Raw genomic sequence first — 230,686 nt, forward strand, 5'->3', positions numbered from 1 at the left:
TCAGTTTTCAAAGGTCTACTGTGTTACCTCGCAGCAACTTTTATATCATAYCAAATCTTCGATTTGATGTTCAACACTTTTTTWWAAAAAAGTTTCAAGTTTTTCTGCTTGATGTTATCGAATGTTTCGCGACAACTTCATTAGTTTATCAGGTTGTTTGTTATTTGTCAACAACTTTCTTCCTGATTTTTCAAGTTTTTTTGAACTTGATTTGTTATTCTATTCTCGTTCTGTCGTCAGTGTTTCTTGCGACAACTTCACTAGTTTATCAGGTTAGCCATTGTTTGTCAACAACTAATTTTCTGATTTCCAAAGTTTTTTCGTCTTTGGATTGTTATATTATTTTTGTCGTTTGGCGTGTTACCTCAGTGCCTTGCGACAAGATATAATATAACAAGTTTTTTGTTATTGGTCAACCATTTTTTTGAAAAAAAAGGAAAAAGTTTTCATTCAGTTTTCTTACCATTAACTATAGATTCGTTTTTAGGGGAAATTGATGATCAAATAACAACATTTGTACAATATAAGGCACCAATAGCGATTGTTAAGCCAGAGAAAATGAAAATAGTTCGAATTTAGTTCCGTTAAAATCTTTTGCACTTCCTACATTAATGAACCCATTCTGTTGGTAAAAGTCAATCAACTTCTTATTACTCCCTAAACAATCTAATCGCAACTCAATTACTTGGCCTCTAAATTTTTGTTTTAATTCAGTCAGTAATTCTTTCCCATATGCTTTTCCTCTATAGTTTGGGCGGATGATCACTCGATGAAGATAGCAAGCTGCTTGATCGATACCAATTTCCCCCCAAAGTAATCTGTCCCATTCTGTTGGGATTTTCCAAGCTGCTGCCATTCCTGCCAATTCTTTCTTTCTATTATAGAAGAAAAATACTTCTCCCTTTTCTACTGCTTCCGTTAATCCGTGCTTATCCTCTCCTTGTAATACATCTGACCACTGATCACTTCCTGTTTCTTTTAACCACTCAGCACTTTCTTTCAATAGAGTCATAGCCGTAGTTGTATCCATTATTGTTGCTTGCTTTAATGACATAAGATTTTCCTCCTAACTAATACTTTGTAAAAAATAGAACAAAACTAAAGGATAGCTTTGTTCCGACTTTTAATTTTTAAAATAAAAGGATTGTAGAAACTAAGCCTCTTACTTATTTATATAGCTTGCCTAAGTTTAAAACATCGGTACTCCCTGAATATCATAATTAGCTAATAGATTCTTTAACTCAGATGGTTTTTCCCACACGTATCTGTTACTGATTGCAGGAGTCACATGATCTTCGTTCATTTCAAATACAAATAAAGGCATATTTTCAGCATCTGTATGTGCATTTGTTAGCTCGACTAAACTAATTGAAGTAACATCTAGTTGAATTTCTTCTTTAAAAAGCTGCAACATACTAGCTAATCCCGTCATATCTTCAGAAACTTTTGCTGTAACAAATGCCATTGACTCACCCACTGGATGAACAAGAAACTTTTTCGAACCGTCATTTAGGTTCAGTATAATAGTACCAGCGACTTTTTTGTTAGACAAAACATCCACCTCAATTAATTTTTGTTTTCAGAAACTAGGAAAATTGTACCATATTTTCTGAAAAAAAACAGAATTATTTCTCAAGCAATTTATCCATTGCTTCATCAGTCCATACTTGAAGCTCTTTTTCTAATGTATCAAAGCCGATTTTTTTATTTTTATTGGTAAAGTATTTTTTTCGTCGATGGTTGGGTTGCTGGGTTTGTGCTTCTAATGTTCTCAAAGATAAACTGATTTTTTTTGAGTACTCATCGATGTCGATAACTTGTACTTTGACTTTTTGGCCAACTGTTAATAAACTATGAATATTTTTTGTATATCCTGCTTGCACCTCTGAGACATGGATTAGCCCTTGCGTTGTATCACTTAATGAAACAAAAGCACCATAAGGTTGTAATCCTGTGACTGTTCCATTAAGAATCATTCCTATCTTGTATTCCATCTTATTTATCCTCTTTTCGTTATTCCCGTCAAAATGATTTTCTCATTTAAAATGATATCATGTTTCCGTTAAAAAGTGCATGAATTTATTTCTGCTACTACATTATTGATTCTTTTTGTTCATATTTTATTGAAAGTCCATTATACTATAGTTACAACTTAATTATCGAGAAATGTTTTTAATAGAAAGGAAGAATTGAATGGTAGAATTTGATACAGTCTATAACCGCCTCAACACGAATTGCATTAAATGGGATTCGATTGAAGATACTTATGGAGAAAGTGACTTGTTGCCTTTGTGGATAGCTGATATGGACTTCAAAGCAAACCCACCTGTTCTAGACGCACTGAAGAAAACAGTTGAACAAGGTCTTTTGGGCTATTCACCTGCCCCCGACTCTTTGTATGAAGCAATTCAAGAGTGGCAAAAACGTCGTCATGATCTTTCAGTCAGTAAAGAAGCGATTCTTTTTAATAGTGGCGTCGTTCCAAGTCTTTCAATAGCAATTCAAGCCTACACCAAACCAGGTGATGCTGTCTTAATCCATGATCCAGTCTATCCTCCATTTGCAAAAGTTGTTGAGCAAAATAATCGAAAGCTTGTCCGCAGCCCCTTAATGATTGAACAAGGTCGCTTTATTATGGATCTTGAAGAGCTAGAAAAACAAATTATTGCCGAAGATGTCCGACTTTTTATTTTATGTAATCCTCACAACCCAGGAGGACGTGTTTGGACAAAAAGTGAGCTTGAAGCTTTTGGTAAATTATGTGCAAAATATGATGTACTTGTTATTAGTGATGAGATCCATCAGGATTTGATTTTTGCGCCTCACGTATTCACGACTTTTACAAATGTTCATCCAACATTCAAAGATTTCTCGATTACTCTAACAGCCGCAACAAAAACATTTAACCTTGCCGGCATCAAAAACTCAATGATTTTTATAGAGAATTCTAATTTACGAAAAAAATTCATTGAAGTGCAAGAACGTAACTTTCAAAATGAAATCAATATATTTGGATATGTTGGAACTGAAGCTGCTTATCACAATGGTGACGCTTGGTTAGAAGAGCTATTGATTTATCTAAAAGAAAATATCGATACCGTATCAAATTTTATCGAAAATGAACTGCCCAAAGTCAAGATCATGCAACCAGAAGGAACATATTTGATGTGGCTAGATTTTTCAGCTTTCGACCTGACAGATGCTCAGTTACAAAATCAACTAATCCATAAAGGAAAAGTTGTGCTGAATGCAGGAATTACTTTTGGTCCGCAGGGAACACAGCATATGCGCTTGAATGTCGCTTGTCCAAAAGAAACTTTATTGGAAGGCTTACGTAGAATCAAACATTCCTTTGAGTAAAAAAAGCGAAGCCTAAACTGTAATCGTTTAGGCTTTACTTTTTTGTCTATTGTATGCTTCTTATTCGCTGATTTCTACTTTTTCGATGACTACGTCAAACGTTGGGCGATCTTGAGAGTCTCTTTGAACTCCACCGATTTCATCCACTACGTCCATGCCTTCTACAACATGACCAAAAACAGTATGACGGAAGTCTAACCATGGTGTTCCACCTTTTTTATAGGCTTCGATCACTTCTGTTGGAAAGCCTGCGCCTTCCAATTGACCAAACATATTCGCTGGTACATTTTGATTGTTGACGATAAAGAATTGGCTTCCATTAGTGTTCGGTCCGGCATTTGCCATTGATAGCGCACCGCGTAGGTTAAACACATCTTTAGAAAACTCATCTTCAAACTTCTCACCATAAATGCTTTCGCCACCCATACCTGTTCCAGTAGGATCGCCACCTTGAATCATGAAATCAGGGATAACACGGTGAAAAATCACTCCATCGTAATAACCTTTTTTTGCCAATTGAACAAAATTTTCAACTGTTTTTGGTGCATGCTCTGGGAAAAGTTGAACTGTGATATCCCCTCGGTTCGTTTTTATCACGGCTTTCGGGCCTTTAACATTTGCTAAATCTAATTGTGGAAATTCTGACATCGTTATTTCCTCCTCATTAATTTTTACTTCCTTATGATATCATAAACAACTTCACTTGAAAATTCTATTATCTTTGATAATCTTTAAGAGAAGCCTTTTTTCACAAACTCCTACTTGCTTTTTTCGCTTACAAGTGATATTTTGTGAAAACGATATACAATCATTTTTGATTTTATCTTCATAGATGAAAACTTTTTTATTATAGAATCTGGAGGGAAATTTGATGTCTGAATCAAAAAATATATATGATCTAACAATCGTCGGCGCAGGTCCCGTTGGTCTGTTTGCCGCTTTTTACGCAGGAATCCGTAAGGCAAAAACTAAAATTATTGATAGTTTGCCTCAGCTTGGTGGACAATTGTCTACCCTTTACCCCGAAAAATATATTTATGATGTCCCGGGGTTTCCAGCAATCAAAGCAAGTGAGTTGATCGAAAATCTAGAAAGACAAATCACTCCTTTTGCTCATGATATTTTTTTGGAAGAAGAAGTGAAAAATTTAGTTCAAGAAGATGGCTACCTACGTATCGAAACGTCAAAGGGTATTCACTATTCCAAAGCGGTGATTTTTGCCATTGGAAACGGCTCATTTCAACCTAGACGTTTAACTATTGATGGTGCAGCCGAATTGGAAGGCAACCATGTCCATTATTATGTAACAGATATGAATAAATTTTCTGGCAAAAAAGTGGCTATTGCTGGTGGTGGTGATTCCGCTATCGACTGGGCTTTAATGTTGGAGCCCATTGCCGAAAAGGTTTCGATCATCCATCGTCGACCTGAGTTTCGTGGTCATGAACACAGTGTAGATAATTTAAAAAACTCAGAAGTTGCTATCTATACTCCATATGTCATCGATCAGCTATTAGTTGAAGATGATTCATTCAAGGGAATTCAACTAAAAGAAACAAAAGCTGATAATTTTGAAAAATTAGAGCTAGATTCTTTGATCATTAATTATGGATTTACGTCCTCTTTGAGCCATCTAAAAGAATGGGGCTTAGATGTTAGCCGAAATGCGATAGAAGTAAACTCTGATATGTCAACAAATATTCCAGGTGTCTACGCTGTTGGCGATATTTGTAACTACGATGGCAAAGTAAAATTGATTGCAACGGGCTTTGGTGAAGCGCCAACAGCTGTGAATAATGCATTACATTTTATTAAACCTGATACTAGAGCACAACCTATGCACAGTACTAGTTTATTTGAAGGAAAAGAAGCTAAGATGCTTTAAAAAAAAGGAGTGTGGAACAAAACTAAACATCAGTTTTGGTGTGCACTCTAAAACCGAATAAACGGCGAGAAAAAAGCAGCTCCTTCGGAAATAAGCTGGAATTCACAAAAATTTGAAGAGCAATTTTCGTAAATTCCCTCTTATTTCTCGGAGCTAAACACTTTTGTCTCGACCTCTTTTTTAACTATTCATATCTTCTTGCCAAAGTAAAATGGCTTTTTTTACATTCTCAACTAACTCTTCAGGTGTGCGCCCAACAATCCGCTCCCCTTCAAATAAGACAAAGAACGTTTGGGCACAAAGAACACATTCGTTCATACAAGAATAGGAGACAATATCGCCGTTTTCTTCAATAAACGGATCATTCATTAACAGTTCTGCGCCCTTAGCTAAGTTTTGTTCACAACATTCTATAAGTGGGTTCATTAATCTTCTCCTTGCATTTTTCTCTTTAAATAGTATACCATTGATGTAATCTAAGTTTAAAAATGATGCATTGGAGGTTTTTTATTTTGGTGATAAAAGGAGAAACATTAGAGAAAAAAGCACGGCAGCTATTGAAAGACCGTGGAGTTGAGATAGAAGATTTAGCAGAATTGGTTTTATTTTTACAGAAACCTTATATCGAAAATCTTGATTTAGCGACCTGTATTGAAAATATTGACGGTGTTTTGTCTAAACGTGAAGTACACAACGCGATCATCACTGGTATTCAGTTAGATATTCTGGCTGAAGAAAAAAAATTACTTCATCCTTTACAAGAAATTCTAGAAGAAGATGAGGGACTTTATGGTATTGATGAAATTTTAGCACTTTCGATCGTTAATGTTTATGGATCAATTGGCTTTACGAATTACGGTTACATCGACAAAGTAAAACCTGGGATCTTAGCTAAATTAAATTCTCATGAAGGTCCGCAAGTTCATACTTTTTTAGATGATATCGTTGGTGCGATTGCTGCTGCGGCGGCTAGTCGTTTAGCCCACTCTCAACCGGATAAGAGTAGCATCACACAATAAGTATTTAAACTAAAAAATAAGAGCAGATCAGCCATCTACCATCAGTTGACATGGTAGCAAGGTTCAAGATCCTGCTCTTTTTATATTTTTAACAGCGTTTCAATTGCTTCATGAGTAATCCTTCTATTATAATAAGTTTAAAGTATATGACATCCTCTTATACTTATGTTTAAAGCTACCACTATAGGTAACAAGAGTTACTTCTGATTTTGATGAGCACATTTTTCAGTCGTTGATTTTCTTCCCCAAAGATAAATCAAATGCCTATAGTGGTAAGCTTTATCCAATATATCCCACTTCATTCAATCATACTCATCTCCCTATACAAGTACGATCAACCAGGATACTTAAACAAGAGATAGAAGCAAAAAATAAAAAAACGGTATCAGAATTCCTTCCAACACCGCTGTATCGTTCAATAAGTAAACGCTGGCATGTTCATTATCTCGTGTATTTTTAGGGGTAGATATTTTCCTAAAAATTGAGTACAATAAATCATGTCAGTGCTTTTGCATTGACGAGGGCAACTTGATTGGTCAGTGTCTTGACTCATCAGGCTTCGTAGTTTGGCGGCCACCAAACTGTGAAGTGCCTTTTTTATTTTATTATTTTCGCTTCTATCATGTACCCATTGTACAAGATGAGTGAATGTTTCGTCAATGCTGATTCTGCTTTATTTTTTTGTGAAAAATCGACTTTTCCTCGAACAAATAGGCAGCGGAAGCCTTTTCTCAATGATTTTATATTATTAGTTAACTAATAATTAGTTTCGTTTTTGAACGAGCTACTTTGATTATTGATTGGTTGACACCGTCATCTTAAGTGCTTGTAGTGCATCAAAATGTTGAATAGTATAAACAATCGTTCCTTCTTGCCAAACCACTGAATTATTTTGATAACTATCACTTGTGCCGGCTGTTAAAGAAATCTGCCTCTAGATTGGGGAGCTGGTAACATCGCTGTTTCCAAATAGGCAACAGCTTCTTTAGCTAATGGCTCAGCTACCTCCCCACCAATATTGGAAGCTCGAACAACTAAACTCCAATTTCCTTCTTGCCAAGATAAATAACTGGAACCTGCAGCGCCTTGTTGATAACCTGTGATCCCATAGCCTAAATCAATCTGTCTTCCCCCATTATCGATGATTTGATTAACTGCATTGGCCGCTTCATCATTAGAAGTATAAGATTTTTTTTCAAATGAAGCAATCGGTTGTAAGTCATTGACTACAGTATCATTGACTGTGATCCCATGATCTTCAGCATAATATAAAATTCTGAAATTTTCTTGATCAGCAGCTCTTGTTGTTGCAGCCGTTAAATATTCAGGTGTTTTGCTTGTTAATATCGCTTGCGGTAAACGATTGTTTGGAAAATCTTTACTTAGCTGACTCAGAACAGTCTCTGCTTGTTTTGCAGGTGTGTTATTTTCTGATTTTACAGCAGATTGGCTTTCACTTGTTTTTGTTTCGGATGTAGTTGAAGATTTTGTTGAACTTTGGCTGGTACTGGATTTTGTTGTACTACTATTAGTTGATGTGGTTGTTTGGCTTGTTTTTTCGGTACTTTTAGCTGTAGTTGAACTTTCAGCAGTCTTGCCTTTTCCTCCACAAGCAGCTAGCGATAATCCTGCCACTAATATAAATGAATAAATAAGTTTCTTCTTCATCTTTTTCCCTCCTGTTTATTCTTTTCTTTAGTTTATCATCAAATAACAGAATACTCACTTCATATGATTTTTTTAGTTAGAGTAAATATCTATCACTTCTAAAGATGCTGATAGAATATTATTCTTGTGAAATAACATCCAATGTCTCTTAAGACCTCTAACCAACTACAGTTACTTAAGAACACAAAAAAAGAGAACGCATATTCCATCTTCGAAACGTCCGAAGACGCCGATAGAATACCATTCTCGTGGGTTTGGCACCCAATGGGTCGTAAGGGGCTCGAACCCATGACCCGCTGATTAAGAGTCAGCTGCTCTACCAACTGAGCTAACGACCCAAATAATTAGTACTTAAATATTGTAGCACTTGAAGAGTGTTTATTCAAGAGGAAACGTCAGACACAACGAAATAAATTACGAGCGTTTTATCTCATTGCATCTGACCTTTTTTACTCCCCTTGTTCTTTCTTTACAGGACAAGTTGTATGACAGTCATCACAACTCTTACCTTTTTTAAAACGAGAATAGACAACGTATCCAGCGCCGCCAAAAATCAATACTGCTAAAATCAAAGTTGCCATATCCTTACCCTCTTTCTAACGTTGCCATCGTGACAACTGCTTCTTCAGCTGTTTTAGGTTTTCTAACTAAATAATAGCCCATAATAACAACTAGGAGACCTGCAACAAATACCCCGGCACCTACTTGACCATTTTCAAAGATAACATGTCCGAATTGGTAAATGATAAAACTTACTACATAAGCTAAACCACATTGATAGCCGATCGCTCCCCATGTCCATTTCCAATCGCCCATTTCTCTACGAATCGCACCAATTGCTGCAAAACATGGTGCACACAACAAATTGAACACCAAGAATGAGTAAGCTGCAACTGGAGTAAAAGCTCCTTGTAGCGCAGACCAAACCTCTACACCATCTTCAGAAACCTCGCCTAGATGACCAAATAAAATACCGAACGTCCCAATCACATTTTCCTTGGCAACCAAACCTGTAATCGTTGCAACAGCACCTTGCCAAGTTCCCCATCCGAGAGGTGTAAATAATGGTGCGATAACTTTGCCTAAGTTTGCTAGAATACTTTGATCTTCAGCGGCTTCTTGCAACGTAAATGTATACGTAGAAGTAAACCAGATAATAATACTCATTACAAAAATGATCGTTCCAGCTTTTTTCACAAATGATTTACTACGGTCATACGCATGACGGAGAACACCACGCAATTGCGGCATATGATACGCTGGTAATTCCATAATAAACGGTGCTGGGTCACCTGAAAATGAACGAGTTTTCTTCAAGGCAATGCCTGATAATACGATGGCAGCAATCCCAATAAAATAAGCCGACGGAGAAACCCAACTACTCTTAGGAAAGAAAGCACCCGCAATCAACGCGATGATCGGCAATTTTGCAGAACAAGGCATAAAAGTTGTAACCATGATCGTCATTTTACGATCCTTTTCATTTTCAATGGTCCGACTTGCCATCACGCCAGGAACGCCACAGCCTGTCGCAATCAACATAGGAATAAAAGATTTACCTGATAAACCGAATTTTCTAAACAAACGATCCATCACAAAAGCAATCCTCGACATATAGCCACAATCTTCTAAGAATCCCAAACATAAAAACAAAACAGCTAACTGAGGTAAAAATCCCAAAACAGCTCCTACTCCAGCAATAATACCATCCAGAATCAAGCTTTGCATCCAAGGTGCTACTTGCCAACTGACTAACAGTCCCTCGACATAATTTGGCACGAGGTTTCCGAACAATTCGTCATTGATCCAATCAGTTCCCATCGTCCCCACAGTTTGAATTGCTAAATAATAAACAAACCACATGATCAAAGCAAAAATCGGCAAGGCCAGCCAACGGTTCGTTACGATCCGATCAATTTTATCACTTGTACTAAATGTGACTTCATTTTTTTCAATCGCACAAAGAGCTGTTAAACGAGTAATAAATTCATATCGCTCATTAATTACGATCGATTCACTATCATCCCCAAAAATTTGCTCTGTAATCTTAATGATTTCTTCTATTTCTTTTTGCTGAAGAGTGCTCAATTCTAATTCGTTCTGAACTCTAGCATCTCTTTCAAATAATTTAATGCTGTACCAACGGGCTTGCTTTTCTATCACGCTATTTCCTAAAACATCCATAATTTCATTTAATGCGGCCTCTAGGCGATTGTCATAGGTTGGATAGTTAAGCTCTTGTGGGAAAACTTCCGTTGTTTTAACGGTTCTTTTCATCAGTTCATCTAGTCCACGATTTTTTAAAGCACTTATACCGACTACATCTACACCTAAGCCGTAAGAAAGTTTTTCAATATTGATTTTTCTGCCAGTCTTATCTAAGATATCCATCATATTCAATCCGACAACCACTGGAATCCCTGTTTCCATCAATTGAGTTGTCAGGTATAAATTTCGCTCTAAGTTCGTTGCATCAACAATGTTGACAATGATGTCTGGACTGCCGCTAAGTAAGTAATCTCTGGCAACGACTTCTTCTGGGGTATAAGGTGAAAGTGAATAAATACCTGGTAGATCTTGAATCGTCAGTGCTTTATTTTTTTTCAGCTTGCCTTCTTTTCGCTCCACCGTAACGCCTGGCCAATTTCCTACATATTGATTTGCTCCTGTTAATGCATTGAAGGCTGTTGTCTTGCCGCTATTTGGGTTTCCCGTCAATGCAATATGCTGTTCTTTCATTCTCTTATCCCTCTTTCTGTACTAAAACCAGTTCTGCTTCATTTTTCCTCAACGTCAATTCATAGCCACGAAGGTTGATTTCAATTGGATCACCCAACGGCGCCATTTTCCTAACAAGAAGCTCTACCCCTTTTGTCAGTCCCATGTCCATCAAACGCCTTTTAACTGCGCCTTGTCCATGAATTCCAATGACTCGTGCTTTTTCTCCGACTGTTAATTGATCTAAAGACTGCCAACTTTCTTCGCTGACACTTTTTTCTACTATTATAATTTGTTTTAATACAGATTGATTGATTGCAATTCGGCTATTATGTAGAAGAACAATGCCGTTGTCACCAGAGTAATTCACTAAGACAACCTTCCCACCTGGCACAAGACCAAGATTATTCAGGTGTTTCTTCGCAAAACCCTCTGCTTGGATTTCATCAATCGCATAAACCTTATTTAATGTTGCCTGTGCCAGTGTTAACATTGCATTACCTCCTAAATTTAAAAGCTAAACGAACTCACATCATCTTATCCAGAATAGAAACACATGAGCGTGTCGTCTTTGAACACAATCAGGTTTTATCTTTTCCAGAGAGCTTCAATTCTTACATCCTTAGTCTTGATGAGTGGTTGAGTTTGAAACTACAGATGATGAGTAACTTGTAAAGCTAACCATATTCAATACTTGTGAAAAAATTTCATTAACATCCTCAATGATACTGATAATCGTTCTCATTAAGTATACCTGTTTGTGAGACTTAAATCAATCTTCTTTCTACCTATAGTAAGAAACTTTTTGCCAAACAAAATCGCCTCGTTTTCATTAGTGTGTCTCTTGCTAGTGCCCCACTATATCTTGTGCCTCTCACATTAAGATTTCCAATCTAAAATTTAATAAATTTCTTTTTTAAGCATAAAAATGACGATAATAACCGCTCAAATCTAGAGATTACGTGCTTTCATATTTCTTTCAAAAACACAAAACATGGTATTCAATCAAAAATTGACCACAATATGTAGTGCCTAAGTGTTGACTTTTTTCGTGAGAGATTTATACTAGTGAAGTAAACTAATTGAGGGGGAATTAAAAATGAACGTAAAAATCTTTTCTAAAAATAATTGTATCCAATGTAAAATGGCAAAACGCTTTTTGAGCGAGAATAATATAGCATTTGAAGAAGTAAATATCGATATCCAACCAGACGCAATCGACTGGTTAAAAGAACAAGGATTCCAAAGTGTTCCGGTTATCACTTCTGATGCTACAACAGTTGTAGGATTCCGTCCTGATCAATTAAAACAATTGGCTAGCTAAAATGAAAATTGTTTATTTTTCAGTCACTGGACAAACGAGACGCTTCATTAAAAAATTGGATTTAGCAGCTTGCGAAATTGAGCCTGCGAATCCTTTTTTTGAGATAAATGAGCCTTTTGTCTTAGTCGTTCCTACTTATGACCAAGAAATCACTGAAGTAGTGAACGATTTTCTTGATTACAAAAGCAATCGAGAATACTTGCAAGGCGTAGCTGGAGGCGGCAACCTCAATTTCGCAGAATTATACGTATATACAGCCAAAGACATAGCACGTGATTACAACGTTCCAATGCTTTTTGCTTTTGAATTTAGCGGCACGAACGAAGACGTAGAATCCTTTAAGAAAGTAGTGAATGAACTTGAGTCTAAAAGAAATTAAAGATGTTAGCTATTTTAAGCTGAATAATGAGATCAACCGTCCTGTTGATGGACAAATTCCTTTACACAAGGATAAAGAAGCATTGGAAGCTTTCTTCAAAGAAAATGTCCTTCCCAATACAAGAACCTTCAATACTATAGAAGAGAAAATCAATTACTTGATTGAAAATGATTATTTAGAAACTGCATTTATCGAAAAATATTCTATGGCTTTTATTGAACAATTATACACATTTCTTGATGAACAGAATTTTGAATTTAAATCATTTATGGCAGCTTACAAGTTTTATTCACAATATGCGCTTAAAAATAATGAAGGAACTGAATACTTAGAAAGCTATGAAGATCGTGTGGCTTTCAATGCACTGTATTTTGCTGATGGCAATGAAGAATTGGCTTTGGTTTTAGCCGATGAAATGATTCACCAACGTTACCAACCTGCGACACCATCTTTCTTAAACGCTGGACGTAAACGTCGTGGTGAGCTTGTTTCTTGTTTCTTGATCCAAGTGACAGATGATATGAACAGCATTGGTCGTTCGATCAACTCGGCTTTACAATTATCACGTATCGGCGGCGGTGTGGGTATCACATTAGCAAACTTACGTGAGGCAGGCGCACCGATCAAAGGATACGAAGGCGCTGCTAGTGGCGTGGTTCCTGTTATGAAATTATTCGAAGATAGCTTTAGCTATTCTAATCAATTAGGTCAACGTCAAGGTGCTGGAGTTGTTTACCTTAACGTTTTCCATCCAGATATCGAAATGTTCCTTTCAACGAAAAAAGAAAATGCGGATGAAAAAGTTCGTGTGAAGACTTTATCTTTAGGTGTCGTTGTTCCTGATAAGTTTTATGAGTTAGCTCGTAATAATGAAGATATGTATTTATTCAGCCCATACAGTGTAGAACGTGAATATGGCGTGCCTTTCTCTTATGTTGATATTACAAAAGAATACGATAATCTAGTGGCTAACCCTAAAATTCGCAAACGTAAAATCAAAGCGCGTGATTTAGAAAATGAAATTTCTAAATTGCAACAAGAATCTGGTTACCCATATATCATCAATATCGATACAGCCAATAGAAGCAATCCAGCTTATGGCAAAATCATCATGAGTAACTTATGTTCAGAAATTTTACAAGTTCAAACACCTTCTGTTTTAAATGGCAAACAAGAATATGAAACACTTGGTACAGACATTAGCTGTAACTTAGGTTCAACAAATATCGTCAACTTGATGGACAGTCCTGATTTTGGTAAATCTGTTCGTGCAATGACACGTGCGTTAACTTTTGTGACTGATGCCTCTGATATCGATGTCGTTCCTTCTATTCAAAACGGCAATAAACTAAGTCATACGATTGGACTTGGCGCAATGGGTTTGCATACTTTCTTTGCTAAAAACCATATGGAATATGGTTCTAAGGATTCATTAGATTTTACCAATGTGTACTTTACTTTATTGAACTACTGGACTCTAGTAGAAAGTAATAACATTGCAAAACAATACAACGAAACCTTCCATAATTTTGACAAATCAGATTATGCGAATGGTTCCTACTTTGATAAATATATTGAAGGAGACTTCACGCCTCAATCAGATAAAGTCAAAGAAATCTTTAAAGATATTTTTGTTCCAACTTCTGAAGACTGGGCAAACTTACGTGATGCAGTGAAAAAAGACGGCTTGTATCACCAAAATCGTTTAGCTGTAGCACCGAATGGTTCTATCTCTTATATCAATGATACAAGTGCTAGTATCCACCCGATCACTCGTATGATCGAAGAGCGTCAAGAAAAGAAAATCGGTAAAATTTATTACCCTGCTCCTTACTTGGCTAATGATACGATTCCTTATTACACATCTGCTTATGATATGGACATGCGTAAAGTCATCGATGTTTATGCGACAGCACAACAACATGTGGATCAAGGCATGAGTTTAACTCTGTTTATGCGTTCTGAAATTCCAGAAGGTTTATACGAATGGAAAGATTCACCAAAACAAACAACACGTGATTTAAATATTTTACGTCACTATGCTTTCCATAAAGGTGTTAAATCGATTTATTATGTACGAACATTTACGGATGATGCGGAAGAAATCGGTAGTAACCAATGTGAAAGTTGTGTTATCTAAAAATTAAGACCAACAAACTCGTAAAAACCAAACAAGGCGCCCTCTGGTCGCCTTGTTCTATGATTTACTCTACTTTAACGTAAAGGTAATAAGGAGGAAAATACATGGCAACATATTATGAAGCAATCAACTGGAACGCCATTGAAGATGTGATTGATAAATCTACTTGGGAAAAATTAACTGAGCAATTTTGGTTAGATACTCGTATTCCTTTATCTAACGATTTAGATGATTGGAGAACACTTTCAGATTTAGAGAAAACCACTGTAGGATACGTTTTTGGTGGCTTGACACTACTAGATACCGTTCAATCTGAAAGTGGTATGGAACAACTCAGAAATGATGTCCGCACACCACATGAAGAAGCGGTCTTAAATAATATCCAGTTTATGGAATCTGTTCATGCTAAAAGCTATTCATCCATTTTAGTACGTTAAATACTAAAAAAGAAATTGATGAAATCTTCGAATGGACAAATACAAATGTTTATTTACAAACAAAAGCAGAAAAAATCAATGAAATTTATAAAAATGGTACTCCTTTAGAAAAGAAAGTCGCTAGTGTATTTTTAGAAACATTCTTATTCTATTCTGGGTTTTACACTCCTCTTTACTACTTAGGAAACAACAAGTTAGCTAACGTTGCTGAGATCATCAAACTGATCATTCGTGATGAATCTGTTCATGGAACGTACATTGGTTATAAATTCCAATTAGGTTTCAACGAATTGACAGAAGCAGAACAAAATGACATGAAAGACTGGATGTACAATCTGCTTTATGAACTATATGAAAATGAAGAACGTTATACAGAACAATTATATGATGAGCTAGGTTGGACGGAAGAAGTGAAAACTTTCTTACGTTACAATGCCAATAAAGCATTGATGAACCTTGGAATGGATCCATTATTTGCTGATACAGCGAATGATGTCAACCCCATCGTTATGAATGGTATCTCTACTGGTACAAGCAATCACGATTTCTTCTCACAAGTCGGAAATGGTTACTTATTAGGAACTGTTGAAGCAATGAAAGATGACGATTATCTGATTGGCATGGATTAATACCTAAAAATAAGGCTAAATGCAAACTGCTTTGAGTTTGTATTCAGCCTTATTTTTATGAAGATACTAATTTTACTCAGTAACTCTATCGTTTGCTACAGATTCTTTCTCTGCTTTTTTTATACGGTAAATTTTAGAAATATTGATAACTAATGTTTTGATCACTGCATATACAGGAATACAAATCAACATACCAATAATCCCACCTACACTTCCAGATGCAATCAGTACTAATATGATCGTTAAAGGATGAATATTCAACGATTTTCCCATTAATAAAGGTTTGATCAAATTACCATCTAATTGTTGGATAACTAAAATCGATATTGCCATATAAAGTGCTTGCCATGGTGAAATGAACAGCCCGACTAAAATTGCTGGAACTGCACCAATAAAAGGACCTACATAAGGAATAATATTGGTCATTCCACAAAAAACAGCTAACAGCAAACTATACGGCTGTTTAAAAATCGTCATAGCGATAAAACTCAATATTCCAATGATCAAGGCGTCTAAAACTGTACTGCTAATATATGCTGAGAGTGTTTGATTCATTTCTTTGACTGTCTGACGTAATTCACTGCGAATGCTTTTTGGAAAAAAATGAGACATTGCATCCAAAAATTTATGACCATCTTTAAACATAAAAAATAAGATGAATGGTACAGTAAAAAGTAAAATAAAGAATCTCATCAAAACACCCACTATTTTAGACAAACTACTAGTAACTCCTACTATCGCAAAATTTAAAATGTTACTGACCGTAATATTTGCCTTATCTAGTTGATCCTGAATGTTAAACTCTTTTATTCCTTCCAAATCACCTAAATCATTTAACCATTGATTCATCTCTTCCGCATAACTAGGAAGTGACTGGCTTAATTCCACTGACTGATTTACTAACTGGGGAACAACATTCATGACCACAATTGCAATCAATATCAGCAAACAGGCAAAGGAAAGTAAAAACCCGGCAATTCTTGGAAAACCTCGTTTCTCTAAAAATACGACGATTGGATCAAACATATAATATAGAAAACCCGCGATTAATAACGGCATAAAAACAGCTGAGACCATTCCCAAAATTGGACTAAAGACATTTGGCATCTTCAACAAAAAGAAGACCCCAATGATCGTTAGCACAATTTCTACTGTCCAAAATAATAACTTCGATTGTTTAAAGAGAGAACCCATACATAACCTCCAATAAATGATACATTTATTTTACCATTCTTTTCTAGTATAAAAAGGAAATTTTTGTCTTGAGCTGTTATCTTATAAAAGAATTTATCTCTTTAATTTTATTGATCATTCCATGATATACTTACTTTGTATATCTATTTTTATCAATTATTTCAAGAGGTGCAGTATGACTATTTTATTCTACAAATTATTTTTAGGCTTTATTGTCGGTAGCGTAATCAGTCTGTTTTCTTATATCACGCATTTAGTTACGAAGTCTGGTGCTTCGGCCTTGATTTTTGTAGCCACACTCGTTTGTGGATTTGGGCCATGGCCGACTTGGGGGGTGTTAGTCTTATTTTTTGTTAGTTCGGGTTGCATCCATTTAGCAAAAAAAGGATGAAAACAGCTAAAATAGAAGACCTTGCTGCAAAAGGACATACGAGGGATGCATGGCAAGTCTTCGCGAATAGTCTCCCCGCAATTATTTCTTTGGTTCTATACTATTATACAAAAAAACCATTATTTTTGATTGGCTATGTTAGTGCAATCGCGGGTGCAACAGCCGATACCTTTGGTTCTGAAATCGGGATTTTGAGTAAAAAAATTCCACGCTCAATCGTCTCATTTAAACCGATCGAGCCAGGGCTTTCTGGTGGTATTTCCATGCTTGGTAGTATGGCTTCACTTTTGGGTAGCTTATTGATCTCACTTACATTTTGGCTGTTTTACAGCTGGCATCATGTTTCTCTACTTCCAGTAAGTTTAATGATCAGCGTGCCCTTGATTTGCGGTATTGTTCATTCTATTGTGGATAGTGTGCTAGGAGCAACATTGCAAGTAACCTATCGCTGTAGGATCTGTGGAAAACTTACTGAACAACGCTATCATCATCTACAACAAACCAAACAAATTGGCGGTATCTCCTGGATATCAAATGATTGGGTCAATTTTTTTAGTAGTTGTTTCACAGTTCTGTTAAGCTGGTATCTCCTTTTTCACCTAAATTAGTGGACAACAAAGAAGCTGCTCTAACTCATTTGTAGGGCATCTTCTTTTGTCATACTATTAAAATAGCTTAGATACTGACTAGACGAAGTTTCGTTATATTTTTATAAATGGATAAATCTTCTATAACTTCAGCGTACGTCATTCCTTTTGGCAAATCAATCGTATAAATATTCGTGTAAATTTGATTATCATCTACTAAAACCACATTAAAGTTTACATCTTCAATTTCAATTTTATGATCTTCAAAATATTGATTGATAAATTCCTTGGTCTCTTGCTTATGTATATAGCGAATTTCCAGCTTTTTTGTGGTTGGTACATGGATTACTCTTCTTACTACGGTCAGAGCAATAAAAACACCAATAAAACTAGTGATCGCAATTGCATAGTAACCCATGCCGATCGCAATTCCTAATCCTGCAATAGCCCATAATGAGGCAGCTGTTGTCAAACCAGTTACTGATTGCTTCGTCACAATAATCGTCCCTGCTCCTAAAAAACCGATCCCACTAACTACTTGTGCTATCAAGCGTGCTTGGTCTGAACGAATCACACCGACCAACTCAGGATGATTTACCGCATCTTGCAATGCATTAGCCGCTATCTCCACCTGAATCAAAGCAATGATCGTTGCTCCCATACAAACTAAAATATGCGTCCGCATACCTGCTGGACGATTTTTATACTGTCTTTCAAACCCAATGGTTCCGCCAATCAACATCGCTAAACAAAGCCTTATAATGATTTCAGGAACTGTTAAATTTAAATCCATTACGCTTATTCCTCCTCTTGCTCTACTATTTCATTATAGCACTAATTTTATTTAAGAGAATAACGTTCATTTTATAAAAAGAACATGGTCGGGATAACACTCTGTAAGCCATATCCGAACCACGTAAAATTTGAAAAAAATAGACATGTTCAAAGCAATTCCTACGCTTTGAACATGTCTACCTTTGTTTTCTTATAACTTACTTGCTGCAGCCTCATCCACGATCACAACAACATCTGAATGATTTTGTAGCGCACTTGCAGGTAAATCAACAGAAACAGGTCCATCGATCATCCCTTTGATTGCATCAGCCTTCGCTTCACCATAGGCCATTAAAATCATTTTTTTGCCTTTCATGATTGAACCGATTCCCATAGAAACCGCTCTAGTTGGCACGTCTTCTACCTTTTCAAAATTACGTTTATTGGCATTGATTGTAGATTCTGTTAACTCAACAACGTGAGTTAAACTATTCAAAGGTGTTCCAGGTTCATTAAAACCAATGTGGCCATTTTGTCCAATACCTAAGATTTGAATATCGATTGGATTGCTATCGATAATACTTTCATAGTGTTTGCATTCTGCCGCTAGATCTTCTGCCTTGCCATTTGGTACGTAAGTGTCTTTAAATGGTTTTTTATTGAATAATTGATCATTCATGAAATAACGATAACTTTGATCATCGTCTCCGCCTAGTCCAACATATTCATCCAAGTTCACAGAAGTCATCGCTGTAAAATCTAAATCACTTGCTGTCATTTCTTTATATAAAGTTTCTGGTGTGCTTCCTGTAGCCAGACCTAAAACTTTTGCGCCATTGTTCATGCCTTCTTTGATCATTTCAAATGCTTTTTTTCCGCCTTCTTCAGCGTTCGCTACTTTAATAATTTCCATTAGAAAATTGCTCCCTTATGTTCAGATTTGGTATAGTCCAATTATACCACCCTATAAAAGAGATTTCTAGTCTAAACTGGACAGAATATAAAAAAAACTTCCATTCTTTTTTAAGAATAGAAGTTTCCTGATTAATAACCGTCTGAATATACCTCATCTGTACCATTTTGATCTGTATAACTAGCACCATCAGCATTTGTGACACCCTGATCATAACTATAATTATTCGTTGTTTCAGCTGCATCACCATATTCATATGTGCCAGCGTCAGTACCATTCGTATAATTACTATAGTTACTGTTATCTTTCGCCTGCATATCTTTGTTTTCAGCCAAACCTAATTGTGCTCGTAAATTTGTCTGTACCTCATATAATTTAGTTGGATCTAAAATTTGATAATAGATACCGCCAATCTCTTGACCTTCCCCTTCTAATTGTAAGGAATCGATATCTTTGAAAGCAGGCATATATTTCTTCTGAATATCTACCATATTATCCCATGTTAAATCCGTTTTCACATTATCTTTTACTGCATCTAATACTTTTCTATATTTAGTAAGTCCATCCAAACTGATGATTTTATTAACAATTTTCTCAACAACTTCTCTTTGGCGACGTTGCCGTCCAATATCGCCTTCTGGATCTTCTTCACGCATACGCGCATAGGCTAAACCAGTCTCACTATCTAGCTTGATATGACCTTTTGGAACGGTAATACCATCTAATGTAAACTCAAATGGATTATCTACTTCAATACCGCCTACAGCATCAATTAAATCTTTCATCCCTTTCATGTTGATCGACACGTAGTTATCAATTGGAATATCCAATAGATTTTCGACAGTATCAATCGCCATCTTGGCACCACCAAATGCATAAGCATGATTCAGCTTATCTTCAGTACCATATCCAACAATATTAGTTAAAATATCCCGATCCAAACTAATCATTGTAGATTTTTTTTCTTTAGGATTAATAGTGACCACCATCGTAGTATCAGAACGACCTTGTTCTGTTCGTCCTAAATCTCCAGTATCGATTCCCATTAGTAACACTGAAAAAGGTTCTTGCGCATCAATATTGACGGCCGTCTCTCTTCTTTTAGAAATCCGATCGATCGGTTCAAACACACCTTTAACTGTACCCGTTGTATCAGAATACATTTTAATCCCGTATGCACAAAACCCCGCAACTGAAACAAGAACTACTCCTAAAGCAGTTAATATTACTTTTTTCCATAGGTTCATAAGACACTTCCTCATTTTTGCAAGAATAATTCATGAAACCTATTTTCTCACAATTTGAATCATGTCGCAACTTTTTTGGGAAATTGGCATGATATCTTAATATATTTGTAAAATAGTGATACAGTAGCTTCAGGTACTCTCATCGTTACAAATGTTCATTATACCTAACTAAATTCTAACTATTGGAATTTATGTTTTCTTTCAAATGTCTCCATGCATTTCTATTTTTAGAGAAATTATAAACATTAAATACGCCAACTATAATTAACATAATAAGAAATACTTGATATAAACTAAAAAAGATACTACAACAAACGAATGTTAACACAATAATACTGTCCCATGGAATCGAAGCTGACTGATTAATTTCTAATTTGGCATTCAATATTTTTCTAAAAAAATAACTTTTCAAAATAGAAACTATTGTTATCATAAATACTGCACCATCAAGGGATTCAAATATCCAAATAACTGGATAAATAACAACTATTGTCATTAAAACCATTAAGATATTTACTTGTAACAACTTTCTTTCCATTCGCAAAACTTTGAGATATGTATTATATAGCACAGCAATTTTACTTTCAAAAATTGTCATTGGAAATATAAATGCTAAATATTTTAGTCCTGAAGAATATGCAGGAAGGAATAGTTGGAGAAAAAGATAAATTGGAAAATATAAAAATAGAATATTCAGTAATAGACTAGATAATAGTTTATCAATGTATTTAAAAGCCTCTTTCAATTTATTACTTTCCATTCTTTTTAAAATCGGAAAAAACACAATCGAAATGGAATTGATAAATACCATTATCATATTTGTCATACTGATAATTAAAGATATTTTTCCAAAAACTTGAATAGACCATTTTAACTCAATGCTCATTCTTATGATCCCCATAACTAATATACTACTAAGATTAGATAAGGTAATGTTGATTCCAATTTTACAAAAATAAACTGAATCTTTAATTCCTATACTGAGAGACTTGATTTTTCCAAAAACCAAAGATCGTGATACATATACTAATAATATATTCGTAATAAGTTTAGAAAAAAGATCCACAATAATAAAATATTCAAACTTTGTCACTCTTAAAATAACCAGACTTATTATTCCAATTATTAATAACATTTTTTCCAAAATCATAGCTACAGAAAATAATTTAAGTTCATCAGTGGCCTGTAACTCATAGGTTAAAACAGATCTGGGTACTATCAATAGTAAAGCTATTGCTGAAAATATAAGTACCGTACTTTTCTGGGAATCAGTTGAAATTCCATAGATTCCAACAAAAATTAGCAATAGCATAAAGAACAAAGAAACAACAAATAAATTCAAAAATTGATTTCTTAACCTTTTTTTGGGCAACTCATTGTAATGACTACCGCCAAATTCTAAATATATTCCTTCTGGTATACCAAAAGTCACGTATTGAAGGTATGTAGTATAAAATATATAAAGTTGCCAATAACCATATAGCTCGACACCAATAAATTTAGGCACAAAAATGATTAAAAAAAACGATGTAAACAAATTAACCATATTTGATGTAAATGTATAAGATAAACTTGTCAAAATTCTCTTTCTCATTTTATTAAACCTTCACTTTACTATTATTACCAATTTTTTTTAATGTATAAGCCATTAAAAAATAACTATGACACTAAAAATCTTAGGTAAAGATAACGAGGCTACTAAAAAATTTGTAAAGCTGCTTCTTGGTGCAAACATAAGCTGTCTAGCCATTAGAAAAAAAATACCTTTAAAATATGGATTCAAACGTGTTATAAACCGGTAAAAATTTCTTAGGAAAAAACCATAAAATAAATTTCCTAATATTAAACCGATATAAGAGAAATCTTTAAACAGTTCAGCTATATAGCTACTACCATATCCTATTCCTCTCAGATATAAGTCAGGCATTATATAATAAGATATCGTATGTGAAAAAAGATTTCCCTCCAAAGCTCTGCTCACGTTCTGTCCAACATAAAAATTTTCAGTTTTAGTTAAACTCATAAAAATTCTTGTTTTGAAAAACTCAATAATTGGACCAAACGAGTAATTTTTATTAGGCAAAGAATCTCTAAAATTAATTGTGTAACCCAAAACATTTACACTAATTCCTTGTGAGAAGAAAAAATCAAGCACAGATTCAGAAACTCGGTTTGTCGCTAGAGAATCACCTCTTCTCAAATTTCCGACTATATTAAGTATTATGAAAAATATTGGAAGGATGCAAATACCTAATAATATTTGCTTTTTGCTAATCCATTTTTCACTTTTATTTGAGAAATATTCTCTATAGAATACATACAATACCAGTATAATAACATTTAGGAGAAAATCTGATCTTCTTCCTGACCATAAACATAATACACCTTCAACTAAATATAGATAAATAAACGGTAAAGCTTCTTTTTTATACGGCATACATCCTAAAAAAATAAAAAAACTGATATCGTACATTTCACTAAGAAACACTATACCACCAGGTAATGAAGAGCGAAAAGAAGAAAATGCTTCATAATACCCTTGTGAATTTGTTCCTTGTATCATTTCAATCAGTACGAACACCCTAAGAATAAACGATAATAAAAATATATATTTACTTACTAACTTAATTTCCTCATAATTACTTTGAACTAAATTGTGATTTAATTGTATTTTTATAAAACTTCCCAAAAAAAGAAATAACAGACTAATAAAAAGTAATAATAAAACCTCTATAATGATTTGTGTATCATAAAAGGCAGTACCAAATAAACCGACCATATCCTTTTTATATCCCAAGATTCCCGTGACAACTATTCGCCCGAGTAAAAATGTAAAAAATGTTATCAAAAAAAGCGAAAAAGGTATATTATCTGGATACTTTGTAAAAGAAGTAATGAAGAACGAAACAATTAAAATTAGCAAAACAACTGCCATAGCTTCATAATTCATTATTTGATAATAATAGGCAAAACAAATTATCAAAAGTGGGAAAAATATTATCTGAATTATGTTAAACAACAAATTTTTTCTCATATATCCCCCTCTAATAACTCTTGACAAAATTTTTGGTAATTTTTCTCTTCACTCAACATTGTCTGCCAAGTCAGAAAAGCATTTCGTGACATCTCATTATATTTTTCTTCTGAAAAATTGTTCAAATCAATTATTTTTTCTAAAAGATCTTGAGGACTTATTTGAAAATCGACTAAAATTCCATTATATCCATCTTTTACAATGTCTGAAGTTCCTCCAACATCAGATGCAATAACAGGTAAGGACATACTAAAAGCCTCCATTACAGATACAGGAGTTCCTTCCGATTCAGATACATTTATAAATAAAGATACTTCTTTATCTTTATAAACATTCATTACATCCTTGTTCTTAACATATCCATAAAACTCATACTTACCTTCTGTTAACTTCTTTTTCGCATATTTATGGATTTTTTTTTCATAAGACATTTTTCCAGAACCGAGATGAATCCATCTATAATCTATACCTCTTTTTTCACAAAGACTTAGTGTGTCAATAATTTTTTCAATATTTTTTAATGGTCTTATAGTTGAGCAACTAACTAAATATATTTTTTTATTCTCATGTTGGAAAAATTTATTACTAATTGATTTAACTCCTAATTTTCTCACAGCTACTTTTTCTTTTAAATTAGGGACTCTCATTTTCAACATATTTTCCCCAAAAGTTGATACCGGGTAAACAAAATCCATATTGCTTAACAAATACTCGCGGCTTGGTAAATAATTCAAAAAATTAGCATTTTCATTTACATCATAGCCATGTGCTCTAGAAATAATTTTTTTAACTTCATAATCTTTATCTACTAAATGTTTCTTAAGTTCAATCCCCACCATTGAAGTGAGATAGAACCAATAAGAGTATATATAAATAGAGGTGTTGATTGGTAAATCGATTTCTTTTTCAAATTCATCCTTAACAATTTTCCATGTAGCTAAACTTCTTATTTGAAAATAATATTCAAACAATTTCTTTGAAAAACTTATTGGCATTTTCTTTATTTCATTCTTAATTGACCCGTTCCAATTGTAGATCAGCATCTGAATTTTTCCTTTTAATGAATGATCTGTTGATACGTTAAGTATAGAAACATTGGATGACACAGCCCTTGTTTGTTTCATATTTTCATTAATCATTACAGGTATAATAATAACCTTCTCAAATGTCTCAGAAAGATAATTAATCTCAGATTCAAGATATTCTTCACCTTTCCAAAAGGGAAAATAATTTGTTAAAAGTATTAAAGTCTTATTATTTTTCATTTTAATACATCATCCCTAGTGATATTTTTTCTTTTTATAACGGAAAAAATTGTTAAAAGAATAATTTTAAAATCTAAGAAAAACGACATATTTTCTACATAATAAACATCATTTTTCATTCTTTCATCCATAGATGCTGCATTTCTTAACAAGGCTTGATTCAATCCTGTAATTCCTGGTTGAACTTCAAATTTCATTTTAAATTCTTTCGAATATCTATGTTCATTCCCTAGTGGGCTAGGACGAGGACCTACAAGGCTCATATCTCCTAGTAAAACATTCACTAATTGAGGCAACTCATCTATACTCGTCTTTCTCAAGATTAAACCTATTTTTGTTACTCTATAATCATCACTAGAATTAAAAGTACTTCCATCAACATTACGTATATCAGGAGCATTTTCTTTCATTGTTCTCAGCTTAAACATTTTGAATCTCTTCATATTTTTACCCAATCGCTCAGCATTATAAAAAATTGAACCACCATCTTCTAACTTAATGGCTATAGCAAATATAAAGCATATCAAACATATAAATGGTAACAGGATGACAGAAATCAATATATCAAATATTCGTTTAATAAAAAATTGGTACATTTTTTTCCATCCCTTCCATCTCTTGTTTAATTTCTTCTAATGCTTTTTCCATACTGTAACTTGCAGAATAATCAATTGTACTTTTAGCTAATGAATGATTCATAAACGAACTATTAGATGAGTTCTTTGAAATATCACCTAAAACTAACAATTTTTCATTATCAAAAACTTTATTAACTAGCTTACCAACTTCCAAATTAGTTAATATATTTTCTGCTCCTATATTCAACAAATAATAGCCCTCGTCTCCATCATCATGCAATATAGTCATTCTTATTGCTTTTACCACATCTTTAATATAGATAAATTCACGCTTATCCTCTGTTAGATTTGTTAAAAACAGCTCTTGCTTATTTAGGGCTTGGCGAATAAACAGATTTATCATATAATTATTCTTTTCATTTGGTCCAAATACATGTGCCAAGCGAAGTATATACAAAGAAGTTTCAGTAGAATTCAAATGAAGACGACAAATTTCTTCACCCACGACCTTACTTAATCCATAAAAACTACAAGGAGAAGGCGAATCATTTTCTCTCCAAGGTAGCAAGTTACTATCAGAATATGCTGAGATAGAAGAAATATAGATAAATTTACCGATACTGTTCTCTTTACTTGCTATTACTACCTTTTCAGTCAAAAGAACATTTTCATTATAGTCTTCAAAGGTTACTCCACTGCCTCTTTTAGCTGCTAAGTGTACAACTACGTCAGCATTTTCAAACCATCTATTTAAAGAGTTTAATGAATAGTCCGTATAAAAATCGGCATTTTTATTTCTAGTTAGAGATATAAGTTCAATCGAACTTATTTTTTTCAAATCTTTTACTACTTGTTTTCCCAAAAAACCCGATGCACCAGTAACAACCACTTTCATTTTTCTCTCCACCACACTTTTTATTAAAATATTCTGTATGCAATTTTTTCAAATCTATTATTGATTGGACGAATAATATCTCCTTCTTCATAGTATCTAAACGATTTATTATTATCCGCGAAATCTTCTAAATATTTTGCTTTAGTATTCGGTTCTTGACATAAAAATTCCAAAGTCATTTGTTTTTCATAACTTAGATGATAATTTTCTAGCTCACTTAGATCATTAAATAATAGATGATCAAAGGTTAATTTTAATAAATTAAAGTTTTTAGTCTGATAAATTAAATTCCACATATGACAACCATCTAGTCTAGGAGTAATTTCTATAATGTAAGGTTCTTCTTGCTCAACTTTCATCTGAGCGTACACTGGTCCATTGATTATACCCATTTTGCTAGCTGACATTTGAAGTAGTCTGGCTGTTTTTTCAAAAATCTCATCTGAGAAATGTGCTGGTAAAATATGTTTATGGATCAAGCCTTCAAACTTTTGCCACGTTACTCTGTCAGAAACCTCACATACCTTTAAAACGCCATTGACTAGGTAACCATTAACTGATATTTCTGGTCCATCAACATATTTTTCAATTATCACTAAATTAGATCTAGAATAGCTTTTGGTATTTTCAAATTCTTGTAACAGCTGTTGATGGCTGTTTATCTTAATTACACCTCTTTGACCTTGAGAGTCAGCTGGTTTTAAAAATATTGGATATTCACCAAATATCTGAAATTCAAAATCTTCAACATTACTCAAAGCTTGAAATTTAATATTTCCTTTAAAACCCTCACCTAGAAATGATCTCATCAAATCCTTTTTATTACATCTTTGAGCAACCTCACTTGAAATAAAATGTGGTAACCCTGTTAGTTCACTCACTTTAGAAACTACTGGCATAGCAATATCTGAACCAACTGAATAGATAAGATTGATGTTATTCTCCTTTACATAGTGAATGACCTCATCTATATTGATAATATTAATCTCTGTAAAAACATCAGCTTCCATACTACCAATGCCGTCATTTTTCATGGCAATAGCATGAACTTCTACGTCTTGATAGGTTTCTTTTATGAATTTAATTGCATCATATTGAACAGCGGCAACGCCTAATACTAACACTTTCATCATTACTTTAGCTCCCTCCAATACTACTAATTAGTTTTTCAGCTACATAAACAATATCATTCTCCGTCATTTTCGTATTCAGCGGTAAGGTAATCTCCGTTCGATACATGTTGTAAGCATTAGGATAATCAGTCATTTTGAAACCCATTTTCTTATATGCTGTTAACAAAGGTAACGGCTTATAGTGAACATTTGTGGCGATTCCTTTTTCAGCCATCTCCATGATAATTTGATTTCTTTTTTGTTCGTCCGAATCCCTTATACCGATTAAAAATAAATGACCACTTGATGTATATTTTTCAGTGTAATGTGATAACATAGTTACCTGATTTACTTCTTTTAAAGATGATTCATATAACTCAATCAACGTTTTCCTTTTAGATAATAATTTAGGATATCTTTCCAATTGAATTAAGCCCAAAGCCGCTTGTATATCCGTCATATTACATTTAAAAGCAGGCTCTACGATATCATATTCCCATGAACCTAACTTATTTTTAGCAAGAGCATCTTTTGTTTGTCCATGTAGCGATAATGTATTCATCGTTCGGTAAATCAACTCATCTGCTTTTTGGTCAAGAGATTTCCAAGTCAAAGCACCACCTTCAGCAGTTGTCAGATTTTTTACTGCATGAAAAGAAAAGCTAGTAAAATCAGCAATAGTACCTGATTGTCTCCCTTTGTATGTTGCTCCGAAAGAATGTGCTCCATCAGCAAGAATAATTATCCGATCATACATAGCTTGAATATCATTATTAGACGAAAATAATTTTTTCTTATCTTCAACTAATTTAAATAATCTATCATAGTCGCACATTACTCCAGCTATATCAACTGGTATAATTACTTTTGTTCTTGGAGTAATAGCTTTTTCCAGAGCATCTATAGATAGATGATAGCTGTCATTTTCAGTATCAACCAAAACTATTTTTGCCCCTACATGAGCAATCACACTTGCTGATGCTGTGTAGGTGTATGAAGAAGTTATCACCTCATCGCCTGGTCCAACGCCTAACAACCTCAAACACATCTCCATACAAGCAGTAGCTGAATTCATACAGATAGTTTTTTCAGTCCCACAATACTCAGAAATTTTTTTTTCAAATTCTTTTGTTTTAGGTCCTGTTGTAATCCATCCAGATTTAAGAACTTCCACAACACTTTTTATTTCTCTATCAGTAATATCCGGTGGTGAAAATGGTATATTTCTCATAATATCTCCTTTTATTTACTTGATTCATTCGCAAACTTTATCACTTCTTTTGCTGTAAGCTGTTCATCCAGTGACAAACTATTAACAAATGATACTACCTTTTCAAATTCAAACCCTTTAACATTTCCAAGAAATATCTTATCAAATACCTGTTCAGAATTTTTTTCCTTACTTACCAACAACTCTTCATACAATTTTTCACCTGGACGAATGCCCGTTTCTATAATGTCGATTTGATCTTCCCTAAAACCACTTAGCTTAATCATGTTCTTTGCTAAGTCATAGATTTTTACAGGCTCACCCATATCCAAGATAAACATTTCGCCACCTCGAGCTAATGCGCCAGCTTGAATCACTAAGCGACTAGCTTCTGGTATTGTCATAAAGTAGCGAGTCATTCGAAAATCTGTCACAGTAATAGGACCACCTGCTCTGATTTGTTCTTCAAAAACAGGTATTACGCTCCCTCGGCTTCCTAAGACATTGCCGAACCTTACTGCACAAAATTTTGTATGTCCGCCATCATTAAGACCTGTTACAATCATTTCAGCTATTCGTTTGGTTGCTCCCATCACATTTGGTGGATTCACAGCTTTATCTGTAGAAATCATTACAAAATTTTTCACACCATATTCTTTAGCCGCTTCAGCAACGTTCTTAGTACCAAAAACATTATTTTTAACCGCTTCTGCAGGGTTTTCTTCCATCAAAGGAACATGTTTATGCGCAGCAGCATGATAAATCGTTTCTGGTCGATATTTTTCGATAACCTGAAACATTTTTTTTCTATCTTGGATGTCTGCAATAATAGGTATGATCTCAGTATCTTGTGCACAAAAAATACGTCTTAGCTCTCTTTCAATAAGATAAATAGAGTTTTCGCCATGGCCTAATATCAATAACTGTTTTGGGGAAAACTTCATTATCTGACGGCAAATTTCTGAACCAATAGAACCTCCTGCACCAGTAACTAAAATTATCTTTTCTGTTAATTGATCCGTTAATTGAATCATGTCCAATTGAACTTCTTCACGCCCTAACAAATCAACAACATCTATTTTTTCAATCTTGAAATTGTAATGTTTCCTGAAGCAACCTCTTCTAATGCAGGCATGGAATTTATAGGTATTCCTAATGGGGTAATTATCTCCAAAATTCGTTGTAACTCTTTTGGCTGGAGGGATGGAATCGCAACTGTTATCATTTCAATTTTATGACTCTTAACAATATTTGAAATTTCATCAACTGTCCCTAATACGCGAACACCCCCAAGGTATGTATGAAACTTATCTTGGGCATCATCAATAAAACCAACAACGTCAATATCGCCATTCGTTGTAGAGTTAACTAAACTATTTAATAATATCCTGCCAGCTTCACCAGCTCCAATAATCAAGGTTTTCTTTGCAGCAGAACTTGATGAACCTTTTTTATTCCGGTATTCAATAATCAACCGCCAACTTAAACGGCTCGAAATAATGAAAAAAGTTGTGACTAAATACGACAGTAAAATAAACCGCCGACCGTAAAAAGCATCTGTTATCGATAAAATAATAAACTCAATTATAGCTGCCATGCTGGTTGCTCCAAAAATAGCACTCATCTCGCTGATGTTTGTATAGCGATTAATACGAGTAAATACTTTCAATGCAAACCCGATCAGGATATACAATCCCAGCTGCATAATAATTGCTTTAATTAAAAAAGAATATGTAATTTCAACATATGGTAATAAGTATGAATAAGAAAATGCATTTGCTAATATAATTATTAATGAATCTACCAACAGTAAAACCAACACTTTTGTCTTTCTTGACATTTTTACAACCCACTCTTTCTTATAAAAAACCAAATCTTTTCATTTTAATCTCCTTGTATTCAGGTATTCGCACATCATCCCCATTTAAAATATCTTTAGCCATTTGCTGCATCGCTAAAACATGCTCTGTTCCCATATCTTTAGCAATAGCATCATAAGCTTTTTTCATAAAAAAACCACGCTTCTCAATATTATGAGCATCTGAAGCCATCATATATATCATGTTGTTGGCAACCATTTGCTTTGCAGTTCGCTCAATTTGTCGCCCAAAGACACCAACATAGCTTGGAGCTGTTAATTGAGTCAAAACCCCCATATCTAAAAACGGTAATAGTTTGTTCGGATCTTCAATAAACTTACTGTTTCTTTCCGGGTGAACGATTACCGGCGTATGCCCTGCTTTTAATAGTTCAAAAAATAGGTGCTCTGTATACGCCGGAATATCATTGGTTGGAAATTCAATCAAAATATAACGATTATCCAGATCCGTAAATAAAATAGACTCTTGTTGAATCTGCTCTATTAAATCACCACTGATCCTCACCTCTTGACCTTCAAACAAGGTAAGCGGTATGCTTCGGGAATCTAATTCTTTCTGTAAGGCAGCCACATGAGTAATTACCTGACTGGCAGGATTATCATATTTACCATTATTATGATGAGGTGTACAGAGAATATGAGTAATTCCTTGCTTAACAGCCATTCTAGCCATATCAAGTGAATCATCAATCGTTTTAGCTCCATCATCAATCCCTGGTAATATATGGCAATGTAGGTCAATCATTGGCTATTTTCCTTCCTAGTTGTTATTATGAACCGTAGTAATACCCTTGGTCCGATATATTTTTCGAGCCGTTATAGACAACTCCTAAGATATTTGCGTCGACCATCTCCAATAGACTTTTTGCTTTCAATAGAGAGTCTCTTTTTGAAACATTTTCGCGAACAACTAAAATCGCCCCATCTGTTTTTGATGATACGATTTGTGCATCCGTCACTGCTACAACTGGCGGCATATCAAAGATCACTAAGTCATATTGCTGCTTTAATTCTAAGATCAATTCTTTCATTCTTCTAGAATCCAGCAACTCTGACGGATTGGGTGGTTTAGGTCCACTTGTCATCACGAATAAATTATCAACACCAGAAGACTGAACAACCTGATGCAACATTGTCTCACGACTTCCTAACAAAGTACTTAGCCCACGGATATTATCCAATGCAAACGTTTTGGCGACTGTAGGTTTACGCATGTCTGCATCGACGAGCAATACTCGCTTGCCTGAATTTGCAAATACAATGGCTAAATTTGCAGAAGTAGTCGATTTCCCTTCACTTGGACCAGAAGACGTAATTACTAATGTTTTTAAATCTCTATCTACCATTGCATATTGAATATTTGTCCGAATCGTTCGATATTGTTCTGAGATAGGTGAAGATTTATCAGCCAGTGTAATCAAACTAACTGCTTTTGTTTTTTGTTTTTTTTGAACTCTTCCTTTATTTGTCATTCTATGCTCCTTTAAACTCGTGGTCGACTTCTACGCGCTGGTGTAGAAGCATCTGACTGAGTATTCTCTTTTGGTGTCGCTCTTGATATTTCTTTATTATGATTTTGTGAATGAGCAGGAGACGCTGATGGCATCGAGGGCGTATGAATCACTTTGGCATTCAATTCCTTCGCTGTCATGTTAGGGACAACCCCTAGTATTGTAAAACCAAGCTCTTCTTCCACAAAGCTGTCATCTTTGATTGTTTTGTCGAATAACTCTAAAATAAAGGCTACAGCTATACCGAACATCACACCTAAAGCCAAACCAATCATTAAATTCAATTTATCATTTGGCGAGACTGGATTCACATTTGCAGTAGCTGCCGATATAATTGTGATCTTGTCTACATTCAGCATGTCTTTAGCTTGTTCCTGAAAGACTAATGCCGTCTGATTGGCTACATTTTGTGCCACAACTGGATCTGTTACTTTTGAAACGATCGAAAACATTTGTGAATTTTGTGATTGATTCACTGAAATACTTGCTCCTAAAGATTCAACAGATAAATCATTGTCATGCTCTGTTTTCATCCGTTGTTGTACTTCAGTCATTACCGTATCACTTTTGATCAAATCTTTATAGGTATTGATCATTTGCAGATTTCCGTTAATATCATTAACGTTCGTTGTTTCATTTTGCGGTAATCGAACGATTAATTGTGCTTGAGAACTGTATTTAGGAGTAATCACAAAGTAAGTTAATATCCCTGCAACACCTATACCTAAAAACATACTAACAATAATTAAACCCACACGTTTTTTTAATACTCCGATTAATTCCTGTAAACTGATTGTCTCTTCCATTTTTTCCTCCATTTTAACTACACACAAATAATTATAGGTTCTTGATGAACCAAGTACAAGGCTATTTATGAAGAATACTCTCTCAATTATTTAAACAATTACTGAAATAATTGATAGAATATGTTCTGACTATTAAAAACAGTTTGTAATCTATATTATTCATTTGGCAGAATTTCTTCTTGATTATTTACGACTTCATTACCGAATAATTGCTTTTCCAAAAGCTTATCAATAACATCCAAACGATCAGACAACTCTTTTTTCAACGTCTCATTTTTGATTTGATCTAATTGATTGAAAACAAGAATAATATTTTCTAGTGTTGCCTCACCTGTCAATGTTTCTCCTTCAGCCATCCCATTGATTGTTTGTTTTAACTCTGTATATTCTTTCGCTTGCGTAGTCATTTCATCTAAAAGCGCTAGTATAGCTTTACTCCATGCACTTTCAGTCTCAGTAATTTTATTGCGTATCTGTGAAATACCCTCAACCGTTGCTTTTTCATTTATGACAATATCTACAGGCTCCGCAGCCCAGTCAGTCGGGGCTTGGACAAGTAATGCAGTTACTTGTTTTTGGATGTCTCTTTTATTTTTGATATCATCTATTTTGGTCAGTAATAGTTGTTTTCCTTCAGTTACTTCTGAGGTATCTGTAGAAAGATCTTTATTTTCCAAACCAAAATCTGCTGCCTCTGTTCTTAATGTAATGCTATCCCTTTCGAGATTATTTAATTTTTCTACTTCTAAAGGCTCTATCAGAAACTCTTCTTGATCATTTTGATATAATTCAAGTATTTGTTTATTCAGCCGTTTGATCTTTATAGCCTCATTCTTTATTGTCGCTGCTGCGTACTCAATTTTTCGTTGTTGCTCCTGGCTAGCTTTAGTTTGTAATCCTAAAAAACAAATACCAACTGAGCCGCAGATAACAATTATGTAAATCACCTTTTTTATTCCATTACTACCAAACCAATCACTTTTTACCACTTTTACACTCCTTTTTTACACTCCTTTTAAAATTACCTTGCTTTCACACTTGAAACTCTTAGATATACCACCACCTTGAGTCTTCTGATAGTTATTTCATAGATTCCATAAATGTTCTATAATCTGCTTGTTCTGTGGTTTCCCTGATACTTATTTTTTCAAAATCACCTACAACTAAGTCAGAAAGTGTGCCTGATAACTCATGTGTAATCGTTGCATTGCCTATCAGTTCCATCCAATATCCATCTGAATCTTCTTCATGCACGACTGTTTTTACCATACCGCCTGTATTTTTAACAGTAATAGTTTCATTAAATTCACCCTCGTTCAACAACACATGCATTAAACTACTTGCACACATAGCTGTTCCGCAAGCACTGGTAAATCCAACACCACGTTCAAAAGTTCGCACAAATATTTGGTTTTTTTCCAATACTTCTACGAAGCTGACGTTGACCCCGTCAGGAAACAGTGAATTATCACCATTTACATCAGTTGCAATTCGTTCAAATTCATCGCCAAAAAGTGTTTGATGATCCACAAATGTAATCAGGTGCGGATTAGGAACCGCTACGACTGAAAACTTCAACTTGCTTGATAACTCTGGGATTATCTCATCGATGATCCTGTCATGCTTAGTATTCATCGGGATTGCCGCTGCTTCAAAGCGAACAGGGGAAATTTCCACTTGATAGGTTTCTACCTTATCGGCTAATTTGAGCGCCCGTCGTACCTTAAGATCAGCAAACATCGTTTCTACAGTAAAGGATTCCTCACCAGATTTTTCAGCTAAGTATCTAGCAACTGTGCGCAAGCCATTGCCACACATACTTGCTTCACTACCTTCACTGTTGATCACACGCATCTTCGCAAGTGACTCACCTTTTACTACTTCTTCCACCAGCAAAAGACCATCTGCCCCGCCAAGTAAGCCGGAGCTTCTATCACATAAACGCGTTCGTAAATCATCGATTTCCTTATCTGTAAAGGGACGTTCTAATTGTGTTTCATCTATTAAAAAAAAATCATTTTCTGATCCATGGACCTTCTGCATCATTATATTCATGCTCAAACTCCCTATTCTTTTCTAATTTTTTTCTATCCCTAACTATTAGTATGCCACAAACAAAAAGAGGAAAACAGTGTAATTTACTGTTTTCCTCAAAAAGTTATAAAATTTAATCAATTTTCAGCTTATTTAGCTGCTGTAAAATGTTCGTTAACCTTATCCCAATTTACAACATTCCAAAAAGCATCGATATATTCTGGGCGTACATTTTTGTAATTTAAGTAGTAAGCATGTTCCCATACATCTAAACCTAAAACAGGTGTTTTACCATCCATTAAAGGTGAATCTTGGTTAGGTGTTGATGTCACTTCTAACTTACCATTGTTTAAAACTAACCATGCCCAACCTGAACCGAAGCGGCCAGTTGCTGCTGTTTTAAATTTTTCTTTTAATTTATCAAAGCTACCAAAAGCCGCATCGATTGCGTCTTTGATCTCGCCTGTTGGCGCGCCGCCTGCATTAGGTGCCATGATTTCCCAGAAGAATGAGTGGTTAGCATGTCCGCCACCATTATTACGTACTGCTGTACGAATATCTTCAGGAATACTGTCCATATCAGCAATTAATTCTTCTACTGATTTTGTTCCAAGTTCAGGGTGTTTGTCGATTGCTGCATTTAAGTTTGTCACATAAGTGTTATGGTGTTTGTCATGGTGTAGATGCATAGTTTCTACATCAATATAAGGTTCTAATGCATCATAAGCATAAGGTAAATCTGGTAAAGTGTAAGTCATAAAAAATCCCTCCATTATTTAAGTACAAATTTTCATACAATTATAGGATAACAGATTTTATGGTAACCTTCAAAGTAATTGCTTACAAAATTTTAGCCAAACTTGTTTTTCCTTGCTAACTCCTTTAAAATGACGTGTGTACTCAATTTGAAGTCAGGAGAAAATTTATGAACTCATTTAAGCTTTTTAAACACTCACTATTTCAGTTTACGAATCTCAATCAAGCGAAGAAAATGCCGTTTTGGAAAGTCATTTTCTATGTTTTTTTCCTAAGCATTATTCTTGCCTTGCCAATAACTAAACAAATATTTTCTATTATGCAGGACATAAAAAGTGATGGGCAAGAAATTGCAAAAAAATTGCCGAATTTCGAAATTAAGGATGGCAAGCTTCAAACAGCGAAAAATGCTGAGGGGTTTATTTACCAAACAAATTCGATCATTTTCACATTCGATCCAGAAGGAAAACGATCTCTAAGTGATGTCACTGCTGATTCAATCGGAAACGCGGTCGGGTTAGGCTTCTTGCAAGATGAATTCGTTGTGTCTTTGCCAAATTCTGGTACAGCTGACTCCTTGCTCGGCTCTAATCAATTTGAAGTACCCTATGCTAATGGCACATTAGATGGTTTAAGCAGCAAAAATTTGAAACAAGCTCTAGATGAAGCTAGCGTTCCTTTTTGGATAAAACTAATTGTTTTCGTCTTTACTTTGTACCCGACCTTTATTAATTTAGTGATCAATTTACTCTTGATCGCGATTGGCGCCAATCTCTATAGTAAGATTCGTTTATATAAATTGCGCTTTTTAGATTGCCTAAAGATCACAACTTATTGCGCAACATTACCTGTGATCATCAGCAGTTTTCTTCATTTTTTCAATCGATCTTTCGATGACAGCTTTTTGATCGTTTTTATTTCTTTATTGATTTTCTTCTTTGCCATCCGTAAAGAAGAACGACGAGAGCCGCCTTTAGTTTAATCCTGTAACAATGGAACTGCTTTAATTGCTTGACTAATTCTTAAACTTTTCTTACATTCTCAGTTTCCTAATTATGTGATAAGATAGACCATGAATTATACTGATTGAGAAATAGTTTATAAAATAATATCTATGGTAAATAAGGAGCGAACTCATTATGGGAGAATTGACCCACCGTAAAAACACACGTCAAGTCAAAGTTGGTGATTTAACAATCGGCGGAAGCGATGAATTATTTATTCAAAGTATGTGTACAACAAAAACACACGACATCGAAGGCACTGTCGCTCAGATTAAACGTTTAGAAGAAGCTGGTTGTCAAATCGTTCGCGTCGCGGTTCCTGATGAGGCCGCTGCTGACGCTTTAGGTGCTATTAAAAGTCAAATTTCGATTCCTTTAGTTGCTGATATTCACTTTGATTATCGACTGGCGCTAAAAGCAATCGAACAAGGTGTAGATAAAATCCGGATCAACCCGGGAAATATCGGCCGTAAAGATCGCGTAGAAAAAGTAGTCACTGCCTGCAAAGCCAAAGGCATCCCCATCCGAATTGGTGTAAATGCTGGTTCTTTAGAAAAGAAATTCTTGCAGCAATATGGCTATCCTACTGCAGAAGCAATGGTCGCAAGCGCCGTTGAACATATTAAAATACTTGAAGATCTAGAGTTTTACGATATCATCGTTTCACTAAAAGCAAGTGATGTTACGCTTGCAATCGAAGCCTACACTCTGGCTGCACAAACGTTTGATTATCCGTTACATCTAGGTATCACAGAAGCTGGTACTAAGTTTTCCGGCGGTATGAAATCTGCTGCTGGACTTGGTGCATTACTTTCACGCGGTATCGGAAATACTTGTCGCGTTTCCTTATCTGCTGATCCTGTAGAAGAGATCAAAGTCGCTAAGGAAGTTTTAAAAGCATTTGGTTTAGCAAGCAATGCTGCCACATTGATCTCTTGTCCAACCTGCGGACGTATTGAAATTGATTTGATCCCGATTGCTAACGAGATCGAAGAATACATTGAACAAATCAAAGCACCTATCAAAGTCGCTGTTCTAGGTTGTGCCGTTAACGGTCCTGGAGAAGCACGGGAGGCAGATATTGGTATTGCTGGTGGGAATGGCAAAGGAATGCTTTTCAAAAAAGGGAAGATCATCCGCACAGTTCCTGAAGAGATCATGGTTGATGAGTTAAAAAAAGAAGTCGATCTTCTTGCAGCTGCATTTGCTCGCGGTGAAAAAATATAGTAAAAAATGCTGAATAAAAAAGATTGAACTGTCAATAGTTCAATCTTTTTTGGTTTGAGAGGCTTTTTTGTTACAATAGACTAGCAAGGAGGAATCGACATGGGACAACCGCTAATCTATCTTTATGAACAAATGAAAGAAGAACAAGTTGAATCAATCAGACAAATGGCTCCTGATCATATCATTATTGATGCTAAAAGAGAAACTGCTCAAATAATTGAAGATGATATTGAAATCATGCTCGGCTGGGATGATACATTAGGGCAACGTTTATTAGCTTCTGAATCTAGCCGTTTAAAATGGGTCCAATCAGTTTCTGCTGGGGTAGACTCATATGATTTGAAGCGTTTTGCTGAAAAAGGAATTTTACTCTCTAATGCAAGTGGTATTCACAGCATCTCAATTTCAGAGCATGTGTTAGGTGTTTTATTAACCGAATTTCGCGGCATTCGTACTAGTATTGTCAATCAAGAAAAAAAAGAATGGACTAGAAAAAACATTACCTATCGGCAGTTATCTATGCAGAAAATGCTGATTGTCGGCACTGGACACATTGGACAACAACTCGCTGTTTTCGCACAAGGTTTAGGTATCCAAACATATGGAGTGAACACTTCCGGTCATGTGACTAATGGTTTTATCGAGTGTTATTCACATAAAAATATGAGCCGCATCGTCAATGAAATGGATATCGTCATCAACATTCTTCCACTGACCGATGAAACCTATCAAATGTACAACAAGCAAATGTTTCTTGCAATGAAAGCTGGCACTGTTTTCGTTAATGTTGGTCGCGGACCATCTGTCAATACAAACGATTTAATCCATGCTTTGAACACAGAACAGCTAAGTTTTGCTGCATTGGATGTATTTGAAGAAGAACCATTGCCTGATGACAGTCCGCTATGGCAAATGGAGAATGTCTTGATTACGCCTCACATTTCCGGCCTAACACCTGAATTTAAGACAAAACTGCTGAGAATATTTACACAAAATCTTAGACAGTTCTTGAAAGATAAAACTTTAGCCAAAAACGAAATAGCTTTACACCAAGGTTATTAGTAATAAAAATGCCGACCCGAGCGACTAGTAAGTCCCTTCGAGTCGGTATTTTTATTGTTTTTGATCTTTCTCTGTTTCTTTAACTAGATAAATCGGACGTTTTTTTGTTTCTAAGAAAATTTTACCGATATATTTACCAATGATTCCAAGACAAAGCAGCTGCAAACCACCGACAAATAGAATAATACAAACCATAGAAGGCCATCCGCTAGTAGGATCTCCTTGAATAATAGTTCTAAAGAAGATAATAAACATCGCAATAACAGATCCCACACATGAAAATGCGCCAACATAAGAAGCTAGATTTAATGGTGCCTCCGAAAAGTTGACAATACCATCGATCGAATAGCTTAACAGACTCCAAAAAGACCACGAAGTAGAGCCTGCTACCCGTTCACGATTCTCATAAGATAGATATTCTGTATTAAATCCTACCCAACTGAAAATACCTTTTGAAAAACGGTTATATTCGGTCAGTTCTAAAATGCCATCCACCATTTGACGAGTCATCAAACGAAAATCTCTGGCACCATCCACCATTTCTGTTTCACCGATTTTATTGACCAGTTGATAAAATCTCTTAGCAAAAAAACTACGAATAGGCGGTTCCCCTTCTCGGTCTCCTCTTCTTGTACCAATACAATCCAATTCTTGATTTGCTTCTAACATCTGAATCATTTTCGGTAGTAGTTCTGGTGGATCTTGTAGATCAACATCCATTACGGTAATCAAGCTGCCCTTCGCTTCTTTAAGCCCAGCATATAATCCTGCTTCTTTTCCAAAATTTCTAGAAAACGAAAGAAAACGAACCTTTTCAGGATGCTCTTTATATAACTTCCTCAGTGTATTTAACGTTTGATCTTTTGATCCATCGTTAATAAATATATATTCTATGTCATGTTGAATTTGTGAACTTACTTTCTCCACTTCTTCAAAAAACAAGGGGATTGACTCCTCTTCATTGTAGCAAGGAACAATAATAGATAGCATGAAATTTCCTCCAAAAAAGTATTCTCTTTGATTATAACACATATCTATAATCGAATAACAAAAAAACAAGTAAGGCTTCAAATCAACTATCAGAACAGTATTAACAAAACAGAACAGTCTTTAAAATAAATTTTTAAAGTATAAATAACACATATTTTTTAATTAAACAAAAACAAAAAAACCATAAAACCTATATTCCATGAGTTTTTGCATCTCTAAAAAAATATATTAATGTAACTTTAAATAATTATTACATTTTTGTTTTTAGTTTGGTTTCCAATTGAAATCTCTTGAATTAATGGTTATTATAAAGAGAATGAGTGTTTTTTCATCTAGAATATCTGTACTTCACGATATATATATTCTTTTAATAACGAAAAAACATACTATTTTTAGAAAAAGGAGATTAAATATGTTAGAAGATATTTTGTTAGATGATGTCGCTCAACGCAAAATCAGCGTTTTTAATCAGTTACTGAACACCAAAGACGGTACATATAGCATTCATTATTTTGAACAATTCACAGATTTTTCCTATGCTCGCTTGAACTCACTATTTGCTGAAATACATGAAGATCTCATGGAAAAGCAAGAACTTGAGCTATTGAACGATCAAGGAAAAGTACATATCGAGCTATCAAAACTACGTGATATTCCATATTCTCAATTTTTGTTTCGAAAAAGTTTACCTTATAGGTTTTTACTTGCAACAATTTTAGAAAAAAATTATACTATAGAAAATTTTTGTAGGGATCACTTTATTAGCCGAGCATCGATCATCAGAAGACTGCAGCCACTGATCAATTATTTAAAAAAATTCGATATTCAACTCAATTGCTCTAAACTTCAACTGACTGGAAAGGAGAACTTGATTCGGATCGTTTATTTAAACTTCTTTTGGATCGCATCGTATGGCGAAGATCTATTTTTAGCATTAGGTGAATCAAAAAGAGGCTTTGATCTATTTGACCCAGAGGACCATCAATGGATGACTTACACTGAACCTAGAGAGTGGTATTTACTGACCACGATTTCTCGTCTGCGCATCAAAAAAAAGCATTACATTATCGAGCCTCCATTTAAACAACTGACCTTTCCAAAAATAAGTATGTCTTTTGTCAAAGAATTGGAACAATCAAGGTTGCCTCAACCATTTATAGAACGAGAAGTTACGTTTCTTTCATTCATGATGTTTTATTGGAGTATATATTTTTATGCCGACGATCCTCGAATTCCTTTCGTACAAGAATACATGAACAGTAAACAGCAACCATTAGGTAACTTGATCGAGCGTTTTGAAGATTTTTACTTACCTCTATTTTCAGAAAAAAGTTTATCTAATGATGAGAAGGTTTTACTGAATATCAATATTTTCACGACTTGCCTCAATCATTCTGTATTAAAGGATTCCCTTCCATTAGCTATCAACTTCATGGAATCATGTATCAAAGAGCAAAATCCGTTATACAGTCCTCTTTCTGCAAAAGTTAGAACATTCTTGAAAGAGATTATTTTAATTCCTGAATTTGATTGGATCAAAAACTGTTTGGATGATTTGGTCTACATTTGTTCATTTTTAATGTTACCTTTTTATGAACGAAGTAATCCAAAATATCAATTGAATGTGGGTATTATTTTATCCCCAAATGCGATTTTTTTACAATCACTTTTTGATTTTTTAGAGCAAATTTCATTTATTTCTGTCTCATTTGTTTCTTCAACATCCATGGATAACTATGATTTTTACATAGCGACATCAAAACTCTTACTGCCAGATAAAATCAAGCAAAATGATAATTTCCAAATCATCCCACTGTCTCCTGCATTAGATTATCAAGTTGCTCTTATTGATGTTTTACATAGAAAATACACAGAAAAATCTGCTTCTTTTGTTGGTTGATATTGAATTGTTTCACTTATAATATCGGCAATTTTTTATGATTTCACTATGAAATAAAATAGGAAGGATAGTACAGCAGTTCAACACTACTTCTGTACTATCCTTCTTCGTATTTATGATGATGTTGATCATATTGTAAAGTTAGGCTGTGTTACTTTTTTCTTTACATCATTGTTCATTTTGTTGTGCTTATTGCTTCAAATCTTCTTTATTTTCAGCGAATTTATATTTTGGCTCATCTTTTTCTTCATCGTAATCCACTAATAAATCATATCCTTTAAAAAACCAGTCATCTGTCTCTTCGATAAAATAAGTAATGCCATCGATCACTTCTTTTACTAAAGGTTGATCTGGTGCTTCTACAGACATTGCGATAGAAAAGCCATCATGTACATCAGTTTTACCATAAATTTTACCGTAAAAACGAATACCACTATCTGAGGTAACACCTACTTCGTTTTTGAACCATTCTTGTGCACGCGGTGTAATTGTTAATTTCATTCTCAATTTCCTCCTAACTTACGATACCACACTTGTCATTTTAGCATAGACTTTGATTTTCAAAGAATAAAGTGCTTGATCTCACTCATTCATCTTATCATCTAAACGATCCACATCATCTGTTTCTCCGACAACTAATAAGTTATCATTTTCTCTAACCATCTCTTCTGCTGCAGGAGACGCAATCACCTCTGATTTTGAACGGCGAATAGCAACGACTGTCAAGCCAAAGCGCTGACGAAAGTTCAATTCACCTAATGTTTTACCATAAAATTTCGGATTTGACACGCGCACTTCTGCTAAAGACACTTCATTTGATAATTCAATATAGTCTAAAATATTTCTGGAAACTAACTTATGAGCGACTCGAATTCCCATATCTCGTTCTGGATGGACAACTAGGTCTGCACCGATTTTTTCTAATACTCTTGCATGGTATTCATTGACTGCTTTTGCTAAAACGTTCGGCACACCCATTTCTTTTACCATTAATGTAACTAAAATACTAGCTTGGATATCCTCACCGATTGCAACAACTACATGATCAAAGTTGCGAATACCTAAAGAACGTAAGGTTGCTTCATCCTGAGCGTTTGCCACAACAGCATGCGTTGCGATATTCATGTATTCATTTACTCGATCTTCATTACTATCAATAGCCAAAACCTCTTGGCCCGACTCGACCAAAGTCTGACAGATACTGCCGCCAAATCTTCCCAGGCCGATAATTGCAAAATTTTGCTTCATGTTTATTTCTCCTAGCATCAAATTTAATTTAAGTATAACAAACCAATAGGCAATTGAACAGAAACAGCAGTCAATCCTTGCTCTATCCGTTGGGAGAATGAATTTCTTAGTGGTGCTTTGATCTATACAGAATCTTTTTCCATATAAAAAAAGGCTACACCTTTAAAAATAGGCTAATCTTCACGAAAATCTAGTGAACGTCAGCTTATTTTCAAAGGAGTTGCATTCTCGCTGTGTATTTATTTAAAGTAGCTCGTTTAACTTTGTTTTTATTTAGCTAATCCATGCTGAAACGCATAAATAGCCGCTTGTGTACGGTCTTCGACATCTAATTTTGCTAGAATATTGGATACATGCGTCTTAACTGTTTTAAGAGTAATGAACAACTCGTCTGCGATTTCTTGATTACTGCGGCCTTTTGCTATCAACATTAGAATTTCATGTTCGCGATTCGTCAAGTCTTCATGCAAAATAGGTTCTTGTTTTTTGGTCAAACGTTCCATCATTTTAGTTGTTACTTCCGGCTCTAAAACACGTTCTCCTCTAGAAATCGCACGAATTGCGTTGGCAATTTCGTGAGCAGTCGAGGTTTTCAATAGGTAGCCTGCCGCTCCAGCTTCAATTGCTGGATAGACCTTTTCATCGTCAATAAAACTAGTAACAATAATAATCCGTGCTTGCGGCCAATCTTTTAAAATCGCTTTGGTTGACTCGATGCCATCCATCACGTCCATGACTAAGTCCATTAGAATAACGTCTGGACGTAATTCCAATGCTTTTTCATACCCGATCTGACCGTTTTCAGCTTCTCCGATCACCTCGATATCTTCTTGAATAGACAAATAAGAAGATACTCCTAGTCGCACCATCTCATGGTCATCTACTAACATTACTTTGATCACTTGTTGTTTCCTCCTTTATTACAGGGACTTTGATCTCAACACTTGTTCCTTGACCTTTAAAGCTGATTATCTTAACAATACCGCCCATACCAGCTACACGCTCACGAATATTTTTTAGTCCGTAACTACCCGCTTTATTATCATTTTCGCTCATATCGAAACCAACTCCGTCATCTACTAGACGTAATAAAACATTTTTATCTACTTGATGAAGGTACACTTCGAGCTCTTTTGCTTTGGCATGACGTAGCGTGTTAGAAAGTAGTTCCTGAACGATTCTAAATAGATGATCTTCAATACTATTATTCAAATGGACATCTTCGACATCCCACGTTACTCGATCTTGATCTTCGTTTGCAATTCTTTTAATAGTTGCTCGATTCCTTTTCGCAAGCTTTTTCCTTCTAAACTTACTGGACGTAGATGAAGTAATAACGCCCGCATCTCAGATTGCGATGCATTGATGATATCCGTTACAGTCACTAACTGTTTGCGGAACATTTCTGGTGTCTCGCTTCGCTGGGCTTGTTCATTTAATGCAGAGAGCATCATCATCGCCGCAAAAAGCTGTTGACTGACAGAATCATGCAGTTCTCTTGCCAGTCTGTGGCGCTCAGCTTCTAAAATTTCCTCTTTTGTCTCGCCATCCATCAATTGCGGACGGCTATTCAATAATTGCAATTCTTTGGACATTTCTAATAATTTCTTTCTGATTTTCAAAATATCTTGGTCGACTTCGCCAATATATTGATCATTACTTGCGTGAGGAACACTTTTGGCAATCGTAGGATTTTCATAGCTACCTCTTGCTAATAGACGAAGTTTTTCTTCAATTCTACCATATTGGGCTTTTTGTACAATAGATACGAGTAAAAAGGTCGATAAACCAACCAAAAGAGAAATCAAGACCATATGGAAAATCAAAGGAATGTAAAATACTTTCCTTTGAAGTAATTCCAACATCCAATTTTTCTGTTTGATTGAGTGGAAGTATGAAAATAATGTGAGTAAAACAACGATAAATGTGCTACAGGCAGCATATAAAGAAAGCATCTGTCGAGAAATTTTACCCATCATACGCGGATCACCTCTAGGTCTCCAACCAACGTATTAGTAATGATTTTTAAGCGTCGATTATTTGTATCAAAATCATTGCTGTAAATTTTCAATGATTCATTTTTCAGATGATATTTTTCTTCTTCAAAGTTAACATTTCCGTAGAATGTAGAATGTTCTAACATCACTGCTACTCCTAACGGAACTAAAATTCTGGTGCGGCCAAAGCCTTTACGAATAATAATAATACTATCATCTTTGGGCAGCAATGTATTCCCTAAATCAACGATAGTGTCGCCTGAAAGAACATCTATATTGATATCATTCCATTCGTAAACATTATTTCCGATACGTTCATTGGCAAACCACGAACGTTTGAAGCGACGACCATTTTTAGGTTCAACATTGGTTGTTTCCACCATGATCATTTGTTTTTTCCGCCATGGAGCGCGCTGAGTAATATCAACACCTGCTATCTCTACACCCTTTAAACCGATAAATAAAACGCCAAATACTAACATCAACCAAAACGCTGGGCTATTCATGACTCCAATTAAAATCAGGATGACCCCCAACACTAATTGAAAGTTATTAAAATTGCTACGATGAACCTTTTTCATTGCATAAGTAACACTTAAGATACCCAGTACCAATAAAATAATCAGACCTGGATTATGTAAAATTTGCCATAATGCCAAAATAAAAAGTAAAGCTTCTACTACGATAAAAAAACGCCATGGGTTGTTCATGATAATCCCCCTTCCTATGAAATCAGTATACCTTGATTCTTCTATTAATGTTAGTTGCTAAAGGCCCATTTTACTATAGGACTTTAGCCCTAATTTTCAACAATAGTTATGATCGTACCGCAACTTATTCAGGTTTAAAGGGCCAGTCAAAGCTACTTATAGCTTTGGCCCGCCCTTTATTCTTATTCATTGTTTTATTAGCCAACTTTTATGATTCTAACTTGCATATCTCCACCTGGCGTTGCAATTGCAACTTGATCATTCAAACGTTTACCGATCAACGCTTGTGCAATTGGCGAGTCATTTGAAATTTTACCAGAGAAAGGATCTGCTTCTGCACTTCCCACAATCGTGTATTCTTCTTCATCACCATCAGGCAATTCAATGAATGTCACTGTTTTCCCAATTGAAACTTCATCTGAATCTACGCCACCATTATCGATGATTTGTGCAAATCGAATCATATTTTCCAAAGTTGTAATGCGACCTTCTACAAAAGCTTGCTCATCTTTAGCTGATTCGTACTCAGAGTTCTCTGATAAATCACCAAAACTTCTTGCAATTTTTATACGTTCAACGATTTCTTTTCGTTTAACAGTCTTTAATTCTTCTAATTCTTGTTCTAATTTTTCTTTTCCTTCAAGTGTCATCGGAAATACTTTTTCTACCATGTTAATTTCTCCTTCTTAACTTACTACAATGTTTTATTTTTATTTTCATTGAAAAATTCCGCTTTCAATCCACAAAAGAGTACCACGCTTTAAGCAAATTGTAAATAATATTCTCTTAATTTTTATAAATCTGCTAGAAAGTTTCTAATTCGATAATCAATCAGCATTTCTTTTGTTAGACAATTATGAAGTCAAGGTAAAGCGAAACGAGCCGCCTAAATTATAGGTTGGCTCGTAATATAATACGCAAACTTAAAGGCTATTCACTTTTTTCGGTTTCAGTGTTATTTACATACTTCTCAACATATTCTTGATGTTGTTCGTATGTTTCTGAAAAATAGACATTCCCAGTTGAAATATCAGCAACGAAATAAAGATAATTATTAGGCGTTGGATTTAACACTGCATTGATTGCTTGTTCACTAGGACTGTCAAAAGGTCCAGGACCGTACCCAGTATTTTTATAGAGGTTATATGGTGAATCCACTTCTAAATCTTTAAAAGTAACTAACTCTTTGTGTTCTCCTAAAGCATACAGAATAGAAATATCCGATTGTAACGGCATATTAGCTGTAATTCGATTAAAGAAGACTTGGGCGATCTTCTTACGATCATCTTCTTTGATACCTTCTTTTTCGACCAATGAAGCCAAAGTCAATACTTGCTGAATCGTCATACCTTTAGCATGTACCATTGGAATAAAGGGTTCGATCACACTGTTTGTTTTTGCAACCATTTGATCAACAAAATCCGCTAGTTTAGCCTCTTTATAATAATCATATGTTGCAGGGAACAGATACCCTTCCAAACGATAACGAACATCAGTTGCTTCAGCTGCACTTGCCAATAGTTCTGGGTATTTTTGCTTCATTGTATCAAAAAATGCTTGATCCTTCATCAAATCGATAAATTCTTTTTTCTTGAAATTAGTATTTTTTTCAATCGCATCACCAATTTTATCGATATCAAAGCCTTCTGGAATCGTTACTTTCCCATCTGCAAGCTGGGTTGGCTCAGCTGTTCCGCCTTCTCGTAGCAGTGCCCCAATCTCATCAAGCGTCATATCTGGCGACATTTGATAATAACCAGCCTGAAAATCAGTTAGATTTTTAAATTTTGCATAGTAATTGAAAACTAACCCACTTTTAATGACTTTACTGTCTTCTAAAATATTCGCGATTTTTTTATTCGACGAATCTTCCGGAACGTGTACTTGAACTAGTTTATTGTCTTTTTTATCAAGTGGTTGCAGCCCTTGATTCACGTAATTGTAGAAAGTGAATCCAAAAATAGCAATCACTAGTATCAAAACTGAAGCGACAATCAACACGATCCGACTAACAATGCGATCTTCTTTTTTTCTGGTACGCTTATTTGGACTCTCTTCTTTAGTGGTTTGTCTATGATTAGATTCAAACTGCTCATCAGATTGCTCAGCCCGCTTTGAATGATGTTCTACACTGCGTGAGCCAACTGGTTCCATCTCATCTTGTGCGATCGGTTCTGTTTGATCATTCGGCTGAGATTGATATGTTCTATTATATTCTGCTTCATTCGGCTGTGATACGTTCTGAGCATTGTGTTCAGAAGAAGCTGAATCATCATTTCCTATTTCTTCTCCCCGCAAAGAACGCAAGACCTGATCTTTAAACGAAGACTTGGAATGATCTTGATTATTTTGGTTATCTTCTGCCAAAACAAATCCTCCTTACTTTCTATGTATCTTCTTTAACTTTTACCATTATACATGAAAGCTTTTTAAATTTAAACTTTTTTAGAGAAAAGTCACTAACTTGTAAGATTTGTTTTCTCTAATAAAATTAAAAAGCGTGATTGAAACATAACTCTAAGAGTCATATTTCAATCACATGAAATTCAGATAAATGGTAGAAGCCAAGACAACTCCATTATTAAATTATTCTGCGCTAAGTGCTGCCATTGTAATATAGTTATATGGTTGGTTGAAGTGCGGCAAGAAGAAAATATCAAGTAATTTAAGCTTATCGATCGTTACTTTTTCTTCGATTGCCAATGAAAACATATGGATTCCCATAGAAATATCTTCATAAGAAGCCATCTGTGCGCCAACAATTCGGCGAGAATCTTCTTCATAAACAATTCTGATCTTCACAGTGTTGTTTTCTTTCATGAAACCTGGTTTTTGCAAATCTTCAAATTCAGTGTATTTTATTTTCAATCCTTGTTTTTCAGATTCTTGAACTGTTAAACCTGTAGAAACCATATGATAGCCAAAAATCGAAATACCATTTGATCCTTGCACGCCAATCGACTCTAAAGGGGTTCCTCCAATGTTATGAGCTGCAACGATTCCTGAACGAACCGCATTTGTTGCTAGGGCAATATAAGTCGTTTGCTGTACAGCATTTGAGAAAATGGTTGCACAATCACCGACCGCATATACGCTAGGATCACTTGTTTGCTGATGAAGATCAACAAGATATGCACCATTAGCAAATAATTCTAAGTGGTCTTTGCCTAAACCATTATTTGGTCTAAACCCAATAGCGTTGATAACTAGATCTACAGCGTATTCTCCTTTGTCAGTCACGATGGCTTCAACTTTTTCAGTCCCTTTGTATTCTTTAGCCAGTTCACCATAATGAAGTTCAATCCCGTTATCAGCTAAGACTTTGTCCATATCATCTGTAAACCATTTATCATAATAATTTGGTAGACATCTTTTCGCTGCATCAAAAAGGAGGACATTTTTGCCTCGACGTTTAGCCGCTTCAGCGATTTCGACTCCAATATATCCAGCCCCAATAACTGCAACTGTTTTCACTTCTTCTTTAGCCATAGCAGCATCAACTGTTTGTCCATCTTGGAATAGTTTTAAGAATTCAACATTTTTTAAATCTCTACCTGGAATATCTGGGTTGATTGGTGCTGAACCTGTAGCTAAAATCAATTTGTCATAGTTTTCTGTAAATACTTCACCATTATGTGTTTTGCAATGAACGAGTTTTTGTTCAAAATCAACACTTTCTACAGTTGTTTCCATATAGATTTTAGCACCTTTTGCTTCAAAGGCCTCTTTGTTCGTATAAAATAAGTTTTCGTAAGATTCGATTTGACGACCTACCCATAGCGCTGTCCCGCACCCTAAATAGCTAAGATTTGTATTGCGATCGATCATGACTACTTCTTGATCTGGATAGGTATCCAACAATGTGTTTGCTGCAGCGATTCCTGCGTGATTGGCACCGACAATGACTGTTTTTGTTCTGTTCATAAAACTCTCCTTCATGTGATTTATTGAACTTAATTATACCGCAAGAAAGGGCTTTCTTTTATCAATTTATCAGTCTTTCGTTAAAATATTTGAGAAACTCTCATTTTTTTCACTAAATCATCATAATTATCCTGCCTTTTACAAAAATAAAGATTCATTTTTAACATAATAACAGGTAAAATAAACTTACTGAAAGGGGTATGATTATGACATTAAAAAAAATATTGGTGAGTCTAATAGCTGGGTCTATTCTTTGCTTTTTTACTGCCTGCACACCTGAAACGAAAACGGAAGTCAAAGAGTCAAAAACCAGTACCTCAAGTACAGCTGAGAAAATGACTTCTCATTCTCCAAAAGAGCTAGCTGAGATTTTCGAAAAAACTATTCCTGACACAGATAATCATTTTGAAAACAATGAAGAAGGCTTGGAAGCTTTCGTTAGATATGTGGAAGAATTTCCGCCTCTTGTTGAGCTCTCAATGATTGAGAAAATCCGAGAAAACGGTCCCTTGTATTTTACAGAAGACCAAATGATCCGCTTAAATAAAGCGTTTGAGGAAACGACTGCCCTATAATCACTTCTGATTTATTTTATAAACCTGTGGAAAATTATTTTCATTTTGGAGGAATGGACATGGAAAGAAAACAAGATTACTGGATTAAACAGCTTGAGTTAGAACCACATCCTGAAGGTGGTTATTTTAGACAAGTTTTGCGCTGTGAACAAACTCTGCAAACTTCAGATAATACAATCAGACCTTATTACACAAGTATTTATTTTTTGTTAACCAAAGGAAATCCTTCTCATTTTCATCGTTTAGCTTCTGATGAAATTTGGTATTATCATGCTGGCTCCGCCTTGAGTATTCATCTATTGTACCCAAATGGTCAATACGAGCAGATTCAGTTAGGAATGGATTTAGAAAAAGGTGAAGTACTTCAGGCAGTTGTTCCTAAAAATGTGATTTTTGGTTCAAGCATTGAAGGAAATGGCGAATTTGCTTTAGTAAGCTGTATGGTTTCACCTGGATTTGATTATCAAGATTTTGAGTTATTCACTAAAAAACAATTGAATGTACTTTATCCAGCGCACCAGAATATTATTGAACAGTTAGCTTATGATCGATTACCTGAGTAACAAAAAAAGTGCTTTCTATCCCTCGACAGGTGAGCCGACCCCAAAAAGTCTAACTTTTTGGGGTCACTACATCCCTCGACAGGTAAAAAGCTCTTTTTTTGTTGCTTATTTTATGATTATTTTTTCTATCTCTTTCGGGGTTGCAGCAATAAAATCAGCGCCAGCTGTTTCTAGTTCCGCTAAATCACCAAAACCATACAAAACACCTAGACTAGCTAAATGATTTTCCTTTGCTCCTAATATATCGTGACTACGGTCACCGATCATAATTGTCTCTTCTAATTGAGTGATTTTCGCCTCACTTAATGCATAACGAATGACCTCGCTCTTTTTCGAACGCTTACCATCTAAACTAGCCCCATAGATTCCAACAAAATACCTATCTAAATTAAAATGAGTAATTATCTGTTTGGCATAGATTTCTGGTTTAGATGTTGCGATATACAAGCTACATCCAGCTTGGTTTAAATCAGTCAATAATTCAAGAATACCCTCATATAAATGATTTTCATACATTCCTTTATCTTGGTAATATTCACGATAATATCCCACTGCCTGTTCTGTTGCTTGTTTATCTAAATGATACATATCCTTAAAGGTATCGTTTAACGGCGGTCCAATAAATGAATATAGTTCTTCTTGATCAGGAATTGGTAATTTCAGCTTATTTAACGCGTAGCACACAGATTGAATGATGCCTTCACCAGAATTTGTGATCGTCCCATCTAGATCAAATAAAATTGTTTTATACTGCATAACAGACTCCCTTGCTTTAATTCTATCTTTCGTGAACATCTCCAGTATTGATGACTGGCTGAGTTCCTTTATCAGTGATGATCGATACTAGCAAGTTATTGATCAATTGCACTTTACGATCATCTGTAAAGTTGATTTTTTGTCCATCTTCGATTTGCTCCAAAGCCATTTGCGTCATTGATACTGCACCTTCAACAATAATCTGACGTGCAGAAAGAATGGCTTTAGCTTGCTGTCTTTGTAACATCGCACTGGCAATTTCAGTCGCATAAGCTAAGTGGTTCAACCGTGTTTCGATGACTTCAACCCCAGCAGCGGATAAACGCTCTTGTAATTCTTTAGCCATTTCCTCAGAAACTTCATTTGTATTTCCTCGTAAGGTAAGATCGTCTTCGTTAAAGGTATCATAAGGGTATTGTGTCGCAATATGACGAATCGCCGTTTCACTTTGGATCTCTACAAAATCTTGGTAACGATCCACATCAAATAAGGCCTTGGCTGTATCGACTACTTTAAACACTACAACTGCAGATATTTCCACCGGATTACCATCAGAATCGTTCACTTTTAATAACGAGCTATTGAAGTTACGTACTTTTAGTGAAACATTGATTTTTTGAGTTAATGGAGTAGTAACAAATAATCCATTATCTTTGATCGTTCCTAAATATTGCCCAAAAAATAGGATTGCTTTAGCTTGATTCGGACTAACAATGGTCAATGAGCTTAAAAATAAAGCAGAAATCACCCATAGGACCAAACCAACTATCAACATTCCAACACGTTCATCTGCTACACCTAAATAAACACAATAGCCTCCGATAACAGTCAAAATAATCAAGACCACTAGAGCAATATATCCGTTGACATGAAATGTTTTTTTCTCTTCCATTCTTTTCCCCTACTTTCTTTTCTCACGTATTAGTCCTATAGTACTCCTCTTTATTCTTTCTATCAATAGTTCTGAAAAGTAAAAAAATTTGCTTATTTATTAGTTTAGATGTAAACTTACTTTTAGTAAGTAAAAATCAATTATCAATTTGGAGGTTTTCTATTATGGATACACAAATTCACGGCATTCATCACGTTACGGCAATGACATCTAGTGCAGAAAAAATTTATCGCTTCTTCACAGATACATTAGGTCTACGCCTGATCAAAAAAACGGTCAATCAAGACGATATTGAAACATACCATCTATTTTTTGCGGATGATCTTGGATCGGCCGGTACAGACATGACATTTTTTGATTTTCCAGGTATTCCTAAAGGTAGTAAAGGAACCAACTCTATCTCTCGTACTTCATTTCGCGTTAAAAGCGACGCATCATTGACTTATTGGATCGATCGCTTTAACGAACAGGAAATCGCTCATGGAGAAATCAAAGAACGTTTTGGTAAAAAGTATTTGGAATTTGAGGATTTTGACAAGCAGCACTATCAATTGATTTCTGATGAAAATAATCAAGGTGTAGCAAGTGGAACCCCTTGGAAGAAATCAGATGTGCCGGCTGAGCATGCTTTAACTGGACTAGGTCCTGTTTTTGTAACGGTGGCAGACTTTGAACACATGCAACGAGTTTTAGTGGAGGTATTAGGCTTCAAACTCATTGATGCTGAGGGAAGTTTTCATTTATTTGAAGTAGGTGAAGGCGGAAATGGAGCAAGTATCATTGTTGAACATCGAAATGATCTTCCAGAAGCACAAGAAGGGTTCGGCAATGTGCATCACTTAGCTCTTCGTGTAACTGATCAAGAAGCTTTACGTTTTTGGATCAATAAAATCAATCAATTACAATTCCCAAATTCTGGTTTTGTTGAGCGTTTTTATTTCAAATCTGATTATTTCAGAGCGGCTCCTCAGATTTTGTTTGAATTAGCAACTGATGGGCCTGGTTTTTTACAAGATGAAACCTATGAAGCCGCAGGAGAAAAATTATCTTTACCACCATTTTTGGAAAGTAAACGAACAGAAATCGAAGAATTTGTGCGACCGTTTGATACGTCTGATGCAAATAAACCACGTTAATGAAAACAGAATTGGAGAGAAGCTATGCGGCATTATCCTACAAGCGATTTATCAGCAAAACAGGCTTATAAGTTTTTATCCGGCAGCATTATCCCACGGCCAATTGCCTGGGTAACAACGTTAAATAAAGAACTCGATACGATCAATGCCGCACCATTCAGCTTTTTCAATGCTGCGGCATCAGATATTCCTTTGGTGACGTTATCGATTCTTCGACGAAATGGTGAAATCAAAGACACTGCTAGAAATATTTTAGAAACAAATGAACTCGTAATCCATCTAGTCAACGATTCAGTTGTTGAATTAATGAATCAAACAGCAGCATCTTTACAGCCTGACCAAAGCGAGATCACTATTAATGAAATTGAAACAATTACTAGTAAATCCGTTACTGTTCCTGGAATCAAAGCGGCTCCCATTCGAATGGAGGCGCGCCTTCATCAATACATCCCTGTAAAAAATCATGAAGAGCAGGTCATTACCGATTTATTTATAGTGGAAATAACGGATTTTTATTTTGATGAACAGATTTTTGATCATGAACATGAATACATCTTACCTGAAGCGTTTCAACCTGTAGCAAGATTAGCAGGTAACACTTACGCTCATATCGATCATTTATTCGATCTAAAAAGACCCAACTAAAAAAGTTGAGTCCAAAATTGGCGCGAAGTTAAACAGTTGTAGTGATTACCTGTTAGTCTATTTTGAATGAGGTTAGAACAGAAGTGACTGGGGTGTAACTCATTGAGTTACGCCCCAGTCACACTCTTTTTATTCGTTTTTACCTAGTCCTCATGCTCCGGTCGTAAATCTACAATAGGAACATTCCCATCCAAAATACCGCTTGGGCTTTTCAACTTGAAAACCTGCAATCTAGGATCCACTTCCAAGGTCATTTCCTCATCCAAATATCTTTTAGAATAATCCTTGATATAAACTGCCCCAATGTCTGAATCCAATGTTAACTGAAAATCTGATTTATCCTGCATTTGTTCCAATATCACTAAGCGAAAGCTTGTATCAAGCGAGCAAACACCCATTTTCGAATACTTGCCAACACCATCATCTAGATCCAAAATAATCACTGCCTCATCGTTAATATAAGGAGTCAATTTGACCTGCGCTTCATCACTCACTTTTAAAAACATTTATTCCTCACTTCCTTCTTGCTTCATACACCAAGCATAACACTTGAGCATGATTTTTTCGAAAGTTATGCGTTTTTTCACCATTCAAAAACGGGGACAGATTTCCAATCACATAGATGTGTTGACCAAAAGAATCCTTCTATTAATAAATGTTTTTTCTTTTCAATCGTCATCGTACATTCATTATAGACGAGCGTCATTTTTTTCTACTTTCTCCGCCTATGTTAATCGTGGATATTTTTCAGCAGCGAATTCTTTTGACAGCTTAACGTAGTGCTGTGCATTTTCTTTGTTTTTGCGAAGCTCTTCTCGAGTCAAAGGACGAATCACTTTCGCAGGTCGCCCGAACGCCAAAACATTCGGCGGTATTTCAGTTCCTTCAGTGACTAAGGAACCTGCACCGATCATACTATTTTGCCCAATTATTGCATGATTTAAAATCGTCGAGCCCATCCCTATCAAGGCGCCATCCTCTATCGTACAGCCATGAAGCATACTATGATGGCCGATTGTTACATTTTCACCAATGACGACCGGCGCATTATGATCCACATGAATCACCGTACCATCTTGCACATTACTTCCTGCATTAATTGTGATTGAGTTATTGTCTCCTCGTATCACAGTTTGAAACCAGATACTCGTATCCTTAGCTAATATTACCTTGCCATACACATCTGCACTTGCTGCAATAAAATACTCCATTGTCATAACGTCACCTCTCCTAATGAGTTAAGTATAACAAATAATTTATTCTTGCCACTACTTAACTGCATCCTTTCATTGAAAAAAGACCTAAGGTGAGTGGGACATAACTCTTTGAGTCATATCCCACTCACTTAGAATTCGGATAAACGGTGGGAGCAGAAGCAATCATTACACTACACTTCGTTTCGATCTCATTAACTTCTACGCATGGAACATGCTAGAGTTAAAGGCCTACGCTTCGATCACATCAATTTTTAAGTCTTAAAAAATCAAAAAACCGTAAGGAGTTATTGCCTCGAACAAGATGCTTTGCCTCGACTTTTATCTATATATGGTGATTTATAGAATACACCCATTTGATTCTATCACCTTTTGATACCACCAAAATGAATCTTTTTTTAGGCGCTGCTTACTGCCATTACCAGTATTATCTTGATCAACATAGATGAAGCCATAGCGTTTTTCCATTTCAGCTGAGGAGCAACTGATAATATCGATCGGTCCCCACGCGCAATAGGCAAAAATTTCAGCGCCATCTTGCAGCACCTGTTGCATTTGTAAAATATGTTCACGTAAGTAATCAATACGATACTCATCATGTATTCGACCCTGTTCTACTTGGTCATACATACCAAAGCCATTCTCAGCAACCATCAGCGGTACTTGATACCGGTCATAATATTGACTCAGGCTATTGTAAAACCCTTGTGGATCAACAGCCCAGCCCCATGGATTTGCCTTTAAATGAGGATTTTTAGTTGTTGTCGTAGGATCCATTGTATCCTGTTTAGCGGAAACTGTTTGTGAATAATAGTAAGACAATGCTAAAAACTGCATCGTTGCTCGACTTAAAAGTGCATCGTCTTCTGCTTCTTTTTTGATCGTTATTTTTTGATCACTAAAATAATTCAATGCATATTGTGGATAACTTCCCCGCAATTGAACATCTGTATAAAAATACTGCATTCGATTACGTTTTAATGCTAATAAAACATCGTCTGGATCACAAGAATAAGGATATGCGGTGCAATCGGCTACCATCGTACCGACTTTTGTATCAGGATCGATTTGTTTAGCTAATTCAACAATTTTAGCACTAGCGACAAATTGATGATGAATTGCTTGAAATTTTGCTTGTTCAAAGTGATCAGTTTGGTCCTTACAAATTCCAGTTGAATTAAAGGATTCAAATTGAACCAAGTTGATTTGATTGATCACGATCCAATACTTGACTTTTCCTTGATATCTTTCCAATAAAATTTTGCCATACCTCACGAAAAAATCGACTAGTTTTCTATTTTGCCACCCACCGTATTTTGTAGTTAAATACAAAGGTGTTTCATAATGAAGCATGGTAATGATCGGCTCCATTCCATTAGCAATAATTGAGTCGATCAAACGATCATAAAAAGCTAAGCCTTCCTCATTTGGCTCTAATTCATCCCCGTGTGGAAAAATTCTGCTCCAATCAATTGATGTGCGAAACGTTTGAAACCCCATTTCTTTTAGCAAGGCTAAGTCTGCTGGATACGTATGATAAAAATCAATCCCAACTCGTTTAGGGTAGTAACCATCTTGGTCTATGATTCGTTGCTCTACTTGAGCGAGAGTCAAATCTGAATCCAGACTAGCTGCTTGGATATCCTGCTTTGGATCATATAAATGCACATCTGCCAAACTCAACCCTTTACCGCCTAGACCAAACCCACCTTCTGCTTGGTTGGCAGCTATCGCGCCGCCCCATAAAAAATCTTTTGGAAATCCAACCACTATTTTTTCCCCTCACTTTCTAAATATAACTTTTGATACATTTGTTTTTTCTTTGCTGATATTCCTAAATATTCTGCTAAATAAGTATCTATATCCCCAGATAGCTCTTTTACTTTATCTAACGCTCTTATAAAATAGCTTTCTTTTGTATCCATTAAGCTATATAGATAATCTAAAACAAAGGCATTGTCTGTATATTGCTGATATTCTGCCATTCTCTTTTGATTTCTAAGAGTATTTACCTTTTTGGTGTAAAGATAATCCTCCATGATCGTATCTTCTGATACGCCTAAAATAAACAAAATCAACGCGGCTCCCCAACCAGTCCGGTCTTTACCACCGCGACAATGCTGGATCATTGGTAATTTTTCTGGGACTTCTAGCAATTGCAACATTTCTCGGTACGCTGTAATTGCATAGGGTTCAGCTACTAATTCTTCCATTTGCTGTGCCATTTCATCTAGACGTGCCACCAATTCTTTCCGTCCGTTATTAGATGCCGCTAGTGAAACTAATTGCGCGACTTTTTCCTGATCATCTTTTAATGTTGACGAGGCTAGAGCCGCCACTTTAGCGTTTGGAGAGAAATCATACGTCTGTGTATTAGAAATATATTGATTAGGGTGTTTCTTCTTTTCCCATTCACTACGATAATCCACAATTGATCGAATCCCCATCGCTTCTAAATAATGGCGGTCGCGTGCATCCAAGCTTGATAGATCATCCGATCGAAAAAACAGGCCCCATTTTACTGGACGATCATCTGCGCCCAAATATCCGCCTAAATCTCGCATATTAAAACTATGAACTAAATTTACCCGTCTCTCTGCAACAATTTGCTTGGAATCGTGTGTGATCACTTGGTAATAAAGACGTTGTTCCGGCAGTGGATCGTCAAAAATCAGTTCCTTATTATTTTGCGTACTCTTACCGATAGCTTGCCAATGTCCCTTATAAGGATGCGTACTAAATACTATTTCTTTAATTGCTTTTATGTTTTGATCCTTTACGATCATTTGCTTGTTTTTTCTGATCAATTCCATATTGTTAGTCTTCTCCTTCGATGTTCACTTCTTCTATCCGTTTTTGCTTATCTAAACTTTTGATGAATGGTAAATATAATAAAATAGTCGCGGTAAATTGAAGGATTTGCAATGTCGCTCCACGCCAACCGCCCGCGATAAAACCACTGATAACTGGTGGTAGTGCCCATGGAAGTTGTACACCTACTCTTGGTACCCAGCCCCAGCTGATTGCGAAATAAGCCATTGCGATCGAAATGATCGGTGCTAAAAACATAGGGAAAAATAGAGAAGGATTTAAAACCATTGGAATCCCAAATTTCATTGGTTCACTAATACCAAAAAAGCTAGGAATGATCGCGATTTTACCGACAGATTTCAATTGAATACTCCGACAAGCAAACACAAGTAATAGCGCTAGTGCTAAATGCCTCGGACCTTTGTAAACATTCAATAAGCCTTCATTTAAAATACTAGGTAACGCTTGTCCATTCGCATAAGCAGTTATATTCTCAATTAAAGGTGGTAAGTATAACGTTGCTGTAATAGCCCCAATTGCTGAACTACCATGAATACCAAACCACCATAAAATCTCTCCGAAACCTACGATGACCAGCATAGTTATTACTGAATCACTCATATGTTTTAATGGCGTCTGTAGCACTGTATAGATTGCAGTATGGATATCACCAAAAGGCGTTGCCGCAAATATGCCGTTAAAAATAATGGCACCCGTTGCTAACAAAAACACAGGGATCAATGCAGAGAATGAATTTGCGACCATTGGTGGAACAGCATCCGGTAATTTGATCCGCCAATTTCGATCCAAGATTTTTGAGTACAAATAAGGAATCAAAATCGCCACAATCATCCCTACGAACATTCCTTTTGAGCCTAGCACACTAAAATCAAATGCCTGAATCGTTTTTTCTCCAACTTTGACTGTTGCCGTTGGGGTAATGATAAAATAAACCAAAAAGGCTGACATTATTCCTTCATACTGGCTTCGCTCCAAATTTTTAGCCATGGCTGCTGACAAAGATAAAATCACATAAACTGTAATCAAATCTGTCGTCATTGAAGAACCTAATTGTAACAAGCGCCCCAATCCGCTACTCTCCAAAAATTCAAGATACCATTGAAATTGAATACCGTTTAATAAAATAGCGGCGATCGATCCAACCATCGTCACTGGCAAAATTCGAACCATTCCATTGGCAATTGTTCGAATGACCAATAAGTTCGTAAATTTTACAACAAATTGCTGTAGTTTTGCGTTAAAATTTCCCTTTTTTGTCATTTTTATTCCTCCTTGTATAACCTAGATAGCAACATTTCTTTCAGTCTCCTCATATCAAACAACATCAACTGTTAACTTCATTTCGCTTCTTGTGATAGACTCACCTATGCCAAGTAGCTCACTTCATTCGCTGTATTTTTCCAAAGCTTTTTTTAAAATTGCAGCACCTGCTAGACTGCCATAATCTAGTCCATCAATCAGTAGAACCGGCATGTGATACTGTTCCCTTAACGCTTCTTCCAAATGAGCGGTTTGTGGTGCTAATAATAAAATGTCGTAGTGCTTAAAATAAGACACATCTCCTGTACCACAGGCCTCGATTTTCACACAAATCCCTTGTTCATCTGCAGCTTTCTGCATTTTCTGGAGTAACATACTTGTTGAAAAACCCCCTGCACAAACTAACAAAATGCTGCACATACGATTAATCCCTTCTCTCCTTTAAATTTTCAATGATTTCTTCAGATAATTCATTGACAGTCAACGCATTCATTAAATGGTCTTGCGCATGGATGAGCAGTAGCGAAATTTGGAACGATTGATTCGCTATTTCAGATTGAATAAGCTTAGTTTGGTAATTATGGGCTTTTTTTAGTGCTTGCTTCGCCTCTTTCATGAGCTGTGCACTCTTAGTAAAATCACCTACTCTAGCAGCACGAATGGCTTGTAAGCTTTTGGCTCTCGCACCACCGCCCTCTGAAATCAATGTCATAATAATCATTTCTTCGTTCATTCAAATCCCTCCTGATTACATATTGAGAAGAGAATCTCATAAAGCTCTTCAAAGGAGGTCACCTGCAGTAACTGCTTCCTTAAATGGTAATTTTCCATTATCGCTAATAATAGATTACTAATTTCTTTATATAAGAAATTATTTCCTTTTTTTAAGTTCAACAAAAAAATTAGTTGGACCTCTTTGCCTTGATAAATCAGCGGCTTTTCTAGAATACAAACACCAATGCAATTGTGCTCGGCTTCCATCAACATACTATGTGGTCCTGCTACACCATTTTCATAAATCGTTGTAAAACGTTGCTCCCGTTGTAATACTAACGCTGGAAATCTTTCATAGGCGTACTTTTTCTGGACCATGTCCTCTGCCATCTTTTCTATTACTTGCAGATAGCTATCTACTGAATGTTTCTTCAAATAGAAAAATTGCTCTGAAAATAACTCAGTTATTTGATGTTTTTCAACGCTGTTCATTTCTTTTTTCAGCAATAGTGTTTTCTTCATATAATTCAATTCAGCTTCTGACGGAATCACTGGAATCGCCAGCATAGAATAGTTTTTTTCAATTTCTGGTTCTATCTGAGTTGCGTTTAAAATAATATCTGCTTCTTCGAAAACTGGATTTGTGACATCAAAATATGGATAGTGTAGAATTGAAGCTTTTGGAAAAAGCTTGGTTATTTTCGAATTCAGTAAATAGTCTGCTGCACGTCCATGATTAGACAATAGTACAACTCGCTTAAATTGCTGAAAAAAAACTTCCTGTGCCTTTTCTAAACTTGCGGCAAAATGCAGCGCTAAATAACCAATTTCATCTCTAGACAATTGCAAAACGATAGTATCTAACGTATGCGTTTCCCATAATTGGGTAAACTTTAATGCAATCAAAAATGCATTGGCATACTTAGTTGATACAAGGTCGATCAGTGGATTTGTCAATGTCAGTGAAAAAGCAATTCGCTTCATCATCGGGTAAATATGCAATAACAAGGCTTCGATCAGCTTTTTATCCTCCGAAAACGCTGTTAAAAATTGCTGATCCAACTGCTTTAAAATTACAGCTATCTGCTGCCTGATCTTGATTGTGTTTTCAATTGTTCCATTAGCGATAGAAGTTTTACCGATCAGCTGCGCTGCTAAATACTTTCTTTCTAACGCTGGAATAGGTATTTTATAGTAGTCTTCAAGACGATTTGCTAAAGTATCCGCCAACTCAAGGTAGCTATCGTGAATAGGATTTTCCATTTGAAAATCTGAAATCCAATTTTTATTTTCCAATCGATAAATCAGAATTTCTAAGTGAACGATCAAGGATGAAAAACCCACATTCGAAATACTAATCTTCTTTTGGCGAAACAGTTCTGAGACCATGGGCTTTAATCCATATAGATCCATAGATGATCGAAAATAAAAAAAGTCATCTTGGGTTGGATAATACTTATTTATTTCATTTAAATGGTGAATAAAGGCTTTCCTATATGCTATTTCTGTCCCGTTGATTTTGACGCCATAATGAGATTTTGACTCTAATTGAAGTGATGCTTCTTGTAGTTTTTTATGAACAAGCTGAAGATCTCTTTTGATAGTGGACTCGCTTACATTAATATATTTGGCTAATTCTTTAATCGTTATATAGCCGTGTTGTTGAAACAATAAAAATAAAATAATTCCGACACGAAACTGTTGATGATTGATTCTTTCATCTAATTCATTTGACTGGTCTAATAGAAATTGCTGAAAGCAGGCGCTATCTGTAACTAGTAGACGATAGCCTCGACCATAAAGCGTTTTAATTTCGAATCCATGTTTTTCGCCAATTTCTTTTAGCTCCTTTATTTGTTCTCTGGCTCTTCTTTCTGATACCCTCTCTTTGGTTTTTATTTCTGATAAAGTCACAATTTTAGACTCCTGAAACATCTTCAATAATCGCTTGTTCTGTTTCATTGTCTCCCTCCTTAGCTCTATTTTATTCGAGTTCATTCAGATAGAACAGAAGCAGTTTTGCAGTATCTTTCTGCAAAGTTAACCTAAAGTGATATCTGTCTGAATGAGTCCTCGCCAAACTCATCTCGTAAAAATGAAAAAGCGAGTGGGATATAACTCTTCGAGTCATATCCCACTCACATGGAATTCAGATAAACCGTGGGATCAACAGCAGCTCTCTCTTATTTCTCAGAGTTAAACGCTCCTGTCCCAACCTTATTCAATTTTTAGTTACTCATAATCGCCATCTTCAGCAAATTGGCTATTATATAATTTTTCATAAAAGCCACCTTGCTCTAAAAGTTCATTATGGGTTCCCTTTTCAATGATTTCACCTTGATTCATAACCAGAATCAAATCTGCTTCACGTATCGTTGACAGACGGTGAGCAATCACAAAACTGGTGCGCCCTTCCATTACTCGCTCCATTGCTTTTTGGATCAATGCTTCTAAACGAGTATCGACCGAGCTTGTCGCTTCATCTAAAATCAAGATTTTCGGATCAGAAATCACAGCTCTGGCAATCGTCAATAATTGCTTTTGCCCAAGGGAAACATTGTCCCCTTCTGAATTGATTTCCATCTCATAACCGCCGGGCATCGTACGGATAAAATGATCCACATTGGCAGTCTTAGCCGCATCTACCACTTCGTAATCCGTGGCATCTAATTTACCAAAACGGATATTATCGGCAATCGTTCCTTCGTACAGCCAAGCATCTTGCAAGACCATGCCAAAAACTGAGCGTACATCACTGCGATCCATTTTCTTCGTTTCAATGCCATCGATTTTGATTGCCCCTTCATTAACATCATAAAAGCGCATCAGTAAATTGATCAGTGTCGTTTTACCAGCTCCAGTTGGACCAACGATAGCCACTGTTTGTCCTGCTTCTACAGAAAAATTCAAGTTTCTGATCAATGGTTTTGCTGGATCATAGCTAAAGCTGACATTATCGAACTGAACTGACCCTTGAATAGTATCAGGTAACGGAATATTCTGTTCATTTAGCTCTTCTTCAGGCTCATCTAAGATTTCAAAGACACGTGTAGTCGCAGCGGAAGCACTTTGTAATGCCGCCGACAATTGTGTGATATTCCCCATCGGCTGACTGATTTGCCAAATGTATTGAATAAATGCCTGCAATTGTCCAACTACGATCGCACCAGTAATCACATAATAACTACCTAAAACTGCCATGCCAATATATGTTCCATAAGCCGTCATTTGCACAAGCGGCAACATCAAACCTGAAATAAAAGTCGCTTTAAAACCAAAGCTATTCAAGTTATGATTGACTTTTTTAAAGCCTTGTAAGGTCTCTGATTCACGACCATACAGTTTCAACACACTAAAACCAGTCATATTTTCTTGGACATAGCCATTTAAATTTCCTAATGCATTTTGCATCCCTTGGAAGTATTTTTGTGAAATACCCACAATCGTTTTTGAAATAAACAAGGATAAAGGAATCATTATGATCGAAATCAAGGCCATCAACCAATTGATATAAAACATCATTACGACCGCCATCACGATTCCTAAAATAGCTGAAACGATATTGATGAAACTTTGCTGCATCGCATTGCTCACAGCGTCCACATCATTCGTCACACGTGATAAAATATTTCCTTGTTGATTTTTATCAAAATAAGAAACGGGCAGACGATTGATTTTTTCATCGATATCACGACGTAAATCACGCATTGAATGTTGAACAACACCTGCCATTAGATAGCCTGACAAAAATTGTGCGCCACAATAACCTAGTCCAACTATCAAAATCCAAATGAGGCATTGAATGATGTATGAATAGTTCAAGCCTGTTCCTTCAGCAATATTTTTACTGATTTCAGTGATTGGCAACCCTGATACATACGGCATCGCTGCATTAAAAGCTACAGTCAAAATAGTAAAAATGATCACTAAAATAAACGTCCCTTTATAAGGATTGATATATCTGCCTAAACGTCTAATAGAAGAGAGTGCGTTTTTCATGCTAATTCCTCCTCTGACAATTGAGAAGCAGCAATATCATAATAGATAGGGCAATTCTCAAGTAATTCACGATGGGTACCGATGCCAACGACATCCCCTTCATTTAAAACAACGATCTTATCTGCATGCATGATCGTTCCAACTCGTTGTGCGACGATCAAAACAGTTGATTCCGTTGTTTCTTTTTTCAAACGAGCTCTTAAATTCGCATCCGTTTGATAATCTAGTGCTGAGAAACTATCATCAAAGATATAAACTTCTGGACGGCGAATGACTGCTCTTGCAATCGCCAAGCGTTGTTTTTGCCCTCCTGAGAAGTTTGCTCCGCCTTCTGAAAGAAGTTCATCGTATCCGTCAGGCTTTTGCGAGATAAACTCTGTCGCTTGGGCAATATCTGCGGCTAATTCCATTTCTTCGATCGTTGCATCTTCTTTACCGTACCGCATATTTTCTGCGATCGTTCCAGTAAATAACAAGGCTTTTTGCGGAATATAGCCGATTTTATTACGTAACGCACTTAATTTATACTCACGCACATCGACCCCATCAAGCAATACTTCGCCTTCTGAAACATCATAAAAACGTGGAATCAATTGGATCAACGTTGATTTTCCACTTCCAGTACTACCGATAAATGCAACGGTTTCGCCTGGTGAAGCTGTAAAGCTAACATTACGAATCACTGGACTTTCAGAATGTCCTGGATAAGCAAATGTTACGTTTTTAAATTCTAAGTAGCCTTTTGTTTTAGTCTCAGTGATACCTGTTTCATTTTCACGAATCACAGGCTCCATATCAAAAGCTTCTTGGATTCGGCGAGCAGAAACTGCTGCACGAGGATACATCATAAAGACACTTGCAAATAGCATAAATGAAAATAGTGCATGGAAAATATATTCAATAAATGCAATCAAGTCACCAACTAATAAACTGCCTTGATCGATCTGAAGTGCACCATTCCAAATAATCAACACCATTACGATATTAAATAAAAAGAAGAATCCCGGTTGTGCTGCTGCCATCAAACGAAAGAGGCTCTTAGAGCTTTTCGTATAGTCTTCATTGACTTTGCTAAAACGGCTTTCCTCAAATTTTTCATTAACAAAGGCCCGGATCACTCGCAGTCCTGAAAGATTTTCTCTTAGAATACCATTAATTCCGTCTAAGTTTTTTTGTTGTTTATTCGATAAAGGTTCGGATATTTTCGCAATCAATACCACGGCTGCTAGTAGAAACGGCAAGGCTCCCAATACGAACCAGCCTAAAGATGGACTTGTTCGCATCACCATGTACAAACTAACAAAAAACATCATTGGTGTCATAAAACCGATACGCAAAATATTCCCCATAAACAACATGATTTGATACGCATCATTTGTCGTTCTAGTAATCAGCGAAGATACACCTATTGTTTCATATTCACGATGGGAAAAAGTCTGTACTTTTTCAAATAGATCATCTCGAATATCACGGACAATATTTGTTGTCATTCGTGCGCCAAAATACCCCAACATAATATTCATCGCCACACCAACAACTGTGATTCCGATCATCAACAAGCCTTGCTGTTTAACATAAGCATAGTCATTATTTTTGATCCCCACATCGATCATTCGTGCTAAAATTGTTGGTAATCCTAGTTCTATCAATATAAATCCAAAAACACAAATGAAATCTAAAAACAATAATTTCTTATATCTCATTGTGTAACGCCACATCAATTTCAATCAATCATCTCCTATTCCAATTTTGATCCAGTGCTTCCACTATAGCATAAAACTAATAGTCAGGTAAATTATATTTGAATGAAAAGCCCAGTCTTTTTTATTGAATAATAAACGGGACCATTTTGACTATGTTATAATAGTAGCTACTTTAATTTTTTTACTAAAATAAAATGAAGGTGATGGGATTTAATCAATGAAAAAAATACTCTATATTTCTTTGGGTTGTCTTACGTTTGTGTTGGGAACTTTGGGGATTTTCCTGCCGATTTTGCCCACAACGATTTTTTATATTTTAACGGCATTTTTCTGGATGCGTAGCTCTGATTATCTATATACAAAATTTATTGGCTCTACTTATTATCAAAGATACATTCAAGCATCGATCATAGAAAAAAAGATCACGCCGTTTGGCCGCATAAAATTATTTACAACGCTATTTATCGTTTTTGCCATCCCCTGTGTGATTGTCCGAAATCCATTCATGACAACTACTTTGACCATTGTTTACTTAGTTCATTTAGTTGCCTTAAATTTGTATTTCAATAAAAAGAATATTCCCCCCTTAAAAGACCCCGATGAATCGTAAGTTTTTCTTTAAAGCCTTAAGTCTGTTTCTATACTTATTTGCCTTTTTGTGATAAAATACGATTAATTGTTGTACAACACAACACGAGGGACGGTTGAAAAAAGTACAGTTTCCATAAAACCAGTAAAATGAAGCAAAGTCTAGGCTTCATGTCATCATCAACTGATGTTTTTGATGCCAATTGTTTTTAAGGTGGGCAACCACCTCATTTTGTTGTGTTCAAATTTACAGTAAAACAATCTATAAAATAAATAATTAACTGCTCAGGCAGATAAAGGAGAAAAGACTATGATTTATAAAGTTTATTATCAAGAAACAAAAACAAGAAACCCAAAAAGAGAAGATACAAAATCTATTTACGTTGAGGCTGAAGACGATGTTATCGTGCGCCAACAAGTAGAAGAAAATACCCCATACAACATTGAATACATCCAAGCACTTGATGAAAATCATTTGGCTTATGAACAAGAGCATGCGGAATTCTCTTTAACGGAGTTTTAATATGAAAGTAAATATTAAAAATAATGAAACCGGCGTTTTTGCGATAGGTGGTTTGGGTGAGATCGGGAAAAACACTTATGGGGTTCAATTCCAAGATGAGATCATTATTATTGATGCTGGAATCAAGTTTCCAGAAGATGATTTGCTTGGAATCGACTACGTTATTCCAGATTATAGCTACATCGTTCAAAATCTACACAAAGTCAAAGCGTTAGTTATCACTCACGGACACGAAGATCACATCGGTGGTGTCCCGTATTTATTGCGTCAAGCAAATATACCGATCTACGCTGGTCCCTTAGCTTTAGCCTTGATTACGAATAAATTGGATGAACATGGTTTATTACGTGACGCTGAGTTGCATGAGATCAATGAAGATACAGTGATTCGTTTCCGTAAAACAGCTATTAGCTTTTTCAGAACGACTCATAGTATTCCTGACGCTTTGGGTGTCGTTGTTAAAACACCGTCAGGAAATATCGTTGCAACAGGGGATTTCAAGTTTGACTTTACCCCAGTTGGTGAACCTGCAAACTTACACCGCATGGCAAAATTGGGAGAAGAAGGCGTGTTATGTCTCCTTTCTGATAGTACAAATGCGGAAATCCCAACCTTTACTAAATCAGAAAAAACAATTGGCTCTTCCATTCTAAAGATTTTTGAAAAAATCGAAGGAAGAATCATCTTTGCCAGTTTTGCTTCAAATATTTTCCGTCTCCAACAAGCTGCGGATGCTGCAGTTGCAACAGGACGTAAAATAGCAGTATTTGGTCGTAGTATGGAGAATGCGATTGTTAATGGCGAACACTTAGGCTATATCAATGTGCCAAAAGGAACATTTGTGGATGCCAGTGAGCTGAATCAACTACCTGCTGGGGAAACAATGATTTTATGTACAGGATCCCAAGGTGAACCAATGGCAGCCTTAAGCCGGATTGCTAATGGTACTCACCGTCAGATTTCAGTACAACCTGGTGATACAGTGATCTTTTCAAGTTCACCGATTCCTGGAAATACAACAAGTGTCAATCGTCTGATCAACTTGCTTTCTGAAGCTGGAGCTGAAGTTATTCATGGAAAGATCAATAATATCCATACTTCAGGTCATGGTGGTCAAGAAGAACAAAAATTAATGCTAAGTTTAATGAAACCTAAGTATTTTGTCCCTGTACATGGCGAATTTAGAATGTTAAAAATCCATGCATCGTTAGCTCAGGATGTTGGTGTTCCTGCAGATAATTGTTTCATCATGGAAAATGGGGATGTTTTAGCTTTAACAGCTAATGAAGCTCGAATCGCTGGACATTTCAATGCCAATGATGTTTACGTAGATGGTAACGGTGTCGGTGATATCGGTAATGTCGTGTTACGCGACCGCCGTATTCTTTCAGAAGAAGGCTTAGTTTTAGCTGTTGCAACAGTCGATATTAAAAATAAAGAAATTTTAGCTGGCCCAGATATTTTATCTCGAGGTTTTGTCTACATGAGAGAATCAGGTGAAATGATCCATGAAGGACAGCGCGTATTGTTTAATGCGATCCGTGAAGCACTCCGTGATGAAAACTGTACAGAAGCTAAATTGTGCGATGCGATTTCTGCTGCGTTACAACCATTCTTATTTGAAAAGACAGAACGTCATCCGATGATTTTACCAATGATCATGACTTCATAATTTCAAAGCGAAAGAAGCAAAGAAACTAGAACTTAACTCTGCGAGTTATTTCCTAGTCTCCTTGCTTCTTTTTTTACTAAAATCATCGATAAAATGCATCAGCTCTTTGGCAGCTAATAAACTTCCTTCAATAGGTTGAAGCTCTTGCTGCAGCTTTTTAGCTTGTTGCTCATACGTTGACTCTTCTAAAAGCTCTTGTAGCTTAATTCTAAATAAGAGACGATTTTTCAGCTTATTTTTCTTTATTTGGATCGCAGTTCCATATTTAACACAGCAGTTGATATTATATTCTTGTTCTTTTTGCAAGCCGATACCAATAAATGGTTTTCCAGCAAGACACGCCGTTTGAATAGTACCTTCGCCACCATGAAGAACACAGGCCGTCACTTTATTCTGAACTTCTGTTGCAGGCAACCAATCAAAGAGATAAATGTTCTTTGGAAGTTGTTTTATTTGTTCTTCGGTTAAGTAACTTTTCATTGGGGTGATTACGTCAACCGCTAATCCATCAAAATTTTGTAATAAATCAAAAATGAGCTGGCGATTGGCTGAACTGCCCATACTGCAATAAATAAGTGGTTTTGTACTTGTTTCTAGTAAGTGCTGTAAGGCCTGAGGTATTTCTTCATTCAAATTTGCAAAAATGGGGCCTACATAAGCACTATCCTTTGGTAAAACGGGATTTTTTGTTAATCGTTCCGGAGTTGTAATGCAATTTAAATCAGCCGCCATCGCATCGATCGTACATTCAAATTGATTCTTCACTCCAAACTCTTTTATCAGCTTTTTGATGTCTTTTGGGAGCCATTTTAAATTTAACAAAAGAAATTTCACTAGCTTTTTTACATATGGATTTGATTCTTCCATAAAGAGTGGGCCTTCTATATGGGCTCGGCTATAAGCATAAGGTTTAACATAAATCAGCGGAATTTTCTTTACACGAGCACTGATCAGTAAACTGATCGTAGAGCCGATAATGATTCCATCAGGAGCAAGTTTTTCGATCAATTGTAATTCATTTTCGATTCTCTGCTTCAACATATCATAAGTAAATGGTATTTTAACGGTTCTCATTTGATCAAATTTCATAATATTTTGGATATCTATTTCTGTTAAATGAGGGGTTAAATAGTTAAATTCAAACCCTTCTTTTTCAATAAAAGAAGCAAATTTTCGGCTATATCCCATAAAAATACAGGTTGCTTGAGACTGACAAGCTTTCGCCACTTCAATCATTCTAGTTGTTTCTGCCAAATTAAAGGTTTCTGGCGCAAATAATAATGTCTTCATTCGTTGATCGTTCCATTCTCTGAAATCATATGATAGATCTCTTCAATATACCGATCGATTTCATTTTCTTTTTCAAGATTGAGATCGTTGATTTCTGGAATTTTTTCAAACAATGATAACATTTGCTTGTAGTAGTCGATTTTAGCTTGAAAGACCTTTTTCTTAGACTCTATGAGGAGCTCCGTCTTTTCTCTACAGCTAGCTGTGGTTTCTGTTCCTATCATCTTTAAAACCAACTGCGTTTCTTCAAGATTAAACTCACCATATTTCATGACTACTATGTACTTGATCATTATAAGATCCAGCTCTTTGTAAATGCGGTAGCCATTTTCTTTTCTGGTTGGTTTTAGCAAATCAACTTTATCGTAATATCTTAAGGTTGATTTTGGAATATTAAGAATTGCAGCTGCTTGTTGGACCGTTTTTCCTGTCATTGTATTCCTCCAGTTTCTTTTGTTGTACTATAACATGAAACCTAACTTTCATGTCAATATGAAAAAGAAGTTGTGAGAAAAGTAGTTTAGGCTTGAGTAATTAAACCAAAAATGAGTGGGACGTGACTCTTCAAGTCATGTCCCACTCACGTGGACTCCGGATAAACGGTGGGAGCAAAAGCAATCCTTTCGGAAATATACTGTCGCTCTACACTACATTATTAACTACCAAAACATTCGCTTTTGTATGGTTAACAACATAAGAGGTCGTTGATCCTACCATTAATCGCTCAAAGCCATTCAAGCCTGTTCTACCGATTACGATTAAATCAATTGGTTCTTTTGATTCTGTGAAATCTGAAATCAGTGTTTTAGGATAGCCGTACATAACATAAGTAAATACATTAGCTATTCCTTGTTCCAATGCCTTTGTTTCACGTTTTTTCATTTCTTCTTCTTCTCTTGAACGAAGATCTTCCATCAATGTTCCCATCGACATCGTCAGTTCACCAAAGTAATTGCCCATCTCTTCAATGACAGATAATATATGCAAAGTAGCACCGTTTCGTTTAGCAATTTTTATTGCTTCTTGAAAAGCATTTTCTGACTGATCAGAGCCATCTACTGCGACTAAGATATTCTTGTATGATTCTCCCATGATAAAAACCTCCTTCTTTGATAGTTCTATTATACTACTTAAAAGAGCTTTCACCAAAAAATACTACCGAATGAGAAAACTTTCTACTTTACACAACTAAAAAGCCATGTTATAGTAATCATGGAATTTCGTTATCAGATATCGTTGCCTTTCATAAGAATCAAGAGAGGAGAATTATTATGACATTTGGTAATAAAGTATTAAAATACCGTGTAGCACTTGATACAAAGAGAAATTTGTTTATGGCTATCGATGCAAATAACCAAGCAAATATTGCTTATGGTATCACGATTACACAAGCAGTAAAAGAATTGAAAAAATCTATTTAAGGAGTTATCAACCTAAATGAGCCATTCAAGTTCTAATACGATTTAAAGGCATCCAGTGAACGTTAGATCACAGATGCCTTTTTTGTTTGCTTATTTATGATTTAATTTTCTCCATGTTTTTTTCTTGATAGAGTGTCTCCAGCTCATTTGAATAAATAGTACAAAGAAAAAGAGAACTGCTAAAATTGCAATTGAAATCATCCTCAATCCGAGTGTCTGCTCCTCACCACTGCCATCTACTGCTCTATTTAAGAGATGAATAAGTCCACCGATAAATATTACCAACCAAACAACATTTACTGCCCACCATTTTTTCATAACTTAGGTAATCAGACTTTAGTCTAGTTTTTGTGACGTTAGAATTATTAATCTTTAGAGGTTTAAACAAAAAAACATCTGACAGATGTCAGATGTTTTGGAATGGATGAATTAGTTTTTTACAACGTTAACTGCTTGAGGTCCACGATCTGAATCTTCAACGTCGAAGCTTACTGATTGGCCTTCTTCGATTGTTTTGAATCCTTCACCTTGGATAGCTGAGAAATGTACGAATACATCGCTACCATCTTCGCGAGAGATAAATCCAAATCCTTTTTCTGCGTTAAACCATTTTACTGTTCCTTGTTCCATTCTTTGTTCCTCCTCGTGCTTAAGCACTAAATATTGTAACATTGCCCGTGTACGATAGAGGGTTTTAAAATTAAAACTTCTATATTGTCCCAAACAAGATTACACCTACATTGTACATGTGAACCCTTATTTTTGCAAGAATTCTAGCTAGTCTGCAGCAAAAATTTTTCTTCTCTCATACTGATGTAAACTTGTTCTCCAATGATGATATGATCCAAAACTTCGATTCCCATCATCTTTCCACATTCCTGCATTCTTTGCGTAAAATGAATGTCACTTTCTGATGGAGTTGGATTACCGCTTGGATGATTATGAGCGAGGATTAAACGTGCCGCAGAACATTTCACTGCACTGCGGAAAATTTCTCTTGGATGTGCGACACTTTGATTCAATGATCCTTTAAAGACAGTCTCTTGCTTGATCACTTCATTTTTAGTATTTAAGTATAAACACACTAAATGCTCTTGCTGAAAATCTTGTAATTCATAGATTAAATTCTGAGCAATTTGGTAACTGGACGACACCTTTCCTAGCTTCAGCTGGGTACTTTGCTGAATTCGATACCCAAACTCGATTGCTGCCCTTAGCTCAATTGCTTTGATCCTACCGATACCTTTGATCTCCATCATTTCAGTAAGTGTAGCATTTTTCAATTCATATAAATGATTGAAATAATTCAAAAACTTAGATGCTACCTCCATCACATTCATATTCTTTGAACCAGTTCTTAATAAAATCGCTAAGAGTTCTTGGTTTGATAAAGCTTTTTCACCTACAACTTCTAATCGTTCACGAGGTAAACAATCTTCCGGCATTTCTCTAATAAATAATTTCTCCTCTTTGATCAAAAAATCACTCCTCTATACGCTTCTATTAAAAGATACGCAAAGGAGTGACATTTTTATTTTTTTAGATAAGCTGGAACTTGATCCAAACTCTCAAAAATTTCCAAGGTTTTTTCTTTGATCTCATCAGTTGGCGCCAATAGGTCTGGTACCATGATCACAGGAATTCCAGCTGCGTCTGCTGCTGTTACTCCATGAAATGAGTCCTCAAAAATCAAGGTGCTATCTGCTTTCGTTCCAAGGTTGGCTAAGGCTTTTTGGAATATTTCTGGATCTGGTTTTGCTCGGGTCACATCTTCTGCTGAAACAATTCCTGAAAAACGTTCCTTGATCCCAGCACCATCTAATAATAATTCAATTGCCGGACGGACATTACTTGAAGCGACGATTCTAGGTATCTCTTGTTGATCAAGAAAATCAAGCAATTCCAGAACCCCTTCTTTTAATGGAACTTCACCTGATTCAAATACTTGATAGGTGTCATCGTAGGAACGTTGGATAAACTCATCTACTTTTTCTTTCCCAAAATCCTTAAAGATTCGATGATAATTTTCTTGCACCTCTTCATCTGACACACCTAAAAATTCTAAATAAAGTTCTTTGCTGTAAGGAAAGTCCATCGCATCTGCTATTTTTTGCGTTGACTGATAATAAATCAGCTCGGTATCAAATAACAAACCATCCATATCAAAAATTACGCCATCAATTTTTTTCATAACTTCCTCCTAAATTTAAAAGCGTAGCGGGCTCGTTCAAACTCGTAGAAAAATAGGAAAAGATGTATGTGACGTATTTAGTCGCAGACAGCTTTTATCTTTTTTCCTAGAGTTTAGCTCGCGTAGCTAGATAACATTAAAAGCGTAGCAAGCTCATTCAGTCTTGACTGAAAAATAGGGAAAATTGACTGAGGTGCTTTTTACCTCATTCCATTTTCATCTTTTTTCCGAGAGACTAGCTCGCGTAGCTAACATACAGTACCATATACCTCATCAAGTCTCAACTGAGATTAATTTCGGTCTTTTCTCGATAAATTAATCCACATTGCCCGATCCTATACTCAATAATAATTCTCTCACTTGTGACACAAAATAGAGCGAACCTGTCACTAACATTAAATCATCAGCTGACATTTTTTCTAAAATCTCGCCCAAACCAAATTGCCATAATGAAACAATCTCAGTCTGATCATCTTCAAAATGTTCCATTTTTGTTAATTCGATTGCTCTCGGATAATCAAAAGTGGTCAAATATAAATGAACATTAGGGACTTTTCTTAGTATAGCAATCATTTGATCGATATTTTTTGATGTCAACGCTGAGAATAAGATGTGGATATCTCGAGTTGGAAATTCCTTTTTCAGATTTTCAGCTAGACGATGCATTGCATGATCATTGTGCGCACCATCTAAAATGATCAATGGCTCATCGCTGATTTTTTCCATTCGAGCAGGCCACTGCGCTTGGGCCAACCCTTGATAAACATCTCTATCCGTAAAGTTGATTTGCTGTGTTTCACAATAGAGATAAAACAGTTGAATCGCAACAGCCGCATTTTCGACTTGATGACGGCCTAATAAAGGAACTTTAATTTTAGGCAGTTTGCCTGCTTCACCATAGAAATCAAAAATTTCACCCCAATTTTTATCTGGGTGTCGGTAATGCGCCTTATAGTCTTTTTCATAACGGTACACTTTACTGTGTTTTTTTCAGCGACGTCCTCAATCACTACAAAGGCTTCTTCTCCAATATTCCCAGTCACAACTGGTATGCCCTCTTTAATGATTCCGGCTTTTTGAAAGGCAATCTCTTCAAGCGTATCGCCTAAAATTTCTGTATGATCTTTTCCGATGGTGGTAATTGCTGTTAGCATCGGTTTTACTACATTCGTACTATCTAATAAACCACCAAGTCCAACTTCAACTATGGCGATATCGACTTTTTGATCTAAAAAATAGTCAAGTGTCATAACAGTCAATGTTTCAAATTCAGTGATTCCCGCACTTGTTGGCTGTTGATCCATCTCTTTAATCAGCTCTTGATATTTTTCTACATACTGGATGATATGATTGTCAGAAATCCCCGTTCCATTAATCGCAATTCGTTCATTGAAGTGCTCGATATAAGGAGAAGTAAACGTTCCTACCTTTAAGCCCAATTCTTCTAACATACATCGTAAATACGTTACAGTAGAGCCTTTTCCATTTGTACCAGCAATATGTATCGTCGGTACTTTTTCTTCAGGATTACCAATTCTGTCTAATAATGCTTCCACTCGGTCAAGACCTGGTCTGGTACCAAATGGCAATCTGCTATGAATCCAATTAATTGCTTCTTCTATTGTTAGTGACATCTTATCAACTCCTCGTTATCTATTATATCGAAAGCTGAGATGCTTTTCACTAATTAACGACTTTAATTCTATAAAAAAGAGTAAACAAATAGCTCAGTACTTTTAAATAAAAACGATTGTGATAAAATAAACGAGGTATCCATCTAAAGTGAACACTGATTTTTTTGCATCTTTACCAAGTCACATGATAGACTAGAATCTTAGACAGATCGTTAAATGATCTTGATTAAAATAATTATTGTTGCAGGTAGTTCGTTTGATTTCACACGATTGATTGGACCTTTATCCTAAAGCAGTTACTAATCATTAGAATAAAGGAGCAGTATAAAATATGTTAAAAGTCAAAAAATATTTGTTGGTCGGTGGGAGTTTCTTCTTACCGTTCCTATTATTAGTCATACTCTGGTCGATTTTAGGCTTAGCACCGTTAGGAAATAACAATCTCTTGGTAAGTGATCTAGGTACGCAGTATATGCCGTTTTTAAGTGCCTTTAAGCAGTTTTTCCAAGGAGAGACTTACTCACTATATTCATTTTCTGATGCACTTGGTGGAACTATCTTACCTTTGAGCGCTTATTATTTATTGAGTCCGTTCAATCTTATAGTCTTACTGTTCTCTTATGAACAGTTACCGATCGCTATATTATTGATCATTACGTTAAAAATTTCTCTTATGGGCAGTTCGATGTTTTATTATCTTCAAAAAACATATCGACAATCAACCATTTCAACCTTACTTTTTTCAACGTCTTATAGCTTATGTGGTTTTGTGACCGTCTATTGTTTAAATTTTATGTGGCTAGATGCGTTGATTTTACTTCCTTTGCTAGTATTGGGCATTCAGCGTTTATGGGAGCATAAGAAATATGTCCTTTATTCGGCAGCCTTGTTTTTGGCCATTGTAACAAATTATTATATGGGCTATATGCTCTGTATTTTTGCGGTGTGCTACAGTCTTTATTGGTATTATCAAAAGACAAAACCAGCTGAGAAGAAATCAATTTGGCTGTTTATTAAAGAAGGTCGTTTGTTTTTTGTTACTTCTTTTCTAACTGGAATCAGTACGAGTTTTATTTTGATTCCTGCTGTGGAAGGAATGTTAGCAACAAAGAAAACAAATTTTGAGTGGCAAACGTTCTTACCTACGCCTAATTTTGGCTTTAATTTTCTTTCCCAATTAGGTCTTGGTAGTGTTAATTTTGAATGGCGGTTAGAACATCTACCGACGATTTTTTCTGGAATCTTGATGGCCTTGCTTTTTATCGCTTATTTTCAGCTATCAGCTATTTCTAAGAAGGAAAAAATGGGTGCTGCATTTTTAGTTGGGTTTATTTTCTTAAGTTTCTGGTTGGAACTAGTCAATACGATTTGGCATATGTTTCAAAGTCCTGCGGGATTTCCGTATAGAAATACGTTTATTTTTAGTTTTTTGATGATAAAATTTGCGTATGAAGCGTTTCTGAAATTAAAGGGTGGAGCAAAATTAACGTTCATTGTTCCTAGTATTTTTTCTGGATTGTTGCTTATTGGTTATGTTGCTTTAAAATTTTCAAAAGAAAGCATCTATTTACTGTCCGATCATTATGTTGTTATCAGTCTAGTGAGTATCTGGTTGATCTTTGGTTTGGTGGTCTTGATTCAAAAAATGCACGGAGCAAAAAGAAATGGTCTCTATCTGCTCTTGTTCTTAGTTGTTTGCTCTGAATTAGTCTTTAATTTTTGGATCAGCTTTAAGGATATTCCTTTTGGAAATCAAGAGAAATTTGCCCAAACTTATAAAATTCAAGATGAAATCATCTCAGATTTACAAAAGGCGCAACCTTATCTATTCCGGATCAAACAAACAATCGACTCTGATGCTGCAGGGTATAATGAAAAAAATAATGGTTACAATAATCCGATTCTATATGGATATGCCGGCGTTTCAAGCTACACCTCTACATTGGATGCTAAAACGCAAGATACATTGCATGCGTTAGGCTTATATCAAAAAAATGATCGTAGAATCGCTTATGTTGATGAATCTAAAGTGATCAACTTACTATTAAACGTGAACGATCAATTGACTCCTGAGCTTAAACTTTACCAGAAAAATATTTCAAACGATCCTTCTACAAATGTTTATGAAAATGAAGAAGCAATCGGCATGGGCTTTTTGGTACCAGAAGAATTTGGCAATCTTAAATTAGCTAAAAATCAGCCGCTAAAAAATCAGGAAATGATTTTACAACAGATTCAAGAAAATAAACAAAATTATTTTCAAGAAACACAAAAAATAGCGTGGACAGCTCAAGCTGATAATCACTACACGCTCACTACGAAACCAACAGCAAATGGTGAACTTTATCTTTATGCACCAGAAGTTGACTGGAAAAAGATTACTTCATTTAAAGTAAATGGAGAGAAAATCCAGCCTGCAATTTATATTGCAACAAACCAATTATTTAATCTTGGCTACTTCAAAAAAGACGATGTCGTTCAGTTACAACTTGAATCTGAAAAAGAGCTTGAGGAAAAAACGATTGAATTAAAAACTCTGCAACAAGAAAACTTTGATTCCTTTATTACCAAACAAAAATCTCAAGCAATTCAGCTTAAAGAAGAAGTCTCTGGCACATTGACTGGAGAAATCACCGTCACAGACCCAGAAAATCCCTTACTTTACTTAGCAATTCCATATGATAAAAATTGGCAGATCACAGTCGATGGTCAAAAAGTCAAAGCTAAGTCGGTTTTAGGTAATTTTACAGGAATTGAATTAACTTCTGGGAAGCATCAAATCAAGATGCACTATCAACAACGAAACTTTATTGTCGGCGTTTTGATTAGCATTTCTGTTGTTTTGGGCGTATTATTTTATCAACTAATAAACTATTTTACACGACGAAAATCAACCTAACAGCGAGAGGAAACTGCAGCCATGGGGAAAAAGATTCTGAAACGAATTATCTATGCACTGCCTATTCTAGGCGTTATCTGTTTTACTGGTTTGGTCATTTACGGTTATTATAAAGGGATTTTTCATTCTGTTCAGTCTTTACAGGATTTCATGAAACAGTTTGGAGAATATGCGGTATTGATCTTTATCTTTTTACAGATGGTCCAAGTGATTGTACCAATCCTTCCAGGTGGAATTTCAACGCTTGTGGGGATGCTGATGTTTGGTAGTATTCAAGGGTTGATCTACAGTTACATCGGTTTGATGATCGGTGATGTTATCGTCTATTGGCTAGCACGTTATTATGGAAAACCATTTGCTCAACTGATCCTTTCTAAAAAACGGTATTTAAAGTTTGAAAAAATGTTGGACCGTCCTGAAAAGGGCATTAAGAAGTTGATGATCGTTACATTGTTGATCCCTTTTGCGCCGGATGATTTAACCTGTTTAGTCGCAGGTCTGGCTGAATTGCCGTTTAAAGAATATATGAAAGTATTACTGCTATTTAAACTTTGGTCCGTTGGGACATATGGGTATGCGTTATTGTTCTTGTTTAATCGTTTTTTGATCAGTTAAAAAATAAAAAGACAGAATTGACCTAAACACGTCAATTCTGTCTTTTTGTTATTCATTAATTCACTGTACGCAGTTGTGCAATCCGTTCTTTTACAACGACTTGTTTTTCTAAATAATCTTTCTCTTTTGCTTTTTCAGCAGCGACAACATCATCTGGTGCGTTTGAAACAAAGCGTTCATTGGCTAATTTGCCTTGCACGCGTTTGACTTCCTGATTCCATTTCTCTAATTCTTTCTCTAAACGAGCTATTTCTTCTTCTATGTTGATCAAACCTGCTAATGGCAAGTATAGCTCTGCTCCTGTTAGAACCGCTGACATCGCTAACTCTGGTGCGGTAATATCACTTGCGATCGTCAACTCTTCTGGATTACAGAAACGTTCGATATAATTTGTATTTTCGATCAAGAATTTGTCTACCGCTTCATCACTTGTTTTGATCAATAATGTGATAGGTTTAGATAATGGTGTATTCACTTCTGCACGAATATTACGCACTGCACGAATCACTTCTTTTAAGACTTCCATCCCACGAGCGGCTGTTTCATCTGAAAATTCTTCGTGGACAACTGGGTAATCCGCAACGACAAGAGATACACCTTCATGTGGAATGTTTTCCCAGATTTCCTCTGTCACAAACGGCATGATTGGATGTAATAGACGTAAAATTTGGTCTAATGTATACACTAAAATGCTGCGTGTTGTTTGTTTTGCAGATTCATTTTCTCCGTAAAGAATTTCTTTACTCATTTCGATATACCAGTCACAGAAATCATCCCAGATGAAATTGTATAACTGACGACCCGCTTCACCAAATTCAAAACGGTCAAATAAATCAGTAACGCGTGCAACGGTTTCGTTTAGACGCGTTAAAATCCAACGATCTGCTACAGTTTTCTCACCACTAAAGTCGATCTCTTCATAAGTCATTCCTTCAACATTCATGATCACAAAACGACTAGCATTCCAGATTTTATTGATAAAGTTCCAAGAGGCATCCATTTTTTCATAGCTGAAACGCATATCTTGCCCTGGTGTTGAGCCATTTGACATAAACCAGCGCAACGCATCTGCCCCATATTTATCGATGACTTCCATTGGATCGATCCCGTTACCTAGTGATTTACTCATTTTACGTCCGTCTTCTGCTCTGATCAAACCATGCATCAAAACATTTTTAAACGGCGCTTTTTCAGTAAATTCCAGGCTTTGGAACATCATACGGCTAACCCAGAAGAAGATGATATCGTAACCTGTCACTAATGTACTTGTTGGGAAATAACGTTGATAATCAGCTGCTTCCTCATCAGGCCAACCCATTGTTGAAAACGGCCATAAAGCAGAACTAAACCAAGTATCTAATACATCTGAATCTTGGGTCCAATTTTCTACATCAGCTGGTGCTTCCATACCAACGTACATTTCGCCCGTTTCTTTATGATACCAAGCAGGAATTTGATGTCCCCACCATAATTGACGTGAGATTACCCAATCATGAACATTTTCCATCCAACGTAAGAAGGTTTGGTTAAAGCGTGGTGGATAAAATTCTACTGCGTCATCGGTATCTTGGTTTTTGATGGCTTTTTCAGCAAGCGGGGCCATTTTAACAAACCATTGTGTGGATAAACGCGGTTCAACAACTACACCCGTACGTTCTGAATGTCCAACGCTATGATTCATTGTTTCAATTTTAATCAAGCGACCCATTTCTTTTAGATCAGAAACAATCAATTTACGTGCCGCAAAACGATCCATACCTGCATATTTTCCAGCTAAATCGTTCATAGAACCATCTTCATTCATGACATTTACGCGAGGTAAATCGTGACGGTTACCGACTTCAAAGTCATTGGGATCATGAGCTGGCGTGATTTTTACCACACCTGTTCCAAATTCCATATCCACGTATTCATCCGCAATGATCGGGATTTCTTTGTCCACTAAAGGTAATGTAACTGTTTTGCCAATCAACGCTTGGTAACGCTCATCGTCAGGATGAACCGCGATCGCTGTATCACCTAACATTGTTTCAGGACGAGTCGTTGCGATTTCCACAACTCCAGTACCATCAGTCAGTGGATAACTCATATGGTAAAATGCACCTTCGATATCTTTGTGGATAACTTCGATATCAGATAAAGCAGTTTTCGCTTTTGGGTCCCAGTTGATGATGTATTCGCCACGATAAATTAGATCTTTTTCGTATAAAGAGACAAAGACTTTGCGAACAGCTTCAGACAAGCCTTCATCTAAGGTGAAACGTTCCCGGCTATAATCTAACGAGAGACCCATTTTTGCCCATTGTTCACGGATATGAGAAGCATATTCCTCTTTCCAATCCCACACTTGCTCAACAAACTTTTCACGTCCTAAATCATAACGAGAAATATCTTGTTCAGCTAATTTCTCTTCCACTTTTGCTTGTGTTGCAATACCTGCATGATCCATTCCTGGCAACCACAATGTGTCAAAGCCTTGCATTCTTTTTTGGCGGATGATTATATCTTGTAATGTTGTATCCCAAGCATGACCCAAATGTAGTTTACCTGTAACATTTGGCGGTGGGATCACGATCGAATAAGGTTTTGCTTCTTTATTGCCGTTTGGTTTGAATAAATCTTGGTCTAGCCATTTTTGATAACGGCCTTGTTCTACTTCTGTTGGTTGGTATTTGGTTGGCAGATTTTTTTCTTCTGTCATACAAGTTCCTTCTTTCTGTTTTTAATTCAAATGAATGCTGAAGCGACACGACACTCTAAGGTGATAACGCTTCTTATCAGTCGCCTTGTACTGTTCAACAACAGATTGCGTCACAATCTGTGATGAACATGTAAAAAAGCCCTAAAATACTTTCGTATTTTAGGGCGTATAAACATTATACGTGGTACCACCTAAATTGTGTTTGGCAAATTCAAACACCACTTCATTCGTGAGGTAACGATCACTACTCGAATCATTCTACTGAATTCAAATCATTGACTCCCAAGCTACCTTCTTACTGGTTATGTGAAAATCTTCCACCAAATGATTTTCTCTCTAGAACGATGCCAGTAGTACTCCTCTTGTTCACAGTCTTTGATTTATTTTAACATTGAAGTTGAAGATAAGTCAATTTGAAAAAGTTTAATGAGCAGTTTTTGCTTGTTCTAACGCAGCAGCATAATCCGGCTCTTCCGCAATTTCTTGAGAAATTGCTTCATAAACAATCTTTCCATCTTTATCGATCACAAAAATGCCGCGAGCTAAACGACCCATTGCTGGAATAAATAACCCATATGCTTCACCAAAGGTTCCTTCAGTATCATGTAAAATTTCCATATCAACACCTTCAGCTGCACACCAATTGGCTTGCTCCTCTTTCGTGTTGTTTGATATCGTGATAAATTTTACACCAGCAACTTTTGCTGCTTCCTCATTGAAACGCTTTGTTTGCAATGAACAGATTCTAGTATCGATATCAGGTACAACGCTGATCAAAACCGGAGTACCTACGAAATCTGCTAGATTGACTACTTCATCGTTTAGATTTTTTAATGAAAAATCTGGCGCTTTGGTTCCTATCTCTGGTTGCATACCGATAATCTCTACTTCTTCGCCTTTTCTTGTTACTTTCATTCTTCTTTTCCTCCCCTAATTTAATAGCTGAGTAAATGGTTTAGCATCGACGAAAAATGGAAAATATGGCTGTGGTATTCTTTGACCTATTCCTATTTTATCTTTTTTCCGAGATGCTGGTTCACTAAGCTAGATATTTGAGCTACAAAAGCTCAGCAAGTTAAAATACTCTCTTTATTTAGTATAGAGGAAGGCGCGTCAGATGACAAAGTTCTTGCTTTTACAGCTTAGTTTTTGAAAACGTTTCATCAAAATAGATCAATGTCTGTAATTCCGTTGTTAAGTCAATGTATTGTACATTCACATCATGCGGAACTGTCACCCGATCAGGTGCAAAATTCAAAATCGCCGTAATTCCGGCAGCTACGATTTTATCGATTGCTTCTTGGGCAAATTGGCTAGGCACTGTAGAAATTGCAACTGTTACACCAGTGCGTTTGACTTCTTCTGCCAACTTTTCCATAGGCTGAATAGTAATGTCATCGATCGATAAGCCAACAAGTGCTTCTTCCGTATCAAACGCGCAAACAATATTCAAGTTTTCATTTCTGCGGAAATTATTTTTAACCAACGCCTTACCTAAATTGCCACAACCGATCAACGCAATTCGTTTTTCTTCTTGAGTGTTTAAGATATGGCTAAAGACTTCAATTAAATAAGGCACATCATATCCATATCCGCTGCGTCCCAATTCACCTAAGTGAGAAAAATCACGACGAATCGTTGCAGGAGGTACTTGAATGACATCGCTAAATTCTTTTGATTTGATTCGAGTCACACCAGAGTCTCCTAGCATTTTCAAATAACGTAAGTACAATGGCAAGCGCCTTGCGGTAGCCTTAGGCATTGCTTTTTCTTTATGTAATTCTTTCATTTTTCAACTCTCCTTGTTACTTATTTCACATATCTAGTTTAGCATGCTTCACGACTAGGAGCAACTTGTTTGTGAAAAATATAACTGATATTAGAAAAACCTAATAAAAAAAAAGAACAGATTCGATAGCGTTATCAAGTCTGTTCTTTCAACTTTTATAGGAAATCAGAAAATTCTTCGTTTTGTTCGCTCACTTCAGTTATTTCACTAACTTTCAAACCAGCCATTGATCGTATCATCAAACCTTCGATATCTAAACGTGCTTCATAGGCTTGGGCTTTATCTAGTTTTGGTCTCGTTTTTGGTTGAGGTGGAGCGAAAATTGTACAGCAATCTTCAAAAGGTTGAATTGCTAGTTCAAATGTATCGATCTTTTCAGCGATTTCAATGATTTCACCTTTGTCCATCGAAACAACTGGTCGAATGATCGGCGTTGTGGTTACTTCATTGATGGCTACCATACTTTGTAAGGTTTGCGATGCCACTTGTCCCAATGATTCACCATTGATGATCACTAAGCCCTTTCTTAATTCACGGATGGCATCTGTCAGACGCAACATCATTCGGCGCGTCACCGTCATAAGATAGCCTTCTGGCACCACTCGTTTGATTTCTTCTTGGATCTCAGTGAATGGAACTTCAATAAACTGGATACTGCCTGCATAAGGCGCGATTTTTGCAGCCAAATCCTTAGCTTTTTGTAAGGCTTGCTCGCTAGTATACGGTGGGCTGGCAAAGTGAACAGCTTCCACTTCTACTCCTCGTTTCATTGACAAATAGCCTGCTACAGGTGAATCGATTCCGCCTGAAAGCATCAACATACCACGACCACTAGTTCCAACAGGCAATCCTCCGGCACCACGGATCGTTTCATAGGAAAGATAGGCGCCTTCTTTGCGGATTTCTACACGAATTTCGATATCCGGCTTTTTCATTTGTACAGCTATTTCTGGAAAAACCTCAAATACAGCACCGCCAAGTTCTCTGTTCAATTCATTCGTATCTAATTCAAAGCTATGATCAGAACGTTTAGAAGTAATTTTAAACGTTTGTCCTGACTGATAAGCAGATTTGATGATTGTTTGAACCATTTCACGAATCGCCGGCATTGTTTTTTCTACACGAACACTTGGAGAAAAGCTTTGAATACCAAAAACCTTTTCTAACTTAGGTAAAATTTGAGTGCTATCCTCTCCATTTAGTAATAGATGCATCCGATCTCTATCAGCATGTATTTTGACAGCCGGAAAATCGCCAAGTACTCTTTTGACGTTTTGTGCTAATTGGGAAATAAATAATTTTCTATTTTTCCCTTTCGTTGAAAGCTCGCCGTAACGAACCATTATTTCAGTATAATTCACAATTTTTCAATCCTTTTCTATAAAGCTTGATTTTTTGAACTTCGTTTAGCAAGCCGTTCATTTCCCCGTTTAAAATTACCAGTGATTCTTGCAAGTATTGACTGCTGCTCTTTTTCACTTGCGCTTTGTAAATCTTCTGCTAGATTTTGAGCGTCTATTCCTTTGACGATCATTACTTGTTTCCCATGGTAAAAAACGAATAGCTTATGATCTTTGTTTACTTGCCATGAAAACACCTTATTTGTAACCAACTTATCCAATCCTACCATACATTTTCTCCATTATTTTTTGTCGACTACTTTTTAAACCTTAGCCATTTAATACCAAAAATTTTTTATACAATTGATTAAAAATAATCATAAACTGTTCTGCTTCTGCAATCGTGTTACTCTCATCTAAACTGACACGAATCGCCGATGTAGCTAATGTATCAGGAACTTTCATCGCATGAAGCGTACTACTTGCCATTTTCTTCCGACTAGAGCAAGCGCTTGTCGTTGATGTATAAATTTGTTTTTCTTCTAATGCGTGCACAAGTACTTCTCCCCTGATTCCTTTTAAGGCAAAACATAAAATATGCGGAGCAAAGTCTACGGTCTCTTTCGAAAAGACAGTCACATTCGGATATTCTTGTAAGGCCTCAATCAAATAGCGGCGAATAGTTGCCGTGTGTTCTGGCTTTTCTGCTTTTTTATCCGTAAACAAACGTAAGGCTTTAGCCATTGAAACGATTCCCGCAACATTTTCAGTGCTGCTTCTTTGATCACTTTCTTGTCCCCCACCATTTAGTAATGGTGCTAATTTTCGACCATGCTTCCAATAAATAAATCCTACACCTCTGGGCCCATGAAACTTATGAGCTGAAAAAGTCGCAAAATCTACTCTAGGTGTCAACCACTGTTCCAGACTCACTTTCCCAATCGCTTGAACAGCATCCACATGAAAATGAATCGTTGGATAAGCTGCTAAACAGTCACTGATTGCTTGGATCGGCTGAATCGAACCAATTTCATTATTTACAGCCATAACTGAAACAAGAATCGTGTCTTTACGAATCAATTTAGCTAATTCATCCACTTTCACAAAACCTCGCTCATCAACCGGGGCGATCGAAAGTTCAAAGCCATTTTCTGAAAGTTGTCTTGCAGTTTCATAGACAGCAGGATGTTCAATATTTGAAATAATTATATGGCGACCAAAGGATTTCTTTTCTAAAGCTGTTCCTTTTAAAACCCAATTATCCCCTTCTGTTCCTCCACTTGTAAAGTAAACCTCGTTTGACTTCACTTGGATCAAGTCAGCAATTTGCTTACGAGCTTGCTCCAATAAACGATTTGCTTGGTTCCCTAAGTCATGCAAACTAGAAGGATTCCCAATAATTCGTTGACTGACTTTTATATATGTATCTAATGCTTGGGGATAAATTGGTGTTGTTGCACTGTTATCGAAATAGATCATCTAAAAACCCTCTTCTTTTGAAATTCTTTCCTATTATATACTTTCTAATTTTGTAGTTCAACTAATCAAGCAAAATAAAAAGGTGAGACACTTGTCTCACCCTCAATAAGTTAAATCGCATCAAGATTATTAAAGTAAAAATCTTCGATTCTTCTAAACGCGCCTGGTTCCACTCGTTCAAGTGCTGTACCAATCTCATCTAGCGCATCTTGATATCTGTATTCTTTTGAGAATAGCTCTAAACTATTTTCCATCGCTACACGAATGGCTTCATGTGTATGACGGTAACGGTTCGCATATTGCATCATTTGTTCTGTTAATGCTGCTGAGTTGACCAAATCTTTGGTCTTTTTATCAAGTAATTCTAAATCTTCATTACAAAGATCTGACAATTTTTTGATTTCTTCCATATTGATTCGGATTCGATTTAAAGCTTTGCTTAATTCTTCAATACGATCAGTCGCTACAAAGAAAAATTCCAAGTAGTCAGCTGGCAATCCTGGTAAACGTTGTTTCTCAACATAACGTTTGATGTTGCGCAGTCGGAAATCATATTGATCCACTTTTTCTTGAGCGGCTTTTTCACCTTTACGTAAATCTTTCAATGAATCATCGATTTCAACTTGTTGATTTTCAATGTCATCTAAAATTTTATAACAATCTTTAAAGAATGCTTGAACTTCTGAAAAAGGAATCGTATGCTCTTTTAATTTTGGTTCGAAATCTTCATAACGACGAATCAGTTCTTCGATCTCAGTTTGGAATCCTCTTGAACGACCTAATTCATTATGATTCAACGTGTAGCTTTGAGAGGTATGATCAAGTTCGATCATCAACTGACGATTGTTTTTCAATGCGTGTGCAATATAGTCGCCGACAACTTTATGATTTGTCAGTACATATTTCTTAGCGTTGATTTCACGTTCCATGATTTCGTATAATGCATCGATTGCATTTGCAGTATCACGATTGGCCACTTCAACTGCATCGACTTCTGTCTTCTCAAGATCAACGGTTGAATTTTTCACACGTTTTTGAACGCGTCTTAGTTCATCTTCAAAATTCTTTTCTGGGAACACATAGTGGTCTGCTAAGAGACGTTTATAGCCTTCTTCGATTTCTTTTAACTGATCTGGGAAGGTTCTGTTCAATTCATCATAAAGCGGCGGAATGCGTTTCATCACATCGTCTAATTCATACGTGTGACGTTCAGCATTTTCTAATACTTCCCGTGCTTCGATCGGATCTCCCGATGTATTCAATGTGACAAACTGAGTAAATTCAATTTCAATATTTTTAATTTGTTTTTGTAATTCTGGATAGGCTGAACCAAATTCTGATTTTTCGTCATGAAGTAATTTGCTGATTTCTTCGTATACGTCTAAAGCCTTTTGAACCTCAAGTGAATTGCGTTCTTCACTTTCACGCAGTTCTTTTAAGCCATTTCGAATGATCTCAACTTCTGATTCCATCTCAGTCATTGTCTCATCGGCTTCAGCAACTGCTTTTTTCGCTTTCATAAAACGGAAGGTTTCATTTAAATTTTCGACTTCAAAAATCTGACTTTCTAACTCTGCAAAAGAACGAGTAGAAATCTCGGTCCAACGCTGATTCCATTCTCTAAACGTGTTCTGACTTTGCCCGACCATGTGCATCTTTTTGACATCATCGACCTCTTCAATCACGGGTAAGTCGAACAGTGCTTCTTTCCTCTTTTCCAGATCATCGAGTTTCATTTGATTTTTCTTTCTCATAAAATAACCAACTAAATACAAAACTGCTGCGATGATTATTATAGCTAAAACTACGATAATGATCAGATTATTCTTCATCCATGGTTCCTCCGTTTATTAGTCCATATATGATATGCAATTGCTGATAAATAACAAGAATGCCTTTATCTGCAACCACAATATTCTCTTATTTACTTAAATTCCCTTAAAAACACCTACAGAAAATTATATCACAAACCACTCAATCAAGCACTAACAATTTGTAATTTTTTAAGAAATGTTTTGACTTTGTAATATTGTAACAAATCATTGTCGATCAATAGTTAGTTTAACCGATTTCCTCTGTTTTTTGCAACTTTTTGCACACATCGCTCAAAGTATCAAGTTGAACCTCTGCTAATTGTTGATTCATTCCAAAACGAGCATCTTTCAAAGCCCAGACTGTAATACCTGCATCGTGGGCTGAACGGATCCCTTTTTCAGAGTCTTCTATTGCTAAGCATTGCTTAGGCGTAAGTCCTAATTCTTGGACTGTATAAGTATAAATTTCTGGCGCTGGCTTGCTTTTTTTAAATTGTGTACCACTTATGACTGCATCAAAATAACTCGTTAATTGCCCTACTTTTAATACTTCTTGGATCATATCCATGGTCGATGATGAAGCCAAACCGATTTTAGCTCCTTTTCTTTTAAGAAACTGCAGGACTCGTTTTGCATCTGGGTCGATCAATTCACTGTAATCAATCGGATGCTCGTTCTTATATTGAAGATATTTTTCATTTAAGAACGCTTCATCATAGGTCGTATCATTCACTTTAAGTATCAATTCCCACAAGCTACGCATATCAGCTCCGATAAATAATGGGATTGGAATCTGTTCAATCGATAAATCATATTCTTTTAAAAATGCTTTTCTGCGTTGATAATAGAACTCTTCACTATCGACCAACACGCCGTCCATATCAAAAATGATTCCTTCGTATCTTTGGGTCATTTTGGTACTCCTTTTTTTGACTATTCTTATTCAGCTCTACCAGTCTAACAAAAGTTTGAAAAAAAATGAAGAAATTTGTTGAAAAATACCTGAAAAGTAGAAACAATTGTCATTTTTGCAGTTGCTTTTCCGCGCATATTTCGGTATTCTTTTACTATTATAATGAAAAATCAATTAAAATTAGGAGTGAAAAAAGTGAAAGTCATAAAATTCGGCGGCAGTTCGCTGGCATCCGCTACACAATTAGAAAAAGTTTTACAAATCGTAAAAGAAGACACTTCACGAAAGTTTGTGGTTGTTTCAGCTCCTGGTAAGCGTTCTTCAGAAGATATTAAGGTAACCGATTTACTGATCGCTTACTATAATGCTTATTTAAATAATGAAAATACAACTGATATCATTGGAAAAATCGTGCATCGCTATGAAGCGATTTTGGATGAGCTTGGTCTAACAAAAGAAATTTTGACTGATATCCAACAAGCCATTCAACACCTATCTACCTTATCTAAGGATGATAATCCGCACCTCTTTGATGCTTTTTTAGCCAGTGGTGAGGATAATAATGCGAAATTGGTCGCGGCATTTTTCCAACAACGAGGGTTGAATGCACGTTATACTAATCCAAAGGATCTTGGTATCATTGTGTCAGATGAACCTGGAAATGCACGGATCTTGCCGTCTTCCGCCCATAAAATCAATCAATTTAAAGCAACAGAAGAAATTTTAGTCATTCCAGGCTTTTTTGGTTTTACGGAAACAGGAGATATTTGTACGTTTTCCAGAGGCGGATCAGATATCACAGGGTCGATTGTTGCAGCTGGTGTGAAAGCTGATATTTATGAGAACTTTACAGATGTCAATGGTATTTTTGTCGCTCATCCTGGAATCATTCATGAACCAAGGACAATTAAAGAACTGACCTATCGGGAAATGCGGGAATTAGCTTATGCCGGATTTGCTGTATTACATGATGAAGCCTTGATGCCTGCTTATCGAGCGAACATTCCAGTAGTTATTAAAAATACGAATAACCCTGAACATCCAGGTACCTTGATTACAACTTCAAGAACGGTTAAACATGATCCAGTTGTCGGAATCGCTAGTGATCAAGGCTTTGCCAGTATCTATATTAGTAAGTATCTAATGAATAGAGAGTTAGGATTCGGTCGCCGTCTACTTCAGATTTTGGAAGAATTAGGTCTGAGTTATGAACATATGCCTTCTGGGATCGATGATATTTCGATCATTTTAAGAGAACGCCAATTAACGATCGACATCGAAGAAGAATTGATGAAACGGTTAGAACTTGAACTTGAACCTGATGAACTGCGGATCACCCATGGTTTATCTATGTTGATGGTGGTTGGTGAAGGGATGCGTCAACGCATCGGGGTCATGGCTGATAGTACTGCGGCTTTAGCTTTCAATAAGATCAACTTAGAAATGATCAACCAAGGTTCTTCTGAGGTCAGTATAATGTTTGGCATTCAAGAAGATCAGGAAGAAAAAGCGATCCAAGCCTTATATAAAACGTTTTTTGACGAATAATCAACAATATGAAACACAGAAGACCCTCATTTGGTGTTTTTCTGTGTTTTTTTAAAGAAAGCATTCTCATCCCGAAAAGACTGGGGTACAATAAAAACAAGTTGCTAAATAAGAAAAGGTGGGGAACAATGTGATCGAATTGGCAGGAGTTAGTAAAAACTATGGCACCAAGCAAGCGTTGAAGGAACTAAATCTAACAATCAAACAAGGCGAAATTTTTGGATTTCTTGGGCACAATGGTGCTGGTAAATCAACAACGATCAAAAGTTTGGTAAGTATCATCCAACCATCCAGTGGTTCTATTAAAGTTGATGGTTTGGAGTTAGCAGAAAATCGACAAGCAATCAAGCAGAAAATTGCTTATGTTCCTGACACGCCTGATATCTTTTTACAATTAACAGCAGGCGAATATTGGGATTTGATTAGTGCCGCTTATGAACTTGACGAGACGCAAAAGCAGAACCGCTTGAACGAATTGGCTACTTTATTCGACATGTTAAGTCATCAAGATGAAACGTTAGCTAGTTTTTCTCACGGTATGCGGCAAAAAACGATTATCATCGGTGCGTTATTGCCCGATCCTGATATTTGGATTTTGGATGAACCGCTGCAAGGTTTAGATCCTCAGGCGGCGTTTGATTTGAAACAAATGATGAAAGCCCATGCTGCGAAAGGGAAAACGGTTATTTTTTCAACGCACGCCTTAGATACAGCACAACAATTATGTGATCAGTTGGCTATTCTTAAGAAAGGTGAACTCATTTACAATGGTTCTGTCGATGATTTATTAGCACAATCACCTAATGAATCTTTAGAGGGCATTTATTTGAAGATGGCTGGCCGTCAATCAGATACTGAATTAATAGAACGTATTGAAGGTGATATAAATGAATAAACCGCAATTGCTTGAATTAACACGAGTCAACTTACGCTACGCTAATCCTCAAATAACGGATCGAGCTCGAAAAAAGGGGAAAAGTGGAAAAGCCTTGACGCGTGCCTTGATCAATCAATATTTGCTTTCTGGTGTTTTATTTTTATTTATTTACGGCGTAACGATGTTTCTGATCGATTTTAGCCAGATGCCGGGCTTCTTCACTTATTATGTAGCCTTGTTTAGTATCTTAGCTTTTTCACAAGGCATTTCAGTTATTTATAATGTTTTTTTTGAAAGTCAGGACTTACCGGCCTATTTACCACTGCCCTTTAAACAGAGTATGATTTTTACAGCAAAGATCTTGGTTGTTGCTTTAACTGTCACGCCTTTTGTTTTTCCGATGCTAGTCGTCTTCTTACTGACTGGCTGGCGAGCAGGGATTTTCTTGCCAGTGACTATTGTTTTGGCGATTTTGCTTTTTTTATTGGTTTTAGCGACAGTTTTTGCAATTTGCTGTTTGATCGTGTTTGGCTTAACTCGAACGAAATTTTTCAAAGAGCATAAAAAAGTTGTGACTAGCTTGTTGTTGGGGATTTCGATGACGATTGCGATCGTGGGAATTATTTTTATGAATGGGCAAAGTTCTTATTCTGAAACTGGTCAAATGGATCGTCAGCCAATTGCCATTTTATTGCCACTATTTCAGATTGTATCTAACCCATTTTCGACATCAGGGCTGCTCAGTTTAGCAGGATTGATCGCTATATTGTTATTATTGTTGTTGGCCATCAAAGGATTGATTTTACCAAAACTCTATGAACAACTGACTGACGTGTCCACTGCCAAAGGTGCTCACCGTCGAACACATAAAGTAAATCAAAGCTTAAACCAACTACTGATAGGTTATAATACCCAGTTATTGAAAGAACCCAACCTAATTATGCAAGTATTATCAAATTCTTTATTGATGCCAATGATCTTTATCTTTACATTTGCGTTTGGCGGCTCACTGAATTTAAGCCATTTAGAGGTACGTTTTATTGGGGTCGTTTTTTTAGCTGGAATTGCCTTGGCTTGGATGACGATCAATCAGACATCTTTTATTAGTAATCTGATTTCTCTTGATCAAGAAAATTTTCATTTTATCCGCTCTTTACCTATTTCAATGACTCGCTATATGCAGAAAAAATTTTTAGTTGGGCTGGTTGTACAGCTCATTTTAACGGGTGGAGTTGCGTTGATTGCTAGTCTTCTCTTTCAGCTACCGATTATTTTTGGGATTAGTTTAGTAACTGGTTCCTTATTAGGTAGTTATCTGCTTTGTCTGCGTTTTTTTGCAAGAGATCATCGATTTATCTTATTGGAATGGACAAGTATCAGTCAATTGTTTAATCGCGGATCTGGAAGTACAGGGTTAGTTTTGACAATGTTCGGATCGATTCTTGGTAGTTTAATTGTTCTAACACTTTATGGCTTTGCTGCTGTGTATCTACCATTTTGGCCGTTAAATATAGGCGTTTTAATGCTTATCGTCCTTGTGACTATTCTGTGGATCCGTCACTATCAAAAAAACTTTTGGGCACGTTTTGATTAATATATATAAATAAAACGAGCCCGGGACAAAACTAATTTTTAGTTTTATCCCGGGCTCTAAAACCGAATAAACGGCGAGAAAAAAGCAGCTCCTTCGGAAATAAGCTGGAATTGCTATGAAACACAGCGAAGCATGAGCTGATGTAAAACAGTACCTACTTGGTCACAAAAATTTGAAGAGCACCAAGTAGGTACCAATCATCATCAGTTCGTAAAATCACTGTGATTCTTGGCAATTTTCGTACATTCCCTCTTATTGCTGTAAAACACAACGAGGTACGAGTTGATGTTGCACAGTACCTACTTGGTTCTCGGAGCTAAACACTTTTGTCTCGGCCTCATTTTTTTATACTAAAATGTACCAGTTAGCACGTGTATAAAATGGTATCATAAGAGTAACGTATCGACTAAAAAATAAAATTATATTTCAGGAGGCTCATAATATGGAGACATGCGACCAAAACAATTTAAAAAACTGGGTAAAGGAATTTCTAACGGATCAAAATTGTTTCAAAACGTATGATCACTGTATTTCAGTAGGAGACTACGCTTATGAGTTAGGTAAGGATTATTTGGATGAGCCGGATAAAGCTCGAATTGCAGGCTATTTGCATGATATTTCAGCAATTTATCCAAACGATCAAAGAATCGATGTAGCTAAGAGGATGGGAATCGATTTATATAAAGAAGAAATAGCACTCCCGATGATCATTCACCAAAAAATATCGAAGGCGATAGCCTTAAATGAATTCAAGGTGACTGATCCGGCGATTCTGTCGGCTATCGAATGTCATACCACTTTAAAAGGGGACTATTCTGATTTAGATTTAGTTGTCTTTATAGCAGATAAAATAAAATGGGATCAAGAAGGAAAACCGCCTTATATTGCAGGTCTGATGGCCGCTTTGGATAATTCGTTAGAAGAGGCCGCTTATTATTATATTGAGTATTTATTAAATCATGATATTCAGGTGATCCATCCGTGGTTGAATGAAGCGCATGTGAAATTGAAAAAGCAGTTAACCGCTGTTTAGCTTTTATTTTTAGAAAAATATAACGAAAAAACCAACTTGGCTCTCTTTTGTTAAAAGAGGCAAGTTGGTTTTTATATAATTACGATAGTTTCAATTTGCTTTACAATAAATCAGCATCTTTCAAAATATCTCCAATGTAGGTATCTTTCGTTTTCTCAACAAATTTCTCAACGATTTTACGTTCTACAAAAGGTAATTCCATTTCAGTCAGCTTCTTCTTATCAGATAAATAATAAACAGAATTAGCTAATGTCCGTAAGTCATAAGCGGAAGCAAAGACCTCTGGCACACCACGTTCAACATCCAATAACTGATAAACAGCTTCCATGGCCGTTCGAACAGAATATTCAGTCGTGAATACTGTGTCTCGTTCTGTTTCAGCGAAGTTACCGATAAAGGCTAAGTTTTTAGAACCTGCCGGAATCACTAATGGACGGTCTCCAGGTTCACGTAACATGAAGTAAGAGGTGATAAATGGCATATAAACTGGAATCGCTGTACATGAGTTTTCGGCGAATTTAGAGATATCTTCTTCAGGAACACCTAAGTGATACATCAATTCTTGAGCAATCTCTGAACCTGAACATTGTTCGATTGGTTTTTTGATGTAATTTCCTGGAGTATTTGATAATAAGCCGTATACCCAAGTGATTGATTGTTGTTCATTTTGTTCTTTAAAATGAGGTTGACGGTGCATCGCAAAACTCATCAACCAGTTTGAGTCTTTGATCGTGATGATCCCACCAGTTACGATTTTCCCTGTTCTTAATTTACGATGCGTCAATCTGGAAATATAAGGCTCGATATCAAAATTTTCCCATGTTACAGTAGCGGAAACAAACCAACTTTCTTCTGGTAAGTTCTCGCAAAAAACATCAGGATTACCAAATTCGGGTGATTGTTTTGCTAAGTTCTTCCAAAGGTTCCAGCTACCGCCTAAATCATGTGTGATCGGTGCGGGTGTTTGATGGTCGCCTTCAGTTGAGCTTTCAGTGATCGAGCCATTTGTGACAAAGACTAGATCATTTTCTGTTAAATGAATTTCCTCCGTTTTCCCTGCTCTTGTTAATAAAATACTTTTAGCCACTTTTGTTTCCTCAGTGATATCGACTTTGATATCATTGATTTTTGTTTCATATTGGAAGTCTACGCCATTATCTTTTAAAAAGCTCAACAATGGTTTAACTAAAGATTCAAATTGATTATAGCGTGTAAATTTCAATGCAGTAAAATCTGGTAACCCTTTGATATGATGGATAAAACGCATGACGTAGCGTCTCATTTCAATAGCTGAATGCCATTTTTCAAAAGCGAACATCGTGCACCAATATAACCAAAAATTAGATTCAAAGAATTCTTCAGTGAAAACATCTTCGATTCGTTTACCAATCAATTTATCTTCTGACGTCATAAATAAATCGACGAGTTCTTTTTGGGCCTTTTTAGATAACGTAAATTCACCATCATCTGAGGCACGTTCTCCTCGATTATAAATGATGCGACAGTTTGAAGAGTTAGGATCGTCATGATCCAGCCAGTAAAATTCATCTAAGACTGAGGCATCTTCGACTTCTAGTGAAGGCACCGAACGAAACAGGTCCCATAAACATTCAAAATGATTTTCCATTTCGCGTCCACCGCGTGTAACAAAACCATCATGGGGAATGAATTTTCCATCCAAAGAGCCACCTGATAAAGATAATTCTTCAAAAATATGGATATGTTCACCTTTCATGTGTCCGTCACGAATCAAAAAGACTGCTGCTGCTAAACCGGCTAAGCCTGCGCCTACGATATAAGCGTTTTTCTCATCCACGCCAACGGGTTTTCTGCTTCTTGCAAATGCTTCATAGTTTCCACTTACGTACTTCATAAAGATCCCTCCTGATTTTTGATCTGTTACAAGGTCATTGTAACAAGAGGAGGTATGGCAAACAAAAGATAGCCTTTTAAAATTAGACAGTTGAGCGTTTTTGTATGGATAATGGATAGGAGTGGAAATGAAAAAGCCCTTTAGCTACGTTAAGAGCTAAAGAGCTTGATCTATTTATACAGGTGAAATAGTGACCGTATTTTCTGCTGCTGTGCAACTTGAATCATCAAGGATTTTTGAACCAAGCTCCTGCATGATTTTCAACGCTTCTAGTAACTCTAATCCAGAATCACTTAAACAATATTCGACTTTTAAAGGGTAGCCTAGATGACTGTTTTTTATCACTAGGCCGCAGTCAGTTAGCTCTGAAAGTTGTTGTAACGGCATTTTTTCAGTGATATTTTCGATATCTTTGTGGAGTTTGGATAAACGAGTAGGACCTAATCTTAATATCATCCTTTACTGCTTTATTTTGTAAATCAATCATAAGGGAAAAGAATGAATTTGAAAATTACTTACTTTCTAGTGGGTATGCTTATTTATTGAATGACAGTCCATTCATTAAGTGTTTTTCCATCGGCATCAATCAATTCTAGCCAACTATTTGTTCCACCGAAGTATAAAAACAAGCCAACTTCATTGACGCTTTTTAAAATAATATCTTCCGTTGTTATAAAATTCTTTATTTTATCTTTATGATCTTCTCTGATCCTCTGCCCCATTTTTGCAGAAAATCCTAGTGAACCATCCTTATTGAGCGGTGGTTCTGCCATCATAGTTGCTCCAGCTTTTAAAAGCATTTCATTTCGTTTGTGCCAAAGAGCAGTTGCTTTGCTCTCTCTTGTATTGATAAAAAATTCGATCTGGCTGACTTCTTTGGTCCATTTATGTCGCGCTTTGGCTGGTTTTGCTTTGGTTTTTTTAGGTTCTTCCTGTTGTTTTAAATAATAGCCAAATTTTTTTAGAACTAATAGGATTTCTTCTTTATAGTTTGTAACGGCTTTTGTAGCGCTTGTTGGAATGTTAGTTTCTGTTTGTGAGGTATGAGCGAATGTTAATCCATTGTTTGTGGCTTCTGTAAGAAAAGCCTGTTCTAAGTAGTCTAGTTCAATGTCCCAGGGTGGAGTGATTGTGATCAGTTTAGTGAAATCTGTGGTATCTTGAAAAATCCCAGCTTCAGTTTTTCCTATTGAAACAAGTGTGTTGTTATTTAATAAGATGTAGACAACAGGCTGGTTTAAACTGATTTCGTTGTCTGTATATTCATATATATCAATATTTCCTTGTTTGTTGTTTAAGCTGATGTTTGTTTTGTTTTCTGTAATAAATACTTCGAGTTTGATTTCCATGTTAGGCTCCTTTTACGGTTGTCGATTGGGATGCTGTCTTTTATGTAGTAAGTAGAGTTTATCATGAAAATAGCAATAAGTCTTATAACTAAGCGCTTATCATGTGTAGGGGAAAAGGATGTTCCTTTTACTGATTGATCTTGTAAAAATGCTGTATAGATTGTTTGAGTAGTTAAGGTGTTTTATGAGAAATAGTCTCATTTTTCTTTGTGTACATTTCTTTCTATTCACATTTTCAGTAAGTTAAGTCATGAAAAATAAGGTGTGATTTTATACGGATACAAGTATTTTTTTGATTAAAATATCAGGTTAAGCTAGTGATTCGAAATGAGAAAAAACTCATTTTTCTTTCGTTTGATTATAAAATCATAGTTGAAAAAACTGCTTCGTCTTGTTATTCTGTTCAGTAAAATGAGACAGGAGGTTCTTTGATGGACGTGTTAAGAAACAATAAGTTTTTAACTCAAGAAGATTATCAAGTTGCTCTGGCAAAAATCATCGAGCCATTAAGAAAGAGTCTGCTTGTGACCGATGTTTCTGGGCTTCATTTAGGCAGCAGTGGAGCTGTTTATGATCAGCAACGGGCAGATATGGAAGCGCTTGTTCGTCCGTTGTGGGGCATCGCTTCTTCTTGGAAGTTTCAGGAGGATGATACGCTAAGAGACGTATATTTGGATAAATTAACGAAGGGAACAGACCCGCAAAACGCTGATTATTGGGGAGAAATCCAAGATTATGATCAATATATGGTCGAAACGGCTGCTTTGTCTTTAACGCTGCTGCTTCATAAGGATTATTTTTGGGCGTTATTATCAGAGCAGGCTCAGAGCAATGTTATCAATTGGCTAGCGCAAGGATTAGAACGGAAAGTTCCTAAAAATAATTGGATCTTTTTCAAGGTATTGATTCGCGTAGCGTTATTTTACTGTGGTGAAAAAATAGAGCGTAAATGTTTGACAGAGGAGCTTCAGCTGATTGATTCAATGTATGTTGGACAAGGCTGGTATATGGACGGAAAAACGACACAAAGAGATTATTACGTTCCATTTGCTTTTCATTATTATGGTTTGATCTATGCAACTTTTATGAAAGAAGAAGACCCTGAGTGGTCAGCGCGTTTTATTGAAAGAGCCACATTATTTGCCCAAGATTTTGTCTATTATTTTGATAGCGATGGTGAAGCATTGCCGTATGGGCGGAGTTTGACGTATCGATTTGCGCAAGGAGCTTTTTTTTCAGCGCTAGTTTTTGCTGATGTTGAAGCTATTCCATGGGGAGAACTGAAAATGCTTTTGGCAACGCATTTGAGGACTTGGATGACCCATGATATTTTTACTTTTGACGGTCGTCTTTCAATTGGCTATCATTATGAAAACTTAGTTATGGCAGAAGGCTACAATGCACCTGGCTCACCTTATTGGGCGCTAAAGACATTTTTACTTTTAGCGGTTCGAGCGGATCATCCATTTTGGCAAGTTGAGGCAGTCCAGGTCAAGAAAAAGGCGAAGCGTCTGATTCAACATGGAAACATTCTTTTACTACAGGAAATGGATGGAGGGCATGTATTAGGCTTTCCAGCGGGGATGTTGGTTGAAGGACAAGCGCATGCAGAAGCGAAATATAGTAAATTTGTTTATTCTACAAAATTTGGATTTAGTGTGCCAAAAGCAGGCGTCCTTTATGAGGAAGGTGCGTTTGACAATACGTTGGCTGTATCTTGCGATGGTGGGCGCTATTTTCGAACAAAAAGAGAAACGCTTGATTTTCAGCTGACAGAAGAGTGTGTTTCATATCGTTGGTCCCCTTTTAAAGACGTGGTGATCAAGACCGAGCTTTATCCTTTTGGTCAATGGCATGTGCGTGTCCATGACATAGATACAAAGATTCCCATAGAAATCTGCGAAGGTGGTTTTAGCCTATCATTGTCAGGAAGAAAGAGCCAAGGGGAGACTGGTGTGGGCTGGAGCGTTGTAAAGGATGGTGTAAAAGTTTCTCAAATCGTTGCAATCGAGGGGTATGAAGAAGCGTGTATTGTTCAACCAGAAGCGAATACGTCTTTATTTTTTCCTCGAACGAGTCTACCGTGCTTAAAAAAAATATTACCTGCAGGGAGTCACCGTTTGATGTGCCTTGTTGGCGGAATGATTGTGAAGAATGAAAGGACAAAACAAAATGATAAAAATTGAATTGAAAAATAAAGAGAACCAATCTATCATCGGGCGGATTGATCATGAGAAACAAGAGCAACCATTTACAGCGGAAGGGGAAGCTACGGCTGTTCTGGCGATTAAGGACTACTCTTACGTGCTAGGAGATAAGATTGTTGTAACAACAGATGAGGGCAATGGATATTTTGTAGTCCAACTGGATGAGACATTGGCACCAACCTTGATTTATTTGACTCAAAGAACGTGGATCTATCAAATCCCGTTGACTGACTCACTTAGAAAAGCCTCAGTAGAAAGCGCCTTTCATTCAAAGCGTCATCATATCATGGTACGAAAAGCCTTCGACCATGAAATCACAAATTATCAAAATCTTTCCTTGAATCCTCATGACCAAAAGGATTCAACAGGTGCCTATCCTCATGCAGTAGCAAATGTAGAAACAAGAGATGATGCTGTCTTTTTTGCTAAAAATGCAATTGATGGAAAGTATGGTCATTTGTCTCACGGCTCGTACCCGTTTGCTTCTTGGGGGATCAATCAACAAGCCGATGCTGCATTAACGATCGATTTTGGCCGGAAAGTAGAGATTGATTGGGTTCGTTTGTTATTTCGTGGCGATTATCCACATGATAGTTATTGGACAGAAGTGACGTTGGAATTTTCTGATGGTGAAGAATTAGTTCTTTCAACAACGAAGACAACCACGTTTCAAGAAATTAGGTTCCCACTAAAGGAAACGAGTCATTTGACGATTAAAAACCTTATAAAAGCTGAGGATACTTCTCCATTTCCAGCACTGACCCAAATCGAAGTTTTTGGAAAAAATAAATAGAGCAAGGGGAAGTCAAGACAAAAGACTTCAGCTTCTTATTTCTGAAGCCTTCAAATCTTAGGGCTTTCGCACTTAAAAATAGGTGTGACCGAAGCGAAGAGTAGTAGCTGATTTTTTCTCACTGTTTATTAGGATTTCAATTCTGAGACAAAACGGATCTCTCGTTTTGTTTCAGAATTTTTTTTGTGAAAGAATATTTTTTAGAAAAGTTCGCTTTTTACTTTTATATACGTTATACTGTTTTTAGTTAATATGTTAACAAGTTAAGAGAGGTGAGTAAGATGAAGCTTCAACAAAATAAAATAAAGCTAATCTGTTTAGGGGATAATATATCTCAACAATGGCTGGTGAATCAAATTGATAGCTGTATTGCTAAAATTGAGAAAAACATGGAACGCTTTGGAGAACAATTTCCTTCAGCTTGCGCTACTAATGGCAAATACCGCATCAAACCTAATGATGATTGGACGAATGGTTTTTGGACAGGGATGCTGTGGTTAGCCTATGAATGGACAGGGAGCAAAGAATTTTTAGAACGAGCTATGGCAAATGTTGCTAGTTTTCAAAAACGTTTAGACAACCATTTTGTGCTGGATCATCATGATATCGGTTTCTTATACAGCTTGTCAGCGGGAGCTGGATATCGAATCACTGGCAGTCAGAGTTGTAAAAAGGAATTGTTGCAAGCAGCAGATGTTTTGCTAGCTCGCTTTCAAGAGCAAGGCAACTTTATCCAAGCATGGGGACAATATGGCGATCCTAAAGAATACCGTTTGATCATTGATTCGTTGATCAACTTACCCCTATTATTCCAAGCTACAGAAATTTCTGGTGATCCGCGTTACTCAATTGTGGGAGCAAAGCACTACAATACGTTGCTGAAGACCGTGATCCGAAAGAATGCAACGACTTTTCATACCTACTACTTTGATCCAAAAACGGGAGAACCGACTCATGGCGCGACGCATCAAGGGAATAGTGATGAATCAATCTGGGCAAGAGGACAAAGCTGGGCAGTGTTAGGGATTCCGTTAAATGAAAGTTATCTCCATTCGGTCCCGTTTCCAGAAAACTATTCAGATATTGTCTCTGTCTTTTTGGAAAACTTACCAGAAGATCTGGTGCCTTATTGGGATTTTGATTTTGACGATCAACATCCTTCTGATAAAGATAGTTCTTCATTAGCGATCGCTGCCTGCGGATTATTGGAAGCTCAAAAACTAAATGCTTACCCAGATGCAGAAGAAATTGCCAAAGGTATGATTTATCAACTGGGTGAACACTACTCAGCTAAGAGCGATCCAGAGAATGAAGGCTTGTTGCTACACGGTGTTTATGCGCATGCAGAAGGAAAAGGCATCGATGAGCCGAACTTGTGGGGCGATTATTTTTACTTAGAGGCGTTGATCAGATTAGCAAATACAAAGTGGCAAAGATACTGGTAAAGGGGAATGACAATGCAAACGTTTGAGATAAAAGAAGATTTTTTACTAGATGGCAAACCAATCAAATTGATCAGTGGTGCAATTCATTATTTTCGGATGACACCTGCCCAATGGGAAGATAGTTTATATAATTTAAAAGCACTTGGCGCGAATACGGTGGAAACCTACATTCCGTGGAACATTCATGAACCAATCGAAGGTACGTATGATTTTGAGGGCTTAAAAAATATTGAAGCCTTTGTGACACTTGCTCAACAAATCGGTTTAATGGTCATTTTACGTCCCTCTGTTTATATTTGTGCAGAGTGGGAATTTGGCGGCTTACCAGCTTGGTTATTGAAAGAAAAAGGAGTTCGGCTGCGTTCGACCGATCCTCGTTTTATGGAAAAAGTTCGTCAGTATTTTAGCGTTTTGATTCCCAAGTTAGTACCGTTACAGGTAACTCATGGTGGTCCTGTTATCATGATGCAGGTTGAAAATGAATATGGATCTTATGGTATGGAAAAGGAATATTTGCGTCAAACAAAACAATTAATGGAGGAATTTGGGGTAGATGTACCTTTGTTCACATCAGATGGAGCCTGGGAAGAAGTGTTAGATGCAGGCACTTTGATTGAAGATGATGTATTTGTGACAGGGAATTTTGGCAGTCAGTCAAAGGAAAACGCCGCAGTGATGAGAAAGTTTATGGAACGACATGGGAAAAAATGGCCAATCATGTGTATGGAATATTGGGATGGCTGGTTTAACCGTTGGAATGAGCCGATCATCAAGCGGGATGGGCAAGATCTAGCTATGGAAGTCAAAGCTATGCTGGAAGTCGGATCACTGAATTTATACATGTTTCATGGCGGAACGAATTTTGGTTTTTACAATGGCTGTTCTGCACGCGGCTTGCTTGATCTGCCGCAGGTGACGAGCTATGATTATGACGCATTGTTGACTGAAGCGGGTGAACCAACAGAAAAATATTATCACGTCCAACAAGCAATCAAAGAAGTTTGCCCAGAGGTTTGGCAAGCAGAACCTCGAAAAAAAGTATTCACTCATTTGGGAACACATCCTGTGAAGGCTAGCGTTTCCCTATTTGCAACGAAAGATAAAATGATCAAGGCTCAGCAGACAATGTATCCGCTAAGTATGGAAGAAGCGGGTGACGGGTATGGCTATATGCTCTATTCAGCAAATCTAAAAAACTATTTTCATGAGAATAAAGTAAAAATTATAGAAGCCGGCGATCGTGTTCAACTCTATGTTGACGGTGAATATAAAGCCACACAATACCAAGAAACAGTTGGAGAAGAGCTAGTAATAAGTGGGCAAGTAGATCAAAAGGAAATTAGATTAGATGTCTTAGTCGAAAATCTCGGCCGTGTAAATTATGGCTTCAAATTAAATAGCCCAACGCAGTCTAAAGGCATTCGTGGTGGAATCATGCAAGATATCCATTTTCATCAAGGGTACCAGCAATATCCGTTGACCTTATCAGAAAAACAATTGCAGGCCATTGATTATCAGGCGGGGAAAAATCCTCAACAGCCTTCATTTTATCAAGTGAAGATGGAGTTGAACGATATAGGGGATACGTTTATCGATTGTTCTCACTATGGGAAAGGTGTGATTGTAGTCAATGGCAACAATCTCGGCCGATATTGGGACATAGGACCGAACCACTCGTTATATTGTCCGAAAGAGTTTTTGAAAAAAGGTCTTAATGAAGTCGTGATTTTTGAAACAGAAGGCAAAGAAATCAAAGAAATTACATTTTCAGAGCGACCCATTTATAAGAATTAATCGATTGGAAAATCGAAGCAGCCACTTGAATAATAAAACAAAAGCACTACCTTCAGAAATAATAAGGCGGTGCTTTTGTTTTCATCTTATTCAGCTTCTACTTCGATTTTCGTTTTGAAATATTTCCAATGTTTGTAACTAACGATGTACTCAGCAACGCTGCCGTCTGGCAAGTAGGAATGCTTGATTTGTTTAACTGCTGGTTCACGAAAACTTAACTGTAATAGATTTAACAACTCTGCATCGTCAGGGAAGACGATCTCATTGGTTTCTACAGAAGCTAGTGAAAAAAGATCAATATCAAAATCTTTGCGGACGCGTTCATAAACACTAGCATAGACAGCTAGATTGTTTGAAATCGGTTCTTTAACCAATTTTTTTGGTAAGTGAGTGATATGAACTAAAAAAGGAATATCGCCGAAAGAGCGGACACGGATGATTTTATAGTAGGAGCTATTAGCTGATAAGCCAAGTTCTCTTAAAATCTCAGGCTGTTTTTCTTCCTCAACTGAAATCACTTGAATCTTTTCAGTATCTAAAGAATGAAGTTCTATATCGGAAAATTTAACGCTTTGAGAAACCTTTGATTTTGAGACAAAGGTTCCTTTACCTTGAATACGATAAAGATAGCCTGCGCTGGTCAATTCATTCAACGCTTTGACAGCTGTGATGGAGCTGACTGAATATCTTCGTTTGATATCTGCTTCTGAATAGAATTTATCGCCCGGGATGAATGTATGATTCTTTATTTCACTTAAGAGATCTTGTTTGATCTGTTCATATTTTGGGAGCACGAGTGCTTACCTCCATTCTCTTGACATAGTTAGTTAAGGATAACATGTTAATTTTACTTTAGCAATTGCTTTATTCTCTTTGTTGTTAGTAAATACGAACAATAAGTCAAGTCTTAATAAAAAACTCAACATATTAAGATATTAGGTTTACGGATGAGTTAGCATGTGTTATAGTATATTCGTAAGAGACATAACATGTTAAGTAGGGGGACCTGCATTTTAGGAGGGAATCGAGTGGAAAATATTGTATTGATCAGCCATGGCGGGATGGCTGAAGGAGTCAAAGTCAGTCTCGAGATGATCGTCGGACAACAGCAAAATATTCATACCGTGTCTTTACGACCTGACGGGGATAATATCCAGTTTGAAAATGAGTTAAATGAAAAAATGAAAGCCCTTAACGGATCAACGCTGATTATTGCAGATTTATTAGGTGGGACACCTTGTAACGTTGCTGTGAAGAACTATTTAAATACAGAAGGCGTTGAAATCATTGCCGGTATGACCCTTTCTATTGTAATTGAAGCAGTCGTGAATCAGCAAGTTTCCATAAAAGAGCTGGTCTGTTTAGCTAAAGAAAATATTGTCGATGTTAAAGCAGGTATGAATAAGGCAGAAAAAGATATTACAGAAGCTAGTTTGGAAACGGAGCTTAGTAATTTTAGCGAATATGCTGGTCAAGCGAATATTGTTAATACTCGGATCGATGAACGGTTGATTCATGGACAAGTTGCTGGGATTTGGTCGACCAGCTTGGATACACAACGAATTATTGTAGCAAATGATGAAGCTGCTTTAGATCCATTGCAAAAGTCTTCTCTTAGAATGGCAGCGCCTACTTCTATGCGTCTATCCGTGTTACCTGTTGCTGAGGCGGCGGAAAATATTTGTGCAGGGAAGTACGGGAAACAACGTCTCTTCCTATTATTCAAAAATCCAACAGATGTTTTGAGGTATCTGGATGCCGGCGGATCAATTGAGACTGTCAATGTTGGCAATATGAGCTATAAAGAGGGGGCTCGTGAAGTAACGAAAAGTATTCAGGTCTTAGAAGCTGAGGAAGCGATTTTTGAGACCATTGCTTCAAAAGGAGTAAATGTCACAGCACAATTGGTACCAAACGATCCAGCGATCGACTTTATGAAGAAATTAAGAAGTTGAAAAATATAAGGTGAAGCGGAGGAGAAGGTTGTTACCATATCTAGCTGCACGGGCTAGCTCTTCGGAAAAAAGATAAAAATGGAATGAGGCAAAAAGCGCCACAGTCAATTTTTCCTATTTTTCAGTCAGAGCAGGGCGGAACGTTGTTACTATATCTAGCTGCACGGGCTAGTTCTTCGGAAAAAAGATAAAATCTGCCTGTGACTAAAAGCGTCACAAACATATTTTCCTATTTTTCAGTCAGAAATGAACGAGCCAGTTACGCTTTAAAATTATCTAGCTGCACAAATCAATCCTTCGGAAAATAGAGAAATGGTCAGTGAAACAAGGAACGTTTCAATGTCAATTTCCTAATTTTCTACAGGATGAACCGATTTGTTCCGCTTTTAAAATTAGGAGGAAAATTCATGCATTTAGCGGCGTATCAAATTATTCTTATCACGGTTTATGCTTTTATTGCAATCAATGATTCACTTATTTCAAATACATTGACACAGCCAGCCATTGCCGGAATGATTTCGGGAATGATCATGGGCGATCTTAAAACAGGGTTGATGGTCGGAGGGACTTTACAGCTTATGCGTCTGGGGATTGCGGCGTTTGGTGGTGCTTCTGTTCCGGATTATTTTACGGGGGCAGTGCTGGGAACAGCTTTTGCGGTGATTTCTGGAAAAGGAGCAGAATATGGGATCGGTTTAGCAGTTCCCGTATCTTTATTGATGCTTCAATTAGACGTTGTTGCTCGGTTTTGTAATGTGTTTCTTTTGCACCGTGTCGATAAAGCAATCGATAACATGCAGGTCAAACGGATTCCACGCTTAGTTCTTTCAGGCTCTTTTTTATGGGGGTTATCTCGCGCGATTCCGATTTTATTGATGTTGTTAGTCGGAGATGCTGCGGTTACTACGATTACTGAAAACACACCAGAGTGGTTGATGACTGGTTTGAAAACAGCGGGTGGCGTTTTGCCAGTTGTTGGGGTAGCGATTTTACTCCGTTACTTGCCAACTAAACAATATATTCCATATTTACTTTTAGGCTTTTTCTTAGCTGCTTATCTACAAGTGCCGATGTTGGGTGTTTCGATCATTGGGATGGTTGCGTCAATGCTAGTATTTAAACGAGATAGTGACAAATCAGTTACTCAAACAGCGTCTAGTACAAGCAACTTTGAAGGGGGATTTGATGGGGATGAGTAATCAAAAACTAACAAAACAAGAATTAAATGCCATTAGCTGGCGCTATATTGTAGGGAGTCAATTGAACTGGAACTATGAACGTATGATGAGTTCGGGTTATCTATATGGTATTTTGCCTGTGCTAAAAAAATTCTATGGACATGATGAGAAGCAATTCCAAGATATGATGCGCACACATAATCAATTTTTTAATACAAATGCTATCTTTGGAAACTTGATCATGGGGATCGATGTTGCGATCGAAGAACAAGATGGGTATAAAGCGAAAGACACGATCGTAGCATTAAAAACAGCGCTGATGGGTTCATTAGCTGGTGTTGGAGATTCGTTATTCCATGTGATTTGGGGAACGATTTTTGGCTCAGTTGCCGGAACACTTGCGCAAAATGGTTCTGTTGTAGGCTGCGTGATTTGGATCATTGCCAATATCGCATTGTTGTTTGGCCGGGCGGCGTTATTGCCACTTGGATACAAACAAGGGGTTAAATTAGTAACAACCTTAAAAGATAAACTATCTGCGTTTACGAATGCAGCCACAGTCTTAGGTGTTACCGTAATTGGCGCACTGATTCCTTCTGTGATCAAAGCCACAGTGCCGTTTGTGTATAAAAAAGATGGCGTTGAGTTAGTCATTCAAGATACCTTAGATGCCATTTTACCATCATTGGTACCGATTCTTTTGGTTCTTTTGACCTACTGGATGTTAGGACAAAAGAAATTAAACTCAACACGAGTGATTTGGATCATTTTGATCCTTTCGATCGCATTAAGTGCCTTTGGAATTTTAGGTTAAAAAAACGAAGGAATAGGTGATTAAATGAAACGAGTCGAAATTTTATCTCGTTTAGAGAAAACAGGTGTGGTTGCGGTTGTACGTGGTGGGACGAAAGAAGAAGCGTTAAAGGCTAGCCACGCGATCATTGAAGGTGGAATGACTGGCATTGAACTGACTTTCACTGTGCCGCAAGCAGATGAAGTGATCAAGGAACTAGTGGCTGTTTACAGGGATCGTTCTGATATTGTGATTGGTGCAGGAACGGTACTAGATGCGGTAACAGCTCGCCTAGCAATTATGGCAGGTGCTGAATATGTCGTTAGCCCAAGTTTCAATCAAGAAACGGCGGAGCTTTGTAATTTGTATCAAGTTCCGTATTTACCAGGCTGCATGACGATCACTGAAGTACAAGAAGCCATGAAAAGCGGGGCCGATATCGTGAAATTATTTCCAGGAAGTGTGTATGGTCCCAGTATCATTTCTGCTTTTATGGCGCCGATGCCACAAGCGAGCATTATGCCTACAGGCGGTGTCAATTTAGACAATATGGCTGACTGGTTTAAGGCAGGCGCAGTAACGGTTGGCGTTGGTGGGGATCTTTTAGCACCGGCGGCAGTTGGTGATTTTCAAAAGGTTACAGAAACAGCCCGTCAATACACAGCAAAATTAAAAGAAATTAAGGGATGAGTAAATGGGAAAAGTCGTTACTTTAGGTGAAATCATGCTGCGTTTTTCAACGCAGTCAGGCAACCGGTTAGTTCAAAGTGACTCTTTACAAGCTCATTATGGCGGTGGTGAGGCCAACGTAGGTATTTCTTTGGCAAACTATGGACATGAGGTTATTTTTGCGAGTAAAGTCCCGGATACGGCTTTAGGTGAAGCGGTTCGTAAGCATTTACGAAGCTATCAAGTAGATACACGTTATCTGCTTACGGGTGGTAAACGATTAGGTACTTACTATCTGGAAACAGGTATCGGCGAGCGAGCAGCTTCTGTTATTTATGATCGAGCGGGTTCTAGCTTTGCTGAAATGGAAGGACTCGAATGGGATTTAGCGACTTTATTCAATGATGTAGATATATTCCATATTTCAGGTATTACGCCAGCGTTATCAAAAGCTTGGCAGACAATGACTTTGGAACTGATCAAACAAGCTCGGAAATTTGGCTGTAAAGTTAGCTTTGATATCAATTACCGTAGTAAATTATGGACTCAAAAAGAAGCAGGAGAAACGATCAGACAGCTGTTACCTTATGTTGACTATTGTTCGGCTGGGAAATTGGATGCGGTCAATTTATTGGAGATTACAAAGGGCTCAGGAGATGAAGAGCGGGAGTTAGCATTTTATTATGAACAAATGCAGAACCAATTTCCAAATATCCAGCTATTTTACTCAACGAAACGAATAGTCTATTCAGCTAGCAATAATCAATTGATCGGGACGATTTGGCAGGATGATCACTATTATGAATCGGAAATCCATGAAATCAGTCCGATCATCGACCGAGTTGGAGCAGGTGATGCTTTCGCTGGTGGAATTTTACATGGTGTGCTGGAAAAAATGAACCCTCAAGCAATGGTAGATTTTGCTACAGCAGCAGCGGCATTGAAGCATACAGTTTATGGAGATTGTAATCAATTTAGTAAAGAAGAAGTCGCTGATTTTTTAACGTGCGGCTCAGGAAAAATAATTCGATAGAGGAGTATGAATCATGCAAAATATGGACAATAGATACACACATAGCCCAGAAGACATCCGTCACTATTCAACGGAAGAATTACGTAGAGAGTTTTTAGTCGAAAAAGTTTTTGCACCAGGTGAAATCAGTTTGACTTATACACACAATGATCGAATGATCTTTGGTGGGGTAACACCAACAACAGAACCATTAGAAATTATTTTAACGAAAGAATTAGGCGTTGACTATTTCTTAGAACGTCGAGAATTAGGCGTAATCAATATCGGTGGCCCAGGCGCGATCACAATCGATGGTCAAACGGAAGCCATGAAAAAGCAAGATGGTTATTATATTGGGAAAGAAACCAAACAGGTGATTTTTCAGTCAGATGATCCCAAAAATCCAGCAAAATTTTATGTAAATAGTGTTCCTGCACATCATAAATACCCAAATGTGAAAATTAGCATTGACCAAATCAAACCGATGGAAACGGGCGAAGCATTGTCATTGAATAAGCGCAGAATCTATCAATACATTCATCCAAATGTTTGCGAAAGTTGTCAGCTTCAAATGGGGTATACCGTTTTAGAACCAGGCAGTTCATGGAATACAATGCCTTGTCATACGCACGAACGCCGAATGGAAGCCTATCTTTATTTTGATTACGCTAGTGAAGATACTCGTGTATTCCATATGATGGGCAAACCAGATGAAACCAAGCATTTAGTTGTCGCTAACGAACAAGCAATTATCTCGCCAAGTTGGTCGATCCACTCTGGTGTGGGAACTGGGGATTACACGTTTATCTGGTCAATGTGCGGTGAAAACATAACCTATACAGACATGGATATGGTACCGATGGATCAACTAAAATAGAAAAGAGGGATAAAAATGGCATTCAATATGGATATGTTTCGTTTAGATGGTAAAGTAGCGTTGGTAACAGGAGCCGTTCATGGTATCGGCTTAGAGATTGCGAAGTCATTAGCTACTGCGGGAGCAACGATCGTTTTTAATAATTTATCTCAGGAATCTGTAGATAAAGGACTCGCGCTTTACCAAGAAGCAGGGATTGAGGCGCGCGGGTATGCTTGTGATGTGACCGATGAAGAAGCAGTCCAAGCAACAGTCAAACAAATCAAAGAAGATGTTGGCTCAATCGATATTTTAGTGAATAATGCGGGGATTATTAAGCGTATCCCGATGATCGAAATGTCGGCAGCTGAATTTAGACAAGTGGTAGACGTGGATTTGAATGCACCATTTATCATGGCTAAAGCGGTCATTCCAGATATGATCGAAAAAGGCGGCGGCAAAATCATCAATATCTGCTCAATGATGAGTGAATTAGGACGTGAAACAGTTAGTGCCTATGCAGCTGCAAAAGGCGGCTTAAAAATGCTGACAAAAAATATCGCTTCTGAATATGGTCAATATAATATTCAGTGTAATGGAATTGGGCCAGGCTATATTGCTACACCACAAACAGCACCACTAAGAGAAAAACAAGACAATGGGGAACGTCACCCATTTGATCAATTTATCGTTGGACGAACACCAGCCGCTCGTTGGGGAGAACCAGTTGATCTAAGTGGTCCAGCAGTCTTCTTGGCTTCAAGTGCTTCAGATTTTGTTAATGGTCATATTTTATATGTAGATGGTGGGATTTTAGCCTATATTGGCAAACAACCATAATCAGCTTATAATAGTAGAAAGAGCAACCCATGATCGTAAAGTCGTATTGTGGGTTCTCTATTTTGAATCAGAATGAAAACGCTTGCTTATTTAGACAAGGAGGATATAACAGAATGAATGTGCACAAAAAAATGATGTATGTAATGGGTTGTTCGTTTTTGATTGGTAGTTTTTCTTATGGGCTGAGTAGTGAAAGCTTTGCTGAGGGGGAAACAGAAATAACCCAAACAGACGCCGCTATTTACGAATCAGATTTTACAAAACAACTTGGAGAGTGGCAGGATGTTGTGGGAAAGGCTGACAAAACGATCGGAAGCTCTGGTCTGACGATAGGGAATACCAAACAAGGAGCAAATCTAGAATCGGTCTCATTAAATAAAAGTGCTGGTGTAAAAAGCGCAGGTGATCTGGAATATACGTTTTTATATGAAGGGCAAACGAATTTTGGTTTGGTATTCCGTGGTGATCTACAGGATTCAAAAAATGGCAGTCTTTCGCTTATACCGTGATGGTCAATGGCAGCTAGGGCAACCTGGAGGTAAATGGATCACGAATATCACAGGAGCAAAACTGATTTCAGGTCAGCGGTACAAATTAATGATTCGTTATGAAGGAAAAAGCATCAAAGCCTTTTTAAATGATCAGCTCTTGTATGAAAACAATGAAGTGGTTTATCCAAATACTTCTGCAACCATCGATGGCGATTGGGAAGGCTATGTGGGACTTCGTCTTTTTGGGAATCTGTCAAAATTGAATGTTCTCTCCATGCGTAGCGGTGCCGTTGGAAGTATTCCTGTTGAAGATAATGCCAGCGATTATACTAAACTAAAAGAAAAATGGAAAAATCAATTAGTTTCTGATCAATATGACGAAACCAACACAACTGTTGTGACTACGTTAAAAAGCTTTCAGAAGAAGCTGAGCAATTGTATCAAACATTGAATAAAGAGCCAAATCGAACATATCTCTGGCCAATTGAGCAAGGCAATACCGCATCGGCTGATTTGACTACGCAATTTACGAAATTACAGAAACTAGCGTTAGCGTATGGAACGAAAGGCAGTGCATTTTATCATGATCCGCAAATAGCTGCCGCAATCAATGACGGGCTAGATTTTATGGTGACAAAAAAAGGCTACGATGGGAAAAAATACCACGGTAATTGGTGGGATTGGCAGATCGGTGTACCTCAAAAATTTATCGGTATTTTAATGATTCTTGGAGACGAAATACCACAGGCAAAACAACGGCAATACACTGCTGCAATGAGTGGTTATGTACCTGATCCATTTAAACAGCTGTACACAAAAGCGCAAGGAACATTTGTCGATTTAGCATTTATTCCTAATTTTGTGACATCGGGCGCTAACCGAACTGATTTAGCTCAAACCGTTTTAGCCTTAGGGATTCTACAAGGAAATGATGGGAAAATCAGCCAAGCCTCAAGCAGTATTGTCGATGTATTTAAATTAGTGACAAAAGGCGATGGTTTTTATCAAGATGGCTCGTTTATTCAGCATAACAATATTCCCTATACAGGTTCATATGGAAACGTATTGATGAAAGGAGTCGGCCAAATTTTAGCGATTACTAAAGACTCTAAATTTGAGATGGAACCGGAAATCGTCCAATCCTTCGTGGAAAATGTTGATCGAGCGTTTATTCCTTTGATTTATCAAGGCGAAATGTTACCTACTGTCAACGGTCGTTCGATCTCCAGAGCACCTGCTAAAACTAAAGTAGGCTATGGCTCTACAACACTGTACAATTTATTGATTGTCTCAAAATTTGCTCCAACAGAATACCAAACAAAATTTAAAGAAGCGGCTAAATATTGGATGAAAGAAAATCCAACATATTATTTAACGAATGCAAGAGATTACAATGATTTGCAAATGACAATGTCTGTATTAGATGATTCGGCGATTGTTGGAGATACATTACCGTTTATTGGGACAAAAATGTATGCCTCTATGGACCGTTTTGTACAAAGAACGCAGAATTATATGGTGGGCTTAAGCTTATATTCTAGCAGGATTTCTTCATTTGAAGCAGGCAATAAAGAAAATAAACGCGGCTGGCATACAGCTGATGGTATGTTGTATTTATATAATGATGACGAAGTGCAATTTAATTCAGCGTACTGGCCAACAGTCGATCCCTATCGATTACCTGGCACAACAGTCGACACTGTACCGTTAAAAGATGAAGTCTCGGCCTTTACGACCGTTACCTCAAAAGAAAAATGGGTTGGTGGCGTAGCCATAGAGGATCAAGCGGTTATAGGAATGGCGCTGAACAAAGCAGGCACAAAAAATAATGGCGCTGTTTTACCAATGAACCTTCAAGGGAAAAAATCGTGGTTTATGGTAGATGGGCAAATCGTCGCATTAGGTGCGGGAATTAAAGGAGATACGACGGCTTCAATCGAAACAATCGTGGATAATCGTTTATTAAATGACAATTACACCTATGAAGTATTATCAAATAATGGCGTGATCCAACAAGAAAAAGAACGCAGTGCTAAAGAATGGCTATTGTTAAAGTCAGATCACGAAAATGCGAATATCGGCTACTATTTCCCTGAAAATCCAACAGTAGATGTAATCAGCGAAATTCGTAAAGGGACGTACACAGAAATCAATGAAGCTTTTCCGAGTAATGATCAATACACTGGAAACTATCGCAAATTTGTACTAGATCACGGAAAAAATCCAACGAATGAGCAATACGCATATGTAACACTACCAGGAATCGATGAAGTAGGACTAAAAAATTATGCAGCAGAAAAACCTGTGACGATCTTAGCTAATTCAGCAGATATCCAAGCGGTTGAATTGAAAAAAGCGAATTATCTAGGTGTGAATATCTGGAAAGAGACGGGTGGAAGTGTTGCTGGTATCACTTCCAACAAGGCCATTTCTTTGCTAAGAAAAACGAATGCAGGAAAGAAAACCTATGTATTAGCAGATCCAACGCAGTCAAATGCTGTGATGAGTGTTAAATTACCGAAAGATTTCAAACAGATTTTGACACTAAGTGATGGAATCACCTATGATGAAGCTACCGAAACATTTACTATTCATTTTGAAAATTCAGCAGGTAGCAGTAAACAAATTGTTGTAGAATAACCATTCAATAAACGCCTTTCAACTTATTCTTCTTTAATCATGAGAAGTTAAATAGCTGAAAGGTGTTTTTTTATTTTGAAAAATAGGAGCTCAGTCGAATCAAAGGAAGTCCACTTAATGTGATCATACCAAGTATTAAAAAGATTGTCTGATAATGATCCATAGACAACCAATCGATCAAGTAAGCACCAACTACAGGACCTAGGGAGTTACCTAATTTTGTTAATTCTGCTAGTCCAAAATAAAGCCCTTTTTGCTTGCTTGGTGCAAGTGAATCAATCAAATAATCGAACCGTGAACCTAGTAATAATTCCCCTAAACTATAGGCTAATACAATACATAAAAGACCGAACAAATGAGTTGCTTGTGGGAGTAACCATAAACTGATGCAAAAAAGAGCATTGCTAAGGATTATAACTGAATAAGAAGACAGTGATTTAGTAAATTTCAAAACTGGCAGCTGTAAAAGTAAAATCATCGCAGCATTTAGCGACAGAAGAAAACTATACAACATGACACCAGAATCAAAAAGCTTACTATTAGCAAAAAATTGTGGAACAGTTGAATTGAACTGGGCGTATCCAAAATAAGAAAAGGCGATACCTACTAACAAAAGCAGATAAGGAAGCAAGCGAATTTTGTTGGCTTTCATTTTAGCTGCGACAGAAGGAGCACTGTTCTTTTTTTCGCTCGGCACAGACTTTAGAACTAAGCCATTCAGAATACCACAAAAAATGTATAAAATTCCTAGTAATAAGTAGGAATGAAGAGAATATTTAGTATTCAGCAACAAGCTAAGTAAAGGACCTAAAAATGCCCCGATATTGATCGCAGCATATCTGAAATTATAAACAAAGATGCGTTGATCGGGTGTTGAAAGTAGGGATAACATTTTTTTAGAAGTTGGCTCAAAAATAACATAACACAATCCGTTAAGGGCATTTAACAGTAAAAACACAAGAAAAGGTTTTGCGAAAAAGAAGCCGCTAAAAACTAAGCCCCACAAGATAGGAATATAAGTGAGAATCGTACGAGTGTTTAGTCGGTCAGATAAGATTCCACCTAAAGGACTTCCTAAAACATTGATCAAAGGAGCAATTCCAATGATGTAACCAATCTCAAGTGCAGAAAAGTGAAGACGATTTGAAAGATAGATCGCTAAAAATGGAGTGCTCATAAATAAGGCCGTCCTAGTAAATAAAATTCCTAAAAGCAATACTTTTACCTCGATAGTCAATTTCTTTATCATAATATCCTCCTATTAAGTTCTAGGGTATGGTACCATGATAAAAACAAATCACTTTTTTGTTGCGTATACTCACAAACGGAGGGATGAGCATGCCACATTTTGGTAAAACAATCAAAAGTATTCGAATTTCTAGAGCGATCAGCCAAGAAGAATTATGCAGAGGAGTTATGAGTCGTTCCAACCTATCTAGATTTGAGAATCAGCTATATATTCCAAGTTTCGATAAGGTTTTAAAATTATTAGACCGATTGACCGTTACATTAGACGAATTTATTTACATTGATAGAAATTTTCTACCAAGTCGTTATGATCATTACTACCAGAAGCTAGTGAAAGCGGAAAATTATCAGAATAAAAAAGAGCTTCAGGTAGTTTCTAAACAAATTGCAGAAAACAAAGAGGAAAGTACAGAGTTTTATGAACTGTTTTTACTGTCGCAATTGGCTTTGATCGACAATAATTTAACGGCAGTTTTAACACTAGAGGAAATCACTACCTACATGCGTCCGATATTATTTAATTTGGAAAACTGGTTATTTTTTGATTTTCGCCGTTTGAATAATTTTTTACGCTTATTTGATGTAGAGGAAGCGATATTTCTATATGATCGAGCGATAAAAGAATTTGCGAAGTATGAAGGATTCACTAAAGAGAACAATATAAAAATTCATCTCTCTTTAAATATGGGTCAATTATTGCTAGATGCTGAATTACCAGAAAAGGCTATTTTTTATTTAAGAAAAGCAAAACAATATTCTCAACAAAAAAATAAAGTTTACCAAGAATTGATCAGTGATATATTTATTGAAAAAATTTTGCATGGAAAAGGGGAGCGCTATCGAAATCGTTCCTATTCTGATCTTACGGATTTACTGCTTGAGTTAGGCTATGAATCATTCGTTCAGTCATTAGTTGCGTACACGAGCTAAATAATTGAATCTTATCTATTGACAATTACAATCAATCGCAGTAATATTTAAATGTAACTTAGAATGTTACTAAGAGTTGGAGTGATAGACATGGCCATGTCGACGAAATTAAGTGTGGCGATCCATATTCTCAGTTTGATCGAAATCGGACCACCCGATCGTGTCAATTCTGAATTGATCGCATCAAGTGTAAATACCAATCCAGTTGTTGTCAGACGATTGATGAGCAAGCTAAAAAAAGCTGGACTCATTCATACAAGCAGAGGCGCAACTCAAACCTATTTGTTGAAAAAACCAGAAGATATTTCTCTTTATGATGTTTATGAAGCGGTCGAGTTAGATCATGAAGTGTTCAACATTCATCAAAATCCTAATCCGAACTGCCTTGTTGGAGCAAATATCCAGTCTGTTTTAGAAGAACAGTATAGTAAAGTACAGCAAAGTATGGAAACAGAATTAAAAGAGATTGCCTTATCTGATGTGATTCATCAAATCAAGCAGCAAGAGACTTAGATGTGTCTCTTCTCTTTTTAAATTTAAATGTAACAAAAAAAGTTTCATTAGAAGAAAGGAAGATAAACATGAAAGTAGCAATTTTAGGAGCAAACGGTAAAGCAGGTTCAGCAATTTTGAAAGAAGCAAAAAAACGCGGGTTAGATGTGACAGCAATCGTTCGTGATGCAGCAAAAATCACTGATGGGACACCGGTTATCGAAAAAGATGTATACAAATTAACCACAGAAGATGTAAAAGATTTTGATGTTTTAGTCAGTGCTTTAGGGTTCTGGGGCGATGTCAGTGAATTTACTGGATCAACGCAACATTTGATTGATATTTTAACAAATCAAAAAACACGTTTACTAGTAGTCGGTGGCGCTGGAAGCCTATTTGTAAATCCGGAACACACGCTACATTTAAGTGAAACACCAGATTTCCCAGAAGCCTTTAAACCACTAGCAACTGCTATGGGTAAAGGATTAGACTTGATTAAAGGGGCCAAAAATCTGAACTGGACGTACATCAGCCCAGCTGCAGAATTTGATACTGAAGGCCCAGCAACAGGTAAATATGTTGCTGCTGGTGAAGAGTTAGAAACAGATAAAGATGGTAAGAGCTATATCTCTTATGCAGATTATGCGATTGCGATGGTAGATGAGATCGAGAAAAATGCGCATCCAAACCAACGTTTTAGCGTTCATCAATAAATAGAAAATGTGAATGGAGGTTGGGTCAGAAGTGTTTAATCCCGAGAAATAAGAAGGAATTCACGAAAATTGCTCTTCAAATTTTTGTGAATGTCAGCTTATTTCCGAAGGGATTGCTTCTGATTCCACCGTTTATTCGGATTTAGAGCCCGGAACAAAACTGATTTTTAGTTTTGTCCCGGACTCCATTTTTTTGCCTAATTATATAGCGTGACAAAAATGATAGATGATTGAAAGGATATTCTAAGGTGAAAAAGGGTCCTTTATTATATAATACGTTAGGTTAGTGAGGAGTGTATAATAATGGATAATTTAGCAACAAGTAAGTTTAAAGGGTTTACGACATTTGACTTAAAACTAATGGGGATCGTTTTGATGTTTATCGATCATATTCATCAAATGTTTGTTTCGATGGGCGCACCGAATTGGTTGGATTGGTTTGGTAGACCTGTTGCGACACTTTTTTTCTTTGTTAGTGTGGTTGGTTTTAGTCATACGAGAAGTAAAGAAAAATATATGATGCGCCTGTATTTAGGCATGGTACTTATGACGCTGGGAAGTTTCTTTTTACAAAAAATCGTTGGGTATGAAGAAGTACAGTTGATGAATAATATTTTTCGTGATCTTTTAGTAGGAACGCTGATGATGTACGGTATCGATAAAATCGCTGAAGGTCGTTCAACTAAAAAGTTTAGTAAGGTAATCATGGGAATCGTTATTATGGTACTTCCAATCGTGTCTTCTGGGGTTTTAATGATGCTCATGTCCGATCCAAGCACAATCATGGTAGCGGTTTGGGGAGCGAATTTTATTCCAGCATTATTATTCGCTGAAAATAGTGTAATGGTCTTGTTGATTCCATTGATGTATCTAGCTAAAAACCAACGTTGGCTGCAATGTTTGATGATTACTCTGGTTGCAGTGTTGTTCTTTTTCCAAGGATCAACACAATGGATGATGATTTTTGCTGTGATTCCTATTCTATTATTTAATGGTGAAAAAGGAAAAGGAATGAAGAACTTCTTTTATTTCTTCTATCCATTGCATATTTGGATTTTGTATTTGATCTCAGCATATATATTTATGCATTGATTTATTGGTAAAAAATAGGCCTTCCTCCGATTGGAAGTGCCTATTTTTTATCTATATAATTCTAATAGCATTTAGAGCAAGGTGTTAGCCCTCTGGCTTGTGCCTCTTCTAATGTTGCTGGAGTGTAGGTTCCATTTCCACATTTTCGATTATGGTATTTTTCGCCTGTCCGAGTAACTAGAACCATTTCTCCGGTTCCTTGTGTATCTGGTGCAGGAGTTTCAGGTGTTTGAGCGGCAGCTGCGGCTTGCGCTTGTTGTTCGGCAGCTGCTTTTTGGGCGTCTTGCTCGGCTTTCTTTTGTGCTTCAGCTACTTTTTTTGCTTCTTCTTTTTGTGCTGTAAGTGTTTGTTTTACGTTGTTTGCTCGGCTTGTTAAGTCAGCATTGCCATTTGGCAGTTCTTTGATTTTAGCAATTGCTTGGTTGTAATGATCATCCGTTGGTTCCTGTTCAGCTTTTTCTACGGCTTCACGAGCTGAGGCGATTTGTTTTTCTGTCTTCTCTTTTTCAGTGATTTTTTGTTGAACAGTTGTTAAACGTTTTAATAAAGAGTCTTTATTTAAGGTTGCTTTCGCTACTAAAGCAGTTGCTGAATCGACCTGTTCTTTTGTTTGTTTTGTTTCCGCCAGTTCAACAGCTTCGTAAATCGGTACATTTTCTTTTATGATTGCTAAACGCTTGGTGAAGTCGTCTCGCTCTTTAGTTAGAGAGGTAATACGAGTTACAGCTTCATCATAATTTTTTTGTGTGGGTTTACTTTCGGCCAAAACTAAGGCAGTTTCAGCTTTTTCTACTATTTCTTGGTCTTGTTTTTCTTCATTTAAAAAAGCGACGAACTCTTTTGATGGTTTGACTTCGATCGTTGCGGCTTTATCCGTATCACCGATGGAAGCGACAAAAGTTAGTTTTTGCGGTTGATCGTCTTTTAGAGTTGTTTTATATGAAAATTTTCCATCTTTTGTTTTGATTTTTTCCCCATCGATACTGATCTGGCTTTGCTTATTTGTTTTTCCTTCGATTATTGCGGTTCCTTGAATGTCTGTTTCTATAGATGACTCAGTCAGTTCTATTTTTGGTTTTGGAGAATCTAAAGTAAATGCTCCGATCAGCAATACTAAGCTGATGCCAGCTAGAATCGACGGTCTTCTCCGATCTTGTTTTTTTACAAGTGCTTTTGCGAATAAAATACAACCTGCAGCTAATCCTAAGAAACTTAATAAACCAATAAATGCAAACATATTTTCATTATTCCTCCTTTTTTTGTGTATAAACAAATTGTATCATATTATTATGTAAATGATAAATATATCACTGTTTTAAATTATAAAGCGGATGGAGCCGTTTGATAGCAACAAAAAAATTTCCTGTGATAAAATGAAATAAGAATCGTTTACGTATCTTATTAGAGAAGAGGAGAAAAATGAAAGCAGAGATCATTGCAGTTGGTACAGAGTTGTTATTAGGGCAAGTCGTTAATACGAATGCGACTTTTCTATCAGAAGAATTAGCAGATTTAGGAATTGAGGTGTATTATCATACCGTTGTAGGAGACAATCCGCAGCGCTTGGAACAGTTGTTAGTTGAGGCTGAGAATCGTAGCGACTTGATCGTTTTATGTGGTGGATTAGGACCGACAGATGATGATTTAACTAAGGATACTGTAGCGGAGCATATTGATCGTTCTTTAGTTCAAGATCAACAGGCGCTTACTCGTCTTCATGAATTTTTCAAGTTTTCAAAAAATAAAATGACCGAAAATAATTTAAGACAGACGTTGATGATTGATGGAGGGATCGCTGTTCAAAATCCTACAGGGTTGGCTGTGGGGACATTGATCACCGAAAATGAAACGACTTATCTGCTATTACCAGGACCTCCCAATGAGTTAAAACCGATGTTTCAGCAAAACGCCCGTCCGTTACTAGAAGAGCTTTTCCCACAAGCGGAGCAGTTGATTTCCAGAGTTTTGAGGTTTTATGGGATCGGCGAATCGCAATTAGTGACAGAACTAAAAGAGCTGATCGATACGCAAACCAATCCTACGATCGCGCCTTACGCTAAACCAAACGAAGTGACATTACGTTTAACAGCCAAGATAGCTGATGAGCGAACAGGTCAGCAGCTATTGGATCAGTTGGAAGCTGAGGTCATGGCTAAAGTCGGTGAGTATTTCTATGGATATGGTGACGAAAACAGTTTAGTAAAAGTTACAGTCGATGCCCTAAAGAAATATGGAAAAACGGTAACAGCGGCAGAAAGTTTAACAGCTGGACTTTTTCAAAGTACTTTAGGAGACATCTCTGGTGTTTCAGAAGTATTTAAGGGAGGCTTTGTCACTTATTCTGCTGAGATAAAAGCAGATTTTTAGGCATCGATCCTAAAATGCTTGAAAAAGAAGGGACGGTAAGTGAAGCTTGTGCAATCGCGATGGCAGAACAAGCAAGACAATTAGCAAATGCAGATTTTGCTGTGTCTTTTACAGGAGTAGCAGGTCCTGATGAGTTAGAGGGACAACCAGCAGGAACTGTTTGGATCGCTCTAGCAGAAAAGGGGCAACCAACTATTGCTGTGCTCCAACATTTTAATCGTGATCGAAAGTATATTCGTCAAAGCGCTGTGATGAAAGGCTTGGACCTGATTCGAAGAGCAGTTGATAAGGAAAATTAAAAAGGCGAATGTTTGTTCGTTTTTCTCTTGCTTTTTTTAAATAAACCAGTTATGATATATTTATTGAAAAGGAATTTAAATCGTTTATATATAAGGAGGATTATCGATTGGCAGATGATCGTAAAGTGGCCTTAGATGCCGCATTAAAAAAAATCGAAAAGAACTTTGGTAAAGGTTCAGTAATGAAATTAGGGGAAAAGATCGATCAACAAATTTCGACTATTCCTAGTGGCTCGCTAGCATTGGATGTGGCTTTAGGCGTTGGCGGTTATCCTCGTGGACGGATCGTTGAAGTGTATGGACCAGAAAGTTCTGGTAAAACGACTGTTGCCCTGCATGCAATCGCATCGGTGCAACAACAAGGCGGAACAGCTGCCTTTATCGATGCAGAGCACGCTTTAGATCCTCAATATGCACAAGCATTAGGTGTAAATATCGATGAACTACTTCTTTCACAACCAGATACTGGTGAACAAGGATTAGAAATTGCAGACGCGTTAGTTTCCAGTGGTGCGATCGATATCGTTGTTATTGACTCTGTAGCAGCCCTAGTACCCCGTGCAGAGATCGATGGTGAGATGGGGGCAAGTCACGTTGGTTTGCAAGCACGTTTGATGTCACAGGCCTTACGTAAGCTTTCAGGTTCAATCAATAAGACGAAGACGATTGCGATCTTCATCAACCAAATTCGTGAAAAAGTCGGCGTGATGTTTGGTAACCCTGAAACAACACCAGGTGGACGTGCCTTGAAATTTTATGCCACTGTTCGTTTAGAAGTAAGACGTGCAGAACAATTAAAACAAGGAACAGACATCATTGGTAACCGCACAAAAATCAAAGTTGTTAAAAATAAAGTTGCTCCGCCATTTAAAGTTGCTGAAGTAGATATTATGTACGGTCAAGGGATTTCTCAAGAAGGAGAATTACTTGATATGGCTGTCGAAAAAGATATTGTCGACAAGAGTGGTGCATGGTACAGCTATAAAGAAGAGCGAATCGGCCAAGGTCGTGAAAATGTCAAAGTGTATATGACTGAGCACCCAGAAATGGTAGAAGAAGTCTCTAAACGAGTTCGTGATGCCTTTGGTATTGGCGATGGCACAGCGATCGTGGAAGAAGAACAAGCACAAGAAGAGCTTCCGCTTGACGAAGAGTAATATAGCGTTAGAAAGTAAACCAATCAAAGCGATTTAACGCTTTTGATTGGTTTGTTTTTTTATAGAATTATTTTCTTTCGCCTCATATAGCTCTTTCATCTGGAAAGGGCTTTTTTTGAGTTGACACACTGGTGTACAAACATTAGAATAAAGTTGTGTGCAAAACACGTATGCAAGTAGGCATATTGATAATTGATTATAGTTTATCAGAAAACTACATGAATATTGAAAATTTGAAGATAGTACGGAGGTGGAAACAATGGTTTTAGGAATTCTCCTCGCTATCATCGGTTTAGTTGTCGGTCTTGGTTTAGGGTTAGTCGTTGCAAAATCACGTCATGAAAAGGCTATAGATGGTGCAAAGTCCTCAGCAGAAGGCATAATCGAAAGTGCCAACAAAGAAGCAGAGACTCTGAAAAAAGAAGCTTTATTAAAAGCTATGGAAGAAAACCAGAAGTATCGGTCAGAAATTGAAAGTGAGTTGAAAGAAAGCAAAGTAGAACTTAAATCTCAAGAAAATCGTTTATTACAAAGAGAACAAACATTAGATCGTAAAGATGACTCTCTTGAAAAACGTGAAAACTCACTGGAAGAAAAAGAAGAGAAACTTGGTGCTAGACAGCAATTAATTGATGAGCGAGAAAAAGATGTAGAAGAACTAGTTGAAAAGCAACATCAAGAAATAGAACGTATTGCTTCACTATCTAAAGATGAAGCAAAAGATATCATCATGAAATCAACAGAAGAAGAATTAAGTCATGAATTAACAGTAATGGTTAAAGAATCTGAACAACGTGCGAAAGAAGAGTCAGATCGGAAGGCCAAAAACTTGCTCTCTCTGGCGATTCAACGCTGTGCAGCTGATTCAGTATCCGAAACAACTGTTTCGGTTGTTAGTTTACCAAACGATGAGATGAAAGGAAGAATCATCGGCCGTGAAGGACGTAACATTCGTACATTAGAGACCTTAACAGGAATCGACTTGATTATTGATGATACGCCGGAAGCTGTGGTACTTTCAGGATTTGATCCAATTCGTAGAGAAATCGCTCGAATGACTCTTGAAAAATTGATTCAAGACGGTCGGATTCATCCAGCCCGTATTGAAGAAATGGTTGAAAAATCTCGTAAAGAAATGGATGAACGTATCCGTGAATATGGTGAGCAAGCTGCTTTTGAAGTCGGTGCGCACACGTTACATCCTGATTTGATCAAGATTTTAGGTCGTTTACGTTTCCGTACAAGTTATGGTCAAAACGTATTGAACCACTCGATCGAAGTTGCGAAATTAACAGGTGTCCTAGCCGCTGAAATCGGCGAAGATATTCAATTAGCAAAACGTGCCGGGTTATTACATGATATCGGAAAAGCACTAGATCATGAAATCGAAGGCTCTCACGTTGAGATTGGCGCTGAACTGGCTGCTAAATACAAAGAAAATTCAACTGTGATCAATGCGATTGCATCCCATCATGGTGATGTGGAAGCAACGTCAGTTATTTCTGTATTAGTTGCAGCAGCAGATGCGTTATCAGCTGCTAGACCAGGAGCTCGTAGCGAGTCAATGGAAAATTACATTCGCCGCTTAGAAAACTTAGAAAATATTTCTAATGGATTCGAAGGAGTGGAATCTAGTTTCGCTGTACAAGCTGGACGTGAAGTTCGTGTCATGGTTAAACCAGATGAAATTACAGATTTAGAAGCAGTTCGTTTAGTTAGAGATATTCGCAAGAAGATCGAAGATGACCTAGATTACCCAGGTCACATCAAAGTGACGGTTATCCGGGAAACTCGTGCAGTAGACTATGCGAAATAAATGAAATAAACAAAAAAGGAAGCAATATGCTGAAAAGCATTGCTTCCTTTTTTTTGTCTAAAATTAGAAAAAATTCAGAATATTTTTACTAAATCTAAACTAGTGTTTTAATTGCGATAAACCTATAACTTTGTTATATTCTTTATAGATTTTATTAAAATTGGGGGTTTTTACATGAAATTAAAGAAAAGTGCCTTACTCGGATTAGTTGCCGTATCAAGTATTGCTCTAGTAGCATGTGGCGGAAATTCTAAAAACGCTGACAGTGGATCTGGTAGCGATGAAAAAGTATTTAGATTCATTGAAAGACAAGAAATGCCAAGTGCCGATCCTTCGTTAGCAACCGATGAAGTAAGTTTCATTGCATTAAATAATGTTTATGAAGGAATTTACCGTTTGGATAAAGACAGCAAACCTCAGCCAGCAGGAGCTGCTGAAAAAGCAGAAGTTAGTGAAGATGGCTTAACGTATAAAATTAAATTAAGAGAAGATGCCAAGTGGACGGATGATAAACCTGTAACGGCAGCCGATTATGTTTATGGCTGGCAAAGAACAGTTGATCCTGCAACTGGTTCAGAATATGCTTATATGTTCAACTCTGTAAAAAATGCTGAGAAGATTTCTAAAGGCGAAATGAAAAAAGATGAGCTTGGAATTAAAGCTGTTGGTGATTATGAATTAGAAATCACATTAGAAAAAGCAACACCTTACTTTGATTACCTGTTAGCGTTCCCTTCATTCTTGCCGCAAAGACAAGATATAGCTGAAAAATATGGTAAAGATTACACAACAGCAAGCGATAAAGCGGTCTACAACGGACCATTCACGTTAACTGATTTTGACGGACCAGGAACTGATACGAGCTGGTCTTACTCAAAAAATGATAAATACTGGGACAAAGATACAGTAAAATTAGATAAAGTAGCCATCGATGTTGTTAAAGAAGCACCAACATCATTGAACTTGTTCCAAGACGGTCAAGCGGATGAAGTACCATTATCAGGCGAGCTAGCACAACAAATGAAAAATGAACCTGACTATATTACCTTAAAAGGTGCATCAACTTTCTATCTTGAACCAAATCAAATAGAAGAAAATTCACCTTACAGAAATGTAAACTTGCGTAAAGCATTATCTTATGCGATTGACCGCAAAGCATTAGTTGATCAAATCTTAGCGAATGGTTCTGCTGTTCCAATGGGATTAGTTCCAGAAGGTTTAGCTGCAGATCCAAAAACAGATGAAGATTTCGCTAAAGAATCTGGTAACGAAGTCGTTTACGATGTTGATAAAGCGAAAGAATCATGGAAAAAAGCGAAGGATGAGCTAGGAATTTCTACATTATCAGTAGATTTGTTGATTGACGATACTGATAATGCGAAGAAAATGGCTGAATACCTTCAAGGGTCATTGTCTGATACATTGGATGGACTAAAAGTATCTGTTAGTCCAGTACCATTTTCTGTTCGTTTAGACCGTTCAAATAAAGGAGACTTCCAAATCGCAGTAAGTGCTTGGGGAGCAGACTATGCAGATCCAAGTAGCTTCTTAGACTTATTTACGACAGGAAATTCTTATAATAGAGGTCACTATTCAAATGCTGAATATGACAAATTAGTGGAAAGTGCTGCTACAACGAACGCTAATAATACAGAAGCACGTTGGAAAGATATGTTGGATGCAGAAAAAGTTATTATGAATGACATGGGCGTCATCCCATTGTATCAAAAAGCTGAAGCGCATCTTCGTTCTGATAAAGTAAAAGACGTTGTGTATCATTCAACTGGTGCGAAATACGACTTTAAGTGGACATATATCGAAGATTAATTAAGCATAAATAAATCAAATTAATTTGCTGAAAAAAAGATGAGCACAACTGGTATAGTTGTTGTCTCATCTTTTTTTATTGACACTAGAAGTATAGGGGCAAAAAATAACAAGTGGAACAAACCCTTTTGGAGGTTTCTGTTCCACTTGTTATTTTTTGATTTAAAAAACATAAAATTTTCAAGAAAATCAAAAAAATAAATCGTTTTGTAATTTATATGAGTTAAAATAAGACGTAGGGTAAAAAATCGGTTTCAATAATATATGTATTTGTGATATCCTTAGGATTTCTTTATTGTTTGACAATATAGAATGGAGTGTAAATAGAAGGTAATTATTTCTATTACTATTAAGATTCTAATGTTAAAACGCACGTAAGTCAATGGGGTGATAAAAATTATTATTTTCATTTTTTGTTTTTAAATGTAAAAAATTAGATAATTATTAAAAAATAGTTTTGTGTTTTATAAGAGAAACATTGCTAGGATGGGATTTAGAGAGGATTCTGTGAATAAGCCGTCAAAAATACCGTCAAAAACTTGGAGGAAATCAGTATGTCAAAAAAAGGAGAAAATATTTATAAACGAAAAGACAGTCGTTGGGAAGGACGCTATATTAAGAATCGTACTCCCGACGGAAAAATCCAATACGGTTATATTTATGGTAAAAAATATGCTGAAGTTAAAGAACGATTGGTAGTATTAAAAGCAAAATATGCTGGTAAACAAACATGCAAACAAACCTATTATGGTGACTTTTCAGATTGGGTGCTACACTGGAAAGAGGTATATTTAAAAAAAATAGTTAAACCGACCACTTTTTCTATTTATTCAGGTATTATAAATAATTATTTACTACCATATTTTAATAAAAAAAGATTAACTAAAATAGATTCTATTAATATCCAAGAATTCATCGAGTATTTGGAGAGCTTGGCATTATCTGCTGGTTATATCAGGAATGTATTTCATATTTTAAAAACCTGTTTATGTGAGGCTGAGAAAAAAGGATTCATCAATCAAAATCCTTGTATCGGAACTACATTACCAAAAATAAAAGCAAAACCTGTCCAAGCATTAACAATCAAAGAGCAACGCAAATTGGAGTTAGCCGCATTTCAATCAAAAAGCTGCTCGCCTGTGATCTTGGCCTTATATTCTGGAATGAGAATCGGCGAAATCAGCGGATTAAAATGGAATGATATTGATTTTGATGAAGAAACGATCCACGTTCAGCGGACAGTTTACAGAATAAGTAAGCCAACCGTAGGAAATGAAAACAAGAAAACACAATTAATTGAAGGGTCACCGAAAACAGAAAGCTCAAGGAGGATAATTCCCCTCTCTCAAAATTTAAAAAAATATTTGTTAGATAAGAAAAAAGAGAAGAATTGTGATTATGTTGTGGCTGATAATGGAAAACTGATTGAACCAAGACTGATCAATTATCGATTTAAACGTATGCTTCACATAGCTGGCTTAGAAAATATACATTTCCATTCATTGCGTCATACATTTGCCACTCGTTGCTTGGAGAATGGTGCGGACATAACAAGTTTAAGTCGGTTACTTGGTCATACCTCAGTAAAAATGACGTTGGATACATACACAGATTCCATGTTAGAAAATAGAAGAGCAGCTATTTCTGCAGTTGATTACTTGTTATTATCGTCTTCTCAAAATTTTATCGAGAATAAAAATTTACAAAAAGTCGTAGGATAAGTCCTGCGACTTTTTTTGTTGTATTAGCCGTCACCAAAATCGTCAGTTGCTCGATAAACTAAGTGTTTTCAGACAGTTTTAAAGATGTTCTTTATTGTCAAACAATAAAGATAAAGAAATTGGATTATAGACACTACACAGTTTAACAATATATTGAAGACTCAATGGATAAAAATGGAGAATCGTAAATATATAGTAAGGAAGCAGTGATTTGGAATAGGAGGAAAGAAATGTATCACATAGGTTATCTGAAATTGTCAGAGTTTAACACAGAAAAATACATACATTCAATCGAAAAGGAATGTTCGGTAGAAGAAATCGATCCAAATATGACCGCACAACAATTAAAAGCGATGGATACCATCATTCTTTTTGGAAAAAATGATGACATAATTTGTCAAGCAAGTGAAAAAATTTTAAAAATAAGAGAACAATCCGATGTACTTATTTGGATCATTGCACAAAAACTGAATACTATAAGCAAAGTTGTTTTTCTTCAGCTAGGTGCGGATGGAAGCTTTGAGGATGAGGAGTCTGTAGATATTTTTCGATTAACTATAGTAAACGCCTTGAAAAGAATAAAGCAACCTGAAAAAACGATGAAATTAGAGGAAGGTCCTAATTCATTTTTCTTAGATAGGAGAAATCAAGTAATGCAAATCGAAGGAGGACCATCAGCGCCTCTAACAAATTTAGAATATAGGACATTACAAGTACTGATTGATAACCTAGGAAATACTGTAACTTATGAAGAAATCTATGAAGCCGTTTGGCATCAAAAGTACAATAACGAAAAATATAGGATTGCTAATATTATGTTTCATATTAGAGAAAAAATAGAAAAAGACACCTCAAATCCTATTTACATAAAAACGGTGAGGTCAAGGGGTTATTTACTTTGCAACGTTTAACTTCATTTTTTGAAAGGGGACAACAAAAAAATGAAAAAGAGAAAAATTTTGGTGATCACGTGGATCATAGCTGCTCTTTCAGTCGTTAGTATGTTATTCATGACGAAATCATTTTCACCGATCAAAGCTGCAGATCAACCAAAAAGCCAAATCAAAATCGATGTGCTCGATGACCTAGATTTCAATCAAGCAACTGTCAGGCTAACAATCGAGAATACTGAAAAACAAAGTGTCATACTCCAAACAGAGGGCATTGAAAATCTTGATGAAAAAACACTAAACAGCGGAATTGATGAAAGCTTTGATGGGAAAATAACGATTGAAGCAATGGATGTTCAAAATAGTAAAAAATTACTGATTGAAAATGGCACGAAACCGCTGGATTTGTCTTTCACTGTAAAAAAAGAAGCTGTGTCCAAACAAGGAAAAGTTCGTGTACTAAGCAACGACCAAGAAATACTAGCTGAAAAAAGTATTGATTTTGAAAAAGTGACAGTAGCGAATCCATCGCCAGAACCTGAAACGTTAAAAGCATCTTCGAGAGCACTGACAAGAGATGCAACAACACCGCCAGTGGATAGTTTGCCGCTGCTAGATGTTTTTCGAGAACCGATTGGAACAGGGCCTGAACTGATCAATAATGGCAAAGTCCTACGGGTCACGAAAAATACAGGAAGCCAAATCGGTGCAATTTGGTCAAAACAAAAATTAAATCTAAAAAAAGACTTTCATCTAAAATCGTACTTATACCTTGGAAATCGAAACGGAAGTGCAGGTGATGGGATTACATTCACCCTGCAAAATGATCCTCGAATGGCAACGTCACCTACTGCGGTGATTGGTTCAGCTGGTATGGGATTAGGTGCTTATTATGGCGGACGCTCAGGAAATCCTTATGTACAAAAAGCATTGTCGATCGAATTTGATACGTATTTTAATAACGGATCAAACAATCGGATGGATCGAGAAGTCGGTGAAAATGGTAAAAAGGGTCATGTGGCTTTTGTTACGCCAAGTTTGCAAAACAATAATTACACAGGGCAACATCACAGCTGGATTTTAGCACCAGAGTTTTTATCCAATGATACTTGGAGAACCTTAGATGTTATCTGGAATTCTGCTACGCAAACATTATCTTATAGCCTTTCAGGAGTAGGATCTGATTCCTACAAAATTCCTGATTTAAATACAAGTTTTGGCGGAACAGATGTTTACTGGGGCTTTACTGGTTCAACTGGTGGCGCTTATGCAGAAAATGCCATAGCGATCACACAATTGCCGGGAGATATCGAGCAATCAGCACAGATCGAAAACCTTACTCAAAATAGTGGCTTAAAAGAAACGGTAGATGCTAAAAAAAATGATACGTTGAAACTTAAAGATACGATCATATTTGATGGAAATAGCATCATGAGCACAGACGGCACAAAAATGAGAGTAAATTTAGCTGAAGGATTAACGTACAAAGCAGGTACATTAGCTTTAGATGGTGTACAAATACCAGAAACGTCGATCCAGCAGGTAAATAATCAGCTGATCATTTCAAATCTATCGTTTTCACGTGCTGATTTTCCTTATGAACTAAGCTTGGAAGCAACCGTGACAAGTAGTCAAAATGATGTTCAGCTAAAATCCACATTTGACTATCTCTCTTCGGCAAATGAAGTTGTGTCTTCATCGAATCCAGTCATCGCGAGCATTCCTTTGATGAAAGGAACGGTAACGATTCATTATGTTGATGAGAATAAAGCAGACTTAGCAATACCTAAAATAATCAATCAAAAAGTTGGAACAGCTTATACTGAAACACCGATCACGATTGCTGATTATCTGTATGATCGAACGGAAGGAAACGCATCAGGCACCGTTCAGGAAGCCCCACAAGATGTGTACTTCTACTATAAAAAAGCGAAGGCTAATCTAACGATTCAATTTGTAGATGAAGCAGGCGGCAAACTCCATGAAGCGATTGTAAAAGAAAAAACGATCGGTGAAAAAGTCGATCTAACCAAAGATCAAGAAGCAAAAGATGCCATTGCAGAAGTGCTAGCTAAACGATATTTGCTAGAAGCATCAGGCCGTCCAGAAAATGAGACAGCAATAATGATCAACGCAGAAGGCACACAAGTAACCTACACATTCCAAGGGACGCTATCGATATATTCAGGACCAACAGAAATCGATTTTGGTAGTCATGAAGTTAGTTGGAAGGGGACAAAAGATGCCGATCCTTCCTATGATCAGCCACTGGTCATCTGGGATAATCGGAAAAATCTAGATAACTGGAAGCTTTCTGTCAAATTGGAAGATGAGCTAAGTATTCCTAACAGTTCTACCCACGTATTGAATGGTGTTTTGAGTTATCAAACAGCAACAGACAAAAAAACACTCTCTGTTGAGGCTCAGGAAGTGCTGCGTACAAAACATGAAGCTTCAGGTCAATACAACATTTCGACCAAAACCTGGGGACCAGATAAACAAGGACTTCGTTTGGACGTTCCTCCTGGGGCGGTTAAATTGATAGGTGAGTATGAAACAACGCTGATTTGGCGTGTAGAAGAGGCGTATTAGATGATGGAGGGAAAATCAATGAAAACAAAAACCGCGTATTTCCTATTGATCTCTGTCATCTGTTTTGGAATTGGGTTCAGTTATTCCTCGTTAGTTAGTGCTGAAGAAATAGGTCAGGTTCAAACGAATGCTGGTGTTGGTTTCTATGAATCTAGTACAGATAGTAGCACAACACAATCGACGACAAAGACGTCAACGACGAAAAATCCAGACAGTGTCACAAAACCGAAAGGGAGATACCCTTCAACCGGGGAATTAGTGAAACAAAGTATAACTATCAGTGGAATCATTCTTATTCTTTTGGCTATCTTGCTTATTTTATGGAAACGTAAAAAAAATCAGCAAACGAGAAATGGGAAGGAAGAATGACTATGTTGAAAAAAAWTAGTGCAATATGCCAACTATCAGCTGCGGTCATAACCTTATTCTTCATGCAGCCAATAAGTGTGAATGCGGAGCCGCTTAGTCATTCAGAGGACGGAAGGATCCAATTTACTGGAGAATACCCTAAAGGCGTGGTGGATCCGGAACATCCTAACAAAGGAGTTGATCCTGGTCCAAGTCCTACAACTGACGGTCCCTTAAGGTTTGAATTTGTTCCTCAGTTAAATTTTTGGACGAACGAAATCTCGGAAAAAGATCAAGTGTACTACGCCAATGCACAATTATTTTTAGATGGAACAGGTGCAAGAGGAAATTTTGTTCAACTCTCAGATTATCGAGAAAAAGGGAGTGGGTGGACCTTGCAAGTTCGCCAAGAAGGACAACTAAGCAATGAATCTACACCGAATAAAGAATTAAAAGGAGCGGTGATATCTTTTGACCAATCATGGACGAATTCGGTCAATAGTCCAGCATACGCCCCAAGTGTCTCCAAAGAAGTGATCCATATCAATAATATCGGTGAGACCTATGACTTAGCGCAAGCAAGGCCTGGTACAGGCGAAGGAACATGGTCGATCATCTTTGGCGCTTCAATCGATAATGGTCAGGGGCGAAAAGATACTCTAAGCCCCAGAATCGACCAACAGGGACAGCCATTTGTAGATCCGGACTTCAATAATCAGCCAATTTACCAAAATAGTGCCGTCTCTTTAAACATACCAGGTAAAACAAAAAAGGATCCAGTCCACTATCAAACGATGTTAACTTGGATATTATCTGAGTTGCCATAAATAAAAAAACATTTTAGGAGGAAACAAAAATGAAATTAACACACAAATTGTGCGGAGCAGCGCTATTAACAGCAGTCGGAATCGGACTTGCTTTACCATCAGCAACAAAAGCGGACGGTGGAGATGAAAAAGTTCACTCCTCAACAGGTAAAGTCAAATTTACTCAAGAAGGTACTGGAACAGATACCGTAACACCACCAGAAACAGACGGTCCTGAAATCACAGAACCAACTGGAAATACGGATAACGGACCATTAAAAGTCATTGCTATTTCTCCACTTGATTTCGGTACAAATGAAATCACTTCAGCAACTGCTGGCGGTTGGGAATACTACGCAAAAATCTTTAAAACAACAGAAAAAGACAATACGGCAAATGAAATTGAAATGCCTAACTTTGTCACTTTTAAAGATGAACGTGCCGATGATAAACCAAACAAATACACATTGACTGCTAAGGCAACAACATTTACCAATACAGCGGGCAAAGAATTAAAAGCTGCCACAATCACCTATGATAATATCCGTTTAACAACAACAGGTGATGCGGGGCAAATCAATTCTGCAGCAGCGCCAACAACAAAAGTACTAGCAACAGATGGAACAACGCCTTCTGAATTTGTGAATCAAGATGCAGATGATAAAGGTTTTGGTCGTTTTGATTTAGTCTTTGGTAAAATTGCGGATGACAATGCTGATAAATCAGTAAAACTTTGGATTCCAGCAGCAAATAATAAATTATCAACAGCAAGCGAATACACATCAACAATTACGTGGACGATTGCAGATACACGTGCGCCAGAAGAACCTGAAACTGGAGAATAAGCTAAGTCGTAGAGAATAAAAGTATGTTTTGAACAGAGGCTCATCAGTCTTATCTTTGTGATGAGCCCTGTTCTCTTTGAAAGAAGGCAAGAAAATGAAGAAAAACGCAATCAAATGGTTAATAAGCATCATGTACATAGCAACAGCACTCTTGATACTGCCGAATAGTGTATTGGCAGATAAAGCAAGTGATCAAGCTGCTAGTGGTGGCTTTACGTATAAAGTAATCTACCCAGAGAATCAACATAAAGAAGTGAGTTATTTTGATTTAAGAATGAAACCAGCCCAAAAACAAACGGCTATTATTCAAATGAGTAACAACTCTGATAAAGAAATTACAGTTGACGTCAGTTTGAACGGGACTAAAACAAATAGTAATGGTGTCTTAGAAAATGGTCCTTCAAGCTTAGAAAAAGACCCATCTTTAAAATATGATTTTTCTGACATCGTAAAAGGAAAAGAGTCGGTTGTGATTCCACCTAAACAAACAATCGATTATCCATTAGAAATAACGATGCCGGAAACAACCTTTGACGGTGTTATTTCAGGCGGTATTTACATGATTCAAAGAGATCAAGCCTCTGAAAAGCAAGCTGGTATGATCAAGAATAAATATGCTTATTTAGTTGGAATGTTACTGACTGAAACTGATAAAAAAATCAAACCAGATCTAGAATTAAATAAAGTTTATGCAGATCTAAAAAACTACCGAAATACAATTATCATCGATTTTTCCAATATCCAACCTGCTTATTTAGATAATATGGCGGTGGATGTTCAAATTATGGGAGAAAAATCGGACGAAGTTTTGTATGAAACAAAGCAAACAAAAATGCGGATGGCGCCGAACTCTAAAATCAATTTTCCAGTGTCGATGAATGGTGAAAAAATGGTGCCGGGAGACTATCGTGCACATATTTTAGTAACCGCTAAGACAGGCGGAAAATGGGAATGGGAACAAAATTTTACTATTACAGATGAAGAAGCCGATAAGTTCAACCAAGAAGATGTCAGCCTATTACAAGAAAATCGAATCAACTGGCAATTGATCATTATGATCATTGTAGCTGTTCTTGTAGTGATTTTGATCATATTTATTATTGTTCGAGTCATAAATAAAAAGAAAACTAATCAGAGAAGAAAAGCAGCAGCAAAGCGTAAAAAACGCTGATTTTGAGACATTGTTACCGTAAGTTATCTAGCTTCAAGAGCTAGCCTTTCGGGAAAAAGATAAAATTTGCCTGTGACCAAAAGCGTCACAACCCTATTTTTCTATTTTCCTGACAAGGCTGGACRAGCTCTTTCAGCTTTTATATTATCTAGCTTCAAGAGCTAGCCTTTCGGGAAAAAGATAAAATTTGCCTGTGACCAAAAGCGTCACAACCCTATTTTTCTATTTTCCTGACAAGGCTGGGCGAGCTCTTTCAGCTTTTATATTATCTAGCTGCACAAATCAATCCTTAGGAAAATAGATAAAGTGTCAATGAAACAAAGAACGTTTCAATGCCAATTTCCTAATTTTCTACAGGATTCACCGATTTGTTTCACTTTTAAATTTAGGAGGATAGAAGTATGTCATTACTAGATTGGGTATTTATCGGAACACTATCAAGTGCTATCCTCTTTGGGTTATTTTCTTTATTTAGTATTATTTTCCTTTTCAGTACGGGAAAACAAATTCAGCAACTTACAAAAATCAGAACAAAAAATGCACGGAAGCGTAAAAAAATCAAGCGAACATTGAAAAAGGCCAAAGCAAAGCGGAAGAAACAGCGTTGGAGCTTAGTAGTTTGTGTGCTTCTCGTTGGTATTTTAAGTAGCACAGCTTTTTATGCTCGGTATTACCAAGCGACGAATTTAGGCGAAAGAGATTCAGAAGGGATTGTCCAAGGCTATTATTTACTCAATGAAACCAAAAATCAAATCGATACGTTGAGTGAAAGTAGCAGCACAGAAAAATCTGAAAACAATTTAAGAGAATTAGCCGCCAAGCTTTCCAGTTTCGGCATGCGTGGAGCGGATGGGCGTCTGACTGAAGAAGGGCAACGATTATTGACTCGCTATTATAATCAGGTCAAAGAGTTGGGACTAAATTTGAATAATCAAAGTGTTGAAATATTGGATAATCAAGAAATACGAGAGACCTATCTTCAGGATCTACAAAAAGCGCAAAAGACTCAAAGTAAGATCATTACCTATTTTAAAATCAATGAAAGTGCCTTGGAACAAAAAAAGTAAGTAGATGAAATCAATGACTACAAAACAAAAGAGAAACAACCAAGCTAGCCACAGAAAAAGACAGCCAAAGTCCAAAAGTCGCACGTCTTCCCCAACGAGCAAAAGACCAAAACCAGTTTCTTTCAAAAAGAAAAAAAGAGTAGATAGAAAAAATATAAAATCAACGAAAGAGCTGTGGCAAGAAATAGGAGTGACTATTTTTATCGTGCTCTTTCTTTTTATTGTTTTGTCGGTAACTCTTTTTTCTTTGCCTAAGAGTGAGGGATACGGGATGGCACCAACAGTCAATGATGGTGAACGCGTTTTTGTCAATCGGTTTGGAGCCATTCGACGTTTTAAGCTGATTTATTTTAAAGTGCCTGATAGCAAAGAGAAATCGATTCGTCGTGTAATCGGACTACCGGGTGAAAGTATCCAATACAAGAATGATCATCTTTTTATCGATCAACAAGAAAGCGTAGAGCGCTTTTTACAAAACCAATTGAAACGAGCAGGACAAAACGAAGAACTGCTGACAACTGATTTTCGGCTGCAACAAATCCCCAATAATAAATATGATCGAATCCCCAAAGGTAAGTATTTAGTGTTGGGAGACAATCGACCCTATTCATCAGATTCGCGCTATTATGGCTTAGTTGATGAAAAAGAGATCATTGGAACTGTAGAAATGCGGATTTGGCCGCTGCATAAGTTGACTAGTTACTAAAATCAAAGGATAGAAAGATGAATAAGAAAATCAAACAATCGCAAAGAAAACGAAAAACACTAAAAAAGCGACGTAGACAGATAATAAATGTAGTATCCAATAGTATTTTTTTCTTGTGTCTCTTTCTAGGCATTCTCTTCTTGATCAAAGTTACACCTCATGTTGTGGATGGTTCGTCGATGTTTCCAACCTTGGAAAACGGCGATCGAATTTTTGTGAATAAAGGAGAAATGCCCAAACGATACTCAATCGTGACGCTAGACCCATTGAAAAAAAAGAAAGAATCTTACGTTAAGAGAGTAATCGGGTTGCCGGGAGATTGTATTTGGATCGAAGGAACAAGCTTATTTTTAAATCAAGAGAAATCAACTATTTCTATTGAGGAGCGTAGCAGCAAAGCTAGTCAACTTCCTGATGGAACGATAAAAATCACAGTAAACAAAGAGGTCGCACAACGAATGAAAGAAATGAAACAAATTCCTAAAGACAGTTATTTTGTATTAGGAGATAATCGTAATCATTCAAATGACAGTCGTGCCTTTGGCTTAGTTTCTGCGAAACAAATTGAAGGTGTGGCCAGCTATCGCTATTATCCCTTCACTCGTTTAGGGCAGCTACATTAAAAATTGTATAGGAATAGAAAGGACAATTATGAAAAAACAACGAGCGCATTTTTTTCAAGGGAACATCAGGTATGCCTTAGCTAGTTTCATATTACCGATCGTTCTATTAGCAGGTGTCTATTTTACTATCGGTATTTATCCCGGTAGTAAAACGAGTATCTTAGCTAGTGATGGATTTGGTCAGTACGCGAATTTTTTTGCTAGTTTCAACAATATGATGAAAAGTGATCAGAGCCTTTTTTACACTTGGTTTGGCTCTCTAGGATTAAATTATGTATCATTGATCAGTTATTATTTAGGCGGTATCTTTACCCCTTTTGTTTATTTTTTTGATAACCAGAATATCCCTGACTTTATTTACTATTTAACGTTGATAAAAGTTGGATTTGCTGGACTAGCATTTTGGTTTTTCTCTCACAAAACCTTTCAACTGCCTAAATGGGGAAATCTGTTGTTGAGTGTTAGTTATGCGTTGATGGGATTTACGATCGCAAACTCAGAAATGATTATGTGGCTGGACGGTTTGATTTATTTTCCTTTAGTTATTTTAGGGATTCATCTTATTATGGATCAACGCCAGCCTTGGCTTTTATTTATCAGTTATTTTCTGTTGTTTATATCCAATTTTTATATCGGTTTTATGATCGGTGTTTATTCGTTTCTTTATTTTATCGCACGACTATTTACAAATCAAAAGCGGTATAGAAGCTCTTTGCCAGGTTATTTGTTTACATCGATACTAGCAGGGGGCGCTTCGATGATTTTACTGTTACCAGCATTGATCGATTTACGAACAAATGGGGAAGCGTTGACTACGGTAAAAAGTTTTAAGACCGCAGCCACAGGACCTTGGGATTTAGTGATTAAAAATATGATCGGGGTTTATGATACCACTCGTTATGGTTCGATTCCGTTTATTTATGTGGGCTTGTTGCCGCTCGTTTTTTGCTTGTTTTTCTTTTTGAGCAAAAAATACGATGGCGTGATAAAATTTGTTACGGACTGTTACTGCTTGTACTAGTCGCCAGCTTTTATATAGAGCCACTAAATTTATTTTGGCATGGACTTCATGCGCCCAATATGTTTCTCTTTCGTTTTAGTTTTTTATTTTCTTTTACGATTTTACTATTGGCTGGATATGGCTGGTCAGTGTATCGAAAAGAGGATTTTGAGCAGTTAGTCAATATTTTTATTGGTTTGTTGGTACTTTTTACAGGTGTTAGAGTCCTGACAGCTAAAAGTCATCATTACGATTATTTAACGTACACTTCGTTTATCCTAACCTTGGTTTTTCTAGCGATTTATTTAGTGTTTTTCTTTTTCAATCATAAAGATAAAGGTCAAACGAAAATGCTGGTGTATCTTTTTATGGGGATTTTTTTCTTAGAATTAGGGGTGAATACACAACTACTAGTGCAAGGAATCAAAGACGATTGGGGATATGCACAGCGTTCAGGTTTTACTAAGGATTTCAAAGCGATTCAAACACTTGTCAAACAAACCAAGGACGAAAATAAGTCCTTTTATCGGATGGAAAATAACACAGCCAGTTCGCCTAATGAAAGCTTTCGTTATGGCTATAGCGGCATCGGAATGTTTTCGTCAATCAGAAATCGCCATTCTTCTTTTTATATGAATACATTAGGTTTTCGCTCCTATGATACGAATTTGTCTATCCGATATCAAAACAATACCGTTTTAATGGACGCATTGATGGGGGTTAAATACAATTTATCAAACGCTGACTTGTCTAAAACGGGCTTCGAAAAGGTAGCTACGAGTGGTGATTATCAATTGTATAAAAATCGTTATGCACTACCGATGGGTGTTTTGACCGATGAAGGGATCTATGATGAAGAAACAGCAAATGATCCTGCGAGTCTCTTGTTGGCACTTTCTGGTGAGAAAGAGGCGCTGTATACAACGGCCTTTCCAGAACGAATCGAAACAGAGAATACGACCTTGAGTGAAGGCGTTAAATATGATAAAAATACGTTGATTCTAAAAGCAACGGAAAAAGATAAGCCGCTGAAAGTCAAATGGAAAATGGCTGTCAAACCTAACTCACAAGTGTACCTAGACCTATTTCCAGCTGATTTTACTGGACAAGGTCGCACTGAAGTCCATGTTGTGTCAGACAAACAGCAAACCCAGACGCAATTAGCCAAGACAGGACAATTTTATTCCTTAGGTGAATACAACAAAGCACAAGAAATTACGGTGGAAGCAACCTTTTATTCTACGGATCAATTAGAGCTATTTGATCCGACAGTCATGATGCTAAATACGGTTAAATTTGCAGAAGCTGCACAAAAGGCCCAAGAAAAGGGAGTCGCATTTCAAGTGAGTGGACGTAAAGCTACAGCTTCGGTTACAACGGAAAAAGAGCAGGTTCTATTTACGACGATTCCGGCGGATAAAGGTTGGCAGGCGAAAATAGATGGGAAAAAGGTAGGAATCCGAACGATCAATGATGGTCTTTTAAGTATCTCAATTCCAACTGGAAAGCATCAGGTAGAATTTATTTACAGACCGCCCGGTTTGCTCTTGGGAAGTTCTGTGTCTATTCTCTGTCTAGTTATTTTTAGTATGTATCAATATGTGATCATTCGTCGTAGCAAAGACGTATTTTATAAACAAACAATAGAACAAAAATAGTCTTTGTAAATATAGTGGACTGTATAGTAAATGAAACTGTGTTGAATCACAGCTAAAGGGAGGATAACGGATGAAGAAAGCCAAAATAATAATCGTTTTTTGCTTATTATTCCTTTCAGGATGTGCTAACAGCAACGGAAAAAGTACTGCTGAACCAAAGAATGATGAAGCAAAATGGTCGAAATCACGCACCAAGTTATTTAGTTCGTTAGATTATCCAGAACTCTCTAAAACAGAAGCAGAAAAGTTAATGGAAGAAAAGTTCGATTTAATGATGCCGTCCTTTTTTGAGCAGTCCTTGACGTTAACGCAAAAAGTGTTAAAGATAGAAAATCAAGCACAATACGCAATAAAAAGTGAGGCAGAGAATCTGACGATTCAAGGTGTTATTACAGGAAAAGAGGCGAGCTCTTCCAACTATATTGGATCAGCAGAAGCCCAGTTTCAAGTGAACCAACAAAAACAACACGTATATTTAACGAAGCAATCGATACTGATTCAAAATACAGCATCAGACAATACACTTCAAGGAGAATCACTTGATTTACTAGTAAGAAGATTAGGTGAATTGCTAGAATTGCCAGAGTTGGATCAGGTGATGAAGCGAGCAGAGAAGAGAATTTCACAAGTAAAAGACGAGAGTCCTAACCAATTGATTGAAATTTATAACGATCGTGAAACAGCAAAAAAACAACAGGGCGTTAGCCGCCTGCTAACTATTTCATTCGATGAGAACAAGCGCATAAAAGAAATATATGGATTGATTTCGATTGAATAATGATTAAATAAAGCGAGACTATGATACGACTCTTTGAGTGATGTCATAGTCTCGCTTTATTTGCTGATAAAACATGACTACATGACAAATGTCATATAGATCCATGACAAGATCATCTAACGAGATTCCCTTTATTCAGATAAGATAAGGACATAAGTAAAGGGGAGAAAAAAATGATCACAGTCAATAAACTTACAAAAACAATCAACAAAAAAACAATTTTAAACCAAGTATCTTTAACCGTAAATAAAGGTGAAATCATTGCTTTAGTTGGTCCAAATGGCGCAGGAAAAACCACTCTGATCAATTGTTTAACAGGATTGATTCGACCGACAGCGGGCAAAATAAACCTCTTTGGTGCAAAGCCGCTGAATAAAAAAAATAAAATGAAAATCGGTGTGATGCAGCAAGAAAGTACAACGTTAGAAAATGTTAAAGTCAAAGAGTTGCTGACACTTTTCCGCAGTTTTTATACTAATCCACTTTCTCTCGATGAGTTATTGGACATAACTGGGCTGAGGGAACATCAAAATACCTATACAACTAAGTTATCTGGCGGACAAAAACGTCGGCTAACATTTGGACTATCGATTATCGGCAATCCAGAACTGCTTTTCCTAGATGAGCCGACAACAGGAATGGATGTCACCAGCCGCAAAATTTTCTGGGAAAAAATCAATACGCTAAAAGAACAAGGCAAAACCATTATCTTGACTACTCATTATCTAGAGGAAATTGAAAAAGTTGCTACGCGCATTTTATTGATGAAACAAGGCGGGATCGTTCATGACGGCACACTAGAAAGTATTCAGTCTGAAATGCTGAAAAATAAATTGAGCTTTCAATTACTAGACACTCATGATGAAGCCAAACTAACTGATTTACCTTATGTATCAACAATCGAAAAAACAGAAAACAATATAACACTCTACACGTCAAACAGTGATGAAACGCTTATAGAGTTATTCACAGCAGGAATCAAGTTTAAGGATTTGCTGATTATTCCAGGAAACTTGGAAACAGTTTTCAACACATTAGTCGAGGAGGAAAACAAATGAACGCATTAGTTGTACAAACCAAAACAGATTTAAATCGCTCATTATTCAGAAGTAAACCATTTATCTTTTTTTCTTTAGGCATGCCAGTTGGTTTTTATCTACTATTTACTAAAGTATTTAATATGGGGGTTCCAGCAGAACATATGGCGATTTTTTATAAAGATAGTATGATTCAAATGGCCACCTATAGCGTGATGATCAGTTCATTGTTTTCCTTTTCGATGACCTTGATCGAAGATCGCAAACAAGGAGTGAAACAGTTTTTGCGTCTTTCGCCAATGCCGGAAAGTATTTATTATGCGAGTAAGATCTTAACGCAATTTTTGATCAATTGTTTATTATTACTCGTTATTTTTCTCGTAGGTCATTTTGTGAATGGTGTTCAAATGGATTTAATTGCGTGGCTTACTAGTGCTTTATGGATTTTATATGGTTGTTTACCAATTGTCGCATTAGCTACGATCGTAAGTCTTGCGAAAGATCCCAATACAGCGAGTGTACTGAACAATATGATCTTGATACCGCTTGCGATCATAAGCGGATTATGGTGGCCGATCGATATGTTCCCGGAAGTCGTTCAAAAAATTGCAGTAGGACTACCAACCTTTTATGCAGCACAAGGTGCAAAACAATTAGCAGCAGGACAATTACCAGATGGCAAAGGAATCTTGATCATTTTCATTTATTTTGTAGGAATTATGGTATTATCAATATATCTGAATGGTCGTAAAGAAGAAGTAAAACGTTAGGGGAAAGTTATGATTGGTAAGTTTAGGTTATATCCGAAAGAGGATGGATTTGTTTCATTTATATGGTTGATTTTTATTTTGATTCCGATTATCGCGATGTTTCCCTATGATAATTTTGATAAGCAGTTAGCCTTGTTTACTTTGGGTATTTTTGTTGTAACCTATCGAAATTGTTTATTTAATGGAAAATGGTTTCCGTTTTGGATGGCGTTGATGTATGGAATATCGCTGTTTTATACACTGTACTTTGGATATATTTACTTGTTCATCTATCCAGCGTGGATGATCGGTTTTGTCCCGATGAAAAAAAACGTGTTTAAGTATTATTATATTGCATTACTATTTACGTTGGCTCCTGTGCCATTTAGTTTAAGCCGCTTGCCGGAATACATGGCTCAAGATTTAAAAATCACGATTTTTGTTTATGGCTTTTTTATCTGTGCTGCGCCATTTGCAGGGCGTTCGATTCGTAAGCAAGCAGAATTGCGTAAACAAATGTATCAGTCTACGCAGCGGATGGAATATGTGATCAAGCAAGAAGAACGTTACCGAATCGCTAGAGATTTACATGATACACTGGGGCAGTCTTTATCGATTATGACGATCAAAACAGAGTTAGCAGGAAAGTTGCTAGATAAAGATCGTGAGTTAGCTAAAAAAGAAATCGCAGAAGTAGCTGAAACATCAAGAGGTACTCTACAAACCGTGCGGGAAATTGTTTCAAGTATGCGTCACGTGTTGATTGCGGAAGAAATGATCACGATCGAAAAAAGTTTACGAGCTGCGAAAATCATCTTGTCCACAGAAGGTGAGGAATTAACGGGAGAGCTTGCCACAGATATTCAAAATACACTAAGTTATTGTCTACGAGAAAGTGTCACAAATGTGATTCGCCATAGCAAGGCAAGTCATTGTAGGATCGTTATAGAAAAAAATGCTACTCATTACCTGTTCACAGTTGAAGATGATGGCAACGGAATGAAAGATTCTGTGCCTGGCAATGGATTAACTGGATTAAGAGAGCGGATCGAAAGTATCTGTGGAAAACTTGAATTTACACAAAAAAATGGAATGAAGGTTATATTCACAATACCTGTGGATAAAAAAGAGGAGACGATCAATGATTAAATTAATTATCGCAGAAGACCAAGGCTTACTGTCTTCTGCTTTGGCGACGATTTTGGGTTTGGAAGATGATCTGGAAGTTGTAGGTATTGCGAAAAATGGTGTGGAAGCGCTGGAGTTGATCGAAAAGCATCAACCGGATATTTGTTTGACTGATATCGAAATGCCATTGAAAACAGGTTTGGATATAGCAGAAGAATTACAGCAACGGAAGCAACAGGTGATAATTTTAACTACGTTTGCTAGAGAAGGCTATTTTGAACGTGCAGTGAAAGCAAATGTATCGGGCTACTTGTTGAAAGACACGCCGACAGATGAGTTGATCAGCAATATTCGTGAGGTCATGAAAGGGAAAAAATTTTATTCACCAGAGCTTGTAACAGGATTGTTCTCACAACAAGAAAATCCTTTGACTGAACGGGAACAAGAAGTTTTACTGGCAGTTGGCGAAGGGTTGTCTTCTAAAGAAATTGCTGCAAAACTATTTTTAACTAGTGGAACGGTACGGAATTATATGTCGGAAATTTTGAATAAACTGGACGCGAAAAATCGGATCGAAGCAGTGAGTATTGCAAAGGAAAAAGGGTGGGTATAGGTAAAGAAAAGATAATTAAGTGATGATAGATGATTAGAGGTTGCTTCTGATCCCACCGTTTATTCGGGTTTAGAGTCTGGGACAAAACTAATTTTTAGTTTTGTCCCAGACTCAGTCTCAAAGGCTAAAAACAGAGAGTGGACTATTGTCCCACTCTCTTGGCGTGTAGTGACCCCTTATAGAGGCATTAAATATCCACCCGTTCACACGGGTGGATATTTACTTGAGATTATTTAAGGGCGTGGAGAACCGAATAAGAAAATTCCAGATAGAATAAGTAATAGTTGACCATACTGAGTTGAGTGGTTCTTTTTTTGAGGCATTAATCGTGGTTTACTCTCAAAGGTCATAAATTGAATGGGCACCATAGCTTTTTTTCTTCGGTAGACAAAAGTGATCTCTTGTGGATCGTCAGTAAAATGTCCCTCTTGGATCGACGTATTACTAAGTAGCTCCCAAGGTTGAGAGGTGTCTTTTCTTATGTAATAAATAATAGAAGTTGGTTGAACAGCTAATAATAATATGGAAAATAAGATGACGAAATACAAACTAAAACATTTCAAATTTTTCATTTTCAACCTCCCTTAATTCAACGACAAGATCAGCAAATTTTGCCCAATCTGATGGGCTAGGAGGCTGCTTCCAGATAATTTGCGGGCATGTAAGCTCTGTTATTTTGTAATCGGAGATAGAGAGCTGAGTCGTGTTATTAAATCTCTTTTGAATAACGATATTCAAATCTCGAAAACGTTGTAAGCTTTGGCTAATGTATTCGGTATAGGCATTACCATGTGAAAAATCAATATAAATAGTTATGGGATTACCGAACTGAGAAGGTTCTAAGAATGCTAAAATAGAAAACATAAAATCATAATAAAGTTTAGCTTGTTCATTTTTAGAAAGGTTCAAAGACAAACAATAATGATTTTTCCGAATGAATCTTAAAACAAGCCTGTGTAAAGGATTGTAAACTTCTGAAAAGTAGCTATAAGCGGAAATATCTACAAAAGTCGTATAGTTTTGCCTAAAAATAGACAAGCCTAGTATTTTTTTTAAAAATGAATGATATAAGTATTTTTCCTGTTTTTGGGTTAGTTGGAAAGCATCTGATAATTGTGTTACTAATTGCTTCGCAGTATTTTTTGTTTCTGCCAATAGGTCATCATTGAAGGATAAATCACAATCAAACATATCAGAGACAAATAAGAATAATAAGATATAATGACTTTCCTCTTCCACAGAAGTCGGTATAGAAGATTGCAATACTTTTTTTAGCATCGCTAGTTGTGAAGCAAATTGCTGTTGTGTTTTTGCTCCTACTGTACAAAAATTCTCTTGTAAATCATGGTGATTTAGCCTTCGACTTTGCATGATCTGAAGAAATAAAGCAAGCTTTCTTTTTTGTAGAAAGGTTAGATCCAGGTTAAAGTAACTGACTAACTGTTGTAGGAGTTGCTGTATTTTTTGTTCAGAATGAGTAAATGGATAGCGCTCACCAAAATAAAAATAGGAAATAATATCAAAAATAACGGAACGGACTCGTGCTTCAGGTCCAATTAGTTTATTTTTTTGTATAGACAGACCTACTTTTTTTAAACTGGATATCACCTTGGTACGAATCTGATAAAGTGTAGTTTTTGCTATATGCTGTTCTGCCTGAAATTTTTAATTGATTTTTCTTCTACTAAAACTTCAATAAAAAAGCGAAATTTAGGTGAACGCTCTGCATAGCGGTATTGCAACTCTTGAATGATTTCATTGGAGATTGGTTGAAAGGCGATTTCATCATAATATTCTTCTGATATACGAAGTTGAGGATATTCTTTGTTTAACTCAGTTAGGTACCGTTCTAATAAAAATTTTGATAGGCCAGTCAATTCAAGTAACTTTTTTTTACTCAAAAATTGTTCATTGTATAGTTGTAATGTAGTTAGTAGTTGAGCTTTTTCTTTGTCATCATCATCTAAAAAATCTAAGTATTTCATTATTTCACCCCAAAATTTGTTCGTAAGACAGCTTGTATGAGTGGATAAGCTGCTAGTGCGATATATCTTTAGCAGTTGCTGAAAATGAATCTCCAACTTCACCATGTAAGGTGCTTGACGAAGATATTTCGTGTCCATTTTCATCGACATATTTTATTGTAACAGTTCCCGTTTTCTTCTTTTTTTTCAATTCTTTCTTTTCTTTTACGATTTTTGGCTCAATTACAAATGTCCCTTCCTCTTTCTTCAAAATAGTTGGGAGTTTAGTAGGAGGTAACAAAGAATCGTTGACTGTTCTTGTTTCTGATATTGGCATCAGAGTGTCAGGATAGTAAAGTCCTAATGGTTCTTGGTTTAGTGTGCTTTCAGATACTGTAGGGAAGTTGTTTGAGTTTGTTGGTACCTCATTTTTTTCTGCTTCGTAGACATAGGTTACAATTTGCTCTTGTGCTGTAAATAGTCCCTTACTATTTTGCGGTAAGTCTCTTAGTTGCCAATTGTTCAAACGTTTACTGCTTGTTTCATAGGAATCATTTAACTTTCCAGTTAAAATTTCTGATTCTGTTATTTTTTTCCTTGAACATCTACATAGTCAACTATAACAGGTGCACCATCTGCTTTAGTATAAGTATATGTGATTTCGTGTGACTGCTCAGTGAAGATACCTGTTTGATTTTCAGGAGTATGAATCAAAATCCAACCTGGAATTTCTTTAGCAGACGTACTGTAACGTTCACCGATATTTCCTTTTAATCGTTCTGGCGAGGCTAGTTCACTACCCGTTTTGTCTAAATAATGTACGGTGACAGGAGCGCCAGGTTCTGGGGTATTTACAATATTAAATTTGTGGTTATATATACCGTTAGAGATAGAATAAAAAGAGTATGAAGCAGGCTGCAGATAAGAGCCAGCAGGATTATCGATACGCGCACTGTAGCTCATGCTAGATAATTGATCATATTCTTCTTGAGAAACATTTGACACTAAAAGACCTTCCCCTGTGATTTGAATCCGTTCAGGGGCTATTTGACTATTATTAAATGCGAGAACCGTATTGTTTACAGCATTAGATGTTGTAAATGGTGGTAGATAACCATCAAAATTTGTTAGCCTGTTAGGCATAATTGAAAACGGAATAAAAAGAGTTTGAACCTCAGACTGATAAACGAAGTCTGTTGGGTGGATCGTACTTGAACTTTGTTGTTTTCCTATATTTTGTCCATAGGCTCCTAAAATTGTTAGGGCTGGGAATACATTAAGCACCGTAAAGTCAGCAACACCATCGTATTGGATATATAGCGTTTTTAAGTTAGGCAAGGACTTTAGGGGAGTGATGGTTGTGATATTTTCGTTATATTCGATAAAAAGTTTTTCTAAAGATTTCAGCGGAGTCAATTTATCTAAAACTTGATCATCGACGTCAGCACCCGTCAAAGAAATCAAATTGATAGACCTGTTATTACTCAGATCAGGAAAATTCTCATTGGTAACATTTTCACCTTGAAGTCGTACATAAGTCAATTTTGTCAGTTTTTCTAATGGGCTGAAATCGGTGACACGTGTTGTGGTCATCATATTGAGACTATCCAAGTTGACTGCATACTCTAACCCAGAAAAACTAGTGATTTGTGCTGCAGATTCGCCAGAGAGATATAAAGAGGTCAGCTGAGCCAAATCATTATAAGTTAATTGGTCTCCAATCGGTTTGCCTAAACTGGATAAAATGAATGTTTTTAAAGTGGAATCTATTTGTTCTATGATGTCGAAATTATCCATCTTGTCACTGTTCTTTGAAGCTTGAGTAGATAATGGCGGAAAGTGGTTGATTTCGTCCGCAAATGTTTTATCTGTAGTAAATAAGTTTGTATAGGATAAAGCACTAGTACAGAGTAATAGAACTCCGATTTTTTTAAAAGCGTTCATTTTTTCACCTCATAACATAGTTGCAGTAGCGTGTATTTAAATAGAAGAAAAGAAACATCTGTTTAAAAACCCTTAAAAGTATAACGTATTTTTTATTAAAAAACCGTCGTTTTTCAAATTTTATAATTTTTTTCTTTTTTTTTGAGATAAATCAATCTAATTTATAAGAAAATAGAGAAGTAATTACTAAATATAGTACTATTTAACATTGTTTGATTCTATATGGATTCCGTTTGTTTTTCCGTTTTTTTTCTTTTTTCCGTAAATATGATGAACTATTACAATAATTAAAAAAAAATTCCGAATTTACTTGGTTGTTTTAGGAGGCAAATTGTTTGAATATATAGGAGTACCAACGAGCGATGGAGTAGCACTAAGTTAGTTTTGAGAAAAGGGAGGGATTGGATGGACCCTAAACTTATTGCAGAAATAATCAATGTTCCAGAAGATTTTGATAAAGAAAAATTAAATGATCTAAATAATTCAGGTATTTCTATAAGATATGCTCATTCCTATATAAATAATACAAAAAATCCAATCAAAAAACACATCGATTTTTTTATTATTATTGAAGATCATCTGAGTTTAATGGAGGTGTTTGAAATCATTACCTCCATTAGAAAATACGAACAGGGACTTATTTTTTTGTTAGTTGAGCCAGAACATGAACAACAAAAACTATTCTATTTGAAAATAGGAGCAGATATTGTAGTGAAAATTGATGAGACTTGGGAGATTTTGAAATATATGATGTTAAATTTAGGTCGGCAAAAAGTATATGAAAAACCAATGTTGACAAAAAATAATCAACTTGTTTTAAATGACTACAATTTAAGTGTTGCTATTGAAGGTGAAGAAGTTTTCTTAACAAAAAATGAATTTCGTCTCCTAAGACTGTTAAATAAAACGCCCAACATCACAATAAGTTATCGTGAGATCAATGAGTATCTTTGGAATAAAAAAAACGATACTCAAGTAGCCAATATTGCTAATATTGTTTTTAATTTACGGGATAAGTTGAAACAAATTGAAGGTGCTGATCATTATTTGGTAACAATTCGCTCTAAAGGATACATGCTGAATATAAGGAACGATTGTGAAAGGAGGTGAAAAGGAAAAGATGAGAAAGAGGAAGAAAACGATTGTTGTACTTGGTTCTCTGATTTTTTTTCTAGCGCTTATTTTGACTTTTTTTCATTCCGCTGATAAAAAAATTTCAGCTGAAGAACTTACAAAAGGAGCATCATCCAATCCAGTTAGTTCGTATTTTAGCTGGAAACATGATTGGCAAAAGAATAATGCAGTGAAAGTAACATCATTTAGAAATGAAAATAAAGCCATCAATCCTCCTACAATGTATAATCGAGCAATTGCTAATTATTTTAGCTTTGATCTTTTAGAAGGAGATACACGGCCTGTGTTAAACTCGTCTGCCTACACATTTGGACTGATTACACCAGTTACAGCTTTAGAGTGGCCAGTATTTAATTCAGTAGATCCAACTGTTTATTATGAGTATAGCAATCCTTCATATTGGAAAGGGATTCCTGCTAATGTTGATGGAAAATTTACATCGACAAAAAGTAATTGGCCAAATGTAGCTCATTGGAGTGGCTGGCCGAATGGGAGTGTAAAAACAACTGCTTATGTAGTTTATCCTAAAGGCGCAACTACAAACGATTGGATTTCCTACACATTTTCAGATGATGTTCCAAATAATGTAACCATGGGGACTTCTACACAAGTAAATGTCGATGACTCCTATGAAAAACCTGTAGCACCTCAGGTTTCATGGCTTTGGGGATTGGGCTGGAACATTGAAATTCCACAATTAGTAAAAGGGATATTCAAAGATATTGATGATCCAGACGGACCGACGCTCTCAGCGGATGAAGTCTTAGGGTATGGTGGGGAGATGGCTGATTCTGTTGTTTTAAAGAATAAAGAACTAACGGGGTATAATTTTGTTTCCTCACAAGTAGTGCTAGGACCAACAATCAATTCAACTGGTTTTGGCGCAGGGGTTCGAGAACCAAGTTCTTTTTACTATGATGAAAAAACAACTTCGATCAAAGAGCCAACCACAGATACTAGCTGGACAACAACGGTCGATAAACAGCAAAAAGGCATTATCTTTTGGTATAAAAAGAAAGCACCTGTGATCACATTAGATAAGAACGTGGATCAGTCATCTGTCATGATAGGAGATAAATTGACCTATACATTGACAATGGAAAATACTGGGGATGAGGCTTTATTGAAGTCAAAAATAACAGATAAGCTGCCAGAAGGATTATCAAAACCTAATGCGATCATCTTAAATGGGAAATCATTGCTAGAAGGAACAGCGAATGCTGAAGGACAATATTTTACATGGAATAACACGACACATGAATTAAGTATTTTTGCAGGATCCATCTTAGAACAGGAAAAGAAAATACTGACATATGAAACCGAGATTGTTTCAGGAGTATCAGGTGAGAAAAAGGTGAATACTGCTACTCTGACAGGTGAAAACACAGATCAAAAGCCACAAGGGCAAGCGACAGTAACTATTTTTAACCCATGGAAAGTTACCTTTGAAACAAATGGTGGGAGTGCTGTTTCTGAGCAACGTGTGAAAGATGGGGAACTGGCAAAACGACCAGCTGATCCAATCTATACGAATAAAGTGTTCATAGATTGGTATGAAGATCAGAATTTAACAAAACAATGGGATTTTGATACGCCAGTGACACAAGATATCATACTTTATGCAAAATGGCGTAGTAAGATAGTTGATCCAGAAGATGGTATTGATCCATTAACACCACTTGAGCCTAACGATGATACTGAAAAACCGATAAATCCAACTAGACAAGATTTGCGAATTGAATATGTATCAGACTTTGATTTTGGGAGTCATCAAAATACTGCCGAAAAATTGGCATTAAAATCAGCAGGGGATTATGGTAAAACAGCTGATGATACGAATAAAATTGTACCATCGTTCATCTCGATTATTGATGATCGAACGAGTAGTAACACGAATAGTTGGGAGCTGCAGGCTAAAGCATCTGCTTTTAAAGATGAAACAGGAGAGCCATTAAAAGGAGCAAGATTACTTCTTTCAGATTTGAATTATGCCTATACGGGAAAAGCGAGACCAGAAGTAACAAAGGATGTTGTTGATTTATCGGGAGACTATGTTCCGATAACGAATACTTCAGGTAAAAAAATTGGTAATGGGACATGGTCTTTGGCGTTTGGAACGCTAGATGCCAATCAACGCTCAACAGGTGTGACGCTAGACATTGCGCAGGGATATGGCAAGAAACAGGCGGAGTATTCAACTTCTATTGATTGGGAGTTAGTAGTCGAGCCTTAAGGGAATAAAGAAAGAGGAGAGACATGAAAAAATTATTTTATAGTATCTGCTTTAGTTTGTTCTGTTTCTTGTTAGTCGGTGGACCTGCTGTTAGTCTAGCTAGCGGCATAACCTCAAATGGGGGGATCAATTTTACACCTGCTTCACAAGAGCAGACAGAGAGTAGTGAAAGTGAACAACAAAAATCAGATGTAACGACAGAAACAAAATTGGACTCAGGAGTCAAAGAGTCTAACCAAAGTAAAGGCATCTTCCCTAAAACAAATACAGATAGTAGTCACTTTAACACTTATTTAGGTGTTGGACTATTGATTCTTTGCCTACTAATTGGTTTAGCGAGGAAAAAGCAGTTAAGGAATAACTGATTTAATTAATATTAGATATATCGTAATACATTTACTTTATATAAATTGACAAACTAGAGAGGAAGAAAAAAATGAAATTAAAAAAAGTGATCATCGGTAGTACATTAGCAGCAACTATTTTAGGAGGATTAGGTACTCAAACAGTACAAGCGGCTGAATATCCATCTGCAACGGAAGCTAAAAGTGAAGGGAAAGTCACTTTTACAGAAGGTGGACCTGAAATTGTTGATCCAACTGATCCTGATATCCCAATCGTACCAGTTGACCCAACTGATCCGACGAATCCAACAAAACCAATAAATCCTGGTAAAGCGGATTTAATGATTCAATATGTATCAGATTTTGATTTCGGGACACATTCAAATAGTCTTAAAGCATTAAAAGCAAATGCGAAACCAGATTATGCTTTTGCACTAGATGCACAAGGGGACCGTACAGGAGATTTATATGCCGTTCCATCATTTGTTTCAACAAAAGATGTCCGCGCAGAAAGAACCGGTTGGGAATTAACAGTAACAGCTTCTAAATTTACATCTACTAAAGGTACTGAATTAAAAGGAGCAGAAGTTACACTTAAAGATTTAACGTATAATACACCAACGAATCCGATTGGTACTGCACCAACCGCTGCTACAGGTAATAAAGTTTTAACACCTGCAATAGAAACAACGGTTGCAACAGCAGGTGATAACAGTGGTATTGGTTCATGGTCATTAGGCATGGGTGCATTATCGACAGATGAAAAAGCTGTTGAAGGGGTTGAATTAAACATTCCTCAAAACTCCTTGAAAGAAAATGACACCTATAAAGCAACCTTTGATTGGGAATTAAAAGCAGATCCAACCGTTGCACCATAATAGTTATAGAATAACAGACGAATAATTTAACAAGTAGGAGATCGTTGAGATTCTGTTAATTATACGAATCTTAACGGTTCTTCTTTTAGGAAGGTGACAATAAATGAATAAAAAATGGCTGATATACATACTAAGTACGTTTTTTTTAGCCACATTATTTTTCGTAACGGCTTTTGCGGATGAAACGAAAGAAGAGGCAAATAAGGGGACTGGTGCTGCGTTTAGCGTATTGCCGATTTATCCAGACAATCAAGTGAATGGAAAAAATGGCTATTTTGAACTAAATGTAGCGCCAAAACAAAACCAAGTTTTGCAGATTGAACTGCAAAACTATTCGGAAAAAACAATAACGATAGACATAGAGGCAAATCGTGCGACAACAAGTGACGCGGGAATAACAAGTTACAAAAAAAGTAAGAACGAAAAAGATGATACTCTAAAAGTAGATTTTGAGTCATTGGTGCACTTAGAAGAACAAGAAGTCGCATTAAAAGCTAAAGAAAAAAAGACAATTAAAATCACACTCCAAATGCCAGATGAATCATTTGTAGGTCAAGTCTTAGGTGGGATTCATTTTTCTCAAAAACCAGATGAAAAAGAAAAAAATGAAAAGAAAAACGCCGTGTATAATACATTCTCATATAGTATAGCTGTCCTTTTAACAGAAAATAAGCAACAAGTGGAGAATCAATTAAAACTGATCGATGTCTATGCAGATCAAAGAAATTATCGAAACTTTATTGAAGCAAGGATTCAAAATGCTGCGCCGACCATGATCAAAAACTTATCAATCAAGTCTGAAATATTCGAAAAAAATTCTTCAAAGGCAGCATATCAAGCCAATAAAACTTCTCTTAGAATGGCACCGAATTCGACCTTTAATTTTGGTTTAGATTTACAAAACACAGAATTGATACCAGGAGACTATACGCTTAAAATGACTGCGGATGCAGATGGTAAAGAATATAAATTTTCAAAAGATTTTACAATCAGCCGCAAGCAAGCGAATGAACTCAACGATCAGGCTGTTTATATAGAGAAAAAAGATAATAAACAGTTGTATATGATTATTGCGGGTATTTTATTGGTAGTTATTGCCGTTGTAATTATTTTGATTAAACGAAAGAGAGCAAATAAAAAGAAACAAAAAAATAAAAAAGGTAAAAAGAGAAAAAAGAAAAGAAAATAATGTAAACAGCTTGATTAATGCAGGCTGTTTACATTATTTTGAGGTATTGTGATAAGACATCTAATCTAAAAAATAGGATGTAAATCGTACATAGAATCTTTGGCTGATAAAATACGGAGAAATGAAACGGAATAAACGGTGGAATCAGAAGAATCACTAGACTTCTTTTCAATCTCATTAACTTCTACGCATGGAACATGCTAGAGTTAAAGGTCTACGCTTCGATCACATCAAATTCTAAGAGCTAAACCACTAAGATTTGAAGGCTTCGGAAATAAGCTGAAATTGTTGTAAATCACAGTGAATGCAATGAGTTGATGCTTTCTCGCAAAAGACTCGTTGCAGCTAAACATTGTTGCACAATAACTACTTGGTCACAAAAATTTAAAAAAACCAACATGAAAAATTTAGAGATATCAAGATGAAGTGTTGTCATATGTACATCTGTCATTTCATACGAAAGAACTACACTTTTCATGGCATGTTGAAAACGAGATCTATTCTGGTAAGCAATAAGAAACTAGAATGTGACTCCTAGAGTTATGCCCCAGGCACTTCTCAGTTGTTTTTAAAATCCTTAATTATAAAAATTTCATGTTCTTTTTCATTCATGGTTTTGTTATTTACATACTGTGGTCGATAAGCGGAGTACTGCTTAATACTCAAAACCTAAACGAATCCACCAAACAGCTAACAAATTCCTCATAGGAATCGGCTTTTAACAAAGCTGCGATCGTCTCTTTATTATCCAATGATTCAATGACCAGGTTAAAAATCTTCCTAAATTCTTTTCGTTCTGATCGATTCATCGCAATCATTACAACGATTTGTACATATTCCTGATCCCAGAGCATTGGTTCTTCATTGATTACAAAATAAAGCGAGGTTTTCAGTGCATTCATTTCCATTGAATGAGGCATAGCTAAACCATTGCCGAAACTTGTAGACGACATATCTTCCCGCCTAAGAATCTCTTCTTCAAAGCTCGAATTCACTCGGTTCAAATCGGCCAAATGGTTGGACATATGATGAATCAACTGATATTTCGTTTCAGAACGCTGATTTTTTTCAAATAATTCTTTAGAAAAATATTGTTCGATGACTTTTTTCATTTTTAGTTGCTGTTGCTCTAAATTAAGTTTCTTGATCGCTTTGGTGATAATTTCTTTGTCTTTTTCATTGAAAAAAGGCGTGATTTTTACATAATCTACATTACTAGGCAATACGATCGTTGAAATAATCAACTCTTGATTCAGATTGGAAATCGGCGCATCGACCTCCGTAATCACTTTTTTGATATCTAATTCATAATCAAAAGCCGCCAAGATTTTTTCAGAAAGATCAATGTGCATATCGTAATAACTAGGACAAATCAAGGTAGCGAAGAGTTTGCTTTGATTGATTTTAGCATGCTCAAAATAAGCACCAATATGAAAAGCTAAATAAGTGATTTCATCTTCGGCAATTTTTGACCCTAAATATTCTTCTAATTCATTGGAAACAAAAACAGCTAAATCATACACCAATGGATAATTCTCTTTGATTTCTTTGGTCATAGGATTTAAAGCAACTTGTTTTTCCCGATTGCGGCTCAATAGGTTTTGGAGATGCAAAGAAAATTTGATGAAAAAGTCTTCATCATCCAACGATAATAAAAATTCCTCATTGATTTTTTGTAAAATCCGATTTGAGAGTTGAATACTTTCATCGGCGATATAGTCCTTCAAATCTTCTTTGATTTCGGCATAATTTAGTAAGGTTGTCTTACTTTTTAACAGAATCGTCATATAAGAAATTTCGCTCTCTTTTAATTGAATAGCGTAAGTATGCTGAATGTAGGCAGCAATGGCGATGGCTGAGCGATGTTCTGCTGCCAAACGTTCATCGATTTCAGCGGAATCATTAGTGATACTTTGATTGCTATCATAGATTCGTTCCATTGCGACTACTATGTGTAAGATGATGCTATTTAAGGTGTAACCATTGATATACAAGTTATTTTCTTTCAGAATTTGAGTGATCGTGGCTTTTAACTCCTCTAAATCATAACCATAAAAAGCAGCTTGGATCGTAGCTCGATGTAGAAATTCTGCACTTGTCTCATGGTAAAATTGTTCTCTGATCCAAGCCCGTTTCTTTTCTTCTGGTCCTACGAGTTGAATGGCATTTTCTTGATTGACGATTTTTAAGTGAAATTTATTTAATTCTGCATTGGCTTTAGTAATGGTTCGCTCCAATGTAGATAAACTGATAAAAAGCTCTTCTGCTAAATCATATTTATTGATCGGTGTTAAAAGATAAATCAGCTTTTCTGTCAGTACTTTTTCTCTGCTTATTTCTTTTGAAAAAATATCAGGAGTTTCACTTTGAGCAATATAGTAGCCTTTTGATGTAGCATGAATGATTTTTTCTGTGCTGTGTTCATTAATTCTTTTGACATAATTTTTAATTGTTCTAGTGGAAACAGAAAAGACTTGAGCGAGTTGGCTAGAGGACGTGAGACCATTTATTTGGAGATACTTTATTAATTGTTCTTCCGATAACTTGTTCATGCTATTTCCCCCACAGTCCATTTTTGATAGTTCCTCTTCGATTATTCTTGGCTTCATTATATAGTCTTTGATTAAAACGAACAAATCACATAATTACACCGTAAGCGTTTGCTAGTGCAAAAGATTGGTTTGTCTTCTTTATTTGAAATGGTGATAATAAGGGTGTGAAAAACAAAAGGAGGAAAAAAAGATGACAAAGAAAAATATTTTATTAGTATGTGGCGGCGGAGCGTCCAGCGGATTTTTAGCTCAAAGCATGAAAAAAAGTGCTAAAACACAAGGATTAACGGTAACTGTAGAAGCAGTTGGCGATTCAGAAATTGAAGATTATATCGATGAAAAAGATGTGGTGTTGTTTGGTCCGCATTTACGTTATATGGAAGCTGAATTAAAAGAAACAATGAGCGAATTCGATGGGATTCCGTATGATTTTATTCCAGATGAATACTACGGAGCAATCAATGGGGAAGAGACGTTGAACTTTGCCTTAGCTTTGATTGCGAAATAGATTAAAAAATAGGGGGAGAAAAATGAAAAAGATTATTGATTGGATGACAAATGTTTTTGCACCGAAAGCAAATAAAATCACGAAAAATCCTTGGATCGGTGCAATTCAAGAAGCGATGACAACAGTGATGCCGATGATTTTAGTCGGCTCGCTGGTAACGATTTTTGCCATTTTTGAAGAATATATTCCCAATTTTCCTGATATTTCACCAATTAGCAGTTTTAGTTTTGGACTGGCATCAGTCTTTGTGGCCTTCTTTATTCCTTATCTACTTTTGGAGAAAAAGAAGAAACACAAATTAAAGAAACAAGCTGGAATGATCGGGATCGCATTTTTCTTGATGTTGGTTTTTCCGACCTTTAATGACGATGGAGATATTATCATCGAATTTGCTAAGTTGGGTTCTGGTGGAATGTTTGCTGCGATCGTTGGTGGTTTGTTTGTGGCATTTGTAATGGATAAGTTTTCTAAATTTAGTTTATTTAAAGAAGATACGATGATGCCGCCATTTTTAGTCGAAGGATTCGACAGTATTGCGCCGACATTTTTGATTTTGGCTATTGGCTGGGTAGCAATGTTTATCTTTAATATTAATCTGTATGATGGAATCTACTGGATTTTATCACCGTTAGTGAATGTGTCACAAAGTTTCTGGGGATTTGTACTGATCATGTTTATTCAAGCCTTTCTTTATTCGTTTGGTATCAGTAGTTGGGTCTTGGAGCCTTTATATGTGCCGATTGGTTTGCAGGCAGTTGGTCAAAATGCAGCTGATTTAGCACGTGGCGTAGATCCGTCATTGATTTTAACGAATGAAACATTACAAGGTTGGGTCTGGATCGGGGGAGCAGGCTCGACATTGATGCTTTCAGTGTTCATGCTGTTTACAAGGTCAAAACGTTTAAGAGCGATTGGCAAGTCTTCTATTGTGCCATCTTTATGTAATATCAATGAACCATTGGTGTATGGAGCGCCTGTTGTCTTTAATCCAATGTTGATGGTGCCGATGTGGATTTCTGGTATTGTAGTGCCGGCGATCACCTATCTGTCGTTCCAATTGGGCTGGGTCAGTATTCCAACAAAACCATTTGCGTTATGGTATTTGCCAGTCGGGATTCAAACATGGCTGATCAATGGCGATTTAAATGGGTTGATGTTGTTAGCAGTATCCTTAGTGTTAACAGGATTTATTTACTACCCATTCTTGAAAGTCTATGACAACCAAATTTATAAAGAAGAATTGTTGAAAGCGGAGGAAGCCTAAGATGACACAAGATGAAATAAATGAAGTAGCAATGCAGATGATTTTACACGCGGGCAATGGTCGGAATTTGATCAAAGAAGCGCTAGAAAAAATGGATGAGGATTATTTTGCAGAAGGGGAAGAACAATTAAAAGAGGCGAAAAAAGAATTGAATCTAGCACATAATGCTCAAACAAAAGTCGTTCAGTACAGCATGGAAAACCCAGTAGAAATCAATTTATTATTTACCCATGCCCAAGATACGTTGATGACGATTTTGAGCGAATATAATATTGCCAAACAATTATTCAAATTGTATTACAAAATCAGTAAAATCGGGGGCTGATCAAATGTCTTCTTTTCCAGAAACATTTTTATGGGGAGCAGCCACAGCAGCATATCAAGTAGAAGGTGCCTATTTAGAAGATGGCAAAACGTTATCTGTTGTGGATGAAAGCATTGCTCCAGAATATGCGGATACTAGTATTGCCAGTGATCATTACCATCGATTTAAAGAAGACATTCGCTTGATGAAGGAACTGGGGTTGACAGCGTATCGATTTAGCATTGCTTGGACGCGGATTTTACCGAATGGTCGAGGAGAAATCAATCAGGCGGGGCTTGATTTTTATAATCAGTTGATCGATGAACTGCTAAAAAATGAGATCGAACCGATCGTAACAATCTATCATTTTGACTTGCCGGTGGTTCTTCAAAATGAATATGGTGGTTTTGGTTCAAGGAAGATCCTTCCAGACTTTATCCAGTATTGTCGCGTATTGTTTGAACAGTTTGGTGATCGAGTCAATTACTGGCTGACGATCAATGAACAAAGCAATATGTTTTTACTCCCTTATCTGATCTCCTTCGTCGAAGGAAGTGAGCAATCGCTGTTAAAACAAAAGTATGAGATGAATCACATCATGACCTTAGCACATGCCAGTGCTGTGAAATTATGCCATGAACTTTTGCCGGACGCAAAAATCGGTCCAGCTCTAGGTGTTTCACCGATTTATCCTAAAACATGCGATCCTAAAGATATTTTGGCAGCCGAAAAAGCAGAAGAGCTGCGGAATACGTTCTTTTTAGAACTGTATTGTAACGGTCAGTATTTACCATCTATGCAAGCTTATATGAAGCAACAGGACTGTCTGCCAACTATTGAAGCTTTAGATATGGCGTTGATCAAAGAAGGCAAATGTGATTTTATCGGCTTGAATTATTACGATAGTAAAACGGTAGAACATGTAACAGCATTTGAGCGGGGCAAGGAATTAGTGATCAACAAATCAGGGGAAGCTGATTCAACTGAAAAAGAAGTTGTGGAAGGAATCTATAAAGGCTGTAGTAATCCTTATTTAGAGAGAAACGCATGGGATTGGGAAATCGATCCAGAAGGGCTGCGGATCACGCTAAACCGAATATATCAACGCTATCAAATCCCTCTGATCATTACTGAAAATGGTTTAGGTGGAGTCGATACCTTGACTGAAAATAATCAGGTTCACGATAGTTACCGTATTGACTACTTGAAAAAGCATCTTGAACAAATCCGACTCGCAATTGTTCAGGATGAGGTAGACGTTTTTGGCTTTTGCCCGTGGTCATTTATTGATTTAATCAGTACGACTAGTGGGTTTAGAAAACGGTATGGGTTTGTTTACGTGGATCGTACAGATACAGAGGTCAGGGAATTGACTAGGTATAAAAAAGATAGTTTTTATTGGTATCAAGAAGTTATTAGGAGTAAGGGGAAAAGGGTGTAAAGATAGATTTAAAAAAACTAAATTAAAGCTAGAGGTTGGGTCAGAAGTGTTTAACCCCGAGAAATAAGCTGAGATTCACGAAAATTGCTCTTCAAATTTTTGTGAATCTCAGCTTATTTCCGAAGGGGTTGCTTCTGATCCCACCGTTTATTCGGATTTAGAGCCCGAAACAAAACTGATTTTTAGTTTTGTCACGGACTTTTTTTTGAATGTTCAGTCAATTTAGTTTACAAAATTTTTAAATCTTAGCGATCTAAGAAAAAATATCAGTAACATCTTTATTTAGTGAACGAGCGATGTTAAAAGCTAAAGAGTCAGAAGGTTTGTATTTCCCTTTTTCAATACTTTGGATGGTTTGGATTGAAACATCGACTTGCTTGGCAAGGTCTTCTTGTGTCAGGTTGGTGTTGATCCGGATTTCTTGTAAATTGTTTTTGTTTGTTTTTTTCATAGCTGATCGCCTCTTTCTCCGTTGTGTATAGTGATAAGAAAATAACGCACAAGGTAGTTTCTGGCAAAATCAGTAAAAAATATATATACTAATTCGACCTTCGTGTGTTATATTTAATACGTAGTGGCAAACTACAAGATAAAGGATGTACATTCCTTTTATCAACGACTTCTAGCATGAATAACTTCCCCAAGTTTTATGATTGCTAGGAGTTTGTTTGATGTTATGGTCCTACTAGGTTAGCAAAAGTAGTGATTACACTAATAACTGTTACAAAAAACATTATTTTCCCTCCCGCCATTATGTTTTACTATATTAAAGGCACAAAAAAATTGACCTTCATAGGATAATCATAACAAATATTTTTTGTATAATAAATACATTATTAAACAAATTGTTAAAAAAGCATAAATATGGTTTTTATGTATGCTAAATGTAACTTTTCATGCGGATATGTCATTTGATAGGAGAGCAGATAATGGAAATATATGAAATATTAAGATTTTTTAGAAAGAAATTAGGTTATACACAAAAAGAAATTTTACCTGATGTAGACCCGTCTGTTTACTCTAGATTAGAGAGTGGAAAACAGGAACTTAAAATCAATGACTTAAAGAAAATATTGAACACCATGTCTCTTTCACCAGAAGAAATATTTTCAATTACGGCATTGGACGAAGATCAACAAAATTTCAAAACACTTTTCTATTTCTGTGTCCAGAATTTAACTGATCAAAATGAAAAACAACTCTTGATCAGTTACTATCACAATATATCCTCTAAAAATAAAAATCTCCGAGAATTATCCAACTATATTGCTATTAAAAGTTATTTTGTTCGATTCTGGGATGAAATCGATGCGATTACTACAGAAGAATTAGAATATATCTATTCACTTATAATGAATAAAATTTATCACCAGCATTATGATTTCGTATTGATTCGAAATATTATTAGATTTCTTGATAAGGATAAAGCTGATTTAATCATAACAAGATTTTTTCCAGCTGATCAAGAACAGTTAGAAGGACCATCCGTAAACGATTCATTGTACTACATTCTTATAAATGCTATTTCTACTAGAATTTGTGAAAAAGATTATGACGAAGCAAGACGATATATCCATCTAGCAAAAATGCAAGACAAGGGGCGAAAAAATCTTAACTATTGGATTAACCTGAAATATCTAGAAAATTTATTAGATTATATAACAATAGGAGATTATCAATACATGGAACGTATTCAAGAATACATTCATATACTTAAAGACATAGGTGATACTTTTACTGCTGAACAGATCAAAGCGGAAGTTAAAGCTGTCCTCAATAACATTACAGAAGAGATGGATAAAAATAAGTTGATTACACTTTTGGCAAAATAGATTCACTGCAACTATAATTTAAACCATCTCATAGTTAGTTTTTCAGGTTATTTCATAGCTATTTATAAATTAATAGCAATAAAAAATGATTGCAGGCTTGGTTCGCCAGTACTTGGAGTATTAGTGCTATTAGGCTTAGAAAGTGAACCCTTCCCTTCCACCCCAAAAACCTCTATAATAAAAACAGTAAATCAAAAGAGAAGAGGAAGTTTTTTGCGTATATTATTTATAGGAGACGTAGTAGGTTCACTAGGACGAGATACGATTACCACTTATTTACCTAAGCTGAAGAAAAAATATCGTCCGCAAGTAACGATTTTGAATGGTGAGAATGCTGCAGCTGGTAGAGGAATTACTGGCAAGATCTATAAGAAATTTTTACAAGATGGGGTCGATGTGGTCACGTTAGGTAACCACACATGGGATAATAAAGAGATTTTCGAATTTATCGATGATGCTAAAAAAATGCTTCGTCCAGCTAACTTTCCGCAAGGAACACCTGGACAAGGCATGGTTTTTGTCAAAGTCAATCAACTGGAACTTGCTGTGATCAATATGCAGGCCCGCGTGTTTATGGCAGATATCGATGATCCGTTTCGTAAAGCAGAGGAATTAGTAGCAGAAGCACGTAAGCGGACGCCGTTGATTTTTGTTGATTTCCATGGAGAAACCACTAGTGAGAAGCAAGCAATGGGCTGGTTTTTAGATGGACAAGTCAGTGCAGTTGTTGGCACACATACACATGTCCAGACGAATGATGCCAGAATTTTACCAGCAGGGACGGCTTTTCTGAGTGATGTTGGAATGACAGGACCATATGATGGTATTTTAGGGATGAAGCGAGGACCGATTATTGAGAAGTTCAGAACGGCTTTGCCCAAACGCTTTGAAGTCGTCGAAGAAGGTCGGAGCTTATTGTCAGCTTGTGTGATCGATATTGATGATCAGACAGGACAGGCCAAAAAAATCGAACCGATCCAAATCAGTGAAGATCGTCCATTTGAGGAATAGACCAACTGAATTAGATATTAAAAGGGACAGAAGTGTCTATTTCCGATGGCTGGGACGTAACTCATAGAGTTATGTCTCAGTCATTTTTTCTTTTGGTTGTAAAAGTGATTGAGCATTTTTGAACAAGAGAAAAGTAAATTGATTTATAATGAAAAAAGAATCAGCGTGCGACAGTTAAAACAGCAGAGTGCAGGGAGGTATTTATGCAAAATTCTTTTATGGGAAAAAAAGAACGGACAAAGTTTGAATTGTTTAAGTCGATTGTTTTCTCAAAAAATGGGTTGAGTTTTAATGATTTACTACTAAAGTATGGTCTTACAAAAAGTACACTCAGTAGATATCTTCATGATTTGTCGCAGGAAGTAGAAGAAGCTTTTGAGGAAAAAGTCCATTTAAGCCAAAATGTGCAGACAGGACTGTATCAACTTGAAACACAAGAGGCATACAGCATCGGCTATTTGATCGATTACCTTCATTTATTCTATGTGGAAAGAAGTGGTGTTTTTTTCATCTTAGATGTGTTGCTAAAAAAACGTTATATCTCAATTGAAGCTATGGCGTTAGATTTGCATATGAGTAGTTCATCGGTATACAAACAATTACGAGCATTGAAACAGATGGTGGCACCATTTGGAGGGAAGATTTCATTTAATCAACTGACTAGCCCTTTGACAGGCAATGAGATTGGGGTTCGTTTGTTCAGCTTTTTTTCCTATTGGTCAGTGTTTAAATCAACGGAGTTTGACAATAAAAATTATCCTGAATCATGGCTAGATTTAAAAGAAATCGAAGGTTATTTTGACCATGCCTCTTCTCTTTCAGAATCTCAAAAGGCGAAATTACGGTTTATACAGCTGATTACGTTAAGAAGAGCGCTTTGGCAAAAGAACTATATTGAGCCTTCTAAAGCTTTTTTAGCAGATATAGCCTATTTTGATACGAAGGATACAGAGTTATTGCCCTTACTTAAAAGTCTGTTGACAGATGAACAATATCAAAAGGAACGTGCACTATTAGTCTACGCAACAAGAGGGTTGATTTATAATCTTGATTCGCTTGAAACAAAAAAGAAAATCGTGCAAGCGTATCAGCAGTCTTCGCTAGAAATCGCAGCTTACACAACAAAGCTGATATCAGAGGTACAACAAGAATTTGACTTAGATTATACGGAAGAAGGATTTACAAACTTTTATTTTTATCTAATCATTTTATTGATCTATATCAAACATATCAATATGGATATCTCTGGTTATTATAAAAATGGGCTCTCCTTTCTGCCAATGATCGATTACAATGAAGTAAACGAGAATATCCTTCAAAGAATTGCTGAGATCGTTGCGCGGCAAGACTTTTACTCGAAGATAAATAAGCAATCATTGCCAGGGGTCATGGCAATTTTATCATTGACGATTTACTCAGGTATTTATTTAAATAAAAAATCGGTTGTATCCAGATTTGTGTCATCTTTAACAATAGTCTGATTTTGGCAGACAATATAAAAAAAGCGATTTTGGATGTATACAATCAGGAACGGATCCATTTTACGAATGATGTCATGGCAGCAGACTTAGTTATATCAGACTCTTACGAGGCCGTTGAACCAGAAACGGAGCACTTCTATTTTGATGAGCAGCTGAATCCAGAGCAGTGGAAACAGATGTTAGATGTGATCAATCAAATTTTCTATAGAACGATTTTTTAAATAAAACAGAACCAATTGTCAGGAATATACTTTTTTTATCACTGTATTATCATTATTAATTATCTTTTATAGGGTTGAAGCAAAGCATGTATGTGTTTTGTTTCGACCTTTTTTGTTCGATGAATACTGGGTTTTGAAATAAAGAACTGTTGTTTTTTTGTTTTGAAACAGATTGTTTCAAAAATATACAAATTTTTTCTGAAAAAAATTGTATTATTTCATAGTAATGAAAAAAGTAGCTTATGCTAGCGCTATAGAATGAAATAAGCGGATCGGAGAATCGATGAAAAAAAACATATTTAGTTTACTCATTTTGTTTTTCTGTCTATTATATACCATTTTAAAAATGGATGTGACCTTTGCAGAGACTATTTCTCCGCCGTTAGGTTATCCATTAGGTGTTTCCACAAAAACAAATTTAACAGCTGGCGGTACGCTGTACTTTAATACCGATCAACTGCAGGACAAACAACTTGTCGGCCAGTTTATGGCAAAAAATATAACCTCTAACGGCTCATCTGGCTTGTCTAAAGGTGGTTTCCAAAATTATCAAGGTGCGACTGGGAATTGGGAGCTAGAACAACTTGATCCGGCTGTCGTGTCTGAATCGATCACAGGGAGTGATATGATTCGCTGGTATGCAAATGAAACAAGCTTTAAATACGTAGATGGCGAAAACTTACATTACTATTTAGGGAATCTGCCTACAGATGAGGAAATGAATGCGGCATTTCAGTATTATCCAAGCTTGCGGGCTAATTTTGCGGATAGAATATACAATGGCTCGCTTGAAACATTTCCATCGTTTACTGAGAATGGTATTTCTAATTTTTCTCAACTAACGGCTAATATTCAAACAGTTAGTGATTACTATGCATCCTTGATCGATACTGATCAAGCTGTAGCCTATAATTCGGCGGTTCAAATAGCAGAGGTAAATACAGAGCAAAAAGTAGTAAATCCCAACGACTGGGGCGGACAGTCTTCGATTCAGCTCAATATTGCTTTGAAAAAAGGGGTGACAGAACAGGCTGTGGTCATCGTTGATGTAGATGGTCAAATCGAGCATTTCAAAAACGCTCAGGATATTTCAATCAACTATACAAATTATGATCCAGATACGATGTTGCCACCTTATGTATTTATTAATTACAAACACTTCCCATCGTTTAATTTTAGCGGAAGTACCTTTTTCCATGCGACAGCCTATCCTAGTTTGCCAGGAACTGAAGAATATGATTTTGAGGGAAATAAAGGCGTCTTTTTTGAACGAAAATATGCCGATAAGGCAGTGCCTTTGATCAAATCGGATAGTCATACGGTTTCTGAAGAATTGAAAGATAAAACGTACAAAATCGCGACCCATCTCGTTCATAATTTTAATGATGAGGAACAAGAAATCCAATTTAGAAGCAATGCCTCATTGTTTATAGGAACAGTATTGGCACCGCGAGCTTCTGTCACGCTCGATGATACACAAGGTCGAGTGTTGGGAAGTGTTATTTCTGGATATGATATTCACACGAATATGCCGATCGACACTGAAGAGAGCACTGCAATGTTTGATTACGGTGATTTTCCAGGATTAGGAGATATCGTTGGCGGTGAAGAGCTTGAAGCACCAGTCAAAGTTGGAGAACAGTTTAATTACGTTGGAACTGAAAAAAGAAAACTATATACAATTTCTCAAAAAGTACCAGCATACTCCTCACGATTTTTGATCCAGTCGCTAAACATAACTGATACATTGGCAGATTCATTGAGGATCGCAGCTTCTGATGTGGGGATCATTGATGAAACAGGGGCTGACGCGGCTGATTATTTTACAGTCAGTGAAAATACTGAAAATCAATTGATGATCGAAGCGAAAGCGGAGAGCTTGAAGAATGAAGCCTTTTATGGGAAAACCTATACATTTGAACTAAACGGTAGTTTAGAGCTTAGTCAAGAAGAGCTGGCAAGTGCAGCGGCAGATCAAATCAAGATCCCAAATACAGCCGTTGTTACTGCAAACGAGGAAGAAAAAGTCAGTAATCAAGCTATTCTAGAAGCAGATTTCGTTCAAGGAAAACCAGTTTTTGTGAAATATTTAAATGAAGATGGGCAAGAGATTGCGCCCACCGAAACGTTGACAGGAAAAATCAGTCAGGCGTATCAAAGCAAGGCGAAGGACATTTCAGGCTATACGCTAAAAGCAACACCAGAAAATGAATCTGGAACCTTTTCGGATGAAGAACAGACAGTTGTTTATAAGTATCAAGGCCATCTAACCTTTTCGGGTGTGCCTACGCAGATCAGCTTTGGGACGCATGCCTTGTCTGCCAAGGATGAAGAATATAAAATCGAATCAAAAGATCGAGATATCATCGTGAAAGATACGCGTGTCTTAGGCTCTAGTTGGCAATTAAGGGCAACCTTGAGTAAACCTTTGACAGGAAGTAAGACCAAACATGTTTTAACAGATGCACTATTTTATGTAAAAGCTGGGCAATCTGTTCCGATCCGTTCCGATTCATCAGCAACGATTGAATCAGCAGTAACGGCAACCCATGATGATTACAATGTGACGCATGATTGGAATACGTCAGGTGATGGATTGGAAATAGCGGTGAAATCAGGAGACGCATTAGCAGATCAATATTCTGGCGAAATTAGCTGGGATTTATACGATGTTGTATCCAATGATTGAAAGGTGTTCAACGGTGAAAAGCAAAAAAAGAAAATGGGTTCAATTATTGATCATCAGTTGTTATTTTGTCTATTTAATTGGAATGAATGAAAGTTATGCGGCAGAAAATGCCAAAGCAACTGTAGGTTTTTATGAAATAAAGAAAAAAGAACAACGAGAGACAGATGCTTTGCCGAGTACAGGCGAACGTCCAACTGACCGGATTTTACGAATAAGTGGCATATCCATTCTGTTATTTATAACTGAAATGATATCATATAGAATTTTAATGAACGGGAGAGAATTTAAATGAAAGCAAACAAAATTTTAGTAGGAATTGCAGCAATATCAATGATTTTTAGCGGAAGCATCATCGTTAGTGCGGAAGAAATTGAAAACCAAGAATCAACGAGTGATATCGGTTTTACTTCACCAACAGACGGTGCATTGACGCTATTGAATGTCGCTGATCTTGATTTTGGTTCAAATCCGATTTCAGCAAAAGATGAAGTGTATACAAATAAAACAGAAACAGCGACAACAGTTCAAGATATTCGTGGGACAGAAGCTGGCTGGATCGTCCAAGTTGCACAAGAAGGACAATTAAAAGCAGGCGAAAAACAATTGACGAATGCTCAGATCACGTTGAAAACACCAACTATTTCAGAAAAATCAACTGGCTCTGCTACGGCTAAAACAGAGGTTGTCTTAAATACAGATGGCTCTGCTGCAACAATTTTAGAAGCTGGAAAAGGATTGGGAAATGGTGTGACGATCGAAAACTTTGATAAAGATGCTGCTACATTAGAAGTACCAGGTGAAACAGTTAAAGTAGCAAAACAATACGAAACAACCCTAACTTGGACATTATTAGATCAACCAACAAATAGCTAATACACATGAGAGCGTGGTACAGAGGAAATAATGCGTCTGACCACGCTCTATGTACATACATAGAAACAAAAAAATGGAGGAATTTACATGTTAAAACGAACGCTTAAAGGTTTATTGCCGCTGACAGTTTTTGTATTCGGGTGCTTGGTAGGAACGCTGAATGTTTGGGCTCAAGAGGCAGATTATGAGGTCAAAGCTATTCCTTCGACAAAGCAAGTAGACAAAACGAAAACCTATTTTGATTTAAGACTTGATCCAGAGGAAAAGCATGTGATAACCGTCACTGTAACGAACCAATCAGATCAAGAACGAACCATCAATACGAAAGTCAAAACAGCTACAACCAATACCAATGGAGTAGTTGAGTACCTTAAGAGTGATCAAAATCAATCCATCGACTTACCGTATAATCTGAGTAAACTCGTTAAAACAAACGCCTCAAAAATTATCTTAGCTCCTCATGAATCAAAAAACGTTGACTATGAGATCACAATGCCTAAAGACGATTTTTCTGGGGTTTTATCTGGCGGTATTATTTTTACAAGCGAGAATAAAGCCAAAGCACAAGAAACAACTGCTGATGTTGCTATAAATAACCAATTTGGTTATGTGATCGCACTAGTTTTACATGGAAAAAAAGAGGTTGCACCTGATTTACAATTATCCAAGGTAAGCTTAGGTCAAATCAATAATAGAAATACGGTTTTTGCTCAGTTAGCCAACCCAAAAGCAGCCTATTTGAATCGTTTAAACGTCACAGTCAAGATTCGAAAGGAAAATACTGACAAAACACTTTATGAAACGAAAAAGAGTGATCTGCAAATGGCACCGAATTCCGTATTTAACTATCCCGTAAGCTTGCAGGAAACGGAATTTAAACCAGGGAAATATCTTTTAGCAGTCCATGCAGAATCAAAAGGAAAAATCTGGGATTTTGAAGAAGGATTTGAAATCAAGGGAAAAGAAGCTAAAAAGTTAAACGAACAAGCCTATATCCATCATGATAAACATAATTATCTGCTCTATATCATTGTAATCGTGATTTTGTTGTTATTGATCCTGTTATTTATTTTATACAGAAAAAGACAACAAAAAATCAAAGCACTAGAAGAACAAGTCGCAGCATTGAAAAAAGAGTGAGGGCACAAGCAATAGGCAAGATATACGTGTTAAGGTGTGAAACAAAAGTGATTTTTCCTTTTGCTTCACGCCTTTTTTCTATGGTTTATAATTGTAAATGTATGGTATACAATAAACAAAAACTCAGAGTAGGCAATCAAAAGGGAGAGATCCAACCTATTGATTTATTGCATCAACAAGTGCAAGCAACCAGGCGCTCATTTGTCTGTGTCTGAATTACTTATTTTTCTACTTTGCAGGCGGGTATGTAAGAGAACTTTGAAACGGGGGAAGTTGTTGTTTTATTTTCCGTAAACTGTTGATTTTGCTGGAATTATGTTAAAATAAGTAGACTTGTCTTGCAACAAAATCTTACCCAGAATAAAGGTGTGAAATCATGGAGTTATCCATTACAGATAAAAGAATCAACGAAGAATTAATGAAATTATTGGCCTTACTTGGTGAGGACGAATTGATTCAACGATATAAAGAGCTAGAAGAAAAAGTCCAAAATAACGAAAAACTCACTGGGTTGGTGGAACAAATCAAAGCCGCTCAAAAAGATGCGGTTCAATTTGCACATTATGACAAACCAGAAGCAGAAAAAGCTGCCATCAAACGAGCGGATGAATTGACGAAAGAATTTGATGAGCATCCTTTAGTTGTAGCATATCGAGAACAACTGATGGAAGCAAACGACCTTTTACAACACGTCACAGACATGATCCAATATAGAATTAACGAAGAACTAGAGAAGGAAGGGTAACAATGCCTCAAAAAACGAAAAACACACCCATGATGGAACAATACTTAGCAATCAAAGACCAATACCAAGATGCGTTTCTATTTTACCGATTAGGTGACTTTTATGAAATGTTTTATGAAGATGCGATCAATGCGTCGCAGGTATTGGAATTAACTTTAACTAGCCGCAACCGCAATGCAGATGACCCGATTCCAATGTGTGGAATTCCTCATCATGCAGCACAAGGCTATATCGACACATTGATTGAAAAAGGCTATAAAGTAGCTATTTGTGAACAAGTAGAAGATCCTAAGACCACTAAAGGAATGGTTAAACGCGAAGTCGTTCAGCTGATTACACCTGGAACGGTCATGACCAGTAAAGGACTAGATGCCAAAGACAACAACTATTTAACGGCGATCGTTGAAGCGGATGGTGCTTTTGGTTTAGCCTATGTTGATTTAAGTACAGGGGAGCTAAAAACAGCCGTTTTAAGCGATGAAGATGCAGTAATCAATGAAGCTTCAGCGCTGCAAACTAAAGAAATCGTATTAGGTAGCGAATTATCAGAGATGTTACAACAAACATTAAAAGACCGTTTGAATATTATTTTCTCAGAACAAAAGCAAGCCGAAGAAAATGCTGAATTTAGCTTTTTGACAAGTGAATTGACCCAGCCGTTGGAGGTTGAAGTAACGGGCAAATTATTGACCTATTTAACTGTGACCCAAAAACGAGGTTTGTCACATATTCAAAAAGCAGTAGAATATCAACCCGATCATTTCTTAAAAATGGATCATTATTCTAAATTCAACTTAGAATTGACTCAATCGATTCGAACAGGTTTGAAAAAAGGAACCTTATTATGGCTACTAGATGAAACCAAAACTGCAATGGGCGGTCGTTTGCTAAAGCAATGGCTAGATCGTCCGTTGATCCAGGAAAAACAAATCCAAACGCGGCAAGAAATGGTTCAATCGTTATTGAACGCTTACTTTGAACGTGTCGACTTACAATCTACATTGACAAAAGTCTATGATTTAGAGCGTTTGGCTGGTCGTGTAGCGTTTGGAAATGTGAATGGACGTGACCTGATTCAACTGAAGACTTCATTAGAACAAGTGCCGTTGGTTCGTGAGTTGATCGTTGGTATCAACCAAGGTGAGTGGAATGACTTATTATTAGATCTAAATCCAGCTGAAGATATCGTTGAACTAATCAACAAAGCTATCAATGAAGAAGCACCTCTAGCAATCACAGAAGGAAATATCATCAAAGACAACTACAATGAAAAATTAGATGAATACCGCGATGCGATGCGTCATGGCAAACAATGGTTAGCGGAATTAGAGGCTAAAGAACGCCAAGAGACAGGTATAAAAACTTTGAAAGTAGGATTTAATCGAGTGTTTGGTTATTACATCGAAGTGACGAAATCCAACTTAGCCAACCTAGAAGAAGGCAAATATGAACGCAAACAAACCCTAGCAAACGCGGAACGTTTTATCACCCCTGAACTAAAAGAAATGGAAACATTGATTTTAGAAGCAGAAGAAAAATCAGTAGATCTAGAATATCAATTATTCCTAGAAGTCCGAGAAAAAGTCAAAGCCAATATCGAACGTCTGCAAAAACTAGCAAAAACAATCAGCGCAGTTGATGTCTTGCAAGCTTTTGCTACGGTCAGTGAACGATACCAATATGTTCGTCCAATACTAAAAAGCAACAGCAAAGAATTGCATATCGTTGAAGGGCGCCATCCTGTTGTGGAAAAAGTATTGGGGCATCAAGAATATATCCCAAACAGTGTTCATATGAATAAAGACAATATCATTTTATTGATCACTGGACCAAATATGTCAGGTAAAAGTACGTATATGCGCCAACTAGCATTAACAGTAGTAATGGCTCAAATCGGCTGTTTTGTACCAGCTGAATCAGCGGAATTACCGATTTTTGATCAAATTTTTACAAGAATCGGTGCATCAGATGATTTGATCGCAGGTCAAAGTACCTTTATGGTGGAGATGATGGAAGCCAATCAAGCATTGCGTCATGCTACGCCAAATAGCTTGATTTTATTCGATGAATTAGGCCGAGGAACGGCAACCTATGATGGGATGGCATTAGCCCAAGCGATCATTGAATATATCCACCGAGAAGTCAAAGCGAAAACACTGTTTTCTACCCATTACCATGAATTAACGGTCTTAGATGAAAGTCTAACCGGCTTAAAAAATATTCATGTTGGTGCCGTAGAGAAAAATGGCGAAGTCGTCTTCTTGCATAAAATGATGGATGGACCAGCAGATAAAAGTTACGGGATTCATGTCGCTAAAATCGCTGGATTACCAAGTGCTTTATTAGAAAGAGCTGCAACCATTCTTTCTGCCTTAGAGTCTGAGGAACAACCGCTTAAAACGATTGAATACCAAGATGAGATCAAAGAAGATACAGAACAATTATCGCTATTTAAAGAAGTATCGACAGATGAATTAGGTGTGATCGATACTCTGAGGAAAATAAATTTATTGGAAATGACACCAATGGACGCGTTAAACAAACTACACGAATTACAAAAAAGAATTTAAACATAAAGAGAAAACTGAGCAAGGAAAGGATCATCTAGATGGGAAAAATACAAGAATTATCAGAACAGCTTGCCAATCAGATCGCTGCTGGTGAAGTAGTAGAACGTCCTGCATCAGTTGTCAAAGAACTTGTTGAAAATGCTATTGATGCTGGCAGTACCCAAATCGATATTTTCATTGAGGAAGCTGGATTAAAAACAATTCAAGTCATCGATAATGGCGAAGGAATCGCAAAAGAAGATATTTTAAGTGCCTTTAAACGTCATGCAACAAGCAAAATTCATACAAGAGATGACTTATTTCGAATCCGCAGCTTAGGCTTTCGTGGAGAAGCACTGCCCAGTATTGCCTCTGTATCAGAGATCATCGTGGAAACAGCAGTTGCTGAAGAAGAAGAAGGTAGTTACGTGCAAATGAAAGGCGGCAAGATTGAAGAACACCGGCCAGCTGCTTTAAGAAAAGGTACCAAAATCACTGTTTCCAATTTATTTTTTAACACACCTGCCCGCTTAAAGTATGTCAAAACGATTCAAACAGAGCTCGCTAATGTCGGCGATATCGTCAATCGTTTAGCCTTGAGTCATCCTAACGTTGCTTTTCGTTTAGTCCATGATGGAAATAAGATGATGAATACCACAGGTAATGGAGACCTAAAACAGACGATTGCCGGTATCTATGGGATTGGAACCGCCAAGAAAATGCTGAAAATCACAGCAGAGGATTTAGATTTCAAATTAACTGGCTATGTTTCATTGCCAGAAGTAACACGAGCAAGTCGGAATTACTTGTCTACGATCATCAATGGACGCTATATCAAAAACTTTGCATTGAATAAGGCAATCGTTGATGGCTATGGCTCTAAACTAATGGTTGGACGCTTTCCATTGGCAGTACTAGAAATCGAAATGGACCCACTGCTTGTAGATGTCAATGTTCACCCAACCAAGCAAGAAGTCCGTTTAAGTAAGGAAAAAGAATTGATGGCCTTGATTAGTGAGGCGATTCGTGAAATCTTAAGCCATGAACAGTTGATCCCGAATGCAGTTGATAATCTTCGCTTTAAAAAGAAAGTCGAGCCAGAACCCAAAGTTGAGCAGCTTGAAATTCCTTTGAAAAAGGAAGAAGAGATAGCGCAACCTACTCGAAAACCAAGTAGTTTAGGCTATGACCCAGCAAACGGTAATTCTTTGTTAAAGAAACAACTATAGAGTTTTCAACACAAACACCTGCATATGAGCAAACAAAGGAACCAGAACAAACTGAACCCGCACTGGACAAAGAGGCGTTGATGGCATACGCATTTAGCTCACCTAATGAAACAGACGCGAACCCAGCTGTTGATGATAGTTATCCGATAGAACAGTCATCTGTAGAGGAAATCTCTCAAGAGAAAGAAAAACTCCAAGTTGATGAACAAGTCTATGAGGAGGAATTGAGTCATCACCCTGAATTTGATTTTTCAGCAGCAGGGACCAAAAGCGAATTAAATAAAGCGCTGAATAAGGTTTCAGATGAGCGCCCGAAAGAACGGTTTCCAGAATTAGAATATTTTGGTCAAATGCATGGTACCTATCTATTTGCTCAAAGTAAAGACGGGTTATATATCATTGATCAGCATGCTGCGCAAGAGCGTATCAAATACGAATATTTCAGAGAAAAAATTGGTGAAGTGACCAACGATTTACAAGAGTTGTTAGTGCCGATCGTGATCGATTATCCAAATAGTGATGCCTTAAAAATCAAAGAACAAAAAGAAACGTTGGCAGAAGTTGGGATTCATTTAGAAGATTTTGGGCAAAACAGTTTTATCGTTCGCGCTCATCCAACGTGGTATCCTGCTGGAGAAGAAGAAACGATCATTCGAGAAATGATCGATATGTTGTTGACCACAGGTTCAGTCAGTGTGAAAAAATTCCGTGAAGCCACAGCGATCATGATGAGTTGTAAACGCTCGATCAAAGCCAATCATTATTTAAATGAACAACAGGCAAGAGTTTTACTGAAGGATCTTGAGACTTGTGAAAATCCTTTTAACTGTCCTCATGGCCGACCTGTTTTGATTCATTTTACCAATTCAGATATGGAAAAAATGTTTAAACGTATACAAGATCCACATTAAAAATTATGGGAAGAAGGTTTTATCCTAATGGCAGTTATTCTTGCCTCACAATCTCCTCGCAGATGCGAGTTGCTGAGTCGAATTGTTTCTGATTTTGAAGTGGTGCCAGCAGACATCAACGAAGAAGTCAAAGACTATTTTACTCCAATGGATTACGTGTTAACGATGGCAGCACAAAAAGCGATGCATATCGCCAAGCAATACCCCAATGATTTAGTGATCGGTTCTGATACCATCGTGACGATCGATAATGAAATATTGGGTAAACCAACTTCTAGAGATGATGCTTTTCGTATGTTGAGACAATTAAGTGGTAGAACGCATAAAGTATATACTAGTGTAGTCTTGATGAAAGACGATCAGGAATCTTCAGCAACAGTTCCAGCAACAGTCGAATTTTATGATTTGACAGATGACGAAATCAATCGCTATTTAGATACAAAAGAATATCAGGATAAAGCTGGAGCCTATGGCATTCAAGAACAAGGGGCTTTACTAGTAAAAAGTATTCAAGGTGATTATTATTCGATCATGGGGCTGCCGATTGCAACACTATATAGAATGTTGCCAACTTTTGACGAGTAACTGAATGAGGAAAGAAGGAAATACATCAATGAAATGTTCTCAAACTAGAGCAATCCAAACGCATATGATCACCTATCCGCACTTGAATTTTCATAAGACATTATTTGGTGGTCAATTAATGGCTTGGCTAGATGAAACGGCAGGACTTTCGGCCGTCCGGGTATCTAGAGCAGCAATTGTAACAGCTTCTGTCGATCATCTAGATTTTTTGGCACCTTTAAAAGCAGACCATTCTGTTTGTATCGATGCTTATGTATCTGGTGTTGGCACACGTTCAATGGAAATTTTTGCAAAAGTCATTGGTGAAGATTTATTTTCAGGAGAGCGCTATTTGGCTGGTACTTGTTTTATGACGTTTGTAGTGCCTAAAGGAGCTACTTTACCGGAAACAATCGAACCTGAGACAAAAGAAGAACGATTTATTTGTCAGGGCTATGAAGCGCGAAAACAATTCAGACAAGCTAAACGACAAGAAAGTATCGATCTTGCTAAAAATGTCGATTTAGATATTCCGTGGAATTAATAATAGACGTAAACACTCACTTTCTAAACAGAAGCTGAGTGTTTTTTTCTCAATAATGCTATGATAGGAGTAACTAAAATGTAAGGGTGTGATTTGTCATGGAAAAACCATCAAAAGAAGAGTTGAAGGAAAAGCTATCCGATATTGAATATGCCGTAACACAGGAAAATGCGACTGAACGACCTTTTACTGGTAAATATGACGATTTTTACCAAGAAGGAATTTATGTTGATGTGGTGAGTGGCGAACCACTTTTTAGCTCAACAGATAAATATGATGCAGGATGTGGCTGGCCTTCGTTTACCAAGCCAATCAAAAAACAAGACATCGAAGAAAAAACAGATTTTTCTTTAGGAATGCAGCGTGTTGAAGTTCGTAGTAAGGAAGCAGACTCTCATTTAGGGCATGTTTTTACAGACGGCCCACAAGAGCAAGGCGGCCTACGTTATTGTATCAATGCAGCAGCGTTGAGGTTTGTTCCAGTAGAAGAATTAGAAAAAGAAGGTTATGAAGAATACAAAACCTTATTTAAATAATGTAGAAGCTTATCTAAGTAGTTAAAGTCTATTTAGGTAGGCTTTTTTATTTCTGATAAAAATGATTGCTATTTGTTCTAATTTCTAGTAATATAAGAATATTCAGAAAATTAAAATTAGAAAAGAAAATAATTATTTATTGAGGAGAATAAGATGAAGAAAATAAAAATGACGAAATTAATCAGTGTTATGATGTTATCTACTATAGTATTAGCAGCTTGCGGAGGTGGCGGCAAGACAGCTTCTACAGATAGCAGTAACGACAGCAAAAAAGCGAGTGGGGAACAGCTTTTTAAACTAGTCGTTCAACAAGAAATGCCAAGTGCAGATTTATCCGTAGCAACAAATACGATCAGTTTTTCAGCATTGAATAATGTCTATGAAGGCTTATATCGTTTAGATGATAAGAGTAAACCACAACCTGCCGGCGCAGTAGAATTGGCAAAGAAAAGCGACGATGGTTTGACTTATACGTTTAAACTTAGAGAAGATGCTAAATGGTCAAATGGTGATCCTGTAGTAGCGTCAGATTATGTCTATGGCTGGCAACGTACAGCAGATCCTAAAACAGCAGCAGAGTATGCGTATATGTTTGAATTAGTCAAAAACGGTGCAGATGTTTCTGCTGGAAAAAAAGGACTGGATGAATTAGGGATCAAAGCAATCAACGATCATGAATTAGAAGTAACCTTAGAACAAGAAACGCCGTACTTTGATTACTTGCTGGCTTTCCCATCATTTTTCCCGCAAAATAAAAAAATAGTCGAAGAAAAAGGCAAGGACTATGCAACAACGAGCGATGCATCTGTTTATAACGGACCCTTTACACTGACTGATTTTGACGGACCTGGAACAGATACTGAATGGTCTTACACAAAAAATGATCAATATTGGGATAAAGATGCAGTTCAATTAGATAAAATCGAAGTAACAGTTGTTAAAGAAGCGCCGACATCATTGAATCTTTTCCAAGATGGACAAGCCGATGATGTGATCTTAAGCGGAGAATTAGCTAAGCAAATGGCCGATGATCCAGAACTTGTAATCGAAAAAGATGCGCGAACATCTTATCTTGAATTTAATCAAAGAGATGAAAAATCGCCATACCATAATGCGAATCTGCGTAAAGCAATTTCTTACTCAATCGATCGTGATGCGTTAGTTGATCGAATTTTAGGAGACGGTTCAATTGCTTCTACAGGTCTCGTACCAGCAGGAATGTCATTTTCACCAGAAGGCAACAAAGATTTTGCTGATGAAAACAAAAACGTATTGACTCATGACACAAAGAAAGCCAAAGAATACTGGGAAAAAGCGAAAAAAGAATTAGGAATCGATTCATTCAAATTTGATATCGTAGGCGATGATACTGATTCTACCAAAAAAGTACTAGAATATATCCAAGGCGCAGTGAAAGAAACCCTTGATGGTGTAGATGTGACCGTTACAAGTGTACCGTTTACTGTTCGTTTAGACCGTGGTAAAAATGGTGACTTTGAAGTGATCATGGGTGGCTGGGGTGCTGATTATGCAGATCCAAGTAGTTTCACAGATCTATTCCTAACGGGTGGCTCTTACAATAGAGGCCGCTACTCAAATGAAAAATATGATGAATTAGTCAAAGCATCTGGTAGTAAAGATGCTTCTAATCCAGAAAAACGTTGGACGGATATGGTAGATGCTGAAAAACTATTGATGGACGATATGGGTGTTGCACCAGTTTATCAAAAAGCAGAAGCCCACATGCGTAGTGAAAAAGTCAAAGGTGTAGTTGCTCATGGAGCAGGCGCACGATATGATTATAAATGGACATACATTTCTGAATAAAAAAATAAGCCAGTACGAATGGATTCATAATTCGTATTGGCTTTCTTTTTATCAAGCTACTGATTTTCTCAAATCTGTGCTAAAATAGAAACGTATGTGCGTATCAAGTATAAGAAACGTTGGCGCAAAAAAATCTAGCCGCCAACTTTAATGGAATCAAGAAAGGTGAAATTATGTACGAGTATATCATTGGTAAGGTTACATTTATCAGCCCTTATTATATTGTAGTAGAAGCAAATGGTATCGGTTATCAGATTTCTGTAGGCAATCCCTATCGTTATTCTGGCAAAACCGACCAGCAAATTCAAATTTATGTTCATCAAGTTATTCGTGAGGATGCCCATTTATTATATGGGTTTGGCGACCTAGATGAAAAACAACTCTTTTTAAAACTAATCAGTGTGTCAGGAATCGGACCGAAAAGCGGTCTTGCGATTATGGCATCCGATGATCACGGCGGTTTGATCAATGCCATTGAAGGTGAAGATGCTGCTTATCTAACAAAATTCCCAGGCGTAGGTAAAAAAACGGCTCAGCAAATGATTCTCGATCTAAAAGGAAAATTAGGTGAATTAGAAACGTCAGAAGCAGCGGTCGAAGCAATGGCTAAAACGCCAACTGCTCAATCAGTAAATCAATCACTTACAGAAGCGTTAGAAGCTTTAAGTGCACTAGGCTATAGCGAAAAAGAAATCAAACGAATTACACCGAAATTGGAAGAACTAGGCAGCCAACCAACGGATGAATACTTGCGCAATGCACTGAAATTCATGATGAAACGCTAAGGAGGAATGGCTATGACAGAAGATGAAAGACTACTTTCTGCTGAAACAAGCGAAGGTGAAGAAACACTAGAAAAGTCACTGCGCCCCCAATTTCTCGAACAATATATCGGTCAAGATAAAGTAAAACAAGAGCTTACAATTTATATAGAAGCGGCTCGTAATCGAGAAGAAGCGTTAGACCATACACTTTTATACGGTCCACCGGGACTAGGTAAGACAACGATGGCCATGGTAATCGCCAATGAAATGCATGTCAATATCCGCACTACTAGTGGTCCAGCCATCGAGCGTGCAGGCGATTTAGTCGCTATCTTAAATGAATTAGAGCCGGGCGATGTGTTGTTTATCGATGAAATTCATCGTTTACCTCGTGTGGTAGAGGAGATGCTTTATTCAGCAATGGAAGATTTCTATGTTGATATCATGGTTGGGCAAGGAACGACTGCTCACCCAGTTCATTTCCCGCTACCGCCATTTACTTTGATTGGTGCAACGACCAGAGCAGGAATGCTATCCGCACCGCTTCGAGATCGTTTCGGAATCATTTCACATATGGAATATTACGAAACACAAGATCTGAAAGAAATCGTTTTGCGCTCAGCTGATATTTTTCAAACAGAAATAGTAGAAGAAGGGGCATTTGAAATCGCTCGTCGCTCTCGTGGCACACCAAGGATTGCCAATCGTTTACTAAAACGTGTGCGTGACTTTGCCCAAGTACAGTCAAACGGGACAATCGATCGAGGAATTGCAGATCAGGCCTTGACCTTGTTGCAGGTCGATCATCAAGGGTTAGATTATGTCGATCAAAAATTGTTAAAAACAATGATCGAATTATACGGTGGCGGACCTGTTGGTTTAAGTACGATAGCTGTCAATATCAGTGAGGAAACTGAGACCGTAGAAGATATGTATGAACCCTATTTGATCCAAAAGGGCTTTATCAAACGGACACCAAGAGGTCGGATCGCAACGGCTTTAGCTTATGAGCATTTTGGTTATGAGTCTTATTATCAGGAATAATTTAATAAAACTACTCACCTCGCAGATAACAAGTGGGGTGAGTAGTTTTTGAGTTTTAGTGATGAGATTGGCTAAGCGGAAATAGATTGCTTTTGAATTAGGCGGATCATTTGTTTGTTGCAAAGATTGAAATTATACTGAAAGAAAATAAACTTGAGGGTGGAGAGAAAGTGCAAGAGTTATTTGATAAAAAAGTAAAACTGGTCCCAGCAATTATTTCGATAGCATTATTAGGAGGTGCATTTTATTCATTATTGAATATAGCATTTATTTTTAACTTTTGTCTTATTCTAGTTGCGGGATTAATTGGAATGTATTTGATGTATGGTGTAGCTGGAATCAAAAATCTTTATTCTCCATTAAAAAAAGGTTCAGTCAAAATTATATTGATTGCTTATATTTTAAGTTGGATAACAGCTCTTTTAGCAAAATTTATGGCCGGAGCGATCGGACAACCAACAGCTGATAACCCGATCGTTAGTCAATTCAATCATGGCTTGGAAACCGCTCTTACGATGTTTGGAAAAACACTGTTTATGTTGCCCGGGGAAGAAATCATTACTACGATTCCACTGATTCTATTGGTGCATGTAGCATTACATTTCAAAATCGAACGAAAAATTGCTATCATTGGCTCAGTTATTTTAACAAGTCTTATGTTTGGAGCATTACACTTATCGACGTATGATTGGAATTGGTTTCAATGCTTGGTCGTGATCGGCTTAACTCGAATTCCATTTACGTGGGCAACGCTAAAAACAGATTCATTGTGGGCTGGCACGATTATTCATATTGCTTTTGATTGGTTGATTTTTATAGGTGTTATGTTGACGACCTTAATACATTAAAGCTTTTTTACTATAATTAGAAATGTGATGTTAGAGCTATACCAATATTTGGTGTAGCTCTAACATTTTTTTGAAACACATGCAAATGATATGCTTTTTATTACAAGAAGTGAGTGTTTGGTTAGAAAAAAATCGTATCGTTTGCACAAAATATTTTCTGCTCTTATAGTTGTTAGTGTACCAATTAATAAAAAAACAAATGAAAGGATGGAAATCATGGAAAAGAATACGAGAAAAAAAGGTTTTGTATCGTACCTAACAACGCAAGATGAAGCAGGGGTAAATATCTCTTGGGGGGCAATTATAGCAGGTTTAGTTTCCTTCTTTGCGATTTTCTTTACCTTAAGTTTGATTGGTTCAGCAATTGGTTTTGGGATAGTTAAACCAACGTCGGATAATCCGTTAGACGGTGTGGGAATGGGCCTTATTATTTGGACAGTGGTAACATTTGTTCTTTCCTTATTTTGTAGTGGATTTATTGCAGGGGTGGCTGCGCGCAGAGTCGGCTTGGTTCATGGCTTTCTAACATGGGCAACAAGTGTCTTGGTATTATTGGCTATTCTTTCTTATACAGCGATCGGTGCATTTTCAGCAATCGGTTCTCTATTTGGCAATATTGCTTCAGCAACGGGTAGCACTGTGGAAACAGTAGCATCTGGTACATCTGATGCAATCAGCAAAGGATTCGATAAAGTCACAGACAACGTTCAATCAGTAGATACAACTGAACTACAAGGACAAGTCAAAAAAGTTTTATCTGATACTGACGTGAAAGAATTGCAACCTGATTATTTGAAAGATCAAATGAAAGAAGCAACCGATGAAATCACAGATGCTGGAAAAGAAATCTTAAAAAATCCGGACAACTCAGATGAAATTTTCAAAGACACAGCAGATTCTTTAGAAGCAAAAGCGAAAAAAATCGGTGATTCAATCGATCGCCCAGCAATCGCTAATGCCGTAGCGAAGAATACTGATTTATCACAAGAAGAAGCACAACAAGCGACAGATAATATCTACAACGAATTACAAAAAGCATCGAAAGAAACACAAACACAAATTGAAAATGCAAAATCAAATCTTGAAGATGCGAAGAAAGAATTAGATAAAGACATCAAAGAAGCAAGACAAACAGCAGAAGATGCTTCAAACACAGTAGCCAAAGCATCTATTTGGGGCTTTGTCGCAATGATTCTTGGCATGATCATTACCTCTTTAGCAGGTTTATGGGGTGCTAATTTAGTGAAAGATCCTGTGACTGAAAGTAAATTGTAAGAATTGGCAACAATGAATTATGTAAAAAGGTATAGCATTGGCTATGCCTTTTTTCTATATTTTCCATCAAATACAATAAGTGATTAGTTTGTGAGAAATTCAATTATCTGTACAATAACTATAGTCGATACGATAAAAAACAAATACGATAAACCAACTTATGTTCAAACAAAACTTCCACAACCATTAACAATCCCTAAAAATACCTCAAAACCTTATATTTTCCCCTCATTATTTGGTATGATAAACCTATCTAAAAAAAGCGAGGAAAAAACTATGAGTGAATCCCAAATAACCAAAAAAGCCATCTCATCTGCATTGATCGAATTATGCGATCGAAAGCTTTTCAGTAAAATAAGTGTCCAAGATATCACCAAAGAAGTTGGTCTAAATCGCCAGACCTTCTATTATCACTTCACCGATAAACAAGATCTTTTGCGCTGGATTTATACCCACGATGCATTGATTTATTTAGATTCACCAGATGTCAGTATCGACAATTGGGAAGAACAGGCCTTAAAAATGCTAAAAGCGATTCAATCTAAAAGTGATTTCTACTATAATACAGTCAGCTCAGATTCAGATATCTTAAGAAAGTGCTTTTCAGCAATCACAAATAAACTGTTCATCAATTTATTCGATCAAATGGACAAAGAAAAGCAATTACTCCCAGAAGATAAAGTCTTTTACGCTCGTTTCTTTTCATATGGTTGTAGTGGAGTCTTGATCGATTGGATTCTCGGTAGCTATAAAGAATCACCGCTAGAAATCGCTACACAGCTATTCCGTTTAGCCAAAGACACTGAGTTTTTCTCTTACCGCCTCTATGCCCAAGAGAATGAGCTATTGTGACAAATTGTCCATAGTGTCTAAAAAGAAGACGGAATGGAAAGGCTATCACAAGACTTTTATGTAGAATCATTGTACGCTAGGTTCATAAATTGAATCGGGGGGATTTCATGAAAAAAAGACATATTGGATTAGCAGCAGCAGGTGCACTAGGTGCGGCCTTTCTAGCTAAAAAAGTATCCGCTGAAAAGAAAGTAGAAAAAGTTGCTGAAATAGAAGAAGAAATCAATAGCCGTTATTATGGAGACAAACAGGTCTACCTAATTGGCGGTGGGATTGCGACAATGGCGGCAGCAGCTTACTTGATTCGCGATGCTAATTTTAGTGGGAAAAATATCCATGTGATCGAAGGTATGAAAATTCTGGGCGGAAGCAATGATGGTATCGGTACAAACGAAAAAGGATTCGTTGCTCGTGGTGGCCGGATGCTTAATGAAGAAACCTATGAAAATTTCTGGGAATTATTTGATAGCATTCCATCACTTGAATGGCCAAATCATAGCGTGACAGATGAAATTTTAAATTTTGATCATTTACATCCAACACACGCTCAAGCACGTTTGGTTACAAAAGACCAAGAAATCCTTGATGCACATACCATGGGGTTTGATAATGAAGATCGCTTAGCCATGACTAAATTATTAGGCGCATCAGAAGAAAGTTTAGATGGTGTGACGATTGAAGAATGGTTTGGCCCACACTTTTTTGAAACAAATTTCTGGTATATGTGGCAAACGACATTCGCTTTCCAAAAATGGAGCAGCGCCTTTGAATTACGTCGTTATATGAATCGAATGATTTTAGAGTTTTCTCGTATCGATACATTAGAAGGGGTTACTCGTACGCCGCTAAACCAATACGATAGTGTGATTTTACCGTTGAAAGCATTTTTAGAAAAACATGGCGTTGACTTTACTTTAAATGAAGATGTGGTAGATTTAGAATTCAAACCAGGCTCTGAAATCACTGTCACTGCGTTGAAACTAGGGAATGGAGAAACAATCGAGCTAAATGAAGAAGATGTTGTGATCATGACTAATGGAACGATGACAGATAGCTCAACAGAAGGTGACTGGAGCACTCCAGCCCCAGCAGTTACGGAAGAATCTCGTTCTGCTCGTCTATGGCGTAATATTGCCAAGAAAAAAGCTGGATTAGGCAATCCTGAGCCGTTCTTTGGCAATGAAGCTGAAACAAATTGGGAAAGCTTTACGGTTACTTGTCGTGGTGAAAAATTATTAAAACGAATTGAAGAATTTTCCGGCAACATCCCTGGATCAGGTGCTTGATGACCCTGAAAGATTCAAGTTGGTTGATGAGTACTGTTGTTGCGGCCCAACCTCATTTTAAAAATCAAGATCCTGATACAACCATATTCTGGGGCTACGGCATTTACACAGATAAAGTCGGCGATTACGTGAAAAAACCAATGCGTGATTGTACAGGGGAAGAAATTTTATATGAATGGATCTGTCAAATGGGTTGGCAAGCGGATTGGGATGAAATCATCAAAGATGTGGTGAACGTGATTCCAGCATATATGCCATACATCGATGCACAATTCCAACCACGTAAAATGACGGATCGTCCTCAAGTTGTTCCAGAAAACAGCACAAATTTTGCAATGGTCAGTCAATTTGTGGAAATACCGAAAGACATGGTCTTTACAGAAGAGTATTCAGTACGTGCGGCGAGAATTGCGGTATATACTCTGTTTGATATCGATAAGGAAATTATTCCTGTCACTCCATATAATCGAGATCCTAAAGTATTAGCTAAAGCTGCTCAAACGATGTTTAGATAGATAGTTAAAGTATCATATGAAATGACCCTATTGAAGTATTCAAGGGAAAATAGTTATAATTATCAAAAGAAAAGAGGATGGAATAGAACTAATTTTTAGTTCTATTCCATCCTCTTTTCTTTCTTTGTTTAAAATTTAAATGATACCTAAAAGATAGGTATCGATTTTTTTACTTTTTTTTGACAATTAATTTACTAAAAAAAAAWAAAAAAAACCCCGTTGTATCGTGCATAATAGCTTTTGTCACGGAAGTATTTCTGTTTTTACGATAAAAAAAGAAATATAAGAAATAAATAAAGAGGAAAAAGAGATATGATTTGTTAAAAAGGACATTTTGTTATTAATTAAAAGAATTTTCGTTTTGGGGGTAATAATGAGAGCTTTTTTAGATGAAAATTATGATAAACAATTAAAAATTTTAAGTTATATAGATCAGAAAAAACAAGTGGTAAGTATCAAACAGATTTCTGTACATACAAATATTTCTGAAAAGACTGTACTTCAAATAATTAGAAAATTTGAACACGAATCTTTCTTTTCAAGTGATCAATTAGAGATTACCTATGCAAATAAATCAATAAAAGGCATTTCTGGAGAAAATCTAGATTTGATGACAATAGCTACTGAATATTTTAAAAAATCTGTTCTTTATAAAATGATTCGAAGTATTTTCTTATATGAAAAAGTTGATGTAAAGAAATTTTGTGAGTTAGAGTACATCAGTGCGCCAACATTTTCGAGGTATCGCCAAAGATTGTCAGTAATTTTAACTAGTTTTGATTTAAAACTGACACGTGACAATCAGATTTTTGGCGATGAATTAAAAATTAGGAACTTTTATTTTTTGTTTTTCTCCTATGGATCAAGCCAATGGCTCTTTAGCCAGCACGAATATCATGAAATTGAAACCTATATTTATAATTCTGTTGAAAAGTGGCATACCCTAAATAGAGTTCGACAACGAAAGATTTGTTTGCTTGTTTTTATCAGTAATATCCGTTCTTCCCAAAAACATTATTTCAATAACGAGATGTTAATAAAGTTGGCCAAGCGGGATAAGTTTGAATATAAAAAAGTCGTACTTGACTATTTTATATTCAAAAAAATAGAACATTAGATCAAGCTTGGCAAGAATTAAGTGCTATTCAATTATTTGTGTATAAAGAAAATTTGATTGAAGTGAAGTTTGACTATGAAAGTTATGAATCTTATTTTAACGAGCAAAATTTTCCTTTTGTTGAACAGAGTAATTTATTAACGGATAGAATTATTCAGAGTTTTTTCATAGGGGCGAAAGCAACGAACGTTAAAAACTTTTTGCGGGTTCGACAGGAAATAGATAGGATGCATTTGACTTTTTCAACTTGTTATGTTGACTTGAGTATATTTTACTATGTGTATGACTCAACTAATTACTATTATCGTGATGAGGCTGAGCAAGAAATCGTTAAAAAAATCGAGAAAATCGTGAACGAATTAACAACGTCCACGATTTATAAAGCCTGGTGGGAGCAACTAAATATTGAGAGAGCAGCCTTTATTAATTCACTTTACTTACTTGTTTATACATTATTGAACGAGCTTCAAGAATATCAATATGAGCCTGTAAAAGTAATGGTGCAAAATTCAAAAGTGTTTATTGAAAATATACTTACTAATAAGCTCGACTTGATTTTTGGCGATAGGGTTCAGTTAGTGACAGGATTCCGTGACGAGCCGGAAATTTTGATTACAGATGTTCAATTGCAAGGGACACCTGAGCAAACCAGCACTGTATTTGTTAATTCGTTTTCAGATTTTTCAGATATCAATAATGCAATCAATGTGATTACAAAAGCAAACCTTAAAAATTTCGGACAACGAAAAATTATCAATCTCTGGGCAGATGACCAATCCCAATCATAAGGAGAATGTAGCGTCATGTAGCTTTGCTTGGATAAAGCGTGACAATAAACGCCAAGTATCTGGATTATATGGTTCAGCAAAATAAAAGAAGTTTTGATTTGGAATATTCCCTTCATAAGCATCAGAAATGACAACGTCCGCTTGCTGAATATCATTTGTAAATTGAATAGCGCTTCTACCAAAAATAGTTAACAAGCTATTTTGTATTTCATCGACGGTGTAAAAATTTTTTGAATATTGACAGAAAATAATCAGTGGAGTGATCTTCCTAGAACTATCAATAACATAATAGAGCAAGTTAACCATATGAGTGATAAAACCTGTTGCTAGATCTTTTTTCAAATAGGGATCTTTTTCAAGAAAATTGTGGACTAGTTTTGTTAGTTCCCTTTCGGTTTTGGTGAAATTATGGTCATCTGTATCTAAAAAGGATAACTGTTCTGGTCTTTCTAAAAATGGTTTGTAGTCGTTCCCAATATAGTCGATATAAAGTAGAGCCGACATTATATGATAAAAGAAAATAAGATAGTTCTCTTGAGTTATGACCAAATTATAAGTTGATGTTAATACGCTTAATAAATTCTGGCAACTTTTTGTTAAAGGTAGCTTGGAATCAAGAAATCGTTGGGCAGTTTTTCTTTTTATTTCTTTTGTATCAATATCGGCGATAAAAAATCTTGTAAGAAAAGCAAAATATTTTTGTTCGCTATTAACTTCGTCAGCCGTTAATGTACCATTAAAATCTATAGTAAATAAAGTAGGATTCCCCGCATCTAGAATTTCTAAATAGGAAATCAGCTCTGCTTCAAGACTTACCTTTTTCTGTAGATACAGAACTCTCCAGTACGTTATGTTTTGAAAGTAGCGTAATCTAGATAACTGCGAAGGTGCTAAAGTTGTATTAATCGGAATCGGCAAGTTTTTAAAATAGTCAGGCGATTTGTTAAAGGGCCATGTAAGCCCTCTAAAAGACTTCCAATAAATATAAAAGAGAAAGAAACGAATATTCTCTTCCGTACCTAATAAATTATCCCTTTTTGAGCTGTTGTTAAAGGTAAACTTAAGATTAAAGCGCTCTAGTTTAGTATTTAATTGTTTTAAACTTCTGTAAGTATAAGAAGGACTTAAATTAATACTTTGAGCAAGAGATTCCAAAGAAGAATATTTTTTCTGTGTAGCAGCCAAAAGAATCAAATACTCAGGCGAAGCAGAAATATAACTATATCCTAAGACGTCAATGACGTAAGCTGTATTTAAATTATCTGGTAATGTAATGAAGAAAATTGTGTTTTTTTGTTCAATGCTAAAGGGTGTTTCTGGGAACACCTGAAGCAGATCTTGATTTAATTGTTGAATATAGCGGTAAAAATTACTTTTAGGATCATTACGTTCAGTTGTAAGTTTTTGAATGCTGATGCCGTTTTGACTCAATAATATTTTTTTAAATAATTCAAATTTCTTGGCGTCATTGTTTTTCATGAATGTATGTCTCATAATATTCGGCATCCTTTTTATATCATAGATATTATTTTAATTTATAGTGAAAAATATACCATAAAACAGTAAAAAAGTTAAAAAAATAAAGGTTTTAAAACAAATGATTTCAAAAATGACCTAAAAAATAATCGTATTTGTAAATTAAAACGTAAAAATAAATATATAATCAAATAGAATTGAAAATATAAAGAAATATATGTATTTATTTTAAGAATGAAAGGAAAACAGTATGTATAACATAGGTATCGTATCAGAAAATAATCAATTAGGAGATACATATTCAAAGGAATTAAATAAACTAACCTACCAAATATATCAATTATCAAGCGATGACATAATCAATGAAGCATCCAAAATGGATGCATTGATTATTGAAGAAACACCAACATGCGAGTTAAAGAATATCTGTGAATTAATTTTAGAACTTAGACGCGATTTTGATGCGTTGATCTGGATTGTGTCTAAAAATCTGACGAAGACAAGTAGGATTATATACTTACAGTTAGGGGCAGATGGTGTAGTTGATAAAGAAAGCGACGAAGAAGAGTCTATTTTACAACTATCCAATATATTGAATCGAGTTAATAAGAAACCCAATGTACAAACAAAAGAAGCAAGGTCTGGGAAAAAAGTACAGGTTACAAGTAATCTGGAGCTGATTCCTAATAACTTGAGTGTTTTAGTTGAAGGAAAAGAAGTTAGTTTAACACGTTTAGAGTTTCAAACAATTTCTTTTTTATTTGATAACCTCGGGACAGCTGTAAAATATGAAGAAATTTACACCAATGTTTGGAAAGAGGAGTTTGAAGATATCGAGACAGGAAATAAGCAATATCGCGTTAGCAACTTAATTTTCCATCTGCGTAAAAAATTGGAGGAAAATCCAACTCAACCTAAATATATTAAAACAGTCCGCTCTAAAGGCTATATGATTGTTCGCTAAACAATTGATGAGGCTTCTATTTACGAAACTATCACAATTGAATAACGATGGCTGTCGTTTTTGATGCTACCAAAAAAAACAATTTAATAAGTGATGCGGTACAACGAGAACTGGATAGATACAATGTGAACGTTTTTGGAAATGATGTCGTTTTATCTAGCCTGAGTAAACTAAAGGATTCAAAAGGCAACTATTTGTCTTATGGGAAAATCGAGTTGAAATATCAATATATGGATCTTCAAAAGAAATTGAAGTTGCATAGCCAAAAAGTATTTCTCTACAATCTATTGGAAGATGAAATCTATCATGGCAAAAATTCAATGACTGCTTTAGAACAATTAAGTAGTCTAATGAAATTGAAAGATCAAGACAAAAATTTAGTTGTAATAGTTGATGAAGCTAATGGTATCAAAATTATTGAAGCCGCAAATTCAGATTATCGACTATAAAATAAAGTTAGAAGCTGTTTCTGGAAGAGGTATAGGTGACCGTATAATATAAAACTACTTGTTGAGGATTGTTTAATAGTGAAGTTGAGGTGACTGGAACAGGCCACTTAACGGTTTGGTACGAAGGCACACTGGTTCAAAAAAATTCTGTAGGCATGCCCTTGATTTCAGTCGTACTTTTATTGTGTTATATCTACCTTACAACTGGAGATAGTGCAGGCTGGAAAAGGTTTAAAGCGATAATCAAGACAAAGGACTAGAAAAATCTCAGACTATAGATGGATGTATCTCTCTAGAAAAAAAAGTACAATGAAACAGTAGAGAAATGACAAAGAGAAATATCCACTAAATAAAAGTCAAAAGAGATTGGGGAAATGAATCATGAAACGTTTATATAAAACAGTCGTATTTGAAATGAGTTTGTATTATGGGTTATTGGCGATCCTTTTGCCATTGATTTATGCTGTTACCTATCATTTATCATTTATGTCCGTATTTAACTTAGAATGGCTGGCTGTGACGTTATTCATATACCCAATCGTACTAATTGTAGCAATGATTCGTTATAGCTATTATCGAGTAAGAAAAACAAGTCACTTTTAATAGAAAAAGACTCAGAGCATTCAACTAAAAGAGAATGCTCTGTTTTTTTATGTTAGGAATCTATTTATAAAGGATTGTTATTTGTAGTTTTCTAATGATGGGATTGCTAATTTCAGGACATTTATATATATATAATGAAATAAAAAACAAAATTATATAAATTGAATATGATTTAATGGCTTTTTTTGCTGTGTTTATCCGTTCTCAGTTATCTTTTTTTGATTTTTAAATTATCTAGAATAGTTAATGATACAATATTTTTAATAAAATGTAAAAAATATATTGATTTTATTCGTTTTTTTTGTTACTATCAAAAAGTAAAGGGAGGTGAAATAATGAAAAAATTTGTTGTTGTTTTAGGTTTAGTTTCTCTATTTGGTTTAGGTAATTTAGCTTTACTACCAAGCCAAGCAGAAGCATCTGTAGCTGTTTCTGAAACAGTCCCTGCACGTCCAGGACAATATTTTTCTAAGAATGATGTGAAAAATAGTAGAGCGATTAATTCCGAATTAGCGTTATTAAAACTAACGAAAAAAAATACTAATTTTGATTTAGTTGTTGGTGAAGTTGACTTCTTTGGTGGAACTGGTTTCAAAAATTTTGAAAAAGCTGAGTTAGACGCAGTTGTTATGCCTGGTATCCCTGGATATACAGGATATTACACTGTAGAAAATTACAAAGTTTCAAAAGGAAAATGGTTCATGTTTGCTTATGTAGACAAAAAAGGGACGATTAAGGATTACTTCTTCTTAGCTCCTGAGAAATAAGCCTCTGTTTAAAGCTCTTGGCAGAGTACTCAGAGCAATCTGATTCATTTTTTTAAATCGATTGAAAGCAAAAAGGTAAAAGAGATTATCAACTTTACGCTGATAGTCTCTTTTACCTTTTTATATGATTTATAACGTTAATTGTTCCATATTAAACGCGTCTGTCATTGCCTGTGTAGCGTCTTTCATCGGCGTCACGGATTCTAGTTCTCCTTGAACTGCGATCCGGGTCGTGGCATACATATCTCCACAGGTGATCAAAGTGATCATTTTTTTACCGGGAATATCATCGATCAGCTCCACGCGGGAAGGATCGATTTTTTCTACGTAATTGATTTTATATGTATAAACATTCGTTAAATCAGTCGTGTAAATTAATTCTCCTGGTTTTGAATATTCCAGCGGTGAAAATAATGAAATCATATCCTGAACACGATGACTGGCAAGTGCGTAATTCCCTTTGCCCATTTCTTGGTCAGGTTTCATTGTTCCAGCACCAGTTAGTAAAACAACATTATCTAATCCTCTGAAAATCGGTAAATTGATCTTCACATCAGGTAGTGCTACAGCGCCTACTACAGGTAAATTTTTATTAGCTAATTGCGCTTTGAGAACGGCTTCTGTGCTCAAGGACTCAACTGCTGCAAAATCAAATGTTGTATCTGTTTGATTGTTTTTTTCGATATCCTCAGGTGTTAATTTTTCAACAGCATATGCTTTTCCATTTTGCTGGATCAACAGGTTTCTGATTTGTGTATTGAAGACAAGAGCTAAACCAACAATTAACAACAAGAATAGGAAGATGTTGATCAGCCAATTTCTTTTTCGGGATTTTTTCTTTTTAGGGCGGTCTTTTCTGGTGGCCATATTCTCCCTCCTTTTTATCATAGTGTATCATAAATTGTTTTGAAACCCTAGCTTAAAATCTTTAGGTTTTTCTAAATATTATTTTTAAAAAGGATCCTTTAAAAAAATGAAGAAGATCGCTTCACGTTCCTGTAGTCCAGTAATGAAAAAACTAAAAAGCAATGACTTTTTAACTCTTTGTAACTGAATCTTAAAATAAAAGACACAAGCTTTTCTTTCCAAAATATTGTAGAATGTAGTAGAAGACAATTAATGGGGGTGATGGAACAAATGTTGGATTTGATTTATGTACATATTGATATGACAAGTAATGCAGTATTATCAAAAGGGATCACACATACAGACTTTACGCGCTCCATTGTTCATCACCCTAAAAATTTGCTATTACTGAACCCTTCTGCTGAAGAAGGGGAATACGATATGCACAGCGGTTTAAAAATTATTCGTGGACAAGAAAATGTGGATCAATATTTTTCCACAGCTGAACGTCGTAAAACAAATGAAGAAATCAAATGGATCGATTTTTCAGATGTTACGATGCTCAAAGAGTTAACGCCACTGGAAATTTCAGAATTGCTTTATTTTGGCCATATGAAAACAAGTTTACATTCGCCCTTCTTTTATAAATTACAAAATGATTTCGTCTTTTTTGAGTTTGTCGATCATATGACACGTGTTTATTATCGCTATATTGACGAGTTTTATCGGATTTTGGCAGATAAAATAACCCGTGTGATTTTAGAGAAAGTCAATGATCGGAAAACATTCTTCAAAAGAGGGATCCCAGTTGAGAAGCTGGATGGAGAGCTGTTAAAAGAAATGAAGCCGATTTTACAAGAAGGCGTTGTTTTTTGTTTTGATCAGATGGACATTAAAGGCAAAGAATACCATATCCCAATTCACGTTGTGGAAGATTCTTTGTGGAAGACGAAAAACTTCGCTTATCGAAATGAACCAGTGATTGCGATTTTGATTTATAATACAGCCAAGCGAACATGGCGTTTGATTCAGGAAGATGAATTTGGCTTTACTGATTTACCAAGACATGCATAAAAGAATAAAAAACCAACTGACTGATCGGTAACTCGTAGCGTTATCGATCAGTCAGTTGGTTTTTTTATGTCTAAATATTTTTCTGTAATCTTAAGCGCTTGGCAATTTTTTCAATGAGAAAAAGTGCTGGCAGTTGTGAGGTCAGTTCGATCGTTTTGTCATGATTATCACTTGTTTTATAGATGGTCTCCCGATTGATGGTATAAGGAATATTTAGGTCGGACATACGGCTGATGGTAGAGCTATCACTGTTGGTAATCGAAATGATCGAGCATTTTTTTGTATTTAATCGCTTGATATAATGGATGATTTCTTTGGTTTCACCGGTGACAGATAGCGCGATGACACAAGTTCGAGCCAATATATCATCTGGAAACCATTCGATCGGGTAGTTCGAAGGATCTTCAATGCGTAAGGCGGTTTGAGATAAATTAGTAAAATAAAGCGAACCATAAGCTGCAATGGGTTCAGAGGAACCAGAGCCGAGAAACAAGACCAATCCTTTATCTGACAATAGCTCAACCGCTTGTTTGATTTTATTATCAAGGAAAGGTTCGTTGATTCGTTCTAGAAAGTGAATATGTTGTGTTTCATCTACATCTGCGATTTGCGCTTGATTAATAGAATCATAATATAACTGAAGCTTGACTTTAAATTCAGAAAAACCATTGCATTCAAATTTGTGACAAAAACGTAAAATACTGGCAGTGCTGGTGTGCGTTTCATCTGCTAAATCTCGGATTCGCATGTAAGTGACGATTTTCAAATGGTTGGCGATATAGTGATAAATCTCATACTCTAAAGGATTTAAATCAGGAACATAGTCTAAAAAAAGCATAGTGTCCTCCTTGTGGTTACAAACTGTGACAAAATTGTGAGAAATGACAAAAGACGTCACTTATCACAAAGGAATGAAAGCGCATAACAAAACATTATAATCAATGCTATACTCCAATTATAGATTGTGAAAGCGCAATCTGCAAGAGAGTTGGGCAAGAAAGATTTTATGTCTGCTAGTATTTGATTGTAATTTAAGAAGTGGAGGAACGATTGATGAATAGAACATTTCCAAAGACTTTTTTCTGGGGAGCGGCCTCAAGTGCAACGCAAGCGGAAGGGCGACAAATAGGAGATGGCAAAGGGGAAAATATCTGGGATTATGCGTCAAAAGAATACAATCATCGCTTTTATGAAGGAGTTACGACAGCAGATACTTCTTTATTTTATCGCGATTATAAACAGGATATTCAAAAAATGCAGGATATTTCTTTTAACTCATTTCGTACATCGGTATCATGGTCACGTTTGATACCAAATGGTACAGGGGCAGTCAACCCAGAAGCGGTCGCTTTTTACAATAATATGATCGATGAATTGATTGCTAAAGGTGTAGAGCCGTTTATCAATTTGTATCATTTTGATATGCCAATGGTGCTTCAAGAGAAAGGAGGATTTGAGAATAAAGAAGTGATCGAGGCTTACAAACAATATGCAAAAACATGTTTTGAGTTATTTGGGGATCGAGTAAAGTATTGGTTTACCTTCAATGAGCCGATGATTCCAGCAGAAGCAGGCTATCTGCATGATCGTCATTATCCATATGTTGTTGATTTTAAACGAGCAGCCACTGTCTTACACCATATTATTTTGGCTCATTGCGAAGCGGTCGGTGTCTATCGTGAGATGAATTTGTCAGGAAAAATCGGAATCATCATGGATGTGATTCCTGTTTATCCGCGCAGTCAAAATCCCGCAGACCTCTATGCAGCTGAAATGGCAGATTTGTTTTATACAAAAAGTGTCAATGATGCTATTTTGAAAGGAAAGTATCCAGAACGCTTAAAGGCTGTTTTGACAGAATATGATCAATTGCCAGAAGTAACGGATGCTGATCTAAAATTGATTGCTGCAACAAGCATTGATTTATTAGGAATCAATTATTATCGCCCAAGAAGAGTCAAGGCCAAAGAGTGTGTGCCTAATCCGCAAGGTGTTTTTTCACCGGAATGGTTCTTTGATGAATATGTAATGCCAGGTAGGCGCATGAACACTTCTCGAGGGATTGAAATTTACCCTAAAGGAATGTATGATATTGCGAAAAAAATTCAGACAGAATATGGAAATATTGATTGGTTTGTTTCTGAAAACGGTATTGGAATCGAAGGCGAAGAAGCATTTATTAAAGATGGATTGGTGCAGGATGACTATCGTATCGACTTTTTGAAAGAGCATTTGACGTATTTAAATCAAGCAATGAGTGAAGGAAGTAACTGTTTAGGCTATCATATGTGGACGTTTGTAGATTGTTGGTCATGGGGAAATGCGTATAAAAACCGTTATGGTTTTTATCGGTTAGATCTTGAGACAGGAGCAAAGACAGTCAAAAAATCTGGTTTATGGTTTAAAGAGTTGATTGAAAATAATGGCTTTGATTAAAGGAAGGATGAGTGATTTTTATGATGAAAACACTGGATAATTTAGCGATGAAGCTATTACCGATTGCAAATGCGATCGGTAATCAGAGGCATTTACAAGCGATTAGAAATGGTCTGATCTCGATTTTACCCTTAACGATCGTTGGCTCATTTTTCACGATTTTGCTGAATCTGCCAATTCCCGGATATTCTGAAATGATTGCGCCTTATTTAGCAGCATTAGATGTCCCGTTTCGGTTTACGGTTGGGTTGATGTCGTTGTATGCAGCATTTACGATCGGTTCATTTCTTGGTAATACGTATAAATTAGATAAGATCACAAGTGGCTTTCTTTCGATGCTGGCGACGCTTTTGATGGTTATGCCAGTCAATCTTCAAGAAGGGGTAGACGTCGCCGGAAATGCTGTAACAAGCGGTCGTTATATCCCAATTACTCCACTTGGTTCGCAAGGGTTGTTTGGTGCAATCGTTGCAGCGCTGATTTCCGTTGAGATTTATCGTTTTACGAAGGAAAAGAAGCTGGAAATCAAGATGCCAGAAGGGGTTCCTCCTGTAGTTGGGGAATCATTTGCCGCATTACTCCCAACGTTGTTAGTGATTTTGGTTTTCTGGATCCCACGTCACTTCTTTAACGTTAATTTAAATGATCTATTAAGTGTGGCGATTTCACCTTTGAAAGTCTTTTTGACAGGCAATAATATTTTTGGCGGTATTATCACTCAATTTATGATTTGTTTATTCTGGGCCCTTGGGATTCATGGGCATGCTGTTTTAGGACCGATCATTCGTCCGTTTTGGGATCAAGCAATCATCGAAAACGCAGAGTTATTCCAAAATGGGACGAGTGCGTTTCAGTTACCCAATATTTTTACAGAACAATTTTATCAATGGTATGCGCAAATGGGCGGAACTGGCGCAACGTTAGCACTTGTTTTCTTATTCTTGTTCTCTAAATCAAAATATTTGAAACAGTTAGGTAAATTATCGATTTTACCAGGGATTTTCAATATCAATGAGCCAGTGATTTTCGGAACACCGATCGTGATGAATCCATTACTGGCAATTCCGTTTATCACGGTGCCGATCGTGAATACGATTTTGGTTTATATTGTGACTGCTCTTGCTGGATGCCTAAAATGATGGTGAAGCCGCCGTTTTCGATTCCAGCACCTTTAGGAGCGTTGATTACCTCTAATTGGAACTGGGTAGCGTGTGTGATGGTTTTTGTCTGTTTTGCCGTATCTTTGGCCATTTATTACCCGTTCTTCAAGATGTTTGAAAAAATTCAAATAGAGCAAGAACAACAGGTTGAACAAGAAGAGTCAGTTGCTGTAAGTGAATAGGTTTGACGCAAGGATTGGAGGGAGAAGCGATGATTTATGTTATGAGTGGCGCGATTATAGTTGCTACACATTATTTATTGAAAGAAAATCAATGGTTACTTAAAAATAAACTGTGGCAATTGATTCTGGGCGCTATTTTACTCAATGGGATTGCGATTGTAGTAAGTACTTGGATCGGTTCGCTATTTCCAGTTATCGGCACAACTTTGGTGTGCGCAACCATGCTTCAAATCAAATACACGCATCAAATAGCTAGCCAACGGTTAGGGTAAAAAAGTGGGAGGAAAATGTTTATTTACGAAGTGGCTGGTCTGATTCCTTTGATATGGTAGAATGAGGATATAATAACCAAGGAGAATGTACTTAAGATGAATAGATATATATCATTGTTAAGAGGGATCAATGTAAGTGGGAAAAATAAGATACCCATGCCACAATTAAAAATAATTTTTGAAGAACTTGGTTTTTCTAATGTTTCTACCTATATCAATAGCGGAAATGTGCTCTTTAATAGTGCGCGTGCAGACAAAGAAGAGCTAGTGACAGAAATAAAAAAAGCGATACAAGATACTTTTCAGTTGGAGATACCCGTAGTCGTCGTAACTTCAGAAGAACTGCAAGATACTTTCAACAATGCACCTGACTGGTGGAATACGGATAATAAAGAAGTCTACCACAATACAATTTTTATGGTTTCTCCGACTACTGTAGCAGAAGTAGTTCAAGTAATGGGAGAACCCAAACCAGAATATGAGAAAATACATTTTTATAATAATGTTATATTTTGGTCGGCTAATCTGAAGAATTTTTCTAAAGCCAGATGGTCTAAACTTGCAAGTTCATCGGTAAATAATAAAGTGACGGTCAGAAATGCCAATACAGTCAAGAAACTTGTTGAGTTGGCGAAGGCTTGATTACTTTAGTTTTAAGTCTACATCATTTTTATTATTGTTTATCAAAAATAAGAAACCCGAAGCAAAACTGATTATTAGTTTTGTTTCGGGTCTTTTTTCATGTCTATTTCATTTTCTTTATCTTTCAATGCATCCTCAATTTCTTTATGCAAGAAATAAGAGATCACCGTTCGAATCACGACTAGAATCGCTAGTTTTAAAATATCTTGAAAGGTCGGCTTAATGATTGATTCAATGATATCTGCGGCAATCAGAATTTCCAAACTTAGTAGAATATAGCTACCTAAAAAACTTTTAATAAAATTATTCTGTCGAGCCATGACAACACGATTTCGATCCGTACGCTCACTTTTCAAAAAATCGATGCCAGCCATAATAACGCCCCAAATCAAAACAACAATGGAAAAAATATTCAACGCTAAAATGAAGAGATCAAAAAACGGAATCAGGTTGTCCATGATGTTTTGGGCTAAATCATGCATCTAGTCTACCTCCTTTTGCGTTACTTTAGTGGTTTTACCAAGTATTTATTTTACGGGATTGATTTTTTTGCAGCCACTAACAACATCATTGGTCGGCGAAGTTCCTGACGCATTTCAGCACTTGCTTCCAACAGTTCTGGCGCAGGCATTGGTTCTACTAAGCGGGTAATTTGAAAGCCGTTTGTTAATAGTCCATCTAAATAGGTCGTTAAGGTTTTATGATATTTCATCACTGTCTCACCTAAGAACATTGTTTCGCGAATACTTTCATCAAAGTAGCGATCCACTGGCCAATAGATGGGTTCACCTTTTTGATCATAGATCCAGTCTTCGGTTCCTTGTGCTGTAAAAATCGGATGCTCTGTTGAAAAGACAAAAACACCGCCAGCATTTAAGCAATGATTGACCTTTTTAGCGATTTCGTCAAATGAAGGAACGTAATGAAGCGCCAACGAACTGATAACAATATCAAAGGTTTCTCCTAAGCCGTCAATTTCTTCCATGCCCATTAAATGATAACTAATTTTTGGAGAATCTGTCATGTCTTTGGCTTTCTCGATCATTTTTTCAGATAAATCGATTCCAATGACCTTTTCAGCACCATTTTCAACGGCGTAACGACAATGCCAACCGTAGCCGCAACCGAGATCTAAAACGGTTTTTCCTTTAAAGTCAGGTAATAGTTTCTTTAGCTCATGCCATTCACCAGCTGCTTCAAGCCCTTTTTTAGAACGATCCATTTGGCTGTATGCCTCGAAAAAGTTAGGGTTATCATATTCGTTTTTCATCATTAATCTCCTTTTAAGGAACGTACTTTCTGTCTTTTTTATTGTATCAGATTGTTGGGAGAATACCCATAAAAGAGCATTTAAACAAGTAATTGGGAGTTATATAAAACGGTTAGGTCAAAGAATCACTTTCAAGGGATTTACAGAAAAGTGTGACCATGATTGCTTAGAACAAGACTGGCTTTTTCTTTATCTTTATTTTTTATTAAAAGATAGTCTGTGTTATAAGTAGATAAAGCAAAAATTGAAATCTGATTTTCAGCTAATGGATTGGCCAATTGAGTTAAAATACCTACTAAAGAAAAATCTAATTCGCCAACGATTTGAATAATGACCCAATCCTCATCAACAGAAATAGCTTGCTCTGTCGGCAATGTGTTCGTCGGTGCAATGATGGAACACTCGTCTTCTGTATAGGTGATACTTTTGAATGCTTTTATCTCATGAAATAATGTAGGAATTTCGGAATGAGCTGGAAATTTCATGATAGTATAATTTATTTTGTCTAGTAGCTTTAATTGCATAGTGTGTCCTCCATAAATCAAATTGGGATCTGTAAATACACTTGGGAACCGTGGGTAAGTGAGTCATTTCCAGTATCTTTAAAACCGGCGTCTATGCGCAAGGCTTGTGTGAATGCTTTGTCTTCATTCACAACGATTATAAGCTGCTCGATCGTTGTAAAATGTTGGCGAATGAAGTCCGGTAGTAATTGGACAGCCTGTTTGACATAGCCGTTCCTTAAATGTCGGTAATCAGTTGAAAGATCCTGCACTAATAAGCTTTTTTTATTATCAGAGTAGGAAATATCATTTTTTGTTTCATAAAATGTCATGAATGCAACTAAATACTCGCCTTCAAATACAAGAACAGCATGACGCTTAGGGTCTCTTTTAGTTAAAGCTAGCGCTATTTTTGGTTCACGGACGTAGCGAAGTTTTCTTTCTGATAAGCAATAATTATCGATATGTGTTTGGTGTGTGTCATCATACATTGCTAGATACATGACGTCTCCTCCTACCTTGTTTCACGTGTATATGTGCGTTGGGAAAATAACAAAACAATGATATATATAGTATAACTTGTTTGAGAGTTCTTGTGCAGTGGCTTTACAGTATTATTTTCATTGGAGTGAAAATAATCCCATCAATTTCTTGTTGATCATCTGTTGGAATAAAACCGAGATGTTTATAAGCATTAAAAGCATACGGGGAAGAGTTCACGGTTAGTTCAGTAACCTTGTGGACGGTTTGGCAATAGGTAATTACCGTTTCCAGCAGCTGACGGGCGATCCCTTGTCTATGAAAGCTTTTGTCTACAAAAAGCAAGGATAGGTGATTTGGTAAGCGTAATGCAATCATTCCTGTTAGGTTTGTTCTATCGGAAAAATAGGCCCAGATCATTAATTCGTGCTTAGCTATTTGCTGATTGATGGTATCAAAAGAGATAAATTGATTAAAATGTTCGATGCCTTCATTAGAGTAGTCAGGTGCTTCAAATTCCTGGAAAACGTCTTTGGTAAGTGCAAGGGCCTCTTTAAGCTCGGACTCATTTGTTCCTGAGAGCTGTTTGATCAAGTGATTCATCGTAGTAACTTCTCCTTTTTAAATTAATAGTAGCATAGATTAAGTGAAACATAGTGCAAAATTGGCAAAATTCCTATCGAGTAGACCATAATAAGTGTCCATGTTTAGATAAAAAAGGGAACTGAGCCAATAACTCAAAGAGTCATGGCTCAGTTCCCTAAAAGACAGATAAACGGGGATGCTTCTATCCCAATCTCGCCTTTTTATTGAATAAGTCGTTTATCATTTTTAGATAAAGTACTTACTTTTTTTATATGTTCAACAGTGATCATCCGGATTTGTTGACTGTCTTCTTGCAACCTTAGCATAATTGAATCGCCTATACTTTTGGAAACGATCCATCCAGAAACTGTTTCAAATTTTTGAGAAGTCGGCACTTCTTTTAATTGTAGAACAACTAAACTTTTTTGAGCGGAGGCAACTTGTAATTTGTTAAGAATTTCTTCACGCTCTTTATTCTTACTCTGCTTATCTTTAGAGTCCTCTAAAAATGCCGAAAAGAAACTTTGGGAAGATTGGCTGATCAATTTTGAAATGCTTTTCATTGTTGATTTGTGGTCATTATCCATTCTTCTACCTCCTTCACGAATTTACTGTTACTATCAGACTCTGAACAATCAGATACTATCATTCTACCTAAAAAAGAAGAATAGTTCAAGAAAATATGTTCGTAATAAATGTATAAATAATTATTCCTACTTGCTTTTTTTGTTAGATTCAGTAATATAAGAAGTACCGATTACTATCTAAGTAATGAATTTGAAAGTGAAGATCGACAAAAGCTTTCAACTTAAAGAGGGAGATACCAATGAAACAAAAACAAACAAAAAAATCTAGCATGTATATTATAGCATTATTAGTAGTAACAACATTTGCAGGAGCACTTTTAGCAAAAATAGCCCCGATGGAAGAAGGCCATGGTTTTTCAGCATTATTCGATGATGGAAAGGCCGATGAAGTAAAAATAGCTGAAACAAGTGAAAGTAAAAAAGAGCCAGAAAAAGTTAAAAAGCTGACCTATACGGAACAGATCAATCAAGATATGAGCCAAAGCAAGTTTACAAACAGAATGCCAATCAACCTATTGTTGCAAACGGATGAAAGGTGGAAAGCAACACCATATGGTACAGGGAATCCAGATGGCAATACCTTAGAAATCAATGGCTGTGCGATCCTTTCTTTAGCGATGGTATCCTCTTACTTGGATAATCAAACCTATACACCACAGGATATCCTTAACTGGTCAAACAATGATTACTTTGTAGAAGGTGAAGGAACTGCGTGGTCAGTGTTCTCTGATTTTGCTACGGTAAAGGGCTATCAATTTGAAGACCTTGAAACAAATATCGCTGCTGTAGAAGAACATCTAAAACAAAAACATCCTGTGATCATCTCGGTGAATCCTGGTTTATTTACGGAAACAGGACATATTATGGTACTTAGCGGTACAAATAATGGGAAATTCTGGGTGAATGATCCGAATGACTCTGAGACAAAAGGGCATTCGAAAAAAGAGTTTACTGCCGAGGAGTTAATGAATGAAGCAGCGAACTTTTGGGCGATATATAAGTAAGCGGAGAAAAAGTGAGCAAAGCTGACCTTTATTTGAGGTCGGCTTTTTTTGTTGCTTGACGAAAAGAAAACGTTTTAATTATTTGCTTCAAACGTATTGACATGGGATGGTTCCCACAGTATACAATTATAGTATAAAAAGGAAGTGGAGTGAACCAGATGAAAATTATTATTGAAAAAAACTTTGAAGCAATGAGTGAAACAACTAAAAATATTTTATTCGGTCATATGAGTCAGGATAAACGTGTCAATTTATCGATTACAGCAGGCAATACTCCTGTTGGTGTTTATAAAAAATTGGTGGAGATCGTAAAAGATTCACCTGATTATGCAAATGTTCATTATTATAATTTTGATGAAATTCCTGTAGCAAATCAAGCGGAAGGGATAACGATCACTGATTTGCGAAAATTATACTTAACGCCTGCTAATATCAATGAAGCCAATATTCATCCATTAACTGTGGAAAATTATGCTGAGCAAGACAAACGTTTGGCAATAGATGGCGGCTTAGATGCGATGTTGATCGGTTTGGGCGGAGACGGACACTTCTGTGGGAATATGCCGACAACAACAAGTTTTGAAAATTTAACGTATAAGATAAAAGTCACTGGGGAAGAGCCATGGTTTGTACCAGATATGATGGAAAAGGGTCTGGAATTTGTTACGATGGGACCAGTTAGTGTGATGCGAGTGAAACATTTGATTTTGATCGTTAATGGTGAGAAAAAAGCTGAAATGGTAAAAAATGTATTGCAAGGGCCGATAACAGAAGAATATCCAGCGTCTATTTTACAGCTTCATCCGAACTTGACGGTTATTTTGGATGAAGAGGCTGCAAGTAAATTAGAAAAATAAGATAGTAAGATGAAGCTGTGGTAGGAGTGTCTAACTACGGGAACCAAGTAGAGACTACGCAATAAATAAGAAGGAATTACTCCTACCGTATATTGAAAGTTCAAGTGTCTGGGATGTAACTCATAGAGTTATGTCTAAGGCGCTTCTTTTTTTACTAGATTTACAAACGTACGTTCTCGTGTTATTCTTATATAAAACAAATAAGAGTGAGGTAGAGTATGGAAAAAGTACGTTGTGATTGGGCTAAGGGAAACGAATTAGAAGAAAAATACCACGATGAAGAGTGGGGGACAGCAGAGCATGAGGACCAGAAGCTATTTGAAATGTTGATTCTGGAAAGTATGCAAGCAGGATTGAGTTGGTCAACGATCCTTAAAAAGAGGGAAACATTGACTAGCGCATATGATCAATTTGACTATGTCAAGATTGCTGAATATACACAAGAGAAGATCGATTCTTTACTAGAAGACCCAGGAATCATTAGAAACAAGCTGAAAGTCAATGCAACGATCAATAATGCACAGGTGTTTATGAAGATTCAAGAGGAATATGGTAGTTTTGATCGATTTATCTGGGCATATGTAGACGGAAAACCAATTAAAAATCGCTGGAAAGATATCAAAGATGTACCAGCTTCTACAGCATTATCTGATAAAATAAGCAAAGACTTAAAGAAAAAAGGGTTTAAGTTCTTAGGTACAACAACAGTTTATGCGTTCATGCAAGCAACAGGTATGGTAGATGACCATTTGCAGCATTGTTTCAAGAGTCAAGTGAGCTAAAAAACTGCTAGAGCAAAAAATAGTGAAAAGTGATTTTATAAATAGAATAGGATAGATCAAAGCTTTCCAATCATGACCGTTTTGATTTATCCTATTCGCATTGACTCTTATTAATTAGTAGATATATGAAGTATTTCATACAAGGAAGCATCCTGTGGGTGTGGTTTTTCAGTGTAAAATCCAAAGACTACTGCTTGCCATTTATCTGGATTATAAACGATGAGCTTTCCAACACTATTTTCTGGTAAGGTTGCGTGCCTACTGATTAACTCCTTTGGTATCTGCAGTAATGATGTGCTTTCTTTGATTGCAATAGTTTTTTCCAGTAAGTAGCAGGCATCTGAGAATGGATCTTCTATATTTAAAGTTAGAGGAATGCCGATTTGAATGGTTTGCCAACCAAAATCGTGAACGATATTGTCGTAAAATCCTTCAAAAATAAATTGATTCATTCCTTCAGAATCGTTCCACACATACAATGGAGCGTATGAATTAGAAACTGCCCCTTGTACTTTTTCTGAAATAAGATAAGCTTTAAAGAGTAGACCTTGGAAATGATCTGTTTTAGTTCCATTTTCTTTGACTCGTTTTCTAATCAGTGACATATCATAATCATCTGGTAAAATTATTTTATATTGCATGGCATTCATTTGAATCAGCTCCTATTCTTGATAAACTCAGTATATTCTTTTCAAAAAGTATTGCATAATACTAAAAAATGATATATGGTATCACTAATTGTGATAGCAAGAAATGGGTGGGAAGATGGAACTGAATGATTTAAGAATCTTTCGATGTGTAACAGCTGTAGGTTCAATGTCAGAAGCTGCCAGAGTGATGGGATATGCTCAATCCAATATAACGGAACGAATTAGGTTACTGGAGCAAGAGCTAACAGTGAGTCTTTTTGAACGGACGAATCGAGGCGTTATACTGCTTCCAGAGGGTGAAAAATTATTGGAGTACGCAACTGTAATTTTAGCCCACGTTGATAAAATCGAAGCGCATTATAAAAATTTACCGATCAGAATTGGCTGTACCCAAACAATTGCTTCTAACTATTTTGATTTGATCGATGTGATCAATTATCAACCTGCGATCGAATTGCAGATTGATAGGACCGATCGATTAGAAGCGATGTATGGAAAAAAAGAAATTGATCTATTCATTACGAATAAAATGACTTCTCTTAACAAAGACGTTTTACTTAATGAAACCGTTGGTTGGCTGTCTGCAGCAGGTGTACAAGAGGTTTACCTGATCAGCCGAGATAAAGAATGTCCTTATAGAAAGATGATGCTGTCTTTAATCAATCCGCCGACATGTAAAATTGTTGAAGTTGATTCTATTTACTTGATGATCGACCTGATTAAAAAAGGAGCAGGCCGATCCATTTTACCCAAGCGTTTCTCTCAGGAGGAACGGAATCAGTCGTTGCTTTTCGAAGAAATAGAAGAGCAAGTTCCTATCTATATCGTTGGAAATGAAAGGAATAAGCAAGATGTTCTTTTATTTTTAGAGCAGAGCAGCGGTTTGAGATAGAGAGGATTTGATTTGTATGAGTTATATTTATAAAGATATCAATGCAAACTATGAGAAATTGTCAGAAGCCGAACAGGAAGTTATTGATTTTATTTTGAAATTTGAAGATATTGAACGCTTAAAGTTAAAAGATATTAAAGATGAGTTATTCGTTTCAAATGCTACGATCATTCGGGCATGTAAAAAGTTGAATTATGCAACATTTAATGAATTAAAATATGCGTTTGTTTTATCAAGAAAAGAACGACAGGGTGCTGATTCGGTAGAACCTGACTTTTTTCGGATTTTGGAGAATATAAAAAAAGATACATTAACGACATTGAAGTTGATTGATGAAAAAAAAGTCGACGAAATATGCAGTTGTTTGATCAATGCAAGACGTATTTTTTGTGTTGGGACAGGCTCGAGTGCTTTAGCAGCCGCTGAGTTTAACCATAAATTAAAATTGATTGATCTTTGGAGCAACGATTATTTGGATAGATTTTCAATTGAACGGGTTTCCCAAATCAGCACGAATCAAGATGTTATCATTATGTTTTCATTGAGTGGTCAAGTGGATGAAATCAATGAACTCATGATTAAAGCAAAAGGTAATGGGACAACGATTATTGCAATCACCAATATGTCCGCTAATCGCCTAAAATCAATCAGTACATACTTTCTATTGACTTATAGCAGCCCTAGTAATCGTAAGAAGCTTCGATCAAGATTGATGCTTTACGTGATGAGTACGTTGATTTATGAAAAGCTACTTGCGAAACTATCTATAGGTGACTAAATTTTTACTCGAATAGTATTTTTCACTGTTTATTATTAAAAAAGGCCGAGACAAAAGTGTTTAGCTCCTATCAGTAAGAGGGAGTTGCTTTTGTCTCGCCGTTTATCCGAGTTTAGAGCGCGAAATAAAACTGATCCTTAGTTTTGTCTCGCGCTCTTTCAATTTATTCTATTTTACAGGGCTGTCCCAAGTTTAAACAGTTGTTGTGAGGCGACGCAGAAAAGCTATTCATTACGACCTTATCTAAGTCTAAGTTCAATTTTTATCAAAGTAGTCTTCGTAAACTAACATCAATTTATCAAAACTCTTAGCATCAGGGATCAGCGGAATCACGATGATCGGAATATTATTGATATAGATTTCCGGGATATTGGTTATAATACAATCATAGTCACCAGCTTGTTTTTCCAGTTCTTCTAGCGAATTAATGTGCAGAGGAGTACAAGAAAATCGTCCCCGCAAATAGTAAGTGATACGTTCAGAAAGCATATTCATATAATCCAAACCAGAATTAAATAACAGACCAGCTTTCATGGTTGGACTTGAGTATTCTAAACGATCAAGTAAGTTTGGCCAATTTGTAAATAAAATTGAGATCGCTTCATAAATCATATATTCTTTGTAAGGATTTGAATAAAAAATCGCTTGTAAAGAATGAATCAACTCGATTGGAAAATGACCATAGAGATTTTTGATGCTTGTTAAAAACTCTTTATTTTTATTGTGAAGAATAAATGTCCGTCCGTGTATTTGATAGTCTAAATTATAGAGACGCATGAAAATGTCGTCAAAATTTTGGCACTTACAATCCATTTTCTTTTCAATTTCCAGCAATAGGTTCTCAATTTTTTGATATTTTAAATAAGCATTGCGATCAGACTTTATTAATTCGTGTAACGTATCGATGGAATCGATATATTGATCACTAAAAAATAGATGGAAAAAAGTATTTAAATTAGCTGCGGATAAAGGCAGATGGAACTGACTATAAAATTCATCACAGGCATATGTATCATCGAGTATCGTAAACTCTTTTTCTTGTATGTCATGAAGCTGGTTTTCGCTATTGTGTTTTAATAGATTGATGCCAGTATAGATGTAAAAACGTAAACGATTCAATAGAGCAAAGTCCTGGTTGTAATCTGATTTGTTAGGAATTGCCTGTCTAACGATTTGAAGTCCGACTTTATCTAAAATAGCCAATTGGGCAGGAGTCAAAAGGCTTTCTGCGATCCCGTACTTTTCATAAAAGTAGTGCTGCATAAAATTACAAATACTATGTGGATCACCGACCAGTTGCATCTTTTTTAAATTGATCGTAAAACCTTCCATTTGAAGCAGTTGATTTACCCTAAGAACAATTCGTTTGATTGTAGAAACACTTATGTAAAGATCATCTGCTAAATCAATGATGGTAGAAAAATTATGTAAGAAAATTTTTTCGATTAACTGAAATTCAACACTATTCTTTATGAATTTTTGGTAAAAACTAGTTTTGCAGAAACCAAAGTTAGTTGTTAAGCGAATGCCGTATTTTTTCGAGGATTCGATTGTGGCAGGTGCCAGCAATGTCTCCAATTCAATGATATCTGATTTCAGTGTTTTGACAGGTACGCCTAAAGACTCTGATGCCGTAGGAAAAGGGACCCAATCACTATCGGCTAAAAGCTCCATTATTTCTAATTGACGTTTAGATCGGGAGGATAGGATTTCTTTCATAGTATCAACGCTTTCTTTTTTTTATGTTTTTTTTATATTTGTTCAACTTATTGTAAAATAAATTTCAATCTATTTTCTATTCTAACTTGAAATGAGCTACTTTGTCCATATATCAATGAATAAAAAAACCTCCTTTTTTGAAAAAAATTTAAATGTATAGACCAAATTTTTCTTTTTAATAGAAAAATTTGACCTTTTAAAGTTCTTTTTTTAAATAACAATTGTGATAATTGGCACAAGCTGTTTATACATAGTTTTTATTTTGCTGCAATTGTTCATTTCAATCAAGTATGCCTTTTTTTTTACCATAAATGACCCTTATTTTTCTTACATTACGTTTAAACTAATGTTAAGCCAGTTGAAGGCAAACGTGTGAATGGAGGAGAATTATGAAGAAAAAATTATTAGGATTAGCATTGGTATCAACAGTAATAATCGGAGGTGCAGGTTTACTTAGTGCGGATGAAGCAAATGCGCATGGATATGTAGAAAAACCAGCAGCTCGTGGTTATCAGGGATCATTAGATAAAAATACAATGGGCTGGACAGCCGCTATGGAGAAGTACGGAATGGTTATTACGAATCCGCAATCTCTAGAATTTGACAAAGGATTTCCTCAAGCAGGGCCGGCAGATGGCAAAATCGCCTCAGCAGAAGGTGGTAAAGGTCAAATTACAGATTCAGTAATGGACAGTACGGGTGTTGATCGTTGGACAAAACAAGAAATCAAAACAGGATTAAATACATTTTCTTGGCACTATACGGCACCACATAGCACAACTAAATGGCATTACTATATGACAAAAGTTGGCTGGAATCCAGAAAAACCATTAGCGCGAGCTGATTTTGATTTTCTTGGTGAAGTGAAGCATGATGGGTCGGCCGCTTCAAATAACAAGTCACATCAAATCGTTGTACCAGAAAATCGTTTAGGCTATCATGTGATCTTAGCTGTTTGGGATGTTGCGGATACAACAAACGCCTTTTACAATGTCATTGATGTTAATGTAAACGGTAGTGGAGAAATCATTCCGCCAGTTGAAGAAGCTCCGGCTAAACCGACAAATCTCAAAGTATCAGAAGTCACAACTTCTTCGCTTAAATTAACGTGGGATAAAGTTGCCAATGTAAAAGAATACAATGTTTATCGTGATGGCAAAAAAGTTACGACGATCAGCGGTACACAATTTAATGATGCGAACTTAGTAGAAAATACAACGTACTCTTACCAAGTAGAAGCAGTTGGAACGAATGGTAAAATCTCTGAAAAGAGTGCTGCAGTAAAAGCAACAACACAATCATCAGCAGTAGAAGATAACCAAAAACCAACAGCACCTACGAACGTTCATTCAATGGGAACAACAGAAAATACAGTTGATTTAATGTGGACAAAATCAACACACTTTTTAGGCGTTAAAAATTATGAAGTCTATCGTGATGGCAAAAAAATTGGGACAACTGAAAAAACAAGTTTCAAAGATACTGGCTTAAAAGCGGATACAACATACAACTACACAGTGAAAGCCGTTAGCGTTGGCGGTAATGTTTCAGAAACGAGCGCAGCATTTTCTGTGAAGACAAATGAAGCACCAAGTGTTCATTCTACATGGGATGCTGACAAAGTTTATAACTATGGCGATAAAGTGATCTTCGATGATTTAGAGTATGAAGCAAAATGGTGGACCAAAGGGGATCGTCCAGATCAATCAGATGTTTGGAAACTACTATCAAATAAAGCGGTAAACTGGGAAACAAGCAAAGCATATAGTGGTGGCGATACAGTGACTTTCCAAGGGAATACGTATAAAGCAAAATGGTGGACACAAGGCAACGAGCCGACAACCTCAAGCGTTTGGGAATTGATTTAAATAACAGAACGCTGCTTAAACGACATAGTAACAAGTAAAAAGTAACAACGACATAGAACATAAAGAGACACCAGAGAAGATGTAAGGCATCTGATCTGGTGCTTCTTTTTTATAGATTTTGAATATGTGTATGTTTAAATTCGTCCGGGTATTTAAGTCCATAACCCATTGTTCGATCCATGAGAACGTGAGCAAACCATACAATCGCGATTGCTAACAAAAGGGAAGTATGAGTAAATAGATAAATGAAGCTAAGTAAGGCTGGGAAAACCAAATTATGACCTACATTATAAATTTTAGCGCCAACGGTTGGATTTTTTAAGTATCCCACCATTGTAACATCTGGTAATAAGAGAAAAAGAAAGAAATAGAGAATAGGAAAGCCTAGTTTAATATACAAGGTCAGTGCTAAAAGGAAGAGTGCACCGTTTTCTATTTGTAAGATTGTTTTGTTTGTCATGTTTTTATCTCCTTTAATCCATAGTTGGACAATTGGTCGATCAAAGCGAATAACTCCGCTTGATTTTCTATATAATTATTATCTTTGATCGTGTTATTTAGCTTAACTAATAACTTGTGTGATACTTCGTAAAAAGCAATTTTTTGTTCAATGTAGTTGATTTTATTCTTTAAAAAATCGGTAGAGTCGTTGTTGCATTGGGTGGAAGTAGGTTGTCTTTTTAGTTCGAGTACATAACTGATTTCTTTTATTGAAAAGTCCAACTCTTTTAAGGCTAAGATGATTGATAGGTCTCGTTGATCCGTTTCTGTAAATTTTCGATAGCCGTTTGTTTGTCGTTTAGGTTGTAGCAAGCCTGAACGTTCGTAGAAGCGAATTGCGTCAGTTGATAGATTGAACTGTTGGGCGAATGTGGTTATTTTCATGGATGTTCCCTCCTGTGATCGTTAGTATAACACTGGACATAACTCCAAGGTCAAGGATAAAATTGTCATGTTTAACAGAAATGAAATTATGACCAATAAACCCAAGTTGCTGACTGGATAATCAACAACTTGGGTTCGAGAATAATATAGAATCTATTTAGATTTGATAACTGGCAGCCAAACTTCAAAGCTAGCGTTGCTTGGATCAGCGTCAAGGTAAAGTTCGATATCAGGACCATTAGCGTACTCATACCCAGAACTTGGCAGCCACTCTGTGACAATTTGCTTTTCCAATTCTTGGATGGCGTGCGGCATTGCGCCTTGACCAGAAAAAATGGCCCACGTAAATGCTGGTATAGTGTATTCTTCAAACATTTCCGGTAAGATTTGGTCACTAGCAACAGCAATATAATAAGAGGTTTCTTGGCTGTTTGAAAAATCATCTTTGTCCGCAGGATCAGCTTCAAAGCCAATACTGATGCCCATTACGCCTTTTGGTTCTTGAGTCATTAATGGTATCAATTGATTCAGTGTACCGTCCATGCCGATTTGCTGCCAAAATAGTGGGATTTCCTTAAAGTTATCCTCAATGTCTGCAGACAAGGCTTTTTTTGCTCCGATGATCCGAAAAGCTTTCTTTGTTTCAATGCGATATTCCATTTCTACATCTCCTTTGATCGTGATGTGGAACTTGATCCTAGGATATGAGGTTAGCAGGCTGCCTTCTTGTTGAGCCTGAGAAGGTGTGATTCCGTGTTGGTTTTTAAACGCACGGGTAAATGAATTTGGTGATTCATACCCGTATTTAACGGCGACATCGATCACTTTTTCGCCTTGCTGCAATTCAACGCCAGCCAAAGATAATTTTCTGCGTCGAATATAAACCGCTAAGGGGACTCCAACCATATAAGAGAAAATACGTTGGTAGTGATAAGTAGAGCAGCAGGCGATAGTGGCTAAATGGTCAAAATCGATTTCGTCTGTTAATTGTTGTTCGATGTAGTCTAATGAATTTTCCAGTCTCGTAACCCATTCCATGATATGATCAACTCCTGATTTCATTTTATAATGATTAAATCAAGTGTACCTCACTTTCTCTGCCCGAAAAAGAGTGGAAGGAAAAATTTATTGGATACTTGACTTTCAAGTGCAGTGAAAGGTTTATACTATAAAAAAGGCGGTGAACAAATGAAATACAAAATCAATGAGTTTTCAAAAATGACAGCTATTCCAAAATCGACCTTGCGTTATTACGATCGAGAAGGATTGTTGATTCCGTCATTAAGAGATCAAGAGAATGGCTATCGGTATTATGACGAAGCGGATTTTAAATTAGCGAATCAGCTAACGTTATTAAGAAATAGTGATTTCTCGATTTCAGAGATCAAAGAAGTGTTGCGTGGTGTGGAAGAAGATGGGGATTTAGCCTATTATTTACTTGAAAAAAAGACTTTTATTTTAGAAGAAATACAAGAAAAAAAGCGATTGATGAAAAAGATCGATCAAATGATAACGCTAAGAGAAACTGATTTTTTTGAGCAAGAATATAACGTTGAACTACATACCAAATCAGCACAAAGAGTAATTACTAGGAAATGTACTTGTGCATTTGATCAGATGGGTCTGGAAGTGAATTATCTGTATCAAGCGGCTAAAGACGCTGTTGCTGGTGAGCTATTCACAAGTCAACGTGAGATGTTGGATGAGAAAATACAATATGAAATCGTTTTGCCTGTCAATCGGTTTATTGAGAGCAAGCATGTAGAAAATGAAGTTTTTCCTGAAATGGTAGGACTTCGAACGTTTCATTATGGTGCGTATCAAGAGATTGGGCAGGCGTATAAAATATTGATCGATCATGTGGAGCAAAATCAGTTGGAGACAGATTTTGCATTCATCAATACGTTTATTAAAGGTAGTGGTAAAAAATTCAAAGGAAATCAGGCAAAATATATCACAGAAATTTTTTTACCTATCAAATAGTGTAGCTAGTTTGGCAGATTTAGTGTTTAAAATAAGGAGGAGAGATTCATGAAATTCGAATGGAGAAAACAAGAGAAAGAACTGTATTTACCGAAAGAGAAACCAATGGAGATTAAGGTCCCAAAACAGAAATTTTATACGCTATCTGGACAGGGGGATCCAAATGAGCAACAATTTTCAGAAGAAGTCAGTGCTTTGTATGCGATGGCTTATGGAATAAGAATGTCGGTTAAGAAAGGCTTGATCGGTAAGGAGCCTTTTGAATATACCGTCTATCCATTAGAAGGAGTTTGGACATTATCAGATGAAGCAGTAGCAGCTGGGCGAGCCTTTGATAAGGCAGATTTAGTCTATAAGATTATGATCCGTCAACCTGATTTCATTACAGAGGAGATGGCACTTGCTAACTTAGAGCAAGTGGCTAAAAAGAAACCAAATTCGAATAACCAAAACATAAACTTTGAAACGATCGAAGAGGGAAACTGCGTACAAATGCTACATGTAGGTCCGTATAGTGAGGAAGGCAAAACATTTGAAGTAATGAAACGCTATTGTGAAGAACATCAATTGAGTAGAAAGACATTTGCTCATAGAGAAATTTATCTTTCTGATGTGAGGAAAATAGCGCCTGAAAAAATGAAAACAGTACTACGTTATTCTGTTAAATCATTAGTATAAAAAGGGTGTGGACAAAACTAAAAATCAGTTTTGATATCCGCTCTAAAACCGAATAAACGGCGAGAAAAAAGCAGCTCTTTCGGAAATAAGCTGGAATTGCTATGAAACACAGCGAAGCATGAGCTGATGTAAAACAGTACCTACTTGGTCACAAAAATTTGAAAAACACCAAGTAGGTATCAATCATCATCAGTTCGTAAAATCACTGTGATTTTTGGCAATTTTCGTAAATTCCCTCTTATTGCTGTAAAAGACAACGAGGTACGAGTTGATGTTGCACAGTACCTACTTGGTTTTCGGAGCTAAACACTTTGTTTAGGTCTCTTTTTAGACTGAATCGGATGATTCTTTAATACTGCCCTTGCGATATACATGAGCCTCATAATCAGAAAGAGTCATATTTTGTGCTAGTGGCATAGTATTCGCTGTTGTGAGGATTTCTTCCCACCTAGAATAGTCCCAGGCATCTGGCAGGGAAATAGTCGTTTGACTTCGATCTAGCTGAACTAACACTAGCCAACACTCGGCTTCTGTTGTACGCGTGTAGGCAAAAATAGATGGGTGCTCAGGGAGCAGTAACTCGAATTTGCCATGAATAAGAGCCTCTGTCTCTTTTCTTAACTGAATTAAGGTTTGATAATGATGGAAAATACTACTGCTTTCAAGATCTTTTTGGGCTGCATTGATCATACGATAGTTGTCATTGACCTGTAACCAAGGCTCGGCTGTTGAAAAACCACCATGTAGAGCATCTTCCATTGGAAAGGGGTTCGGCTATGGTCTCTAGACCAGTTAACCGCAATAGCTAAAGCTTCTGTATCCAGTGTTCCTTGTGCTAATAATGTTTGGTAAAAATGAATCGTATCGGCCGCATTGATTTCTTCGATCGAACTGAACGGGTAATTCGTCATTCCGACTTCTTGGCCTTGATAAATAAAAGGAGTTCCTTTTAATAACAAAAGAACGGTAGCTAAAGCTTTTGCGGACTCTGGAGAATCGTCGCCGTAAACGGATACGCTGCGAGGTGTATCATGATTTTCTAAATATAATGCATTCCAACCGTTATCCGCTAAGCTGGTTTGCCATTGGTTTAACGAGTGTTTTAAATGTGGAATGGAGCCTTTTTGTTGGCCGATTTCACCAATTCGCTCACAGTGCTCCAATTCAAAAATCATATTAAAGTAACCGCGGTCTCCTGTCCAGGCTGCGGCTTCTTGGTGTGGCACGCCACTAGCTTCACCGACAGTCATAATAGCGTATTCGTTAAAAATAGCGTTCAATTCTTTCAAATAAACTTCGATTCCGGCAACATTCATAAACGGTGCCCACTGATTATCTGTGATCTTAAAATTCCAAGGTTCTTTTTGGATATGGCTGATTGCGTCTATCCGAAAACCATCGATCCCGAGGTCTAGCCACCAACGGATCATTTGATAAATTTCTTGTCGTACCTTAGGGTTTTTCCAATTAAGATCAGGCTGTTCTTTAGCAAAAACGTGAAAGTACGATTGTCTTGTTGGTTCATCGTATGTCCAAGTAGAGCCGCCAAAAAAAGATTGCCAGTCGTTAGGGGGCAACTCTTTTGTAGCGTCTGCCCAGTGATAATAGTCACGATAAGGATTATCTAAAGATTTTTTTGATTCTAAGAACCATGGATGCTGATCGCTTGTATGATTGACTACGAGATCCATAATGATTTTCAAATCGAGATGATGTGCTTCGTCCAATAACGCTTGGAAATCCTTCATCGTGCCAAAATCTTCGTGGATTGCTTGGTAATCAGAAATATCATAGCCATTATCGACATTTGGTGATGCATAAATCGGGTTGATCCAAATGAAATCGATTCCTAACTCTTTTAAATAAGGTAACTTTCCCCTGATCCCATTGAGATCACCGATCCCGTCATGATTACTATCTTTAAAACTGCGGGGATAAATCTGATACCCAACCGCATTTTTCCACCAATTTTTTTTATCTACTGTAATTGTTTGTTTTGTTTGCATAGCTGAATTAGGCATTTTTTCCTCCTAAATTTAAAAGCGTAAAAGGCTCGTTTAGCCTCGAAAGAAAAATAGGAAAATCTGAAAGTGGCGCTTTTAGCCGCAGGCAGATTTTATCTTTTTGCCGAGAGGTTAGCCTTTGAAGCTAGACAATTTCACTACAAATGCTTCATAGGGTTCTAATATTCTGTCCGAGAGCTCATCGTAGTCTTTTTCATTATTTGTAATAATCGTTTCAGAGGGGATTTTATCTAATGAAAATCGCTGTTCTTGATCAGAAAAGTTACAAACGATCAGCCAACTTTCACTTTGATAATGGCGATAATAAGCAAATACTTCTTCTGTGGTATTTTCTACTAATTCAAAACTACCCCAAATCATCAACGGATGATTTTTACGAAGTTCAATCAGTTTTTGATAGGTATAAAAGACTGAATTTTTATCTGCTAAAGCCTTGGCAACGTTGATTTGATGATAGTTTTTATTAACAGCAAGCCAAGGAGTGCCCGTTGTAAAACCAGCATTTTTAGTCTCGTCCCACTGCATCGGCGTTCTAGCGTTGTCTCGGCCTTTGGCGTTGATCGATGCTAAAATCTCTGTTTGACTATAGCCTTTTTGAAGTCGATCGGCGTACATATTTTTACTTTCAATATCTTCCGCTTCTGAGATATCTTGAATCACGCGATTAGTCATCCCGATTTCTTCCCCTTGATAAATGTAAGGAGTCCCTTTTAGCATGTGCAATAAAATTGCGAGCATTTTAGCACTTTGTGTACGATAGGTACGGTCATTGCCCCATCTTGAAACGATACGAGGTAGGTCATGATTGTTCCAAAAAAGTGAATTCCACCCTTGGTTACCGAGTTCGGTTTGCCATTTTGAAAATACGTTCTTTAGTTCTTTTATCTGTAACGGTCGTAAATCCCATTTGCTTTTTCCGGGTTGTTCATCTAAGCCGACATGCTCAAATTGAAAGACCATCGAAAGCTCATTTCTTTTAGGGTCAGAATATAATTTAGCAATTTCAGGCGTAGCACCCAAGTTTCGCCCACAGTCAGTAAATCTTTACCACCGAAAGTTTCGGCATTCATTTCTTGTAGATAATCGTGCAGTTTTGGTCCGTTACCAGTGATTTTTTGATCTGGAATTTTCCCGACAAGATCGATGACGTCCATTCGGAATCCGCCAATCCCTTTATCGATCCAAAAATTCATCATATCGTAAATTGCTTTTCGTACCTTTGGGTTTTCCCAATTCAGGTCAGGTTGTTTTTGGCTGAATAAATGTAGATAATATTCGCCTGTAGGTTCGTCTAATTGCCAGGCTGAGCCTAGAAATGTTGATTCTAAGTCATTCGGAATTTTCCCGTCACTGCCATCACGCCAAACGTAGAAATCGCGATAGGGATTATCTTTAGATGAGCGGGATTCGATAAACCAAGGATGTTCATCGCTCGTGTGATTGACCACTAAATCCATGATGATCTTTATCTCTTTTTGCTGTGCTTCATAAATCAGTTGTTCCATATCGGCCATCGTGCCAAATTCCGCCATGATTTGCTCGTAGTCACTAATATCGTAACCATTGTCGTCATTTGGTGAGCGGTAGACAGGGCTAAGCCAGATAGCACTGATCCCTAGTTTTTTCAAGTAGTCTAAACGTTGGATGATCCCAGCGAGATCGCCGATTCCATCACCGTTACTATCTTGAAAGCTCCGTGGATAAACTTGGTATACGACGGCTTCCTGCCACCAATGGTTGTTCGTTTTTAGATGATTCATTTTGTTCAGTCCTTTCCATTGTGTCTACTGATACGGCAAATCCATAAGGTGCCAGTTCAATGATGTTTTTATCTAATGATTGCATTTGTGTAGAGAATAAAACATGTTCTTTTTCAATATAAACAGGTGATTGTCCAGTATTGAAAATACTGCGGATCATTTTTCCTTCATGCTCGTACGCAACATCGAGAATTCCTGTTTGTTCATCGATTTCCTGCCAACGTAGTTTGCCTTCTGATAAGAGCGACTGATGTTCTTTTCTAAAGGCGATCAATGCCTTGACGAGGCGTACATGTCTAAATCTTGTTTGTCGGGTGTCCAAATCATACATTTACGACAATCTGGATCAGCTGCTCCGTCCATAGCGTATTCATCGCCGTAATAAAGACATGGCACGCCTTTTTGCAAGTAAGTGAAGGCTAGAACTTGTTTCATTAGCGCTTTGTTGTTTTGAGCGATCGTCAACAAGCGTGGTGTATCGTGTGAATCTAGTACGTTAAACATGATTTGGTTGGTTTGCTCACGATAGAGCATTAATTGATGGTTTAGTTCAGAAACCATTTTGCTTAATGAAATCGTTCGATAAACAAAGTAAGAAAGGATCGCATCAGTAAAAGCGTAATTCATGACCCCGTGAAATTCATCTCCTTGTAGCCATGCTTGAGAAGAATGCCAAATTTCACCTAAAATATAAATATCCGGTTTGGCTTCTGTACAAACATCATGGAATTTACGCCAAAAGCGATGGTCTACTTCGTTGCTACATCTAAGCGCCAAGCATCAATATCAAATTCTGTGATCCAATAACGAGCAATCTGCAATAGATAGTCTTGTACTTCTTTGTTTGACGTATTTAATTTCGGCATATGTGGTGTAAAGGCAAAAGTATCGTAAGTAATATCCTCTGAGAATTCAAAATTCTCTGTTGGCGTATATGTCACTGGGAATTTATGAATATGGAACCAGTTGGCATAAATAGAATTTTCTCCATTTTTGATCACATCTTGCCATTGAGGCGAGAAGTCACCCATATGGTTGAAAACAGCATCTAGCATGACCCGGATACCTCGTTTATGACATTCCTCAACTACTTTTTTAAAAAGTTCTTTATCTCCAAAAGCCGAATCGATCTCAAAGTAATCGATCGTATCGTATTTATGATTGCTCGCTGCTTGAAATAGTGGACAAAAATAAATACCATTGATCCCAAGATCCACTAAATGATCCAAATGATCTAAGACACCTTGTAAATCACCACCAAAAAAGTCATCACGTCCAGGATGTTCTTTACTGCCCCAAGGTAGAGTCCCTTTTGGATCGTTCTTTGTATCGCCGTTAGCAAAGCGCTCTGGGAAAATTTGGTACCAAATCGTTTCTTTGACCCATTGAGGGGCTTTAAAACGGTCTGCTTCGTGGAAATACGGTAGTTTAAAATAATTAGCAGCTGTTTTTAAAGTGGACTCTTGATAAGGAAAGAATCCATGGTCGCCATAAAATAGAACCGTTCCATCCATACCTTCTATTTTGAATGCATAACTTAGGCGTCTGAATGGAGCCGAAGTCTCAACAGTCCAATAATCATGTGTCGTAGTAGATAAGTATTTTTCCATTGGAATGGTTAAGTTGAACCATTCGCTGTGCTCAAGTTGATACGGATCACCGTTCAACAATTCAACTTTTTTGATATCCCCTCGGCCTGTTCTTAGGCGAATATGCATCTTGTTTGCTGTATATAAATAAGCATATTCACTTTCTGGTTGGTGGTGGATTGCTGCAGTATTCATCTAATTTGTCCCCCTGTGATCAACGTAGTATTTTTTCTAGTGATACGTTTCTAAAAACCACCCATATTATGCCACATAAGAAAAACGTTTTCAATCTATTTTTCGCAATCGATTGCATTTTGTTTCGTCAAAGTGTTTTTTTAGTGCAGAAAGAAGGAAAATCTTATAAACTGTTGCGTTCTAGAAATGAGAAGATTATAATCATTGTTTAATCAACGTTTATATATGTGGATATAGCAATGTTCTTGTTCACCTTTCTTGATTGAAATGAAAGTTTTAAACAAAAATCTTACATTTCTCTTGACAATTTACGCAATCGATTGCACAATGTAGGAGAATAGAACAGCAAATAATTCCTAGGAGGAACAAAAGATGAAAAGAAATATGAAAAAGCTTTTGACATTAGGGGTAACAATGACAGCGGCGGCATTTGCGCTTGCGGCTTGTGGCGGAGGTTCATCAGATAAAAAAGCTTCTGATGGAAATGAAAACGCTTCTATAAAATTGTGGGTGGATGTAGCCTTTGTAGATACGTATAAACCGTTAGTAGAACAATTTGAAAAAGAACACAAAGATTGGAAAGTGACGATCAAACCAAGTGAATCTGCCACAGCCCAAGAAAATCTAAAAAAAGATCCTAGTGCCGCAGCAGATGTTTTCATGATGCCTCATGATCAACTAGGTCAAATGGTAGATGCTGGGATAATTTATGCCAATACAAAATATGAAGATAGCGTTAAAGAAAACAGTACTGAAAGTGCGGTAGAAGCTGCAACGTATGACGGTAAATTATACGGGTACCCATATGGTGTTGAATCGCAAATTTTATACTATAACAAAGAAAAATTAGCCGAAGGTGATGTGAAGAGTTGGGAAACGTTGACGGCTAAAGGTAAATTAGGTGCGAACTTTGGAGAAGCCGGTGCAAACTATATTTTTACACCATTGTTTATGTCAAATGGTGATGAATTATATGGTAAAAATGGAGAAGATATCAAAGGAACAAACTTTAACAATGATAAAGGTGTAGAGGTCTTGAAGTGGATTCGCGCACAAAAAGATAACGCGGGTGTCGTTCAATCAAATGCTGACGCGCTTTCTAATCTAGGAAATGGTAAAATCGATGCCTTCTTATCTGGTCCATGGTCTAAATTGGATGTAGAAAAAGCATTAGGAGATAAGTTTGCGGTAGCGCCTTATCCAACGGTTGATTTAGGCAATGGTCCTGTTCAACAAAAAGCTTTCTTAGGAGTAAAATTATTCGGAGTAAATGCTTCGACGAAAAGCCCTGTAGCAGCAATGGCTTTGGCTGATTTTCTAACGAATAAAGAAAATCAACTAACTGTTTTTGAGAAAAATGGGACAGTACCTGCAAATAAAGAGGCTCAAACAGATAGTAAAGTAACTTCTGATCAAGTAGCAGAAGCGGTTATGACGATGAGTGATGCTGATCATTCAGTGGTGATGCCGAAACTTCCAGCGATGGTTTCTTTCTGGGGACCGGCTGATGCAGTGATCAACGATACGTACAATGGCAAAATTGCTGAAGATCAATACTTACCAAAATTGGATAAATTAGTTCAAGATACTAGTAAATCTGATAAATAATTTATAAAAACTGTCGTAAAAAATAGAGGCAGAGAGATCAGGGGAAGACTTAAAGGGTTTTAACTTGGTTTCTCGAGCCTCTTGATTTCAAAGAAGAACAGGAAGTGAAATGCTATGAAGCTAAAAGCAAAAGCCGATGGGCCGATTTCTTTTAGAGAGATGTTTAAAAAAGGAGACACATCGATCAAGCTTTCTTATATTTTTATGGGAACAGCCAATAGTTTAAATGGACAAATCATCAAAGGGTTGGCATTTTTAGCATTGCAGATAGGGTTTGTGGTGTGGTTGATTGTCAATGGTTTTCATGCATTGTCAATGCTGCAATCGTTGGGAACGAAATCTCAAGGTTGGGTCATGGATGAGTCACTAGGGATAGAAGTGCAACAGCCAGGGGACAATTCAATGTTGCTATTATTGTTTGGGATTGCTGCAATTATTCTTATTTTACTTTTTATTTTTCTATATATCGTAAATCTGAGAAGTGCACGTAAAATTTTTACATTAAAACAAGCTGGGCAGTCGTTGCCGACGTTAAAAGAAGATTTAAATAGTTTGTTGAATGAAAAATTTTATATTACGCTGATGAGTATTCCTTTACTAGGTGTACTAGCATTTACGATTTTACCATTGCTTTATATGATTTCTATTGCGTTTACTAGCTATGATCATAATCATTTGCCGCCTAAAAATTTATTTCATTGGGTCGGTTTTGCAAATTTTAGCAATGTGATTACAGGTGATATCGCTGGAACCTTTTTCCCGGTGCTTACTTGGACCTTGATTTGGGCTGTTTTAGCGACGGCTACGACGTTTTTCTTTGGTATTTTATTAGCGTTATTGATCAATGCAAAAGGAGTAAAAGGAAAAAAAGTATGGCGGACGATCTTTGTGATCACGATGGCGGTTCCGCAATTTGTTAGTTTGTTATTGATGGCGAATTTGTTTAACGGTTCAGGACCAGTCAATGCAATGCTGCAAAATTGGGGCCTGATTGATCAGCCGATTCCGTTTTTGACAGATGCGCTACTTGCGAAAGTCACCGTTATCTTTGTTAATATGTGGGTTGGGATTCCAGTCACGATGTTAGTTGCAACAGGGATTATTACGAATTTACCGACAGATCAGATAGAAGCGGCAGAAATCGATGGTGCGAACAAATTTCAAATTTTTAGAAATATTACCTTCCCGCAAATTTTGTTTGTGATGGCACCTAGTTTGATCCAGCAATTTATTGGGAATATCAATAATTTCAATGTGATCTTCTTGTTAACTGGTGGACAACCGGCGAATAGTAATTTTCACTCTGCAGGTGAGACGGATTTACTAGTAACGTGGCTATATAAATTGACTGTGACAGCCGCCGATTATAATCTCGCCTCTGTGATTGGGATCATTATTTTCGTTCTTTCAGCGGTCTTCTCGCTATTTGCTTATACACGAAGCAGTTCATTTAAAACGGAAGGGGCGTAAACAAGCATATGAAATCGAAAAAAAGAAAGAATTTAGTTTTGCATTATACGTTATTGACGATCTTATCGATCGTCTGGATCTTCCCGATCGTTTGGATTGTTTTGACTAGCTTTAGAAGCGAGGGCGGAGCGTTTGTAACGTATTTTATTCCGAAGCAGTTTACATTTGAAAACTATAAAATGTTGTTGACGAGCTCCACGTATCCTTTTGTGCAATGGTTTTTAAATACGTTGTTTGTAGCAGTTTGCAGTTGTATTTTATCAACATTGATCACAATTGCGATGGCGTATTCTTTGAGTCGTTTGCGTTTTAGAGCCCGTAAACCGTTTTTGAAATTAGCGTTAGTATTGAATATGTTTCCTGGTTTTATGAGTATGATTGCTGTGTATTATATTTTAAAGGCGATGAATTTAACTGGAAGTCTGTTGGCGTTGATTTTGGTTTATTCTTCTGGAGCAGCTCTCGGATTTTATATTGCTAAAGGCTTTTTCGATACGATCCCCATGGCGCTGGATGAATCTGCGATGATCGATGGAGCAAGCAAGTTTGAGATTTTTACGAAAATTACCTTGCCGTTGAGTAAACCGATCATTGTGTATACAGCACTGATGGCCTTTATGGCGCCGTGGATGGATTTCATTTTTGCGAAAATCATTTTAGGCGATAATGTTAATAAATATACAGTGGCGATCGGCCTGTTCACGATGCAGACGAAAGATAAAATCGATCAATATTTTATGGCGTTTACAGCAGGGTGTGTGCTGATCGCTGTACCTATAACGTTGCTGTTTATCTTTATGCAAAAGTACTATGTAGAAGGTATTACAAGTGGTTCTGTGAAAGGGTAAAAGAAAAAAGCATTTCCTTGGTGGAGATGCTTTTTTTATGTTTGTCTTTGAGTGTAGGCGGAGGTTTTTCCTTCAATCACGTTAGAAATTTCTATTGCTAGCTTTTCTCTGGAAATAGGATCATAGCTGTGGACAAGTTTTTTGATTCCAGGGATGTCTTTAAGTAAACGGATCATTGCTGCGCTAATAACGGAAAAATACCGTTGTTTATCTACAACTAAACTTGGATATATAATGACGTGTTGCTGTGGGTTTTCATTGATCGATTGTTCTGCCTGAAGTTTAGCATCCATGTATTTTCTTAAAGGAAATGGAGCGCTATTGGCCGATATAAACAAGAAGCGGGCAGATGGGTTGTGTGTATTAAGGTAATCTAAAATTAATTGAACTGGCGTCAAAATGAAGCGGTCATAAGTAATGTCTTTTTTAGGATGCTCAAAAAGAATCCCAATGGTATCGATGACCCAGTCTGTCTTTTGGACGCTTTATGCCATTGTGTATCGTTTAAGATGTCAGATTGAAACCAGTGGACTTTTTCTGACCAAGAACTTGATAGGTCAGCAGGTTTTCCTCTTCGTGAAATGCTTGTTACGTTATGCCCTCTAATGATTAGTTCTTCAGCGAGTTTTTGTCCGATAAAGCCGCTACCGCCAAAAATAGTTATATTCATCTAGTTTCCTACTTTCACTAAGTCATATAGCTAGTTTAGCATTATTTTTCAAAAGGGAAAAAGAAACAGGACGCTGAAGGGAGTTGCTCTCTTCGACGTTCTGTTTCTTTTTAGTTGATTGTTACTGCTACGCCAAAATGATCGCTGATAATAGGTGTTTGTTTTCCGTCAAAGACGATTTGATAATTAGAGATCACTAATTCTTGTGAAGTGAAAATATAATCGATGCGCAGTTTTTCTTGGTTTTTCCCCCAGCCGTCAATGGCTTTTTCAACGGTGTGTTCCCCGACTTTTTTCTTTGCTGCTAAAAAGCTGTCTTGCAACTGTAATGAACTAGCCAGGACAAGGTCATAGCCGGTTTTAGCGACCGAAGCTGGATTGTTGAAATCACCCATGAGCAATATTGGTGAAGCTGTGTGTTGTAATGCTTGCTCCGTTTGCTGCCACTCGTATGAAAAACCGCCAGTTTCTAGCCACCAAGAGTAATGACAACAGATGGCTGTGATTGGTTTTTCCGCTAATTTTGTTTGACCGATAAGTAGCACTCTGGTACGGTAATCATTCGGATTTTTTTTCTCAGAAACTACGACGGCTTTTGCTTGAATCGGCTGTTTGGAAAGAAGGGCAACGCYTCGTGGTAAATGTCGTAACCGATATGGTTGTATGCCCAGCTCCAGTGATAGTCGTGTCCTTGCTCTTTTAAATACTGGACCAACAGATGGGCAAAATTGTCTTCGTGAATGGGCTGTTGATTTTCAGTTGGGTGGAAGTTGTGTGTTGAAACGACAGGTAAACTGTCGATACGTTGGTTGACTTCTTGTAGTGCGATCAATGCATATTCTTCGTTGATGATTTGGTCCGCTAAGTGTTGTAATTTTTCTAAGGGGTTATCTTCTAGCCAACTGTGAGTATTCAATGTTAGTACGTTCATTGTTGTTCCTCCTGCAATTATAAAAAAGGATCAGAATAAAACTCTATGAGCTTTACGCCGATCCTATTTAGAATGTTCTTGATGTTAAATGTCTAAACGTCCGATGGCAGTCTCAGGTTTTTGATTGCCGACGTTATCTAAATGGAAGGCTTTGATCTTTTCGCCGTTTGTAAAGACAACGATCATAGTCGTTTGTTTACCTGCTGCTTTGATTTTTTCTAAATCAGCTGTGGCGATTTTCTCGCCGGCTGTTACTTTTTGTCCTTCATCGACTAGAATGGTAAAGGCAGATTCTTTCATTTCGATGGTATCTAGCCCCATGTGGACCAAGACTTCGATACCTTCGTCTGTTTGGATGCCTAATGCATGTTTAGATGGGAAAATGCTACTGATCACACCATCGATCGGTGCGTAAATCGTTTCGTCTGTAGGAATAACGGCAAAGCCGTCACCCATCATTTTTTGTGAAAAGACAGGATCGTCTACTTGATCGATAGCGATAACTTCACCATTGGCAACAGGCACGATCGTTTTTGTGAGACCAAGATAATCTGAGTTACTTGCTGTCGTAGTTATCGTTTCGGTTTGCTTAGGGGTAGGAATGGCAGCACCGGAATCCAGTAGATCTTGAATATCTGACTTTAACACATCAGCTTTTGGTCCGTAAACCGCTTGAACTCCGTTATCTTTAACGATCAATCCCATGGCGCCGGCTTTTTTCCAAGCATCCTCTGTGCCGACTTTCCCCTTATTTGTAACGCTGACACGTAAGCGAGTCATACACGCATCTACATCTACGATATTTTCTTTTCCACCTAGTAGATGAATGATATCGATGATTTGTGGGTCGATTCCGTCTGTGTTTTGACGGTTGCTTGTTGTTGCATCTGTTTGGCTGTCGTTATTATCATAGTTGCCGTTTCTACCTGGTGTCGCAAAATTGAATTTCTTGATCATGAAATTGGCAATGAAATAAGTCAGAACACCGAATGCGATAGTGCAAAGAACGAAATTTAACAGATCGCCGCCTAAGCCAGCTTTTATGGCTAAGGGCGTTCGGGTCAATAGTTCAATATTTCCAAATGAATGAACACGTAAAGCGACGATATCTGCCATAGCAAAGGCTGCACCTTGGATGATGGCATACACAACATAGAGTGGCACTGCGGCAAACATAAACATAAACTCTAAAGGCTCTGTAACCCCTGTTAGGAATACGGCTAAAGCAGCTGAGAGATACATTGATTTATAGTTTGAACGTTTATCAGGATCGACATTACGATACATAGCAAGCGTCATTCCCATCAAAATCCCAGAAGCACCGATCATTTGTCCAACTTTGAAACGTGCAGGTGTCCAGTTGGCTAAAACGTAATTGTATTGAGATGTATCGCCAGCTCCTTTTAGGTTGACTAAATCAGTTGCCCAAGCTAACCATAATGGATCTTGCCCGAATACTTGCGTTCCAGCTTGTGCGCCAGATAAGATTTCATAGGTTCCGCCTAATTGGGTATAGTTGATTGGGATCGTCAACATATGATGTAAACCAAATGGCAATAGTAAACGTTCTAAGGTTCCGTATAAAAATGGTGCTAAAACAGGTGCGGTATCTTGAGATTGCGCGATCCAAAGACCAAAATTATTGATGCCGGCTTGGATGTAAGGCCAAATAATGGCTAAAAGAATTGCAACGATCGTTGACCAGAGAATCACGACGAAAGGGACAAAACGTTTGCCGTTGAAAAACGAAAGGGCATCGGGTAGTTTGCGGTAATTGTAGTATTTATTGAAAGCCATCGCGCCAACAAAACCAGCGATGATCCCAACAAAAACGCCCATGTTTAAGGCTGGTGCTTCTAAAACACTGGTGAAAAAGCCTTTGACCATGATTTTCGTACCAAACAACGTGTGTGTGAATGCTTTGTCATCTGCTAGCATGTCGCTAGTTACACTGAAAACCGAACCAGTGATTCGATTGATCAAAATAAAAGAAAGACCAGCTGCGAATGCCCCACCTGCCCGTTCTTTTGCCCAACTACCACCGATCGCGAGTGCGAACAAAATATGCAAGTTGCTGATGACGCCCCAACCAATATTTTCAATAACACCACCAGTCGTTGCTAGAGCTGCCCAATCTGGATTGATCAGAGGGATCGTTTTACCGATACTGATCATTAATCCTGCGGCGGGCATGACGGCAATAACGACCATCAATGCTTTACCAAACTTTTGCCAAAACTCAAAACTTAGTAACTTTTTCATTTTTCTCTCTCCTTTGCAATATCAATGCAATCGATTTCGTTGAATGTAGTATAAAACAGATTACATTTTTTGTAAACCCTTAAATAAAATCAGCTCTTTTTTGTTCTTGATAAAACCATAGTATCATTACAGCGGACAAATATTCAACGAATAAGCAGCGGTGCGCAAAGAAATGTTTGACAATGCAATCGGTTGCGTTTATCATGATGTTAAGAAGCAAACCATTTACAGGAGGAGAGAAAATGAATCATTTATTTGAAATAGACCCATGGAAAATCGCCACGCATCAATTAGAACGTAATGAACGCCGTCTTCAAGAGTCACTAACATCAATGGGAAATGGCTATATGGGCATGAGAGGGAACTTTGAAGAACATTATACAGGGGATCATCATCAAGGAACCTATTTAGCTGGTGTTTGGTATCCAGACAAAACAAGAGTCGGTTGGTGGAAAAATGGCTATCCTGATTATTTTGGAAAAGTCATCAATGCCGTAAATTTTATCGCTATAGATATTTTTGTGAATGGGAAGGCTGTTGATTTAGGCGTACAAGAACCAAAGGATTTTTATTTAGAATTAGATATGCATAACGGGCTGTTAACACGGACCTTTATTCTTGAAAGTGAAGATACAAAAGTCAAATTCCGATTTGAACGTTTTTTGAGCATTGTGCAACAAGAATTAGCTGTTATTCGTGTCACGGTAGAAGTGCTGGAAGGAATTGCGGATATTCAAATCATCTCAAAAATCGATGGTGATGTTCGCAATGAAGATAGCAATTATGATGAAATGTTTTGGGAAGCGCAAGAATCTGGTTTTGAAGAAGCAATTGGCTTTTTAACGACTAAGACGATTCCAAATCCGTTTGGTATTGAACAGTTTAGTGTAACGGCTGCGATGAAACATGTAACAGAGGCCAAGGTTGGTGGGACTGAAACAGAACCTTTAACCGTACAACGATCATTTCAGGCAAATCTACAAGCAAACGAGTCAATCACGCTAGAGAAACAAGTCATTGTTTTGACAAGTCGTGATATTCCAGAAGCACAACAAAAAGAAAAAGCAATTCAATTATTAAATCAAACGACTAAAACGTTCGCTGAATTATTGGATGAGCAAAACGCCGCATGGGAAAAACGCTGGGCATTGGCAGATGTTGTGATTGATGGCGATGATGCAGCACAACAAGGTATCCGGTTCAATTTATTCCAATTATTTACGACCTATTATGGCGAAGATGAACGGTTGAACATTGGTCCAAAAGGTTTTACTGGTGAAAAATATGGAGGCGCGACCTATTGGGATACCGAAGCTTATGCCGTTCCTTTATATTTAGCGTTGGCAAAACCAGAAGTAACAAAAAATCTATTGAAATACCGTTATAACCAATTAGAACAAGCGAAACACAATGCTCGCCAACAAGGATTAGCAGGAGCGCTTTATCCAATGGTGACATTCACAGGAATCGAATGTCATAATGAATGGGAAATCACCTTTGAAGAAATTCATCGAAATGGTGCGATTGCCTATGCTATTTATAACTACGTAAATTATACAGGCGACAAAGAGTACTTAAAAAATGAAGGACTACAAGTCTTAGCTGAAATCGCACGTTTTTGGGCAGATCGCGTTCATTTTTCTAAGCGCACTCAAAAATATATGATTCATGGTGTCACAGGGCCAAATGAATATGAAAATAATATCAACAATAATTGGTATACGAATACGATCGCAACATGGGTACTACAGTATACCTTAGATAATTATCTTAAATATCAAGGGGAAACAACAGTTGATATTACAAAAGAAGAACAAGCACATTGGCAAGAAATCATCGAGAATATGTATTACCCATTTGATGAAGAGCTAGGTGTTTTTGTCCAACACGATACCTTCTTAGATAAAGAGTTAATGCCAAGAACAGCATTATCATCTGAAGATCTTCCGTTGAATCAACATTGGTCTTGGGATCGAATTTTACGCTCTTGTTTTATTAAGCAAGCAGACGTGTTACAAGGTATTTATTTCTTTGGCGAACGTTTTTCACGAGCAGAAAAAGAGCGTAATTTCTTGTTTTATGAACCAATGACCGTGCATGAATCTTCTTTATCACCAAGTGTTCACGCCATCTTAGCAGCAGAATTAGGGATGGAAGAAAAAGCAGTGGAAATGTATCAACGAACAGCCCGTTTAGATTTAGATAACTACAATAATGATACTGAAGATGGGTTGCATATCACGTCAATGACAGGGAGCTGGCTTGCGATCGTGCAAGGTTTTGCACAAATGAAGACAGCTGATGAGAAGCTAAGTTTTGCGCCATTTTTACCAAGTACGTGGACAAGCTATGCCTTCCATGTGAATTATCGTGATCGTTTGCTTTATGTGACGGTAGACCAAGAAAATGTTCGTTTACAACTGGTTTCTGGATCGGAATTATCCCTTACTTTATATGGGAATAAGCTGGTTTTAGCCGATGAATTAGTGATCAAGATGGAAAAGGTGAATGGCGATGTTTAAAGGAGTGTTATTTGATCTAGATGGTGTTTTGACCGATACAGCTGAATACCATTATCAAGCGTGGCAACGGTTAGGAAACGAAATCGGGATCACGATCGATCGTGCGTTTAATGAAGAGTTGAAAGGTGTTAGCCGTGAAGATTCATTAAGGTTATTACTAGCTCATGGTGGAAAAACAAATGACTTTACTGTAGAACAATTTGCTGAACTAGCAAAGCGTAAAAATGATTATTACGTAGAAATGATCCAACAAGTCAGTCCAGCGGATGTTTATCCAGGCATACTGAATTTGTTAAAGGACTTAAGAAAACAAGGAATCAAACTTTCTTTAGCCTCTGCTAGTAAAAATGGCCCCTTTCTTTTAGAGAAGATGGATTTGCTGCCCTACTTTGACGGCATTGCTGACCCTAGTGCGGTTGCAAAAGGAAAACCTGATCCGGAGATTTTTCAATTAGCTGCCAAAAATGTTGGACTAAAAGCTGCAGAATGTATCGGAATCGAAGATGCAAAAGCGGGGATTCAAGCCATCATAGCGAGCCTTGCCATACCAATTGGTGTAGGGCGTTCAGAAGATTTGGGGACGGATATCGCCCTGGTTTCTTCCACCAAAGAATTGACGTTTGAGTTCTTGGCGTCTGTCTGGCAATCAGCAAAAGCGAATATCTGATTCGATGTTTGTTCTAGTGGCTGATTTTGAAAGAAAATACGATAGCAACAAAGCATCAATCTATGGTATTATTTTCTACGATAGAATGATTTATTAATGTTTGTAGAATCAATCATGAAAGGAGGAGAATAGATGACAATTACTGTTAAAGATGTTGCTAAAAAAGCTGGTGTGGCTACTTCTACGGTTTCTAGAGTGATCAATGACCACTCTAGTATTTCAGATGCTACGAAGAAGAAAGTTTATAAGGTAATGGAAGAAATGGGGTATGTGCCCAATATTGCTGCTAGAAATCTTGGTAAACGCTCATCAGGAGCAGTGGGCGTGATTTTGCCACCTTTAGATTCTCGTGAGCGGATGGGGAATCCATTTTACTTAGAAATTATTGAGTCGATCAACGATGAAGCGCGTAAACACAGTATGACAACGGCGATCGCCACAGCGCAATCATTTGAGACGTTGCTAGAAAATGTTCAACTGATGCATCGCCAAAAACAAGTCGATGGATTCATTTTACTTTACTCAGATAAAGAGGATCCAGTCATCGATTATTTATTCGAAAATCAAGTTCCCTTCTCATTGATCGGTCAGCCGTATACAAATGAAGATAAGGTTATCTACGTAGATAATGATAATCAATTACTCGGAAAACATGCCACCGATTACCTGATTGAAAACGGGCATAAAAATATTTTATTTATTACGAATACGACGCATGAAAATGTCTATTATGAACGTTATTTTGGCTATCAAAAGGCAATGATGTTAGAGAATTTGACAGTCTTACCTTCAGTAGATATGGAAAAACCGGAAGACTATGTGGCTTTTGAACAGCTTTTAAAAGAAACGAAAGCCACAGCGGCAGTTGTGATCGATGACATTTTTGCGATGCGGATGATTCAATTAGCACAAATGTATGGCTATCGCGTACCAGATGATTTTTCGGTGATCAGTTTTAATAATTCAATTTATGCAACGCTAGTGCATCCTTATCTAACCAGTATTGATATCGATATCGCAGAACTTGGCAAAATGGGTATGCAAAAACTGATCGAGTCTCTGCAGGAAAAAGAAGCGACGGGTGTTCGGATGGTAATTCCACATAAGTTGATCAAACGAGAAACAGTCTTGTCTTTGTCTGATAAATAGGCTAAGTCCTATAGGGATCGCTGAAAACAAACTTGTTCATTTCTATGATTTTGAACAAGTTCGTTTTTTTTGTTGACAAAAAACGACTACAGTTGTAAACTCTAGTTGTTAAGTAAAAAGGAGAGGAAAAAAATGATAAGATCAATAACGGATAAAACGTTTCATCAAGAAGTCGATAAGGGAATCGTTTTAGTAGAGTTTTGGGCTGAATGGTGTAGTTACTGTAAAATGCTGGAACCAGTCTTAGAGGGCCTAGCTCAAGAGTACTCTTCAGATATTCAAATCAAAAAAATCAATGTTGAAACAAATGAAGCAACTCCTGCAAAATTTAACGTAATGAGTTTGCCGACCATGATTTTATTTGAAAATGGAGAAGCCAAGGAGAAAATCGTCGGATATTACCCAAAACAAGTGCTAAAAGACTACATTGAAGAAACGATTCAAAAATAAGAGGTTGACAAAGGATATAATCTGATTTATGATACAAGAGAAAACAAAACGACTACAATTGTAGTTTTTTAGAAAGTAGAAGATATTTATGATAATGAGTGAAAATGCTAGGAATACAAACAAACTGGCGAGCTTAAAGAAAGCTGTACACCCTAGATTTCAAATAAA

Annotated in this window: 201 protein-coding genes, 1 tRNA gene, 18 pseudogenes and 1 other annotated feature; of the genes and pseudogenes, 120 read left to right on the forward strand and 100 right to left on the reverse strand. The window is 36.6% G+C overall.

Annotated features, from left to right (window positions below; genetic code table 11):
* Positions 1-544: 544 nt before the first annotated feature.
* From V192_RS0110280 to V192_RS0110290, 3 genes are all read right to left on the reverse strand, one after another.
* A complete protein-coding gene (locus tag V192_RS0110280) occupies positions 545-1,054 on the reverse strand; it encodes a GNAT family N-acetyltransferase (protein WP_025871432.1) in 510 nt (169 codons plus the stop codon).
* A 135-nt stretch (positions 1,055-1,189) separates the two neighbouring features.
* Positions 1,190-1,561, reverse strand: coding sequence for a hypothetical protein (locus V192_RS0110285; RefSeq protein ID WP_029948219.1), 372 nt, complete (start codon positions 1,559-1,561; stop codon positions 1,190-1,192).
* Positions 1,562-1,625: 64 nt separating this feature from the next.
* Positions 1,626-1,994: a CvfD/Ygs/GSP13 family RNA-binding post-transcriptional regulator gene (locus V192_RS0110290; RefSeq protein WP_025871437.1), complete on the reverse strand. Its 369-nt coding sequence runs from the start codon at positions 1,992-1,994 to the stop codon at positions 1,626-1,628.
* A 199-nt stretch (positions 1,995-2,193) separates the two neighbouring features.
* On the opposite strand from V192_RS0110290, the gene V192_RS0110295 reads away from it, so the two are divergent.
* The gene (locus V192_RS0110295; RefSeq protein WP_025871439.1) at positions 2,194-3,360 is read left to right on the forward strand and encodes a MalY/PatB family protein; all 1,167 of its coding nucleotides are present in this window, start codon (positions 2,194-2,196) and stop codon (positions 3,358-3,360) included.
* Between the two features lie 60 nt (positions 3,361-3,420).
* On the opposite strand, the gene V192_RS0110300 is transcribed toward V192_RS0110295, so the two are convergent.
* The gene (locus V192_RS0110300) at positions 3,421-4,008 is read right to left on the reverse strand and encodes a peptidylprolyl isomerase (RefSeq protein WP_025871441.1); all 588 of its coding nucleotides are present in this window, start codon (positions 4,006-4,008) and stop codon (positions 3,421-3,423) included.
* 223 nt (positions 4,009-4,231) lie between these two features.
* On the opposite strand from V192_RS0110300, the gene V192_RS0110305 reads away from it, so the two are divergent.
* A complete protein-coding gene (locus V192_RS0110305; protein WP_025871443.1) occupies positions 4,232-5,245 on the forward strand; it encodes an NAD(P)/FAD-dependent oxidoreductase in 1,014 nt (337 codons plus the stop codon).
* A gap of 47 nt (positions 5,246-5,292) precedes the next feature.
* Here V192_RS0110305 and V192_RS22835 read toward each other — a convergent pair.
* A pseudogene (locus tag V192_RS22835) lies at positions 5,293-5,426 on the reverse strand (DUF3788 family protein); the annotation flags it as partial.
* On the reverse strand, positions 5,426-5,671 hold the full coding sequence (locus V192_RS0110310; protein ID WP_025871446.1) for a DUF1450 domain-containing protein: 246 nt from the start codon (positions 5,669-5,671) through the stop codon (positions 5,426-5,428). The gene V192_RS0110310 and the pseudogene V192_RS22835, both read right to left, overlap by 1 nt.
* Before the next feature lie 86 nt (positions 5,672-5,757).
* Here V192_RS0110310 and V192_RS0110315 point away from each other — a divergent pair, with 86 nt between their 5' ends.
* On the forward strand, positions 5,758-6,264 hold the full coding sequence (locus V192_RS0110315; RefSeq protein WP_025871448.1) for a phosphatidylglycerophosphatase A family protein: 507 nt from the start codon (positions 5,758-5,760) through the stop codon (positions 6,262-6,264).
* A gap of 793 nt (positions 6,265-7,057) precedes the next feature.
* Here the strand turns inward: V192_RS0110315 and V192_RS19910 are convergent.
* The 5 genes and pseudogenes from V192_RS19910 to V192_RS0110340 all read right to left on the reverse strand — a co-directional run bounded on the left by V192_RS19910 (position 7,058) and on the right by V192_RS0110340 (position 11,143).
* Positions 7,058-7,932: pseudogene (locus tag V192_RS19910) on the reverse strand (hypothetical protein).
* A 265-nt stretch (positions 7,933-8,197) separates the two neighbouring features.
* Positions 8,198-8,270 (reverse strand) — tRNA-Lys (locus V192_RS0110325).
* A gap of 111 nt (positions 8,271-8,381) precedes the next feature.
* Positions 8,382-8,513 carry a FeoB-associated Cys-rich membrane protein gene (locus V192_RS21245; protein WP_010760426.1) on the reverse strand — a complete coding sequence of 44 codons (132 nt, stop codon included), beginning with the start codon at positions 8,511-8,513 and terminating at the stop codon, positions 8,382-8,384.
* A gap of 4 nt (positions 8,514-8,517) precedes the next feature.
* On the reverse strand, positions 8,518-10,671 hold the full coding sequence (feoB, locus tag V192_RS0110335; protein WP_025871450.1) for a ferrous iron transport protein B: 2,154 nt from the start codon (positions 10,669-10,671) through the stop codon (positions 8,518-8,520).
* Positions 10,672-10,675: 4 nt separating this feature from the next.
* Entirely contained in the window at positions 10,676-11,143 is a 468-nt protein-coding gene (locus V192_RS0110340) for a FeoA family protein (RefSeq protein ID WP_025871452.1), read from the reverse strand.
* A gap of 606 nt (positions 11,144-11,749) precedes the next feature.
* Between V192_RS0110340 and nrdH the strand changes: the two genes are divergently transcribed.
* From nrdH to nrdF, 4 genes and pseudogenes are all read left to right on the forward strand, one after another.
* Complete coding sequence (gene nrdH / locus V192_RS0110345; RefSeq protein ID WP_010760423.1) at positions 11,750-11,974, forward strand: glutaredoxin-like protein NrdH; 225 nt, start codon at positions 11,750-11,752, stop codon at positions 11,972-11,974.
* A 1-nt stretch (position 11,975) separates the two neighbouring features.
* Entirely contained in the window at positions 11,976-12,353 is a 378-nt protein-coding gene (nrdI, locus tag V192_RS0110350) for a class Ib ribonucleoside-diphosphate reductase assembly flavoprotein NrdI (protein ID WP_025871456.1), read from the forward strand.
* Positions 12,334-14,493 carry a class 1b ribonucleoside-diphosphate reductase subunit alpha gene (nrdE, locus tag V192_RS0110355; protein WP_029948220.1) on the forward strand — a complete coding sequence of 720 codons (2,160 nt, stop codon included), beginning with the start codon at positions 12,334-12,336 and terminating at the stop codon, positions 14,491-14,493. Before nrdI ends, nrdE begins: the two co-directional genes overlap by 20 nt.
* Before the next feature lie 104 nt (positions 14,494-14,597).
* Positions 14,598-15,559: pseudogene (gene nrdF, locus V192_RS19915) on the forward strand (class 1b ribonucleoside-diphosphate reductase subunit beta).
* Between the two features lie 72 nt (positions 15,560-15,631).
* On the opposite strand, the gene V192_RS0110365 reads toward nrdF, so the two are convergent.
* Positions 15,632-16,753 (reverse strand): AI-2E family transporter, encoded by a 1,122-nt coding sequence (locus V192_RS0110365; protein WP_025871458.1) that lies wholly within the window; start codon positions 16,751-16,753, stop codon positions 15,632-15,634.
* A gap of 175 nt (positions 16,754-16,928) precedes the next feature.
* Between V192_RS0110365 and V192_RS22185 the strand changes: the two genes are divergently transcribed.
* Both V192_RS22185 and V192_RS19920 read left to right on the forward strand, forming a co-directional pair.
* Entirely contained in the window at positions 16,929-17,144 is a 216-nt protein-coding gene (locus V192_RS22185; RefSeq protein ID WP_239644646.1) for a DUF92 domain-containing protein, read from the forward strand.
* Positions 17,141-17,752 (forward strand): DUF92 domain-containing protein, encoded by a 612-nt coding sequence (locus V192_RS19920; protein ID WP_239644647.1) that lies wholly within the window; start codon positions 17,141-17,143, stop codon positions 17,750-17,752. The genes V192_RS22185 and V192_RS19920 overlap by 4 nt, the downstream gene beginning before the upstream one ends.
* A 67-nt stretch (positions 17,753-17,819) precedes the next feature.
* Here the strand turns inward: V192_RS19920 and V192_RS0110375 are convergent, their stop codons facing one another.
* The 17 genes and pseudogenes from V192_RS0110375 to V192_RS0110455 form a co-directional block, all read right to left on the reverse strand.
* Positions 17,820-18,524, reverse strand: a complete 705-nt coding sequence (locus V192_RS0110375) for an MgtC/SapB family protein (RefSeq protein ID WP_025871460.1) — start codon at positions 18,522-18,524, stop codon at positions 17,820-17,822.
* A gap of 192 nt (positions 18,525-18,716) precedes the next feature.
* Positions 18,717-19,418: a glucosamine-6-phosphate deaminase gene (gene nagB, locus V192_RS0110380; RefSeq protein ID WP_025871462.1), complete on the reverse strand. Its 702-nt coding sequence runs from the start codon at positions 19,416-19,418 to the stop codon at positions 18,717-18,719.
* A 131-nt stretch (positions 19,419-19,549) separates the two neighbouring features.
* Positions 19,550-20,665: an LCP family glycopolymer transferase gene (locus V192_RS0110385; protein ID WP_025871464.1), complete on the reverse strand. Its 1,116-nt coding sequence runs from the start codon at positions 20,663-20,665 to the stop codon at positions 19,550-19,552.
* Between the two features lie 175 nt (positions 20,666-20,840).
* Positions 20,841-22,259, reverse strand: coding sequence for an MATE family efflux transporter (locus tag V192_RS0110390; protein ID WP_025871466.1), 1,419 nt, complete (start codon positions 22,257-22,259; stop codon positions 20,841-20,843).
* 54 nt (positions 22,260-22,313) lie between these two features.
* Complete coding sequence (locus V192_RS0110395) at positions 22,314-23,699, reverse strand: O-antigen polysaccharide polymerase Wzy family protein (protein WP_025871468.1); 1,386 nt, start codon at positions 23,697-23,699, stop codon at positions 22,314-22,316.
* A complete protein-coding gene (locus tag V192_RS0110400) occupies positions 23,696-24,964 on the reverse strand; it encodes a glycosyltransferase (protein WP_025871470.1) in 1,269 nt (422 codons plus the stop codon). Before V192_RS0110400 ends, V192_RS0110395 begins: the two co-directional genes overlap by 4 nt.
* Complete coding sequence (locus V192_RS0110405; protein WP_025871472.1) at positions 24,961-25,560, reverse strand: sugar transferase; 600 nt, start codon at positions 25,558-25,560, stop codon at positions 24,961-24,963. The genes V192_RS0110400 and V192_RS0110405 overlap by 4 nt, the downstream gene beginning before the upstream one ends.
* Positions 25,541-26,437 carry an NAD-dependent epimerase/dehydratase family protein gene (locus V192_RS0110410; protein WP_025871474.1) on the reverse strand — a complete coding sequence of 299 codons (897 nt, stop codon included), beginning with the start codon at positions 26,435-26,437 and terminating at the stop codon, positions 25,541-25,543. The genes V192_RS0110405 and V192_RS0110410 overlap by 20 nt, the downstream gene beginning before the upstream one ends.
* Before the next feature lie 23 nt (positions 26,438-26,460).
* Positions 26,461-27,570 carry an ATP-grasp domain-containing protein gene (locus V192_RS0110415; RefSeq protein ID WP_025871476.1) on the reverse strand — a complete coding sequence of 370 codons (1,110 nt, stop codon included), beginning with the start codon at positions 27,568-27,570 and terminating at the stop codon, positions 26,461-26,463.
* A gap of 4 nt (positions 27,571-27,574) precedes the next feature.
* Positions 27,575-28,780 carry a DegT/DnrJ/EryC1/StrS family aminotransferase gene (locus V192_RS0110420; RefSeq protein ID WP_025871478.1) on the reverse strand — a complete coding sequence of 402 codons (1,206 nt, stop codon included), beginning with the start codon at positions 28,778-28,780 and terminating at the stop codon, positions 27,575-27,577.
* Positions 28,781-28,791: 11 nt separating this feature from the next.
* Positions 28,792-30,599: pseudogene (locus V192_RS19925) on the reverse strand (polysaccharide biosynthesis protein).
* Between the two features lie 19 nt (positions 30,600-30,618).
* Positions 30,619-31,383, reverse strand: coding sequence for a tyrosine-protein phosphatase (locus V192_RS0110430; RefSeq protein ID WP_025871481.1), 765 nt, complete (start codon positions 31,381-31,383; stop codon positions 30,619-30,621).
* A 25-nt stretch (positions 31,384-31,408) separates the two neighbouring features.
* Positions 31,409-32,110: a CpsD/CapB family tyrosine-protein kinase gene (locus V192_RS0110435; protein ID WP_025871483.1), complete on the reverse strand. Its 702-nt coding sequence runs from the start codon at positions 32,108-32,110 to the stop codon at positions 31,409-31,411.
* Between the two features lie 11 nt (positions 32,111-32,121).
* Complete coding sequence (locus V192_RS0110440; RefSeq protein ID WP_025871485.1) at positions 32,122-32,955, reverse strand: YveK family protein; 834 nt, start codon at positions 32,953-32,955, stop codon at positions 32,122-32,124.
* A 155-nt stretch (positions 32,956-33,110) separates the two neighbouring features.
* Complete coding sequence (locus V192_RS0110445; RefSeq protein ID WP_025871487.1) at positions 33,111-33,944, reverse strand: hypothetical protein; 834 nt, start codon at positions 33,942-33,944, stop codon at positions 33,111-33,113.
* A 91-nt stretch (positions 33,945-34,035) separates the two neighbouring features.
* On the reverse strand, positions 34,036-35,010 hold the full coding sequence (dapF, locus tag V192_RS0110450) for a diaminopimelate epimerase (RefSeq protein ID WP_025871490.1): 975 nt from the start codon (positions 35,008-35,010) through the stop codon (positions 34,036-34,038).
* Between the two features lie 128 nt (positions 35,011-35,138).
* Positions 35,139-35,747, reverse strand: coding sequence for a superoxide dismutase (locus V192_RS0110455; protein WP_025871492.1), 609 nt, complete (start codon positions 35,745-35,747; stop codon positions 35,139-35,141).
* Positions 35,748-35,914: 167 nt separating this feature from the next.
* Between V192_RS0110455 and V192_RS0110460 the strand changes: the two genes are divergently transcribed.
* The 3 genes from V192_RS0110460 to V192_RS0110470 all read left to right on the forward strand — a co-directional run bounded on the left by V192_RS0110460 (position 35,915) and on the right by V192_RS0110470 (position 39,038).
* The gene (locus tag V192_RS0110460) at positions 35,915-36,727 is read left to right on the forward strand and encodes a DUF1189 domain-containing protein (RefSeq protein ID WP_025871494.1); all 813 of its coding nucleotides are present in this window, start codon (positions 35,915-35,917) and stop codon (positions 36,725-36,727) included.
* 157 nt (positions 36,728-36,884) lie between these two features.
* Positions 36,885-37,976 carry a flavodoxin-dependent (E)-4-hydroxy-3-methylbut-2-enyl-diphosphate synthase gene (gene ispG / locus V192_RS0110465; RefSeq protein WP_025871496.1) on the forward strand — a complete coding sequence of 364 codons (1,092 nt, stop codon included), beginning with the start codon at positions 36,885-36,887 and terminating at the stop codon, positions 37,974-37,976.
* Between the two features lie 99 nt (positions 37,977-38,075).
* Positions 38,076-39,038, forward strand: a complete 963-nt coding sequence (locus V192_RS0110470; protein WP_025871498.1) for a phosphoglycerate dehydrogenase — start codon at positions 38,076-38,078, stop codon at positions 39,036-39,038.
* A 51-nt stretch (positions 39,039-39,089) separates the two neighbouring features.
* On the opposite strand, the gene V192_RS0110475 is transcribed toward V192_RS0110470, so the two are convergent.
* Positions 39,090-40,028 carry a glycosyltransferase family 2 protein gene (locus V192_RS0110475; protein WP_025871500.1) on the reverse strand — a complete coding sequence of 313 codons (939 nt, stop codon included), beginning with the start codon at positions 40,026-40,028 and terminating at the stop codon, positions 39,090-39,092.
* A gap of 412 nt (positions 40,029-40,440) precedes the next feature.
* On the opposite strand from V192_RS0110475, the gene V192_RS0110480 reads away from it, so the two are divergent.
* Positions 40,441-41,928 carry a helix-turn-helix domain-containing protein gene (locus V192_RS0110480; protein WP_025871502.1) on the forward strand — a complete coding sequence of 496 codons (1,488 nt, stop codon included), beginning with the start codon at positions 40,441-40,443 and terminating at the stop codon, positions 41,926-41,928.
* A 189-nt stretch (positions 41,929-42,117) separates the two neighbouring features.
* Here the strand turns inward: V192_RS0110480 and V192_RS0110485 are convergent, their stop codons facing one another.
* The 8 genes and pseudogenes from V192_RS0110485 to nox form a co-directional block, all read right to left on the reverse strand.
* Positions 42,118-42,429: a HesB/YadR/YfhF family protein gene (locus V192_RS0110485; RefSeq protein WP_025871504.1), complete on the reverse strand. Its 312-nt coding sequence runs from the start codon at positions 42,427-42,429 to the stop codon at positions 42,118-42,120.
* A gap of 81 nt (positions 42,430-42,510) precedes the next feature.
* Positions 42,511-43,176, reverse strand: a complete 666-nt coding sequence (locus V192_RS0110490) for a potassium channel family protein (RefSeq protein WP_025871506.1) — start codon at positions 43,174-43,176, stop codon at positions 42,511-42,513.
* A 269-nt stretch (positions 43,177-43,445) separates the two neighbouring features.
* Positions 43,446-44,078 carry a response regulator gene (locus tag V192_RS0110495; RefSeq protein WP_025871509.1) on the reverse strand — a complete coding sequence of 211 codons (633 nt, stop codon included), beginning with the start codon at positions 44,076-44,078 and terminating at the stop codon, positions 43,446-43,448.
* Positions 44,053-45,155: pseudogene (locus V192_RS19930) on the reverse strand (sensor histidine kinase). Before V192_RS19930 ends, V192_RS0110495 begins: the two are co-directional and overlap by 26 nt.
* Positions 45,152-45,883 carry a cell wall-active antibiotics response protein LiaF gene (gene liaF / locus V192_RS0110505; protein WP_025871511.1) on the reverse strand — a complete coding sequence of 244 codons (732 nt, stop codon included), beginning with the start codon at positions 45,881-45,883 and terminating at the stop codon, positions 45,152-45,154. The pseudogene V192_RS19930 and the gene liaF overlap by 4 nt, the downstream one beginning before the upstream one ends.
* 197 nt (positions 45,884-46,080) lie before the next feature.
* Positions 46,081-46,554, reverse strand: coding sequence for a transcription elongation factor GreA (gene greA / locus V192_RS0110510; RefSeq protein ID WP_025871513.1), 474 nt, complete (start codon positions 46,552-46,554; stop codon positions 46,081-46,083).
* Between the two features lie 259 nt (positions 46,555-46,813).
* Positions 46,814-48,250, reverse strand: coding sequence for an endolytic transglycosylase MltG (gene mltG / locus V192_RS0110515; protein ID WP_025871515.1), 1,437 nt, complete (start codon positions 48,248-48,250; stop codon positions 46,814-46,816).
* 219 nt (positions 48,251-48,469) lie between these two features.
* A complete protein-coding gene (nox, locus tag V192_RS0110520; protein ID WP_025871517.1) occupies positions 48,470-49,807 on the reverse strand; it encodes a H2O-forming NADH oxidase in 1,338 nt (445 codons plus the stop codon).
* A 206-nt stretch (positions 49,808-50,013) separates the two neighbouring features.
* Between nox and V192_RS0110525 the strand changes: the two genes are divergently transcribed.
* Positions 50,014-50,382: a hypothetical protein gene (locus V192_RS0110525; protein ID WP_025871519.1), complete on the forward strand. Its 369-nt coding sequence runs from the start codon at positions 50,014-50,016 to the stop codon at positions 50,380-50,382.
* Positions 50,383-50,441: 59 nt separating this feature from the next.
* Positions 50,442-50,945 carry a cupin domain-containing protein gene (locus V192_RS0110530; RefSeq protein WP_025871522.1) on the forward strand — a complete coding sequence of 168 codons (504 nt, stop codon included), beginning with the start codon at positions 50,442-50,444 and terminating at the stop codon, positions 50,943-50,945.
* Positions 50,946-51,050: 105 nt separating this feature from the next.
* Here the strand turns inward: V192_RS0110530 and V192_RS0110535 are convergent, their stop codons facing one another.
* Together V192_RS0110535 and V192_RS0110540 are read right to left on the reverse strand one after the other, a co-directional pair.
* Entirely contained in the window at positions 51,051-51,701 is a 651-nt protein-coding gene (locus tag V192_RS0110535) for an HAD family hydrolase (RefSeq protein WP_025871524.1), read from the reverse strand.
* A gap of 22 nt (positions 51,702-51,723) precedes the next feature.
* Positions 51,724-52,593, reverse strand: coding sequence for an SPFH domain-containing protein (locus tag V192_RS0110540; protein ID WP_025871526.1), 870 nt, complete (start codon positions 52,591-52,593; stop codon positions 51,724-51,726).
* 164 nt (positions 52,594-52,757) lie between these two features.
* Here V192_RS0110540 and V192_RS0110545 point away from each other — a divergent pair, with 164 nt between their 5' ends.
* Both V192_RS0110545 and V192_RS0110550 read left to right on the forward strand, forming a co-directional pair.
* Positions 52,758-53,729 (forward strand): ring-cleaving dioxygenase, encoded by a 972-nt coding sequence (locus V192_RS0110545; RefSeq protein ID WP_025871528.1) that lies wholly within the window; start codon positions 52,758-52,760, stop codon positions 53,727-53,729.
* Between the two features lie 24 nt (positions 53,730-53,753).
* The gene (locus tag V192_RS0110550; RefSeq protein ID WP_025871531.1) at positions 53,754-54,374 is read left to right on the forward strand and encodes a flavin reductase family protein; all 621 of its coding nucleotides are present in this window, start codon (positions 53,754-53,756) and stop codon (positions 54,372-54,374) included.
* Positions 54,375-54,517: 143 nt separating this feature from the next.
* On the opposite strand, the gene V192_RS0110555 is transcribed toward V192_RS0110550, so the two are convergent.
* From V192_RS0110555 to V192_RS0110600, 10 genes are all read right to left on the reverse strand, one after another.
* A complete protein-coding gene (locus tag V192_RS0110555; RefSeq protein ID WP_025871533.1) occupies positions 54,518-54,880 on the reverse strand; it encodes an iron-sulfur cluster biosynthesis family protein in 363 nt (120 codons plus the stop codon).
* A gap of 219 nt (positions 54,881-55,099) precedes the next feature.
* On the reverse strand, positions 55,100-55,585 hold the full coding sequence (locus V192_RS0110560; RefSeq protein ID WP_025871535.1) for a gamma carbonic anhydrase family protein: 486 nt from the start codon (positions 55,583-55,585) through the stop codon (positions 55,100-55,102).
* Positions 55,586-55,927: 342 nt separating this feature from the next.
* Positions 55,928-57,358, reverse strand: coding sequence for a glycoside hydrolase family 1 protein (locus tag V192_RS0110565; RefSeq protein ID WP_025871537.1), 1,431 nt, complete (start codon positions 57,356-57,358; stop codon positions 55,928-55,930).
* A complete protein-coding gene (locus tag V192_RS0110570) occupies positions 57,358-58,401 on the reverse strand; it encodes a tyrosine-protein phosphatase (protein WP_025871539.1) in 1,044 nt (347 codons plus the stop codon). Before V192_RS0110570 ends, V192_RS0110565 begins: the two co-directional genes overlap by 1 nt.
* Positions 58,402-58,405: 4 nt before the next feature.
* Positions 58,406-59,680, reverse strand: coding sequence for a PTS sugar transporter subunit IIC (locus tag V192_RS0110575; RefSeq protein ID WP_025871541.1), 1,275 nt, complete (start codon positions 59,678-59,680; stop codon positions 58,406-58,408).
* Positions 59,681-59,803: 123 nt separating this feature from the next.
* On the reverse strand, positions 59,804-60,100 hold the full coding sequence (locus V192_RS0110580; protein ID WP_025871543.1) for a PTS sugar transporter subunit IIB: 297 nt from the start codon (positions 60,098-60,100) through the stop codon (positions 59,804-59,806).
* Between the two features lie 4 nt (positions 60,101-60,104).
* On the reverse strand, positions 60,105-60,413 hold the full coding sequence (locus tag V192_RS0110585) for a PTS lactose/cellobiose transporter subunit IIA (protein ID WP_025871546.1): 309 nt from the start codon (positions 60,411-60,413) through the stop codon (positions 60,105-60,107).
* Positions 60,410-62,356, reverse strand: coding sequence for a BglG family transcription antiterminator (locus tag V192_RS0110590; protein WP_025871547.1), 1,947 nt, complete (start codon positions 62,354-62,356; stop codon positions 60,410-60,412). Before V192_RS0110590 ends, V192_RS0110585 begins: the two co-directional genes overlap by 4 nt.
* 270 nt (positions 62,357-62,626) lie before the next feature.
* Entirely contained in the window at positions 62,627-64,393 is a 1,767-nt protein-coding gene (gene efrB, locus V192_RS0110595) for a multidrug efflux ABC transporter subunit EfrB (protein ID WP_025871549.1), read from the reverse strand.
* Positions 64,390-66,120 (reverse strand): ABC transporter ATP-binding protein, encoded by a 1,731-nt coding sequence (locus V192_RS0110600; RefSeq protein ID WP_025871551.1) that lies wholly within the window; start codon positions 66,118-66,120, stop codon positions 64,390-64,392. The genes efrB and V192_RS0110600 overlap by 4 nt, the downstream gene beginning before the upstream one ends.
* Positions 66,121-66,313: 193 nt before the next feature.
* On the opposite strand from V192_RS0110600, the gene V192_RS0110605 reads away from it, so the two are divergent.
* The 3 genes from V192_RS0110605 to rnjA all read left to right on the forward strand — a co-directional run bounded on the left by V192_RS0110605 (position 66,314) and on the right by rnjA (position 68,879).
* Positions 66,314-66,706, forward strand: a complete 393-nt coding sequence (locus V192_RS0110605; protein ID WP_025871553.1) for a YbaN family protein — start codon at positions 66,314-66,316, stop codon at positions 66,704-66,706.
* A gap of 288 nt (positions 66,707-66,994) precedes the next feature.
* Positions 66,995-67,207 (forward strand): DNA-directed RNA polymerase subunit epsilon, encoded by a 213-nt coding sequence (locus V192_RS0110610; RefSeq protein WP_025871555.1) that lies wholly within the window; start codon positions 66,995-66,997, stop codon positions 67,205-67,207.
* Position 67,208: 1 nt separating this feature from the next.
* On the forward strand, positions 67,209-68,879 hold the full coding sequence (gene rnjA, locus V192_RS0110615; protein ID WP_025871557.1) for a ribonuclease J1: 1,671 nt from the start codon (positions 67,209-67,211) through the stop codon (positions 68,877-68,879).
* A gap of 45 nt (positions 68,880-68,924) precedes the next feature.
* Here the strand turns inward: rnjA and V192_RS0110620 are convergent, their stop codons facing one another.
* The 3 genes from V192_RS0110620 to V192_RS0110630 form a co-directional block, all read right to left on the reverse strand.
* Complete coding sequence (locus V192_RS0110620) at positions 68,925-70,169, reverse strand: glycosyltransferase (protein WP_025871560.1); 1,245 nt, start codon at positions 70,167-70,169, stop codon at positions 68,925-68,927.
* The gene (locus tag V192_RS0110625; protein WP_025871562.1) at positions 70,166-70,603 is read right to left on the reverse strand and encodes a MerR family transcriptional regulator; all 438 of its coding nucleotides are present in this window, start codon (positions 70,601-70,603) and stop codon (positions 70,166-70,168) included. The genes V192_RS0110620 and V192_RS0110625 overlap by 4 nt, the downstream gene beginning before the upstream one ends.
* Before the next feature lie 208 nt (positions 70,604-70,811).
* Positions 70,812-71,261 (reverse strand): universal stress protein, encoded by a 450-nt coding sequence (locus tag V192_RS0110630; protein ID WP_025871564.1) that lies wholly within the window; start codon positions 71,259-71,261, stop codon positions 70,812-70,814.
* Between the two features lie 179 nt (positions 71,262-71,440).
* Between V192_RS0110630 and V192_RS21640 the strand changes: the two genes are divergently transcribed.
* The gene (locus V192_RS21640; protein ID WP_010760373.1) at positions 71,441-71,590 is read left to right on the forward strand and encodes a hypothetical protein; all 150 of its coding nucleotides are present in this window, start codon (positions 71,441-71,443) and stop codon (positions 71,588-71,590) included.
* A gap of 90 nt (positions 71,591-71,680) precedes the next feature.
* Here V192_RS21640 and V192_RS0110640 read toward each other — a convergent pair whose 3' ends face one another.
* From V192_RS0110640 to V192_RS19935, 5 genes and pseudogenes are all read right to left on the reverse strand, one after another.
* On the reverse strand, positions 71,681-71,908 hold the full coding sequence (locus tag V192_RS0110640; protein WP_025871567.1) for a DUF3923 family protein: 228 nt from the start codon (positions 71,906-71,908) through the stop codon (positions 71,681-71,683).
* A gap of 111 nt (positions 71,909-72,019) precedes the next feature.
* Positions 72,020-72,220 (reverse strand): cold-shock protein, encoded by a 201-nt coding sequence (locus tag V192_RS0110645; protein WP_010760372.1) that lies wholly within the window; start codon positions 72,218-72,220, stop codon positions 72,020-72,022.
* Positions 72,221-72,363: 143 nt separating this feature from the next.
* Positions 72,364-73,035, reverse strand: a complete 672-nt coding sequence (radC, locus tag V192_RS0110650; RefSeq protein ID WP_035011321.1) for a RadC family protein — start codon at positions 73,033-73,035, stop codon at positions 72,364-72,366.
* Between the two features lie 86 nt (positions 73,036-73,121).
* Positions 73,122-73,781 carry an HAD family hydrolase gene (locus V192_RS0110655; protein WP_025871572.1) on the reverse strand — a complete coding sequence of 220 codons (660 nt, stop codon included), beginning with the start codon at positions 73,779-73,781 and terminating at the stop codon, positions 73,122-73,124.
* A 315-nt stretch (positions 73,782-74,096) separates the two neighbouring features.
* A pseudogene (locus V192_RS19935) lies at positions 74,097-75,415 on the reverse strand (bifunctional folylpolyglutamate synthase/dihydrofolate synthase).
* A gap of 331 nt (positions 75,416-75,746) precedes the next feature.
* On the opposite strand from V192_RS19935, the gene V192_RS0110665 reads away from it, so the two are divergent.
* Both V192_RS0110665 and V192_RS0110670 read left to right on the forward strand, forming a co-directional pair.
* Positions 75,747-78,314, forward strand: a complete 2,568-nt coding sequence (locus V192_RS0110665) for a YfhO family protein (RefSeq protein WP_025871574.1) — start codon at positions 75,747-75,749, stop codon at positions 78,312-78,314.
* A gap of 21 nt (positions 78,315-78,335) precedes the next feature.
* Positions 78,336-78,929: a TVP38/TMEM64 family protein gene (locus V192_RS0110670; RefSeq protein ID WP_025871576.1), complete on the forward strand. Its 594-nt coding sequence runs from the start codon at positions 78,336-78,338 to the stop codon at positions 78,927-78,929.
* 55 nt (positions 78,930-78,984) lie between these two features.
* On the opposite strand, the gene V192_RS0110675 is transcribed toward V192_RS0110670, so the two are convergent.
* The 8 genes from V192_RS0110675 to V192_RS0110715 all read right to left on the reverse strand — a co-directional run bounded on the left by V192_RS0110675 (position 78,985) and on the right by V192_RS0110715 (position 88,965).
* Complete coding sequence (locus tag V192_RS0110675) at positions 78,985-81,630, reverse strand: valine--tRNA ligase (RefSeq protein WP_025871578.1); 2,646 nt, start codon at positions 81,628-81,630, stop codon at positions 78,985-78,987.
* Positions 81,631-81,787: 157 nt separating this feature from the next.
* Positions 81,788-82,009: a binding site (T-box leader), on the reverse strand.
* A 44-nt stretch (positions 82,010-82,053) separates the two neighbouring features.
* Positions 82,054-82,545 carry a thiol peroxidase gene (gene tpx / locus V192_RS0110680; protein ID WP_025871580.1) on the reverse strand — a complete coding sequence of 164 codons (492 nt, stop codon included), beginning with the start codon at positions 82,543-82,545 and terminating at the stop codon, positions 82,054-82,056.
* A gap of 220 nt (positions 82,546-82,765) precedes the next feature.
* Entirely contained in the window at positions 82,766-83,419 is a 654-nt protein-coding gene (locus V192_RS0110685) for a redox-sensing transcriptional repressor Rex (protein ID WP_025871582.1), read from the reverse strand.
* Positions 83,420-83,574: 155 nt separating this feature from the next.
* On the reverse strand, positions 83,575-84,780 hold the full coding sequence (gene thiI / locus V192_RS0110690; RefSeq protein ID WP_035011276.1) for a tRNA uracil 4-sulfurtransferase ThiI: 1,206 nt from the start codon (positions 84,778-84,780) through the stop codon (positions 83,575-83,577).
* 17 nt (positions 84,781-84,797) lie between these two features.
* Positions 84,798-85,049, reverse strand: coding sequence for a hypothetical protein (locus tag V192_RS0110695; protein WP_025871586.1), 252 nt, complete (start codon positions 85,047-85,049; stop codon positions 84,798-84,800).
* Positions 85,050-85,089: 40 nt separating this feature from the next.
* Positions 85,090-86,238: a cysteine desulfurase family protein gene (locus tag V192_RS0110700; RefSeq protein ID WP_025871588.1), complete on the reverse strand. Its 1,149-nt coding sequence runs from the start codon at positions 86,236-86,238 to the stop codon at positions 85,090-85,092.
* Between the two features lie 110 nt (positions 86,239-86,348).
* Positions 86,349-88,070, reverse strand: a complete 1,722-nt coding sequence (gene ezrA, locus V192_RS0110705) for a septation ring formation regulator EzrA (RefSeq protein ID WP_025871590.1) — start codon at positions 88,068-88,070, stop codon at positions 86,349-86,351.
* A 229-nt stretch (positions 88,071-88,299) separates the two neighbouring features.
* Positions 88,300-88,965 (reverse strand): HAD family hydrolase, encoded by a 666-nt coding sequence (locus V192_RS0110715; RefSeq protein ID WP_025871592.1) that lies wholly within the window; start codon positions 88,963-88,965, stop codon positions 88,300-88,302.
* A gap of 195 nt (positions 88,966-89,160) precedes the next feature.
* Between V192_RS0110715 and V192_RS0110720 the strand changes: the two genes are divergently transcribed.
* The 4 genes from V192_RS0110720 (at position 89,161) to yqeK (ending at position 94,017) form a co-directional block, all read left to right on the forward strand.
* Positions 89,161-90,513, forward strand: coding sequence for an aspartate kinase (locus tag V192_RS0110720; protein ID WP_025871595.1), 1,353 nt, complete (start codon positions 89,161-89,163; stop codon positions 90,511-90,513).
* Between the two features lie 130 nt (positions 90,514-90,643).
* The gene (locus V192_RS0110725; protein ID WP_025871597.1) at positions 90,644-91,408 is read left to right on the forward strand and encodes an ABC transporter ATP-binding protein; all 765 of its coding nucleotides are present in this window, start codon (positions 90,644-90,646) and stop codon (positions 91,406-91,408) included.
* The gene (locus tag V192_RS0110730; protein WP_025871599.1) at positions 91,401-92,984 is read left to right on the forward strand and encodes a hypothetical protein; all 1,584 of its coding nucleotides are present in this window, start codon (positions 91,401-91,403) and stop codon (positions 92,982-92,984) included. The genes V192_RS0110725 and V192_RS0110730 overlap by 8 nt, the downstream gene beginning before the upstream one ends.
* A 442-nt stretch (positions 92,985-93,426) precedes the next feature.
* Complete coding sequence (yqeK, locus tag V192_RS0110735) at positions 93,427-94,017, forward strand: bis(5'-nucleosyl)-tetraphosphatase (symmetrical) YqeK (RefSeq protein ID WP_025871601.1); 591 nt, start codon at positions 93,427-93,429, stop codon at positions 94,015-94,017.
* Positions 94,018-94,117: 100 nt separating this feature from the next.
* Here yqeK and V192_RS0110740 read toward each other — a convergent pair whose 3' ends face one another.
* The 3 genes from V192_RS0110740 to V192_RS0110750 all read right to left on the reverse strand — a co-directional run bounded on the left by V192_RS0110740 (position 94,118) and on the right by V192_RS0110750 (position 97,239).
* On the reverse strand, positions 94,118-95,890 hold the full coding sequence (locus V192_RS0110740) for an oleate hydratase (protein ID WP_025871603.1): 1,773 nt from the start codon (positions 95,888-95,890) through the stop codon (positions 94,118-94,120).
* 174 nt (positions 95,891-96,064) lie between these two features.
* Positions 96,065-96,346, reverse strand: a complete 282-nt coding sequence (locus V192_RS19940; protein WP_082266012.1) for a winged helix-turn-helix transcriptional regulator — start codon at positions 96,344-96,346, stop codon at positions 96,065-96,067.
* An 83-nt stretch (positions 96,347-96,429) separates the two neighbouring features.
* A complete protein-coding gene (locus V192_RS0110750; protein ID WP_025871604.1) occupies positions 96,430-97,239 on the reverse strand; it encodes a hypothetical protein in 810 nt (269 codons plus the stop codon).
* Positions 97,240-97,670: 431 nt separating this feature from the next.
* Between V192_RS0110750 and V192_RS0110755 the strand changes: the two genes are divergently transcribed.
* The 4 genes from V192_RS0110755 to V192_RS0110770 all read left to right on the forward strand — a co-directional run bounded on the left by V192_RS0110755 (position 97,671) and on the right by V192_RS0110770 (position 103,478).
* Positions 97,671-99,425 carry a DUF2264 domain-containing protein gene (locus tag V192_RS0110755; protein WP_025871606.1) on the forward strand — a complete coding sequence of 585 codons (1,755 nt, stop codon included), beginning with the start codon at positions 97,671-97,673 and terminating at the stop codon, positions 99,423-99,425.
* Positions 99,412-100,239, forward strand: a complete 828-nt coding sequence (locus V192_RS0110760) for a hypothetical protein (RefSeq protein ID WP_025871608.1) — start codon at positions 99,412-99,414, stop codon at positions 100,237-100,239. Before V192_RS0110755 ends, V192_RS0110760 begins: the two co-directional genes overlap by 14 nt.
* A gap of 281 nt (positions 100,240-100,520) precedes the next feature.
* Entirely contained in the window at positions 100,521-101,684 is a 1,164-nt protein-coding gene (locus tag V192_RS0110765) for a glycoside hydrolase family 88 protein (protein WP_025871610.1), read from the forward strand.
* A 12-nt stretch (positions 101,685-101,696) separates the two neighbouring features.
* Positions 101,697-103,478, forward strand: a complete 1,782-nt coding sequence (locus V192_RS0110770; protein WP_025871612.1) for a glycoside hydrolase family 35 protein — start codon at positions 101,697-101,699, stop codon at positions 103,476-103,478.
* An 86-nt stretch (positions 103,479-103,564) separates the two neighbouring features.
* Here the strand turns inward: V192_RS0110770 and V192_RS0110775 are convergent, their stop codons facing one another.
* Entirely contained in the window at positions 103,565-104,272 is a 708-nt protein-coding gene (locus V192_RS0110775; protein WP_025871614.1) for a GntR family transcriptional regulator, read from the reverse strand.
* 234 nt (positions 104,273-104,506) lie between these two features.
* Here V192_RS0110775 and V192_RS21250 point away from each other — a divergent pair, with 234 nt between their 5' ends.
* From V192_RS21250 to V192_RS19945, 8 genes and pseudogenes are all read left to right on the forward strand, one after another.
* Complete coding sequence (locus V192_RS21250) at positions 104,507-105,433, forward strand: PTS sugar transporter subunit IIAB (protein ID WP_128080814.1); 927 nt, start codon at positions 104,507-104,509, stop codon at positions 105,431-105,433.
* A 407-nt stretch (positions 105,434-105,840) separates the two neighbouring features.
* The gene (locus tag V192_RS0110785; RefSeq protein ID WP_025871618.1) at positions 105,841-106,632 is read left to right on the forward strand and encodes a PTS mannose/fructose/sorbose/N-acetylgalactosamine transporter subunit IIC; all 792 of its coding nucleotides are present in this window, start codon (positions 105,841-105,843) and stop codon (positions 106,630-106,632) included.
* Positions 106,625-107,425 carry a PTS system mannose/fructose/sorbose family transporter subunit IID gene (locus V192_RS0110790; protein ID WP_025871620.1) on the forward strand — a complete coding sequence of 267 codons (801 nt, stop codon included), beginning with the start codon at positions 106,625-106,627 and terminating at the stop codon, positions 107,423-107,425. The genes V192_RS0110785 and V192_RS0110790 overlap by 8 nt, the downstream gene beginning before the upstream one ends.
* Positions 107,426-107,449: 24 nt before the next feature.
* Positions 107,450-108,094, forward strand: coding sequence for a bifunctional 4-hydroxy-2-oxoglutarate aldolase/2-dehydro-3-deoxy-phosphogluconate aldolase (locus tag V192_RS0110795; RefSeq protein ID WP_025871622.1), 645 nt, complete (start codon positions 107,450-107,452; stop codon positions 108,092-108,094).
* A 4-nt stretch (positions 108,095-108,098) separates the two neighbouring features.
* A complete protein-coding gene (locus tag V192_RS0110800) occupies positions 108,099-109,106 on the forward strand; it encodes a sugar kinase (protein ID WP_025871624.1) in 1,008 nt (335 codons plus the stop codon).
* 13 nt (positions 109,107-109,119) lie between these two features.
* Positions 109,120-109,962, forward strand: coding sequence for a 5-dehydro-4-deoxy-D-glucuronate isomerase (gene kduI, locus V192_RS0110805; RefSeq protein ID WP_025871627.1), 843 nt, complete (start codon positions 109,120-109,122; stop codon positions 109,960-109,962).
* A 15-nt stretch (positions 109,963-109,977) separates the two neighbouring features.
* Positions 109,978-110,781 (forward strand): gluconate 5-dehydrogenase, encoded by an 804-nt coding sequence (locus V192_RS0110810; protein ID WP_025871629.1) that lies wholly within the window; start codon positions 109,978-109,980, stop codon positions 110,779-110,781.
* 134 nt (positions 110,782-110,915) lie between these two features.
* Positions 110,916-113,912 (forward strand): annotated as a pseudogene (locus tag V192_RS19945) (polysaccharide lyase 8 family protein).
* A 70-nt stretch (positions 113,913-113,982) separates the two neighbouring features.
* Here the strand turns inward: V192_RS19945 and V192_RS0110825 are convergent.
* A complete protein-coding gene (locus V192_RS0110825) occupies positions 113,983-115,161 on the reverse strand; it encodes an MFS transporter (RefSeq protein ID WP_025871631.1) in 1,179 nt (392 codons plus the stop codon).
* Positions 115,162-115,250: 89 nt separating this feature from the next.
* On the opposite strand from V192_RS0110825, the gene V192_RS0110830 reads away from it, so the two are divergent.
* From V192_RS0110830 to V192_RS0110845, 4 genes are all read left to right on the forward strand, one after another.
* Complete coding sequence (locus V192_RS0110830) at positions 115,251-116,090, forward strand: helix-turn-helix domain-containing protein (RefSeq protein ID WP_025871633.1); 840 nt, start codon at positions 115,251-115,253, stop codon at positions 116,088-116,090.
* A gap of 90 nt (positions 116,091-116,180) precedes the next feature.
* Positions 116,181-116,603, forward strand: coding sequence for an Rrf2 family transcriptional regulator (locus tag V192_RS0110835; RefSeq protein WP_025871635.1), 423 nt, complete (start codon positions 116,181-116,183; stop codon positions 116,601-116,603).
* A gap of 68 nt (positions 116,604-116,671) precedes the next feature.
* Positions 116,672-117,295, forward strand: a complete 624-nt coding sequence (locus tag V192_RS0110840) for an NAD(P)-dependent oxidoreductase (RefSeq protein ID WP_029948226.1) — start codon at positions 116,672-116,674, stop codon at positions 117,293-117,295.
* Positions 117,296-117,598: 303 nt separating this feature from the next.
* The gene (locus V192_RS0110845; RefSeq protein ID WP_025871639.1) at positions 117,599-118,387 is read left to right on the forward strand and encodes a TraX family protein; all 789 of its coding nucleotides are present in this window, start codon (positions 117,599-117,601) and stop codon (positions 118,385-118,387) included.
* A gap of 61 nt (positions 118,388-118,448) precedes the next feature.
* Here V192_RS0110845 and V192_RS0110850 read toward each other — a convergent pair whose 3' ends face one another.
* Complete coding sequence (locus tag V192_RS0110850) at positions 118,449-119,624, reverse strand: hypothetical protein (protein WP_025871641.1); 1,176 nt, start codon at positions 119,622-119,624, stop codon at positions 118,449-118,451.
* 182 nt (positions 119,625-119,806) lie between these two features.
* Between V192_RS0110850 and V192_RS19950 the strand changes: the two are divergent.
* The 20 genes and pseudogenes from V192_RS19950 to V192_RS0110950 all read left to right on the forward strand — a co-directional run bounded on the left by V192_RS19950 (position 119,807) and on the right by V192_RS0110950 (position 143,585).
* A pseudogene (locus tag V192_RS19950) lies at positions 119,807-121,053 on the forward strand (competence/damage-inducible protein A).
* Between the two features lie 107 nt (positions 121,054-121,160).
* The gene (gene recA / locus V192_RS0110860) at positions 121,161-122,210 is read left to right on the forward strand and encodes a recombinase RecA (RefSeq protein WP_010762249.1); all 1,050 of its coding nucleotides are present in this window, start codon (positions 121,161-121,163) and stop codon (positions 122,208-122,210) included.
* Between the two features lie 259 nt (positions 122,211-122,469).
* Positions 122,470-124,026, forward strand: coding sequence for a ribonuclease Y (gene rny / locus V192_RS0110865; protein ID WP_025871645.1), 1,557 nt, complete (start codon positions 122,470-122,472; stop codon positions 124,024-124,026).
* Positions 124,027-124,200: 174 nt separating this feature from the next.
* Entirely contained in the window at positions 124,201-125,853 is a 1,653-nt protein-coding gene (locus tag V192_RS0110870) for a peptide ABC transporter substrate-binding protein (RefSeq protein WP_025871647.1), read from the forward strand.
* A gap of 554 nt (positions 125,854-126,407) precedes the next feature.
* Positions 126,408-127,574: a tyrosine-type recombinase/integrase gene (locus V192_RS0110875; RefSeq protein ID WP_025871649.1), complete on the forward strand. Its 1,167-nt coding sequence runs from the start codon at positions 126,408-126,410 to the stop codon at positions 127,572-127,574.
* A gap of 230 nt (positions 127,575-127,804) precedes the next feature.
* On the forward strand, positions 127,805-128,485 hold the full coding sequence (locus V192_RS0110880) for a winged helix-turn-helix domain-containing protein (protein WP_025871651.1): 681 nt from the start codon (positions 127,805-127,807) through the stop codon (positions 128,483-128,485).
* A 30-nt stretch (positions 128,486-128,515) separates the two neighbouring features.
* The gene (locus tag V192_RS20915; protein WP_025871653.1) at positions 128,516-131,056 is read left to right on the forward strand and encodes a lectin-like domain-containing protein; all 2,541 of its coding nucleotides are present in this window, start codon (positions 128,516-128,518) and stop codon (positions 131,054-131,056) included.
* A gap of 18 nt (positions 131,057-131,074) precedes the next feature.
* Positions 131,075-131,425, forward strand: coding sequence for an LPXTG cell wall anchor domain-containing protein (locus V192_RS0110890; RefSeq protein ID WP_025871655.1), 351 nt, complete (start codon positions 131,075-131,077; stop codon positions 131,423-131,425).
* Between the two features lie 2 nt (positions 131,426-131,427).
* Complete coding sequence (locus tag V192_RS0110895; RefSeq protein ID WP_025871657.1) at positions 131,428-132,231, forward strand: WxL domain-containing protein; 804 nt, start codon at positions 131,428-131,430, stop codon at positions 132,229-132,231.
* Positions 132,232-132,260: 29 nt separating this feature from the next.
* Positions 132,261-133,055: a WxL domain-containing protein gene (locus V192_RS0110900; RefSeq protein ID WP_025871659.1), complete on the forward strand. Its 795-nt coding sequence runs from the start codon at positions 132,261-132,263 to the stop codon at positions 133,053-133,055.
* Between the two features lie 94 nt (positions 133,056-133,149).
* A complete protein-coding gene (locus V192_RS0110905) occupies positions 133,150-134,226 on the forward strand; it encodes a WxLIP family cell surface protein (RefSeq protein WP_025871661.1) in 1,077 nt (358 codons plus the stop codon).
* A gap of 401 nt (positions 134,227-134,627) precedes the next feature.
* Positions 134,628-135,293 (forward strand): hypothetical protein, encoded by a 666-nt coding sequence (locus V192_RS0110910; RefSeq protein WP_025871664.1) that lies wholly within the window; start codon positions 134,628-134,630, stop codon positions 135,291-135,293.
* Positions 135,294-135,483: 190 nt separating this feature from the next.
* Complete coding sequence (lepB, locus tag V192_RS21255) at positions 135,484-135,999, forward strand: signal peptidase I (RefSeq protein WP_476729615.1); 516 nt, start codon at positions 135,484-135,486, stop codon at positions 135,997-135,999.
* A gap of 17 nt (positions 136,000-136,016) precedes the next feature.
* Entirely contained in the window at positions 136,017-136,622 is a 606-nt protein-coding gene (gene lepB, locus V192_RS0110920) for a signal peptidase I (protein WP_029948228.1), read from the forward strand.
* A gap of 28 nt (positions 136,623-136,650) precedes the next feature.
* Positions 136,651-139,280: pseudogene (locus tag V192_RS19960) on the forward strand (YfhO family protein).
* A 70-nt stretch (positions 139,281-139,350) separates the two neighbouring features.
* Positions 139,351-140,058: a hypothetical protein gene (locus V192_RS0110930; RefSeq protein ID WP_025871669.1), complete on the forward strand. Its 708-nt coding sequence runs from the start codon at positions 139,351-139,353 to the stop codon at positions 140,056-140,058.
* Between the two features lie 173 nt (positions 140,059-140,231).
* Positions 140,232-141,116 (forward strand): ABC transporter ATP-binding protein, encoded by an 885-nt coding sequence (locus tag V192_RS0110935; RefSeq protein WP_025871670.1) that lies wholly within the window; start codon positions 140,232-140,234, stop codon positions 141,114-141,116.
* On the forward strand, positions 141,113-141,865 hold the full coding sequence (locus tag V192_RS0110940; protein ID WP_025871671.1) for an ABC transporter permease: 753 nt from the start codon (positions 141,113-141,115) through the stop codon (positions 141,863-141,865). Before V192_RS0110935 ends, V192_RS0110940 begins: the two co-directional genes overlap by 4 nt.
* Before the next feature lie 9 nt (positions 141,866-141,874).
* Positions 141,875-142,993 (forward strand): sensor histidine kinase, encoded by a 1,119-nt coding sequence (locus V192_RS0110945; RefSeq protein ID WP_025871672.1) that lies wholly within the window; start codon positions 141,875-141,877, stop codon positions 142,991-142,993.
* A complete protein-coding gene (locus V192_RS0110950; RefSeq protein WP_025871674.1) occupies positions 142,986-143,585 on the forward strand; it encodes a response regulator transcription factor in 600 nt (199 codons plus the stop codon). The genes V192_RS0110945 and V192_RS0110950 overlap by 8 nt, the downstream gene beginning before the upstream one ends.
* Before the next feature lie 233 nt (positions 143,586-143,818).
* Here V192_RS0110950 and V192_RS0110955 read toward each other — a convergent pair whose 3' ends face one another.
* The 5 genes from V192_RS0110955 to V192_RS19975 all read right to left on the reverse strand — a co-directional run bounded on the left by V192_RS0110955 (position 143,819) and on the right by V192_RS19975 (position 147,493).
* On the reverse strand, positions 143,819-144,157 hold the full coding sequence (locus tag V192_RS0110955; protein ID WP_025871677.1) for a MucBP domain-containing protein: 339 nt from the start codon (positions 144,155-144,157) through the stop codon (positions 143,819-143,821).
* Positions 144,135-144,740: a hypothetical protein gene (locus tag V192_RS22200; protein WP_239644667.1), complete on the reverse strand. Its 606-nt coding sequence runs from the start codon at positions 144,738-144,740 to the stop codon at positions 144,135-144,137. The genes V192_RS0110955 and V192_RS22200 overlap by 23 nt, the downstream gene beginning before the upstream one ends.
* A 485-nt stretch (positions 144,741-145,225) precedes the next feature.
* On the reverse strand, positions 145,226-145,570 hold the full coding sequence (locus V192_RS22210) for a hypothetical protein (RefSeq protein WP_239644650.1): 345 nt from the start codon (positions 145,568-145,570) through the stop codon (positions 145,226-145,228).
* Positions 145,571-145,622: 52 nt separating this feature from the next.
* Positions 145,623-146,138 (reverse strand): MucBP domain-containing protein, encoded by a 516-nt coding sequence (locus tag V192_RS19970; RefSeq protein WP_158001104.1) that lies wholly within the window; start codon positions 146,136-146,138, stop codon positions 145,623-145,625.
* Positions 146,135-147,493, reverse strand: a complete 1,359-nt coding sequence (locus V192_RS19975; RefSeq protein WP_051581950.1) for a MucBP domain-containing protein — start codon at positions 147,491-147,493, stop codon at positions 146,135-146,137. The genes V192_RS19970 and V192_RS19975 overlap by 4 nt, the downstream gene beginning before the upstream one ends.
* A gap of 405 nt (positions 147,494-147,898) precedes the next feature.
* Between V192_RS19975 and V192_RS20920 the strand changes: the two genes are divergently transcribed.
* The 5 genes from V192_RS20920 to V192_RS0110990 all read left to right on the forward strand — a co-directional run bounded on the left by V192_RS20920 (position 147,899) and on the right by V192_RS0110990 (position 153,271).
* Complete coding sequence (locus V192_RS20920; protein WP_025871680.1) at positions 147,899-148,603, forward strand: winged helix-turn-helix domain-containing protein; 705 nt, start codon at positions 147,899-147,901, stop codon at positions 148,601-148,603.
* 10 nt (positions 148,604-148,613) lie between these two features.
* On the forward strand, positions 148,614-150,860 hold the full coding sequence (locus V192_RS0110975; RefSeq protein WP_025871682.1) for a WxL domain-containing protein: 2,247 nt from the start codon (positions 148,614-148,616) through the stop codon (positions 150,858-150,860).
* A 23-nt stretch (positions 150,861-150,883) separates the two neighbouring features.
* Positions 150,884-151,225, forward strand: coding sequence for an LPXTG cell wall anchor domain-containing protein (locus V192_RS0110980; protein WP_025871684.1), 342 nt, complete (start codon positions 150,884-150,886; stop codon positions 151,223-151,225).
* Positions 151,226-151,296: 71 nt separating this feature from the next.
* Positions 151,297-152,082 carry a WxL domain-containing protein gene (locus V192_RS0110985; protein ID WP_025871686.1) on the forward strand — a complete coding sequence of 262 codons (786 nt, stop codon included), beginning with the start codon at positions 151,297-151,299 and terminating at the stop codon, positions 152,080-152,082.
* Between the two features lie 103 nt (positions 152,083-152,185).
* Positions 152,186-153,271 carry a WxLIP family cell surface protein gene (locus tag V192_RS0110990; RefSeq protein ID WP_025871688.1) on the forward strand — a complete coding sequence of 362 codons (1,086 nt, stop codon included), beginning with the start codon at positions 152,186-152,188 and terminating at the stop codon, positions 153,269-153,271.
* A 662-nt stretch (positions 153,272-153,933) separates the two neighbouring features.
* Here V192_RS0110990 and V192_RS0110995 read toward each other — a convergent pair.
* Positions 153,934-155,823, reverse strand: a complete 1,890-nt coding sequence (locus V192_RS0110995; RefSeq protein WP_025871689.1) for a BglG family transcription antiterminator — start codon at positions 155,821-155,823, stop codon at positions 153,934-153,936.
* Between the two features lie 190 nt (positions 155,824-156,013).
* Between V192_RS0110995 and V192_RS0111000 the strand changes: the two genes are divergently transcribed.
* Genes V192_RS0111000 through V192_RS0111015 form a run of 4 tightly spaced genes read left to right on the forward strand, consistent with a single transcriptional unit; the run spans position 156,014 to position 159,340 of the window.
* Positions 156,014-156,331: a PTS sugar transporter subunit IIB gene (locus V192_RS0111000; protein ID WP_025871691.1), complete on the forward strand. Its 318-nt coding sequence runs from the start codon at positions 156,014-156,016 to the stop codon at positions 156,329-156,331.
* 22 nt (positions 156,332-156,353) lie between these two features.
* Entirely contained in the window at positions 156,354-157,595 is a 1,242-nt protein-coding gene (locus V192_RS0111005) for a PTS sugar transporter subunit IIC (RefSeq protein ID WP_025871693.1), read from the forward strand.
* Position 157,596: 1 nt separating this feature from the next.
* Positions 157,597-157,920 carry a PTS sugar transporter subunit IIA gene (locus tag V192_RS0111010; protein WP_025871695.1) on the forward strand — a complete coding sequence of 108 codons (324 nt, stop codon included), beginning with the start codon at positions 157,597-157,599 and terminating at the stop codon, positions 157,918-157,920.
* A gap of 4 nt (positions 157,921-157,924) precedes the next feature.
* Complete coding sequence (locus V192_RS0111015) at positions 157,925-159,340, forward strand: glycoside hydrolase family 1 protein (RefSeq protein WP_025871698.1); 1,416 nt, start codon at positions 157,925-157,927, stop codon at positions 159,338-159,340.
* Between the two features lie 253 nt (positions 159,341-159,593).
* Here V192_RS0111015 and V192_RS0111020 read toward each other — a convergent pair whose 3' ends face one another.
* Complete coding sequence (locus V192_RS0111020; RefSeq protein WP_025871700.1) at positions 159,594-159,791, reverse strand: helix-turn-helix transcriptional regulator; 198 nt, start codon at positions 159,789-159,791, stop codon at positions 159,594-159,596.
* A gap of 478 nt (positions 159,792-160,269) precedes the next feature.
* Between V192_RS0111020 and V192_RS0111025 the strand changes: the two genes are divergently transcribed.
* The 24 genes and pseudogenes from V192_RS0111025 (at position 160,270) to V192_RS22225 (ending at position 185,981) form a co-directional block, all read left to right on the forward strand.
* Positions 160,270-161,172, forward strand: a complete 903-nt coding sequence (locus V192_RS0111025; RefSeq protein ID WP_025871703.1) for a helix-turn-helix domain-containing protein — start codon at positions 160,270-160,272, stop codon at positions 161,170-161,172.
* Between the two features lie 213 nt (positions 161,173-161,385).
* Positions 161,386-162,183 carry a TIGR00282 family metallophosphoesterase gene (locus V192_RS0111030; RefSeq protein ID WP_025871705.1) on the forward strand — a complete coding sequence of 266 codons (798 nt, stop codon included), beginning with the start codon at positions 161,386-161,388 and terminating at the stop codon, positions 162,181-162,183.
* A 203-nt stretch (positions 162,184-162,386) separates the two neighbouring features.
* Positions 162,387-163,664, forward strand: a complete 1,278-nt coding sequence (locus V192_RS19985) for a helix-turn-helix domain-containing protein (protein ID WP_239644651.1) — start codon at positions 162,387-162,389, stop codon at positions 163,662-163,664.
* Between the two features lie 2 nt (positions 163,665-163,666).
* The gene (locus tag V192_RS22215) at positions 163,667-163,885 is read left to right on the forward strand and encodes a hypothetical protein (protein ID WP_239644652.1); all 219 of its coding nucleotides are present in this window, start codon (positions 163,667-163,669) and stop codon (positions 163,883-163,885) included.
* Positions 163,886-164,168: 283 nt separating this feature from the next.
* Entirely contained in the window at positions 164,169-166,574 is a 2,406-nt protein-coding gene (locus tag V192_RS0111040) for a MucBP domain-containing protein (RefSeq protein WP_025871707.1), read from the forward strand.
* Positions 166,575-166,587: 13 nt separating this feature from the next.
* Positions 166,588-166,866, forward strand: coding sequence for a hypothetical protein (locus tag V192_RS0111045; RefSeq protein WP_128080815.1), 279 nt, complete (start codon positions 166,588-166,590; stop codon positions 166,864-166,866).
* Complete coding sequence (locus V192_RS0111050; RefSeq protein WP_025871712.1) at positions 166,863-167,447, forward strand: WxL domain-containing protein; 585 nt, start codon at positions 166,863-166,865, stop codon at positions 167,445-167,447. The genes V192_RS0111045 and V192_RS0111050 overlap by 4 nt, the downstream gene beginning before the upstream one ends.
* 87 nt (positions 167,448-167,534) lie before the next feature.
* Positions 167,535-168,587, forward strand: a complete 1,053-nt coding sequence (locus V192_RS0111055; protein ID WP_025871714.1) for a WxLIP family cell surface protein — start codon at positions 167,535-167,537, stop codon at positions 168,585-168,587.
* A gap of 376 nt (positions 168,588-168,963) precedes the next feature.
* Positions 168,964-169,332 (forward strand): YlbF/YmcA family competence regulator, encoded by a 369-nt coding sequence (locus V192_RS0111060; RefSeq protein ID WP_025871716.1) that lies wholly within the window; start codon positions 168,964-168,966, stop codon positions 169,330-169,332.
* Positions 169,333-169,334: 2 nt separating this feature from the next.
* Positions 169,335-171,902: a DNA mismatch repair protein MutS gene (gene mutS / locus V192_RS0111065; protein ID WP_025871718.1), complete on the forward strand. Its 2,568-nt coding sequence runs from the start codon at positions 169,335-169,337 to the stop codon at positions 171,900-171,902.
* Between the two features lie 38 nt (positions 171,903-171,940).
* Positions 171,941-173,178 (forward strand): annotated as a pseudogene (mutL, locus tag V192_RS22840) (DNA mismatch repair endonuclease MutL); the annotation flags it as partial.
* A 150-nt stretch (positions 173,179-173,328) separates the two neighbouring features.
* Positions 173,329-174,021 (forward strand): annotated as a pseudogene (locus V192_RS22845) (DNA mismatch repair MutL family protein); the annotation flags it as partial.
* Positions 174,022-174,048: 27 nt separating this feature from the next.
* Positions 174,049-174,606, forward strand: a complete 558-nt coding sequence (locus V192_RS0111075) for a Maf family protein (protein ID WP_025871721.1) — start codon at positions 174,049-174,051, stop codon at positions 174,604-174,606.
* Positions 174,607-174,634: 28 nt separating this feature from the next.
* The gene (locus V192_RS0111080) at positions 174,635-175,129 is read left to right on the forward strand and encodes an acyl-CoA thioesterase (RefSeq protein ID WP_025871723.1); all 495 of its coding nucleotides are present in this window, start codon (positions 174,635-174,637) and stop codon (positions 175,127-175,129) included.
* Between the two features lie 98 nt (positions 175,130-175,227).
* Entirely contained in the window at positions 175,228-175,665 is a 438-nt protein-coding gene (msrB, locus tag V192_RS0111085) for a peptide-methionine (R)-S-oxide reductase MsrB (protein WP_025871725.1), read from the forward strand.
* Between the two features lie 153 nt (positions 175,666-175,818).
* On the forward strand, positions 175,819-177,492 hold the full coding sequence (locus V192_RS0111090; protein WP_025871727.1) for a peptide ABC transporter substrate-binding protein: 1,674 nt from the start codon (positions 175,819-175,821) through the stop codon (positions 177,490-177,492).
* A 173-nt stretch (positions 177,493-177,665) separates the two neighbouring features.
* Positions 177,666-178,277, forward strand: a complete 612-nt coding sequence (gene ruvA / locus V192_RS0111095) for a Holliday junction branch migration protein RuvA (RefSeq protein WP_025871729.1) — start codon at positions 177,666-177,668, stop codon at positions 178,275-178,277.
* A gap of 12 nt (positions 178,278-178,289) precedes the next feature.
* Entirely contained in the window at positions 178,290-179,300 is a 1,011-nt protein-coding gene (ruvB, locus tag V192_RS0111100) for a Holliday junction branch migration DNA helicase RuvB (protein WP_025871731.1), read from the forward strand.
* 170 nt (positions 179,301-179,470) lie between these two features.
* The gene (locus tag V192_RS0111105; RefSeq protein WP_025871734.1) at positions 179,471-180,148 is read left to right on the forward strand and encodes a CPBP family intramembrane glutamic endopeptidase; all 678 of its coding nucleotides are present in this window, start codon (positions 179,471-179,473) and stop codon (positions 180,146-180,148) included.
* Positions 180,149-180,364: 216 nt separating this feature from the next.
* On the forward strand, positions 180,365-181,423 hold the full coding sequence (locus V192_RS0111110; RefSeq protein WP_029948230.1) for a hypothetical protein: 1,059 nt from the start codon (positions 180,365-180,367) through the stop codon (positions 181,421-181,423).
* Between the two features lie 276 nt (positions 181,424-181,699).
* Complete coding sequence (locus V192_RS0111115; RefSeq protein ID WP_025871738.1) at positions 181,700-182,275, forward strand: TetR/AcrR family transcriptional regulator; 576 nt, start codon at positions 181,700-181,702, stop codon at positions 182,273-182,275.
* 281 nt (positions 182,276-182,556) lie between these two features.
* Positions 182,557-184,076 (forward strand): annotated as a pseudogene (locus V192_RS19995) (oleate hydratase).
* Positions 184,077-184,449: 373 nt separating this feature from the next.
* Positions 184,450-185,193 carry a helix-turn-helix domain-containing protein gene (locus V192_RS22220; RefSeq protein WP_082266017.1) on the forward strand — a complete coding sequence of 248 codons (744 nt, stop codon included), beginning with the start codon at positions 184,450-184,452 and terminating at the stop codon, positions 185,191-185,193.
* Positions 185,194-185,420: 227 nt separating this feature from the next.
* Complete coding sequence (locus V192_RS22225) at positions 185,421-185,981, forward strand: hypothetical protein (protein ID WP_239644653.1); 561 nt, start codon at positions 185,421-185,423, stop codon at positions 185,979-185,981.
* Here the strand turns inward: V192_RS22225 and V192_RS0111130 are convergent.
* A complete protein-coding gene (locus V192_RS0111130) occupies positions 185,976-187,460 on the reverse strand; it encodes a helix-turn-helix domain-containing protein (RefSeq protein ID WP_239644654.1) in 1,485 nt (494 codons plus the stop codon). The two genes, V192_RS22225 and V192_RS0111130, sit on opposite strands and share 6 nt — an antisense overlap.
* 247 nt (positions 187,461-187,707) lie before the next feature.
* On the opposite strand from V192_RS0111130, the gene V192_RS0111135 reads away from it, so the two are divergent.
* From V192_RS0111135 to V192_RS0111150, 4 genes are all read left to right on the forward strand, one after another.
* Positions 187,708-188,421, forward strand: coding sequence for a winged helix-turn-helix domain-containing protein (locus V192_RS0111135; protein WP_025871742.1), 714 nt, complete (start codon positions 187,708-187,710; stop codon positions 188,419-188,421).
* Between the two features lie 125 nt (positions 188,422-188,546).
* A complete protein-coding gene (locus tag V192_RS0111140) occupies positions 188,547-188,870 on the forward strand; it encodes a hypothetical protein (RefSeq protein WP_128080816.1) in 324 nt (107 codons plus the stop codon).
* 381 nt (positions 188,871-189,251) lie between these two features.
* Complete coding sequence (locus V192_RS0111145; protein ID WP_025871747.1) at positions 189,252-189,473, forward strand: hypothetical protein; 222 nt, start codon at positions 189,252-189,254, stop codon at positions 189,471-189,473.
* Between the two features lie 335 nt (positions 189,474-189,808).
* Complete coding sequence (locus V192_RS0111150; RefSeq protein ID WP_025871749.1) at positions 189,809-190,240, forward strand: hypothetical protein; 432 nt, start codon at positions 189,809-189,811, stop codon at positions 190,238-190,240.
* A 129-nt stretch (positions 190,241-190,369) separates the two neighbouring features.
* On the opposite strand, the gene V192_RS0111155 is transcribed toward V192_RS0111150, so the two are convergent.
* A complete protein-coding gene (locus V192_RS0111155; protein ID WP_025871752.1) occupies positions 190,370-191,107 on the reverse strand; it encodes a class A sortase in 738 nt (245 codons plus the stop codon).
* 270 nt (positions 191,108-191,377) lie between these two features.
* Between V192_RS0111155 and V192_RS0111160 the strand changes: the two genes are divergently transcribed.
* Positions 191,378-192,160: a hypothetical protein gene (locus tag V192_RS0111160; protein WP_025871753.1), complete on the forward strand. Its 783-nt coding sequence runs from the start codon at positions 191,378-191,380 to the stop codon at positions 192,158-192,160.
* A 70-nt stretch (positions 192,161-192,230) separates the two neighbouring features.
* Here V192_RS0111160 and V192_RS0111165 read toward each other — a convergent pair whose 3' ends face one another.
* On the reverse strand, positions 192,231-192,998 hold the full coding sequence (locus V192_RS0111165; protein WP_025871755.1) for a MurR/RpiR family transcriptional regulator: 768 nt from the start codon (positions 192,996-192,998) through the stop codon (positions 192,231-192,233).
* 215 nt (positions 192,999-193,213) lie between these two features.
* On the opposite strand from V192_RS0111165, the gene V192_RS0111170 reads away from it, so the two are divergent.
* From V192_RS0111170 to V192_RS0111185, 4 genes and pseudogenes are all read left to right on the forward strand, one after another.
* Entirely contained in the window at positions 193,214-194,596 is a 1,383-nt protein-coding gene (locus tag V192_RS0111170) for a glycoside hydrolase family 1 protein (RefSeq protein ID WP_025871757.1), read from the forward strand.
* A 23-nt stretch (positions 194,597-194,619) separates the two neighbouring features.
* A pseudogene (locus V192_RS20005) lies at positions 194,620-195,938 on the forward strand (PTS sugar transporter subunit IIC).
* 29 nt (positions 195,939-195,967) lie between these two features.
* Entirely contained in the window at positions 195,968-196,210 is a 243-nt protein-coding gene (locus V192_RS0111180) for a hypothetical protein (protein WP_025871760.1), read from the forward strand.
* 96 nt (positions 196,211-196,306) lie between these two features.
* A complete protein-coding gene (locus tag V192_RS0111185) occupies positions 196,307-196,852 on the forward strand; it encodes a DUF1697 domain-containing protein (protein WP_025871762.1) in 546 nt (181 codons plus the stop codon).
* A gap of 74 nt (positions 196,853-196,926) precedes the next feature.
* Here V192_RS0111185 and V192_RS0111190 read toward each other — a convergent pair whose 3' ends face one another.
* The 6 genes from V192_RS0111190 to V192_RS0111215 all read right to left on the reverse strand — a co-directional run bounded on the left by V192_RS0111190 (position 196,927) and on the right by V192_RS0111215 (position 200,277).
* Positions 196,927-197,334: a DUF1622 domain-containing protein gene (locus V192_RS0111190; protein WP_025871764.1), complete on the reverse strand. Its 408-nt coding sequence runs from the start codon at positions 197,332-197,334 to the stop codon at positions 196,927-196,929.
* Between the two features lie 50 nt (positions 197,335-197,384).
* Positions 197,385-198,122, reverse strand: a complete 738-nt coding sequence (locus V192_RS0111195; protein WP_193363502.1) for a class I SAM-dependent methyltransferase — start codon at positions 198,120-198,122, stop codon at positions 197,385-197,387.
* A 140-nt stretch (positions 198,123-198,262) separates the two neighbouring features.
* Positions 198,263-198,646, reverse strand: coding sequence for an ACT domain-containing protein (locus tag V192_RS0111200; RefSeq protein ID WP_025871769.1), 384 nt, complete (start codon positions 198,644-198,646; stop codon positions 198,263-198,265).
* A gap of 17 nt (positions 198,647-198,663) precedes the next feature.
* Positions 198,664-199,128 carry a hypothetical protein gene (locus V192_RS0111205; RefSeq protein WP_025871770.1) on the reverse strand — a complete coding sequence of 155 codons (465 nt, stop codon included), beginning with the start codon at positions 199,126-199,128 and terminating at the stop codon, positions 198,664-198,666.
* A 103-nt stretch (positions 199,129-199,231) separates the two neighbouring features.
* Entirely contained in the window at positions 199,232-199,708 is a 477-nt protein-coding gene (locus V192_RS0111210; protein WP_025871772.1) for a GNAT family N-acetyltransferase, read from the reverse strand.
* A gap of 203 nt (positions 199,709-199,911) precedes the next feature.
* Complete coding sequence (locus V192_RS0111215) at positions 199,912-200,277, reverse strand: hypothetical protein (protein WP_025871774.1); 366 nt, start codon at positions 200,275-200,277, stop codon at positions 199,912-199,914.
* Between the two features lie 239 nt (positions 200,278-200,516).
* Here V192_RS0111215 and V192_RS0111220 point away from each other — a divergent pair, with 239 nt between their 5' ends.
* The 3 genes from V192_RS0111220 to V192_RS0111230 all read left to right on the forward strand — a co-directional run bounded on the left by V192_RS0111220 (position 200,517) and on the right by V192_RS0111230 (position 202,920).
* Positions 200,517-201,281, forward strand: a complete 765-nt coding sequence (locus V192_RS0111220) for a C39 family peptidase (protein WP_025871776.1) — start codon at positions 200,517-200,519, stop codon at positions 201,279-201,281.
* Positions 201,282-201,439: 158 nt separating this feature from the next.
* The gene (locus V192_RS0111225) at positions 201,440-202,138 is read left to right on the forward strand and encodes a glucosamine-6-phosphate deaminase (RefSeq protein ID WP_025871779.1); all 699 of its coding nucleotides are present in this window, start codon (positions 201,440-201,442) and stop codon (positions 202,136-202,138) included.
* Between the two features lie 218 nt (positions 202,139-202,356).
* Positions 202,357-202,920, forward strand: coding sequence for a DNA-3-methyladenine glycosylase I (locus V192_RS0111230; protein ID WP_025871782.1), 564 nt, complete (start codon positions 202,357-202,359; stop codon positions 202,918-202,920).
* A gap of 110 nt (positions 202,921-203,030) precedes the next feature.
* Here the strand turns inward: V192_RS0111230 and V192_RS0111235 are convergent, their stop codons facing one another.
* A complete protein-coding gene (locus V192_RS0111235) occupies positions 203,031-203,570 on the reverse strand; it encodes a DUF4865 family protein (RefSeq protein WP_025871784.1) in 540 nt (179 codons plus the stop codon).
* A gap of 115 nt (positions 203,571-203,685) precedes the next feature.
* On the opposite strand from V192_RS0111235, the gene V192_RS0111240 reads away from it, so the two are divergent.
* Together V192_RS0111240 and V192_RS0111245 are read left to right on the forward strand one after the other, a co-directional pair.
* Positions 203,686-204,462 (forward strand): LysR family transcriptional regulator, encoded by a 777-nt coding sequence (locus V192_RS0111240; protein WP_025871786.1) that lies wholly within the window; start codon positions 203,686-203,688, stop codon positions 204,460-204,462.
* Positions 204,463-204,478: 16 nt separating this feature from the next.
* Positions 204,479-205,240 carry a MurR/RpiR family transcriptional regulator gene (locus V192_RS0111245; protein WP_025871788.1) on the forward strand — a complete coding sequence of 254 codons (762 nt, stop codon included), beginning with the start codon at positions 204,479-204,481 and terminating at the stop codon, positions 205,238-205,240.
* A 255-nt stretch (positions 205,241-205,495) separates the two neighbouring features.
* Here V192_RS0111245 and V192_RS0111250 read toward each other — a convergent pair whose 3' ends face one another.
* Positions 205,496-206,959 carry an AcpB/EbpR/MafR family transcriptional regulator gene (locus V192_RS0111250; RefSeq protein WP_025871790.1) on the reverse strand — a complete coding sequence of 488 codons (1,464 nt, stop codon included), beginning with the start codon at positions 206,957-206,959 and terminating at the stop codon, positions 205,496-205,498.
* Between the two features lie 389 nt (positions 206,960-207,348).
* Between V192_RS0111250 and V192_RS0111255 the strand changes: the two genes are divergently transcribed.
* Positions 207,349-208,827, forward strand: a complete 1,479-nt coding sequence (locus V192_RS0111255) for a lytic polysaccharide monooxygenase (RefSeq protein ID WP_025871792.1) — start codon at positions 207,349-207,351, stop codon at positions 208,825-208,827.
* A 109-nt stretch (positions 208,828-208,936) separates the two neighbouring features.
* Here V192_RS0111255 and V192_RS0111260 read toward each other — a convergent pair whose 3' ends face one another.
* The 3 genes from V192_RS0111260 to V192_RS0111270 form a co-directional block, all read right to left on the reverse strand.
* A complete protein-coding gene (locus V192_RS0111260) occupies positions 208,937-209,287 on the reverse strand; it encodes a DUF4260 domain-containing protein (RefSeq protein ID WP_025871795.1) in 351 nt (116 codons plus the stop codon).
* Positions 209,284-209,712 carry a MerR family transcriptional regulator gene (locus V192_RS0111265; RefSeq protein WP_025871797.1) on the reverse strand — a complete coding sequence of 143 codons (429 nt, stop codon included), beginning with the start codon at positions 209,710-209,712 and terminating at the stop codon, positions 209,284-209,286. The genes V192_RS0111260 and V192_RS0111265 overlap by 4 nt, the downstream gene beginning before the upstream one ends.
* Positions 209,713-209,865: 153 nt before the next feature.
* Complete coding sequence (locus V192_RS0111270) at positions 209,866-210,750, reverse strand: AraC family transcriptional regulator (RefSeq protein ID WP_025871799.1); 885 nt, start codon at positions 210,748-210,750, stop codon at positions 209,866-209,868.
* A 150-nt stretch (positions 210,751-210,900) separates the two neighbouring features.
* Here V192_RS0111270 and V192_RS0111275 point away from each other — a divergent pair, with 150 nt between their 5' ends.
* Together V192_RS0111275 and V192_RS0111280 are read left to right on the forward strand one after the other, a co-directional pair.
* Complete coding sequence (locus V192_RS0111275) at positions 210,901-211,695, forward strand: MerR family transcriptional regulator (RefSeq protein WP_128080817.1); 795 nt, start codon at positions 210,901-210,903, stop codon at positions 211,693-211,695.
* A gap of 48 nt (positions 211,696-211,743) precedes the next feature.
* On the forward strand, positions 211,744-212,373 hold the full coding sequence (locus V192_RS0111280) for a GyrI-like domain-containing protein (protein ID WP_025871803.1): 630 nt from the start codon (positions 211,744-211,746) through the stop codon (positions 212,371-212,373).
* A 327-nt stretch (positions 212,374-212,700) separates the two neighbouring features.
* On the opposite strand, the pseudogene V192_RS20010 reads toward V192_RS0111280, so the two are convergent.
* The 4 genes and pseudogenes from V192_RS20010 to V192_RS20020 form a co-directional block, all read right to left on the reverse strand.
* Positions 212,701-214,394: pseudogene (locus V192_RS20010) on the reverse strand (glycoside hydrolase family 13 protein).
* Between the two features lie 114 nt (positions 214,395-214,508).
* Complete coding sequence (locus V192_RS22915; RefSeq protein ID WP_476729616.1) at positions 214,509-214,757, reverse strand: alpha-glucosidase C-terminal domain-containing protein; 249 nt, start codon at positions 214,755-214,757, stop codon at positions 214,509-214,511.
* Between the two features lie 48 nt (positions 214,758-214,805).
* A pseudogene (locus tag V192_RS22235) lies at positions 214,806-216,157 on the reverse strand (alpha-glucosidase); the annotation flags it as partial.
* A pseudogene (locus V192_RS20020) lies at positions 216,078-217,941 on the reverse strand (glycoside hydrolase family 13 protein). The pseudogenes V192_RS20020 and V192_RS22235, both read right to left, overlap by 80 nt.
* 372 nt (positions 217,942-218,313) lie before the next feature.
* On the opposite strand from V192_RS20020, the gene V192_RS0111300 reads away from it, so the two are divergent.
* From V192_RS0111300 to V192_RS0111310, 3 genes are all read left to right on the forward strand, one after another.
* Complete coding sequence (locus tag V192_RS0111300; protein ID WP_025871805.1) at positions 218,314-219,549, forward strand: extracellular solute-binding protein; 1,236 nt, start codon at positions 218,314-218,316, stop codon at positions 219,547-219,549.
* A 114-nt stretch (positions 219,550-219,663) separates the two neighbouring features.
* On the forward strand, positions 219,664-221,019 hold the full coding sequence (locus tag V192_RS0111305) for a carbohydrate ABC transporter permease (protein WP_025871807.1): 1,356 nt from the start codon (positions 219,664-219,666) through the stop codon (positions 221,017-221,019).
* A gap of 8 nt (positions 221,020-221,027) precedes the next feature.
* Complete coding sequence (locus V192_RS0111310) at positions 221,028-221,867, forward strand: sugar ABC transporter permease (protein ID WP_010772099.1); 840 nt, start codon at positions 221,028-221,030, stop codon at positions 221,865-221,867.
* A gap of 35 nt (positions 221,868-221,902) precedes the next feature.
* On the opposite strand, the pseudogene V192_RS20025 reads toward V192_RS0111310, so the two are convergent.
* The 3 genes and pseudogenes from V192_RS20025 to V192_RS0111325 form a co-directional block, all read right to left on the reverse strand.
* Positions 221,903-222,537: pseudogene (locus tag V192_RS20025) on the reverse strand (NAD(P)H-binding protein).
* A 110-nt stretch (positions 222,538-222,647) separates the two neighbouring features.
* Positions 222,648-223,468 (reverse strand): annotated as a pseudogene (locus V192_RS20030) (endonuclease/exonuclease/phosphatase family protein).
* An 84-nt stretch (positions 223,469-223,552) separates the two neighbouring features.
* Positions 223,553-225,730, reverse strand: a complete 2,178-nt coding sequence (locus tag V192_RS0111325) for a PTS transporter subunit IIBC (protein WP_025871813.1) — start codon at positions 225,728-225,730, stop codon at positions 223,553-223,555.
* 182 nt (positions 225,731-225,912) lie between these two features.
* Between V192_RS0111325 and V192_RS0111330 the strand changes: the two genes are divergently transcribed.
* The 4 genes from V192_RS0111330 (at position 225,913) to trxA (ending at position 230,518) form a co-directional block, all read left to right on the forward strand.
* The gene (locus tag V192_RS0111330; protein WP_275574537.1) at positions 225,913-228,252 is read left to right on the forward strand and encodes a glycoside hydrolase family 65 protein; all 2,340 of its coding nucleotides are present in this window, start codon (positions 225,913-225,915) and stop codon (positions 228,250-228,252) included.
* The gene (pgmB, locus tag V192_RS0111335) at positions 228,245-228,919 is read left to right on the forward strand and encodes a beta-phosphoglucomutase (RefSeq protein WP_025871819.1); all 675 of its coding nucleotides are present in this window, start codon (positions 228,245-228,247) and stop codon (positions 228,917-228,919) included. The genes V192_RS0111330 and pgmB overlap by 8 nt, the downstream gene beginning before the upstream one ends.
* 132 nt (positions 228,920-229,051) lie before the next feature.
* Positions 229,052-230,068 (forward strand): LacI family DNA-binding transcriptional regulator, encoded by a 1,017-nt coding sequence (locus V192_RS0111340; RefSeq protein WP_025871821.1) that lies wholly within the window; start codon positions 229,052-229,054, stop codon positions 230,066-230,068.
* A 132-nt stretch (positions 230,069-230,200) separates the two neighbouring features.
* A complete protein-coding gene (trxA, locus tag V192_RS0111345) occupies positions 230,201-230,518 on the forward strand; it encodes a thioredoxin (protein WP_025871823.1) in 318 nt (105 codons plus the stop codon).
* Positions 230,519-230,686 lie beyond the last annotated feature (168 nt).

The sequence above is a fragment of the Enterococcus crotali genome (genome assembly GCF_000633635.1).
GTDB lineage: Bacteria > Bacillota > Bacilli > Lactobacillales > Enterococcaceae > Enterococcus_L > Enterococcus_L crotali.

Bases quoted from the DNA above. Each gene is read 5' to 3' on its own strand.
- V192_RS0111340 (WP_025871821.1), top strand. From the start codon at position 229,052: ATGACAATTACTGTTAAAGATGTTGCTAAAAAAGCTGGTGTGGCTACT.
- V192_RS0110440 (WP_025871485.1), bottom strand. From the start codon at position 32,955: ATGGAAGAGACAATCAGTTTACAGGAATTAATCGGAGTATTAAAAAAA.
- V192_RS0110675 (WP_025871578.1), bottom strand. From the start codon at position 81,630: ATGACAGAAGAAAAAAATCTGCCAACCAAATACCAACCAACAGAAGTA.
- rnjA (WP_025871557.1), top strand. From the start codon at position 67,209: ATGAAAGTAAATATTAAAAATAATGAAACCGGCGTTTTTGCGATAGGT.
- V192_RS0110985 (WP_025871686.1), top strand. From the start codon at position 151,297: ATGAAATTAAAAAAAGTGATCATCGGTAGTACATTAGCAGCAACTATT.
- V192_RS0111255 (WP_025871792.1), top strand. From the start codon at position 207,349: ATGAAGAAAAAATTATTAGGATTAGCATTGGTATCAACAGTAATAATC.
- V192_RS0110990 (WP_025871688.1), top strand. From the start codon at position 152,186: ATGAATAAAAAATGGCTGATATACATACTAAGTACGTTTTTTTTAGCC.
- V192_RS0110755 (WP_025871606.1), top strand. From the start codon at position 97,671: ATGGACGTGTTAAGAAACAATAAGTTTTTAACTCAAGAAGATTATCAA.
- msrB (WP_025871725.1), top strand. From the start codon at position 175,228: ATGGAAAAACCATCAAAAGAAGAGTTGAAGGAAAAGCTATCCGATATT.
- V192_RS0111160 (WP_025871753.1), top strand. From the start codon at position 191,378: ATGTTGGATTTGATTTATGTACATATTGATATGACAAGTAATGCAGTA.
- V192_RS21245 (WP_010760426.1), bottom strand. From the start codon at position 8,513: ATGGCAACTTTGATTTTAGCAGTATTGATTTTTGGCGGCGCTGGATAC.
- V192_RS0111090 (WP_025871727.1), top strand. From the start codon at position 175,819: ATGAAGAAAATAAAAATGACGAAATTAATCAGTGTTATGATGTTATCT.
- V192_RS0110765 (WP_025871610.1), top strand. From the start codon at position 100,521: ATGAAGCTTCAACAAAATAAAATAAAGCTAATCTGTTTAGGGGATAAT.
- V192_RS0110385 (WP_025871464.1), bottom strand. From the start codon at position 20,665: ATGAACCTATGGAAAAAAGTAATATTAACTGCTTTAGGAGTAGTTCTT.
- V192_RS0110640 (WP_025871567.1), bottom strand. From the start codon at position 71,908: ATGAAAAAATGGTGGGCAGTAAATGTTGTTTGGTTGGTAATATTTATC.
- V192_RS22915 (WP_476729616.1), bottom strand. From the start codon at position 214,757: ATGATTTGGGGTAGTTTTGAATTAGTAGAAAATACCACAGAAGAAGTA.
- V192_RS0110610 (WP_025871555.1), top strand. From the start codon at position 66,995: ATGATTTATAAAGTTTATTATCAAGAAACAAAAACAAGAAACCCAAAA.
- V192_RS0110800 (WP_025871624.1), top strand. From the start codon at position 108,099: ATGGGAAAAGTCGTTACTTTAGGTGAAATCATGCTGCGTTTTTCAACG.
- ezrA (WP_025871590.1), bottom strand. From the start codon at position 88,070: ATGAAGAATAATCTGATCATTATCGTAGTTTTAGCTATAATAATCATC.
- mutS (WP_025871718.1), top strand. From the start codon at position 169,335: ATGCCTCAAAAAACGAAAAACACACCCATGATGGAACAATACTTAGCA.
- liaF (WP_025871511.1), bottom strand. From the start codon at position 45,883: ATGAACAACCCATGGCGTTTTTTTATCGTAGTAGAAGCTTTACTTTTT.
- V192_RS0111005 (WP_025871693.1), top strand. From the start codon at position 156,354: ATGAAAAAGATTATTGATTGGATGACAAATGTTTTTGCACCGAAAGCA.
- V192_RS0110685 (WP_025871582.1), bottom strand. From the start codon at position 83,419: ATGAAAGAATTACATAAAGAAAAAGCAATGCCTAAGGCTACCGCAAGG.
- pgmB (WP_025871819.1), top strand. From the start codon at position 228,245: ATGTTTAAAGGAGTGTTATTTGATCTAGATGGTGTTTTGACCGATACA.
- V192_RS0110905 (WP_025871661.1), top strand. From the start codon at position 133,150: ATGAAGAAAAACGCAATCAAATGGTTAATAAGCATCATGTACATAGCA.
- ruvB (WP_025871731.1), top strand. From the start codon at position 178,290: ATGACAGAAGATGAAAGACTACTTTCTGCTGAAACAAGCGAAGGTGAA.
- V192_RS0110435 (WP_025871483.1), bottom strand. From the start codon at position 32,110: ATGACAAATAAAGGAAGAGTTCAAAAAAAACAAAAAACAAAAGCAGTT.
- efrB (WP_025871549.1), bottom strand. From the start codon at position 64,393: ATGAAAAACGCACTCTCTTCTATTAGACGTTTAGGCAGATATATCAAT.
- V192_RS0110585 (WP_025871546.1), bottom strand. From the start codon at position 60,413: ATGAACGAAGAAATGATTATTATGACATTGATTTCAGAGGGCGGTGGT.
- V192_RS0110395 (WP_025871468.1), bottom strand. From the start codon at position 23,699: ATGAGAAAAAATTTGTTGTTTAACATAATTCAGATAATATTTTTCCCA.
- V192_RS0111060 (WP_025871716.1), top strand. From the start codon at position 168,964: ATGGAGTTATCCATTACAGATAAAAGAATCAACGAAGAATTAATGAAA.
- V192_RS0110605 (WP_025871553.1), top strand. From the start codon at position 66,314: ATGAAAAAAATACTCTATATTTCTTTGGGTTGTCTTACGTTTGTGTTG.
- V192_RS22220 (WP_082266017.1), top strand. From the start codon at position 184,450: ATGAGAGCTTTTTTAGATGAAAATTATGATAAACAATTAAAAATTTTA.
- V192_RS0110790 (WP_025871620.1), top strand. From the start codon at position 106,625: ATGAGTAATCAAAAACTAACAAAACAAGAATTAAATGCCATTAGCTGG.
- V192_RS0110570 (WP_025871539.1), bottom strand. From the start codon at position 58,401: ATGGAATTGATCAGAAAAAACAAGCAAATGATCGTAAAGGATCAAAAC.
- V192_RS20920 (WP_025871680.1), top strand. From the start codon at position 147,899: ATGGACCCTAAACTTATTGCAGAAATAATCAATGTTCCAGAAGATTTT.
- V192_RS0111015 (WP_025871698.1), top strand. From the start codon at position 157,925: ATGTCTTCTTTTCCAGAAACATTTTTATGGGGAGCAGCCACAGCAGCA.
- V192_RS0111215 (WP_025871774.1), bottom strand. From the start codon at position 200,277: ATGGATAATGACCACAAATCAACAATGAAAAGCATTTCAAAATTGATC.
- V192_RS0110880 (WP_025871651.1), top strand. From the start codon at position 127,805: ATGTATCACATAGGTTATCTGAAATTGTCAGAGTTTAACACAGAAAAA.
- V192_RS0111115 (WP_025871738.1), top strand. From the start codon at position 181,700: ATGAGTGAATCCCAAATAACCAAAAAAGCCATCTCATCTGCATTGATC.
- V192_RS0110945 (WP_025871672.1), top strand. From the start codon at position 141,875: ATGATTGGTAAGTTTAGGTTATATCCGAAAGAGGATGGATTTGTTTCA.
- radC (WP_035011321.1), bottom strand. From the start codon at position 73,035: ATGCCGGAAGATTGTTTACCTCGTGAACGATTAGAAGTTGTAGGTGAA.
- V192_RS0110840 (WP_029948226.1), top strand. From the start codon at position 116,672: ATGAAAGTAGCAATTTTAGGAGCAAACGGTAAAGCAGGTTCAGCAATT.
- V192_RS0111230 (WP_025871782.1), top strand. From the start codon at position 202,357: ATGGAAAAAGTACGTTGTGATTGGGCTAAGGGAAACGAATTAGAAGAA.
- V192_RS0111155 (WP_025871752.1), bottom strand. From the start codon at position 191,107: ATGGCCACCAGAAAAGACCGCCCTAAAAAGAAAAAATCCCGAAAAAGA.
- V192_RS0111040 (WP_025871707.1), top strand. From the start codon at position 164,169: ATGAAAAAAAACATATTTAGTTTACTCATTTTGTTTTTCTGTCTATTA.
- V192_RS0111210 (WP_025871772.1), bottom strand. From the start codon at position 199,708: ATGAATCACTTGATCAAACAGCTCTCAGGAACAAATGAGTCCGAGCTT.
- V192_RS0110575 (WP_025871541.1), bottom strand. From the start codon at position 59,680: ATGACAAAAAAGGGAAATTTTAACGCAAAACTACAGCAATTTGTTGTA.
- V192_RS0111000 (WP_025871691.1), top strand. From the start codon at position 156,014: ATGACAAAGAAAAATATTTTATTAGTATGTGGCGGCGGAGCGTCCAGC.
- V192_RS0110535 (WP_025871524.1), bottom strand. From the start codon at position 51,701: ATGCAGTATAAAACAATTTTATTTGATCTAGATGGGACGATCACAAAT.
- V192_RS0110545 (WP_025871528.1), top strand. From the start codon at position 52,758: ATGGATACACAAATTCACGGCATTCATCACGTTACGGCAATGACATCT.
- V192_RS0111110 (WP_029948230.1), top strand. From the start codon at position 180,365: ATGGAAAAGAATACGAGAAAAAAAGGTTTTGTATCGTACCTAACAACG.
- V192_RS0110795 (WP_025871622.1), top strand. From the start codon at position 107,450: ATGAAACGAGTCGAAATTTTATCTCGTTTAGAGAAAACAGGTGTGGTT.
- V192_RS20915 (WP_025871653.1), top strand. From the start codon at position 128,516: ATGAAAAAGAGAAAAATTTTGGTGATCACGTGGATCATAGCTGCTCTT.
- V192_RS0110460 (WP_025871494.1), top strand. From the start codon at position 35,915: ATGAACTCATTTAAGCTTTTTAAACACTCACTATTTCAGTTTACGAAT.
- V192_RS0111055 (WP_025871714.1), top strand. From the start codon at position 167,535: ATGTTAAAACGAACGCTTAAAGGTTTATTGCCGCTGACAGTTTTTGTA.
- V192_RS0110940 (WP_025871671.1), top strand. From the start codon at position 141,113: ATGAACGCATTAGTTGTACAAACCAAAACAGATTTAAATCGCTCATTA.
- V192_RS0110975 (WP_025871682.1), top strand. From the start codon at position 148,614: ATGAGAAAGAGGAAGAAAACGATTGTTGTACTTGGTTCTCTGATTTTT.
- V192_RS0110290 (WP_025871437.1), bottom strand. From the start codon at position 1,994: ATGGAATACAAGATAGGAATGATTCTTAATGGAACAGTCACAGGATTA.
- V192_RS0111010 (WP_025871695.1), top strand. From the start codon at position 157,597: ATGACACAAGATGAAATAAATGAAGTAGCAATGCAGATGATTTTACAC.
- V192_RS0110470 (WP_025871498.1), top strand. From the start codon at position 38,076: ATGGGACAACCGCTAATCTATCTTTATGAACAAATGAAAGAAGAACAA.
- V192_RS0111325 (WP_025871813.1), bottom strand. From the start codon at position 225,730: ATGAAAAAGTTACTAAGTTTTGAGTTTTGGCAAAAGTTTGGTAAAGCA.
- V192_RS19975 (WP_051581950.1), bottom strand. From the start codon at position 147,493: ATGAACGCTTTTAAAAAAATCGGAGTTCTATTACTCTGTACTAGTGCT.
- V192_RS0110400 (WP_025871470.1), bottom strand. From the start codon at position 24,964: ATGAAAAATAATAAGACTTTAATACTTTTAACAAATTATTTTCCCTTT.
- ruvA (WP_025871729.1), top strand. From the start codon at position 177,666: ATGTACGAGTATATCATTGGTAAGGTTACATTTATCAGCCCTTATTAT.
- lepB (WP_029948228.1), top strand. From the start codon at position 136,017: ATGAATAAGAAAATCAAACAATCGCAAAGAAAACGAAAAACACTAAAA.
- V192_RS0111170 (WP_025871757.1), top strand. From the start codon at position 193,214: ATGAATAGAACATTTCCAAAGACTTTTTTCTGGGGAGCGGCCTCAAGT.
- V192_RS0111330 (WP_275574537.1), top strand. From the start codon at position 225,913: ATGCAATCGGTTGCGTTTATCATGATGTTAAGAAGCAAACCATTTACA.
- V192_RS0110850 (WP_025871641.1), bottom strand. From the start codon at position 119,624: ATGTTTGCATTTATTGGTTTATTAAGTTTCTTAGGATTAGCTGCAGGT.
- V192_RS0111270 (WP_025871799.1), bottom strand. From the start codon at position 210,750: ATGGAATGGGTTACGAGACTGGAAAATTCATTAGACTACATCGAACAA.
- V192_RS0111165 (WP_025871755.1), bottom strand. From the start codon at position 192,998: ATGCTTTTTTTAGACTATGTTCCTGATTTAAATCCTTTAGAGTATGAG.
- V192_RS0111235 (WP_025871784.1), bottom strand. From the start codon at position 203,570: ATGAATGCCATGCAATATAAAATAATTTTACCAGATGATTATGATATG.
- V192_RS0111260 (WP_025871795.1), bottom strand. From the start codon at position 209,287: ATGACAAACAAAACAATCTTACAAATAGAAAACGGTGCACTCTTCCTT.
- nagB (WP_025871462.1), bottom strand. From the start codon at position 19,418: ATGGAAATTATTAAAGTAGCGAACGCTGAAGAAGGCGGAAAAAAAGCA.
- V192_RS19940 (WP_082266012.1), bottom strand. From the start codon at position 96,346: ATGATATTAAGATTAGGTCCTACTCGTTTATCCAAACTCCACAAAGAT.
- V192_RS22185 (WP_239644646.1), top strand. From the start codon at position 16,929: ATGACTATTTTATTCTACAAATTATTTTTAGGCTTTATTGTCGGTAGC.
- V192_RS0111200 (WP_025871769.1), bottom strand. From the start codon at position 198,646: ATGCAATTAAAGCTACTAGACAAAATAAATTATACTATCATGAAATTT.
- V192_RS0110700 (WP_025871588.1), bottom strand. From the start codon at position 86,238: ATGATCTATTTCGATAACAGTGCAACAACACCAATTTATCCCCAAGCA.
- V192_RS0110340 (WP_025871452.1), bottom strand. From the start codon at position 11,143: ATGTTAACACTGGCACAGGCAACATTAAATAAGGTTTATGCGATTGAT.
- V192_RS0110590 (WP_025871547.1), bottom strand. From the start codon at position 62,356: ATGAAACAGAACAAGCGATTATTGAAGATGTTTCAGGAGTCTAAAATT.
- V192_RS19920 (WP_239644647.1), top strand. From the start codon at position 17,141: ATGAAAACAGCTAAAATAGAAGACCTTGCTGCAAAAGGACATACGAGG.
- V192_RS0110625 (WP_025871562.1), bottom strand. From the start codon at position 70,603: ATGACAGGAAAAACGGTCCAACAAGCAGCTGCAATTCTTAATATTCCA.
- V192_RS0110390 (WP_025871466.1), bottom strand. From the start codon at position 22,259: ATGAGAAAGAGAATTTTGACAAGTTTATCTTATACATTTACATCAAAT.
- nrdI (WP_025871456.1), top strand. From the start codon at position 11,976: ATGAAAATTGTTTATTTTTCAGTCACTGGACAAACGAGACGCTTCATT.
- V192_RS0111310 (WP_010772099.1), top strand. From the start codon at position 221,028: ATGAAATCGAAAAAAAGAAAGAATTTAGTTTTGCATTATACGTTATTG.
- V192_RS0110295 (WP_025871439.1), top strand. From the start codon at position 2,194: ATGGTAGAATTTGATACAGTCTATAACCGCCTCAACACGAATTGCATT.
- V192_RS0111025 (WP_025871703.1), top strand. From the start codon at position 160,270: ATGGAAATATATGAAATATTAAGATTTTTTAGAAAGAAATTAGGTTAT.
- V192_RS0111265 (WP_025871797.1), bottom strand. From the start codon at position 209,712: ATGAAAATAACCACATTCGCCCAACAGTTCAATCTATCAACTGACGCA.
- V192_RS0111205 (WP_025871770.1), bottom strand. From the start codon at position 199,128: ATGTATCTAGCAATGTATGATGACACACACCAAACACATATCGATAAT.
- V192_RS0111180 (WP_025871760.1), top strand. From the start codon at position 195,968: ATGATTTATGTTATGAGTGGCGCGATTATAGTTGCTACACATTATTTA.
- V192_RS0111185 (WP_025871762.1), top strand. From the start codon at position 196,307: ATGAATAGATATATATCATTGTTAAGAGGGATCAATGTAAGTGGGAAA.
- V192_RS0110310 (WP_025871446.1), bottom strand. From the start codon at position 5,671: ATGAACCCACTTATAGAATGTTGTGAACAAAACTTAGCTAAGGGCGCA.
- V192_RS0110835 (WP_025871635.1), top strand. From the start codon at position 116,181: ATGGCCATGTCGACGAAATTAAGTGTGGCGATCCATATTCTCAGTTTG.
- V192_RS0110825 (WP_025871631.1), bottom strand. From the start codon at position 115,161: ATGATAAAGAAATTGACTATCGAGGTAAAAGTATTGCTTTTAGGAATT.
- V192_RS0111250 (WP_025871790.1), bottom strand. From the start codon at position 206,959: ATGAAAGAAATCCTATCCTCCCGATCTAAACGTCAATTAGAAATAATG.
- V192_RS0110530 (WP_025871522.1), top strand. From the start codon at position 50,442: ATGGAAAGAAAACAAGATTACTGGATTAAACAGCTTGAGTTAGAACCA.
- trxA (WP_025871823.1), top strand. From the start codon at position 230,201: ATGATAAGATCAATAACGGATAAAACGTTTCATCAAGAAGTCGATAAG.
- V192_RS0110845 (WP_025871639.1), top strand. From the start codon at position 117,599: ATGGATAATTTAGCAACAAGTAAGTTTAAAGGGTTTACGACATTTGAC.
- V192_RS0110935 (WP_025871670.1), top strand. From the start codon at position 140,232: ATGATCACAGTCAATAAACTTACAAAAACAATCAACAAAAAAACAATT.
- V192_RS0110430 (WP_025871481.1), bottom strand. From the start codon at position 31,383: ATGATTGACCTACATTGCCATATATTACCAGGGATTGATGATGGAGCT.
- V192_RS0111050 (WP_025871712.1), top strand. From the start codon at position 166,863: ATGAAAGCAAACAAAATTTTAGTAGGAATTGCAGCAATATCAATGATT.
- V192_RS0110280 (WP_025871432.1), bottom strand. From the start codon at position 1,054: ATGTCATTAAAGCAAGCAACAATAATGGATACAACTACGGCTATGACT.
- V192_RS0110665 (WP_025871574.1), top strand. From the start codon at position 75,747: ATGTTAAAAGTCAAAAAATATTTGTTGGTCGGTGGGAGTTTCTTCTTA.
- V192_RS0110300 (WP_025871441.1), bottom strand. From the start codon at position 4,008: ATGTCAGAATTTCCACAATTAGATTTAGCAAATGTTAAAGGCCCGAAA.
- V192_RS0110410 (WP_025871474.1), bottom strand. From the start codon at position 26,437: ATGAAAGTGGTTGTTACTGGTGCATCGGGTTTTTTGGGAAAACAAGTA.
- V192_RS0110870 (WP_025871647.1), top strand. From the start codon at position 124,201: ATGAAATTAAAGAAAAGTGCCTTACTCGGATTAGTTGCCGTATCAAGT.
- V192_RS0110475 (WP_025871500.1), bottom strand. From the start codon at position 40,028: ATGCTATCTATTATTGTTCCTTGCTACAATGAAGAGGAGTCAATCCCC.
- V192_RS0110670 (WP_025871576.1), top strand. From the start codon at position 78,336: ATGGGGAAAAAGATTCTGAAACGAATTATCTATGCACTGCCTATTCTA.
- V192_RS0110770 (WP_025871612.1), top strand. From the start codon at position 101,697: ATGCAAACGTTTGAGATAAAAGAAGATTTTTTACTAGATGGCAAACCA.
- greA (WP_025871513.1), bottom strand. From the start codon at position 46,554: ATGGTAGAAAAAGTATTTCCGATGACACTTGAAGGAAAAGAAAAATTA.
- dapF (WP_025871490.1), bottom strand. From the start codon at position 35,010: ATGAATATAATGATGCAGAAGGTCCATGGATCAGAAAATGATTTTTTT.
- V192_RS0111080 (WP_025871723.1), top strand. From the start codon at position 174,635: ATGAAATGTTCTCAAACTAGAGCAATCCAAACGCATATGATCACCTAT.
- nrdH (WP_010760423.1), top strand. From the start codon at position 11,750: ATGAACGTAAAAATCTTTTCTAAAAATAATTGTATCCAATGTAAAATG.
- V192_RS0110645 (WP_010760372.1), bottom strand. From the start codon at position 72,220: ATGGAACAAGGAACAGTAAAATGGTTTAACGCAGAAAAAGGATTTGGA.
- V192_RS0110490 (WP_025871506.1), bottom strand. From the start codon at position 43,176: ATGAAGCAAAATTTTGCAATTATCGGCCTGGGAAGATTTGGCGGCAGT.
- V192_RS0110630 (WP_025871564.1), bottom strand. From the start codon at position 71,261: ATGGGAGAATCATACAAGAATATCTTAGTCGCAGTAGATGGCTCTGAT.
- V192_RS0110655 (WP_025871572.1), bottom strand. From the start codon at position 73,781: ATGAAAAAAATTGATGGCGTAATTTTTGATATGGATGGTTTGTTATTT.
- V192_RS0110785 (WP_025871618.1), top strand. From the start codon at position 105,841: ATGCATTTAGCGGCGTATCAAATTATTCTTATCACGGTTTATGCTTTT.
- V192_RS0110555 (WP_025871533.1), bottom strand. From the start codon at position 54,880: ATGTTTTTAAAAGTGAGTGATGAAGCGCAGGTCAAATTGACTCCTTAT.
- V192_RS0111190 (WP_025871764.1), bottom strand. From the start codon at position 197,334: ATGCATGATTTAGCCCAAAACATCATGGACAACCTGATTCCGTTTTTT.
- V192_RS0111225 (WP_025871779.1), top strand. From the start codon at position 201,440: ATGAAAATTATTATTGAAAAAAACTTTGAAGCAATGAGTGAAACAACT.
- V192_RS0110890 (WP_025871655.1), top strand. From the start codon at position 131,075: ATGAAAACAAAAACCGCGTATTTCCTATTGATCTCTGTCATCTGTTTT.
- V192_RS0110715 (WP_025871592.1), bottom strand. From the start codon at position 88,965: ATGACCCAAAGATACGAAGGAATCATTTTTGATATGGACGGCGTGTTG.
- V192_RS21640 (WP_010760373.1), top strand. From the start codon at position 71,441: ATGACATTTGGTAATAAAGTATTAAAATACCGTGTAGCACTTGATACA.
- V192_RS0110375 (WP_025871460.1), bottom strand. From the start codon at position 18,524: ATGGATTTAAATTTAACAGTTCCTGAAATCATTATAAGGCTTTGTTTA.
- V192_RS0110810 (WP_025871629.1), top strand. From the start codon at position 109,978: ATGGCATTCAATATGGATATGTTTCGTTTAGATGGTAAAGTAGCGTTG.
- V192_RS0111240 (WP_025871786.1), top strand. From the start codon at position 203,686: ATGGAACTGAATGATTTAAGAATCTTTCGATGTGTAACAGCTGTAGGT.
- V192_RS0110560 (WP_025871535.1), bottom strand. From the start codon at position 55,585: ATGGAGTATTTTATTGCAGCAAGTGCAGATGTGTATGGCAAGGTAATA.
- V192_RS0110405 (WP_025871472.1), bottom strand. From the start codon at position 25,560: ATGTACCAATTTTTTATTAAACGAATATTTGATATATTGATTTCTGTC.
- V192_RS0110910 (WP_025871664.1), top strand. From the start codon at position 134,628: ATGTCATTACTAGATTGGGTATTTATCGGAACACTATCAAGTGCTATC.
- V192_RS0111130 (WP_239644654.1), bottom strand. From the start codon at position 187,460: ATGAAAAACAATGACGCCAAGAAATTTGAATTATTTAAAAAAATATTA.
- V192_RS0110420 (WP_025871478.1), bottom strand. From the start codon at position 28,780: ATGAGAAATATACCATTTTCACCACCGGATATTACTGATAGAGAAATA.
- V192_RS0110740 (WP_025871603.1), bottom strand. From the start codon at position 95,890: ATGAAGTACGTAAGTGGAAACTATGAAGCATTTGCAAGAAGCAGAAAA.
- kduI (WP_025871627.1), top strand. From the start codon at position 109,120: ATGCAAAATATGGACAATAGATACACACATAGCCCAGAAGACATCCGT.
- V192_RS0110550 (WP_025871531.1), top strand. From the start codon at position 53,754: ATGCGGCATTATCCTACAAGCGATTTATCAGCAAAACAGGCTTATAAG.
- V192_RS0110620 (WP_025871560.1), bottom strand. From the start codon at position 70,169: ATGAAGACATTATTATTTGCGCCAGAAACCTTTAATTTGGCAGAAACA.
- V192_RS0110485 (WP_025871504.1), bottom strand. From the start codon at position 42,429: ATGAAATTAACAATTACACCGCGTGCACAAGAATGGTTCAAAAACGAA.
- tpx (WP_025871580.1), bottom strand. From the start codon at position 82,545: ATGAAAGTAACAAGAAAAGGCGAAGAAGTAGAGATTATCGGTATGCAA.
- V192_RS0110930 (WP_025871669.1), top strand. From the start codon at position 139,351: ATGAAGAAAGCCAAAATAATAATCGTTTTTTGCTTATTATTCCTTTCA.
- V192_RS0110540 (WP_025871526.1), bottom strand. From the start codon at position 52,593: ATGGAAGAGAAAAAAACATTTCATGTCAACGGATATATTGCTCTAGTG.
- yqeK (WP_025871601.1), top strand. From the start codon at position 93,427: ATGGAGACATGCGACCAAAACAATTTAAAAAACTGGGTAAAGGAATTT.
- nox (WP_025871517.1), bottom strand. From the start codon at position 49,807: ATGAACAGAACAAAAACAGTCATTGTCGGTGCCAATCACGCAGGAATC.
- feoB (WP_025871450.1), bottom strand. From the start codon at position 10,671: ATGAAAGAACAGCATATTGCATTGACGGGAAACCCAAATAGCGGCAAG.
- V192_RS0111150 (WP_025871749.1), top strand. From the start codon at position 189,809: ATGAAAAAATTTGTTGTTGTTTTAGGTTTAGTTTCTCTATTTGGTTTA.
- V192_RS0110995 (WP_025871689.1), bottom strand. From the start codon at position 155,823: ATGAACAAGTTATCGGAAGAACAATTAATAAAGTATCTCCAAATAAAT.
- V192_RS0110980 (WP_025871684.1), top strand. From the start codon at position 150,884: ATGAAAAAATTATTTTATAGTATCTGCTTTAGTTTGTTCTGTTTCTTG.
- V192_RS0110525 (WP_025871519.1), top strand. From the start codon at position 50,014: ATGACATTAAAAAAAATATTGGTGAGTCTAATAGCTGGGTCTATTCTT.
- V192_RS0110480 (WP_025871502.1), top strand. From the start codon at position 40,441: ATGTTAGAAGATATTTTGTTAGATGATGTCGCTCAACGCAAAATCAGC.
- V192_RS0111220 (WP_025871776.1), top strand. From the start codon at position 200,517: ATGAAACAAAAACAAACAAAAAAATCTAGCATGTATATTATAGCATTA.
- V192_RS0111305 (WP_025871807.1), top strand. From the start codon at position 219,664: ATGAAGCTAAAAGCAAAAGCCGATGGGCCGATTTCTTTTAGAGAGATG.
- V192_RS0111145 (WP_025871747.1), top strand. From the start codon at position 189,252: ATGAAACGTTTATATAAAACAGTCGTATTTGAAATGAGTTTGTATTAT.
- V192_RS0111075 (WP_025871721.1), top strand. From the start codon at position 174,049: ATGGCAGTTATTCTTGCCTCACAATCTCCTCGCAGATGCGAGTTGCTG.
- rny (WP_025871645.1), top strand. From the start codon at position 122,470: ATGGTTTTAGGAATTCTCCTCGCTATCATCGGTTTAGTTGTCGGTCTT.
- V192_RS0110730 (WP_025871599.1), top strand. From the start codon at position 91,401: ATGAATAAACCGCAATTGCTTGAATTAACACGAGTCAACTTACGCTAC.
- V192_RS0110830 (WP_025871633.1), top strand. From the start codon at position 115,251: ATGCCACATTTTGGTAAAACAATCAAAAGTATTCGAATTTCTAGAGCG.
- V192_RS0110750 (WP_025871604.1), bottom strand. From the start codon at position 97,239: ATGGAAATCAAACTCGAAGTATTTATTACAGAAAACAAAACAAACATC.
- V192_RS0110950 (WP_025871674.1), top strand. From the start codon at position 142,986: ATGATTAAATTAATTATCGCAGAAGACCAAGGCTTACTGTCTTCTGCT.
- V192_RS0110305 (WP_025871443.1), top strand. From the start codon at position 4,232: ATGTCTGAATCAAAAAATATATATGATCTAACAATCGTCGGCGCAGGT.
- V192_RS0110955 (WP_025871677.1), bottom strand. From the start codon at position 144,157: ATGAAAAATTTGAAATGTTTTAGTTTGTATTTCGTCATCTTATTTTCC.
- V192_RS0110455 (WP_025871492.1), bottom strand. From the start codon at position 35,747: ATGACTTACACTTTACCAGATTTACCTTATGCTTATGATGCATTAGAA.
- V192_RS0110415 (WP_025871476.1), bottom strand. From the start codon at position 27,570: ATGATGAAAGTGTTAGTATTAGGCGTTGCCGCTGTTCAATATGATGCA.
- V192_RS0110760 (WP_025871608.1), top strand. From the start codon at position 99,412: ATGATAAAAATTGAATTGAAAAATAAAGAGAACCAATCTATCATCGGG.
- V192_RS22210 (WP_239644650.1), bottom strand. From the start codon at position 145,570: ATGAAATACTTAGATTTTTTAGATGATGATGACAAAGAAAAAGCTCAA.
- V192_RS0111135 (WP_025871742.1), top strand. From the start codon at position 187,708: ATGTATAACATAGGTATCGTATCAGAAAATAATCAATTAGGAGATACA.
- V192_RS0111245 (WP_025871788.1), top strand. From the start codon at position 204,479: ATGAGTTATATTTATAAAGATATCAATGCAAACTATGAGAAATTGTCA.
- V192_RS0111275 (WP_128080817.1), top strand. From the start codon at position 210,901: ATGAAATACAAAATCAATGAGTTTTCAAAAATGACAGCTATTCCAAAA.
- V192_RS0111280 (WP_025871803.1), top strand. From the start codon at position 211,744: ATGAAATTCGAATGGAGAAAACAAGAGAAAGAACTGTATTTACCGAAA.
- V192_RS0110875 (WP_025871649.1), top strand. From the start codon at position 126,408: ATGTCAAAAAAAGGAGAAAATATTTATAAACGAAAAGACAGTCGTTGG.
- V192_RS0110695 (WP_025871586.1), bottom strand. From the start codon at position 85,049: ATGGTAGGATTGGATAAGTTGGTTACAAATAAGGTGTTTTCATGGCAA.
- V192_RS0110365 (WP_025871458.1), bottom strand. From the start codon at position 16,753: ATGGGTTCTCTCTTTAAACAATCGAAGTTATTATTTTGGACAGTAGAA.
- V192_RS0110580 (WP_025871543.1), bottom strand. From the start codon at position 60,100: ATGTGCAGCATTTTGTTAGTTTGTGCAGGGGGTTTTTCAACAAGTATG.
- V192_RS0111300 (WP_025871805.1), top strand. From the start codon at position 218,314: ATGAAAAGAAATATGAAAAAGCTTTTGACATTAGGGGTAACAATGACA.
- V192_RS19985 (WP_239644651.1), top strand. From the start codon at position 162,387: ATGCAAAATTCTTTTATGGGAAAAAAAGAACGGACAAAGTTTGAATTG.
- V192_RS0111195 (WP_193363502.1), bottom strand. From the start codon at position 198,122: ATGAAAAACGAATATGATAACCCTAACTTTTTCGAGGCATACAGCCAA.
- V192_RS0110900 (WP_025871659.1), top strand. From the start codon at position 132,261: ATGAAATTAACACACAAATTGTGCGGAGCAGCGCTATTAACAGCAGTC.
- V192_RS0111020 (WP_025871700.1), bottom strand. From the start codon at position 159,791: ATGAAAAAAACAAACAAAAACAATTTACAAGAAATCCGGATCAACACC.
- ispG (WP_025871496.1), top strand. From the start codon at position 36,885: ATGGGAGAATTGACCCACCGTAAAAACACACGTCAAGTCAAAGTTGGT.
- V192_RS22225 (WP_239644653.1), top strand. From the start codon at position 185,421: ATGCATTTGACTTTTTCAACTTGTTATGTTGACTTGAGTATATTTTAC.